Genomic DNA, 226528 nt, shown 5'->3' on the forward strand with positions numbered 1-226528 from the left:
AACGGTCAGAACCGCCCCCGCCCGGCGCTAGCCTTGACCCCCATGAGCGAAACCCAGTCCCACGACGGACCCCGCACCACCACCGGCCGCATCCCCCACGGCCCCTTCCGTCCCGGCGACCAGGTCCAGCTCACCGACCCCAAAGGCCGCATCAACACCATCACCCTCCAGCCCGGCAAGGAATACCACTCCCACAAGGGCGCCATCCCCCACGACACCATCATCGGCAGCCCCGAAGGATCCGTCTTCCGCTCCACCGGCGGCACCGAATACCTCGCCTTCCGCCCCCTCCTCACCGACCACACCCTCCGCATGCCCCGCGGCGCCGCCGTCGTCTACCCCAAGGACGCCGCCCAGATCGTCGCCCAAGCCGACATCTTCCCCGGCGCCCGCGTCATCGAAGCCGGCGCCGGCTCCGGCGCCCTCAGCTGCTTCCTCCTCCGCGCCGTCGGCGAACACGGCCTCCTCTCCTCCTACGAACGCCGCCAGGACTTCGCCGACATCGCCCGCGGCAACGTCGAACGCTTCTTCGGCGGCCCCCACCCCGCCTGGCGCCTCACCGTCGGCTCCCTCGAACACGACCTCGCCGAAACCGAGATCGACCGCGCCGTCCTCGACATGCTCGCCCCCTGGGAATGCATCGACGCCGTCGCCGAGGCCCTCATCCCCGGCGGCATGGTCTGCGCCTACATCGCCACCACCACCCAGATGTCCCGCATCGTCGAAGACCTCCGCTCCCACGGCGCCTTCGCCGAGCCCTACGCCTTCGAGACCATGCTCCGCAGCTGGCACGTCGACGGCCTCGCCGTCCGCCCCGACCACCGCATGGTCGGCCACACCGGCTTCCTCGTCACCGCCCGCCGCCCCCGACACCGCCCCCACCGGCACCGCCCGGACCTCCGACACCCCGGACAGCGACCCGCCCGCCGCCGCGCCCGGCCCCGCCACCGAGGCATAGATCACATCCCGGCGCCCCACCGGCGTGTCGCACCACAACCCGCCGAAACCGCCGAACCCCGCCGCCGCACCCACCCCCGACACCGAGAAACCCCAGGTCCGGCCCCCACAACCCCACCCGCCGGACCGCCCCCCGCACACCCCCGACACCCACCCGCACGACACGAGAACCGAATGGGCAGGTTACGGAAGCCCTCCAGATAGGTAGGGTCTCAGTAGGTCGTCGGCTCTCTTCGTGAGGAGGTGACGGGGCGTGGCCGCTCGTGACGAAGCTGGGGCGCGCAGAGCGCAGCACGACAAGGAGGTCAAGGACCTCCAAACACAGATCTCCTTCCTGGAGGAGGAGATCACCGTGCTGCGCCGCAAACTCGCGGAATCCCCGCGCCAAGCACGCGTGCTGGAAGAACGTCTCCATGAGGCACAGGCCAACCTGGCCGCAGTGACCGGTCAGAACGAGCGTCTCGTAGCGACCCTCAAAGAGGCTCGCGAACAGATCGTGGCGCTCAAGGAGGAGGTCGACAGGCTCGCACAACCACCCTCCGGATTCGGGGTCTTCCTCGGAACCCGCGACGACGGAACCGTCGACATCTTCACCGGGGGACGCAAACTCCGCGTCAACGTCAGCCCCGCCGTGGACGTCGAAGAACTCCAGCGCGGCCAAGAGGTCATGCTCAACGAGGCCCTCAACGTCGTCGAAGCCCTCGAGTTCGAAGAACAAGGCGAAGTCGTCATGCTCAAAGAGCTCTTCGACGACGGAGAACGCGCCCTCGTCATCGCGCACGCCGACGAGGAACGCGTCATCAAACTCGCCGAACCGCTCCGCGGCGTCCCGCTCCGCGCCGGCGACTCGCTCATGCTCGAGTCCCGCTCCGGATACGCCTACGAGAAGATCCACAAGGCCGAGGTCGAAGAACTCGTCCTCGAAGAGGTCCCCGACATCTCCTACAACGAGATCGGCGGCCTCGGCGGCCAGATCGAACTGATCCGCGACGCCGTCGAACTGCCCTACCTTCACGCCGACCTGTTCCGCGAACACCAGCTCCGGCCCCCCAAGGGCGTCCTCCTCTACGGACCGCCCGGATGCGGCAAGACCCTCATCGCCAAGGCCGTCGCCAACTCCCTCGCCAAACAGGTCGCCGAGAAGACCGGCAAGGAGGGCAAGAGCTTCTTCCTCAACATCAAGGGGCCCGAACTCCTCAACAAGTACGTCGGCGAAACCGAACGCCACATCCGGCTCGTCTTCCAGCGAGCACGCGAGAAGGCATCCGCCGGCACCCCCGTCATCGTGTTCTTCGACGAGATGGACTCCATCTTCCGCACCCGCGGCTCCGGAGTCTCCTCCGACGTCGAGAACACCATCGTCCCGCAGCTCCTCAGCGAGATCGACGGAGTCGAAGGGCTCGAGAACGTCATCGTCATCGGCGCCTCCAACCGCGAGGACATGATCGACCCCGCGATCCTGCGCCCCGGACGACTCGACGTCAAAATCAAGATCGAGCGCCCCGACGCAGAAGCCGCCAAGGACATCTTCTCCAAGTACATCCTCAGCGGCCTCCCGCTCCACCCCGACGACCTCAAGGAGCACGACGGCTCCGAAGAGGCCACCGTCGACGCCATGATCCAGCGCACCGTCGAACGCATGTACGCCGAAACCGAGGAGAACCGCTTCCTCGAAGTCACCTACGCCAACGGTGACAAGGAAGTCCTCTACTTCAAGGACTTCAACTCCGGCGCCATGATCCAGAACATCGTCGACCGCGCCAAGAAAATGGCCATCAAACAATTCCTCGACACCGGGCAAAAGGGCATGCGCGTCACCCACCTGCTCGCCGCCTGCGTCGACGAGTTCAGCGAGAACGAAGACCTGCCCAACACCACCAACCCCGACGACTGGGCCCGCATCTCCGGCAAGAAGGGCGAGCGGATCGTCTACATCCGCACCCTCGTCTCCGGAACCAAGGGCGCCGAAGCCGGACGCTCCATCGACACCGTCGCCAACACCGGCCAGTACCTCTGACCCGACGACCACGCACGCGGCGGCCCCACCCCGAGGGGGGCCGCCGCGCGCACGTCACCACCATGCGACCACACCGGCACCACGACGAACCCGCCACGACACACCGCCCCCGTGGCTCCACCCCCACCGCCCCGATAGGCTCGACGATATGACTGTTCGGCGGGTGATGGGCATCGAGACCGAGTACGGCATCTCCGTACCGGGCCAGCCAGGGGCCAACGCGATGGTGACCTCGTCCCAGGTCGTCAACGCCTACCTCGCGGCATCGGCGGCACGCGCCCGCCGGGCCCGCTGGGACTTCGAAGAAGAGAACCCCCTCCGCGACGCCCGCGGCTTCGACCTCGCCCGCGAGGTCGCCGACCCCACCCAGCTCACCGACGAAGACCTCGGCCTCGCCAACATCATCCTCACCAACGGCGCCCGGCTCTACGTCGACCACGCCCACCCCGAATACTCCGCCCCCGAATGCACCAACCCCCTCGACGCCGTCATCTGGGACAAGGCCGGAGAACGCGTCATGGCCGACGCCGCCCAACGCGCCGCCATGGTCCCCGGCACCAACCCCATCCAGCTCTACAAGAACAACACCGACAACAAGGGCGCCTCCTACGGCTGCCATGAGAACTACCTCATGCGCCGCGAGACCCCCTTCGCCGACATCGTCCGCCACCTCACCCCCTTCTTCGTCTCCCGCCAGGTCGTCTGCGGCGCCGGCCGCGTCGGCATCGGCGTCGACGGCCGCGGCGACGGCTTCCAGATCAGCCAGCGCGCCGACTTCTTCGAAGTCGAAGTCGGCCTCGAGACCACCCTCAAACGCCCCATCATCAACACCCGCGACGAACCCCACGCCGACCCCGAGAAGTACCGGCGCCTCCACGTCATCATCGGCGACGCCAACCTCGCCGAGCTGTCCACCTACCTCAAGCTCGGCACCACCTCCCTCGTCCTCGCCATGATCGAGGACGGCTTCCTCACCACCGACCTCTCGGTCGACATGCCCGTCGCCTCCCTCCGCGCCGTCTCTCACGACCCGTCCTGCAAGCACCTGCTCACCCTCCGCGACGGCCGCAAGATGACCGCCGTCCAGCTCCAGATGGAGTACCTCGAGCAGTCCCGCAAGTACGTCGAGGACCGCTTCGGCGCCGACGTCGACGACATGACCAAGGACGTCCTCGACCGCTGGGAGTCGGTCCTGCACCGCCTCGGCGACGACCCCATGCAGCTCTCCCGCGAGCTCGACTGGGTCGCCAAGCTCGCCCTCCTCGAGGGCTACCGCAGCCGCGACGACATCGACTGGTCCCACTCCCGCCTGCACCTCGTCGACCTGCAGTACGCCGACGTCCGTCCCGACAAGGGCCTCTACAACCGCCTCGTCGACCGCGGCCGCATCGAACGCCTCATCACCGAGGACCAGGTCGAGGCCGCCATCGACGACCCGCCCGAGGACACCCGCGCGTACTTCCGCGGCCGCTGCCTGCGCCAGTACGCCGACAACGTCGCCGCCGCCTCCTGGGACTCCGTCATCTTCGACGTCCCCGGCCGCGAGTCCCTCCAGCGCGTCCCCACCCTGGAGCCCCTGCGCGGCACCAAGGAGCACGTGGGCGCCCTCCTGGACCGCTGCCGCACCGCGGAGGCCCTCGTCGCCACCCTGACGGGCCAGGACTGACCTGAGCACCGCGCAAGGCCCTGACCAGCGCACATGCCCGTCCCCGGCAGCACAGGCCGCCTGGGGCGGGCACACGCTTTTCCGGCCCCTCCGCCCCGCGATGACCTGGGTAAACGGCCGACGTCTCCGTATCGAGACCGGTATGCCCGTTTCATTGCTCTGCGGACGGGCGATAACCCGAGCATGCTCGAAGCCCCCCGCCGAGGCGGACGAAACGGACCGCAAGATCCACTCGTCGCCGAAGATCGGGGATAAGGTCGAAGGCAACGGCAGGATCGGAGGTACGTGATGGCCACAAAGGACACCGGCGGTCAGAAGCAGACCACGCGGCGCACGGACGAGGTCGAGGAGACCGAGGCCACGACCAGCGAAGACGTCCAGGAACGCCACGAGGAACTGACCGACGACGTCGACAATATCCTCGACGAAATCGACGAAGTCCTCGAGGAAAATGCGGAGGAATTCGTCCGTGGATTTGTGCAAAAAGGCGGACAGTGATGGATAAATCGGACATGTCCGATTCCATCAACTAATAAAGGCTTTCGAGGTCGCTCGCCGAACTCGAAAGTGTTGTCGAATCATGGGTGGGGCTGATAAAGTCCCACCCATGATTTCTGAAAAGAAGTGCAAGGACTGTGGAAAGGTCAAGGCGGCCGCCGAGTTCTGGAAGCGCAAGGCATCACCGGACGGTCTGGCGCTCTACTGCAGGGACTGCTTCGCTCAGCGGAACTCCGCCTCGTACCGCAAGAAGCAGGCATCTCTGGGGAGGAAGACGAAAGACTTCAGGAGGCGTCGAGAAGATCCTCAGGGAATGAAGTACTGCCCGCGATGTGAAACGGTCAAGGCGCTAGAGGACTTCGGCAACAATCGGTCCAAAGGTTCTGGAAACTCCTCTTACTGCAAGCCCTGCTGGAACACGATCACTCGGGAGCACAGGGAACGCAGGCACGGCAGCAGCCGCAACTACCTTCTCAAGCTCCGGTACGGCCTCACCGAAGAGGAGGTGCGGCAGATGACCGTCCAGCAGGGCGGTGTCTGCGTCATCTGCCTCCGCGCCGCTGCGAAGCACGTCGACCACGACCACTTCAGCGGCGCCGTCCGGCGCATCCTGTGCTTCAAGTGCAACGGGGCGCTCGGCCAGTTCGAGGACGACCCTCAGCGGATGCTCCTCGCCGCCGACTACCTCGAACTCCGTGGTTCCCAGGCCCGAATGCTCGAGAACGAGGTCGGCGAGCCGGTCTTCCGCAGGCGTACTCGCGTGGAGTTGCGCGGACTGAACCGGGTGGCGTGGGGCACCTTGGGCGGTACTTCGCGCGCCGGTCACCTGCACCACCGATACGGGATCACGGAGTCCGACGCGGACCGGCTCTTCGAACTCCAGGTCGGCCTGTGCGGGGTCTGCAGCGATCGTCCCGGCGAGCACATCGACCACGATCACGGTACCGGGGCCGTGCGCGGGATCGCTTGCACCGGATGCAACACCGGTATGGGCCAGTTCGGTGACGACGCCACGTGCCTCCGCCGCGCCGCGGACTACGTGATGGGGGAGCTCGTCAGGACGGTGGCCCTGCCGGACGGGACGACGCGTCTGTCGTTCACGCGCCCGGACGTGGATCCGGCGACGGTCCCGCCGAACGGGTGGAAGCCGTATCGCGACGCGGACGGCGAGCGTCGGCGCGGTGACCCGTCCTTCGGGCGTCGTGCCGGGGACGGGCTCACGCCGCTCGAGGTCCTGGTGCGGGAGATCGTGGCGCGGAGCGGGGCGTCCGGTGGCTCGGCGGTGTCCGGCGCCTCGGCCCGCTCGTAGGGTTCCGCGGAGCCCCGCCGGGTCGGTCGGTTCGCCGTGGGCTGAGCCGGTGGGGCGGGCGCGGCATGCAGGGGCGGGCGTTGAACAGTAGGGTCGTACTCGTCCGTGCCGGTGATCTGTGTGATGCCGGTGCCATGGTGGAGGGAAGGGAGTCGCGTGGCGTCCCACGATTCGCACACCGGGCGTCTGTCGAGCTTGTTCGCGAGCCCGGACACGTCTTCGTTCACGGAGTTCCTGGGGGCGTACTCTCCGGACCTGCTGCCCGGCGGGCGGACGCCGCCGGCGACGCCGGTCGGGGACGAGATTCCGCACGGGACGACGATCGTCGCGGTGACCTTCCCCGGCGGGGTGGTCATGGCGGGGGACCGGCGGGCGACCGCGGGGAACGTGATCGCGCAGCGCGACATCGAGAAGGTGTTCCGGGCGGACGAGTTCTCGGCGATCGCGATCGCGGGGACGGCCGGGATCGGCATCGAGATGATGCGGTTGTTCCAGGTCGAGCTCGAGCACTACGAGAAGCGCGAGGGCCGGACGCTGTCGGTCGAGGGCAAGGCGAACCGGCTGGCGACGATGGTGCGGCAGAACCTGGGCATGGCGATGCAGGGCCTGGCGGTGGTGCCGCTGTTCGCGGGGTACGACGAGGAGCGGGACGCGGGGCGGATCTTCTCCTATGATCCGGCGGGCGGCCGGTACGAGGAGCGGGACTTCCACTCGATCGGGTCGGGTTCGGTGTTCGCGCGGGGCGCGCTGAAGAAGCTGTTCCGGCGGGATCTGTCGGCGGAGGACGCGGCGCTGGTGTGCGTGCAGGCTTTGTACGACGCGGCGGACGACGATTCGGCGACGGGCGGTCCGGATCTGCCGCGGCGGATCTTCCCGGTGGTGGCGTCGGTGACGTCGGACGGGTACCGCCGGCTCGGTGAGGACGAGGTGGGGGCGCTCGCGCGGTCCGTGGTCGAGGCACGTTACGACTCGCCGGGCGGGCCGACCGCCCCGCTGCGATAGAAGGGATCCAGACCGGTGTCGATGCCGTTCTATGTGTCGCCTGAACAGCAGATGAAGGACAAGGCGGACTATGCGCGGAAGGGTATTTCGCGTGGCCGCAGCGTGGTCGTGCTGCAGTACGACGACGGCATCCTGTTCGTGGCGGACAATCCGTCGCGGGCGCTGCACAAGATCAGTGAGATTTACGACCGGATCGCGTTCGCGGCGGTGGGGAAGTACAACGAGTTCGAGAACCTGCGGCTGGGCGGTGTGCGGTACGCGGACATCAACGGGTACCAGTACGACCGCCGGGACGTGACGGCGCGGGGGCTGGCGAACGTGTACGCGCAGTCGCTGGGGACGATCTTCACGGAGACGAACAAGCCGTACGAGGTGGAGTTGGTCGTCGCGGAGGTCGGTGAGGACGCGGAGACGGACCAGATCTACCGGTTGACGTTCGACGGGTCGGTGGCCGACGAGCACGGTTACGTGGCGATGGGCGGTCAGGCGGACGCGGTGGCGCAGGCGCTGAAGGACGGGTTCCGCGAGGGGGCTCCGTTGGAGGAGGCGCTGCGGACGGCGGTGCGTGCGCTGGAGGCGCAGGATTCGGATCGTCGTCTGGAGGCGTCGTCGCTGGAGGTGGCGGTGCTGGATCGGAATCGGGAGCATCGGCTGTTCAAGCGGTTGGCGGCTCGGCGGATCGAGGGGCTGCTGGCGGAGGGGTCGTCCGGTTCGTCGGGCGGGGGCGAGGACGGTTCGGAGTCGGGTTCGTCGGACGAGGACTGATTTCTGGTCGGGTGCCGGTGTCCGGGGTGTCCCGGTTGCTGTGAGCGTTCGCCGGTGAGGTCCGGTTTGTGGGCCCGTCGTGGTGGTGCGGTGTGTCGCCGTGGCGCCGCGGCGGGTCTTCGGTGTGTCGGGGGTGCTGTGGGGCGGGTCCCGGGAACCTTGTCCATCCGGGGACTACGAAGTTGGGGTCGGGGCGCATAGGGTCGTGGTGTGGACAGGCGCATCTTCGGGCTAGAGAACGAGTACGGCGTCACTTGCACGTTCCGTGGGCAGCGTCGGCTGTCTCCGGATGAGGTGGCGCGTTATCTGTTCCGGCGGGTGGTGTCGTGGGGGCGCAGCAGCAATGTGTTCCTGCGGAACGGGGCGCGGCTGTATCTGGATGTGGGGAGTCATCCGGAGTACGCGACGCCGGAGTGCGACAGTGTCGTCGATCTCGTGACGCACGACAAGGCGGGGGAGCGGATCCTGGAGGGTCTGCAGGTGGATGCGGAGCGGCGGTTGCGGGAGGAGGGCATCGCCGGCGACATCTACTTGTTCAAGAACAATACGGATTCGGCGGGGAACTCGTACGGCTGCCATGAGAACTATCTGGTGGGTCGGCACGGGGAGTTCGGCCGGCTGGCGGATGTGCTGATTCCGTATCTGGTGACGCGGCAGATCATCTGTGGTGCGGGGAAGGTGCTGCAGACGCCGCGGGGTGCGGTGTATTGCGTGTCGCAGCGGGCGGAGCACATCTGGGAGGGTGTGTCGTCGGCGACGACGCGGTCGCGTCCGATCATCAATACGCGGGACGAGCCGCATGCGGATGCGGAGCGGTTCCGTCGGCTGCATGTGATCGTCGGTGACTCGAACATGAGCGAGGCGACGATGCTGCTGAAGGTCGGTGCGACCGACCTGGTGCTGCGGATGGTCGAGGCCGGTGTGGTGATGCGTGATCTGACGCTGGAGAACCCGATCCGGGCGATCCGGGAGGTCAGTCATGACATGACGGGCCGGCGGAAGGTGCGGTTGGCGAACGGCCGGGAGGCGAGTTCGCTGGAGATCCAGAAGGAGTACTTCGTCAAGGCGCGGGATTTCGTGGACGCGCGGGGCGGTGACGCGACGGCGAAGCGGGTGCTGGATCTGTGGGAGCGGACGCTGCGGGCGGTGGAGACCGGTGATCTGGATCTGGTGTCGCGGGAGATCGACTGGGTGATGAAGTACCAGCTGATCGAGCGGTACCGGCGGAAGTACGATCTGCCGTTGTCGTCGCCGCGGGTGGCGCAGCTGGATCTGACGTATCACGATGTGCATCGTGATCGTGGTCTGTATTACCTGTTGGAGCGTCGCGGGGGTGCGGAGCGGGTCACGCGGGATCTGGACATCTTCGAGGCGAAGTCGGTTCCGCCGCAGACGACGCGGGCGCGGTTGCGGGGTGAGTTCATCCGCAAGGCGCAGGAGAAGCGTCGTGATTTCACGGTGGATTGGGTGCATTTGAAGTTGAACGATCAGGCGCAGCGGACGGTGTTGTGCAAGGACCCGTTCCGGTCGGTGGACGAGCGGGTCGACAAGCTGATCGCCGGTATGTAGCGGGTGCGTCCGGGGGTGTTCCCCGGACGGGCTCGTGGTGTGGCCGGGGGTGGTTCCGGCTGGCCGGGCGGGTCTGCGGGGGTGTGGAGGGGTGTGCTGCGGGTGTTGGGCGCGCCCGGGCCTACTGGCGGGTCACTTTGGCGGTAGGGTGAGCGGCCAGCAGCGCTCGTCCCCCCCGTGAAGGACCCGTATGCGCCGTCGTCGTCTCTCGGTCGTGTCCGCCGCCGTCGTGCTGTCCGTTCCGCTCGTGTTCGCGTCGTCGTGTTCGTTGTTCGGCGGCGGGGTGGACGTGTCGGTCAGCGGGGAGTTCGGGAAGGTTCCGGAGGTGGAGTTCCCGGACGGCGGTCCGGGGGATTCGCTGGCGGTGGAGACCCTCGAGGAGGGGGACGGGTCGGAGGCCCGGAAGGGCGATCTGGTGGTGGCCGATTATGTCGGTTACCGGTGGAACGATGATGAGCGCAAGCTCGTGGCGAGCAGTTACGCGGAGGGCGAGCCGGGGGTGTTCCCGACGGGGACGGTGGTCCCGGGGCTCGCGGAGGCGCTGGTGGGGGCGCGGCCGGGGGCGCGTGTGGTGGCGCGGATCCCGCCGGACAAGGGTTTCGGGGAGGACGGCGACGCCCGGCATCGGGTGGGGCCGGGTGACACGCTGGTGTACGTGCTGGACGTGCGGGGCGTGTACGGGAAGTCTGCGGCGGCGAAGGGGAAGGCGCTGGAGCAGCGGGATCCGCGGCTGCCGCGGGTCGGGGAGGCGGCGCCGGGGCAGGTGCCGGTGGTGACGATGCCGAAGGGTGCGGCGCCGGGGAAGCTGCAGGCGGTGACGCTGGTGCAGGGCGAGGGCCCGGAGGTGAAGGGCGGGCAGCTGGCCGCGCTGCAGTACGCGGGGTATTTCTGGCGCAATGGGCAGGTGTTCAATTCGTCGTGGGGTGAGGGGCATCCGGCGGCGGTGACGATCGGGACCGGCGAGGTGGTGAAGGGCTGGGACGAGGCGCTGGTGGGGCGCCGGGTCGGCAGCCGGATGCTGCTGGTGGTTCCGCCGTCGCTGGGTTACGGGAAGAAGGGGTTGTCGCAGTACGGGATCCGGGGCGACGACACGCTGGTGTTCGTGGTGGAGCTCCTCGGCGTCCACTGAGGGGTCGGGCGGCGTCCCGGGGCGGTGTCGGCCGTCCGGGGGCGCCGCCGGTTTCTAAAATGCATGCCCGCTGTTCCTAGACTGGCGGGGTGGAGGACATCGACGCGATCGCGCTGCTGCAGGATCCGGTGCGGCGGCGGCTGTACGAGTTCGTTGCGGCGCGGGGCCGCGAGGTGGGTCGGAACGAGGCCGCGGAGGCGCTCGGGCTGGGGCGGACGCTGGCGGCGTTCCATTTGGACAAGCTGGTGGACGGGGGTCTGCTGGAGGCGGGGAGCCGCCGGTTGACGGGCCGTTCGGGGCCGGGCGCGGGGCGTCCGGCGAAGGTGTACCGGCGGTCGGCGGTGGAGCGCGGGGTGTCGGTGCCGGCGCGGGATTACGGGACGGCGGCGTCGCTGCTGGCGGAGGCCGCGGAGGCGGCGGGGCTGGACGGGGAGCTGCAGGAGGCGGCGCGGCGGCGGGGGCGTGCGCTGGCCGCGGCGGAGGGGCCGTGCGGTGATCTGGCGGGGTTGGAGCGGGTGCTGGCGCGGCGCGGCTATGAGCCGGTGCGTGTGGCGCCGGGTGGTGAGGATTCCGGGCGGGGCGATGGAGGCGAGTCCGCGGAGCCCGCGGGCGGGTGCGGGGCCGCTGGGGGCGGTGCGGGGGTCGTCCGGATGCGGAACTGCCCGTTCGGTGCGGTGGCGGAGGCGTTCCCGCCGCTGGTGTGCGGCATGAATGTGGCGTTGCTGGAGGGCATGGCGGAGGGGTCGCGGGGCGTGCGGGTGCGGATGGACGCGCGTCCGGGCTGGTGCTGCGCGGTGGCGGAGGAGGTGCCGCCCGCCCCCTCTAAAAACAATGAAGATTGACATAGAAGTGGGGGCCGTGGTGAGGTGATCCCATGACGGACGATCACCGCGCTCAGCGCACGCCTGCCCGCACCGAGGACCCGCGCCACCACCTCGCCCAGTTCAACGTGGCGACCATGCGCTTCCCACTGGACGACCCGCGCATGGCGGAGTTCGTGGAGATGCTCGACCCCGTGAACGCCCTCGCCGACACCGCGCCCGGGTTCGTCTGGCGGCTGGTGGAGGACGGGCAGCCGGACGCGACCCGGATGCGGCCCGCCGGCGACGACGTGATCGTCACGTTCTCGGTGTGGGAGTCGGCGGAGGCGCTGTGGGACTTCGTCTACCGGTCCGGGCACCTGGAGTCGATGCGGCGCCGCCGCGAGTGGTTCCTGCGGCACGCGGAGGCGCACCTGGTGCTGTGGTGGGTTCCCGCCGGGCACGTCCCGACGGTGGAGGAGGGGATGGAGCGGCTGGCGCTGCTGCGCGCGGAGGGCCCGTCCCCGCGCGCGTTCACGTTCGCGTCGCCGTTCACCGCCGAGGAGGCCGGGCTCGCGCCGGTGTGAGCCCGCCCCCCCGGGCGGCGGCGAGGCGACGCGCGGGCCGCCCGGGGACGTCCGGGGGCGCGGCGGTCAGTCGCGGCGGTCAGTCGAGGAGGGCCGCGGTGTGGCGGCCCGCGGCGGCCGCGGTGAGGAAGTAGGCGAGGTCCTCGTCGAGGCGCCGGCCCATGGTGGACAGCCGGACGCCCCAGTCCCGCTCGGCGCCCGCGAGCGCGTCGCGCAGGCCGTCCACGGCGACGGGGACGAGCGCGTGCCGGTCGCCGAGCGGCGCGGCCTGCGCCGCGACGCGGGCGCCGAACTCGCCGCCCAGTTCGGGGACGGGGACGTCGGCGCGGGCGAGGGCGACCCGCCCGTAGGCGGTGAGGGAGTGGTGCGAGACGCCGATGTGGCGCTCCCGCCGGTCGCCCTCGCTGACCCGCAGCGACGCGACGGGCCGCCCGTCGAGGACGGACGCGGCGTTGACGGCCTCGCCCGCGGAGACGCCCGAGAACCCCCAGCGGGTGCCGGTGCCGAGGTTGCCCGGGCCCTGCGCGAGGACGATGGCCTCGGCGTCCAGCACGAGCCGCGCCGCGAGGAGCCCGGTGTGGACGGTGACGGCCTCGAGGTCGCCGCCGAACGCCTGCCCGACCGTGACGGTGGCCGCGAGGGCGCCCGCGTCCTTCAGCCGCGCGATCGACATGGAGAACCAGGACGGCAGCGCGCCCCCGTCCGGCATGACGTACACGACCCGCGTCCCCGGCCGGGCGGCGAGGAGCCCGGCGAGGATCGGCGGCAGCGCGGAGTGCAGGTCGGCGACGACGACGGGCGCGCCGCCGAGGGAGTCGGCGTCGCGCAGCACGTCGTGGTGGGGGGAGTCCTGCTCGTCGGCGCCGAGGACGGTGGCCTGCAGCGGGGTGTAGCGGGCCTTGACGAGGTGGCCGGGGCCGGACGGGTCGGGCGGGAGCCGGTCGGGGACCGCGACGACCATCGCGTAGCCGCCGGTGCCGAGGCCCATCGCCAAGGCCGTAGTGTTGAGCAGGACGGTGTCGCCGGGTTCGGGGCGCCCCACCAGCGCGGGATACGCCAGGGCGCGGTGCGCGCCGTCGCCCCCGATCTCGACGTCGAGTTCGACCGCCCCCGGCCATTCGCGTCGGATGCCCTCAACTGTGCCTTTACGCCATCGGATCACACTGGGAAACGGTAGCGTCCTCTGGTGACGGGCGTGGGGGCGTTCGGACCCGTGCACGGGGGTCCCGGGGCTTCACGGAGCGAAGAGGTGGTGGCGAAGTGTCGCGGCGCAAGACCGAGCGCCTGCTGAATCTGGTGGTCTGCCTGCTCGCCACCCGGCGCTATCTGACCGCGGAGCAGATCCGCCGGGCGGTGCCGGGGTATCCGGACTCCGACGAGGCGTTCAAGCGGATGTTCGAGCGCGACAAGGAGGAGTTGCGCGAGCTGGGCGTTCCGCTGGAGGTCGGCAGCGACCTGCAGGGCGGGGGCGGCGAGGAGATCGGGTACCGGATCCCGCCGCAGGACTACGAGCTGCCCGACGTGCACCTGACGCCGGACGAGGCGGCGGTGCTGGGCCTGGCGGCCCGGGTGTGGCAGCGGGCGAGCCTGGCGGAGGCGGCGTCGGGGGCGCTGCTGAAGCTGCGGGCGGCGGGCGTGGAGACCGACGCGTCGGCCGCCGTCGGGATCGAGCCGCGCGTGGACACCGGCGAACCGGCGTTCCCCGCCCTGTGGGAGGCGGTTCGGGACCGGCGGCCGGTCGCGTTCGACTACCGGGCGATCGGGCGGACGTCGGTGACGCGCCGCCACCTGGAGCCGTGGGGCGTCGTCAGCCGGCGGGGCCGCTGGTACGTGGTCGGGTTCGACCGGGACCGCGACGAGGAGCGGGTGTTCCGGCTGAGCCGCATCGACGGGGAGGTCGCCGCGGACGGCCCGGCCGGGTCGGTGACGGTCCCGGACGGCGTCGACGTGCGGCGCCTCGCGTTCGACCGCGGCGAGCCGGTCACCGAGCCGCGCCCGGCGACGGTGCGGCTGCGGGCGGGCGCCGCGCAGGGCCCGCGCCGGTGGGCGCGCGACGTCCGCCCCTCCGGCGACGGCGCGTGGGACGAGGCCGTCCTGACGTTCCGGGACGTGGAGCGGTTCGCGCCGTACCTGGCGCGGTTCGCCGACGACCTGGTCGTGCTGGACCCGCCCGACCTGCGCGACGCGGTGATCCAGCAGCTGAAGTCGGCGCTGGCCGCCGGGGAACCGGGCCCGGCCGGCGGCGCCGGGACCGAGGACGGGACGGTGCACGCGCGATGACCACGAACACCCCGAAGACCGCGAACGCCCCGAAGACCGCGAACGCCGCGAGACCGTCCAAGACCTCCCGGTCGGCGGCGAAGCAGGCGGCGGCGTCGACCGGGCGGCTCGCGCGGCTGCTCGCGCTCGTCCCGTACGTCGTCAACCGCGACACCGTCGCCCTGGAGGAGGCCGCGGCCGCGTTCGGGGTGACCGAGAAGCAGCTGATCGACGACCTGAACCTGCTGTGGTGCGTGGAGCTGCGCGCGCCCGACCCGTACTGCCCGATCGACCTGTCCTACGAGGGCGGGGAGATCACCGTCGCCGAGGCCGAGTCGATCGCGCGGCCGCTGCGGCTGAAGGTCGACGAGGCCAGCGCGCTGCTGGTGGCGCTGCGGATGCTCGCCGAGATCCCCGACCTGCACGACCGCGACGCCCTCAGCCGCGTCATCGCGAAGCTCGAGACCGCCGCGGGCGCGGCGGCCGTGCCGAGCGCGCAGGTCGCGGTCGAGGTCGACGCCCGGGACGTCGCCGCGGGCGGCGGCCCCGGCGCCCGCACCGTCCTCGGGACGCTGCGGGACGCCGTCGCGGCGCGGCGCCGCGTGCACCTGGCGTACTACGTGCCGGCGCGCGACGAGAACACCGAGCGGGACGTCGACCCGATGCGGCTGCTGGTGGTGGAGGGCAACACCTACCTGGAGGGCTGGTGCCGCCGCGCGGAGGCGGTCCGGCTGTTCAAGCTCGACCGCGTCACCGGCCTGGAGGTGCTGGACGAGCCCGCCGAGGTGCCCGACCACGCCGAGCCGATCGACGTCGACGCCGGGCTGTTCCGGCCGTCCCCGCAGGACGTGCGGGTGACGCTGGAGCTGACGCCCCGCGGCCGCTGGGTCGCCGACTACTACCCGTGCGAGAGCGTCGAGGAGCTGGGGGAGGGGCGGCTGCGGGTGGTGCTGCCGACGCCCGACACCCGCTGGGTGCGGGGCCTGGCGCTGCGGCTCGGCGACCAGGGGCGCGTCGTGGCGCCCGCGTCGGTCGCCGACGGCGTCCGCGACGACGCCGCCCGCGCCCTCGCCCTGTACGGCCTGGGCTGACCCGCCCGGAACGGCCCCGGGCCCGCGCGGCGGGGCGGGGCCGCCGTCCGGCCGGGCCGGTGCTGAAGGTCGCGCCGGTATCGGCTACCGTGGCGGGCGTGGCGTGGGTAGCGGTTTCGGTGACGGCGGGCTTCGTCGGCTTGGCCGTGCTCGCCTACTGCGCGTTCAAGGTGTACTTGGGCGTGCGGCGGTTCGGACGTGAACTCGAGCGCACAAGATCACGGCTGGCGCCGAAACAGTCGGCGCTCAGGGATGAACTCTCTCGACTCGAGGGATCTCGGGCGCCACAAGCGCGCGAAGACGGCGTACGATCGTCGTGAGGACCCCTGCTGAAGAGGATTTGTCATGGCTGGACTTGGCACGACCGAAATTCTGATCATCCTGGCGGTCGTACTGCTGCTGTTCGGGTCGGCGAAACTGCCGCAGCTCGCCCGCTCGCTGGGCAAGTCCGCCCGGATCCTGAAGGCCGAGACCAAGGGCCTGCACGACGACGATGACGGCGACGACACCCGCAAGGCGCAGGCGTCGCAGCAGCAGGACGCCCCCGCTGAGGCGCCCGGCGCGCAGCAGAACGCGCGCGGCCCGCAGGCGCTCGCGTCCGGTGAGCCGCTCCAGGGCGTTCCGGTTTCGGACCCGGGCCAGGCCCGCAAGCACTGATCCGGCGGCGCACCGCACCGCGGCACCGCCCGCGGCGCGCCGCCCCGCCCGCGGCGGTCCCCGCCCTCCCGCCGAGGGCCGCCGCCGCGTCGACCCCCGGACCGAAATCGAGCCCGAAAGCCGATGATGAAGCTGAGCAGGCGCGGCGCCGCATCCGACGGCCGCATGCCCCTCTTGGAGCACCTCCGTGAGCTGCGCAACCGGTTGGTCAAGGCGATCCTCGGCCTGCTGGTGGGCACGATCATCGGCTGGATCTTCTTCGACCCCATCTGGGACTGGCTGAAGCAGCCCTACACGCGGATCCCCCCGGAGCACTGCCTCGACGGCAAGTGCGACCTGGTCGTCCACGGCATCTTCGACGGCTTCTTCGTGCACCTGAAGGTCGCGCTGATCATCGGCGCGGTGCTGTCGTCCCCGGTGTGGCTGTACCAGCTGTGGGCGTTCGTCGCGCCGGGCCTGTACCAGCGGGAACGCCGCTGGACGTACACGTTCATGGCGGCGGCCGTGCCGCTGTTCGTCGCGGGCGGCTACCTGGCCTACCTGACGATGGACAAGGGCCTGGAGATCTTCATCGGGCTCGCGCCGGGCGACACCACCGTGCTCGTCGGCGTCCAGGACTACCTGAGCTACGCCCAGGCGATGCTGTTCATCTTCGGGCTGACGTTCGAGCTGCCGCTGTTCGTGGTCGTGCTGAACCTGGCGGGCGTGCTCACCCACGAGCGGATCCGCAAGTCCCGCCGGCTGCTGTGGTTCGGGGTGTTCGTGTTCGCCGCGATCGCCACCCCCAGCCAGGACCCGTTCACCATGCTCGCCCTGGCCCTCCCCACGATCGTGCTGTTCGAGATCGCCGAGTTGATCGCGTACCTGCACGACCGGCGGCTCGCCGCCCGCCCCGACCCGTACGCGGAGCTGTCCGACGACGAGGCGTCCCCGCTGGACCTCGAGGCCATCGACGCCGAACTGGAGAAGGGCGGCGGCCGCACCGGCTGACCCGCGCCCGCCCGGCACCGGGCGGGCCGCCCCGGCGACCCGCCGGAATCCGGTTCGTTATGGATTGGGAAACGGGCCGGTCGAAACCGTAGGCTCGAAGACATGACCTCCCCCGACACCACGTCGACCGGGCGGAAGGCCGAGGAGCGGACCGGGGACACCCCGGCCTCCCGGTACGCCGCCTACCGCAGGCGCACCGCCGGGAACGGCCCCGCCCTGCTGGACTTCCGCACCCTGTACGACTTCGAGCTGGACGCCTTCCAGCTGCGGGCGTGCCAGGCGCTGGAGGACGGCAGCGGCGTCCTCGTCGCGGCGCCGACCGGCTCCGGCAAGACCGTCGTCGGGGAGTTCGCCGTCCACCTCGCGCTGACCGGCGGCTCCAAATGCTTCTACACCACGCCGATCAAGGCGCTGTCGAACCAGAAGTACGCCGACCTCGTCCGCCGCTACGGGCCCGAGAAGGTCGGGCTGCTCACCGGCGACAACAGCGTCAACGGCGAGGCGCCCATCGTCGTCATGACGACCGAGGTGCTGCGCAACATGCTGTACGCGCAGTCCCCGACCCTCGCCGGGCTGGCGTTCGTGGTGATGGACGAGGTGCACTACCTCGCCGACCGGTTCCGCGGCGCCGTCTGGGAAGAAGTGATCATCCACGTCCCGGACTCGGTGCGGATCGTGGCGCTGTCGGCGACCGTCAGCAACGCCGAGGAGTTCGGCGAGTGGCTGCACGCCGTCCGCGGCGACACCGCCGTCGTCGTCGACGAGCACCGGCCCGTCCCGCTGTTCCAGCACATGCTCGTCGGGACCTACCTGCACGACCTGTTCGTCGACACCGGCAAGGGCGACAACCGGCAGGCGCGCCTCAACCCCAAGCTGACCCGCATGGCCGTCGAGGAGGTGCGCCGCGCCAAGGTCAACCAGGGCCGCCGCACCGGGCGGCGCCGCGCGCCCCGCCCGCAGCGGTACCGGCCCCCGGCCCGCCCGGACGTCATCGAGCGGCTCGACCGCGCCGGGCTGCTCCCCGCGATCACGTTCATCTTCTCCCGCGCCGGCTGCGACGCCGCCGTCCAGCAGTGCCTCGCCGCCGGGATCCGGCTCACCTCCAAGGAGGAGTCGGAGGAGATCCGCGCCCACGCCGAGCTGCGCACCGCCGACATCCCCCCGGCCGACCTGCGGGTCCTCGGCTACGACGACTTCCTCGCCGCGCTCGAGCGGGGCGTCGCCGCCCACCACGCCGGGATGCTGCCGACCTTCAAGGAGATCGTCGAGGAGCTCTTCACCCGCGGGATGATCAAAGCGGTGTTCGCCACCGAGACGCTCGCGCTCGGCATCAACATGCCCGCCCGCACCGTCGTGATCGAGAAGCTCGACAAGTGGAACGGGGAGGCGCACGTCGACCTCACCCCCGGCGAGTTCACCCAGCTCACCGGACGCGCCGGGCGGCGCGGCATCGACGTCGAGGGCCACGCCGTCGTGGTGTGGGCGCCCAACGTCGACCCGGCGTCCGTCGCGGGCCTCGCCGGCGCCCGCACCTACCCGCTGAACTCCAGCTTCCGCCCGTCCTACAACATGGCCGTCAACCTCGTCGGCGCCGTCGGCATCGAACGGGCCCGCACCCTCCTCGAGGAGTCGTTCGCGCAGTTCCAGGCCGACCGCGCCGTCGTCGGCCTCGCCCGGCAGGTCCACAAGAACGAGGAGGCGCTCGCCGGGTACGCCGAGGCGGCGCAGTGCCACCTCGGCGACTTCATGGAGTACGCCGCGCTGCGCAGGCGGCTGTCGGACCGGGAGGCGCAGCTGTCGCGGGAGCGGTCGGCGTCCCGCCGCGCCGAGGCCGCCAAGTCCCTCGAGCGGCTCCGGCCCGGCGACGTGATCCTGGTGCCGTCCGGGCGCCGCTCCGGCCTCGCCGTCGTCCTCGACCCCGGCCTCGGACGCCGCTCCGACGGGCCCGCCCCGCTCGTCCTCACGGTGAACCGGTCGGTGCAGCGGCTGTCCATCCAGGACTTCCCCCGCGCCGTGGAACCCGTCGAGCGGATCCGCATCCCCAAGTCGTTCAGCCCCCGCAACCCGCAGGACCGCCGCGACCTGGCCTCCACCCTCCGCAACAAGGTCCCCGACGACGCCCGCGAACGCAGACGCGCCCGCGTGGACTCCGCCGCCGCCGACGACGCCGAGATCGCCGCGCTGCGCACCGAGCTGCGCCGCCACCCCGTGCACGGCTGCGACGAACGCGAGCAGCACGCCCGCTGGGCCGAGCGGTACCACCGCCTCGACCGCGAGACCGAGCAGCTGCGGCGCCGCGTCGAGGGCCGCTCCCAGGTCATCGCCCGCACCTTCGACCGCGTCTGCGCCGTCCTGGAGCAGCTCGGCTACCTGCGGGACGGCGAGGTCACCGGGGAGGGCCGCCGCCTCGGGCGGATCTACAACGAGCTCGACCTGCTCACCGCCGAGAGCCTCCGCGCCGGGCTGTGGGACAAGCTCGACCACGCCGAACTGGCCGCGTGCGTGTCCGCGCTGGTGTACGAGTCGCGGCGCGACGACGACACCGGCCCGCACCGCGCCCCGTCCGGCCGCGCCGAGGACGCCCTCGCCGCGATGGTGCGGCTGTGGGGCGAACTGGACGCCGTCGAACGCGACAACCGCGTGTCGTTCCTGCGCGAACCCGATCTCGGGTTCGCGTGGACCGCGTACCGGTGGGCCAAGGGCGACGACCTCGACGAGGTGCTCCTCGCGAGCGACATGACCGCCGGCGACTTCGTCCGCGCCGTCAAGCAGCTCCTCGACCTGCTCGGCCAGGTCGCCGACGCGTCCCCCGCCAACGGGCACGTCCGCAAGACGGCCCGCCGCGCGATGGACACGATGCGCCGCGGCGTCGTCGCCTACTCGTCCGTGACCTGACCCCACCGCCGCACCGTGGCCTTCCGGCGGCCCGACCGTCCCGTTCGGGCGGCGGGGGCGCGGGGGCGGGGCGCGCCCCGGCGGCTGGAGTGCCCCGTTCGGGCGGTGCCGTTGCGACACCGGGGCCCGGCAGCCCGACTGCCCCGCTCGGGGTGGTGCCGTCGTGAGGGCGGCGTGCCCGACGGCTCGACCGTCCCGTAGCGAGGCCGGGGCCCCGGCGGCTCGACCGTCCCGGTCGGGCGGTGGGGGCGCGGGGGCCGGGTCAGGTGGGGCGGGCGGTGCGGCGGCGGGCGCGGCGCTCGCGGAGGGTCCGCTCGACGCGGTGCCGGGCCAGCCGGACCAGCAGCGGCTGCGGCGGGCGCCGCAGCGGTCCCGGCACCACCCGGTGCCCGAGGGCGGCCGCGCCCAGCACCAGCCCCGCGGCGCGGCGGTGCCGCGGCCCCCACGGCAGCCCGTACTGCTCGCGGAGCGGCTCCGGTAGCAGCGCGGCCGTGACGACGCGGAACACCGCCAGGCCCGGCGCGAGCGCCCGCAGCTTCCGGGGGTGCAGGACGGCCGCGGCGACCTTCCGGGCGTTGTCGTCGACCTCGAGGGACGCGACCATCTCGTCCATGTAGGCGCGGAACGACGCCAGGTCGGGCGGCTGCGCCTCCGCCGGGCAGCCCAGCACCTCGGCGACGACCCGCGCCTGCCGGTAGTACTCCTCGGCCTGCCCGGCGTCCGGGCGTCCGGGCCGGCCCAGCCGCTCGTGGAGGTACAGCGCCGAGTCGATCAGCGTCGCGTTCACCCACAGCTGCAGGCCGGGGTCGTTGCCGGAGTACCCCTCGCCGCGGACGGACGTGTGGATGCCGCGGACCTTCGCGGCGATCCGCGCGACCTCCTCGGGCGTCCCGAAGGAGACGACCAGCAGGAAGTCGAGGGTGCCGAACAGCCGCGCCAGCGGCCGGTCGGCGAAGTCGCTGTGCTCGGCGACGCCGCGCGCCACGCCGGGATGCGCGAGCTGCATGAGCAGCGCGCGGCCCGCGCCGAGCCCGACGATCGGCTCGGCGCCGAACGCGCGCAGCACGTCCCGGTCGGCGAGGCGGTCGGCGAGGTGGGCGGCGAGGTCGGCGGCGGCGCCGGTGCCCGCGGCGCCGGGCGGCGACGGGTCCGCGGGGGCCTGGGGGGACGGGATCGGCGGTGTGGGCACGGGGGGCCTCCCGGACGGTCGGCGGCCGGATCCTGGTGCCCCGCATCCTCACCCATTATTGACGTCCCGTCAATAATGGGTGCGGGCCGCGCCGCCGGCGCCCGGTGCCTACTGCGCAGGTCGGAGGCGGGGTCGACCTGAGAAGGAGGCCGCTGGACATTCCGTGCCGATAGGGTCTTTACGGTCACCGAATGTCACGACGACCCCCTGGACTCCTGCATGATCGAGGCCAAGAACCTCACCAAACGCTACGGCGCGAAAGTCGCCGTCCATGATCTCTCCTTCACGGTGGAGCCCGGCCGGGTGACCGGCTTCCTCGGGCCGAACGGCGCCGGCAAGTCGACGACGATGCGGATGCTGCTCGGCCTCGACCGGCCCACCGGCGGCGAGGCCCGCATCGCCGGACGGCACTACAGCAAGCTGCCCGCCCCGATGCGGACCGTCGGCGCGCTCCTGGAGGCGCGGGCCGTCCATACCGGCCGCAGCGCCCGCAACCACCTGCTGTGCCTCGCGCAGACCCAGGGCCTCCCGGCCAAGCGGGTCGACGAGGTGCTGGAACTGGTCGGCCTCACCGACGTCGCCGGGCGGCGGGCGCAGGGCTTCTCCCTCGGCATGGGGCAGCGGCTCGGCATCGCCGCGGCGGTCCTCGGCGACCCCGAGGTGCTCATCCTGGACGAGCCGGTCAACGGCCTCGACCCCGAGGGCGTCGTCTGGATCCGCCAGCTGATGCAGCGGTTCGCCGCCGGCGGCCGGACGGTGTTCGTGTCCAGCCACCTCATGAACGAGATGGCCGTCACCGCCGACCACCTCATCGTCATCGGCCGCGGCCGCCTCATCGCCGACTGCTCCACCGAGGAGTTCATCGAGCGCAGCACCGACAAGACGGTCGTCGTCCGCACCCCCGACGCCGACCGGCTCACCGGCGTCCTGTCCGGCGAGGGCGGCAAGGTCACCGCCGCGGACGACGGCGCGCTGACCGTCGCGAACCTCGAGGCCGCCCGGATCGGCGAGCTCGCCGCCGCCGAGGGCCTCGTCCTGCACGAGCTCACCCCCCGGCGCGGCTCCCTCGAGGACGCCTTCATGGAGCTCACCCGCGACACCGTCGAATACGGGACGTCCGCCGCCGCCGCGCCCGCCGGCGCGCCCGCCGTCCCCGCGAAGGAGGAGACCCGATGACCGCCGCCCCCGCCGACGCGGCGCCCCCCTCGGCCCCCGCCGCCGGCGCGCGCCGCCCCGGCTTCGCCGCGCTGCTGCTCGCCGAATGGACCAAGATCCGGACCGTGCAGTCGACCCTGTGGTCGCTGGTCCTGCTCGTCCTGCTGCACCTCGGCTTCACCGGGCTGCTCGCCGCGGTGTTCGCCGCGCAGTGGGACAGCATGAACGAGGGCGACCGCGCCATGATCGGCGAGGACCCGGCCGGGTTCTTCCTCGGCGCCGGGCTGTCCTACAGCCAGCTGACGGTGTGCGTGCTCGGCGTGCTGCTGATCGCCTCAGAGTACTCCACCGGCATGATCCGCTCCAGCCTGCTGGCCGTCCCGACCCGGCTGCCGATGCTGTGGGCGAAGGCCGTCGTGTTCGCCGCGCTCGTCCTCGTGCTGGGCGTCGCCGTGTCGTTCGGGTCGTTCTTCCTCGGCTCGGTGATCCTCGGCGACCGGCTCCCCGTCGAACTGGGCGACCCGGGCGTGCTGCGCGCCGTCTTCGGCGGCGGCCTGTACCTGGCGATGCTCGGGCTGTTCTCCCTGGCGATCGGCGCGATCGTCCGGCACACCGCGGGCGCCATCACCGGCGTGATCGCGTTCGTGCTGGTGCTGTCGCCGCTGGCGTCGCTGCTGCCGGGCTCCGTCGGCGACTACGTCCACGGCTACCTGCCGTCGGTCGCGGGCATGGCGATCACCGCGGCCGCGCCGTCCGACGACGCCGTCCTGTCGCCCTGGGCCGGGTACGGCGTGTTCGCGCTGTGGACGGCCGCGCTGCTGGCGGCCGCCGCGTACCTGCTCAAGCGCCGCGACGCCTGACGCGGTCCCGCCGGGACGTCCGCGCCCGGCGGGGGGAGGCGCGCGCTACGGTGTTCGGTCGGGCGCTTCGAGCGCGTGACCGAACGGGAGGTCGGGGATGCCGGGGTCGGGGGCGCCGACACGGATCCGCCTGCTGGAGGCGGCCGTGGCGGTCATGGGTGAGGACGGCTGGTCCGCCGTGACGTCCCGGGCCGTCGCCCGGCGCGCCGCGGTCAACAACGCGCTGGTGCACTACTACTTCGGGTCCGTGGACGCGCTGCGCCGCGCCGCCGTCCTGCACGCGCTGGAGCGGGAGCTGGAGGGACCGGTCTCGGCGGTCCTGGACGCCCCGGACGTCCTCGACGGCCTCGTCGCCGCGATCACCGACCTCACCGCCCCGCCGGCCGCCGGCGACGAGACCGGCGCCCCCAGGCTCCGGGTGATCACCGAGGCGCTCGTGCACGGGCTGCGCGACGACGAGCTGCGCCGCGCGACCGTCGAGCAGCTCGCGGCGTTCCGCGGCGCGCTCGCCGACCGGTTCGCCGCGCAGCGCGCCGCGGGCGGGCTGCGCCCCGACGCCGACCCGGCCGGCCTCGCCGTGGTGGTCGCCGCGCTGGTCGACGGCCTGCTGCTGCACGCCGTCGTCGACCCAGGCACCGACGCCGCCGCGGCCACCGCCGGGCTCGTCGGCCTGCTCCGCCGCAGCGGCCCCGAGGCCGGGCTTCCCGCGGGCGGGGGAGACGAGCGCGCCCGGTGACCCCGGCGGCGGTGCCGGGCCCCGCCCCGCCGCCCGGCCGAACTCCTCGCCGACCCGCCCCGCCGGGGGACGTCAGGGGGCCGGGGCCGGCTCGGGCAGCCCCTCGACCAGCGCGCCGAGCGTCGCGCCCAGCGGCGCGTCCAGCGTGACCAGCGCGTCGCCGTCGCCCCGCGTCGGGCCCCGGTTCACGATCCCGACCGGGATCCCGCGCCGCGCCGCGTGCCGGACGAACCGGTACCCCGACATCACCGTCAGCGACGACCCCAGCACCAGCAGCGCGCCCGCCCGCTCGGTCAGCGCGAAGCAGTCCGCGACCCGCGCCGGCGGCACGTTCTCCCCGAAGAACACCACGTCCGGCTTCAGCGGCCCGCCGCACCGGTCGCAGCCCACCACCCGGAACCCGTCGATCGCCCGGTCGTCCAGCTCCGCGTCGCCGTCCGGGTTGACCGAGCCGTCCTGCCCGTGCAGGCCGGGATGCTCGCCCGCGTGCCCGCCGGGCCGCTCCCCGAACCCGGGGTTGGCCGCGCGCAGCCGCGCGTCGAGATAACCGCGGGGCGTGCGGGCCCCGCACGCCAGGCACACCACCCGGTCCAGCGAGCCGTGCAGCTCGATCACCCCGGACGCCCCCGCCGCCTGGTGCAGCCCGTCCACGTTCTGCGTGATGACTCCCGACAGCAGACCGCGGCGCTGCAGCTCCGCGACCGCCCGGTGCCCCGCGTTGGGGCGCGCCGCCTTGATGTGGCGCCAGCCCAGATGGCTCCGCGCCCAGTACCGGCGGCGCGCCGCGGCGCCGCCGGTGAACGCCTGGTAGGTCATCGGGTCGCCCCGCCGCCTGCTGAGTCCCGTCTCACCCCGGTAGTCCGGGATGCCCGACTCGGTGGAGATCCCGGCGCCGCTCAGCACCACGACGTCCCCGTCCGAGACGAGGTCCGCCAGAGCGCGCAGCCCGGCCTCCCGATCCACAACCTGCGTCACCCCTCCATGGTGCCCGACGCGGACGCGTGCCCGGGCTCCGGCGCGGCACCGGAAACCCGGCGGGCCGAGGACCGGTCGGACCGGCCCGAAGAACCGGGACACGCCTGTACGGGACGCACGGCGCGTCGTCGCCCGCCGACCCGCCGACCCGCCGACCCGCCGACCCGCCGTCCCGCAGTTCCCGCGGACGCGGGCCCGAGCAGCCGGGGTACGCGGCTCCGCACCCGATCGCCCCGCTTCCGCGCGGACGCGCAGTCGATAGGCCCCCAGCACGGCCCGAACGGCGGCGTGACGCTCGGAACCGGTGCACCCGTGCGCCGCGTCCCGAAGAACACGCGCGGGCCTTCACCACGTCCTCAGGGGCCACGGACGGTCGCCGCCGCACCGGCCCGCGCCCCTCGGCCCGCGACCGGCCGGTCGCGATGCCCGGGGAGGCGCCGACACCGCGGGCGAGGACGTCCAGGCCGGCGGTGTCGAGCCGCTTGGCGCGCGCGTGCCGCAGGTCGTGCGGCGACACGCGCCGGACCGCCTCGGCCCGGTCGATCACGCCCGCGACGGCGGAGTCGACCGCGACCAGCACGGCCGCGCGCCCGAAGAGGCCCCCGTCCGGACCACCTGGGAAGTGGTCCGGGGGCGGGGCGACGCCCGGGCGTGCCCGACGAGGGGCTGGGGGCGGGTCAGGCGGGCGAGGCGGGAATGGTGTCCGGGAAGATCCGCAGCATCGAGTTGAGCGCGATCATGGTGGCGAGCTTGGTCTCCGGGGCGGCGGGCTCGCCGCCGAAGATGTCGTTGATCACCCGGATCCGGTAGCGCACCGTCTGCGGGTGGATGTGCAGCTGCCGCCCGGTGACCACCGCGTTGCAGCCGCTGTTGAAGTACGCCAGCAGCGTCTCCGCGAGCATCTCCCGGCGCGGCGGCGGCTGCTCCAGCAGCGGCCGCAGGTAGCGGGGCGCGGCCGCCTCCACCAGGTCCCGCGCCTCCGCGGTGACCAGCGTCGCGAGGTGGTCGCAGCAGCGGACCGTCCCGTCCGCCGGCAGGACGCCCTCCTCGGCGAGCGCGACCGCCCGGCGGGCCCACCGCAGCGACACCGCGCCGCGGTCCACCGGGACCGTCGGGCCGACCGCCGCCCCCGGGCACGCGTCGGCCAGCGCCGCCATCAGCCGATCCTGCCCCGGACCGTCCGGGTCGGGCACCACCAGGTACGGCGCGTCGCCCGACCAGTCCGCCAGCACCGTGGGCGGGACGAGCCGCGCCGTCCCGGCCAGCGGACCGCGCAGCGCCACCGCGCAGATCGTCTCGGGGGCCGTCCAGTCCGCGGCCTTCGCCAGCTCGCGGATCGCCTCCCGGCCGATCGGCGGATCGGCCACCAGGACGTCGCGGAGCCGGCCGCGGTCCCGCTCGCGCCGCGTCGCCAGTTCCTCGCGCGCCGACGCGTAGCCCTCCGCGGCCGCGTCGACGAGGACCGCGAGGAGCCCGAAGTGCGCCTCGGTGAGCATCGCCAGGGTCTCCCGGCTCCAGCCGAAGTCGTAGGCGTGGCCGATGAACCGGCGGCACGTGATCCGGCTGCTGAGCCGCAGCGCCGCCTCGAGGCCGTCGAGGCCGTGCCCGCCGGACGCCTCGCGGGCGCCGATGTGCGCGTACAGGTCCGTGAGGGGCGACCAGTCGGGCGCCGGGTCGTCCACGGAGTCCACGAAGCCGCGGACCGTCGTGGCGATCGTCCGGACCATCTGCCGGCCCTGGACGCTGTCGGCGGGGTGGGCGTACGCGGGGAGCCGGCGGCGGATCTCCTCGGCGATCTCCCGCACGACCGCGTCGAGATGCGGGCGGAGCAGGTCGCCGATGCGGACCCGCTGCGCATGGCACGGCAGCGGGGAGCGGGTTCTCCGGACTGACAGGGGCGGGGAGGCCACGGGTTCTCCTCGGGATCGGAAACGCACCTGGCTTTCGGGCTCGCCAGTCTCGCTTCTCCCGCCGCCAGATCAAGGCTCCGCGGAAATACGTGTGTGCCCGCACACCCGGATTGGGCGGCGGCAACGGAATTCGGCGGCTCCTCATCGCGAAATGAGCAATTGGACCGTTCCGACGCCCCCGCCGGTCGCCGGGCCCGTGTCGCTCGATGAACCCGCCGAAAAACGCCGAGGCGTTCGCGGGCGTGGAGGAGCCGACTGCCGCGTCCCCCCGGACGGCCACGCCGCCGCCTCCTGAGCCGTGGACGTCCGGGGGTCCGCGGGGCCGTCAGGCCGCCCGCCACAGCGGCCCCCGCATGAACCTTACTGCGTAAAGGGCGGGACCCGCCCGGCGTGCTCGCGGGCACGCGGGACGGCGCCGCCGCGGCCGTGCGCCGGGTGCCGGGGCGCGCCGCCGAGGGCCCGCCCGCCGCCGCTATGGCCGGCGGGACGTCCGGGGACGGGCGGTCAGCGGTCCTCGCCCCGGGAGGGGTTCTCCAGCCGGAAGAAGTTGCTCTGGACGCCGTCCTTCTTGTGCTCCTGGTAGATGAAGTTCAGTTCGCGCTCGTCGAACGTGCGGAACCAGTCGTCCCAGGAGATGTGCTCGAGGTTCTCGCCGCCGTAGCCGGGGAAGTCGAGGCGCAGCCGCCCCGGGCGGCCCCCGTACTCGCTGCCGGGCACGGTCGACGGCTCGGCCCCGCGCTCCTCGGCCCACCGCCGGATGACCTCGTGGTCGGTGGTGACGAGGCTCTTGCCGGGACGCTCCTCGTGCTCGTCCGCCGAGGTCACCTCCTGCTCGTAGCGATGCTCGCCCTGGATCGGGTGGTGCGACTCGCCCATCGGGCTCCCCCTTCGAGTCGTGCGGCTGTCGGGGGTGTGGTACCCGCCCGACCAGGGACTAACGGGGACGACCTGCGGGGACGGCGGACGTTACGGGCCCGTGTCGGCGAGATGCGGGCGGTGAGGGCCAGTTAACGCGCGAGTGACATCCGGGACCTGCACGGGTAATACGCCCGCCCGATGATCGGCGTCATGGGAGCCGACAACGACATCGTCCGGCGGCTGGTCGTGGTGGGCCACGGCCCGGCCGCGCACCGCCTGGTGGAGGTCCTGCGCGAGCGCGACGCCGCCGGGACCTGGCACGTGACCGTCATCGGCGAGGAGAGCCGGACCGCCTACGACCGGGTGGCGCTGACCACGCACCTGGAGGGCGCCGACCTCGCGTACCCGCCGCACGACGACGCGGTCGCCGTCGTCACCGGCGAGCGGGTCACCGGGATCGACCGCGCCGCGCGGACGGTCGCCACCGACGCGGGACGCGAGGTGCCGTACGACGCGCTCGTCCTCGCGACCGGGTCCGCGCCGTTCGTCCCGCCCGTGCCCGGCGCCGACCTGCCCGGCGTGTTCGTCTACCGGACGATCGACGACCTCGACGCCATCCGCGCGTACGCGGCCGGGCGGACGACCGGCGCGGTCGTCGGCGGCGGGCTGCTCGGGCTCGAGGCGGCCCGCGCCGTGCAGGGCCTCGGGCTGCGCAGCGCCGTGGTCGAGGTGGCGCCGTGGCTGATGCCGCGCCAGCTCGACGAGGGCGGCGGCGCGATGCTGCGCCGGCACATCGAGGCCCTCGGGATGGACGTGCGCGCCGGCACCCCGATGAGCGCGCTGGAGGCCGGGCCGGACGGCGCCGTCGCGAGCGTGCGGATGGCCGACGGCGCCGTGCTGGACGCCGGGCTCGTGGTGTTCTCCGCCGGGATCCGGCCCCGGGACGAGCTGGCGCGCGGCTGCGGCCTGCCGGTGGGGGAGCGCGGCGGGATCGTCGTCGACTCCGCCTGCCGCACCGAGGACCCCGCGATCTTCGCGATCGGCGAGTGCGCCCTCGTCGACGGGGTCGTGTACGGGCTGGTCGCGCCGTGCTTCGCCATGGCCGAGACCGTCGCCGGGCGGCTGCTGGAGCCGGCCGACCCCGCGGTGTTCGAGGGCGCGGACCCGTCGACGAAGCTCAAGCTGATGGGCGTGGACGTCGCCAGCTTCGGCGACCCGTTCGCCGACCGGGACGGCGGGGCGCTCGGCGTCACCTACACCGACCCCGTCGCGAAGGTCTACAAGAAGATCGTGGTCAGCGACGACGCCCGCACGCTGCTGGGCGGCGTGCTGGTCGGCGACGCCGACTCCTACGCGGTGCTGCGCGCCCAGGTCGGCGGCGCCCTGCCCGGCACCCCCGACCAGGTGCTGTTCGGCGGCACCGAGGCCGCGGGCGGCGACCTGCCCGGCGCCACGGTGGTGTGCTCCTGCAACAACGTGACGGCCGAGACGATCCGCGGCGCGGTCACGGAGCGGTCGCTGACCGATCTCGGCGAGGTCAAGGTGTGCACCCGCGCCGGGACGAGCTGCGGAAGCTGCGTCCCGCTGGTGAAGAAGCTCCTGGACGCCGAGCTGACCGCGGCGGGCGTCGAGGTCAGCAAGGCGATCTGCGAGCACTTCGACCACAGCCGCGCCGAGCTGTTCGACATCGTCCGCGCGAGCGGCATCACCAGCTTCACCCGCCTGGTGCAGGAGCACGGGCGGGGCCGCGGCTGCGACATCTGCAAGCCCGCCGTCGCGTCCATCCTCGCCAGCCTCGGCAACGGCCACATCCTCGAGGGCGAGCAGGCGGCCCTGCAGGACACCAACGACCACTTCCTCGCCAACCTGCAGAAGAACGGCACGTACTCGGTCGTCCCGCGCGTCCCCGGCGGCGAGATCACCCCCGAGAAGCTGATCGTGATCGGCGAGGTCGCCCGCGACTTCGGCCTCTACACCAAGATCACCGGCGGGCAGCGGATCGACCTGTTCGGCGCCCGCGTCGAGCAGCTCCCGCAGATCTGGCGGCGGCTCGTCGACGCCGGGTTCGAGTCCGGGCACGCCTACGGCAAGTCGCTGCGGACGGTCAAGTCGTGCGTCGGGTCGACCTGGTGCCGCTACGGCGTGCAGGACTCGGTCGCCATGGCGATCCGGCTCGAGCTGCGGTACCGGGGGCTGCGCGCCCCCCACAAGCTGAAGTCGGCCGTGTCCGGCTGCGCCCGCGAGTGCGCCGAGGCGCAGAGCAAGGACTTCGGGATCATCGCCACCGAGAACGGCTGGAACCTCTACGTCGCCGGCAACGGCGGCATGCGGCCCCGGCACGCCGACCTGCTCGCGAGCGACCTGTCCGACGACGAGCTGGTCACCGCGATCGACCGGTTCCTGATGTTCTACATCCGCACCGCCGACCGGCTGCAGCGCACCGCGAGCTGGCTGGAGGACCTGGACGGCGGTCTCGACTACCTGCGGGAGGTGGTCATGGACGACGCCCTCGGCATCTGCGCCGAACTCGACGCCGCCATGGAACGGCACGTCGCGTCCTACTCCGACGAGTGGAGCGACGTGCTGGACGACCCCGAGCGGCTCCGCCGGTTCGTCTCGTTCGTCAACGCGCCCGAGACGCCCGACCCCAGCATCGAGTTCGAGGTCGAGCGCGAGCAGATCAAGCCGCTGCTGCAGATCGACGCGCGGCGGCCCGAGGCGGTGGGCCGATGAGCGCCGCGCCCGGCGTCGTCGTCGTCGGCAACGGCATGGCCGGATCCCGGTTCGTCGGCGAGCTGCGCGACCGGGACCCGTCCGTCCCGATCACCGTGTTCGGCGCGGAGCCGCAGCGGCCCTACAACCGGGTGCTGCTGTCGAACGTCCTCGCCGGGGCCGCCGACCCCGAGCACATCGCGCTCGTCGACGCCGCCTGGTACGCGGCGCACGGCGTCGATGCGCGCCTCGGCGTCGAGGTGACCCGCATCGACCGCGCCGCCCGCACCGTGCACGCGTCCGACGGGACCGCCACCCCGTACGGCACGCTCGTCCTCGCCACCGGCAGCACCGCGTTCGTCCCGCCGCTGCCCGGCCTCGCCGAGGGCCTGCCGCGCGGCGCGCTCGCGTTCCGCACCCTCGACGACTGCCGCCGCATCAGCGAGCTCGCCGCCACCGCGCGCCGCGCCGTGGTGATCGGCGGCGGGCTGCTCGGCATCGAGGCCGCGCGCGGCCTCGCCGGACGCGGCCTGGACGTCACCGTCCTGCACCTGGCCGGCCACCTGATGGAACGGCAGCTCGACCCCGCCGCGGGCCGGGTCCTGGCGCGGACGCTCGCCGGGCTGGGCGTCGGGTCCCGCGTCGGTGTCGGCGTCACCGGCGTGCGGACGTCCGGGACGGGCGGCGACCGCCGCGTCACCGGCGTGGAGCTGGACGCCGGCGGCGCCGCCGAGACGATCGACGCGGACCTGGTCGTCGTCGCCTGCGGCGTCCGGCCCGAGACCGGGCTCGCCCGCGCCGCCGGCCTCGCCGTCGGCCGCGGCGTGATCGTCGACGACGAGCTGCGCTCGGTCGCCGACCCGTCCGTCCGCGCCATCGGGGAGTGCTCCGAGCACCGCGACGAGGTGTACGGGCTGGTCGCGCCCGCCTGGGAGCAGGCGGGGATCCTCGCCGGGCTGCTCGCCGGGACCGAGCCCGGCGCCCGCTTCACCGGCGCCCGGCAGATCACCCGGCTCAAGGCCGCCGGGATCGAGCTCGCGTCGATGGGGGAGACCCACTTCGGCGACGAGGACGACGGCGTCGAGGTCGTCCGGTTCACCGACGTCTCCCGCGGCACCTACAAGAAGGCCGTCATCCGGGACGGCCGGCTGATCGGCGCGATCCTGCTCGGCGAGACCGCCGCCGCCGGGACCCTCACCCAGCTCTACGACCGCGCCGCGCCGCTGCCCGCCGAACGCCTGTCGCTGCTGTTCCCCGGCGCGGGCCGGGACGGCGGCGGGGCGCGGGCCGACTCGCCGCTGCGGATGCCGGACGCCGCGACCGTCTGCCAGTGCAACGGCGTCACCAAGCGCCGCGTCCGGGAGGCGTGGGAGGACGGCGCCCGCACCGCCGACGACGTCGCCCGCGAGACCCGCGCGGGGACCGGCTGCGGCGGCTGCCGCGACGCCGTCGAGGGCATCCTCGGCTGGCTCGCCGACCAGGAGACCCCCGACCGGCGGGAGCCGGCGGCCGCCGCACCCCGCTGACGGCCGCCTTACTGATCTACAACGTAAAGGAGCCGGGCGGGACGTCCGCGGGGGCCGTCAGTCCAGTGCGCTCTCGGCGAAGATCCGGAGCGCCTCGGGGTCCCGGACGGTGATGCGGCGGCGGGCCGTCCGGACGTGGCCCGCGCCGCGGAGGACGGCGAGCGCCCGCGCGACCGTCTCGCGGGAGGCGTCGATGCAGCCGCCCAGCTCGCCCTGGGAGAGCGGCGGGGCGATCTCGATCCCGCCGCCCGCCGCGGGCGGCGCGTGCCGGGCGGACAGGTCGGCGAGGTCGGCCAGCAGCAGCGCCAGCCGCCGGGCGCCCTGTGCGGACACCGTCGCCTGCAGGCGCCGGTCGGCGTCGTCCAGGCGCCGCACGAACGTCCCGCTGACCAGCAGCCACATCCCGGGATGGGCGTCCAGGAACGCGGTGAAGCGGGCCGCCGGGACGATCAGCGCCCGCACCGCGCCGAGCGCCGTCACGGCGGCCGACCGCTGCCGGCCGCCCAGCACCGCGCTCTCGCACACCAGGTCGCCCGGCCCGCGCACGGCCAGGACGATCTCCCGGCCGTCCTCCGTCGCCGACGCGACCTTCGCCCAGCCCCGCTCGATCACGATGATGTGGTCGGAGTCCTCGCCCTGGTAGCACAGCGGGGTCCGGGGCGGGTAGGAGCGGGGGCGGCCCGCCCGGCGCAGCGCCGCCCGCTGCGCCCCGTCGAGGTCCGCCCAGAAGCCGTGCCCCGCGCTCCGCGCGGCACGGGCCGTCGCCGGGCTCACCGCGGGGCCCCCGCCGCGTCCCGGCCGCGCCCCGGAGGCGCGGCCGGGACGATGCGTGAACCGGCACCCGCGGCGATGGGGGGAGTGGGGCGATGAGGCCCAAAGCCCCGGGTGCCGGTCCGTCCATGCCGCCGTCGCGGCCGGCCGGGGGTCACGACCGGCCTCGCGGCGCTGTGCGTGCTGCATGCATGTGCCAAGGAAAGCCCCTTACCGTTCACGATGCTGCATCCGCGGGCACGGCCGGTCTGCGTCATCTGACACTTTCGGTGCAACTTGTAACCGGGATTGCGCCGGCGGTGCCGCGCGGCCGTGCGGGGAGGCGTGCGGAGGCGGTCCCGCCGGGGGGCGTGCGGGGGAGGCGGTCAGCGCGCCAGGGCGTTCAGCAGCCGGTTCACCGGGCTCGAGAGGTTCCACCGGTCCGCCAGCTCCACCAGCGCCTCCGGGTCCCGCGCGCCCGCGGGAAGGCGGTCGTCCAGCGCGGCCAGCTCCGGCGCCTCGATGTCGGTGACGACGCGGACCACGGTCTCGGCCGACGCGAGGTAGTCGCGGGCGGCGTCGATCCGCTTGCGCGCCCCCGCCGGGAAGCCCTCGTCGCCCCCGTCGAGCGCCGCGAGGATGCCCGCGACCGAGCCGAACCGGGTGACCAGCGCCGCCGCCGTCTTGTCGCCGACCCCCGGGACGCCCGGCAGCCCGTCGCTGGGGTCGCCGCGCAGCGTCGCGTAGTCGGCGTAGCCGCGGCCCGGGATGCCGTACTTCTCCGCGACCTCCTTCTCGCCCATCACCTGCAGGTTCCGGACGCCCCGCGCGGTGTACAGCACGGAGACCGGCCCGCGGTCGTCGACGAGCTGGAACAGGTCGCGGTCGCCGGTCACGATGTCGACGGGCCCGTCGGCGGCGCCGCGCACCGCGAGCGTGCCGATGACGTCGTCGGCCTCGAACCCGGGCACGCCCGTGCGGGCCAGCCCGAAGGCGTCCAGCACGGCGTCGATGATCGGCAGTTGCGCGGACAGCGGGTCGGGCGTCTGGTCGCCGCCGTCCTCGGCGACGCGGTGCGCCTTGTAGGACGGCAGCGCCGCCACCCGGAACGCGGGCCGCCAGTCGGCGTCCATGCAGCAGACGAGCCGGTCGGGGGAGCGGTCCTGGACGAGCCGCGCGATCATGTCGACGAGCCCGCGCACCGCGTTCACCGGCGTCCCGTCCGGGGCCGTGACCGACTCGGGCACCCCGAAGAAGGCGCGGAAGTACAGCGACGGCGTGTCCAGCAGCATCAGCCCGCTCATGCGCACATCCTTCCACGCGGGTGCGACGCTCCGCGTCCGCTCACGTCACCCGCGCGGCGAGCAGGCAGATGTCGTCGTCGGGGTTGGCGGCGCCCAGCGACCGCAGGACGTGGTCGACGACGGCGTCCGGCGGCGCGGCGTGCCGTTCCGCGGCGGCCGCGCACAGCATCGCCGGCCCGTCCGCGGGGTCCCGGCCGCGCCGCGCGACGAGGCCGTCGGTGTAGAGCAGCAGCAGATCGTCGCGGCGCAACCGGATCTCGGCGTCGGCGGGGCGGGGCGCGCCCGCGACACCGAGCAGCACGCCGCCGGGCGCGTCCAGCGGGCGGGCGCGGCGGCCGCGCAGCAGGACCGGCGGCGGGTGCCCGGCCCGCGCCCAGGTGAGCAGCCGCGCGCCGGGGCGGTACCGGGCGGCGACGGCGCTCGCCGTGCGCGGATCCGGGGCGCCGGAGGAGGTGCCGCCCGGGCCCGCCAGGGTCTCGTTGAGCAGGCCGAGCAGGGCGCCCGGGGACGCGCCGGTGCGGGCGAGGCCGCCGAGGGCGCCGCGCAGCCGGGCCATCTCGGCGGCGGCCGCCGGGCCGTGGCCCGCCACGTCCCCGACGGCGAGCAGCACCTCGTCCGGGGCCAGCGCCGCCGCCTCGTACCAGTCGCCGCCGACCCGGGTCTCGTCGCGCGCCGGCAGGTACCGGACGGCGACGCGCAGGCCGGGCAGGTCGCGGACGCCGCGGGGCAGCGGCAGCACCGCGCGCTGCAGTTCGACGGCGACGCGGCGCTCCCCGGCGGCCCGGCGGCGCCGCCGGTCGGCGGCGGCGGCCTCCCCGGCGGCGAGCGCGGCGGCCCTCGCGGCCCGGAGCCGTTCGGCGCGCTCCCCGGCCCGCGTCTCGGCCCGCGTCTCGGCCCGTGCGTCCGGTCTCGCGTCGGCCCGGCCCGCCGCCCGCCCGGCGGCGCGGCCGGTCTCCCTCGCGGGCACCCGGTCAGCCGCCGTGCCGGCGGGGAGGCCCGGGGCGGCGCCGCCCGCCGGTTCTTGCGATGCTGGGGGCGTATCCGAGGCGGATCATCCTGTGTCGGAGCACATGCAGAATGTAACAGGACCAGGTCACAGGGGAGGAGGAAGCGGCGATCGCGCATCGCCGGAGGCGCACCGCGAGGCGGGCGGCCCGGCGGCCGCGCACGCCGCTGCCCGCGAAGATGGAGACGGATGTGACGACGGAGTTGTATCCGCGCGAGCGGCTCGGCCGCGTCCGGGAGGCGACGGCGAAGGCGGGACTGGGGGCGGTGCTGCTGACCCCGGGGCCCGACCTGCGCTACGTCACCGGCTACGACGCGCTGCCGCTCGAACGGCTCACGTGCCTGGTGGTGCCCGCGTCCGGCGACGCGTTCATGATGGTCCCGCGGCTGGAGCTGCCCGCCGCGCGGGAGTCGCCCGCCGGCGGCCTCGGGATCGAGTTCGTGCCGTGGGACGAGACCGACGACCCGTTCGCGCTCGCCGCGGCCCGGCTGCCCCGGGACCTCGCGCGGGTCGGGGTCGCCGACCGGATGTGGGCGGTCATGGCGCTGCGGTTCCGGGCCGCGCTGCCGGGCGCCGAGCAGGTCGCGGCGGGGTCGGTGCTGCGGGAGCTGCGCATGCGCAAGAGCGCGGCCGAGGTGGCGGCGCTGCGCGAGGCGGGCGCCGCGATCGACCGGGTGCACCGCCGGGTGCCGGAGTTCCTGCGGCCGGGTCGCACCGAGCGGGAGGTGGGCCGCGACATCGCGGACGCCATCATCGCCGAGGGGCACGAGCGGGTCGACTTCGTGATCGTCGGGTCGGGCCCGAACGGCGCCAACCCGCACGCAGAGCTGTCGGACCGGGAGATCCGGCCGGGCGAGCCGGTCGTGGTCGACATCGGCGGGACGATGCCGTCCGGCTACTGCTCCGACTCCACCCGCAACTACTGCGTGGGGGAGCCGCCCGCCGAGTACCGCGCCTACTACGCGGTGCTGGAGGAGGCGCAGCGCGCGTCGTGCGCGGCCGTCCGGCCGGGGGCGACGCCGGAGGCGGTGGACGCGGCGGGCCGGGACGTCATCGCGGCGGCGGGCCACGGCGAGCACTTCTTCCACCGGACCGGGCACGGCATCGGCCTGGAGTCGCACGAGGAGCCGTACATCGTCGCGGGCAACACCGAGCCGCTCGAGCCCGGGATGGCGTTCTCCATCGAGCCCGGCATCTACCCGGGGCCGCACGGCGCCCGCATCGAGGACATCGTCGTGTGCACCGAGGACGGCCACGAGCCGATGAACGTGACCGGGCGCGGACTCGTGATCGTCGGCTGACCCTCTGATCAGGCGGTTCGGGTAAGACCCGGTTTCCGATCGGGAACCACGGAAGGGCGGGGCGTTTTCGTCCCGCCCTTTCCGCATTTCGGACGGCCCCGAATGCGGCGGCGGAGAGGCCCGTCAACGGCCGGGATCGCGACGATAACGATCTCTGCACCAAATGCGTTCCCCGGCACACCGCGTATTGCGGTGGGGGCGTTCCGCCATGTACCACCTTGTTGCAAGTTACGCCGGGGTAGAGACCGTTTCTCCCGCCGGCGCGGACAGGGCTTCCACCTGCCCGGACGCGCCCGGGGGAACCCGTGCCGGAAGAAGAGGAGACGCCGTGGCAGAGGTCGACCTGACCAGCGTCGGGAAGGTCTATCCCGACGGCACGCGGGCCGTGACCGACCTGAACCTCCACATCGCCGACGGGGAGTTCCTCGTCCTGGTCGGCCCCTCCGGCTGCGGCAAGACGACCGCGCTGCGGATGGTCGCCGGCCTCGAGGACATCTCCGAGGGCGAGGTGACCATCGGCGGCCGCGTCGTGAACCGGGTGCCCGCCCGCGACCGCGACGTCGCGATGGTGTTCCAGAGCTACGCCCTGTACCCGCACCTGTCGGTCCGCGACAACATCGGGTTCGGCCTGTCGCTGCGCAAGCTGCCGAAGGCCGAGATCCGCGAGAAGGTCGACCGGGCCGCCGAGATCCTCGGGCTCACCGAGCACCTGGGCCGCAAGCCCCGCAACCTGTCGGGCGGCCAGCGGCAGCGCGTCGCGATGGGCCGCGCGATCGTCCGCGAGCCGCAGGCGTTCCTGATGGACGAGCCGCTGTCGAACCTCGACGCGAAGCTGCGCGTGCAGATGCGCGCCGAGATCGCCCGCCTGCAGCGGGACCTCGGCGTCACCACGGTCTACGTCACGCACGACCAGACCGAGGCGATGACGCTCGGCGACCGGGTCGCGGTCATGAAGAAGGGCGAGCTGCAGCAGGTCGCGCCGCCCCAGGAGCTCTACGACCGGCCCGCGAACCTCTTCGTCGCCGGCTTCATCGGATCGCCGGCCATGAACCTGCTCAAGGGCGCCCTCACCGGGGACGCGGAGAACCCGCGCCTGGAGATCGGCGCCCGCACGCTGACGCTGCCGCCCGCGGTGCTGACCGAGCGCCCGGCCCTGGCGTCCTACCTGGGGCGCGACGTCGTCGTCGGCATCCGCCCCGAGGACATGGAGGACGCCGAACTCGCCGAGGCCCCCGAGGGGACCCGGCTGGAGGCCGCCGCCGATCTGGTGGAGGCGATGGGTTCGGACGTGCTCGTCCACTTCGCGGTCGAGGCGGCGCCGGTCGTCACCGAGGACACCAAGGAGCTCGCCCGCGACGCGGGGGCCGACATGCCGGGCGGCGCGCGCGAGGAGCGCACCGACGTCGTCGCCCGGTTCAGCCCCCGCACCCGCGTGAAGGCGGGCGACCCGGTGACGATCCGCGTCGACACCGGGCGCCTGCACTTCTTCGATATCGAGTCCGGCGCGTCGATCTGGGGAGCAGACGACACGGCCGGTCCGCTCAGGAAGGATGAGGGATGAGGGTCTCATGGTTCGGCCGCCGGGCGTTCGGCGCGGCGGTCGCGGCGGGGATGCTGGTGTCGTCCGCCGCGGCGTGCGGCGGGGACGACGGCGGCGGTGAGGGCGACGGCGGCGGAGACGGCCCGCTGAAGGGCGTCACGGTCGAGGTCGCGGCGAAGTGGACCGGCCCGGAGGAGGAGAACTTCCGCAAGGTCCTCGACGCGTTCGAGAAGCAGAGCGGCGCGACCGTCAACTACGCCTCCACCGGCGAGAACACCGACGCGTTCCTCGGCCCGCGGCTGTCGGCCGGCAACCCGCCGGACGTGGCGATCCTGCCGCAGCCGGGGCTGATGCAGCAGTACGCCGAGGACGGCAAGCTCAAGCCGCTCGGCGCCGACGTCGTCGGGGAGGTCGAGAAGAACTTCGAGCCGTACTGGAAGGAGCTCGGCTCCAGCGACGGCAAGACCTACGGCGTGATGATCAAGGCCGCCTACAAGTCGATCATCTGGTACTCGCCGGAGGCGTTCTCCACCGCGGGCGTCCAGCCCCCGAAGACGTTCGACGAGCTGGCCCAGGCGTCCACGACGCTGCTGAACTCCGGCACCACCCCGTTCACGCTGGCCGCCGGGCCGCAGGACTCCTGGACGCTCACCGACTGGTTCGAGAACGTCTACCTGTCGCAGGCCGGGCCGGAGAACTACGACAAGCTCGCCGAGCACGAGCTCAAGTGGACCGACAAGACCGTCGCCGACGCGCTGGAGACCCTCGCGAAGATCTGGGGCAAGCCCGACTTCCTCAACGGCGGCGTCGCCACCGCCACCAAGACCAAGTTCGACGAGTCGGTCACGCAGGTCTTCGGCGAGCAGAAGGGCGCCATGGTGTACGGCGGCGACTTCGCCGCCGCCAACATCGGCACCACCGAGGCCAAGGTCGGCACGGACGCCAAGGTGTTCCCGTTCCCGCAGGCCGGGGACACGGCGCCGGCCATCCTCGGCGGCGACGTCGCCGTCGCGCTGACCGACGACAAGGGCACCCAGGAGCTGATGAAGTTCCTCGCCTCGCCCGAGGCGGGCAAGACCTGGGCCGGGCTCGGCGGCTACCTCACCCCGAACAAGAACGTGCCGCCGGACGCCTACTCCGACCCGATCGCCAAGCAGCTCATCCAGCAGCTCCAGGCCGCCGGGGACGCCGCCCGCTACGACATGTCCGACCTGACGCCCGCCGCGTTCGGCGCGACCCCAGGCGACGGCATGTGGGAGGCGCTGCGCCAGTTCGTGCAGAACCCGACCGACGTCGAGGGGACGCAGAAGAGGCTGGAGTCCGCGGCCGCCGAGGCGTACGGCAAGTAAGGGACCCCCGATGAAGGCTCCGAAAGACGGGACGCCGCCGGCCGTGACGGCCGGCGGCGCCGCCGCCGTGGACGGCGGTGCCGGCGCGGCGGGCACGGGTGCGGGCACCGCACCGCCCCGCCGCGGGGGACGCGAGCGCCTGACGCCGCCGTCGTGGCTGGCGCTGCTGTTCCTGCTGCCGGCGCTGCTGCTGCTCGGCTTCCTCGTGGTGTACCCGATCGTCTACTCGGTGATCCGCAGTTTCTTCGACGCCGCGGGAGACTTCGCCGGCTTCGACAACTACGCCGGGGTCTTCCAGGGGCACGACAACCTCGTCGCGGTCCGCAACACCGCGATCTGGGTGGTGGTGGCGCCGACGATCGTCACCATCGTCGGCCTGGTGTTCGCCGTCCTCACCGAGCGGATCCGGTGGGCGACGGCGTTCAAGCTCGTGGTGTTCATGCCGATGGCGATCTCGTTCCTCGCCTCCGGCGTGATCTTCCGGCTGGTGTACCAGCAGGACCCCGACAAGGGCATCGCCAACGCCGCGATGGTCGCGGTGCACGACATGGTCAGCACCGACCGCACCTACCCGGGCGCCGGTCCCCGCACCGCCGGGGACCAGCCGGTGCGCGAGGACGGCGGCGCCGTCGTCGCCGCGCGGCCGGTGACGGCGGGGCAGACCGCGGTCCTGCCGCTGGTGAAGGTCAAGCCGGAGTACCTGCCGGACACGGCCGAGCCCGCGGCGGCGCCGCCGTCGGCGGGCTCCGGTGAGATCACCGGCACGGTGTGGTTCGACTTCACCCGGGGCGGCGGCGGCACGCTCAACCAGCCGAACCAGGGCGAGAGCGGGCTGCCGGGCGTCCGGGTCGAGGCGGTCCGCGGCGGCGAGGTGGTGGCGACCGCGACCACCCGCCCGGACGGGACGTTCACGCTGGAGGACGTCGGGTCCGGGCAGGTCACGGTCCGGTTGCCGCAGGACAACTTCACCGAGGCGTACCGCGGCGCCGAATGGCTCGGAAGCACCCTGATCACGCCCGCGATCATCGGGGCGTACCTGTGGGTGTGGGCCGGGTTCGCGATGGTGCTGATCGCGGCGGGGCTCGCGGCCATCCCGCGGGACGCGCTCGAGGCGGCCCGGGTGGACGGCGCGACCGAGTGGCAGGTGTTCCGGCGGGTGACGATCCCGCTGCTGGCGCCCGTCCTGATGGTCGTGATGGTGACGCTGGTCATCAACGTCCTGAAGGTCTTCGACCTCGTCTACATCATCGGCGGCGGAGATCCGAACGCCAGCGTGCTGGCGCTGGAGATGTGGACCGAGTCGTTCGGCGGCGGCAACGACCAGGGGGCCGGCAGCGCGATCGCGGTGCTGCTGTTCCTGCTGGTGCTGCCCGCCATGCTGTTCAACATCCGGCGAATGCGGCAGGAGCGGAAATGAGCACCGCGGACGGCACGGAACGGTCCGCTTCGGACGGGACTCCTCCGGAGGAGACGGCCGCGGAGCAGACGGCCGCGGACGAGACGGCCGCGGCCGCGGAGGCGGGCGGGCAGGAGACGGGCGAGCAGGTCGCGGTGCGGACGGCCGCCGCGAAGGCGGCGCCGGCGGGCGGCGGCGCGTCGGGCGCCCCGCGCCGGGGCGTCGCGTCCCGCATCGTCGGCAAGCTCGGCGGCGGGGCGGCGCAGGCGCTGCTCGTGCTCATCGCGATCTTCTGGCTGGTGCCGACGCTCGGGCTGCTCGTGGCGTCGCTGCGCTCGACCGAGGACAACAGCGCGGACGGCTGGTGGAACGTGTTCACCGAACCGTCCCAGTTGACGTTCGACGCCTACTCCTCGCTGCTCGGGCGGGACGACTTCGTCGACTCGTTCTGGAACACGATGCTGATCACCGTCCCGGCCACCGTGCTGGTCGTGGTGATCGCCGCGCTCGCCGGGTACGCGTTCGCGTGGATGGAGTTCCCGGGCCGCGACTGGCTGTTCCTGCTGGTGGTGGCGCTGCTGGTGGTGCCGGTGCAGGTCGCGCTGATCCCGGTGGCGAAGCTGTACGGCGCCATCGAGTTCGGCGGGTTCCAGATGTTCGGCTCGATCACCGGCGTGGTGCTGTTCCACGTGGCGTTCGGGCTGCCGTTCGCCATCTTCCTGCTGCGCAACTTCTTCGCGGCGATCCCGCGGGACCTGCTCGAGGCCGCGCGGATGGACGGCGGCTCGGAGTGGACGATCTTCCGGCGGGTGATCTTCCCGCTGGGCGGTCCGGCGATCGCCTCGCTCGGCATCTTCCAGTTCCTGTGGGTGTGGAACGACCTGCTGGTGGCGCTGGTGTTCGCCGACACGGAGGCGCAGCCGATGACGAAGTGGCTGCAGTCGCAGATGCGGCAGTTCACCGGCAACATCGACATCCTGGCGCCGGGCGCGTTCCTGTCGCTGATCGTCCCGCTGGCGGTGTTCTTCGCGTTCCAGCGGTACTTCGTGCAGGGAGTGCTGGCCGGCTCGGTGAAGTGAGCACGGACGGACGGACGGCGATGCCCGCGACCCCTCCGGGGGCCGCGGGCATCGTCCGTCCCGGCGGGATCCTCAGTCGTCGGCCTTGGTGACGGACGGGCCGCCCGGCTTGCGGTCGGGGTGGCCGATGGCCAGGCCGCTGGCGGGGTCGAAGAAGTGCAGGCGGCCGGTGTCGACGGCCAGGTCGACGTGCTGGCCGGGCCGGACCTGCGAGCGCGAGTTGACGCGGGCCGTCCACAGCGCCTTGTTCTCGGCGAGCGGGATCGCCATGTCCTCCTCGCCCTCGGTCTCGTCGCGGGCGAGGTCGGCGGTGTCCTTGTGCTCGACCGGCGGGGCGTCGATGGTGAAGATGACGTTGATCTCGCTGCCCAGCTCCTCGGTGACGCTGCTGCGCACCGACATCGGCGCCCACTCGGGCTTGGCGTGGGCGGCGTCCTCGAAGTCCGACGGGCGGATGCCGAGGATGACCTGCTTGCCGAGGTAGTCGCGCAGGCCGGGCTTGGCGTCCAGCGTCGCGTCCGGGACGGGCAGGGTGTAGCCGGCGAACGAGACGCTCGCGCCGCCGTCGCCGCGGGCGAGGTCGGCGGTGACGAAGTTCATGGCGGGCGACCCGATGAACCCGGCGACGAACAGGTTGACGGGGTTCTCGAACAGCCGCTGCGGGGTGTCGACCTGCTGCAGGACGCCCTCGCGCAGCACGCACACGCGGGTGCCGAGCGTCATCGCCTCGATCTGGTCGTGGGTGACGTAGACGGTGGTGACGCCGAGCCGCTCGTGGAGCTGGCTGAGCGACGCCCGCATCGACACGCGCAGCTTGGCGTCGAGGTTGGACAGCGGCTCGTCCATCAGGAACGCCTGCGGCTGCCGGACGATCGCGCGGCCCATCGCGACGCGCTGCCGCTGGCCGCCCGACAGCGCGGCCGGCTTGCGGGACAGGAACTGCTCGAGGCCGAGCATCTTGGCGGCCTCCTGCACCTTCTGCTTGATCTCCGCCTTGGGGGTGCCGCGCAGCTTCAGGCCGAACGCGAGGTTCTGCTCGACGGTCATGTGCGGGTAGAGGGCGTAGTTCTGGAAGACCATCGCGATGTCGCGGTCCTTGGGGGCGAGGTCGTTGACGACCTGGTCGCCGATGGAGATCTTCCCGCCGCTGATCTCCTCCAGCCCGGCGATCATCCGCAGCGCGGTGGACTTGCCGCAGCCGGACGGGCCGACCAGCACCATGAACTCGCCGTCGCCGATCTCCAGGTTCAGGCCGTCCACGGCCTTGACGCCGCCGGAGTACACCTTGTCGACCTGGTCCAGCGTGATCTTCGCCATCGGATTCCTCGCGCTCCTTGTGGAAACGTTTCCTCATCACCCTGTCGAACAGGGCTTTTGCTGCGTTGTGTGGAGTAAACATCATGGAACCGTTTCCAGGGGAGAGTCCGTTATGAGAAGATGATCGAAAACCTCCCGGGGGAAGGACGGCGATGGCGGACCGGCGATCGGCGACCATCAAGGACGTGGCGGCCGCGGCGGGCGTCGGCATCGCCACGGTGTCGCGCGTGTTCTCCGGGACCGGCGCGGTCGCCGACGCCACCCGCGAGCGGGTGCTGGCCGCCGCCCGCGAGCTGGACTACCGGCCGAGCGCCCTCGGCCGCGGCCTGAAACTGCGGCGCTCCGGGGGGATCGGGCTGATCGTCCCGGACGTGACCGACCCGTTCTGCGCCGAGCTGGTCGCGGGCGTGCTGGCGTGCGCGCGGACGCTCGGCGGGCACGTCGTCGTGGACGCCGCGCACGGCGACGCCGAGCGCGAGGCCGAGATCGTCGACCGGTTCGTCGAGCAGCGCGTCGACGGGATCATCGCGCGCCCGGCGGGGGAGACCGCCGACTGGCGCGCCGCCGCCCGGGTGTGCTCGAGCGTCGTGTTCGCCGACCGGGTGCTGCCGGGCCTCGCCGAGATCCCCACCGTGCTCGCCGACGACGCGGGCGGCGTCCGGTCCCTCGCGGAGTACCTCGTCGGGCTGGGGCACCGGCGGATCGCGTTCCTCGGCGCCGCGGCGCCCGGCGGCGAGCCGGGCGTGCGGGAGCGGGCGTTCCGCGACACCCTCGCCCGCCTCGGCGTCCCCGCCGAGGAGGACCTGGTCGTGGCGGCTCGCCCCGCCCGCGACGCCGCCTACGCGGCCGCCGCCGGGCTGCTGCAGCGCCGCGACGACGTCACCGCCGTCGTCGCGGCCGAGCACCTCCTCGGCGAGGCCGCCGTGCTGGTCGCGCGCGAACTGGACCTGCGGGTGCCCGCGGACGTGTCGATCGCGATGGTGGACGACGTCCCGTGGGCGGAGCTGTGCGACCCGCCGCTGACCGCCGTCGCCCGGCCCGGCCGCGACATCGGGTACCGGGCGTGCGAGCTGCTGCTGCGCGAGCCCGCGCGGCGCGGGCGCGGCGGGCCGGTCCTGCTGCCGACCGAGCTCGTCGTCCGCGGGTCCTGCGGGGCGCTGCGCTCGGGACGCCGGTGATCCGCCCGGAATGTCGGACGATTCCGCGGGATGGCGCCGATCTGTGATCTGCGGCGGCTCGCGGGGGCCCGCGGGCGCGCTAGATTCCCCTCGTGGAGGAGATCGATCGCCAGATCCTGGGGCTGCTGGCCGACGACGGGCGGATGAGCTTCACCGACCTGGCCAAGGAGACGGGCCTGTCGGTGTCGGCCGTGCACCAGCGCGTGCGGCGGCTGCAGAAACGCGGGATCGTCCAGGGGTTCACCGCGCGGCTCGACCACGCGCGGATCGGGCTGCCGCTGACCGCGTTCGTGTCGATCAAGCCGATCGATCCGGCGGCGCCCGACGACGCGCCCGACCGGCTGGCGCACCTCACCGCGATCGAGGCGTGCCACTCGGTGGCCGGGGACGAGAGCTACATCCTCAAGGTGCGCGTCGGGTCGCCGAACGAGCTGGAGGACCTGCTGCAGCGGATCCGCGCGGCGGCGAACGTCGCCACCCGGACCACCGTCGTGCTCAGCACCCCGTGGGAGGGCCGTCCGCCGCGGCCCGACGGGGCGGCGGACGGCCCCGAACTCTGAGCGGCGCTCCGAGGGGGGTCCGGGCGGGGGCGGCCCCGGTGCGGGTCAGCGCGGGGCGAGCGCCTCGAGCGCCTCGCGGGCGATGTACATCGAGTCCCACGGGTCGGCGTCGGGGCCGGTGAGCCGCGGGTCGAAGTTCAGGTCGAGGAACAGCTCGGTGACGCCCTGCTCGGCGAGCGCGTCGAAGTCGCCGACGATCTGGTCGTAGGTGCCGGTCAGCGGCCGCCGGTCGGCGCCGGTGCCGATGTCGGAGGCGTCGTCGCCCTCCTCGCGGATCCGCACCGCGCCGCGGCAGACGAACCGCAGCGCGGCGGCGTCCCGGCCGGCCTTCTCGGCCGCCTCGCGGACGATGTCGATCGAGCGTCCGATGTCGGCGAGCTCCGCGCGGCTCGAGCTGACCCAGCCGGCGGCGAGCCGCCCGGCGCGGCGCAGCGCCGGCTCGGACGCGCCGCCCAGCAGGACCGGCGGCTCGGGGCGCTGCAGCGGCCGCGGGTCCATGGTGACCGGCGGGATGTCGTAGAACTCGCCGCGGAACTCGCTGACCTCCCCGGCCTCGCCCGTCCAGAAGGCGCGCAGCGCCGCGAGGAACTCCTCGGCGCGGGCGCCGCGGCGCTCCATGGACGCGCCGACGGCGGCGAACTCCTCGGGCATCCAGCCGAGCCCCAGCCCGAGGTCCAGGCGGCCGCCCGTGACGTGGTCCAGCGTGATCGCCTGCTTGGCGAGCAGGGCGGGGGAGAAGAACGGCAGGTTCACCACGGCGACGCCGAGCCGCACCCGCGCGGTGTACCCGGCGAGGTAGGCCAGCGTGATGAGGGGGTCGGGGACGTTGCGGTAGGTCTGGTCCGCGGAGCCGGCCGGGTTGACCACGCGCTGCAGCGTCCACAGGGAGTCGTAGCCGAGTTCCTCGGCCCGCTGCGCGATCAGCACCTGGTTGGCCGGGGTCGACCACGCCCCCGCCACCGGTACGGCGAACCCGATCTGCACGGCTGTCCTCCTCCTCGTCGCGCCCGGCCCCGACCGACCGAACCTTACTTTGTCAAGGCGCCCGCCCCGCTCAGGACCGGCCAAAGCGCCGAATCTACCGGATCCGGATCGCGCCTCCGCTCACCCCCGCGCGTCACCCGCGCGGGGCCGGCGGCTCCCACGGCCCGCCGCGCAGGAACCGGTCGATCGCCGCCGCGTGCGGCGCCGGGTCCAGGCCCTTGCGGGCCGCCCACCCGTCGTCGTGGTAGGTGGCCAGGTGCCGGTCGCCGGCGTCGCCGATGAGCGCGACCACGCCGCCGCGCGCGCCCGCGTCCCGCATCCGCGACACCAGGTGCAGCGCGCCCCACAGGCACGCGCCCGTGGAGCCGCCCACCGGAAGGCCGGTCGCGGCCCGCACCGCCCGCGCCGCCGCGACGCTCCCCGCGTCCGGCACCGGGATCATCAGGTCGATCAGGGACGGCAGGAAGCCCGGCTCCATCCGGGGGCGGCCGATGCCCTCGATGCGGGACGGCATCCCGGTGGCGTAGTCCGCGGCGCCCGACGCCCACCCCGGGAAGTACGCCGAGTTCTCCGGATCGACCACCGCGAGCCGCGTCGGCAGCCCGTGCTCGCGGACGTGCCGCCCCAGCGACGCCGCCGTCGCGCCCGTCCCGGCCCCGGCGACCACCCAGTCCGGCCGTCCCGCCTGCGCGAACAGCTCGCCGGCCAGGTCGTCGCCGCGGTGGTCCAGCGCCCGCTCCGCCCAGCCGAACTGGTCGAGGAAGCAGCCGCCGGAGTCGGCCGCGAGCCGCCGCGCCGCGTCGTAGATCGCGAGCGGGGGAGCGGTGAACCGGACGTCGCCGCCCAGCTCCCGGACGGGCGCCGCGCGGCGCTCGTCCGGTTCGCCCGGCATCACCGCCGTGTACGGCAGCCCGAGCAGCCGCGCCGTGTACGCCTGCGCGACGGCCGCGCCGCCGCCGGTGGCCTCGAAGACCGGGGTGCCCTCGACGATCCGCCCGCAGGCGATCGCGTGCCGGAACAGCGCGCGCGCCGCCCGGTGCTTCAGGGTGCGGGTGGGGTGCGCGGACTCGTCCTTCAGCAGGAGGGACACGCCCCAGGAGCCGGGCAGCGGGAAGGGGATCAGCGGGGTGGGTTCGGCGCGCGCGGCGTCGTCGGTCAGGGCGCGGATCGAGCGGGCGGCCCAGGCGCGGGCGTCGTCGAGGTCGGCCATACCGGGCATCCAACCAGATCCGGTTCAGGGCCCCGCGGGGTCAGGTCGCGGAGACGATGAAGCTCGAATCGCCGAAGCCGACCTCGTCGCCGGGGCGCACCCGCGCCGGTCCGGTCAGCCGCCACCCGTTCACCCGGGTGCCGTTCATCGACCCCAGGTCCGTGATCATCCAGGCGTCGCCGGTGCGGTAGATCTCGGCGTGGAAGCGGGAGACGGTCAGGTCGCTCAGCACGAACTGGCAGGCGGGGGCGCGCCCCACCACGATGCGCGACGGCCCGCCGGACGGCAGCGCGAACCGCGGCAGCCGCGGCGCCCGCCACGCGGCCTCGATGCGCGCGGTCGCCTGCGAGAACGACGAGACCAGCCCGGTGAGCCGGCCGACCACCCGGCCGGGCGGCGGCAGGTCGTGGACGATCTCGTCGAGTTCGGCGCGGCTGCGGGCCTGCAGCGCCATGTCGACGCGCCGCTCGAACGTCTCGTGCGAGATGCGGCCCTCGGCCACCCGGTCGCTGAGGACGCGCAGCACCCGGTCGCGCTCCCCGTCGGACGCCCGCACCGGGTATGAGGGCCCACCGTCCATGTTCGTGAGTATCCAGTCCCCGTCGTCGGCTGTCCAGAAAAGATCTCCGGAGGGCGGGCGATCGCCCGCGCCCGCCCTCCACCTCTTCGATGGCGGAGATTCCCTGAAAGTTCGCCCGGAACCGGTCAGTTCCGCGGCAACCGGTCGAGCAGTTCGCGCGCCTTCCCGGCGAACGCCGGATCGCCCGTCGCGGCGGCCCGCTCGAGGTGCTCCGCGGCGCGGGCGGCGGCGCCGTCCTCGGCGGCCATCTCGCCGAGCCGGCAGCACGCCTCGGCGACCAGCTCGGGCAGGTCGGTGACCTCCAGCATCCGCTCGTACCAGTGGCGCGCGCCGTCCCGGTCGCCCACCCAGTAATGCAGCTCGCCGAGGTGGCCCGTCGCCAGCGGCGCGTGCCGGTCGTCGGCCGCGAGGGCCCGCTCGTACCAGCGGTGCGCCTCGGTGACGTCCCGCGCCTGCTTCGCCGGGGCGGCGAGCAGCATGGCCGCGTAGCCCTCGGTCTTCGGGTCGCCCGCGTCGACGGCGCGCAGCAGGTGCGGCCGCGCCGCGTCTTCGTCGCCGCGTCCGGCGGCGACCCAGCCGAGGCCGAGCAGCGTCCACGGGTCGTCGGGCCGGAGGTCCAGGCAGGCGCGGTAGGCGGCCTCGGCCTCGTCGAGGTCGCCGTCGGCGCCGCGCGTGCGGGTCATGTCCGCCAGCCGCACGGCCGCCGTGTACCGCAGACCTTCGGGCACGTCGTCGCCGAGTTCCGCGGCGCGGCGGTGGGCGTCGCGGGCCGCCTCCACCGCCCCGTGCATGTCGCCCTGCTCGTACAGCAGGTACGAGAGGGAGACGCCGTCGGCCACGGCGGCGGGGCCGCCGCCGTGCTCCAGGGCCCGGCGGTGCGCCTCGGTGAGGGCCGCGGCCGGCGGCTCGGCCCGGTCCGCCAGCCGCTTCGCCGTCGCCCGCCAGGTGCGCGCCCGGTGCTCCGGGTCGTCGGCGCGGTCGGCCAGCAGGCCGGTGAGGAAGATGATGTCCTCGGGGACGTGGGCCCGGTCGAGACGCTCGCGCAGCACGTCCTCGGACGGCTCGCCCGCCTCGGGCACGGTGAGCGGGTCGCCGGGCGCGAACAGGTGGACTTCGCCGCCGTACCCGTGGCGGCTCTGGACGAGCGCGGCGGCCAGCACGCGTCCGTCCGGCGACCAGGCCAGGGTCGACACGCCGTGGTGCCCCTTCGGGCGGCAGCGCATGAGCGGGCGGCCGTCCTCGGCGCTCCAGAGGCCGATGTGCTGGGGCCCGCCGTCCGCGCCGCCGGTCATGCCCGCGAGGCAGGACCCGTCCGGCCGGACGACGCCCGCCCCGACACCGGTGAGCGTGGCCAGGTGCCGCCCGTCGGACGGGTCGAGGACGAGCAGGCCCGCGCCGCCGTAGACGAACATGCGGGTCTCGTCGGCGGTGAAGGACGCGCCGCCGGCGGACCGGCCGGGGACCGGCATCAGCCGCTCGGGGGTGTCGCCGTCGGCGGCGAAGCGGACGGCCCCGCTCCTCCCGCCTTCGTAGTCGACGCGGTACCGGCCGGTCCGCGAGCGCGCCTCGCCGGGCTGCTCCGGGATGTCGACCAGCGCGCCGGCGTCGACGTCGTAGGCCCGGGTCGGCGGGGCGGACGACCGCTCGATCACGCGCATGGTCAGCAGGTGCGTCCCCGGCACCCACTGGACGTCCTGGCCCCACGGCAGGTGCCCGTCGTGGGGGAGGCGGGCGTGCTCGGTCCAGTCCGCGGTGCGGTACACGACCAGCTCGCAGTCCTGGCTGGTGACGGCGAGGTACGTACCGTCGTCGGAGAAGACGAGGTCGGAGGGCGTGGCGGCGTCCGTGTCCGCCCCGGGGAACGGGTCCAGGACGCGGGACGCCGCCCGCAGGTCGACGAGCGCGGGCGCCTCGGGATCGGGCACGTCGTCGGCGTGGGACACGTAGACGGTCGTGCCCCAGGAGTGCCCCGGCTCGAGCGGCTCCAGCCAGGCGGCGTCGGCGACGCGGACGTCGTAGTCGGCCTGGACGAGCCCGTCCTCGTTCGACCAGCCTCCGTCGCGCTCGTAGTAGAAGTCGTGCAGGCCGTCCCAGTAGTCGTCGGCGACCGGGTGGTTGCGGACGGCGACGCGGTCGACGCGGCGCACGTACCGGTGGGCGTTGGCGTCCACCCATTCCGGTTCGAGGAAGTCGTCGAGCGGGACGGCCTGCAGCGCGTCCCACCGGAGGATGGGGCGGTCGTGCGCCGCCTCCCACAGGAGGCGGAAGAAGAACCCGGCGTCGTCGCCGGGCAGGGGCGCGTGGTCCTTGCAGGCGACGTCGTAGTAGACGACGAACACGCGGAACCGGACGCGCGCCTCGCCGGGAACGACGTCCAGGATGCGGGCGCCGTACAGATCGGTGGACATGGGAGCCTTTCCACGGGGGGACCGTCGGGCGCCTCATGATCACAGAGACCCCCGACAGTCCGCCGCGGAACGGCCGGACCGGCCGGGTGCGTCAGCGCGACAGCAGGTCGCGGGCGATGTGCGTCACCTGGATTTCGTCGGTGCCTGCGTAGATCTGGAACGACTTGGCGTCGCGGGCGAGCTGCTCGACCCGGTACTCGCTCATGTAGCCGTTGCCGCCGAACAGCTGGACGGCCTCCTGCGCGACCTCGCTCGCGGCCTGCGCGGCGTACAGCTTCATCGCGGACGCCTCGGCGAGGGTGGGGGTGCGGCCCGCGCGCTGCATCTCGATGTGCCGGAAGACGAGGTTCTGCACGTTGAGGCGCGCGACCTCCATCTTGGCGAGCTTGAGCTGGATGAGCTGGAAGTCGCCGATCCGCTGCCCCCACAGCTCGCGGGTCTTGGCGTACCCGACCGACAGCTTCAGGCACTCCTCGATGACGCCGAGGGCCATCGCGGCGACGCCGGCGCGCTCGGTGACGAAGTTCTGCTTGGCCGACTCCTTGCCGCCGCCCTTGCCGGACGACAGCAGCCGGTCGGCGCCCGCGCGGACGTCGTCGAGGAACAGCTCGCCGGTGGGGGAGGAGTGCAGGCCCATCTTCCGCAGCGGCTTGCTCTGCTCGAGGCCCTCCATGCCCGTGTCGAGGACGAACGTGAGGATCTCGCGGTCGCGGGGTTCGACGCCGTCCTCGTCGAGCTTGCAGTAGAAGACGATCGTGTCGGCGTAGGGGCCGTTGGTGATGAACGTCTTGCTGCCGTTGAGGACGTACTCGTCGCCGACCTTGCGGGCGGTGGCCTGCATGCCGCCGAAGGCGTCCGAACCGGAGTTGGGTTCGGTGATCGCCCACGCTCCGACCTTCTCCATGGTGAGCAGGTCGAGGGCCCAGCGCTCCTTCTGCTCGACGGTCCCGCGCTTCATGATCGTCCCGGCGGCGAGGCCGAGGCCCACGCCCATCGCCGACACCAGGCCCGGTGCCACCTTGCAGAGCTCGATGATCGGGAGCATGCTCATCGCCGCGTTGCCGCCGCGGCCGGTCCCCGCGTCGGCGTCGTCGCCGTCGTCGGAGGAGCCGCCGCCGGACGCGCCCGCGCGCTCCTTCTCCATCCGGGCCTTGAACGACGAGCGCGCCAGCTCGTCCATCCCGAACGTCTTGTAGAGCCCGCGGATGATGTCGTACGGCGGCAGTTCGCCCGACTCCAGCGCGTCCAGGTTGGGACGGACCTCCGCGTCGATCCAGTCGCGGACCGCGTCCCGGATCATCAGGTCTTCGTCGGACCACTCGATCATGCTCGCCTCGTTCTTTCCGCCGGTATGGGTCTTGCGACCATGAAAGCAGACGCCAAAAGCTAGCGCTTACTTGGCGGCCCGGGTCAGGGCAGGCGGACGATGTCGGCGAGCACGCCGCCGGCCGCGGTGAGGCGCTCGGGGGACGGGCTGTCGTAGACGACGAGGAGCCGCAGCCCCGGCCCGGGCCCGTCCAGGACCGCGATGCCCTCGGCGTGGTCGTCGCCGTCGCCGTACGGCAGGTCGCCCAGCACCTCCAGGTCGTCCGCGTGGACGATCTCCGGCGCGTCGGCGGTCGCGGCGCCGCGCCACCGCAGCACCCGCACCGGGCCGTCCAGGTCCATGCTGGGGCCGGTGAGGATCAGCAGGTCGTCGCCGTGCGGGCACAGGTCGCGGATGCCGAGCCCGCCCAGGTCGAGGAAGTGGGTGCGGTACGGGGCGTCGCCGTCCACCGGCAGCGCCCGCAGCCGCGCCGGGTCGTCGGGGTCGGGGCCGGGCCGGATCTCCACCAGCACCGCCCAGCCGCGCAGCACCGGCCCGCGCAGCCCGACGTAGAGCCGGTCGCCGTGCACCGCGACGCCCTCGATGTCGACGCCGTTGTCCTTGCCGGGCAGGTGCAGGAAGGGCGCCAGGTGCGGGTCCTCCGCCAGCAGGTCGGTGATCGAGTCGCCGTTCAGGCCGAGCACCGCGGCGGTCCGGCCGCCGTCCTCGCGCACCGCGCGGGGCAGCCCGTCGTCGCCGGTGACCAGGGGGATCCGCGCCAGGATGAAGCGGTTGTCCTCCCGCACGACCGTCGCGAGCCGCTTGCGGGACTTCGCCGCCGAGTGGCCCGGCTTGATCTTCTTGCGCTTGAGGCTGTGCGACCCGATCGCCCACAGCCACCCGTCCGCCCGGCCCAGGCCCTCGATGTCGGCCTCCTCCTCCGGGCCGGCGGGCAGCGGGACCAGATCGGCGAGCGGGACGGTGACGTGCCCGTCGTAGCCGGTGACGCGGCCGTCCGGGCCGGTCACCGCGGTGAGGCGCTCGACCGTGGCGGTCTCGTCGCCCGCCGCCCACAGGCAGGGGCCGTCCTGGCGGATCGCGGACAGGTTCGTGTGGGTCTCGGCCTCCCGGCTCTCCTGCCCGAAGCGGAGCTCGACCCGGCGTTCTACGATCATCTGCCCGATGGTGCCATACCGGGCGGCCCGCCCGGTCCGCGCGGCGGCGTGGTCACCTGCGCGGACGCGTCCCAGCGGACGTCCAGGCGGTCCGGCTTGCGGAACACCGGCCCCCGCGGCCGCGCCGGCCGCCCGGGGGCGAGCCGGACGCCGGGGAACCGGTCGAGCACCGCGCCGAGGGCCGCCCGGGCCTCCATCCGGGCGAGGGTCGCGCCGAAGCAGAAGTGCGGGCCGTGCGCGAACGCCAGGTGCTCGGCGGCGTCGGCCCGGTACGGGTCGAAGCGGTCGGGGTGGGCGAACACGGCCGGGTCGCGGTTGGCCCCGGTGATCGACACCCGCACCAGGTCGCCCGCCCGCACCGGCGCCCCGCCGAGGTCGGCGTCGCGGACCGCGTAGCGGTCGACGACGGCGGCGGGCGGCTCCATGCGCAGCGACTCCTCGATCACGGCGGGCAGCAGGCCCCGGTCGTCCCGGACGGCCGCCGTCAGGGCGGGGTCGGAGAGCAGGTGCAGCGCGGCGTTGGAGATCAGCCCCTCGGTCGTGTCGATGCCGCCGAACATGAGCACGGCCGCGTTCGCCACCACCTCCGCGGCGTCCAGCCCGGCCCGCCCCGCGCCGCCGCGCGCGGCCTCGGCGGGCAGGGAACCGGGGCGGGCCATCGCCTCCGCGACCGCCTCCCGCAGCGCCGCGTACGCCGCGCCGGAACGTTCCAGCGCCGCCGCCGCCCCATCGGCCGCCCCGTCGTCGGGGGCGCCCGTCAGCGCCGACACCGCGTCCACGAACGTCGCGTACCAGGACCGGACGGTCGCGGCGTCGACCTCGGGCAGATCGAGGGCTTCGGCGACCACCGCGACGGCGAGCGGCCCCGCCAGGTCGCCGCGCAGCTCCGCCCGTCCCGCCGGGGCGAGCGCGCCCGCGAGCCGGCCGGCCTCCGCCTCGACGAACGCCGCGAAGCGCTCCCGGGTCCGGGCGGGCCGGAACGGGCGGGCGAACGCGTCGCGGTGGCGGGCGTGGGCGGGGCCGTCCAGCGACAGCATGCTGGGCCCGACGACCCGGGCGGTGGAGAAGCGCGGGTCGTCGACGGTGAAGGCGGCGGCGTCCCGCATGACCCGGACGGCCAGGGCGTGCGAGGTCACGAGCCAGCCGCCGAGCGCGGGGAGCCAGGACACCGGCTCGGCGGCGCGCAGCCGGGCGAGGTGCGGATGCGGGTCGCCCTCGAGGTCGGCGACCGTCACCGCCGCGCCGACGGGGAACCGGGCAGGAAGATCGCGGGCCATGCGCCCGAGCATAGGCCGCCCCACTAATGATCTACAACGTAAAGGTGCCGGGCGGCCTCGGCTATACGGGTCGCACCTCGACCCGTGTGCCTTCGTCGGTCCGTGCCACCGACCGAAGGTCGTCGAGCGTCGGGCCGCGGACACCGGTCATCACCGCGCCGCGCAGGTCCGCGGCGGTCAGGTCGGCGTCGGTCAGATCCACATCGTCCAGGCGGGCGCCGCGCAGGACGGCGCCGACCAGGTCCGCGTCGCTCAGGTTCGCCCCGCGCAGGGTCACGTCGGTGAGGACGGTGCCGTGCAGGTCCGCGTCGCGGAGGTCGGCGCCGCTCAAGTTCGCGCGGTTCAGGACCGTGCGGCCGAGAACGGCGCCTTCCAGCCTCGCGCCGCTCAGATCGGCGTACGCCAGGTAGGCGTTGCGCAGATTCGTACGGCGCAGATCCGCCTCGCACAGTTCCGTCGCGTACAGGTGGGCGTAGCTCAGGTTCAGGCCGCCCAGACGCGCCCGGCTGAGGTCGAGGCCGCCGAGGTCCAGCCAGACGTGCTCGGAGCGGCGCGGCACGCGGCCCAGCGCCGTGAGCGCTGCCTGCACATCGGCGTCGGGCCCGGCCGTCCGCCGGGGGCGGGGAACCGTCGGGAGCGCCAGCCGGTCGTCCAGGCGGGAGGCCGGGGCGCGGCGGCGGACGAGCGCCTCCAGCGCCCGCGCCGGCTCTTCGAGCGGGGACGGCGAGTCGTCGGCCAGGCGCACCAGCGCGCCGATGCCGTCCAGCCGGACGCCCGTCTCCGCCGAACCGAGCCGCTCCACCGCCCGCGCGAGTGTCTCCATCGGCCCATGATCGGGCATAGCGCCCGCGAGACGGGCCTCGGCTTCACCGCCTGCGGCCGATGTTCCGTACGGATCCGTCTCGCGGGCCGATCACCCCGTCACGCGCCCTCGCATCCGGTCACGCCGCGGCCTGCTCCCGCCACCAGCGGCGTCCCTCCTCCGGGAGGGTATAGATCGGGTCGTGGTACTCGTATCGCCTGGTCAGAGCATCGGGGTCGGACGCCTCGAGCCCGGTCCGGTAGTTCTTGGTCCAGTAGGAGACGCCGCGCTCGCGGTCGTAGTCGGCGAGCTGGTGCACCCACCGCTTGCCGACGTAGGGGACGTCGCAGACGATGCGCGGGGTCGCGAACCCGGGCAGGTAGCCCATGATCGAGTGCTGGAGCTCCTGCGCTTCCCAGACCGCGAGCCGCCAGTGCTCGCTGCCGGGGATCATGTCGCACATGTACAGGTAGTAGGGCAGGATCCCGGCCTCGTCGAGCAGCGCGAACGACAGGTCGAGCAGCGCGTCGGGGGTGTCGTTCACGCCGCGCAGCAGGACGCCCTGGTTGCGGACGTCGCGGATGCCGGTGTCGAGCATGGCGCGGGCGGCGCGCGCGACGAGCGGCGTCACCGACCGGGCGGCGTTGACGTGGGTGTGGATCGCGATCTGCGCGCCGCGCTCGCGGGCCTTGGTCGCCAGCCGCTCCATGCCGGCGCGGACCTCGTCCTGGAGCCAGTGCTGGGGGAGGCCCATGAGCGCCTTGCTGGCCAGCCGGATGTCGCGGATGTTGTCGATGTCGAGCAGGGCGTCGACGAACGATTCGAGCCGGGGCCAGGGCAGGTTGGCGACGTCGCCGCCGGAGACGACCACGTCGCGGACGCCGGGGGAGCGGCGCAGGTAGTCGAGCATCGCCTCGTGGCGGTCCGGGGGCCGGATCGTGAACTTGTGCTTGTCGATGTTGGGGGTGGAGTTGCCGACGAGGTCCATGCGGGTGCAGTGGCCGCAGTACTGGGGGCAGGTCGGCAGCAGTTCGGCGAGGACCTTCGTGGGGTAGCGGTGGGTGAGGCCCTCGACGGCCCACATCTCGGCCTCGTGGAGGGAGTCGCGGGCGGCGTGGGGGTGGGACGGCCAGTCGGTGCGGCGGTCGGAGAACACCGGGAGCATGTAGCGGCGGACGGGGTCGGCCAGGAACGCGGCGGTGGACGAGACGTCCATGGTGTTGAGCATCTGCGGGGGCAGCAGCATCGACATCGTGGCGCGTTCGGCCTGGTCGCGCTCGAGGTCGGCGTAGAAGGAGTCGTCGAGCAGGTCGCCCATGACCGCGCGGAGCTGGCGGAGGTTCTTGACGCAGTGGGCGCGTTGCCACTGGGCCGACTCCCATTCGGCGGCGGTGACGTCGCGCCAGCCGGGGACGCGCCGCCAGTCGGGCTCCTCGAGGGGGCGGCGCCGGTAGCGGTAGGGCTGGTCCGCCTGCCGTCCGGCCGCCTGCTCCGCGGTGCCGTCCGCGGTCTGCGCGTTCCGGGCGCCGGCACCGGTGTCCGGATGCAGGGCAGTGGTCATCGTCGACCCCTCCTCGCTTCACGTGATCGCATAAAAATCTTGTGTAGGGCCGACGTTACGGGAAGACTTTCGATCAAACCAGTGGTACTCGGTATATCTTCCATGGGCTGTCGGTGACCGAAGGGGAGGCGCAATGACTCAGGAGACGGCCGCGGGGCCCGCCGGCGGGACGGGCGGGGGCACGGGCGGCGGCACGGAGATCGGGTTGCACCGGGTGCTGGAACCGGCGGGGGTGCTGCCGCAGGCGGCGCACCGGCTGGACCCCGACCCGCGGATCCGTCCGGACGAGGTCCGGGTCGCGGTCGAGCGGCTGAACCTGGACGCGGCGTCCTTCCGGCAGCTCCGCACCGCGCACGGCGGGGACCCGGACGCCGTCCGCGCCGAGGTGCTGCGGATCATCGGCGAGCGCGGCAAGATGCACAACCCCGTCACCGGTTCGGGCGGCATGCTCGTCGGCGTCGTCGACGAGGCCGGGCCGGAGTCGCCGCTCGGGCTGGAACCGGGCGACCGCGTCGCGACGCTGGTGTCGCTCACGCTCACCCCGCTCGCCGTCACCGACGGGCTCGCCGGGTGGGACGGGCGTTCGGAGCAGGTGCCCGCGCGGGGCCACGCGATCCTGTTCGCGCGCTCGATCGCGGCCGTGCTGCCCGACGACGTCCCCGTCCCGCCGGCGCTGGCGGTGATGGACGTGTGCGGTGCGCCGGCGCTGACCCGGCGCGTCGTGGAGGCGCGGGCGGCGTCCGGGGCGGCGCCGGTGGTGACGGTGCTGGGCGCGGCGGGCAAGAGCGGGTGCCTGTCGCTGGCGGCGGCGCGGCGTGCGGGGGCGGCCCGGACGGTGGGGCTGGTGCCGTCGGCGGAGGAGGCCGAGCGGCTGGCGGCGTCGGGGCTGGCGGACGCCGTGGCGCGGGCGGACGCGCGGGACCCGGTGGCGGTGTCGCGGGCGGTGGCGGAGGCCGCCGGGGGGCCCGCGGACGTGACGGTGGTGTGCGTGGACGTGCCGGGCTGCGAGCACGGCGCGATCCTGGCGACCGCGCAGGGCGGGACGGTGGTGTTCTTCTCGATGGCGACGTCGTTCCCGGCGGCGGCGCTCGGCGCGGAGGGGCTGGCGGCGGACGTGACGATGCTGATCGGGAACGGATACGTGCCCGGGCACGCCCAATACGCGCTGGACCTCCTGCGCGCCGAGCCGGGGGTTCGCATGCTGTTCACCGCCCGGTCCGGGGCGGACCCGGCAGAATGACCGGGTACGTCCCGGCGGCGGCGGGGACCCACCCGATCATCTGAGGAGAGAGCCCGATGGCGAGCATCACCGAGGACCTGCGCGGACGCGATCCGAAGGAGCGCCAGGCGCAGATCGTGGACGTCCTGGTGGACGCGTTCTCGGACCTGATGGAGCGCAGTCCCGCCGAGTTCCGCCGCCGCTTCCGGAAGATGGCGTCCGACCCGTTCGCGTTCTACCGGGGCAGCGCGTGCCTGTTCTACGCCGACATCGCCGGCGACGACGACGCGTGGGCCGACGAGCGCACCGCGCGGGTGTGGATCCAGGGCGACCTGCACGCGCAGAACTTCGGCACCTACATGAACGACGACGGCGTGTTCGTGTTCGACGTCAACGACTTCGACGAGGCGTACGTCGGGCACTTCACCTGGGACGTGAAGCGGCTGGTGGCGAGCCTGGCGCTGCTGGCGTGGCAGAAGGCGATCTCCGACGCCGACATCCGGCGGCTGATCGAGGCGTACGTGCGGGCGTACGTCGACCAGGTGCGGCGGTTCGCGTCGGGCGGCGGGGAGGACTTCGCGCTGACGCTCGACACGACCGACGGGTACGTGCGGGGGGTGCTGATCGACGCGCTGTCGTCCACGCGGATCGGGCTGCTGGAGGACAAGACGGTCCTGGAGGGGCACGAGCGGCGGTTCCGGGACCGGGCGGGGGTGCGGCGGCTGGACGAGGCCGAGCGCGCGAAGGTGGAGGCGGCCTACCGGGAGTACCTGGGGACGATCCCGGCCGACAAGCGGTTCGCGAGCCTGACCTACGAGATCAAGGACATCGTGGGGGCGTCGGGGTTCGGGATCGGGTCGGCGGGGCTGTCGGCGTACAACATCCTGGTGGAGGGGCGTTCGCAGGCGCTGGAGAACGACGTGATCCTGTCGATGAAGCAGGGCAACGTGGCGGCGCCGAGCCGGGTGGTGGACGACCCGCGGATCCGGGAGTACTTCCGGCACCACGGGCACCGGACGGCGGTGTCGCGGCGGGCGCTGCAGGCCAACACCGACCCGTGGCTGGGGTACACCGAGGTCGACGGGGTCGGTTTCGTGGTGCAGGAGCTGTCGCCCTACGAGGAGGACCTGGACTGGGGCGGGCTGACCGAGCCCGAGGAGATGCTGTCGGTGCTGGACGACCTGGGCCGCGCCACCGCGAAGATCCACTGCGTGTCGGACAGCGACTCCGACCACACGCTGGTCGGGTTCCAGGTGGAGGACGCGATCAGTTCGGTGATCGGGGCGGACGAGTCGGCGTTCGTCGAGGACATGGTGCGGTTCGGGACGCGGTACGCGGAGGTGGTGCGGGACGACCACCGGCTGTTCGTCGACGCGTTCCGCAACCACCAGATCCCCGGCCTGTGAGCCGGTCCCGGCCGCGAAGCCGGTGACCGCCACCGGGGCCGCGGCCGGGGGCGCGGTCCGCGGTCCGGGTCAGGACGCCGGGCCGAGCCGGCCGGGTTCGGGGCCGACGAGGAGCAGCGCGATGTCGTCCTGGCCCTGCTGGTCGGCCAGCAGGGCCAGGACGCCGTCGGCGGTGTCCTCCAGGGAGCCGCCGGCGCCGGCGTGCGAGGCGACCAGCGCGGACGCGAGCCGCGCGATGCCCTCCTCGATGTTGCGGGTGCGGCTCTCCACGAGCCCGTCGGTGTAGAAGGCCAGGACGCCGTCGGGCGGCAGGACGGCCGTGACCTGCTCGTACTCGGCGGGATGGGCGGGGTCGGCGACGCCCAGGGGCAGGCCGTCGGCGACGGCGAAGTGCCGGGCGGTGCCGTCGGGCAGGGCGAGCAGCGGCGGCGGGTGCCCGGCGCACGCCAGCTCGCAGCGCAGCGTCGCCGGGTCGCACACGACGCACAGGCAGGTGGCGAACTGGGCGGCGTCCAGGTCCTGGGCGATGGCGTCGAGGCGGGCGAGGACCTCGGCGGGCGGCAGTTCGCAGCTGACGAGGGTGTGCGCGGCGACCCGCAGCTGGCCCATGGCCGCGGCGGCGGTGACGCCGTGCCCGACCGAGTCGCCGATGACGATCGCGACGCGTTCGTCCGGCAGGGGGACCACGTCGTACCAGTCGCCGCCGACCGCGGCGCGGGCGGGCCGGTAGCGGTGCGCGAGCCGCAGCCCGGGCGGGACGGTGACGCGGGTGGGCAGCAGCCCGGCCTGCAGGGCGGTCGAGGTGCGGTGCTCGCGCCGGTACAGGCGGGCGTTGTCGATGCCGGTGGCGGCGCGGGCGGCGAGTTCGGCGGCGAGGGCGGTGTCGGCGGGGCCGAAGGGCGCGCGGCCGCGTTTGCGGCTGAACACCGCGAAGCCGAGGGCGCGGCCGCGGGCGGCGAGCGGGACGGCCAGCAGCGACACGTGGTCGAGGACGGCTTCGACGCGGCGGCCGGTGCGGGCGGCGATGGTGTCGAGGGCGTCCTCGCCGCCGAACTCGACGGTGCGGCCGGTGGCGATGCAGCGGGCGTAGGGGGTGTCGGCGGGGCACACGAGGACCTCCCCGGCGGGGAACGCGGCGGCCCAGTCGCCGGGGTCGTCGTCGGCGAAGGCGACGGCGAGGCGGCGGACGACGACCGAGCCGTCGTCGCGGCCGTCGGGGACGGGCGCGTCGTCGTCGGCGAGGCGGCGTTCCAGGACGTAGATGGCGCCGGCGTCGGCGAAGCGGGGGACGGTGACGGCGACGGTCTCGCGGGCGGTGAGGGCGAGGTCGAGGGTCGCGCCGATGCGGCGTCCGGCCTCGTTGAGCAATTCGAGGCCGCCGGCCCACGGGGCCGCGACGGTGAGCGCGACGAGCGTCCGGCCGGATTCGGCCGTGAGGGCCTGGCAGGTGGCCCGGATCCCGTCGGGGGCGCCGGGGACCGGCGGGAGCGTCCCCGTCCAGGGGCGGCCGGACGCGGCGCGCGCGACGGCCTCGGCGAGCGGCGCGGCGGCGGCCGGGCCGCCGAGGAGTCCGGGCAGGTCGGTGCCCAGGGCGTCGGCGGCGGCCCGGCCGAACAGGCGGGCGGCGCCGTCGCTCCATCCGGTGACGGTGCCGCCGGTGTCGAGCAGGACGGTCGCCGGTTCGAGGGCCGCCGGGTCGAGCGGGGCGGCCGGTTCCGGTCGTGCCGGGGGGTGCGTGGCCATCGGTGCTCACAGTCCCGTGTACGGGGTTGTGCGGGCGGTGCCGCGTTACGCTGTGGGCGCCCGCGGCCGCTGCCCCTCCATGGACAAGGGAGACGTGCATGGACCCCGAGTGGATCCCACCCGAAGTCGACGGTCGGAGACCAAGCGTTGCACGGGTGTACGACTTCCTGCTCGGCGGAGACCACAATTTCGCGTCGGATCGTGACCTTGCGACGGGGTTGCTGCGGGTGGAGCCGCGGGCGCGCGAGCTCGCGCGCGCCAACCGGGCGTTCCTGCGCCGCGCGGTCCGCGCGGTCGCCGAGGCCGGGGTGGACCAGTTCGTCGACATCGGGTCGGGCATCCCGACGCAGGGCAACGTGCACGAGGTCGCGCAGGCGGTGAATCCGGACGCCCGGGTGGTGTACGTCGACAACGACGACGTCGCGGTGGCGCACAGCCGCGCGATCTTGAAGGGCAACGACCGGGCGGCGGTGGTCCGGGCCGATATGCGGCGGCCGGAGCGGATGCTGGGCGACCCGCTGCTGGCGGAGCTGGTGGATCTGTCGCGTCCGGTGGCGTTCCTGCTGGTGGCGGCGCTGCATCTGGTCAAGGAGGAGGAGCGGCCGGACGGCATCGCGGCGGCGCTGCGGGACGCGGCGGCGCCGGGCAGCCATCTGGTGCTGTCGCATCTCACGCATGACGCGCAGCCGGGCAAGGCCGCGGCGATCGGCAGGCTGTACGACCGTGCGACGTCCCCGGCCGTGGCGCGGTCGCACGAGGGCATCCTTCGGTTCTTCGACGGGTGGGACCTGCTGGATCCGGGCCTGGTGTACGTGCCGCTGTGGCGTCCCGACGACGGCGGCGTCGACTCCCCGGAGCGGTTCCTGGTGTTCGGCGGGGTGGGCCGCAAGCCGTGACGGACCGGGGCGGGACGGGCGTGCGCCCGTCCCGCCCCGGTGCCGGGCCCGGCGGGTGGGCGGGTGCGCGGGTCAGCGGGCGAAGGCGATGGCCGTCCCGGCGCTGACCACGACCGCGATGACCACCAGGACCAGGGAGGTGCTGAGCGGGTCGCGGCGTTGGGGCCGCTCGTCGGAGGCGCGCTGGACGGTGTGGTGGACGACCTCCTCGCGCGGCGACGGGGACGGCGAGGGCGAGGGCGCCGGCCGGGGCAGCGCCCGCGGCGCCGCGGGGCGGGCCTGCGGCGTGGCCGCGGCGGGCCGCGGCGCGGGCGGCCGGGGCGCGGGCTCGGCGGCCGGCGGCGGGGCCGGGGACGGCGCCGCGGGCGGCGCGGGGGTCGGTTCGGCGGGCGGTTGCGGTGCGGGTTCGGGCGGTTCGGGTGTCGGTTCCGGTTCGGCCGGCGGCTCGGGTTCGGGCGCCGGGGGCGGGGACGTCGGCGGCTCGGGCGTCGGCGGCTTCGGGCAGTGTCCCGGGCCGTTCCCGACGTGGACCTCGACCTCTCCGTCGATGCAGACGCTGACGCCGCCGGGCGGCGGGGGGTCGGCGTGGGCGGGCGGGGCGGCGGCCAGCGTGAGGGCGCCGGCGGCGCCGCCCTGCAGGATGAGGGCGGGCAGGATCAGGACGCGACGCAAGGGTCATCCACCTCCGTCGATGCGTTGGAGTTCGGCCTGCAGTTCGACGAAGGCTTCGGGCCCGACGGCCAGGGCCCCGTCGAACGGGCGGGCCATGTCGATGGTCAGGTAGGTTCCGGCGGCCAGCAGCGCGGCCATGAGGGCCAGCGGGACCAGGGGCGCGCCGCGCGGCGAGGCCCCGGCCAGGAACGGCAGCAGCACGACCACGACGCCGGTGATGATGGTGACGGCGGTGAGGCCGGCGGGCGGCGTGGTGCGGGCGTCCATGGCGCGCTGGTTGCGCGCGGCGGCGATCTGGCCGATGTTGTCGAGGACGGCGGCGCGGGCCTCGCGGAGCTCGTCGTCGTCGGCCTCGAGCGCGATGACGTCGCGGCGGACGCGGTCCAGCAGCGTCCACCCGGCGGGGGCGAGCCGCCCGTCGGCCATGAGCTCCCACTCGGTGCCGCGGACGGTGTCGACGTAGGCGCGCAGGCCGCTGCGGACGGCGGTGCGCTGGTCGTCGGGCAGGCGGGACGCGGCCCAGTAGGTCTCGGCGATGGCCTGCGTCTCGGCGTAGGTGCCGGCGCGGGCCGCGTCGGCGGTCGTCCAGGGCACGATGACGGCGATGGCGAACGCGAGCAGGAACAGCGCCGACAGCATGGCCCCGGCGTGCGAGACGGTCGCGCCGTCGGGGGACGCGTCGTCGGCGGCGCGGCGCGTGCGCCGGACCAGCGCGCTCGCGACGGCGACCGTACCGACGGCGCAGGCGGCCGCCGCGAAATAGACGATCATGCCCCTCCACGGGTTCGGGTCGGAGGCGGCCCCGGACGCGGAACCGCCGACACTGGGCGTGATTTTAAGGTCACGTTGAGTGTCTGTGGAGGGGGTTCCGAAAAGTCGTCGGAATGGTCACGCGGAAGTCAGGTGTCCGTCCGGCCGGGCAAGGGAGCGGTGTCGGCCGGGGAAGGCGGTCGCGGGCGGCGTGGGGTTCCGCCGCGCGGCGGGAAGGTGTAGGGGAGCGGCGCGGCGAGGCCGGGGCCACGAACCGGAATCTCTCGGACATCTTGCGGATTTCGGTTCCGATACCGGAAGATCTTCCGTAGACCGCGCGAAGTGAAGGATGATTGTTCGGCCGACCCGGGAGGGGCGGCGTGAGGGGAGACGGCGATGGCGCCGCACGGAAAGCTCGACCTCGATCCCGAGGCGGTCCGCACCGCCCGCCGGCTGGCCGCCCGCGCCGCCGAGCCGATCATCGCGATGGCCCGCGCCCACACGACCGTTTCGGTCGAGCGCGCCGTGCTGCGCCTCGCCGGCCTCGCCGGCGCCGACGACGGCGGCCGCCCCTGGGCCAACCACCTCGCCGACGCCGTCCGCGACCAGGTCGGCCTCGAGCACGGCGTCGCGCTCCCCGTCTGGGACGCCCTGCTGCGCGGCCCGCACGGCACCCTCGCCGACCTCGCGGGCGCCGCCGCCCGCGGCGGCGTCTCCTTCCGGCTGCCGGCCGGCGCCGACGCCGACCGCGCCCGCGCCGCCGCCACCGCCGCCGCCCGCGACGGCATCGCCCGCATCGACCGGCGCCGCGCCGAACGCGACCGGCTGCTCGCCGAACTGCCGCCGCCCGACCGCCCCGCCGACCCCGGCGCCCCCGCCCGCCCGCTGGTGTACCTGATCGTCGCGACCGGCGACATCCACGAGGACATCCCGCAGGCGCAGGCCGCCGCCCGCGAAGGAGCCGACGTCGTCGCCGTCATCCGCTCCACCGGCCAGTCGCTGCTGGACTTCGTCCCCGAGGGCGCCACCCGCGAGGGCTACGCCGGCACCTACGCCACCCAGGAGAACTTCCGGCTGATGCGCGCCGCGCTGGACGACGTGTCGCGCGAGCTCGGCCGCTACGTGCGGCTCACCAACTACGCGTCCGGGCTGTGCATGCCCGAGATCGCCACCCTCGCCGGGCTCGAGCGCCTGGACATGATGCTCAACGACTGCATGTACGGGATCATCTTCCGCGACATCAACCCGCGCCGCACGTTCATCGACCAGCGGTTCTCGCGGCAGATCCACGCCCGCGCCGGCATCGTCATCAACACCGGCGAGGACAACTACCTCACCACCGCCGACGCCGTCGACGCCGCCCACACCGTCGTCGTCAGCCAGCTGCTCAACGAGCGGTTCGGGCACGAGGCCGGCCTCACCGACGCCCAGCTCGGCCTCGGCCACGCCTTCGAGATCGACCCGAGGATCCCCGAGTCGTTCCGGCTCGAGCTCGCCCACGCCCAGCTCGTCCGGGAGCTGTTCCCCGACGCGCCGCTGAAGTACATGCCGCCCACCAAGCACATGACCGGCAACATCTTCGCCGGATACCTGCTGGACGCCTTCTTCAACCTCGCCGGCGTCATGACCGGGCAGTCGATCATCCTGATCGGGATGATGACCGAGGGCATCCACACCCCGTGGCTGTCGGACCGCGACCTGGCCCTGGAGAACGTCCGCTACGTCCGCGACGCCTGCGGCGGCCTCGCCGAGGACTTCGTCCCCCGCCCCGACGGGCTGGTCGCCCGCCGCGCCCGGCAGGTGCTCGCCGAGTCCCTCGAACTGCTCGAGCGCATCGGCGACGACGGGCTGCTCACCGCGATCGCCGAAGGCACCTTCGGCGTCACCCGCCGCCCGCCCGACGGCGGCAAGGGCCTGGACGGCGTCGTCGAGCGCGCCGACGGGTACGTCAACCCCGCCATCGAGATCCTCGACACCGAGAACCCGCAGCGAACCGACGCCGCGCGCGCCGCGGCCGGGCAGGAGGTGCCCGCATGACCGTCGAGAGCCCCGGGACCGGGACCGGGACGCGGGCGCCCGCCGAGCCCGCCGACACCCGCCAGGTCATCCGCCCCTACGGCGACACCACCGGCGACGGCATGGTGCAGATGTCGTTCACCCTGCCCGTCCCCGCCGGGCCCCGCGCCGACGCCGCCGCCCTCCAGCTCGCCGGGAAGATGGGCCTGGAGCCCGCCAGCGTCGTCCACGCCAAGCCGATGGGCCCCGACTTCACCTTCTTCATCGTCTACGGCAAGACCCGCCACCTCATCGACTACGCCGCCATCCCCGCGCCGCCCGAACGCGAGTACCCGCTGCTGACCGCCCAGGAGGTCAACCTCGCGATCCGCCGCGCCCTCAACCGCAGGCTCGTGGTCGTCGGCGCCTGCATCGGCACCGACGCCCACACCGTCGGCATCGACGCCATCCTCAACGTCAAGGGCTTCGCCGGGGAGAAGGGCCTGGAGTACTACCGCGAGATCCAGGTCGTGAACATGGGCGCCCAGGTCACCGTCGCCGAACTCGTCGAACGCGCCAAGGCCGTCGACGCCGACGCCGTCCTGGTCTCCCAGGTCGTCACCCAGCGCAACGCCCACCTGCACAACACCAAGCAGATGGCCGCCGCGTTCCACGCCGAGTACCCCACCGCGGTCGGCCCCGGCATGGGACGCCCGCTGCTCGTCGTCGGCGGGCCCCGCTTCGACACCGTCACCGCCGCCGACCTCGGCGTCGACCGCGTCTTCGGCCGCGGCACCACCCCCGCCGAGGTCGCCAGCTTCGTCGTCCACGCCCTCCTGCCCGAGGACGCCCACGGAGAGGACCCGTCATGACCGGGAACACCACCGGCGAAGCCGCCGCCGGGCCGCCCGCCGACCCCCGGCAGGGCCTGACCGTCGTGCACCGGCGCTACATCCCCTACTCCCACGCCCACTACGCCGGCGACCTCGTCGACGGCGCCTACCTGCTCGCCCTGTTCGGCGACGCCGCCACCGAGGCGTGCATCCGCACCGACGGCGACGAGGGGCTCTTCGCCTCCTACTCCGACGTGCAGTTCCGCGCCCCCGTCCGCGCCGGGGACGTCGTGGAGACCGTCGCCGTCGTCGCCCGCCTCGGCACCCGCAGCCGCACCCTGGAGTTCGAGGCCCGCGTGGTGTGCCGGGGGCGGCCCGACAAGGGGGAGTCGTCCGCCGAGGTCCTCCCCGAGCCGATCGTCGCCGCCACCGCCACCGGCACCGTCGTCGTCCCCGGACCGGGGGACTGACCCGCCCCGGGGGCGCCGGGCGCGCCCGGAACCGCCCGCCGCGACGCGCCCGGGAAAGGCCGCTCCGCCCGGAAAACCGGAACCGGCCGGACCGCACGGCCGCGCCCTGACCGGCGCAGATGTCACCCCGCCCGCCGATCATGGCCCTGACCTGGGTGAACGGGGAGTAGCCGCAGAACATGCGGCGGTTGACAAGGCCGTGAGAGCCGGTAAATTCGGCTCCAGTCCAGCACGGGACTCACCGATCGGCCGCCCGCGGCGCTGCCGGGCACCGTGCCGCGGCGGAACCGGGCAGCACGCCCGCCCGCCCGAGCCAGTGCGGTGATCCGACGCCGCGTCCGGGGCGGAGCCGCCCGATCGGCCAGGGGGTTGGACCCGGGAAGGGCCCGGACATCCAGTAGAAAACGGAGCCTCGCTCTCACCGCCTGTGGGACGACTCCGGCCCGACGGATGTCACGGGCCCTCTTCCGTGTCCCCGGCCCCGCCGACCCGCCCCCGCCCCGCGTGCCCGCGCCCCCGGCCGCGCGTCCGGGCCCGCTCGCGGTCGCCGTCGCCCGCTCGGCCCGGTAGCGTTCCGAGCAGGCAGAGTCGGGAGAACCCCGAGAGACCGAGCGAACGGGGCGTGGAGTTGGCCCAGGACATCATTCCGGACCGGCGGCCGGCCGCCTCGCGCGGCTGCTCTACGGCCGGCCGATGCCGGGCGTGAACACCGCCCGGCACATCTCCGCCGCCCCGGGCACGGCGGGGGACACCGCCGCGGGCACCGCGCCGGCCGCCCCGCCCCGCCGGCACCTGCGCCTCGCCGCCTGGTTCCGGCACGGCGGAGGCGCCGGATGGCCCCGCACCCTGCTCGCCGTCGCCGGCGGCCTGCTCATGTGGCTCGCGTTCCCGCCGAACGACCTGGTCGTCCTCGCGCCCGTCGGCGTCGCCGCCCTCACCCTCGCCCTGCACGGCCGCGTGCCCGGCCTGCGGCGCGCGCCCGACGGCGTCCGCGGCACCGCCCGCACCGGCGCCTGGCTCGGCTTCCTCGGCGGCGCCGCGTTCTTCATCCCCGTCCTCACCGGCATCGTCAAGATCGGCCCGGACGCGTGGATCCTGCTCAGCCTCGTCGAGGCCGCCTACCTCGCCCCCATGGGCGCCGGGATCGCGCTCGCCGCCCGGCTCCCCGGCTGGCCGGTGTGGGCCGCCGGCCTGTGGGTGGCGCAGGAGGCCGCCCGCGGCCGCGTCCCCTTCGGCGGATTCCCGTGGGCGCGGCTCGCGTTCAGCCAGACCTCCACCCCCCTCACCCCCTACGCCGCCGTCGCCGGCGCGCCGCTGGTGACCTTCCTGACCGCGCTGATCGGAGGGCTCCTCGCCTACGCCGTCCTGGCCGCCCTGCGCGCCCGCGCCCGGGCCGCCGCCGCGGCCGGCGAGGGAAACGGCGGCGGCGCCCGGCGCGCCCTGGCCCCGGCGGCGTCCGTCGCGGCGCCCCTCGCGGTCGCCGGCGCGATCGTCGGCGGCGGCGCCCTGATCCCCACGCCCACCGGCGGCGACCCCGTCACCGTCGCCGTCGTCCAGGGCAACGTCCCCCGCCTCGGCCTGGACTTCCAGGGCCAGCGCCGCGCCGTCCTGGACAACCACGTCGAGGCCACCCACGAGCTGGCCCGCCGCGTCCGCGCCGGGGAGGTCGCGCGGCCCGAACTGGTCGTCTGGCCGGAGAACTCCAGCGACCTCGACCCCTACCGCGAACCCGACGCCCGCGCCGCCATCGACGGCGCCGTCAAGGCCATCGGCGTCCCCGTCCTCGTCGGCGCGCTCACCGCCACCCCCGACGGGGAGAAAGTCGAGAACCGCGGCATCGTGTGGGACCCGCGGACCGGCCCCGGCGACCACTACGTCAAGCGGCACCCCGTCCCGTTCGGCGAGTACGTCCCGTTCCGCGACGTCCTGACGCGGTTCATCGACCGGCTCGACCAGATCCCCCGCGACTTCGTCCACGGCACCCGCTCGGGCGTCATGCGGCTCGGGCCCGTCACCGTCGGCGACGTCATCTGCTTCGAGGTCGCCTACGACCAGGAGGTCCGCGACGTCGCCGCCGGGCAGCTGCTGGTCGTGCAGACCAACAACGCCACCTACGGGCACACCAGCCTGCCGCCGCAGCAGATCGCGATGTCCCGGCTGCGCGCGGTCGAACATGGCCGTACGATCTTGGTGGCCGCGACGAGCGGGATCAGCGCGATCGTCGCCCCGGACGGCCGGATGATCGACCGGTCCGCCGAGTTCGTGCGGGACCTGCAGGTCGCCACCGTCCCGGCGCGCACGGCGACCACGCCGTCCGACCGGATGGGCGCCGCGCCCGAGTGGGCCATGGCGGCGCTCGGCGTCCTGGCCGCCTGCGCCGCCGCCCGGTCCATGACGCGCTCCGCGCGGAGCGCACGGACCGCCGGCGCCGCGCGCGGCACCGGGACCGGCGGGCGCGCGGCGGACGGGAACGCGGTGGACAGGAACGACGAGGAGAAATGACGCCGATGGAGATGCCGGCCGAACTCGGGCGCGTGCTCGTGATCATCCCGACCTACAACGAGCGGGACAACATCGAGCGCATCACCGGCCGGGTCCGCGAAGCCGTCCCGTCGGTGGACGTCCTGGTCGTCGACGACGCCAGCCCCGACGGCACCGGCGAGGTCGCCGACGCCATGGCGGCCGAGGACCCGCAGATCGCCGTGCTGCACCGGCAGGGCAAGGACGGGCTCGGCCCCGCCTACATCGCCGGGTTCCGGTGGGCCGCCGAGCACGGCTACGACGTCATGGTCGAGATGGACGCCGACGGCTCCCACCAGCCCGAGGAACTGCCGCGCCTGCTGGCCGCCCTCGAGGACGCCGACCTGGTGATCGGCGCCCGCTGGGTGCCCGGCGGACGCGTCGAGAACTGGCCCAAGCGGCGCGAGGCGCTGTCGCGCGGCGCCAACACCTACGCGCGGCTCATGCTCGGCATCCCCCTGCACGACGCCACCGGCGGGTACCGGGCGTTCCGCGCCGCCACCCTGGAGAAGATCGGGCTGGAGGACGTCGACTCGCGCGGCTACTGCTTCCAGATCGACCTGGCGCTGCGCGCCCTGCGCGAGGGCCTGCGGGTCGTGGAGGTCCCGATCACGTTCGTCGAGCGCGTCCACGGCACCAGCAAGATGAGCCGCGACGTGATGGCCGAGGCCGCGATGCGGATCACCCAGTGGGGGATGACCGACCGCGTCGACAAGCTCCGCGGCCCCCGCTGACCCCGGACGCTCCGAGTGATGGGGCCCGCCGGGGAAACGTTCGGGGGCGTCGCGGCGTTGACCCCTTAGAGGCTTTTCCTACCCCGAAGATGGAGCCATGCTGCCGCTCGCACTGGTCCTGGCGTTCCTGGTGTTGCCGGTCGTGGAGATCTACACGATCATCCAGGTCGGCGAGGTGATCGGCGCGTGGCCGACGGTCGCGCTGCTGGTGTTCGAGAGCCTGCTGGGCGGCTGGATCATGCGGCGCGAGGGCCGCCGCGCGTGGCGGGCCCTGCAGGAGACGTTCGAGCGCGGCGTCGTCCCCGACCGCGAGCTGGCCGACGCCGGGCTCGTCCTGGTCGGCGGCGCGCTGCTGCTGACCCCCGGGTTCGTCACCGACGTGTTCGGGTTCGCGTTCGTCCTGCCGTTCACCCGGCCCCTGGTCCGGGGGCTGGTGTCGCGGTGGGCGGCGCGCCGCATGCGGGTCGCGCAGGCCCGCTCGGCCACCCTGTTCCCGCCGCCCGGCGGCGGGTTCGGCGCCGGGCCGTTCGGCCAGGCCGGCCCGGGCGGCCTCGGCGGATTCGGGCCGTTCGGCGCGCCCGCCCGCGACGCCGGGACGCCCTCCGGCCCCGTCGTCCGGGGCGAGGTCATCGACCTCGACGAGGACACCGGCCGGGACGCCGGAGGAGACGGCGGTGCGGGCGCCGGTCGCGGCGCGGACCGCAAGCCCCTCGCCTGACCGCCCCGCCCACCGCCGGTGCGTCCCTTCGGAAGACGGGACAGGGGACAGGGGACAGGGGACGGGTCAGGCGTCGCGGCGGGCCAGCACCGCCCCGCCCAGCAGCAGCGCCAGCGCCGCCCCCGCCGCCAGCACCCCCAGCCCCGCCCACGGCCCGATCGGCAGCCGCTCCAGCGCCCGCGTCGCCTGCACCGACAGGCCCGCCGGCATCGGCGCGAACCGCTCCACCCGCTCCCGCCACCGCTCGTCCCCCAGCAGCGGGACGACCACCGGCGCGGCCCACAGCAGCCCCAGCGCGCCCGTCAGGCCCGCGGCGGTGCCCCGCACGGCCGCCGCCGCGCCCAGCCCCAGCAGCGCCACCAGCACCAGGTACAGCACCGACCCCGCGGCGGCCCGCGCCGTCGCGCCGTCCAGCAGCGACGGCGGCGGGTACCCGGCCTCCGCGGTGAACCCGTTGCGCGGCAGGACGAACCGGCCCGCCGCCAGCGATCCCGCCACGCCCGCCGCGCCCGCCGCCGCGACGAGCACGGCGACCACCGCCGCCTTCGCCGCCAGCACCAGCCCCCGCCGGGGCACCGCCGCCAGCGTCGGCACGATCGTGCGGGTCCCGTACTCCCCGCCGATCGCCAGCACCCCCAGCACCACGGCCGCGACCTGCCCCGCCCGGACGCCCGACAGGCTCAGCTTCGGGGTGTCCTCGAAGCACTCCGCCGGTGACGGGCACCGCGCGGCGTCCACCGGCCACATCGCCGCCGCCCCCGCCGCGACCGTCGCCGCCGCCAGCGCGACCAGCAGCCACGCCGTGCCGCGCAGCGTCGCCAGCTTCGTCCACTCGGCGTGCAGGGCCCGCACCGCCGCCGCGCTCCGCCCGCTCACGCGTCCCTCCGCCGCAGCAGCCACGCCGCCGCCGCGACCGCGACCGCCGTGTACGCGCACAGCACGCCCAGCCCCGCCCACGGCCCGATCGCGGTGTCGTAGCGCGGGACGGTCTGCTGCACGGCGAAACCGGCCGCCGGGGTGAGCCGCTCCAGCCACCGCGCCGCCGACACCGGAAGCCCGGTCGCCGCGATCTGCGGCACCAGCAGCGCCAGCAGGACGAGCGTGATCGCCGGGGCGCTGCGCCGCACGACCACCGCGACCGCCACGGACAGCACCGCGACGACCGCCAGCAGCAGCGCCGTCCCGAGCACCGCCCGCAGCACCGCCCCGTCCACGAGGGACGGCGCGTCCCGGCCGCCGAGCCCGGTGACCGCCAGCGCCCCCGCCGCGGCCGCCAGCCCGGCCGCGAACCCCGCCGCCGCCATCACCGCGGCCTTGGCCGCCAGCACCCGGCCCCGCCGCGGGGACGCCGCCAGCGTCACCGCGATCATGCCGCGCCGGTACTCGGCGGTGACGAACAGCACCGCCGCCGCCACGACCGCCGCCTGCCCGACCAGCACCCCCGTCAGCGCCGTGCGCGTCGTGTCGTCGGAGAACAGGTCCGGGCCGATGTCGCCCGACCCCGTCAGCGTGAACACGCCGCCCGCCCGGGTGGACCCCGTCCCCTCGGGCGCGGCGGGCCCGCCGGGTCCGGCGCGGTCCCGCCACGCGTCCGCCGCGCCGCCGGCCGTCCCGTCCCGCCAGGCGCCGCCCAGGGCGACGCCGTCGAACGTCGCCGTCGTGTCCGTCGGCCGCCCGGAGATTTCCTCGCCGCCGAACCGCCGCACCACCTCCACCGCGTCGGGGGACGCGACGAACAAGCCGGCCGCCACCGTCTCCGGGAGCCCGTCCAGGCGCACCCCGCCGACGCGCCGCCACGCGCGCCCGTCCTCCGACGCGTACCCGGTCACCGACGTCCCCGACCGCTCCAGCTTCAACCAGTGCGGCGCCGCGCCGTTCCCGCCGCCCTCGCCGCCCGCCTCGTAGCCGGTCTGCAGCCGCACCCCGTGCCCGGGCGTCACCATGACCGCCGCGTAGGGCGCGCCGCCGCCGGTGCCCGCCCGCACCATCAGCCCGGCCTTCGCCCACGCCCGCCCGGCCCGCTGGGACGCGACGCGCGCGGTGATGCTCCCGTCCCCGGTGAGCGTCCGGTAGGTGTAGTGGCCCTGGTCCGTGACGGCCGGGGGCAGGTCCGGCGCGGCGCCCCCGCCCCCGGTCGACTGCGTGCCCGCGGCCGACAGCAGCGCCACCAGGACGGTCAGGACGATCGAGGCGCCGAGCGCGAGCAGCCAGCGGGGGACGGACCGCAGCTTCGTCCACTCGGCCAGCAGCAGCCGCCCGAACCCGTCGCCGGCCGCCCGGACCGTGCTCCGATACGGGGCGGCGGTCACGACGCGGCCTCCCGTCCCGCCGCGTCCGCCGTGCCGCCCGCCCCGGCGGTGCCGTCCGCGTCAGGGTCGTCCGGCGCCGGGGCGTCCGAGGTGCGGGTGCGGAACTCCACGGCGTCCCTGGTCAGCTCCATGTACGCCTCCTCCAGCGACGCCCGGTGCTCGGCCACCCCCGAGAACGGCACCCCGGCGCCCGCCAGCAGCTCCACGACCCGCGCGGCGGGCACGCCCGCCGCCGTGACCGCGTCCCGCTTGTCCGCGGTCACCGTCGCGCCCGCGTTCGCCAGTACCGTCATCGCGTCCCGCCGCGCGGACGTGCGCACCTCGACCCGCCCGTCCGACGCCGCCGCCAGCAGCGCCGCGACGCTCGTGTCGGCGATCAGCCGGCCCCGCCCGATCACCACCAGGTGGTCGGCGCCGCCCTCCAGCTCGCTCATCAGATGGCTCGACACCAGCACCGCGCGGCCCTCGGCCGCCAGCGCCCGCAGCAGCTCCCGGATCCATGCGACGCCCTCGGGGTCCAGCCCGTTGACGGGTTCGTCGAACATCAGCGCGGGGGGGATCGCCCAGCAGCGCCGCCGCGATGCCCAGCCGCTGCCGCATGCCCAGCGAGAACTTCCCGGCCGGGCGCCGCGCGACCCCCGCCAGGCCCGCCAGCTCCAGCACCTCCCCGACCCGCCGCGCCGGGATCCCGTTCGCGCGCGCCAGCCACAGCAGGTGGTCGCGCGCCCGCCGCGCCGGATGCACCGCCCCGGCGTCCAGCATGCCGCCCAGCCGGCACAGCGGCGCCCGCAGCGACCGGTAGGGCCGCCCGCCGACCAGGGCCGCGCCCGCGTCGGGCCGGTCCAGGCCGAGGATCATCCGCATCGTGGTGGTCTTGCCCGCGCCGTTCGGACCCACGAACCCGGTGACCCGCCCGGGTTCGACGGTGAACGACAGGCCGTCGACGGCGACGGCCGTCCCGTACCGCTTGCGCAGCCCGCGCACTTCGATCGTCGCATCCATGCCCGGGACGCTACGGGCGCGCCGGACGCCGTGTCGTCCCGCCGCGGAGCCGTCGCCGCGTCCCCGGCGGCGGGGAGCGCGCGTCCCTCCCGGGAGGGACGCGCCGCGCCCGGGCACGCGCCACAATGGCGTGCGTGACGCGGATCCGGGAGCTGCGATGGCCCGCGGCCGGAGCCGGCCTGGCCGCCGCCGCCGTCGCCGAGGCGGTGCTGCGCGCCGACGGGCCCGGAGAGGCCCTGCCGCTCGCGCTCGTGCTCGACGTGTCGGCGACCCTCCCGCTCGTCCTGCTGCGCGGCACCGGCGACCGGCCGGACACGCCCGGCGCGTCCGGCGCGTCCGGTCACGGCCCGGCGGCGGCCGTGACGATCACCGTCGCGGCGTTCGCCGCGACCCTGCTGCACCGCGGCCCCGCCCTGGCCGGGTCGGCCGCGCTGCTCGCCGTCTGGGCGGCGTTGGCCCGCCGCCGGGTCCTGCGCCGCCGCGCCGAGGCCGCCGCGCGGGACGCGTCCCGCCGCGCCGCCGAGCACACGCTGCTGGCGCACACCGCGCGCGGCGAGCGGGCGCGCATCGCCCGCGAGCTGCACGACGTCGTCGCGCACCACGTCTCGATGATCTCGGTGCAGGCCGAGACGGCGCGGCTGGCCGTCCCCGGGATGCCCGCCGAGGGCGCCGAGCGGCTGCTGGCCATCGGCGACACCGCCCGCACGGCGCTGACGGAGATGCGGCGGCTGCTGGGGGTGCTCCGCGAGGACGCGGGCGAGCCCGGCGGCGCGCCCGACCGCCGCCCCCAGCCGGGCCTGCAGCAGCTCCTGGACCTCATCGACGAGACCCGCGACGGGGCGGGCGCCGCCGCCCGTCTGATCGTCGCCGGGCCCGTCGCCGCGCTGGACCCCGGCGTGGAGCTGACCGCCTACCGGATCGTGCAGGAGGCCCTCACCAACGCGCGGCGGCACGCCCCCGGCGCCGCCGTCGACGTCGAACTCGCCTACACCGGGGAAGGGCTGCGGCTCGCGGTGCGCGATAACGGCCCCGGCCCCGCGGTCGACGGCCCGCCCGTCCCCGGCGGGCACGGGCTGACGGGGATGCGCGAGCGGGTCGCGGCGGTCGGCGGGGAGCTGCGCACCGGCGCGGGCCCGCTCGGCGGGTTCGTCGTCGAGGCGGTCCTGCCCGCCGCGGACGCGGCCGCGACGCCCGCTCACGGCGCCCCCGCGAGGGCGGCGCGGTGAGGGCGGCGCGGTGACCGTCCGCATCATCGTGGCCGAGGACCAGGAGGTCGTCCGCGCGGGCTTCGGCGCGCTGCTGGGCACGCAGCCGGACTTCGCCGTCGTCGCGACCGCCGACGACGGCGCGGCGGCGGTCCGCGCCTGCGCCGAGCACCGCCCGGACGTGGTGCTGATGGACGTGCGGATGCCGGTGATGGACGGGATCGAGGCGACCCGCCGCATCGCGTCCGCCGCGGGCGCGCCCCGCATCCTGATGCTGACGACGTTCGACCTCGACGAGCACGTCTACGACGCGCTGGTGGCGGGCGCGGGCGGGTTCCTGCTCAAGGACGTGACGGCCGAGCGGCTGTTCGACGCCGTCCGCGTCGTGGCGGCGGGGGAGGCGCTGCTCGCCCCGGCCGTCACCCGGCGCCTCATCGACGAGTTCGCGCGGCTGCGGCCCCGCCCGCCGTCGGCCGCGCTGGACGTCCTGACGCCGCGGGAGACCGAGGTGCTGCGGCTGGTCGCCGAGGGGCTGAGCAACGCCGAGATCGCCGCGCGGCTCGTGGTGGGGGAGGAGACGGTCAAGACGCACGTGAGCCGCGTCCTGCGCAAGCTGGGCCTGCGCGACCGCGTCCAGGCCGTCGTCACCGCCTACGAGACGGGCCTGATCGTGCCCCGGACCCGCTGAGCGCGCCCGGGTGCGCGGCGTCCCGCGTCCCGCCGGCCGAAGACCTTCGGCCGCGGCGGTCGGGCGAGAACGGCTACGGGCCCGCACCGGTGCACGTGCGTGCACCGGTGCGGGCCCGTAGCGTCACCCGATCGTGTCGGTCAGGCGGTCTTCCTGCGCCCGGCCCGCAGGATCTCCAGCCGTTCCGCCAGCACCTCCTCGAGGTCCTCGACGGTACGGCGTTCCATGAGCATGTCCCAGTGCGTCCGCGGCGGCTTCCCCTTCTTCGCTTGGGGGAGCTCGCCGTCGACCCGCAGGGCCGTGGCGCCGCAGTTGCGGCATTCCCAGGTCATCGGCACCTCGGCCTCGGCTGCGAGCGTCACGGTGAACCGGTGGCCCTTGGTGCAGGTGTAGTCCACCTCTTGCCGAGGGGCCAGATCGGTGTTGCGATCGTTCTCGTAGCTCGTCGCTCCGAGTCGGGTGCCGCGAAGTGCGCGCTCGGCCATCGTCACGTGCCTCCCAGACGGCTTGCGGTCTTGCTCTGACCAACGCTGAATCCGGTGACAAGATTCCCGTCCGCGGGCGGGTCCAACCCTGCGGGTTTTCGCCGGGGCCCCGCGGCCCTGCGGGAATCCTTCGGCGCGGCCCCGGCCGCGGGGGCGCGCGTCCGTCCGGGCGGTTCAGCGCCGGGACGTCAGGACCTCGTCGATCAGCCCGTACTCCAGGGCCTCCTGCGCGGTGAAGTAGCGGTCGCGGTCGAGGTCGCGGCGGACCGTCTCAGGGTCCTTCCCGGTGGCCTCGGCGATGATCGCCTCGGTCTGGGCCCGCAGCCGCAGCACCTCCTCCGCCTGGATCTGCAGGTCGCTGGACTGGCCGCGGGACGTCCCGACCTCGGGCTCGTGCAGCAGGATCCGGGCGCTCGCCAGCGCCGCCCGCTTGCCGGGCGTCCCGGCCGCCAGCAGCACCGCCGCCGCCGAACCCGCCTGCCCCACGCAGGTGGTCTCGATCTCGGGACGGATGTAGCTCATCGTGTCGTGGATCGCCATCATCGCCGTCAGCGACCCGCCGGGCGAGTTGATGTAGAGGGCGATGCGGCGGTCGGGGTCCATGCCCTCGAGCGCCAGCATCTGGGCGGTGACGTCGTTGGCGCTGACGTCGTCGACCGGCGTCCCGAGGAAGACGATGCGGTCCTCGAAGAGCTTGTTGTAGGGGTCGGTCTCCTTGCGTCCGTAGGGCGTCTGCTCCTCGTAGGAGGGGACGAGGGAGCGCTTCTCGGCCCGCATCAGGTGCCCACCCGGTCGGTGCTGTCGATGACGTGGTCGATGAAGCCGTACTCGCGGGCCTGGTCGGCGGTGAACCACCGGTCCCGGTCGGCGTCGGCCTCGATCCGCTCGAGCGGCTGCCCGGTGTGGAACGCGGTCCGCTCGGCCAGGGTCCGCTTCAGGTAGAGCGACTGCTCGGCCTGGATCCTGATGTCGGACGCGGTGCCGCCGATGCCGCCGTGCGGCTGGTGCATCATGACGCGCGCGTGCCGCAGCGCGTAGCGCTTGCCGGCCGTTCCCGCGCACAGCAGTGTCTGTCCCATGGAGGCGGCCATGCCCATCGCGACGGTGGAGATGTCGTTCGGGACGAACTGCATCATGTCGTAGATCGCCATCCCGGCGTCCACGACGCCGCCGGGGGAGTTGATGTAGACGGTGATGTCGCGGTGGGCGTCCTGGGAGGCGAGCAGCAGGAGTTGCGCGTTCACCCGGTTGGCCACCTGGTCGTCGATCTCGGTTCCGAGGAACACGATGCGCTGCGCGAGCAGCCGCTCGAACAGGTGCGCCTCCGCGAGCCGCGGCGCCTCGGCGACCTTGGCCCGCACGCGGGGCGCGTGGGTGTCCGGCCGGGCCTGCGGTCGCATGTCCGGTCGCTCTCCGGGCCTCGGCTCCTCGTTCATGAACCCTCCCGCTCGTTCTGTACATTTCGTACACTATGTACGTCTGAGGCTAGTGGTGGCGCGGTGCCGCGGCCAGGGGGAGAGGCCATGTTTCGCTATACGATGAATCCCGTGGATGTTCCGGTAACCGAAGCACGCGCCCAGTTCGCGGACCTCGTCAACCGGGTCGCCTACACCGGCGAGCCCGTGAAGCTGACGCGGCGGGGCAAGGTGATGGCCGCACTGGTCTCTCCGGAAGATCTGGAGCTTCTGGAGATGGTGCGGTCGCAGCGGGTCGATCTGTCCCAGACGGGCCGACCCGCCCAGTCCGCCCAGTCCGCGCAGCCCGCCGACCGTCCCCAGGGGGCGCCGCTGCGCATCGCCGCCGAGTACCGGCCGCCCGGGTTCGGCCGCTGAACCGGCGGCCGTCCCGGCGCCGGCCCGTCAGGCGCCGGCGCGCGTCTCCGGCGCGGGGGAGGGGCGCTCCCACAGCCCGCGGGCGGCCAGGACGCGCCGCAGGGTGACCAGCTTGTCGGTCATGATGCCGTCGACGCCGAGGTCCAGCAGCCGCTCCATGGCGTCCTCGTCGTTCACCGTCCACGCGTGGACCTGCAGGCCGAGCCGGTGCGCCGTGGCGACGAACCTTTCGGTCACGAACGGCAGCGGCCCCAGCCCGTAGGGCACCTGCGCGCACGCCACGCCCGTCGCCGCGAGCCGCACCAGCTTGGCCGTCGGCCCCCCGTAGGACTTGGCGCGCAGCGCCATCACCCCGCGCGGGCCCAGCGCCGTGCACACGTCCCGGTCGGTGTACAGCGGCAGCCGCGCCCGCATCTGCGCGAGCCGGCGGGTGGAGAACGACGTCAGGCACACCCGGTGCCAGGCGTTCGTGCGGTGCAGCACCTCGGCGAGCGGCCCGATGACCGGGGCGTCCTTGAGGTCGATGTTGACGCGCGCGTCCGGCCAGGCCCCCAGGACGTCCTCCAGCCGGGGGATCGGCTCGGTGCCGCCGATCCGGGCCCGCGCGACCTCGGAGTAGGGGAGCCGGGCGACGGTGCCGGTCCGGTCGGTCACCCGGTCGAGGGTGCGGTCGTGGAACGCGACCACGACGCCGTCGGCGGTGGCGTGGGCGTCGGTCTCCAGGTAGCGGTAGCCCAGGTCGACCGCCCGCTGGAAGGCGGCCATGGAATTCTCGGGACGTCCGCCGGCCCCGCCGCGGTGGGCGAACGGGATGGGTCCGGGATGATCGAGGAATTCGTACGAGCGGCGCACTCCTCCGATTATGGCGGACTCCTCCGCACCACCCGTACCTTACTGCGTAAAGGTGCTGGGCCGGTGCTACCGTCGGCCCAGCACCGACGAAGGAGATCACCGCAATGAGCAGCATCGACGACTACAAGCCCACGTTCGACCTCGTCGACGTCGACGGTGACGGCTACCTCACCATCCCGGAGCTGCAGAACCTCATGCGCGCCCTGGGCCTCAACGCCGACCAGACGCGCGCGGTGGAGCTGGTCGTCGAGAGCGACGTCAACCGTGACGGCAAGATCTCCCTGGAGGAGTTCGCCGCTCTCATGGAACGCACCCGCGCCTGATACGGCGCCCGGAGCCCGTGCCGCCACGGTCGCACGGCCGGCCACGACGGCGATGCCGGCACGTCCGAGCCGTGGCATGCGGCGGCGGGGGAGAGCGCGGCCTCGGCTCGGCAGGTTCGGAGCGCCTATCGCACTTGGCCGGGCCGACCGCAGGACGGCGCCGGGTGACGACGCAACCGCCGATCGTGAGCTTCGCGATCGGCTAGAGGGGCACGGCGATTCGGCCGTGCCCCTCAGTGCTGTACGCAGCGTTCAGGGCCCCGCGTGTTCTCGATGCGTCCCTACAGCCGGCGGGCGAGTCGGCATGCTGACCCGGGGGACGTTTGGGCGTGGTGGGCTCCAGAAGTTTTTTTGAAGAAGTTCGTTGGCGGTGTTGATCCGTGCCGCCGCCGTTCGACCTAGGGGTGAGAGGGTCCCGGAAGAGAGGGCCCGAACGAGGCGAGGGAGACGGAACGATGAAGTACATGCTGATCTGGCGCGCGACCGACGAGGCTTTCGCGCAGATGGGCGACGTCGACTTCACGCAGATGCTGGAGACGGTGGGGCGGTACAACGAGGAGCTGATCAAGGCGGGTGTGCTGCTGGCCGCGGAGGGGCTCGACGACGCGGCCGAGGGCGTGGTGGTCGACTACTCCGGGGAGACGCCGGTGGTCACCGACGGCCCGTACGGGGAGACCAAGGAGCTGTTCGGCGGGTTCTACATCCTCAACGTCGCCTCCAAGGAGGAGGCCGTGGAGTGGGCCAAGCGGTCGCCGATCACGGGGCCGGGGTTCAAGACCGAGATCCGCCGGGTCACCACGATCGACGAGTTCCCGCAGGACAACGAGTGGGTCCAGAAGGAGCGCGCCTGGCGCGAGGCCACCGGGCAGCTCTGAGCGAAATCTCGGGCAATGGGTGACTCGAACGGTCGTGAGGCCGTCACCGCCGTGTGGCGGATCGAGTCGGCGCGGATCGTCGGTGCGCTCGCGCGGTACACCGGCGATTTCGCGCTGGCGGAGGATCTGGCGCAGGAGGCGCTGGCGGAGGCGCTGGTGAACTGGCCGCGGGAGGGCGTGCCGCGGAATCCGGCGGGGTGGTTGCTGACGGTGGGCCGGCGGCGCGCGATCGACGCGTTCCGCCGGCGTGCGGCGCGTGATGAGAGGTACGCCGCCCTGGCGCGCGGGCTGGGTGAGGGGGGTGTCGCGTCGGGGGGCGCGCCGGCGGGCGGGGGGCGGGAGGACGAGGACGTGCTGTGGGATCCGGATCGGATCGATGACGATGTGCTGGCGTTGATGTTCATGTCGTGCCATCCGGTGCTGTCGCGGGAGGCGCGGGTGGCGTTGACGCTGCGGGTGGTCGGGGGGTTGACGAGCGACGAGATCGCGCGCGGGTTCCTGGTGCCGACGGCGACGGTGCAGGCGCGGATCACGCGGGCGAAGAAGACGCTGGCGGCGGCGCGGGTGTGGTTCGCGGTGCCGTCGGCGGGGGAGCGGGTGGAGCGGCTGGGTTCGGTGCTCAGTGTGATCTATCTGATCTTCACGGAGGGGTCGTCGGCGAGTTCGGGGGGTGAGGTGATCCGGTTCGATCTGGCGGGTGAGGCGCAGCGGTTGGCGCGGGTGATGTCGCGGTTGGTGCCGGAGGAGCCGGAGGTGCACGGGTTGCTGGCGTTGCTGGAGTTGACGGCGGCGCGTTTTCCGGCGCGGGTGGGTCCGGACGGTGAGCCGGTGCTGTTGGAGCGGCAGGATCGGCGGCGGTGGGATCGTGCGGCGATCGGGCGTGGTCGGGCGGCGTTGGTGCGGGCGGAGCGTGCGGGGCGCGGGTTGGGGGCTTACGGGTTGCAGGCGGCGATCGCGGAGTGTCATGCGGTGGCGGGGTCGGTGGAGGAGACCGATTGGGAGCGGATCGTGGTGTTATACGAGGCGTTGGGGCGGTTGGCGCCGTCGCCGGTGGTGGAGCTGAACCGGGCGGTGGCGGTGTCGATGGCGCGGGGGCCGGGGGCGGCGTTGCCGGTGGTGGACGGTTTGGTGGGGGCGGGGGCGTTGTCGGGGTCGCATCTGTTGCCGAGTGTGCGGGGGGAGTTGTTGCGGCGGTTGGGGCGTGTGGAGGAGGCGCGTGCGGAGTTGGAGGCGGCGGTGGGGTTGTGCGGGAACGAGCGTGAGCGGGGGGTGCTGTTGGGGAAGTTGGAGGAGTTGGGGTGAGAGGTGGTCCGCCCGCTGGGTGGTGGTCGTGGGCGGGCGGACCTTTGTTTGGTGGCGGGTCAGCGGTGGCGGGTTCGTAGGAGCAGGGCGGTGGTGAGGGCGGCGGGGAGGGCGGTGACGAGGAAGCACAGGTGGAGGGGGAGGAGGTCGAGGAGGGCGCCGGTGGCGGCGATGCCGGTGGTGGCGCCGAGGTTGAGGGCGGTGTTGACCCAGGCGGCGGCGCGGACGCGGGCGTCGGGCGGGGCGTCGGTGTCGGCGATGAGGTAGGCGGTGGTGGTGGCGGGGGCGATGAAGAGGCCGGCGGCGGCGACGAGGGCGGTGAGGGCGGCGGTGGTGGGGGCGAGGGCCGCGGCGGCGAGGGCGGTGCCGAGGGCGGCGGTGCAGGCGGTGAGGCGGGTGCGGGGTGTGCTGCGCCAGGTGAGGGCGCCGTAGGTGAGGCCGCCGAGGGCGCTGCCGGCGGCGAGGGCGGCTTCGGTCCAGGCGGCGGTGGGGCGGGTGCGGGGGAGTGCGGGTGAGGTGGCGAGGCCGAGGGTGCCGATGATGAGGAGTGGGGCGCCGGCGGCGATGCCGAGGGAGGGGGTGGTGGTGGCGGCGATGAGGCCGGCGAGGAGGGGGCCGGTGACGAAGAGGAGTTCTTCGGCGACGCCGTCGAGGCTGAGGGCGCGGTGCAGGAGCGTGCGGTCGGGGAGGAGGTCGCTCCAGTGGGCGCGCATGACGACGCCGAGCGGGGGTGCGGTGGCTCCGGCGGTGACGGTGAGGGCGGCGAGTGCGGGGACGGGGGTCCCGGGGTGCCAGGTGGCGGCGGCGAGGGCGGTGAGGGTGAGGGCGTGTGCGGCGGTGAGCGGGGGGAGGGTGCGGCGGGGGCCGTGGTGGTCGATGAGGCGGGCGCGCAGGGGGCTGAGGGCGCTGACGGTGAGGCCGTAGAGGGCTATGACGGTGCCGGTGGTGGTGTAGGAGCCGGTGGCGGCGACGAGGGCGAGGGTGAGGGAGAAGGGGGCGGTGGCGTAGGAGAGGCGGCCGATGAGGGTGAGGGTGAAGGTGCGGCGGACGTGGGGGGCGCGCAGGACGGCGCTGTAGGACACGGGGGGTGTTCCTCGGGTGCGGGCCCGCGGGGGCGGGCGGTGTGAGGGGACGCTGAGGGGCCGCACCGGGTGGGAGCGGGTGCGGCGCGGGGCGTCCTACGCACACAGGAGGAACTGCACGGGGTGATTGTAGCGGGGGGCGGGTTCGGGGGCGGGTCAGTCGGTCGGCCAGTGGGTGAGGGCGGCGTCGAGGGCGTCGAGGACTTTGTGCCAGGTGGTGTCGGTGTTGCCGGTGTGGTCGAAGCCTCCGGTGGCCTCGAGGATGATGTAGCCGTGGAAGGCGCCGCCGAGGAGGCGGACGGCGGCGGTCTGGTCGTGTTCGGGGATGCCGTAGCCGCGGAGGATGGCGCGGGTGAGTTCGGTGTGGCGGCGGCCCGCGGTGATGACGTCGGGTGTGGCGGTTGCGGGGGCGAAGCGGGCGTTGGCGGCTTCGAAGCGGCCGGGGTGGTCGCGGGCGTAGTCGCGGTAGGCGTCGGCGAAGGCGAGGAGGGCGTCTTTGCCTGCGCGTCCGGCGAGGGCGGCGGCGGCGCGGTCGGCGAGTTCGTTGAGGGCGAGGGCGGTGAGGCGGGCGCGGAGGTCGTCGATGCCTTTGATGTGGGAGTAGAGGCTGGCGGTGGTGACGCCGAAGCGGCGGGCGAGGGCGGTGGCGGTGACGCCGTCGAGTCCGGTTTCGTCGGCGAGGTCGGCGGCGGCGCGGGTCAGGCGTTCGGGGGTCACTCCGGCGCGCGGCATCCGTTACCTCTTCCTAAGGGGATTAAGGTTTTGCATAGTACATGTAGGCGGGGTAGCGTCGCGTCCATGAAACCCCTGACCGAGCATGATGTCCGCAGGTCTTTCGTGAACTGTTCCAAGGGGGAGGCGAAGCGCCTCAACCTGCCGAAGGACTTCGCGGAGCTGCCCTGGGACGATCTGGACTTCCTGGGCTGGCGGGATCCGCGTGCGCCCGAGCGGGCGTGGCTGGTCGCCGAGCGCGGCGGTGTGCCGGTGGGTGTCGCGCTGCGCGCGGTGGAGAGCGGGTCGCGCGGGTTCACCGCGCGCAGCATGTGCTCGCTGTGCATGGCGACGCGCAGCGGCGGCGGGGTGGCGTTGATGACGGCCCGCCGGACGGGTGAGGCGGGCCGGCAGGGCGACTCGGTCGGGCAGTACGTGTGCGCGGACCTGGCCTGTTCGCTGTATGTGCGGGGGCTCAGGAAGACGATCGCCGCCGGGGGGATGGACGCGCTGCCGCAGCGGGAGCGGATCGCCCGTGCCCGCGGCCATCTGGACGCGTTCCTCGACAAGATCACCCGGTAGGCGGCAGGTGCGGGCCGGAGGCGGTCAGCCGACGGTCCACTCCCGGCGGCGGGCCTCGGCGAGGGCGAGGGCTGCGGCCACCGCGACGTTGAACGATCCGACGCGGCCCACCTGGGGGATGTAGGTGACGGCGTCGCAGGCGGCCAGCAGGGCGGGGGAGCAGCCGTGGTCCTCGCTGCCGACGGCCAGGCACACGTCGCCGTCCAGGGGCGCTTCGTGCAGCGGGACGGCGTCGCCGGTCAGTTCGACCGCGACCAGCCGCAGTCCTTGCGCGCGGACGGCCGCGGCGGCCTCGGCGGCGGTGCCGGCGTGCTCCCATTCCAGGAACCGCTCGGTGCCCAGCGCGGTCTTGGCGACGTTGCGGTGGGTGGGCGGGGTGGCGTTGCCGGCCAGCCAGAGGCGCTCGACGCCGAACGCGGCGGCGCTGCGGATGATCGAGCCCATGTTGAACGGCTGGGTGACCGATTCGGCGAGCAGGCCCAGGCGGGCGTCGGTGCGGCGCCGCCAGTCGCGGTTGAGGCGCTTGACGTCGGTGGGGCGCAGCTGGCGGCGTCCCTGCGGGGTGGTCATCGGGTCGGGCCTTCCACGGGCGGCGTATCGGTGTCGGGTTCGGTGGTGCGGGGGTCGGTTCGCGGGGCGGTGACGCGCAGGACGCGGTAGGAGGAGCGGGACGCGACGCGCTCGGTGGGCAGGCCCCGGCCGTCCAGCCAGCGGTGCAGCGAGTCCGACCCCAGGTGCTTCTGCACCACCAGGTGGGCGTGCGCGCCGGGCCGCAGGCGCGGCAGCCACGCCAGCAGCAGCTCGTGCAGGGCGGCCTTGCCGATGCGGATCGGCGGGTTGGACCAGATCGCGGCGAACCGCAGTGCGGGGTCCAGTTCGTCGGCGGGCGCGAACCGGGCGTTGGGCAGCGCGGCGGACGCGGCGTTGGCCTCGGCGAGCGCGAGGGCGCGCCGGTTGACGTCCACGCCCCACACGCGGGCGGCGGGCGCGCGGGCCGCCATCGTCAGCGCGATCGGGCCGTAGCCGCAGCCGAGGTCGAGCAGGTCGCCGTCGGGCGGGGGCGGCGGGACGGTCTCCAGCAGGACCCGGGTGCCGGGGTCGACGCGGTCGGGCGAGAACATCCCGCCGTCGGTCTCCAGCCGCAGGTGCAGGTCCGGCAGGACCAGGTCGACGGCGCGGCGCCGACTCGCGGCGCCGGGCCGCTCGGCGAAATAGTGCTCCCCCACGTCGGCCGACCGTACCAGTGCGCGGGGCGCTCCGTGCACCGCCCGCCGCACCGCCCGCCGCGGCGGGCGGGCGGTCAGGGGAGGCGGGAGAACCAGGCCAGGGACGCGCCGCCCGCCGCGAGCGCGAACAGCAGCGCGATGCCGACGTAGCGGGCGGACACGTCGCGGTGCTCGGTGGTGTAGCCCAGCGAGGTGCCGATGTCGGAGTACACCTCGTTCAGCTGGCCGGCGTCGGCGGCTTCGTAGGCGTGCCCCTCGGTGTTGTCGGCCAGGAACCGCAGCGTCTCCTTGTTCACCGACACGCTGGTCGTCTCGCCCTCGATGGTGACGGTGCCGTAGGGGGTGCCGAACGCGATGGTGGACACCGGGACGTCCCCGCCGCGGCTGGCGGTGACGGCTTCCTGCACGGACCGGCCGGTGGTGTTGTCGCCGTCCGACAGCAGCACGATGTGCGCGGGCGGCGGGTCCTGGCGGGCCTGCGCGTCGAACGACCGCACGGCCTGCAGGGAGGTGAACACCGCCTCGCCGATCGCGGTCCGCTTGGCCAGCACGAGCTGGTCGATGGACGCGATCGCCGCGGCGCGGTCGTCCGACGGCGCCGCGACGAGGTTGGCGTTCCCGGCGAACGCGACGACCCCGACGTTGAACCGGGCCGGCAGGTCCCGGATGAACTGCTTGGCGGCGGATTTGGCCGCGTCGAAGCGGCTCGGCGCCACGTCCCGCGCCATCATCGACAGCGACACGTCCACCGCCACCATGATCGTGGCGCGGTCGCGGGGGACGCGGACGTCGTCGGCGGGCCGCGCGAACCCCACCATCATCAGCAGGATCATCACCAGGAACAGGCCGGCTGCGACGTGCCGCCGCCAGCCGGGGCGGCGCGGCGCGACCTGCTGCAGCAGCGCCAGGTTGGTGAACCGGACCGCGTAGCGGCGGCGGCGCCACTGCAGCGCCACGTACAGGCCCGCCAGGATGGGGACGAGGGCCAGCAGCCAGAGGCGTTCGGGCGACAGGAACGTCATGGGCGCACTCCCGCGGTGGTGACGGGCCGGCCGGCGGCGCGGCGCTGGCGGAGGGCGAACCGGGCGACGTCGGCGATCCAGTCGCGGTCGGTGCGCAGGACCAGGTGGTGGGCGCCGCAGCGGCGCAGCGCGGCGCGGGTGCGGTCGCGCTGCTGGGCGGCCGCCTGCGCGTACCGTTCGCGGACCCGGCGGTTCAGGACGATCTCGTGGACGGCGCCGGTCTCGGGGTCGGTCATCTCGACGAGTCCCACGTCGGGCAGTTCGAGTTCGCGGGGGTCGATGATCTCGACGGCCAGGACCTGGTGGCGGGCGGCGAGGCGGCGCAGCGGCCGCTCCCACGGCGGCCGCGGCTCGGCGGCGGTCCCGTCCGGTGGGGGGCCGTCGTCGCCGGGGGAGGGCAGGAAGTCGGAGATGACGACGCGGAGGCCGCGGCGGGACTGCCCCCGGTCCAGTGATTCGATCGCGGACGCCAGGTCGCCGTGCGCGCCGCCCCGCAGCCCCGTCCCCCCGAACGCGTTTCCGGGCGTGCGCCGGGGGGAGTCGTCGCCGTCCGCCGCGGCGGTCTCGGGGTCGTGCGGGGGAGCGTCCAGCACCGCCTGCAGCAGCGCGTAGAAGGGGGCCTTGCCCGTCCGCGCGGGCCAGCGCCGCAGCCCGCCGCCGTGCAGCAGGTAGGCGCCGACCCGGTCGCCGAGCCGCACCGTCATGAACCCCACCGCCGCCAGCGCCGCCACCGCCAGTTCCCGCTTCACCAGGTCCGCGGTGCCGAAGTCCATGCTGGGCGTCATGTCGACCAGCGCCCACGCCTCCAGCTCGTGGTCGGCGACCAGGTCGCGCACGTGGGGGCTGGTGGTGCGGGCCGTCACCGCCCAGTCCATGTGCCGGATGTCGTCCTCGCCCGGCTGGTACAGCCGGGCCTCCGCCAGTTCGGTGCCCGGGCCCGGCAGCAGCCCCAGATGCTCCCCGTTCAGCAGCCCGTTCAGCCGGCGCGTCACCTGCAGCTCCAGCCGCCGCAGCGTCCGCTCCGGCGCGAGCCGCGCGGACCCGCCCCGCTCCCCGGACGGGCCGTCCCCCGGACCGGCCGTCGTCATGCCGTGGTCACCGCCGCGGCCCCGTGGTTCCACACCACCCGCGGCGGCGGCACCGCCGCGAGGATCTGCCCGATCACGTCGCCCGCCGCGACCCCGTCGGCCAGCGCGTCGAACGTCAGCACCAGCCGGTGCGACATCACGTCCCGCGCGACCGCCCGCACGTCGTCGGGCAGCACGTAGTCGCGGCCCGACAGCAGCGCCAGCGCCCGCGCGGCCGACACCAGCCCCAGCGTCGCCCGCGGGCTCGCCCCGATCTCGATCACCGGCCGCAGGTCAGGCAGCCGGTACTGCTCGGGTTCGCGCGTCGCCATCACCAGCCGCACGATGTAGTCGGCGACCAGCTCGTGCACCGACACCTCGGCGGCCGCGGCCTGCAGCGTCGCCAGCCGCCCGGTGTCCAGCACCTGCGCGGCCTCCGGCGGGTCCGTGCTCATCCGCCGCAGGATCTGCAGCTCCTCGTGCGCCCCGGGGTGCCGGACGTCCACCTTCATCAGGAACCGGTCGCGCTGCGCCTCCGGCAGCGGGTACACGCCTTCGGACTCGATCGGGTTCTGCGTCGCCAGCACGATGAACGGGCGCGGCAGCGGATACGTCGTGCCGCCCAGCGACACCTGCCGCTCCGCCATCACCTCCAGCAGCGCCGACTGCACCTTCGCCGGGGCCCGGTTGATCTCGTCGGCCAGCACGAAGTTCACGAACACCGGCCCGAGCTCCACGTCGAACTGCTCGGTCGAGGGATGGTAGATCCGGGTCCCGACGATGTCGGACGGCACCAGGTCCGGGGTGAACTGCAACCGCGCGAACGTCCCGCCGACCACCCGCGCCAGCGTCCCCACCGCGAGGGTCTTGGCGACCCCGGGCACGCCCTCGATCAGGCAGTGGCCGCGCGCCAGCAGCGCCACCACCATCCGCTCGACCATGTGCTCCTGGCCGACGATGACCTTCTTGACCTCCGCGACCGTGCTCTGCAGCAGTGCCGCGGCCTCGTCGACATCGTGGGCGGCGATGGTCATGTGGGAGTCCTCACTAGTCCGACCGGCACTGTCCTGCCAACGTCCTGCCCCGTGGGCGCCTTCCGACCCTACGCGATCACTTGTACCCGTTCGTGCGGGAACGCTGCGTGTCCCGGCCGACCTGTTCACACGCCGTCCGCCCGGGCCGCCGGCGGGGCCTCCGCGCCCCGCGGCGGGGCGCGGCGGGGCGCCTTCCGGAGCCGAGCGTAGGGCGCGGTTGTTAGTGTGGCCGCCATGTCGAGGCCGTTGCCCCCGGGCGACCCCGCGCAGCTGGGGCCCTTCCGCCTGTCGGCGCGCCTGGCGGAGACCCCCGCCGGAATCGTGTTCCTGGGCGTGGACGCCCACGGACGGCGCGCCAGCGTCGCGGTCCTCAACCGCGGCGCCGCCGGCGACGCCGCCGCCCGCGACCGGTTCCGCGCGGCGATCACCGCCGCCGCGCCCGCCCCCACCCCCGGACCGCCCGGCCCCGCCCACGCGCCCGCCGCCGGGGCGGCGCCCGTGGTCGCCGCCCGGCCCGACGGGCCCGCCCCCTGGGTCGCGACCGCCTACGACCCCGACCTGACCGGCGCCGAACGGTTCCTGGAACCGGTGCTGCTCGACGGCACCGCCCAGGGCGGACGCGGCCGCCGCGGCAGGCGCCGCGGCCCCCAGTTCCAGCCCCACTGGCTCGGCTCCGGCGAACCCGCGCTGGCGCCCCCCGCGCCCGCCCGCGCGCCCGCGCCCGTCCCGCCCGGCGAACACCCCCCGCAGCGCAGCCTGGTCACGGCCGTCCTCGCCCTCGCCGCCATGCTCCTGGTGCTGTTGCTGCTGCTGTTCCTGCTGAACATGTGCAGCCCCGAGCCCGACGAACCCCCGCCGCTGCCGCCCGAGCCCACCCCGTCGGCCGAGGTCCCGCCCCCCGCGCCCACGACCCCGGCGCAGCCGACCACGCCCGGCGGGCCGCCCACCACACCCGGGACGCCGCCCACCCCCGGCCCCGGCGAACCCACCCCGCCGCCCACCGGCGGCGACGGCGGAGAGGGCGACGGCGGCCCCCTGTGACCCCGCCCCCGCCCACCTGACCGGACCCCGGACGCCCCCCGGCGCGCGCTCGACCCGCGCCGGGGCCCGTTGCCGGGGGCGGGCGCGGCGGGCAGCATGAACGCATGCCGCAACCCCTCCCCGAAACCCTCCTCGCCTTCACCGGCGCCGCCGTGCTCATCGCGATGGCGCCCGGACCCAGCACCGTGGTGATCATGCGGACGTCGATGCTGTCCGGGCGCCGCGCCGGGCTCGCCGCCGTCCTCGGCAACGAGACCGGCGTGCTCGCCTGGGGACTGGCCGCCGCGGCGGGCCTCACCGCGCTGCTGGCCGCGTCCCGCCTCGCCTACGACGGCCTGCGCGTCGCGGGCGCCGCCGTCCTGGTGTGGTTCGGCGTCCGCGCCCTGTGGCAGGCCCGGCGCCGCGCGGGCCGACCGGCCGACCCCCTCGCCCCGAGAGCCCCCGGCGCGGACGGATCCGGCGCGGGACGCGGCGTCCTCGCGGGCGGGGGACGCACCTGGTGGGGCGACTACCGCAGCGGGCTGATCACCAACGCCGCCAACCCCAAGGCCGGGGTCTTCGCCGTGTCGTTCCTGCCGCAGTTCGTCCCTTCCGGCTGGTCCGTCCCCGCCGCGCTGGTGCTCCTGTCGGCACTATGGGCGCTCATCGACCTCGCCTGGTACACCGTGATCGTGTGGCTGGTCGCCGCCGCCCGCCGGACCCTGGACCGCCCGGCCGTCCGCCGACGCCTCGACCAGCTGTCCGGCGTCGTCCTGGTCGGCCTCGGCATCCGCTTGGCGGCCGACACCCGCTGACACCCCGCCGACCCGCACCAACGGAAAGGCGGACCACGGCAAAGGCAAATCACGGCGGAAGGCGGATCGCGGCGGAAGACGCAGAGCCGGACGACCGGCGGCGGGGCCGCGCCGTCAGCGGGGGCCGGGCGCCGCCTCCTCGCCCACGGGGAACCGCACCCCGGTCTCGCGCAGCCGCCGCCGCGAGGCCACCGCGACACCGGCCCGCGAAGGTTCCCGCCGCGCGACCGCGCTCTCCGCGGAGCCTTCCACCGGGCCGTCCCTCGGGCCGTCCGCGGCGCCCGGGTCGCGGTCGGCGACGTGGCACGCCCCCTCGTCGCCCCGGTCGACGACCTCCTTGCGGCAGTCGGGCGGCCACCGCAGCAGCATCCGCCGCCCGCACACCGGGCACGCCCACTCCTCGAAGCCGGATTCGGCGACCCGCACCATCCGCAGCCGATGCGTCCTCTGCACGAAACCTCCCCCCACCGTCCGGTCTTTTCAGTGAATGCCCACGTCAACCCACCTAAAACCGGTGCCCAAGCGCACGGACGCACCGCCCCCGCCCGGGGTGCCGCGTCAGGCCAGGGCGGTGCGGACGGCCGCGCCGATCTCGGCGATCACCTCCGCCGGGCGCCGCGCGAACGACCCCCACCCCAGGAACCCGTGGTCCAGGCCCCCGCCCGCCACCACCGCGACCGGCACCCCCGCCGCCCGCAACCGCTCCGCGTGCCGCTCCGCCTGCGGACGCAGCCGGTCGAACTCCGCCGTCGCGACCACCGCCGGCGGCAGCCCGCCCGGATCCGGATCCAGCAGCGGCGACACCTCCGGCCGCGTCCGGTCCGCGTCCCCCAGGTACATCCGCAGCGCCGCGCCCGCCGACGCGCCCGCCGCGTCCAGCCCGTCAGGATCGGGATCGGGCAGCGGCGGCGGCTCGGCCCGCAGGTCCAGCGCCGGATACAGCAGCACCTGCACCGCCGGCCGGAACGGTCCCGCCCCGCGCAGCACCCCCGCCGCGGCCGCCGCCAGCTGCCCGCCCGCGCTGTCCCCGGCCACCCCCACCCGCGCCGCGTCCAGCCCCAGCCCGGGCGCGCGGCGCACCGCCCACCGGACCGCCGCGACCGCGTCGTCCAGCGGCGCCGGGAACGGGTGCCGCGGCGGCCGCCGGTAGTCCACCGACAGCCACGCCGCGCCGCTCGCCGCCACCAGCGCCCGCACCACCGGGTCGTAGGACTCCACGTCGCCCAGCACCCACCCGCCGCCGTGGAAGTACACCAGCAGCGGCCCGTCCGGACGCTCGCCCGCCGGACGGTACAGGCGCCCCCGCAGCAGGCCCGCCGCGCCCGCCACCGGCACGTCCGCCACGGCGCCGACCGGCACCCGCGGCGACCGCGCCAGATCGGCCGCGTGCTCCCGGCGCGCCTCGGCCAGCGACCGCCGCCCGCCCCCGCCCGCGGCCACCGCCGCGGCGGCGGCGAGCCGGTCGCGCATGAACGCCAGATATTGCGGATCGCGACCCATGAACCCCTCCAGCGCCCCGCGCGGACGACGTCCCGCGCACCCTACCGACCACCCCTCCTCGCGGCCGGCCCCGCGCCGGACCCCCGGACGGCGCGCGGACGGGACGGACCGGGCGGCCGGGCCCCGATAATGGCCGCATGCACACGACCCGCGACGCGCGGCCGACGGACGTACTGGTCGTCACCGGGCCGCCGGGCACCGGCAAGAGCACCGTCGCGCGGATCCTCGCCGACGCCGTCACGCCCAGCGTCCACCTGCACACCGACGACTTCTACGCCTTCATCCGCCGCGGCGCCGTCGCCCCCTACCTGCCCGAGGCCCACGAGCAGAACCGGGTGGTCATGGACGTCATCGCCGGCGCCGCCGCCCGCTACGCCCAAGGCGGATTCCACGTCATCGTCGACGGCGTCGTCGGCCCCTGGTTCACCGGCCCCCTCGTCACCGCCGCCGGACGCGCCGGAGTGCGGCTGCACTACCTGGTGCTGCGCGCCGACGAGGACACCACCGTCGCGCGCGGCACCGCCCGCCGCGGCGCCGGCGCGCTCACCGACCCCGGCCCCCTGCGCGACATGCACCGCCGGTTCGGCGACCTCGGCGACCTCGAGCGGCACGTCATCGACAGCACCGCCCAAACCGCGGCCGAGACCGCCGACGCCGTCCGCGCCGCCGTCCGCGCCCGCACCCACCTGCTCACCTGACCCAGCCCGCCGCCGGACCGGACGGCCGCGCGGCAGGGCCCGCGACGCGGCGCGGCCCGCCGCCCCGGCGGGGGACGGCGGGCCGCGGCCACGCTTCGCGCTGACGCAGATCAGAACGGGTGCGGGGCGATGTCGCCGCGCATCGTCACCCACTGCGTCTCGGTGAACGCCTCGATGTTGGCGTCCGGGCCGCCGAACCGCGACCCGTTCCCCGACGCCGCCAGCCCGCCGAACGGCACCACCGGCTCGTCGTTGACCGTCTGGTCGTTGATGTGCACCAGCCCCGTCGGGACCGCGTCCGCGATCCGCATCGCCTCGCCCACGTCGCCCAGGATCCCCAGCGACAGCCCGTACTCGCTGTCGGCGGCCAGCGCCACCGCCTCCTCCACCGTCGAGAACGGCACCACCGGCGCCACCGGCCCGAACACCTCCTGCGCGTACGCGGGCATCGACGGGGCGACGTCCGCCAGCACCGTCGGCCGGTAGAACAGCCCCTCGTGGACGCCGCCCGCCGCCAGCCGCGCGCCCGCCGCGACCGTGCCGCGCACCAGCGCGTCCACGTGCTCCAGCTGGCCCCGGTCGATGATCGGGCCCAGGTGCACCGGGCCCGCCGCCGGGTCCCCGACCGCCAGCCCGTCGGCCTTGGCCGCCAGCGCCTCGACGTACTCCCCGTGCAGGCTCTCGTGCACCAGGTGCCGCCCGGTCGTCATGCAGATCTGCCCCTGATGCAGGTAGGAGCCCCACGCGCCCGCCGCGACCGCCGCGGACACGTCCGCGCCCGGCAGGACGATCAGCGCGTTGTTGCCGCCCAGCTCCAGGTGCGCGCGCTTGAGCAGCCGCCCGCACACCTCCCCGATCGCGCGGCCCGCCGCCGTCGACCCGGTGAACGACACCACCCGCACCTCCGGCGCCGCCACCACCGCCTCGCCGGCCTCCCGGCCGCCCGGCAGCAGATGCAGCACCCCCTCCGGCAGGCCCGCCTCCTGGAAGATCCGCGCGACGGCCACGCCGCCGCACACCGCCGTCCGCGGGTCCGGCTTCAGCAGCACCGCGTTGCCCAGCGCCAGCGCCGGAGCCACCGACCGCATCGACAGGATCAGCGGGAAGTTGAACGGCGCGATCACGCTCACCACCCCCGCCGGGCGGCGCCGCGCCAGGCTCCACCGCGGCTGCGCCGACGGCAGCACCAGCCCCTGCGGATGCGACGCCAGCGCCGCCGCCTCATGGCACAGGTTCGCCGCGAACGACGCCTCCAGCGCCGCCTTCGGCGGAATCGACCCCGCCTCCCGCACGATCCAGCCCTCGATCTCGGCGGCGTGCTCCTCGAACAGCCGCCCCGCGCGCCGCAGCACCGCCGCGCGCTCCTCGTAGGAGCGGGCCGCCCAGTCGCGCTGCGCCGCCGCGGCCGCCGACGCGGCCCGCGCCGCGTCCGCGCCGTCCGCCCGACCCAGCACCCCCAGCACGCCGCCGGTCGCCGGCTCGACGACGTCGAAGCCGCCGCCCCCGCCGGAGACCCACCCGCCATCGAAGATCTTCCCCGTCCACACCCCGGGATCGAGCAGCGCCATCGTTCCTCCCACGGACCCGTCGGCCGAATGCGTAGCCCCCACCCTCACCGCGCCCGCCACCCCGCGGAACAGCGGCTTTCCGCTCAGCGGAAACCCGGGGCGCGGGCGCGGCGAAAATGCGTTGCGCCGCCCGCCGCACCGGGAGATCCTGGCGGAGCCGACGGCGCCCCCGGGCACCGCGGCCCCGGCGAACGCGGCACCGACACCGCCGCTCCGGAACACCGCGACGGGAACATGACGGGCGAGGAGGGCCGGGACCACATGAGCCGCACCACCGACGCCCGGCGCTGTCGCCGCCGACCCCGAACCCGGTAGACGCGCCCACAGCGCACGCCGCAGGACCCGGATCGTCCCGGCGGCGCGCTTTCCCCGCGTCTGGCTGCCGATCGCCGGACACGTCCGTCCGTCGCGGCCGGGTCCACCCCGTTCCCTGCCCGCTTCCCCTGCCCGCGTCGGTGCGCGCCCGCGCGCCGTCCGGGCCCGATACCCGGCCTCGTAGCTCAGCGGTCAGAGCACCGGCCCGTCACGCCGGAAGCCGCGGGTTCGAATCCCGCCGAGGTCGCCGCCCGCCCGCACCGGGCGGGCCCCGACGCCGTGGCCGAGCGGTAAGGCGGCGGTCTGCAAAACCGTCTCACGTGGGTTCGAATCCCACCGGCGTCTCGGTCCCCGCCCCCCTGTCACCCGGGGGCGGGGACGCCTCCCCGTGGCTCAGCGGACAGAGCACCGGCCTCCGAAGCCGGAGAACGCAGGTTCGAATCCTGCCGGGGAGACCACCCCCCGAGAGCCGCCGCCCGTGCGGGCGAACCGGGCGCGGCGGGGGACGCCGCATGGTCAAATAGACAACCATGGCTGTAACACTGGAACCCGACGACCCGGAACGGCTCGGACGGTACGAGCTGACCGGCCGCCTCGGCGAGGGAGGCCAGGGCGTCGTGTACGCCGGGCGCGGGCCGGACGGCGGGGACGTGGCCGTCAAGCTGCTGCGCGCCTCGATCGGACGCGACCCGAAGGCGCGCGACCGGTTCGTGCGCGCAACGGGGGCCGCCGGGCGGGTCGCCGACTTCTGCACCGCCCGCGTGCTGGACGCCGGCGTCCACGGCGACCGGCCCTACATCGTCAGCGCGTCCGTGCCCGGCCCGTCCCTGCTCACCCTCGTCGACGAAGAGGGCCCGCGGACCGGCGCGGCCCTGCGGCGCCTCGCCATCGCCACCGCCACCGCGCTCGCGGCCGTCCACCACGCCGGGATCGCGCACCGCGACTTCAAACCACCGAACGTGCTGATGGCCGAGGACGGTCCCCGGGTCACCGACTTCGGCACCGCCGAAGCCCTCGGCGGCACCTCCGCCATGACGGGCCAGATCGTCGGAACGCCCGCGTACATGGCGCCCGAGCAGGTGAGCGGACAGGAGACCGGCGCCTGGACCGACATGTTCGCCTGGGGAGCCACCATCCTGTTCGCCGCCACCGGCCGACCCCCCTTCGGAGACGACACCGTGCCCGCGGTGATGCACCGCGTCCTGCACGACACCCCCGACACCGGCATGCTGCCCCCGCCCCTGGCCGACCTGGTCACCGCCTGCCTGGCCAAGGACCCGGCCCGCAGGCCGGCCGCACCGCACGTCCTGCTCGCCCTGCTCGGCCCCGTCACCGCACCGGGCGACATCGACGGCCTCCTCGCGGCCGGCGCCGCCGCGGTCGAAGGCACCCCCGCCGAAGGCACCGCGCCGACGCCGCCCTACCCGCCGGCCTACTTGCCGCCCGCACCGATCCCGCCGCCGCGGCCCGGCTTCCACCCTCACGCCCACGACCCCCGCGGGCCCGTCCCGTCCGGCGGCCACCCGTTCGGCGGTCACCCGTCCGGCCCGCCCCCGCACATGCCGTCCGCCGAGCCGAGAGCCAACACCGCGGCGGCGACGGCCGCCGGCGGCCTGGCGGTGCTCACCGCCGCCATGCTCGTCTGGTTCGCGCTCCACAACGTCGTCACCGCCGCCGGACCGACCGGCGCATGGTCCGGCGTCGCGGTGGTGAACGTCCTCGGCGGCCTCGTCGGCGCCGGGTTGCTGACGATCCCGGCGGGGTTCACCTTCGCCCGCAGAATCCCCGGCGCATGGACCCTGTGCGGGCTGTGCACGCTGTACGTCGTGGCGTCGGTCTTCTTGGCGCCGCTGCTGTGGGGGACCTCCCTGGATTCCCAGCTCCGGTTCGTCTTCGGTTTCGAGGGAGGCGACGGCGTCGCCGTGGCGCTGGCGGTCATCTTCGGCACCCTGACGGCGATCACGGCGGCGGTCGCCGGCAGCGTGAAGTCGCGTGCGGGCGGCCCCCGGGCGACCCCGGTCCTTCCCGGCACGCGATGACCGGGGGACCCCGGCCCCCCGGCGGCCCGCGACCAGGGTTCGCCAGGGGAGGGGAGAGGACGAACCGGTCGTGCGGCCCGGCACCGTACCGGGCCGCACGACCACGGGGCCGAGGCCCGGGGGCGGCGCCGCGTCAGCGCGCGGCACCGCCCCCGGGCCCGCCTCCTATGCGGCCGGGGACGGCGGCCCGGCGGACCGGCCCGCCGCCGCGGCCTCCGGCCGCGCACGGCACGGCACCGGCCCGGCCGTCAGCGGTCCCGCCCCCGCCCCCGCTCCTTGTACATCTGCCGCTGCCACCGCGAGATCGCCTTGCGGCGGCCCTCCCGCTCGGCGCGCAGCCGCGCGTCCGACCGCGCCGCCGCCCAGGCGCTCTCCCGCATCAGCTTGCGGTAGCCGTCGAGGCGGCGGTGCGGCAGCGAGTCGTCCTGCACCGCGGCCAGCACCGCGCAGCCCGGCTCGCTCTCGTGGGCGCAGTCGCCGAACCGGCACCGCTCGGCCAGCTCCTCGACGTCGGAGAACGTGCGCCGCAGACCCTCCTCGGCGTCCAGCAGGCCCACGCCCCGCAGACCCGGCGTGTCGATCAGCACGCCGCCGCCCGGCAGCGGCACCAGCTCCCGCCGCACCGTGGTGTGCCGGCCCTTGCCGTCGCCGTCGCGGACCGCGCCGGTCGCCAGCAGCGCGTCGCCCAGCAGCGCGTTGCCGAGCGTCGACTTGCCCGCACCGGACGGCCCCAGCAGCACCACCGTGCCCGTCAGGACCGCGCGGACCACGTCCACGCCGTCGCCCGCCAGCGCGCTGCACGACACGACGTCCACGCCCGGGGCCGCCGCGGCCGCATCGGCCTCGGCCGCCGCGACGTCCGCCGGATCGGCCCGGTCGGCCTTGGTGAGCACCACCACCGGCCGCGCGCCGCTCTCGAACGCCAGCGCCAGCAGCCGCTCGAGCCGCCCCGGCGACGGGCGCGCCGCCATCGACACCGCGACCGCCACGGTGTCGACGTTCGCCGCGAGCACCTGCCCGCGCGAGTCGCGCGACGCGCCGGCCCGCACGATCGCGGTCCGGCGCGGCAGCAGCGCCGCCAGCACCGGACACCCGCCCGCCCCGGCCGATTCCGCGCCGGACACGGCCTCGGGGGCGGGGGTGCGCGGCGCAGGGCCGGCGGCCGGGCGCAGCGCCGCCCAGTCGCCCGTGCACGGCGCCGCCACCGGATCCGGACGGCCCGCACGCGGCGTCACCGCGAGCACCGGGCCGTCGGCGGTGACCACCTCGCACAGCCCGCGATGCACCGCGACCACCCGCGCGGGCGCCAGCCCCGCGGCGAGATGAACGGAGAAATCGTCCTCGAGGGTCTCGTCCCAGCCGTACGCGGACAGGGGAGACCCACCGGAAAAGTGAGACAACGGTTCGGAACCCTTCACATGAAGGGGCGCTCGGGCGGGCGCGCCGACGGCGCACCGGAACGTGGGATCAGCCCGAGGCCCGGAAGATGAGGTCGGCCTGAGCGCTGCGCGCAGCAGCGACCGCGATGACGGCCATGCACCCCACCTCCCTTCGGTTCCGACCGCGTACTTTATCGGGCCCGCACGCCCCCGTGCCACCTTTTTGCGCCCCGGCGCCGCGGGCGGCGGGAACTTCGGGGACCGCGCGGCGGTTATGGTGATTTGAGGAGACGTGACCGTGACAAAGGGGCGTGGTCGTGGACGAGAACGTGCAGCGGGCCGGTGCGCCGGTACCGTCCCCCAGGCACGACCAGGCGCCCGAACCGTCCACCCGGCGGGCCCCTGACCGGGCGACCGGCGACACCCGGACGCCCGACACGCCGGCACCGGAGACCGCGGCACCGGACACCGCGGCCGACGCCGGGGACGGCGCTCTCGCCCGCCTCGACCGGGCCGCCGCGGCGCGCCTCGAGGAGCTGTGGGACGAACTGGCCCCCGCGGCCGCCGGCGCCGCGCGGTTCGCCGTCACCGCCGGCGACCCCGTCCGCCGCGCCGCCCGCGACGCCGCCGGGCTCGCCGCGTCCCGCATCGTCGACCAGCTCGCCGGGACGCCCGCCATGGCCGCAGCCGAGCGCGCCGCCCGCGACGCCGCCGTGAAGATCGCGACGTCGGCCGCCGAGCGCGCCGTCACCGAGGCCCGCACCGCCGCCGCCGCGCACCCGGCCACCGCGACCGCGTTCGAGGCCGCGACCGGCGCGATGACCCTCGCCGAGCAGGCCGCCGCCGAAGTCGCCAAGCACCCCATGGCGCTGGCCGCGCGCCGCTTCGCCGCCCGCAACCCCCTCGCCCGCGCCGCCACCGCCACCGCCCTGGACATGGCCGGACGCGGCGTGTCCGCGACCGTCGCGACCGTGTCGGCGTCCGCGTCCGCGCCCGCCGTGCAGGCCGCCACCCGCGCCGTCGCCGACGCCGCCGTGGACGCGGTCGCCGAGGCCGCCGCCGACGCCGTCCTGGACGCCGGACGCGACGTCGCCGCCCGCGTCGTGCGCGACACCGCGGCCGACGCCGCCCGCGACCTGGCCGCCGCCGTCCGCGACCGCGCGGGCGCCGCCGAACTGCGCCCCCTGGCCGACGCGCTCGCCCGCGCCGCCGGCAGCGGCACCGCCCGCTCGGCCGGCGACCTGCTCGCCGCGGCCGCCGGCAGCGCCGTCGCCCGCACCGCCCGCGACCTGGCCGTGCGCGCCGCGTCCCGCACCGCCGCCGCGGCCATCGAGGCGGTCATGGCCGAACTGCTGCGCGAGGCCGTCAAGCTGGCCATGAAGGAACGGCTGCGCGGCATGGTCTGGGACGTCGCCCGCGACGTCGTCGTCGACACCATGAAGACCACCTGGGTCACCGCCACCCGCCCCGCGCCCGGCGCCGGGCCGGCCCCGTCCCGCCCCGTCGTCGTCGAGAGCACCGTCGAACCCGACGCCCCGACCGGAGCCGGAGCCGGGCCCGCAGGCGGGCGCCGCGGGCAGGGCGGCGAGGAGCCCGGCGGCGACCCGTGGGCCGCCGCGACCGACCGGTGAACCCGCCGCGCCGCGGCGCCGTCTGAGAACTCCATGAAAAACGCCCGTCCGCGGACGGGCCCCTTACCGGCGCCGATTACCGTGTGCACATGAAGCCCGCCCCGCCGACGCCCGCCCCCGCGGGCACGGGCGGGCCCGCGCCGCGGGCGGCGCGCCCGTGACCCGCCGCGTCGGACGGCTGACGCTGCGCGCCCGCCTCGCCCTGCTCACCGCGATCGCCGTCGCCCTCGCCGTCGCCGCCTGCGCCGCCGCGTCCTGGGCCCTCACCCGCGCCCAGCTCTACCGCGAACTCGACCACCGCCTCGAGGCCATGGCCGGCGACCCGCCCGGCCCCGCCGGCGACCCGCCGCACCGCCCCCCGCCGCTGCAGCGCGGACTGCACGACGTCCTGCGCGACTGCACCCGCGGCGCCACCCCCGGCACCGGGATCCGCCCGCCCGGCCCCTCCGCGATGATGCAGGTCGTCGACGCCCGCGGCGGACGCTGCACCGTCCCCGGCGCCGGCGCCCTGCACGTCACCGACGCCGACGCCGCCGTCGCGCGCGGCGACAGCCCCCGCGCCCTGCACGACGGCACCGGCACCACCGCCGACGGCGCCGCCGTCGACGTCCGCGTCCTCACCCGCCCCGTCCGCACCCTCGACGGCTCCACCGCCGCGCTGTCGTTCGCGCTTCCCCTCGACGACGTCCAGGACCCCCTCGACGGCCTCGCGCTGCTGCTGGCCGCCGTCACCGCCCTGGGCGTCCTGGCCTCCGCCGGCGCCGGGCTGATGATCGCCCGCGCCGGGCTGCGCCCCGTCGACCGGCTCACCGGCGCCGTCGAGCACATCGCCCGCACCGAGGACCTGGACGTGCGCATCCCCGAGGACGGCACCGACGAGATCGCCCGCCTCGGCCGCTCCTTCAACACCATGACCGGCGCGCTCGCCGCGTCCCGCGAACGGCAGCGCCGCCTCATCGCCGACGCCGGACACGAACTGCGCACCCCCCTCACCAGCCTGCGCACCAACATCGACCTGCTGCTGCGCGCCGACGCCGCCGGCCGCGCCCTGCCCGACACCACCCGCCGCGCCCTGCTGACCAGCGTCAAGGCGCAGATGCTGGAACTGTCCGACCTCGTCGGCGACCTGCTGGAACTCGCCCGCCCCGACGAGACCGGCCCCGTCCGCGGAACCGTCGCGCTGCACGACGTCGTCGCCCGCGCCGTCGAACGCGCCCGGCCGCGCGGCCCCGGCCTCACCGTCCGCGGCGACACCCGCCCCTGGTACGTCCCGGGCGACCCCGCCTCGCTGGAACGCGCCGTCGTCAACCTCCTCGACAACGCCGTCAAGTTCAGCCCGCCGGGCGGCGCCGTCGACGTCCGCCTCGCCGGCGGCGAACTCACCGTCCGCGACCACGGCCCCGGCATCCCGCCCGCCGACCTCCCGCACGTCTTCGAACGGTTCTGGCGGTCCCCGTCCGCGCGGAGCCTGCCCGGCTCCGGGCTGGGCCTGTCGATCGTCGCCCGCGCCGTCGCCGACAGCGGCGGGACGGTCGCGCTGGAACCCGCCGACGGCGGCGGCACCCTCGCCCGCGTCCGCCTCCCCGGAACCCCCGACCCGCCCCCCTGACCCGCCCCGGCCGGACGCGCGGACGTAGTCGGCCCGGATCCGGGGAACGACCGAAACCGGACCCGACGACGCACCAGGAGGACCACCATGGCCGACACCCTCGACGACGCCGCCGTCGCCGAACACCTCGACGCGCTGCCCGAGTGGACCCGCGACGGCGACGCCATCCGCCGCCGGATCCGCGCCGCGACCTTCCTGGACGGCATCGACCTGGTCGCCCGCGTCGCCCGCGCCGCCGAGGCCGCCGACCACCACCCCGACATCGACATCCGCTGGCGGACCCTCACCTTCACCCTCACCACCCACAGCGCCGGGGGACTCACCGCCAAGGACTTCGACCTCGCCGCCCGCATCGACGACCTCGCCGCCCGCGCCGCCGCCCCAGACACCGACGCGTGACCGGCGCCCCGCCCGTCCACGTCGCGGTGTGCGGGCCCGCCGACTGCACCCGCCGCGAACACGACGACGCCCGCGAACTCGGGCGGCTGCTGGCCGCCCGCGGCGCCGTCGTCGTGTGCGGCGGCCACGGAGGAGTCATGGCCGCCGTCGCCGCCGGCGCCCGCGACGCGGGCGGCACCGTCGTCGGCGTCCTGCCCGGCGACGACCGCACCGGCGCGGACCCGCACCTGACCGTGGCGCTGCCCACCGGCCTCGGCCAGGCCCGCAACGCCCTGATCGTCAACGCCGCCGACGCCGTCATCGCCGTCGGCGGATCCTGGGGCACCCTGTCGGAGATCGCCCTGGCCGTGCGGCGCGGCCGCGCACCCGTCGTCCAGCTCGGCGGCTGGCGCGTCCACGACGAGCACGGCGACCCGGTCGGCGGCGTCCGGCACGCCCGCGACCCCGCCGACGCGATCGCCCGCACCGGCCTGTGGCCGGCGCGCACACCGGACCCGCCGGGGGCGGGCCCGCCGGACTGACCGCGCCGGACTGGCCGCGCCGGACTGGCCGCGCCGGACCGGCCGCGCCGGACCGGCCCGGGACGCGTCAGTGCGCGGAGAACCCGCCGTCGACGAACAGTGACTGCCCCGTCACCTGCGCCGCCGACGGGCTCGCCAGGAACACCGCCGCGCCCGCGAAATCCTCGGCGAGCCCGTTGCGGCCCGTCATCGTGCGGTCCGCCAGCGCCCGCACCCGCTCCGGATCCGACGACAGCCGCGCGTTCAGCGGCGTCATCACGAACCCCGGCACCAGCGTGTTCGCCGTGACGCCCCGCCCCGACCACGCCTCGGCCTGCGACCGCGCCAGCGCCACCAGCCCCGCCTTCGACACCCCGTACGCGCCGCTGCTCACGAACGCGCGGAACGCCTGCTGCGACGCGATGTGGATGAGCCGCCCGAACCCGCGCTCCGCCATCACCGGACCGAACCGCTGCCCCAGCAGGAACGGCGCGTCGAGGTTCACCGCCATCGTCGCGTCCCACACCTCCCGGCCCAGCTCGTCCATCGGCGGCCGCAGGTTGATCCCGGCCGCGCTCACCACGATGTCCGGCTCGCCGAACACCGCCGCCGCCTCCTCGGCCGCCCGCGCCACCTCCGCCCGCGACCCCAGATCGGCGCTGACACGCGCCGCCCGGCACCCCTGCTCCCGCAGCTCCTTGACGGTGTCGTCCAGCTCGCCCTCGCGCCGCGCCACGACCACCACCGCCGCGCCCGCCCGGCCCAGCGCCCCCGCGATCGCCCGCCCGATCCCCGAACTCCCGCCGGTCACCACCGCCACCCGCCCGGCCAGGGAGAACAGCGTCGTCAGGTAGGCGGAGGGGGAGGAGTGCGCGCTCATGCCCGCAGCCTAGGGCCACCTCCGCCCCGCCGCCGCCCCCACCGGCCGATCCGCGCGCCCCGTCCGCACGCCCGAGCGTCCACCGAACCGCACTACCCGCCCTCGCCCCGACCCCCCGCCCCCCGGCCGGCCGCTCCGTCTGGGCGCGCCCCTTCCCAGGCAGCGCTCTCTCGGGGAGCGTCCTCTCGGCGGGCCACCTCCCGGACCGCGCCATCTTGGCCTGCGCCCTCCCGCACCGCGCTGGCCCGGTCGGCGGTGCTCCGGTCGGCGGCGGGGCCGCCGCCGTCGTCGTCCGGACGGTCGTCCCGCGCGTCCGCCGGACCTTCACCAGCCGGGCGCACGTCCGCGCCGTCCCGGCCGGCTTCCTCCTCGGCGCGCTGCCGCCTGCGGCGGGACACCTCCCTCGCCGCGACGCCCACCGCGACCAGCAGCGGTCCCCAGAACTTGGCCGTCGTCAGGACGGCCTGTACCCACCAGGGCGCCGAGATGTCCGGCAGATCGAAGTCGGGCCACGGCACGTCGGGAAGAGGCAGATCCGGCGGATCCACATCGGGCAACGACACATCGGGCAGGCTCACGTCCGGCCACGGCACCAGCTCCACCAGCATCCGAACCAGCACGCCCAGCCCCAGCAGCGGGAGCAGCACTTGCCCGGCCGCCACCACCACGTGCCGCGACGCGTACAGCACCGGATGCGCCCGCGCGAGCGCCTCCCTGCGAGCAGCCCGCGACCCCTCCGGCGGCGCGAACCGCACCCCCCTGCCGTCCGGCTCGTCCGACCCGCCCGACGCATCCGGCTCATCCCCGGACTCTTCGTCGCCGTCCTCGCCCTCCTCCTGGTCGCGCGGGACGAACTCGCACCGCGCGGCCTGCCCGTCGACCAGCCCCGCCACGTCGAACACCGCGCGCACCGCAGCGTCCTCGAACGGCACCGCCACGGGGTTGAAGCCCGAAGCCTCACCGGCGGACTCACCGTCCACGTACAGGCGCACCCGGCGCCGCCACCCGGCGCGGCTCGTCTCCGCCTCCAGCAGTCGACCGTCGAGCTCCAGCGCCCAGCGGCCCACCGGAGCGCCCTTCAGCGACATTCCCCCAGCCATGCCTTCAGTCTCGGCACCGCCCGCACCCCCGCCATCCCTCCAAGGGAGACCCCGCATAGACCAAAGTCGACGGACGAAGCCGGAGAACCGCGCCCACCACCGGGGGAGCGGACGAGCCAGATGCCGTGGCGCCGCCCCGGCCGACGCGGACCGACCCGGCGCGCCGAACGGCGGCGCACCACCGTGTCGGTGCGCCGCGAGTGCAACGTGAAGCCGGGCGGAGAGTCCCGGACCTTGCGAGACGGGCACCGCCGGGATGTCCGCACTGGCCTTGGTGTAACCCGCCGCCATTAGGTATTGCGCGTCCAACCCTGTGCGCGGTGAGACGCCCCGACGAGAGCGCCTGGACGAGTCCTGCGGCGAGGGCATCGACAGTCCGGGCGGCGCCCGCGACGCCTTGTCAGCGGCGTTCGTCGGGCGGCACGGGTGGCCCGCCGGAACGGCGCGGTCGTCCGCCCGGCGGCTGAAGGACCGGCCGACGCGCGGAGCGGCCTGCCGGACGACCCGCCGGACGACGCCGGCGGCCACGCCACCGACCCGAGCCCCACCGACCCGAGCCCCACCGACCCGAGCCCCACCGACCCGAGCCCCACCGACCCGAGCCCCACCGACCCGAGCCAGCGCGGTGCGGGAGGGCGCGGGGGAAAGGGCGCGGCACGGGAAGCGGGCGGCAGGGGGTCAGTCGGCGAAACGCCAGCGGGACGCGCCGAACGGCTCGGCGGTCGCCACGCCGAACGCCGTGCGCAGGCGCAGCCGGTACACGTGCCACGGCGGGGGTCCCGCGCTCTGCGCGCTGAACGGGGCGGTCAGCGCGTCGCCGTCCACCTGTGCGGGCCAGCCGCCGTCCCGGTATCCGGCCGCGACCGGCTCGAGCACCGCCGCGTCGGTGACCCGCACCGCCTCGCCCTCGAGGACCAGGTCGGCGCCCGGCACCCGCACCGAGACCGTGCACGCCGGGTTCGCCGCCAGGTTGCGGGACTTGCGGGTGCCCGGGCCGCTGGTGAAGTACACCTCCCCGTCGAGCCACAGCGCGCCGATGCCCGCCGCGTGGGGGCGCCCGTCGGGACGGACGGTGCCCAGGAACACCGGCGTCTCCATCTTCGGCAGCGCGGCCACCAAGGCGTCGCGCACGGTGCGCCACTCCAGGGGCCCACCGCCGTAGATGTCGAGGTCCGTGGTCTGGACGGGTTCGCGTTCGGTCATCGTGTCCTCCTTCGGCCGCACGGGCGTCACAAGGACGGACACGGCCGCCGCCCGGAACTCACCGCCCCCGGGCCGCCCGGAAAGAGGACAGGGAACGGCCTCGTTCGGCGCCATACTGGCGGGCGTGACCGACACGACCTCCGGGCGGCTTCTGCGGCTGCTGTCGCTGCTGCAGACCCGCCGCACCTGGACCGGCCCCGAACTGCGCGAACGGCTCGGGGTCAGCGCCCGCACCGTCCGCCGGGACGTCGAGCGGCTGCGCGACCTCGGGTACCCGGTGCACGCCGACCTCGGCGCCGCCGGCGGCTACCGGCTGGAGGCCGGCGCCGCGATGCCGCCGCTGCTGCTGGACGACGAGGAGGCCGTCGCGATCGCCGTCGGGCTGCGCGGCGCGGCCGGCGGAGCCGTCGAGGGCATCGGCGAGGCGTCGGTGCGGGCCTTGGCCAAGCTCGAGCAGGTCCTGCCGGACCGGCTGCGGCGCCGCGTGACCGCCCTGCACACCGCGACCACCCCGCTGACCGGCCCGCCCGCCGGACCCACCGTCGACCCCGCCGCGCTGACCGTGCTCGCCGCCGCCTGCCGCGACCACGAACGCGTCCGCTTCACCTACCGCACCCCGGGCGGCGACGACGGCGGAGGGCCCGCGCGGCTGGTGGAGCCGCACGGGCTGGTGTCGGCGGGCCGCCGCTGGTACCTGGTCGCCTACGACACCGGACGCGCCGACTGGCGCACCTTCCGCGTCGACCGCATGGGCGCCCCCCACCCGACCGGCGCGCGGACGCCGCCGCGGCCGCTGCCGGCCGCCGACGCCGCCGCGTTCGTCACCCGCTCCCTGGCGCGGCGGGCGCCGGTCCGCCGGGCGGTGCTCACCGTGCACGCCTCCGCCGCCGAACTGGCCGACCGGTTCCGCGTCACCGGCGAGGAGATCGAACCCGTCGACGACCGCACCTGCACCGTCCGGACCGCCCCGGACTCCCTGGAGTGGACGGCGCTGCGCATCGCGTTCCTCGACCTGGACTTCGAGGTCCGCGAGCCGCCCGAACTCGCCGAGCGCCTCGCCGCCCTCGCCGTCCGCCTGTCGCGCGCCGCCGCGGCCACCGACCCCGCGGGACGGGGCCGCGGGGACGGCGGCGCGCGCCGGTGAGCGACGATGACGGCATGAGCATCTCCGTCCGCGAGGCGCAGCAAGAGTTCGCCGCCGACGTCGCCTACCTCAACACCGCCACCTACGGGCTGCCGCCCCGCGCCGCCCACGAGGCCGCCCTGGCCGCCGAACGCGGCCGCGCCGCGGGCCTGATGACCGCGCACGCCGCCGACGCGGCCGTCACCCGCTCCCGCGAGGCGTTCGCCCGCCTCATCGGGCTCCCCGCCTCCCGGGTCGCCTGCGGCCCGCAGGTGTCGTACTTCGTCGGGCTGGTCGCCGCGTCCCTCCCGGACGGCGCCCGCGTGCTCGTCGCCGAGGGCGACTTCACCTCGCTGCTGTTCCCGTTCCTCGCCCGCCCCGGGCTGGACGTGCGCGCCGTCCCGCTCGAGGAGATCGTCGACCGGATCGACGCCCGCACCGACGTCGTCGCGGTGTCGGTGGTGCAGTCCGCCGACGGCCGCATCGTCCCCATGGACGACCTCGCCCGCGCGGCCCGCGCGCACGGCGCCCGCGTCCTGCTGGACGCCACCCAGGCGATCGGGTGGCTGCCGGTGCCCGGCGACCGCGCCGACTGGCTGGTGTGCGGGGGCTACAAGTGGCTGCTGGGGCCGCGCGGCACCGCGTTCCTCGCCGGCAGCGAGGAGGCGCTCGCCGACCTCCCGCCGATCGGGGCGGGCTGGTACGGCGGCGCCGACATCTGGGACTCCATCTACGGGACGCCGCTGCGGCTGTCCGCCGACGCCCGCCGCTTCGACCTGTCCCCGGCGTGGGCCAGCTGGATCGGGCAGGCCCCCGCGCTGGAACTGCTGGAGAGCGTCGGGGTGCCCGCGATCCACGCGCACGACGTCGCGCTCGCCCGCCGGTTCCAGGCCGCGCTGGGCCTGCCGCCCGGCGACTCGGCGATCGTGTCGCTGCCCGTCCCGGACGGCACCGCCGAGCGGCTGCGCGACGCGGGCGTGATCGCCTCCGTGCGGGCCGGGCGGCTGCGCTGCGCGTTCCACCTGACCACCACCGAGGACGACGTCGACCGCGCCGCCGCGCTCCTCGCCCCCGTCCTCGCCGGGACGGACGGCGGCACGGTGCCCACGGCCTGACCCGCCCCCGACTCCTCGCGCGCCCGGCACCCGGCGTCGCTCCCCGCACAGGCGCGAGCAGGCGCCGGGCCCGTAACCGCTCCCGCCGCCAGTCCTCGCCCGGACCTGGGCGCGCCGAGGCCCGGACGGCGCCCGACAGGACGGACCCTCCCGCCTACGCCATCGGGGCGCGCCGTCGCCGTCGTCCCTCAGGGGCCGCTCGCCGGGGGGCTCGCCGGGCGGTGGAGCCGTCGATGGGGCGGGCCGGGGCGGAAGATCTTACGAGTCGCTGACAAGGTGGCCGCGCGGGGCCTTTCCGGCCCGTCCGGGCGGGTCCCTCGTCCTACGTTCGTCCGCATGAACGTACTGCTCACCGGGTCGGCCGGATTCATCGGCTCGCACATCGCCGAGGCGCTGCGGGACGCGGGCCACCGCGTCCGCGGCCTCGATCTGCGCCCCGGCGCGGACGGCGCGCCCGCCGACGTGCGCGACGGCGCCGACGTCGCCCGGCTGCTGCGCGGAGCGGACGCCGTGTGCCACCAGGCCGCCAAGGTCGGCCTGGGCGTCGACGTCGCCGACCTGCCCGCCTACACGTCGGTCAACGTGCAGGGCACCGCCGTCCTGCTCGCGGAGATGGCCCGTGCCGGCGTCGCCGCGCTCGTCCTGGCGTCGTCGATGGTGGTCTACGGCGAGGGCGCCTACACCTGCGACCGGCACGGCGCCGTGCGGCCCGGGCCGCGGCCCGCGCGGGATCTGGACGCCGGGCGGTTCGAGCCCGGCTGCCCCCGCTGCGGGCGGCCGCTCGTCCCCGGCGCCGTCGGCGAGGACGTCCCGCCCGCCCCCCGCAACGTGTACGCCGACACCAAGCTCGCCCAGGAGCACCTGGCCGCGTCGTGGGCGCGCGCCACCGGCGGGTCGGCGGCGGCGCTGCGCTACCACAACGTGTACGGGCCGCGGATGCCGCGCGACACCCCCTACGCGGGCGTCGCGGCGCTCTTCCGGTCCCGGCTGCTGGACGGGCGCGCGCCGCTGGTGTTCGAGGACGGCGCGCAGCGCCGCGACTTCGTGCACGTCCGCGACGTCGCCCGCGCGAACGTCCTGGCGCTGGAGCGGCTCGCGGTGAGCCCGCCCGAACCGGGCGGGCTGCGCGCCTACAACATCGCCAGCGGCGAGCCGCGGACCGTCGGGGACATGGCCGCGGCGCTGGCGGGGGCGCTGGACGGTCCGGCGCCGGAGGTCACCGGCGGGTACCGGCTGGGGGACGTGCGGCACATCGTCGCGCGGCCGGACCGCGCCCGCCGCGAGCTCGGCTTCTCCCCGGCGGTGCCGTTCGCCGAGGGGATGGCCGAGTTCGCCCGCCAGCCCGCCGCGCCCGCCGCGACGCCTACCGGAACGCCCGCGGGTGCCGCCGTCGAGAGGGTGGGCTCGTGATCGACGTCGTCCTGCCCTGCCTGAACGAGGCGGAGGCGCTGCCGTGGGTGCTGGCGCGGATGCCCGCGGGCTTCCGGCCGCTGGTCGTCGACAACGCCTCCACCGACGGGTCGGCGCGCGTCGCCGCCGACCACGGCGCGCGGGTCGTGCCCGCCCCCGCCCGCGGGTTCGGGGCCGCCTGCCACGCGGGACTGCGCGCCGCCACCGCCGGCACCGTGTGCGTCATGGACGCCGACGCGTCCCTGGACCCCGCCGACCTGCCCCGCCTGGTCGCCGCCCTCGACGACCTGGAGGCGGCGGGCGGACCGCCCGGCCTGGTGCTGGGGCGGCGCCGCCCCACCGGGCGCGGCGCGTGGCCGCCGCACGCCCGGCTCGGCAACGCCGTCCTGGCGCGGTCGCTGAACCGGCGCGCCGGGACCCGGCTGCGCGACCTCGGCCCGATGCGCGCCGCCCGCCGCGCCGCCCTCACCGGACTGGACGTCCGCGACCGCAGGTTCGGGTACCCGCTGGAGACGGTGCTGCGCGCCGCCGCCGGCGGGTGGCGGATCACCGAGATCGACGTCGCCTACCGGCCCCGCACCGGCGAGTCGAAGGTGACCGGGACGCTCGGCGGCACGGTCCGCGCCGTCCGCGACATGCGCCGCGTCCTGGCGGAGGCCGCGCCGTGACCGGGCCCGCCGCCGACCTGCTGGTGATCGCCAAGGAGCCGGTGCCCGGACGGGTCAAGACGCGCCTGACGCCCGCCTACACGCCCGCCGAGGCCGCCGAGCTGGCCGCGGCGGCGCTGGCCGACACCCTCGACGCGGTCGCCGCCGCCCCCGCCGGGCGCCGCACCCTCGTGCTGGACGGCGCCCCCCGCCCCTGCCCGCCGCCCGGCGTCGGGGTGATCCCGCAGCGCGGGGACGGCCTGGACGAGCGGCTCGCCAACGCGTTCGCCGACGCCGACGCCGGCCGCCCGCTCGTCCTCATCGGGATGGACACCCCGCAGGTCACCCCCGCCCTGCTCGCCGCGGCGGCGCGGGCCCTGGCCGGACGCGACGCGGTGTTCGGGCCCGCCGCCGACGGCGGGTTCTGGCTGCTGGGGCTGCGCCGCCCCGACGCGCGGCTGCTGCGCGGCGTCCCCATGTCGCGGCCCGACACCGGCGCCGCCCAGCTCGCCCGGCTGCGCGGCGCCGGGCTGCGCGCCGCGGCGCTGCCCGAGCTGACCGACGTCGACACCCCGGCCGACGCGGCCGCCGTCGCCGCCGCCGCGGAGCGTGCCGGGGGCGGCGCGCGGCGGTTCGCGGCGGCCGTGCGGCGCCTCGGCGACCGGACGGTCCCGGCGTGATCGGCGAACTGTACGAGGAGGCGCTGCGCGGCAGCGGCCCGGTGGAGATCGAGCACGCCGACGGGTCCCGCCGCCCCCTGCCGCTGCGGGACTGGCTGCGGCTGCGTCCCGGCGACGGCGGGCTGCTGGACCGCTGCGCCGGCGCGACCCTGGACGTCGGGTCCGGTCCCGGGCGCCTCACCGCGGCGCTCGCCCGCCGCGGCGTGCCCGTCCTCGGCATCGACCCGGCGCCCGCCGCCGTCGCGCTCACCGCCGCCGCGGGCGGCCCCGCCCTGTGCCGGGACGTGTTCGGGCACGTCCCCGGCGCGGGCCGCTGGCGGACCGTGCTGCTCGCCGACGGCAACATCGGCATCGGCGGCGACCCCGCGGTCCTGCTGCGCCGCGCCCTCGCGCTCGCCGCGCCCGGCGGGCGGGTGCTGGCCGAGGTGGAGCCGCCCGGCGCCGCGTCCGGCACCGAGCCGCTGCGGCTGCGGTCCGGCGGCGCGATCGGCGAATGGTTCCCGTGGGCGCGGGTGGCGGCCGGCGACGCCGCCGGCCTCGCCGCGGCCTGCGCGGCCGCCGTCACCGAGACCTGGGAGGAGGCCGGCCGATGGTTCGTCGCCGTGCGGCGCGCGCCCGCGCCGTCCTGACCCCACCGACCGGCCCGGACGGTCCGGAGGGCCGGTTCACCAGCCCGCTGCGCGGCGAGCGGGCCGCCGCGCGGCTCGGCCTCGCCCTGGCCGCCTCCTTCGGCGCCGCGTTCGCCACCGGCCTGATCAGCCACTTCATGCAGCACCCGCCCGGCTGGGCGCAGTGGCCGTCCCGCCCGGTGAACCTGTACCGGGTGACGCAGGGCGTGCACGTCATCGGCGGGCTGGCGACGCTGCCGCTGCTGGCGGCCAAGCTGTGGACGGTGTACCCGCGGCTGCTGCGCCGCCCGCCGGTCCGCTCCGCCGCCGACGCCGGCTACCGCGCGGTGGTGTTCCTGCTGGTCGGCGGCGCGCTGTTCCAGGCCGTGACGGGCGTGCTGAACATCTCCTACTGGTACGCGTTCCCGTTCCCGTTCACCACCGCGCACTACTGGACGTCCTATGTGCTGATCGGCGCGCTGCTCGTGCACGCGGCGCGGGAGTGGCCCGCCGCCCGCCGCGCCGTGATGGCCGGGCCGGGCGACGCCGTGGACCGCCGCGGGTTCCTGCTGACCGTGGCGGGCGCGAGCGGCGCCGTCGCGCTGGCCACGGCCGGTGAGGCGTTCCCGCCGCTGGCGCGGCTGGCGGTGCTGGCGCCGCGCCGCCCCGGCACCGGGCCGCAGGGCGTCCCCGTCAACACCTCCGCGGCCGGGGCAGGGGTGCTGGCCGCCGCCCGCGACCCCGCGTGGCGCCTCACCGTCACCGGCCGCGTCCGCCGCGAGGTCGTCCTGTCCCTGGACGACCTGCGCGCCCTGCCCGCGCGGACCGCGCGGCTGCCGATCGCGTGCGTCGAGGGCTGGAGCGCGGACGCCGACTGGGAAGGCGTGCGGCTGCGCGACGTGCTGCGCCTCGCCGGCGTCGACGACGACGCCCGCGTGCGCGTGGAGTCGCTGCAGACCTGGGGGGACTACCGCGCCTCCCGGGTGGCGCCCGCCCACTGGCGCGACCCGCTGACCCTGCTGGCGCTGCGTCTGAACGGCGAGCCCCTGCACCCCGACCACGGCTTCCCGTGCCGGCTGATCGCCCCGAACCGTCCCGGCGTCCTGCAGACCAAATGGGTGCACCGGCTGGTGGTCGAATGAGGACCCGTATCGCGCCCGGGCGGGCCCTGGCGGGCGCGGCGGGCCTGGCGCTGATCGCCGTCGGGCTGCACGGCGTCGCGGCGGACGTGGGAGTCACCGGGTGGGCGGTGTGGTTCGCCGTGCCGGTGCTCGTGCACGACGCGGTCCTCGTCCCCGCCGTTCTGGTGGCCGGGCGGCTGACCGCGCGGCTGCCCGCCCCGGCCCGCACCCCCGTGCGGGCCGGGCTCGCGGCGGCCGGATCCCTGACGCTGGTCGCGCTGCCGCTCGTCCTCGGGCACGGCCGCCGCGCCGACGTCCCGTCCCGGCTGCCGCTGCCCTACGGCCGCAACCTCGCCGTCGTCCTCACCGCGATCGCCGTCGCCGCCGCGGTCGCGGCCGCCGCCCGGGTCCACCGCACCCGCCGCGCCACGCCCCGCGCTCACCTCCGCGACGCCGAACCCGGCCCCGCCCCCGCGAACGCCGCACCCCCGGAAGACCGACCTCCGGACGGCCGCCCAGTGGACGACGGCCCCTCGGACGGCCAACCGCCGGGCCGGTGCCCCACGGACGGCCGACCACCGGACGGGCGGCCCTGGAACGCGGGGCCTGCGGACGGGCGCACCGCACCCCGGCGCCCACCGGACGGCCGCCCACCGGACGGCCGTCCCGCGGACGGCGGGGCGGCCGGGACACCCGACGACCGGGGAGGAGCGCGATGACGGTCACCGGCGGCACGCGCGGAAGCGGCCTTCGGGAGAAGGCCCGGCCCGCCGCGGGGGCGTGGGCCGTGGCGGCGTGGGCGGCGGCGATCGTCGCGGCGTTCGCCGCCGGATGGTGGCTGCGCCGCGCCGGGATCGCCACCGAGGACGACCTGCCGCCGCTGCACGCGCGGGCGCGGGAGCATCCGCTGACCTGGCGGATGCTGCCCGCGGCGGCGGTCGCCGCCGCCGGCGTCGCCGTCCTGCCGGTGCTGGCCGCGCGGCTGCCGTGGCGGTGGCTGCCGCCCGCCGCGTGGGCGGGCGCCGCGCTGTGGGCGGTGGCGCTGGCCGTGGCGGACGGGCCGGGCGCGCTCGCCGCGCCGCTGGACGCCCCCACCGAGTACCCCGCCGGGATGGCGCAGCTGCGCCCGGACGTCCTGGAGTGGCTGCGCACGTTCACCGAGCGGCTGCACGGCTACACCACGCACGTCCGCGGGCACCCGCCCGGGCCGATGCTGGTGCTGTGGGCGCTGGAGGCGGCCGGGCTGGGCGGCACCGGATGGCTCGCCGCGGCGATCATCGCGGCGGGGTCGTCGGCGGCGGCCGCGATCGCGGTCACCGTGCGGTGCACGGCGGGGGAGGAGGCCGCGCGGGCCGCCGTCCCGTTCCTGGTGCTGGCGCCGCTGGCGCTGTGGGTCGCGACCGCCATGGACGCGTTCTTCCTCGGCGTCGGGGCGTGGGGGACCGCGCTCGTCGCCGTCGCGGCGCGCCGTGCCGGGCGCGCCGCGGTCCCGGCCGCGGCCGGCGGCGGGCTGCTGCTGGGATCCCTGCCGTACCTCAGCTACGGGCTGCTGCCGCTGTTCGCCGTGCCCCTCGCCGTGCTGGCGGGGACGCGTCCCCGCCGCGCCGCGGTCGCGGCCGGGGCGGCGGGCCTGGCGGTGGTGCCCGTCGCCCTGACCGTCCTGGGCTTCCGGTGGCCCGACGGGGTCCGCGCCACCCTGGGCACCTACCTGATCAGCGGCGGGTCGGCGCAGCGGCCCTACTGGTACTTCCTGTTCGCCGACCTCGCGGTGCTGGGCCTGCTGACCGGCCCCGCCGTCGCGCACGCCCTGCCCCGGACGCTGGGCGTCCTGCGGCGGGCCGCGCGGCTGCGGGCGGCGGTGCCGGGCCTCGGGACGGCGCTCCCGGCGGGCGCGGCGCTGCTGGGCACCCTGGCGCTGGACGTGTCGGGCGTCACCAAGGGGGAGGTGGAGCGGATCTGGGTGCCGTTCGCGGCGTGGCTGGTGGTGGCCGCGGCCGTCCACCGGCCTCCGGCGCGGGCCTGGCTGGCCGCGCAGGCGTGCACCGCCCTGGCCGTCCAGGCGCTGGTCCTGTCTCCCTGGTGACCGCCGCCGACGAAGACGCCCCCGACTGAAGCGGGCTCCGGCCTGCGGAAACGGGCGCCTCGAAAGATGGTTGAGGAAAGGTCCGGCGGGTTGTCGATACGGCGGGGTCCCGTTCGACGTGTCAGTGAGAGGCCGCCGCGACACCGCACGGAAGGACCACCGCCATGACCGCCACCCACATCCCCGCTACCGCCGCCGCGACCGGGGACCGCCGCACGGGGCGGCGCGTCCTGTGGGGCGCGCAGATCCTGATCGCGGCGTTCCTGCTGGTCGCGTCCGGGCTGCCCAAGTTCGTCGGGCAGGCCGACGCCGTCGAGACGTTCGCCGCGCTCGGCTGGAACGACTTCATGCGGTACTTCGTCGGCGCCGTCGAGGTCGCGGGCGCGGTCGGCCTGGTGATCCCCCGGCTGGCGGGCCTGGCCGCGATCGGCCTGATCGGGCTGATGATCGGCGCCGCCCTCACCCAGCTGCTGGTGCTCGAGCCGGCGTGGGCGCTGTTCCCCGTCGCGCTCGGCGCCGTGTTCGCCGCCGTCGCCTGGGACCGCCGCGCCGACACCCGCGCGCTGCTGGCCGACCCGCGGTCGATGCTGCGCCGCTGACCCCCGCGCCGCCGCGGCGGGCGGCCGGGACACCGCGTCCCGGCCGCCGTATGCGCGTCCCTGGCCGGTGGCGCGCCGGGCCCGCCGCACGGTCAGGACGGCGGCCACGTGACGATCGTGTGGCCCCAGGTCAGGCCCGCGCCGAACCCCGCCAGCAGCACCAGGTCCCCGGGTGCGGGCGGACGGGCCCGCAGCGCGGTGTCGAGCGCGTAGGGGAGGCTGGCGGCGCCGATGTTGCCGACGTCGTGGCCGGCGATCGCGAGCTGCCCGGGCTCCAGCCCGGCGTCGGGCGCCAGCGAGGCGACCAGCGCCGGGTTCGGCTGGTGCGGCACCACCAGCGCCAGGTCCGCGGGCTTGATCCCGGCGCCGTCCACCGCCTCGGCCACCAGCCGCGGGAACGTCGCGGCGATGAAGTCGCGGACCGCGCGGCCGTCCATGCGGATGGTGTGCTCCCGCTCCGCCAGCGTCTCGGCCGACGCGGGGCGGCGGCCCCCGCCCGCGGGGATCAGCACGTCGCCGGCGCGGGTGCCGTCCGAGCCGAGCGTGACCGGCCCGATCCCGTAGGGGGAGGGGACGGGCCCGACGACGGCTGCGGCGGCGCCGTCGCCGAACAGCGCGGCCGTCCCCCGGTCGGCGGGGTCGAGGAACTTGGAGTACACCTCCACGCCGATGACCAGCGCGCACGGCGGCGCGCCCCGCTGGGTCGCCAGCCACCCCACGGCGGTCTGCAGCCCGTAGACGAACCCGGTGCAGGCGGCGGCGACGTCGAACGCGGCGGCGTGCCGGGCGCCCAGCAGCGCCTGCACGCGGCACGCCGTGGACGGGCCGAGCTCGTCGGGCGTGGAGGTGCCCAGCACGATCAGGCCGACGTCGTCGGGGCGGATGCCGGCGTCGGCCATGGCGCGGCGGGCGGCGTGCGCGGCCAGGTCCGAGGACGCCTCGGAGCCGGCGGCGACCCGGCGCTCGCGGATGCCGGTGCGGCGCTCGATCCAGCCGGGGTCCAGGCCCAGCGAGCGCGACACCTCCTCGCTGCGGACCCGCCGCCGCGGCAGGTGGGAGCCGGTGCCGCGGATCGCCCAGCCGGGCGCGCCGCCCGGTGCGCGCCCGTCCGGTCCGCAATACGGGGCTTCCCGCGGCCCGCTCGCCGCGGGCCCGGTCGTCGGTCGCTGGTTCGGCCAGGTCATGCGTCGCTCCCTCGCGCCCGGCTCGCCGCCGGTGATCGTGGTCGGCTGCATTCTCGGCTGACGGTCCCGCCCGGCTTTTCTCGGCCGGCCCTTCTCGATCCCCCTATCCGGACGGCCGTTCCGCCGGCGCCCCGAGCGCGCGGAACCCGCGGGGAACGGGTTCCGGACGCGCCGCCGACGGTTGCCAGACCGATCCCATAAAGGAATAATCTCATTTCGGGATTTCCGTTCTATATCGAGATGTTCAGCGGCCTTTATCGAAAAAGAAACGAGAGTCTTCCTTCCAGGTAAGGAGACACCGCGTGGCCTCGCCCTCTTTCCGCCCGGCCGACGAGCTCAAGCCCGACGACGTGTGCGCGTTCCTGTTCGCCGGAACCGGATCGGCCGCCGTCCCCGACCTGCCCGCACTGGCCCGCTCCGGACCCGCCGCCGCCCGCGCCGTCGCCGACGTCCTGGACGCCGTCCAGGAGGGCCTGCCCCGCACCGGCTGGCCGTCGCTGCGGACGATCCTGCTGGACGACCCCGCCGCCTACCGCGCCGCCGCCCGCGCCCCCGGCGTCGCCCAGCTGTGCGGGTACGCCGCGTCCGTCGCCGTCGACCGCGCGCTGCGCACCGCCGGGGTGACGCCGCGCATCGCCGTCGGGCAGAGCTTCGGCGAGATCGCCGCGACCGTGTCCGCGGGCGCGTTCACGATCGCCGACGGCGCCCGCATGGCCGTCGCGCTCGTGGACGTCCTCGCCCGCCGCGGCGCCGGCGGCGGCATGGCCCTGCTGGAGACCGGCGAGGACGGCGCCCGCGACCGCATCGCCGCCGCCGGCGCCCCCGGCGTCGTCGTGGCCTGCCTCAACGCACCCGGCGTCACGGTCGTGTCCGGCCCCGACGCGGACCTGGACAAGGTCCTGGACGCCGCCCGCGACGGCGGCGTCCGCGCCGTGCGGCTCGCCGTGCCCTACCTGTCGCACCATCCCGCCATGGCCGGCGCCGACGACGAGTGGTACGCGACGATCCGCGCGTTCCCGCAGCGCCCCCTGGAGATCGCCGTGCACTCCCCGGTGCGCGGCCGCGCCTACTGCGACGACGACGACCTGCACCGCGCCCTGGCCGACTGCATCGTCAAACCCGTCCGGCTCCCCGACACCCTGCGGCAGGTCGACGCCGCGGGCGCCACCGTGTTCACCGAGGCCGGACCCGGCGACGCCCTGTGCCAGTGCGCCCGCCTCACCCTGCCCGGCGCCCGCGTCCTCGTCCCGCTGCGCGACCGGCCCCGCCGCTCCGCCGGCGGCGCCACCGGCAAGGCCGCCTCCAGCGCGACCACCGACCCCTCCGCCCGACGGGAGCAGCCGCGATGACCCACACCATGCCCGACAGCGGGCCCGACGGCGGGCCCGACGGCGCGGAACCGGCGCCGGTGGCCGCGCACGGCGTCCCCGACCCCGACCTGCTGGCGTTCGCGCGCGGCGGCGCCCGCGACGACAAGATCCGGGCGCGGCTCGCCGAGGCCGTCCCCGCCGACTGCTTCGCCTACCCCGACGGGCTCACCGCCCGCGAGCACCAGGCCCTCACCTACCGGCGGCTGCGCCGCGCCGGGCTCGCCGCGCCGCCCGCCGCCGAACTGCTGGACGACCCGCCGCTGCTGTGCGCGCTGCTGGAACGCGCCGCGATCGCCGACCCCGCCCTGTTCCACGTCACGATGCTGCACTACACCCTCGCGTACGGGCCCGTCCTGCGGTTCGGCGCCGGGCAGGACGGCCCGGGCGGCGCGGCGGGCGCGGCACTGGAGTCGATGGACTCCTTCGGCACCCTGCTGATGACCGAGGTCGGCCGCAGCAACAGCCACCTGTCGCCCCGGACGATCGCGCGCCACGACCCCCGCACCGGCGGGTTCGTCCTCACCACCCCCGACGCCGCGGCCGCCAAATTCCCCACCAACACCGCCCACCCCGCACTGCCCAAGACCGCCGCCGTCTACGCCACCCTCGAGCACGGCGGCGAGGAACGCGGCGTGTTCGTGTTCATGGTGCCGCTGCGCGGCCCCGGCGGGCGCATCGCCGACGGCGCCCGCATCGTCCCCGCGCCCGAGACGACCGGCCTGCAGATCGACTACGGCGCCGTCCGCCTCGACGGGCTCCGCGTCCCCTACGAGGCGTGGCTGCGCGACGGCGCGGGCATCGCCCCCGACGGCGCCTTCCACGACCCCGCCGGCACCCCCGCCGCCCGCCTCACCCGCTCCATGGCGATCGCGCCCGCGGTGTGGCGGGCCGTCATCTCCGCGTCGGCCGCCGTCACCCGCGCGTCCGCCGGGATGCTCCTCGCGCACTCCGCCGGCCGCGCCACCCTCGGCCGCCTCGCGCCCCGCCGCGCCCTCACCGACTACCGCAACCAGCGCGAGGCGGTGCTGTCGGCGCTGGCGTCCGGATACGCGCTCACCGCCGTCGCCGCGCACGTCCAGGCCCGCCGCACCTCCGCCGACGCGCCCGGCGCGACCGCGGCGAGCCCCGGCGACGCCGGGCCCGACACCGCGTGGGCGCCCTGGTCGGCCGTCGACCGCGACCTGGCGCTGCTGAAGGCCGCCGCGACCGTCCAGGCGCAGGAGACCGTCTCGGCGTGCCGCGTGCACAGCGGCGCCCCCGGCTTCGCCGCCGTCGAACGGCTCAACGCCTACCGCGGCCTCACCCACGCCTACATGAACGCCGGCGGCGACAACGAGCTGATCCTCTACGACACCGCCCGCGCGATGGCCGACCTCGACCGCTACACGCCCCCGCCCGCCGAACCCGGCCCGCCCGACGGCGGCGACCTCGCCTCCCCGGCGGTGTGGCGGTTCCTGGCGGGCGAGACCGAGCGGCGGATGCGCGACCGGCTCGCCGCCCGCGTCGCCGCGGCCCGCGACGCCGGCGCCGACCCGTTCACCGCGTGGAACGACAACCTCGTCCTGGCCGCCCGCACCGCCACCGCCTGCGCCGACCGCATCACCCTGGAGATCCTCGTCCGCGCCCTGGACACCGGCCCCGCCGCGCTGCGGCCCGTGCTGACCCTGCACGCCCTCAACTGGATCGACCGCCGCGCGGGCGACCTGCTCAACGAGGGGGTGCTGCCGCCGGGCGCGCTGGACGAGGCGTGGGCGGCGCGGCGCCGCGTCTGCGACGACCTCGCCCCCCGCGCCGGGGACCTGGCGGCCGCGTTCGACCTGCCCGCCGAGATCACCGCGCCGACGGCCTTCCTCACCGGCTGACCCCGTCCCGCCGCCCGGGGACAACGGGACGGTGAAAGGGGAGAAAAGCGCGCGCCACGCCGCGACTTGCCCGAGGATGCGGGGGAACCCGCGCGAGGTGACTACCGTTCTCGTAGGAGACTCGTAGAGACCCGCGCGGGTGACCGGCACCCGCAATCGATACGGAGGTAGCAACAGTGGGAGTCAGTCTGAGCAAGGGCGGCAACGTCTCGCTGACGAAGGAGGCTCCCGGACTGACCGCCGTGGTGGTGGGTCTGGGCTGGGACGTGCGCACCACGACCGGGACCGACTTCGACCTGGACGCCAGCGCCCTGCTGCTCAACGCGGAGAACAAGGTCCTGTCGGACCAGCACTTCGTGTTCTTCAACAACCTCAAGAGCCCCGACGGCTCGGTCGAGCACACCGGCGACAACCTCACCGGCGAGGGCGAGGGCGACGACGAGCAGATCCAGGTGGGCCTGTCCACCGTCCCGGCCGAGGTCACCAAGATCGTGTTCCCGGTGTCCATCTACGACGCCGACAGCCGCCAGCAGAACTTCGGCCAGGTCCGCAACGCGTTCATCCGCGTGGTGAACAAGGCCGACAACAGCGAGATCGCCCGCTACGACCTGTCGGAGGACGCCTCGACCGAGACCGCCATGGTGTTCGGCGAGCTGTACCGCAACGGCGAGGAGTGGAAGTTCCGCGCCGTCGGCCAGGGCTACGCCTCGGGCCTGTCGGGCATCGCGTCCGACTTCGGCGTCAACGTCTGACACGCGCGCCGCGGAAGGCGGGCCCGGGATCCGGTCCCGGGCCCGCCTTCCCCGTGCCGGGCCCCTCATCGAGCGTTCGGCAGCGGGTGTCCGGCCGTGCGCCGGGGCGGCGCTCAGCCGGACGGGACGACGGCCATCGCCTCGATCTCGACCAGCAGGTCGTCGCGGACCAGGCGCCGCACCTCGACCAGCGACGCCGCGGGCGCCAGGCCGTCCGGCAGCATCTCCTCCCGGACGGCCCGCACCACGCCGACGCCGCGCGCGTCCAGCAGGAAGTACCCCAGCCGCACGACGTGCTCCCACCGCGCCCCGGCCGCCTCCAGCGCGGCCCCGAGGTTGGCGAACACCTGCCGGGTCTGGGCCTCCAGGTCGCCGGGCCCCACCAGGTTCCCGTCCCCGTCCAGCGCGATCTGGCCGCTGAGGACGACCAGCCGCCCCGGCACGTCGGCCGACACCGCGTGGCTGTAGCCGGGGCCGGGCGGCAGCCCCGGCGCGTCGATCTCCCGGATTCCGGTCCCCTCGCGGGGACCGCGTTCGTTCATCGGATCATGCTCGTCCACCCGGGCACGCTACCGGCCGCCCCGGGCCCGCAGGCACCGGCCGTCCGCGCGGGCGCCCGCCCTCGGTCACGGGCGCAGGTCGACCGAGACGTGCGGGGACAGCGCCTTCAGGAAGTCGGGCGCGTCGAACACCTCCCCGGCGGACACGACTCCCGCGGCGCGGACCCGCCCCGACAGCACGCGGCCGACCGCCTCCACGACGAGCGGCGCGGTGACGGCGTAGATGTCGCGGCCCCGCGCCACGGCGCGCCGCTCGGCGCCGCCGGAGCGCACGACGACGTCGACGAGGAAGGTCTGCGCGGAGCGCCCGGTCCCGTCGGCCGCGGCCGGCGCGGGCGTGTCCGGCGACGCCACGTCCCCGGCCGCCTCGACCGTCATGTAGGTGCGCACCTCGGGGATCGGCAGGTGGTGGGGGACGGTGACGACGTCGGCCATCGAGAACTCCCCGATGACGGACCGGGTCCCCAGCGGCGCGGGGAAGGGCCACTCCAGGACCGGCGGGTCGTCGTGGCGGTACTCCAGCCGCCCGTTGGCGTGGCGGACGCGGCCGCCGCCGCGCCGCTCCCGCGACACCCGGCCCGAGGCGCGCGTCCCCTCCGTGGGGTGCCAGCCGCTCAGCCCGTAGGCGATGTGCGCCTCGTCGGCGGACGCCCAGCCGCCCATCGCCGCGGTGACCAGCAGGTCGCCGAGGCCGCCGAAGAAGGCCATCGCGGGGACGACCACCGCCCCCGCGGCGCGGGCCCGGTCGCCGAAGTGCGCGAACGTGTCGGCGTTGGCCTCGATCTCGGCGGCCACGTCCAGGTAGGGGACGCCCGCCCGCAGGGCCGCGTCGATCACGGGCGCGGCCGTCGCGGCGAAGGGCCCGGCGGCGTTGACCACCGCCGCCGCGCCGGCCAGCGCCCGGTCGAGGGAGGCCGGGTCGCCGACCGTCGCGGGCCGCGCCGCCAGCTCCGGGCGGGACGCCGCGAGCTCCCGCAGCCGGCCTTCGTCGCGGCCGGACGCCACCGGGACGAACCCGCGCTCCAGCAGCTCGTCCACCACGAAGCGCCCGGTGTGCCCGTACGCGCCGAACACCGCCACCGTCTGTCCCGATCCCACGGTCTCTCCCATGTGCTTGAACGATCAACCACGGAGATTCTGGCGCGGGCACCCGCCCGGCCGCGAGCGTCTGGAACGCCATGATCCGTACACTTTCGGACATGAATACCGTCGCGCTGGCCGTCACCGACGGGATGCTCCACTTCGAGCTGTCCCTGGCCCACGAGGTCTTCGGCGCCGCACCGGCCGGCGTGCCGGGCCCCTGGTACGACCTCGCCGTGTGCGGGCCGGCCCCCGTGCGGATCGGCCGGTTCGCCCTGGAACCCGACGCCGGACTCGACCGGCTCGCCCGCGCCCGGACCGTGATCGTGCCGGGCTGGGCCGACACCGGCGCCGACCCGCCCGCCGAACTGGTCGACGCGGTGCGCGCGGCCCACGCCGCCGGAGCGCGCGTGGCGTCCCTGTGCACCGGCGCGTTCGTGCTCGCCGCCGCCGGCCTGCTGGACGGCCGGCGCGCGACCACGCACTGGGCGCACACCGCCGCGCTCGCCGACCGCCACCCCCGCGTCCGGGTCGACCCGGACGTCCTCTACGTGGACGAGGGCAGCGTCCTGACCTCCGCGGGCAAGGCCGCCGCCATGGACCTGTGCCTGCACCTGGTCCGCCGCGACCGCGGCTCCGCGGTCGCCAACGCGGTCGCGCGCCGCCTGGTCGTGCCGCCGCACCGCGACGGCGGCCAGGCCCAGTTCGTCACCGCCCCGGTGCCCGCCCCGGACGGCCACCCCCTCGCCGAGCTGTTCGCGTGGGCGATCGAGCGGCTCGACCGGCCGCTGACCGTGACCGACCTGGCCCGCCGCGCCCGGATGAGCCCGCGGAACCTGGGCCGCCACTTCCGGGCGGCGACCGGCACCACCCCGCTGCAGTGGCTGCTGACCCAGCGGATCCGCCTCGCCCAGGAACTGCTGGAGACCACCGACGACGGCGTCGACGCCGTCGCGGCGGCCACCGGCATGGGCAGCGCCGCGACGCTGCGCCGGCACTTCCACCGCACCGTCGGCGTCCCGCCCGACGCCTACCGCCGCACCTTCCGCCGCACCCGCGAAACCGCGCCCGCCCGGTCCGCGCCTAGCGGGGCGCGGCCAGCAGCTCCTCCCGCAGCCGCGTCTTGAGGATCTTCCCGCCGGGGTTGCGGGGCAGGCCCTCCGCGCGGAACCACCAGTGGGCCGGGACCTTGAACGCCGCGATCCGCCCCGCCAGGAACTCCCGCGCGTCCCCGGCGGTGAGCTCCGCCCCCGGCCGCGGCACGACCACGGCGCCGACCTCCTCGCCCAGCACGTCGTGCGGGACGCCGATCACCGCGCAGTCGGCCACCGCCGGATGCTCGTACAGGGCCGCCTCCACCTCGGCGCAGTACACGTTCTCCCCGCCGCGGATCAGCATGTCCTTGGCCCGGTCGACGATGTAGACGAACCCGTCGGCGTCCACGCGGGCCAGGTCGCCGCTGCGGAACCAGCCGTCCGCGAACGCGCGGGCGGTCTCCTCGGGCCGGTTCCAGTAGCCCTTGATGACGTTGGGCCCCTTGATCAGCAGCTCGCCGACCTCGCCCGCCGGCAGGTCGGCGCCGTCCGGCCCGACGACCTTCACGTCGCACACCGCCACCGGCGGGCCGACGCTGTCGGGCCGCTCCAGGTAGTTGACGCCGCCGTTGTAGGTGGTGACCGACGACGTCTCGGTCAGCCCGTACCCGTTGCCCGGCACCCGGTCGGGCAGCCGCTCGCGGATCGTGTCGACCAGCGCGGGCGCGGCCGGCGCGCCGCCGTAGCTGACGCCGGTGAGGCTGGAGGTGTCGTAGGCGTCGAAGTCGGGCGAGGTCAGCACCTGCCAGGCCATGGTGGGCACGCCGCCGAACCCGGTGACCCGCTCCCGCTCGATGAGCCGCAGCGCCTCGGCGGCGTCCCACTTGTACATCAGCACGACGGTGCCGCCCTGCAGGGCGCTGGACACCAGCACCGAATGGCAGCCGGTGGCGTGGAACAGCGGCACGCTCAGCAGCGTCACCCGGCGCTGCGGCGCCATCAGCTCCGCCACCGGGCGGCCCGCGCGGACCCCCGCCGACGCCAGCCCGTAGGCGAGGCCGATCGGGTTGCCGGTGATGTTGCGGTGGGTGCCCAGCGCGCCCTTGGGGCGGCCGGTCGTGCCGGACGTGTAGAAGATCGTCGCGTCGTCCTCGGGCTCGAGCGCGACGTCCGGCGGGACGGCCGCCGCCGCGCCCCCCGCGGCGTGCAGGGCCGCGTCGACCACGGCGTCGAAGTCCTCGGCGCCCGCCGGCGGGCCCGTCTCGGCGGGACGGGCGACCAGGACGGCGGCGTCCAGGCCGGGCAGCACGCCGGCGAGGCGCTCGGCGCGCTGCGCGTCGGCGACCAGCACCCGCGCGCCGCTGTCGCGCAGCCCGAACTCCAGTTCCGCGGCGCTCCACCACGCGTTCAGCGGGACCGCGACGGCGCCCGCGGCGGCGGCGCCGAAGAACGCCACCGACCACTGCGGGTAGTTGCGCATCGCGATCGCGACCCGGTCGCCCTTGCGCACCCCGTACCGCTCGACGAGGGCGCGGGCGAACGCCGCGGCGCGCGCGTAGTGGCCGGCGAACGTCAGCCGGTCGCCCTCGTAGACGATGAAGTCGGCGTCGCCGTGCGCGCGGGACGCCTCCAGCACGTCCCGCAGGGTGGGCGGCGCGTGCTTCCACACGCGGGTCCGCACCCCGCGGATGTCGATCTCGTCCATCTCGAACGGCTGCCCGGGGGCCGTCATGGCCGCCCGGACCTCGGCGATGCTCCGCACCTTCGCGCCTCCAGCGGGTCGCGGCGCCCTCCCGCCCGGCACCGGACGCCGAACACGGTTCGGTGCGCCGTCCCGGAAATGTATGACCCGCGTCACGTCCAGGTCAACGCCCCGACGCGCCCCCGGCATGCTCCCGGGCGGCTCCCGGCGCGCCCCCGGCCGCGTGCCCGCCGTGCGGCGGGCGGCGGGCGGCGGGCGGCGCGCCGGCCCCGAGGGCCGCGCCGGCGGGCGCCCGCTCGTCCGGAGCGGTGATCTCCACCTGCGACAATGGGGACATGACCGAGCGCGGGCCGATCGAGTACTGGTTGTCGGACATGGACGGTGTCCTGGTGCACGAGGGGCGGCCCGTCCCCGGCGCCGAGGAGTTCGTGGACCGCCTCGCCGCCTCCGGCAAACCCTTCCTGATCCTCACCAACAACTCCATCTACACCCGGCGCGACCTGTCGGCGCGGCTGGCGGCGCTGGGGCTGCGGGTGCCCGCCGAGTCGATCTGGACGTCGGCGCTGGCGACCGCGCGGTTCCTGGCCGACCAGCGCCCGCAGGGGTCGGCGTACGTGATCGGGGAGGCGGGGCTGACGACGGCGCTGCACGAGAACGACTTCGTGCTGACCGACATCGACCCCGACTACGTGGTGCTGGGGGAGACCCGCACCTACAGCTTCTCCCAGATCACCAAGGCCGTCCGGCTCATCGAGGGCGGCGCCCGGTTCGTGGCGACCAACCCCGACCCGATCGGCCCGTCGCCCGAGGGCGCGCTGCCCGCCACCGGCGCGGTCGCCGCGATGATCACCCGGGCGACGAACGTGGAACCGTACTTCGTCGGCAAGCCCAACCCGCTGATGATGCGGACGGCGCTGAACGTCGTCGGCGGCCACAGCGAGTCCACCGCGATGATCGGCGACCGGATGGACACCGACATCGTCGCGGGCGTCGAAGCGGGCCTGGAGACGATCCTGGTGCTGACCGGGGTGACCCGCGAGGACGAGATCGGCCGGTTCCCGTTCCGCCCGTCCCGCGTGGCGGCGTCCATCGCCGACCTGGTCGAGCTGATCTAGCCCGCCGCCGGCGCGGCGCCCCGGCGGCGCCCGCGCCGGCCGCCCCCCGTTACGATCGGTGACGATCATCTTCTCGCACCGGCGGGCCACGGGGGACGTCCGCGGGCGCGGCGCTCGGCCGTGCGGCGACGTCCCGGCCGCGCGCCCCGGTGCCCGACCGCCGAGCGGAGCACCGTGCACGATCTCCAGGACCCGGCCGCCGCGCCCCGCCCGTCCCACCGCCGCAGGCGGGGGCGCCGGCGGGCGCGGTGGGCGGCCGGGACGGCCGCGGCGCTGGCCGTCGCCGCGGCCGCGGCGACCGTCGCGGTGGTGTCGTCGTCCGGCGGCCCGCCCCGCACCCCCGCGAGCGGCCAGGCGAGCGCGCAGGCGGGCGGCCGGGCGGGCGCGCAGGCCGGAGAGTCCGGCCCCCTCGTCAACGGGCGGCGGCAGCCCGCACCGGTGCAGATCCCGCGGTCGGCGGGCGGCGGGTACGCCGTCGTCCCCGGCACGACTGCGCCGCCCGCCGGGACGCGCGGGCCCGTCGTGGACTACCTGGTCGAGGTGGAGCGCGGGCTGCCGTTCACCGGCCCCCGGTTCGCCGACCAGGTGCACCGCATCCTCAACGACCCGCGCGGCTGGGGCCACGGCGGCGCGATGCGGTTCCGGCGGGTGAGCGGGGGCCCGGTCCGGTTCCGGGTGTCGCTGTCGTCCCCGGCGCTGACCGACCGGGTGTGCGCGCCGCTGATCACCGGCGGGCAGCTGTCGTGCCGGGAGGGCGAACGGTCGGTGATCAACGCGCTGCGGTGGGCGTCCGGCGACGACTCCTACGGCCGCGACGTCCTGTCCTACCGGGAGTACCTCGTCAACCACGAGGTGGGGCACGCCCTCGGGCACGGGCACCGGTCGTGCCCCGGCCCGGGCGAGCGGGCGCCGGTGATGGTGCAGCAGACCAAGTCGCTGTACGGGTGCCGCCCCAACCCCTGGCCCCACCCGGGCGGCGCCCCGGCCGGAGGCCGGTAGGGTACGGGCGATGATCTGCTGTTCCCGGCGCGGCCGGCGGTGCCCGTGCGCATGATCGGCGGCGGTGTGACCCGCGAGCTGGAGGTCCGCCGGTCCCGGTTCGTCTGCACGCTGGCGCGGGTCGCCGACGAGGACGAGGCGGTCGCGTTCATCGCCGCGCACCGCCGCGCGCACCGCGACGCCACCCACAACTGCACCGCCTACGTGGTGGGCGAGCACGGGGAGATCACCAAGAGCAGCGACGACGGCGAACCGGCGGGCACCGCCGGGATCCCGATGCTGGAGGTGCTGGTGCGGCGCGGCCTGACCGGGACCGCGGCGGTCGTCACCCGCTACTTCGGCGGGGTGAAGCTCGGCGCGGGCGGGCTGGTGCGCGCCTACGGGCAGGCGGTGTCGGCGGCGGTCGACGCGGCCGGGGTGGTGGAGCTGCGGCCGGTGGTGACGGTGACCGTCGCGGTCGGCCACGACCTGGCCGGACGGTTCCTCGGCGACCTGCACGCGCGGTGGGGGCAGCCGGCCGACGTCCGCTACGGGGCGGGCGTGGAGGCGGACGCGACGGTGCCGGCGGAGCGCGTCGAAGAGTTCACGGCGTGGGCGGCGGAGGCGACCGCGGGACGCGCGGCGGTGCGGACCGGCGCCGCCGGGCACGTCGAGGTGCCGGTCGTCCCGTGAGGACGCCGGTACCCTTGGGGCGATGACCAGGAGCACGGTGCGGCCCGACCGCGTCCGGGCGGGGATCCTCGACGCGGCGGCGACGGTGCTGGCCGAGGACGGCGAGCAGGCGAGCATGGCCGACATCGCGCGCGCCGCGGGCGTCGCGCGCGCGACGCTGGACCGCTACTTCCCCGACCGGGACGCGCTGCTGCGCTCCCTGTACGAGGCGGCGTTCGCCGACCTGGGCGAGCGGCTCGCCGCCGCCCGCCTCGACGCCGTCTCCACCGAGGAGGCGATCGCCCGGACGACCCGCGCGACGATCGCCGTGATCAGCAAGTACCGGGCGCTCGGGCTGCTCGACAAGGGCCCCGCGGAGGTCCGCCGCGTCGACGCCCGGCTCGTCGGGCCGCTGCGCACGGTGTTCGAGCGCGGCGCCGCGGGCGGGTCGCTGCGCCGCGACATCCCCGTCCACACCCTCGCCGAGCTGTACTTCAGCCTGCTGGAGGGCGTGGTGTCGCGGGTCGTGCGGCGGCGGATGGGCGTGGAGGAGGCGTGCGCGGCCGTCACCGCGCTGTTCCTGACCGGGGCGCTGGCCCGCCCCGACCGCTGACGCGCTTGCTTGCCGCGGGCACCGGTCGGTGGGGACGGCAGGCGGGGGGCGGTCAGGCGCGGGCGCGCAGGCGGCGCAGCATGCGGGCGTCGGCGAAGCCGACGGCGCGGGCGGCGGACTCGGCGGTGGCGCCCTGCCCGATCAGGTGCTCGGCCCGCTCCAGGCGCAGCTCCTGCTGGTAGCGCAGCGGGGTGAGGCCGGTCGCGGCGGCGAACCGGCGGGTGAGGGTGCGCTCGCTGACCCCGGCCGCGGCGGCCAGCGCCGCCAGCGGCAGCGGCCGCGCGTACCCGGCGTCGATCGCGTCCTGCACCCGGTGGACGGCGTCGCTGAGGTGCGCGCGGTGCCGCAGCATGACGCCGTCCTGCGGCTCCTCGCCGTTGCGGCGCGCGTACACCACCATCGTCCGGGCGACCCGCGCGGCGACGCCGGGACCGTGCCGCGCGGCGACCAGGTGCAGCGCCAGGTCGATCCCGCTGGCGATCCCCGCGGAGGTGACGACCCGGTCGTCGGTGACGTACAGGACGTCGCGGACGACGGAGGCGCGCGGGTGGCGGCGGGCCAGGACGTCCTGCAGTTCGTGGTGGGTGGTGCAGCGGCGGCCGTCCAGCAGCCCGGCCTGGCCGAGGGCGAACGCGCCCGCGCAGACGCTGGCGACCAGGCCCCCGGCGGCGTGGTGGGCGGCGATGCGGCGGGCCGTGTCGGCGCCGACCGGGGCGGTGTGCGGCGCCCCGGTCGACCATCGCCAACCGGGGACCAGCAGGACGTCGCCGGGATCCGGGTCGGGCCAGCGGGTGCCGGCGTCCAGGCGCAGCCCCTGGGCGCTGGTGACGCCCTCCCGCTCGGCCACGTACAGCAGCCGGTACCCGCCCCCGCCGGTGCCCGCGGCGCGCTCCGGGCCGGGGGCGGCGGGGTCGGAAGCGGCGGGGGCGGAGTCGGCGGGGTCGCCGAGGACGTCGGAGGCGGCGAAGAACACCTGTGCGGGCCCGGCGAGGTCGAGCAGGTGCACGCCGGGCACGAGCAGGAAGACGATCCTGGTCACGATCCGGTCAGCCTACCGGGCGGACGCGGGGGCGAGGTCGTCCAGGGCGGCGATGGCGGCGAACCGGCCGGCGAGGGCGTACTCGGTGCGGGCGATGATCTGGTCGGTCGGCAGGGTCGCGGGGTCGGCGAGGATCCGGTCCAGGTCGCGGCCGGGCGGCGCGTCGCGGTGCTCGATGGGGAACGTGGCGGTGGCGTCGGTGACGAACACGACGCCGTAGCCCAGGTCGGCGGCCAGGCGCGCGGTGGTCTCGCAGCACTGCTCGGTCTGGATGCCGCAGATCACCACTTCGCGGACGCCGCGGGCGGTGAGCAGCCGCTGCAGCCCGGTGGTGGTGAACGCGTTGCGGGAGGTCTTGGTCACGACGGGTTCGCCGGGCGCGGGCTCGAGGCCGTCCATGAGCCGCACGTGGCCGAGGGCGGGGTCGAAGGGGGTGCCGCTGCCGGGTTCGGTGTGCAGCACCCACACGACGGTGTCGCCGGCGGCGCGGGCGGCGTCGACGAGCCGTGCGGCGCGGTCGGCGATGTCGGGCGCCGACACGGCCCGCCAGTTGGGCCGCCGCCGGAAGGACTCCTGGACGTCGATGACGAGAAGCGCTCGGTTCATGCCCGCGATCCTGCCGGGCGGGGCGCCCTTGCGGCAGGCCCGATCCCGGCGCGCACCGGAACGATCCGGTCAGCGGCGCGGCGCCCCGGCCCGGGCCGTGGCCGTGGCCGGGTCCGCGGCCTCGGGCGTCTCGCCGGTGTCCAGCGGGTGTGACCGGGCGCATGGCCGGGGCGGCGTATGGGCGCCCGGTGAGCGGGTACCGGGGGGCGACGGGATCCGACCACGGGAGGGGACATGGCAGTCGAGCAGAGCGCGCCGCCGCTGCGACCGGGCGGGAGGGACGCGGCGCCCGTCCTGCCGGAGCCGCGCGGCCCCCTGTCGCGCGCCGTGATCGAGACTCTCGCGGGGCGCTCCCCGGGCGGCCCGGGGCGGCCGGGCGCGGCCGCGCCGCTGCCGCGGGACGCGGGGTCCGCCGACCCTTACGGCGACGACCTGCAGCTGGCCCTGCACGTCTGCTACGAGCTGCACTACCGCGGGTTCGCCGGCGTCTCCCCGGACTGGGAGTGGGACCCCGAGCTGCTGCGGCTGCGCGGCGCGCTCGAAGCGGTCTTCCTGGACGCCCTGCGCGCCGGCACCGCGGCGCCCGCGACCGCGCGGGCGGGCCGCGACGCGCGGGCGGAGCTGGAGGACGCCCTGGACGAGCTGCTGGTGGAGCCCGCGGACGGCGGCGGGGGCGTCACCGGGCACCTGCGGGACGCGGGGGAGCGGTGGCAGCTGCTGGAGCACGCCGCGCACCGCTCGGTGTACCACCTGAAGGAGGCCGACCCGCACGCCTGGGTGATCCCGCGGCTGCGGGGCCGCGCCAAGACGGCGCTGGTCGCGGTCGAGCACGACGAGTTCGGCGGCGGCCGCCCCGACCGCATCCACGCCGGGCTGTACGCCGACCTGCTGGAGGACCTGGGCCTGGACTCCGCCTACGGCGCCTACGTGGACGCGGCCCCGGCGCCGATGCTGGCGACGGTGAACATGATGTCGTGCTTCGGGCTGCGCCGGTCGCTGCGCGGCGCGCTGGTGGGGCACTTCGCCGCCGCGGAGATCACCACGGCGCCCGCCGCGCGGCGGATGGCGCGGGCGCTGGAGCGGCTGGGCGCGGGGCCGCGGGCCCTGCTGTTCTACACCGAGCACATCGAGGCCGACGCCGTCCACGAGCAGGTGCTGCGGCACGACGTGATCGGCGGGCTGCTGGCGGACGAGCCGGAGCTGGCGGCGGACGTGACGTTCGGGGTGCGGGCGACGGGCCTGCTGGAGGACCGGCTCGCGGCGCACCTGCTGGGCGCGTGGGGATCGGACCCGCCGCGGTCGTCGCTGCGGCGTCCCCTCGCGGGGGCGGCGCCCGGTGACCGGATCGCATGCGGCTGATGGGGGGTTTGTCATGGTTTTCTCGCGGTACAGGGGCGATGTGCCGATGCTGAGGCCGCCGGGCGTGTACCGGCCGCAGGCCGACACCGCCCTGCTGGCGGGCGCGCTGCGCCGCGCGGGCGTCGCGGCGGGCGCCCGGGTGCTGGACGTGGGGACCGGGACGGGCGCGATGGCGGTGGCGGCCGCGCGCTGCGGGGCCCGCGAGGTCGTCGCGGTGGACGTGGCGGCGGGCGCGGTGCTGGCGGCGCGGGTCAACGCGCGGCTGCGGAACCTGCCGGTGCGGGTGCTGCGCGGCGACCTGTTCGAGCCGGTGGCGGGGGAGCGGTTCGACGTGATCGTCGCCAACCCCCCGTACGTGATCGGCGACGCCTTCCCGGAGGAGGTGCGGGGCCGCGCCCGGGCGTGGGAGGCGGGCCCGTGCGGGCGGGCGCTGCTGGACCGGATCTGCGCGCAGGCCCCGGCCCATCTGGCGCCGGGCGGGACGCTGCTGGTGGTGCAGTCGGCGCTGAGCGGGGTGGCGGCGACGCTGGTGGCGCTGCGGGACGCGGGCACGCGCCCGGTGGTGGCGGCGCGGCGCGACGAGCCGTTCGGGCCGGTGATGCGGCGCCGGGCGGCGAGCCTGGAGGCGCGGGGCGCGGTGCGGTGCGGGCAGCGCCACGAGGAGCTGGTGGTGGTGCGGGCCGACCTGACCGGGACGCGCGACCACGGACACAACGGGCGCGGTGGATACGGCGGGCGGGGCGGGCCCGCGGGGGGCGGTGAGCGAGGTGGACGGCGTGACGGCGCCCGGCGGGCGGCCTGACGCCGACCGGCGGCGGGTGCGGCTGGTCAAGGGCGGCCCGGTGCTGGTGGAGGGCCCGGTCGAGGTGGAGCTGGAGGACGGCCGGGTGGTGGCCTCGGACCGCTTCACGGTGGCGCTGTGCGCCTGCCGCCGCAGCCGCGCCTACCCGTTCTGCGACACCAGCCACCGCCGCCGCGCACGTCCCGCACGCCCGTCCCAGGAAACGGGCGACGGCGCGGACGACGGCTCGAGCGGGAGCGGCGCGGACTGACCGACCCGCCGGGGAACCCCGTCCGTCCGGGCCCTCGCGCAGCAGCGAGCCGCGCCCGGACGGACGGGGACTCGGGCGCGGACGGAGCGGCGGCCGGCCGGTCGGTAACATGGATCGCGCGTCGGCCCGGCCGGGGGAGTCAGCCGCCGAGGCTGTCCAGGGCGACGTCGAGGCGCTGGGCGAGCTGCTCGATCTGCTCCTCGTTCGCGCCCGTGTCGAGCTCGGCGATCACGGCGTCGCGGGTGGTGATGACCAGGGCGTCGCCCGGTTCCCCGGTCCGGGTGGGCGACGAGGGCACCACGGCGGCCCGGCCCTCGACGACGACGAGCGCGGCGTCGCGGTCGGTGGAGGCGAGCAGGTCGTGCAGGTGCGCGGAAGTGATCGTGGCCATGAGGGCCCTCCTCGGATGACCCGGCCCCGGGGCGCGCCCGGGGCCGGGACGTCGGTGTGGTCGATGCGATGCCGTCGCGGCCCGCCGGGGCCGCGCGCGTGCGGTCAGGGGCGACGGCCGACGCCGGTGGCGAACTCGCGGACGCGCCCCGGGCCGCCGGTGCCCGGCGCCAGCGGCGGGGTGTCGCGGCCCGCGCCGGTGCGCAGCCCCTCCAGGAACTGCAGCAGCGCCTCGCGGGACGAGTGCCGCGGCGTCCAGCCCAGTTCCGTGCGGGCCCGCGCGGTGTCCATGATCGGCAGCTCCATCGCCAGGTCGAACAGCCCCGGCGAGGCCGGCACCAGGTGCAGGCCCCACGCCGCGGCGAGCGCGGCCCGCACGCCCCGCTGCGGCACCCGCACCGTGCGGGCGCCCAGCATGTCGGCGAGCTCGGCGGCGTCGATGACCGGGTCGGCGGCGATGTTGAACGGGCCGCGCACGTCCCGGACCGCGGCGAGCCGGAACGCCTCGCCCGCGTCGGCCGAGTGCAGCACCTGGAACCGCAGGCCCGGCATGTCCGGCACGACCCCGATGCGGTCGGCGCGGGCGAGGCGGCCGGGCAGCAGCGGACCGGCGAACAGCCGCCGCTGCTGCGCCGCGGTCTGCCGCTCGAACACGAACCCGGGCCGCATCCGCACGACGCGCCGGTCGGGATGGGCCGCCTCGAACGCGTCCAGCAGCCGCTCGACATACGCCTTCTCGCGGCTGTAGGCGGCGCCGGGCCAGCCGTGCGTCGGCCACCCCTCGTCCACGGCGCGGTCCTTGGGCCCCGGCGAGTAGGCCCCCACCGACGAGGAGTACACCAGCGCGGGCACGCCCGCCTCGGCGGCGGCGTCGAACACGCGGGCGCTGCCGACGGCGTTGGCGTCCCACGTCACCGCCGGGCGGTGCGTGGGCTGGAACAGCCAGGCCAGGTGGATCACCGCGTCGGCGCCGCGCATCGGCGCGACCAGGTCGCTGTCGGTGACGTCCGCCTCGACCCACTCGGTCTTCTCGGTGTCTCCGGCGCCGGTGCCGGGCAGCCGGCGGGCCAGCGCGGTGATCCGGGTGACGTCCGGGTCGGCGGCCAGCGCCCGGACGGTGCTGGTGCCGATGTTGCCGGTGGCGCCGATCACGACGACGCGCATGCTCGTTCCCCTCCTTGGGTCGTCCCCGCAGGTGGACGCCCCATTCCCGCCACGTGCGGAACTATGCGGGGGAACGGGTCAGGCGGGGCGGCAGCGGGCGCACGGCCGGTACCCGGCGGCCCGCGCGGCGGCCAGGTTCGCGAAGCCGCGGCGGTGGGCGGGGGTGATGCGGCGCGCGTCGCCGCACGTCGGGTAGCACACGATGCCGGTGGTGCCGCTGCCGATCAGCCGGGTGCCGCGCCGGGCGAGGTCGGCGACGGCGTCCACGTCGACGTCCTCGCCGCGCAGCAGCCGCAGCTTGGCGTCGTCGCCGAACACGTACTGCCCGGCGGACCCGTCGGAGCGGGTGACGCGGTGGCAGGGGATCAGCAGCGGGACGGGGTTGCGGCCCAGCGCCGTCCCGACGGCCCGCACCGCCCGCGGATGGCCCGCCTCCCGCGCGACCCACGCGTAGGGGCGGATCTGCCCGCGCGGGATGGCGGCGGCGGCGCGCAGCACCGCCGCCTCGAACTCGGTGAGGCCGCGCAGGTCGAGCGGGACCCCGGCGGGGCGGCCGGCGCGCAGCGCGGGCAGCAGCCCGGCGGGCGGACGGTCGGCGGGCAGCAGCGGCCGCGCGAACCGTTCGCGGAACGCGGCGGTGAACGCCTCGGCGTCCAGCCCGGCGCGCAGGAACGCCACGCCCCGGTCGGTGAAGGCGACGTGCAGGTCCGGCAGGGGGCCCGGGACGCAGACGCGGCGCGCGGCGATGCGGTCCAGCAGCCCGGGCGGCGCGTCGGCGGCCAGCCCGGACAGACCGGCGGCCAGATCGGCGGCCAGGCCGCCCGCCGGATCGAGCGCCGCGTCGGGCGCCGGACCGGAACCGGGCCGATCGGCCCGGCGGTCCGCACGGCCGAACACGGGGCCGTTCGCGGGACTGTTCGCGGGATCGGTGCGGGTCATCGGTTCCCCCCTCGCTGTGCGGGACGCCGCGTCCCCTGGTCGTCCTCGCGGGCGGCGCGCAGGCGGGCCAATCCGCGGGAGATGTGCGACTTGACGGTGCCCTGCGGCAGGCCGAGCACGTCGGCGATCTCGGCGACGGGCAGGTCGGCGACGTGCCGCAGCACCACGGCGGCGCGCTGCCGCTCGGGCAGCCCGGCCAGCAGCGCGGCCAGTTCCCGGCCGGTCTCGCGCCGCGCCGCGGCGTCCTCCACGCCCTCGGCCGGGTCGGGCGGATCGCCGGCGTCCTCCAGCGGGCCCGGCCGCGGCCGCCGCGCCGCCGACCGCAGCCCGTTGCGCCACAGGTTCATCAGGATCGTCAGCAGCCAGGCGCGGGGCCGCAGCGCGGCGATCCGGTCCGGCCCGTACCCGCACAGCGCCCGGTAGGCGCGCAGGAACGCCTCGGCGGACAGGTCCTCCGCCTCGGCCCACCGGCCGCACAGCCGCAGCGCGGTGGAGAACACCACACCCCGGTACGCCTCGTACAGCACCGCGAACCCCGCGTCCAGGTCGCCGGCGAGCGCCGCGGCGACCTCGGCGCCGCGTTCGTCCGGCGGGGCCGGGACGTCGCGGGCCTGCGGTGCGTCGCCGATCGCCGGTGCCTCCGTCGTAACCGTCACTTCCGTTCAACACCGCACCGCCCGGACCGGTTGCACCCCGCCCCGGGCGGGGCCGTCAGCCGAGCCAGCCGGGGCGGATCATGCCGGTCTCGTAGGCCAGGACGACCAGCTGCGCCCGGTCGCGCGCCCCGACCTTGGCCAGGATACGGCTGACATGGGTCTTGGCGGTGGCGGGAGACAGCACCAGCCGCCCGGCGATCTCCTCGTTGGACAGCCCCGCCGCCACCAGGGCCAGCACCTCGCGTTCCCGGTCGGTGAGGGCGTCGAGCCGCGCGGCGGGCGGCGGCGTGCTGATGCGGGACGCGAACTCGGCGATGAGCCGCCGCGTCACGGTCGGCGCCAGCAGCGCGTCGCCGCGCGCGACGACCCGCACGCCGTGGATCAGCTCGGGCGGCTCGGTGTCCTTGACCAGGAACCCGCTGGCGCCCGCCTTGATCGCCCCGTAGACGTAGTCGTCGAGGTCGAAGGTCGTCAGGATCACCACGCGGACGTCGTCGAGGCGCGGGTCGCCGGTGATGCGGCGGGTGGCCTCGAGCCCGTCGAGGACGGGCATGCGGATGTCCATCAGGACCACGTCGGGCCGCAGCTCGGCGGCCAGCCGCACGGCCCGTTCGCCGTCCCCGCACTCGGCGACGATCTCAATGTCGTCCTCGCCTTCCAGGATCGACCGGAAACCCGCCCGCACCAGCGTCTGGTCGTCGGCCAGCACTACCCGGATCACGCCATCTCCTCCTTCAGCGGCGCCCGTCGCGCCGCGCTCACCCGTTTCCGCGCCCGCCCGGCGCGCCGTGCGTCCCGCCGCCGGGTCAGGCCCGGCCGCCCGGTCCGGACGCGCCGTCCGGCGGCCGGCCCAGCGGGAGCCGCGCCCACACCCGGAAGCCGCCGCCGGGGGCGGGCCCGGCCATCAGCTCGCCGCCGACGGCGGCGGCGCGCTCGCGCATCCCGCGCAGCCCGTCCCCGCCCGCGGCGGCGTCCGCGGGGGCGCCGGCGCCGTCGTCGACGACCTGGACGATCACCGCGGCGGGGGTGCGGCGGATCTCGACGGTGACCTTCTCGGCCCCGGAATGCCGGACGGCGTTGGTCAGCGCCTCCTGCACGATGCGGTATCCGGCGAGGCCGACCGGCGCGGGCAGTGTCGCCAGCGTCTCCAGACCCGTGCGGTCCGCCCGATCCGCGCGGTCCGCCGCGGTACCGTCCGCCGCGTTCCCCTCGGCCCCCGTCGCGTCGGGCGGCGTCGCGTCGGCCCCCGTCGCGTCGGGTGCGGGGGTGTCGGGTGCGGGCGCCAGGTCGCCGGCGCGCCGCACGACGAGTCCCGCCGCGGCCGTCTGCTCCAGCAGTTCCCCGACGCGCGCCAGCGACGGCACCGGCGCCACCGGGCCGCCGCCCGGCACCGGGCCCTCGCCGCCGATGCGGCCGGGAGCGTCGCCGTCCTGGTCGACCTGCCGCAGCACGCCCAGCACCCCGCGCAGCTCCCGCAGCGTCTCCTTGCTCGCCGCCTTGATCGCCTCCAGGGCCGCGTAGGCGCGCTCGGGGTCGTCGCGGCGGTGCAGCGCCGCACCCGCCTGCACGTTGATCAGAGATATCTGGTGGGCCAGCACGTCGTGCAGCTCCCGCGCGATCCGCAGCCGCTCCTGCGTCTCGCGGCGCCGCGCCTCCTGCTCGCGGTCGCGTTCGGCGGCGGCCGCGCGCCGCTCGGCGGCCTCGGCCTGCGCGCGGCGACCGCGGATGTACTGGCCGGCGCCGACCGTGGCCAGCAGACCCAGCGTGAACGCCGCCAAGCCTTGGGCGTCCAGCGGCGCGTCCGGGTCGGAGTTGCTGTCGCCCCACAGCACCGACGCCACGATGAACCCGGCGTTCGACGCGAACACCGCGCTCAGCGGCACGATCAGCCGGCATTCGACCGCCGCGCTGAACAGCGCGATGTAGGAGACGAGCATGATCGGCCCGTCGGGGTACCCGAGCGGGTAGTACACCTGCGGCACCGTGATCGCGACGGCCAGCACGATCGCGGGGTGGCGCCGCCGCACGGCCAGCGCCAGCGTCGCCGCGACGATCATCGCGGCGCCGGCCGGCCACAGGTTCCGGTCGCCGGGCCGGACGGCCGCCATGCTGAGTCCGAGCGTGGCCAGCAGCGCGACGGCGGCGAGCACGGCGTCCCCGCGCGGGACCGGCGGCCGCCGCGCGGTACGGGCCCCGCTTTCCGGGGCCCCGGATTCCGGGTCGGCGGCGAGGGCCGCCGCGCGGGTCCGCAGCCGCCGGACGAGCGGACGCGCGCGCCGGCCCGCGCGTCCCCCCGCCGGGCGTCCCGCGGGGTCGCCGGGGGAGGCGTCTGCGGAAGCGTCCGGGGGGAGGGCCGGTGGGGTGGTCACGGCCCAACCGTAATTGAGGCCGCCCCACCGCGTGACCGTCAGTGTGACGGGCCGGGAGGAAGGGCGGGGCGACTCGGTCCGTGACCGCGTGCGCGGGAGGGAACGCGCGTCGCCGGGCGGGCCGGTTACGGCCGGGGGAGAGGCCGGGGCGAAGGCCCGGCGAGCGCCGCGGACCTTGACTTTCGTCAGTATCAGCGCAGATCGTCCCACTTGTAGCGTGGGCGGGTGAACGACTACGCCTCCCGTGTCCACGACCCTTCCGGACGGGACGCGCCGCGGGAACCGGCGCCCGCGCCCGCTCCGGCGCGCGTCCCGGTCGCGGCCCGGGTCGGAGCGGCGGTGCGCGCGGCGCGGGAAGCGGTGCGGCGGCCGACGCGCGCGATGAGGGCGCGCGACACGCTGCTGTGGGCCGTCCTGGTGCTGCCCCCGGCGATCAACGCGGTCGCCCCGCTCGAGACGGACTCGGCGTCCTGGTGGCTGCAGCCCGCCGGGATCGCGGTGATGGCGGTGGTGGTCGCGATGTCGCGGGCGCTGCCGATCGCGGCGCTGATCCTGGGCATCTCGACGACCGCCCTGCACGGCAACTTCGTGTTCGCCATGCCCGTCCTGGCCTACCTCACGGGCCTGCGGTCGCAGCGGTCGCGGCCGGTGCTGTGGGGGTTCGCGTTCGTGCTGGCGGGCGGCGTCGCGCTCAGCATCCTCCGCGACCTCGACGTGACCGTCTGGTTCCCCAGCACGGTGTGGCTGGTGCTGCTGGGCGTCCTGCCGTGGCTGATGGGCCGCTACTGGCGGCAGTACCAGGAGCTGGTCCGGGCGGGCTGGGACCGCGCCGAGCGCCTGGAGCGCGAGCAGCGCATCATCGCCGAGCAGGAGCGGCTGCGCGAGCGGGCCCGCATCGCCCAGGACATGCACGACTCCCTCGGGCACGAGCTGGCGCTGATAGCGGTGCGGGCGGGCGCGCTGCAGGTCGCGCCGGGGCTGGACGAGCGGCACCGGGCCGCGGCGGCGGAGCTGCGCGCGGGCGCCGCCGAGGCGACCGAGCACCTGCGGGAGATCATCGGGGTGCTGCGCGAGGACGCCGCGGCTCCCGCGGGCACCGCGCCGCAGGCGCCCACGCGGCCGGGCCGCGAAAGCATCCCCGAGCTGGTCGAGCGGGCCCGCGCGTCGGGCGTCCCGGTCCGCCTGGCCGACGACGAGGACGGGACGGACGGCGGCGGGGACGGGACGGACGGCGGCGGGGCGGCGGCCATGCTCGCGGCCGAGCCGATGCTGGCGCTGGCCGCGCACCGGGTGGTCCAGGAAGCGATCACCAACGCCGCCAAGCACGCCCCGGGCGCCGCCGTCACCGTAAGCCTGTCCCGCACCGCCGACGGCCTCCCCGACGGCGCCGCCGGAGAGGTGCTCGTGGTGTCGGTCACCAACGACCCGCCGCCCGACGCGGCGCCGCTGCTGCCCTCCGGGGGCGGACGGGGCCTGACCGGCCTGTCCGAACGCGTCCGGCTCGCCGGGGGCGTCCTGCAGGCCGGGCCGCTGCCCGGCGGCGGCTTCCGGGTCACCGCACGCCTGCCCGCGGACCCGCAAGGCCCCGGCGGCCGCCCCCCGCACGCCGCCCCCGCCCCGTCCGCGGACGCCGCATCGCCCGCTACGACGGCCCTGCGCACCACGTTCGGGCTGCCCCCCGGCGACACCGGCGACCCGGGCGCGGCGCCGGGGCCGGTGAGCGAGTCCGCGCGGTACCTGGAGTGGGCGCGCCGCCGGGTCCGCCGCGGACTGATCACCGCGATCGTCGTCCCGGCGGCGCTGCTGGCGCTGCTGGGCGCCGTGATGGCCGGCCACCACGTCTACGTCACGCTGAACTCGGTGCTGGAACCCGCCGACTACCGCGCCCTGCGGATCGGCGCCGACCAGGCGGACGCCGAGCGGACGCTGCCGGCCATGCAGACGGCCGGGACCGGCGTCGTCCGCGCGACGGTGCCCGAACCGCCGGGCGCCGCCTGCCGCTACTACAGCCCGGAGGCCAACCTGCTGGGCACCGAATGGGTCTACCGGCTGTGCTTCGCCGACGGACGCCTCATCACCAAGGACGCCTACAGCACCTCGGTGCTGTCGCGGCGGCTCGACGAACGAAGGGGAACCCCGTGATCCGCGTACTGCTCGCCGACGACGAGGCCATGATCCGCGCCGGGGTGCGGGCGATCCTGGCCGCCGATCCCGGGATCGAGGTCGTCGCCGAGGCCGCCGACGGGCGGGAGGCCGTCGAGGGCGTGCTGGCGCACCGTCCCGACGTCGCGCTGCTGGACATCCGCATGCCGCGGCTGGACGGGCTGGCCGCCGCGGAGGAGCTGCGCCGCGCCGCGCCCGGCACGGGGATCGTCATGCTGACCACCTTCGGGGAGGACGAGTACATCGTCCGGGCGCTGTCGGGCGGCGCGGGCGGGTTCCTGCTGAAGTCGGGCGACCCGCACGAGCTGATCGCGGGGGTGCGGGCGGTCGCGGACGGCGCGGCGTACCTGTCGCCGAAGGTGGCGCACCGCGTCATCGGGGAGCTGCGCGGCGGCCGCATGTCGCAGGAGGCCCGCGCCCGGCGCCGCATCGCCGACCTGACGCCGCGGGAGCGGCAGGTGCTGGCGCTGGTGGGCGCCGGGCTGTCCAACGCCGAGATCGCCCAGCGGCTGCACGTGGTGGAGGGCACGGTGAAGGCGTACGTGTCGGCCATCCTGACGCGGCTGGAGGTCAGGAACCGGGTGCAGGCGGCGATCGTGGCCTATGAGGCCGGTCTGGTCGACGGGGCGCCCGCCGACGCCGGCGGCGGTGGCGCCGGGGAGGTTTCGGGCCTGGGCGGCGGGCGGTAGAGCCGCGGGCCCGTCCGAGCGCGCCCGCCCCCGCCTCCGCACCCGTCCCCGGACGCCCCGCCCCGTACGCCCGGGCCGCCGCACGCGTCGACCGCGGTGCGGCGTCCCGGGCGTCCGAACCGTTTTCCAGCCCGTGGTCCGGGCGGGTCAGGCGTCCCGGCGGCGCAGCATCACCGTGCCGAACCACAGGGCCGCCGCCGACCACACCGCCACGATGAGCAGACCCGCGGCGGCCGGATAGGGCCCGCCGTCCCCGGCCAGGAAGTAGCGGCCCGCCGTCGCCGGCAGCGCGTCCCCCACACTCTTCAGCAGGTCGGAGCGGGCGTTGGCCAGGGACATCGGCACCACCATCAGGAACAGGAACGCCGTGGTGAGGGTGGCCGCGGCACTGCGCAGCACCGCCGCGACACCCGTCATCAGCAGGCTCGTCAGCGCCAGGTACGCCCCCGCGGCCAGGGCGTCCCGCACGAGACCGCCCGCCTCCAGACGGCCCCACTCGCCCAGGACCGGCGCACTGATCGCGGCACCGGCGAGGACCAGGACGACCCCGGCGGGCAGCGTCACGGCCGCGACGACGGACGCCTTGGCCGCCAGCATTCGGCCGCGCAGCGGCACGCACTGCAGCGTCGTGCGGACGCTTCCGGTGGCGTACTCGCCGGTGACGGCCAGGATCGCCAGGGCCAGCACCACGAACTGCACCAGGTCGATCGCGCCGACCGGGATGTCGGACACCGCGACCGCCCCGGGCGGCTCGACGCCGGGCTGCCCGGAGGTGTTGTCCGTCGCGGTGTCGGTCGCCAGGATCACGCAGAACACGCCCATCATGGCGACCGCGCCGGCCAGGTTCCACCAGGTGGACCGCACCGACCACAGCTTGATCCACTCGGCGGCGAACGCCCCGCGGAACCCGCCGCCCGCACCCGGCCGGGCCCGCCCGTCCGCGGACCGGACCGCACCCGCCCCGGCCGTCGCCCGGCCGATCGTCGTGCCGGCCGTCGCGCCGGCCGTCGTGTCCCGGGCGGTCATCGCGCCGTCACCTCCGCGCCGGGCGCGGCGTCGTACTCGACGCTCGAGCCGGTCAGTTCCATGTACGCCTCCTCGAGCGACGCCCGGACGGTCGTCAGCTCGAACAGCGGCAGCCCGGCGGCGTGCGCGACCGTCCCGACCTGCTCCGCCGACGCGCCCGACACCAGCAGCTCGCCGTCGTCGCCCGGCCGCACCCGCGCCCCCTCCGGGCCCAGCCCGGCCGTGATCCGCGCGGCGAGGTCGCCCGCGCGCGGGCCGCGCACCCGCACCGTGTTCCGCGAACTCGCGGCGATCACCTCCGAAACCGGCGCGTCCGCGAGGAGGCGGCCCTTCCCGATGACCACCAGCCGGTCCGCGGTCAGCTGCATCTCGCTCATGAGGTGGGACGAGACGAACACGGTGCGGCCCTCGGCCGCCAGCGACCGCATCAGCCGCCGCACCCACAGCACCCCGTCGGGGTCGAGGCCGTTCACCGGCTCGTCGAACAGCAGCACCCCCGGATCGCCCAGCAGCGCCCCGGCGATGCCCAGCCGCTGGCTCATCCCCAGCGAGAACGTCCCGGCGCGCCGCCCGGCGACCGCCTCCAGCCCCACGGCCGCCAGCACCTCCTCGACACGCCGCACCGGGATGCCGTTGGAGGCCGCCATCGCCAGCAGGTGCCGCCGCGCCGACCGCCCGGGATGCACGGCCTTGGCGTCCAGCAGCGCCCCCACCTCGCGCAGCGGACGCGGCAGGTCCCGGTAGGCGCGGCCGCCGATGAGCGCCTCACCGGAGGTGGGGCGGTCCAGGCCCAGGACCATCCGCATCGTCGTGGACTTCCCCGCCCCGTTCGGGCCGAGGAACCCCGTCACCCGCCCCGCGGCGACGTCCATCGTCAGGCCGTCGACGGCGGTGCGGCCGCCGTACCGTTTCGTCAATCCCCGCACAGTGATCATCGCGTCTCCCGATCCGTGTTCACCTGCACGAACCTAGGAGCCGGGGGAGGGGCCGAGCAGTGCGCGAACGGCACCGGCGTCCCCCCACTTTCGTCAATCTCCGGACCCGCGGCCGCAATCGCCGCCGAACCCCGGACATGCCGACGGGCCGCCCCCGCGACGCTTCCACGCCGCGGGAACGGCCCGTCAAGAACACAGGGACCACCGCGACCACCCCCGAGGGGCCGCCAGCGGTCACCCGCGCGCGAGGATCAGGGGCGCGGCTCCCGCCGCGGCACCACGCCGCCCATGACGTCCGGCATCGTGACCGCCGAATCCACCCGCGGCCCCGCGCCCGGATCCACCGCCGCCCCCGCCGGAGACGCGGCGGCCCCGGCGACGGCACCGCCCGGCACCGGCCCACCGGCGACACCCGCCGCAGCAGCGGCGGCCGCCGGACGCGGACCCAGCAGCGCCGCACCGACCGGCACACCGCGCAACGCCTCCACCAGCGGCGCCGCCACCCGCATCAGCACCAACGCCACGACCGGCGCCGCCACACACCCCAGCACGAACCCCGCCGCGACATCGTGCGGATAGTGCACGCCCACGAACACCCGCGAGAACGCCATCAGCAGCGCCAGCGGCAGCACGACCGGGGCCATCGCCCGCCACGCCACCACGATCGCCGCAGCCGACGCCGCCGCGATCGTCGCGTGGTTGCTGGGGAACGACCAGTCGCCCGGAGCCGGGCACTCCACGATGTTCATCGCGCCCGCCACCGCACGGCACGGACGCTCCTCCTCGATGAAGGTCTTGGACACCTCGCTCACCAGGTACGCCGCGACCACCGCGAACGGCGCCGCCAGCGCCAGCCCCATCGCCCGCGCGTCCGCGCCGCGCGCCCGCCACCAGCCCGCCACGAACAGCGCGGCGAACAGCAGCAACCCCGCGTCCGTACCGATCTCGGCCACCGTGTGCACCCATGACGGCGTGCCGTGCGCGAACTCGCTGATCTCCCGGTAGAGATCCGCGCTGAACTCTGGCGCCTGCATCCTCTCCCTCTCCACATCGACGCGATCCGCTCCACGGGTCAGACCCCTCGCGGACCGCGAAAGTTCACCCTACGGTCACCCGAAAGGAAAGCGTGTCACGTCGGACGATCACGCACCGGGAAAAGTCCCCACACGAGGCGTATCCGCGGAACTCCGCCCGCCCTCCGCACCGTCCGCGCCGCCCGGCACGGGGGAGACGGCGGACGCGCGGCGCCGACGCACCACGAAACGGACGGCCTCCACCACCGCCGTCACCGTCAGCGCCAGCCCCAGACCCACCGCGACGCCCTTGATCGGATCATTCTCGAACGCGACCCCGCCCACATACCCCAGCAGCGCCCCGTACAGCGCCCACGACACCGCCGCGATCGAAGCGAACATCGAGAACGAGCGCAGCGGATACCCGACCGCGCCCATCGTCATCGTCACGGCCGTCCGCCCGCCCGGCACGTACCGCGCCACCACCAGGATCAGCCCGCCGCGCTCGGCCAGCGTCCGGCCCGCCCACGCGAACGCGCCGTGCCGCCGCGTCCCCGGCCGCAACCGCCGCTCCAGCCGCCCTCCCGACAACCGCCCCACGGTGAAGGAGACGTGGTCGCCGATGAACGCGCCCGCCGCCGCCAGCGCAACGACCGGCACCAGGTCCGGCTGCCCCGCCGACGCCGCGTACACGCCCGCCGTGATGACCGTGCTCTCGCTCGGCACGACCGGGAAGAACCCGTCGATCACCGCCACCGCGAAGAGCACGAGGTAAAACCACGGCGAGGTCACCGCCGTATGCACCAGTTCCGTTACACCGTCCATGCCACGACGCTAGAAACCGGGCACCGCCCCGGGCATCGGCCGAACGACCAACACCACCCCCCACTTTCGGCAGTACCCGCCCCGCCTCACGGACGAGCCGACCGACCGGCACCGCCCCACCCGCGCCATGATGGACACCCGCCGAACCAGGGGAGGGGCATGACCACGCCACCGGCCGCACCCGCCGAACCGCACACCCACCCGACCGCCGAACACGACGCACGCCCCCTGCGCTGGCTCACCGCCTGCGCCCTCCTCTACGGCCTCACCCACCACATCGGCTTCGGCCTCGCCGGGCTCGGCACCATCGGCCACACCCGCTGGGCCGACTGGGCCGACATCCTCACCCCCTACGCCGTCCTGCTCACCGCCGCCGCCGCGCTCCACACCGCCCGCGCCGACCGCACCGCCTGGATCCTCTACCTCACCGGCGCCATCACCTACGTCGAAGGACACGGCATCCACCTCGCCGCCAACTCCGTCGGCAACGACACCCCCGGCCTCCCCGTCGTCCACCTGTGGGACGAAGTCGCCGGCCACTACATCTGGTACGCCGGAACCGCCCTGGTCGCCGCCGCCCTCACCCGCGCGCTCGCCCACCGCCCCGCCCCGCCCGCCCGGCTCACCCTCGCCCCCGCCCTCATCGTCGGCGTCACCTGGACCACCAACTCACTCGAAGGCGGCACCGCCCTCATGGGCATCGCCGTCGCCGCCGCCTTCACCGCGTGGGGCTGGCACACCCGGCACCGCCTCGGACGCGCCGTCATCATCGCGTTCGCGCCCGCCGCCCTCGCCCTCACCGCCTACGGCGCCTGGCACACCGGCTTCCCCCAGCCCACCGAACTCGGCTGGATCTGACGCCCCCGACCCCGGCCCGTCCCGCACCGCCGAACCCAGCAGCGGATGCACCCGCATCGCCGCCTCCAACTCACCGGGCAACTCGTCCCGGTACCGACCCAGCGTCGCCAGATCCGCATGCCCCAGCACCCGCCGCACCGCGTCCATGTCCGTCGCCGCCGCCAGCAGATGCGTCGCCGTCGTATGCCGCAGCCCATGCGGCGTCACACTCCGCCGCCGCCCCGGCTCCACCTCCGCCAGCACCCGATCGATCACCCCCTGCACATCGCCCCGCGCCAACCGCCGCCCCCGCCACGACAACAACAGCGCCTTCGGCTCCCGCCCCCGGTCCAGCAACCGCCGCCCGTCCGCCACATACGCGTCCAGCACCTCCACCACCGGCCCCGGCAACGGCACGTCCCGCGTCCGCCCGCCTTTACCGAACACCCGCCAATACCGCGTCCCCCCGTTGACGAAGAAATCCTCGACATTCGCCCGCGTCAACTCCGACACCCGCGGCCCCACCGCCGCCAGCAGCAGCACGATCAACCCGTCCCGCAACTCCGTCCGCTGATCCGGCCGCCGCCCCCGCCCCTCACCCGCCTCCGCCATGTCCCGCGCCGCACCCAGCAGCCCCTCCGCCTGCTCCACCGTCAACGCCCGCCGCTCCGCCCGCAACCCGCCCCGATGCCGCGGCCGCACCGTCACCGCCCCCATCGGATTCAACTGCACCCACCCCGCCACCACCGCATACCGGAACAACGCCGACACCGAACGCCGAAACCGCGCCTGCGACGCCGCACTCTGCAACGCACCCCCCGCACCCCCCGCACCCCCCGCACCACCGGACCCCGACGACCCGGCACCCACCCGCCGCCGCCCGTCCGGCTTCCGCGCGAACCTCAACAGCACCGCATCGACGTCCTCACCCGTCAGATCGTCCAGAACCCGATCCGCACCGGCCAACTCCGCGAACGTCGCCGCGTCCCGCGCATACACCTCGGCCGTCCCGGGAGACAACGCCCCCGTCACCGTCTTCGCCCGAACCATCTCCACATACCGGTCCACGCACTCGCCCACGGACACACGCTCAACATCGATCGGACGCACCCCGCGGACGCTACCGCCCACCACCGACACACGGCACCGTCACACCCGCCCCATAAGATCACCACCATGACCGCGCGGGAACTGTTCGACCAAGTCGCCGAAATCGTCCACGCGGCCACCCCACCCGACCTCGGCCACCCCCACCTGCACGTCCGCCACAACGGACTCAAAGCCTGGTTCGGCACCCCCCGACCCGAACGCGAACACTACGAAGCCCAACTCATCCCCGCCGAACTCGCACCCGGCACCCGCACCACCGCCCTCGAAATCGGCTACCACGCCGAACACCCCGCCGAACCCGACAACCAAGCCGCCCTCGACCGCCTCCTCACCGCACAACCCGCCTGGCGCCCCCTCCTCGGCGACGACCCCGTCCCCGGCCCCTTCCTCGGCCGCACCACCTGGCGACGCATCTCCGAAACCTGGCCCGACCCCGACCTCGACACCCCCGACCTCGCCTTCGACATCGGCGTCCGCCTCGTCGACTACATCCGCGCCCTCGAACCCCACCGCCGCACGACCGGGTAGAACCCCCCGCGACGGACGTCCCGACACCGGGGGACAGGACCATGCGCATCGGCACCTCGGGCTGGCAGTACACCGACTGGCGCGGCCCCCTCTACCCGCCCCGCCTCGCCCAACGCCACTGGCTGCACCACTACGCCCGCACCTTCACCACCGTCGAGAACAACAACGCCTTCTACCGCCTGCCCGCCCGCACCACCTTCGAACGATGGCGCGACGCCACCCCCGACGACTTCGTCATGGCCGTCAAAGCCAGCCGCTACCTCACCCACATGAAACGCCTCAACGACCCCGCCGAACCCGTCGCCCGCCTCCTCGACGCCGCCGCCGGCCTCGGCACCGAACTCGGCCCGATCCTCCTCCAGCTCCCACCCACCCTCAAAGCCGACCCCGAACGCCTCGACGCCTGCCTGCGACGCTTCCCCCGCCACATCCGCGTCGCCGTCGAACCCCGCCACCCCACCTGGTGGACCGACGACGTCCGCGCCGTCCTCGAACACCACTCCGCCGCCCTCTGCTGGGCCGACCGCCTCGGCCGCCCCCTCACACCCCTCTGGCGCACCACCGACTGGACCTACCTCCGCCTCCACGAAGGCCCCGGCCGCCCCAGGCCCGACTACACCGACCCCGCCCTCACCGCCTGGATCCCCGAACTCACCGACGACGCCTACGTCTACTTCAACAACGACCCCAACGGCGCCGCCGTCCGCGACGCCCGCCGCCTCATCGAACTCACCCGACCGACCCCATGACCACCCCGCCGCGCCACGCGGCACCCGACCCGCACACCCCGGACGCCGGCCGACCCGGCACCCACGGCCGCCGGGGGAGCGGGGAGCAGTACGCGGCCCCCCACGACGGCACCCGCCCTCACCAGCCGAGGGCACACTCAAAAAGATCCCGCCGGAAACGCGACACCCGTCAGCTCCTCCGACACCCGCCACAGCCGACGCGCCGCCTCCGCGTCCCGCGCCCGCGCCGACCGGCCCACCAGCTTCGGCGCGCCACGCCCCTCGAGAAAACCGCCCGGCCCCGCATAACCGTCACCCGGAACATCCGCCACGGCCGCGTACAGCGTGGGCAGCGCACCGTCCTCCTCGCTCTGCGCCAGCCGCCCCGCCACCGACTTGCGCACCCGGTCGAACCCGCCCAGCCGGCCACTGGACTCCAGCAGGTTCGTCGCCGCCAGCCCGGGATGAGCGGCCGTCGCGATCACCGCCGAACCCGCCCCGGCGAGCCGCCGCTGCAACTCGGACGTGAACAGCAGGTTCGCCAGCTTCGACTGCCCGTAAGCGGCCATCGCCCGATACGGCCTGCGCTCCCAGTTCAGGTCGCCGAACTCGATCCGGCCCGACCGGTGCCCACTGGACGACACGGTCACGACCCGGCTCCGGATCCGCGGCAGCAGCAGGTTCGTCAACGCGAAATGCCCCAGATGGTTCGTGCCGAACTGCAACTCGAACCCGTCGGCCGTCCGCCCGAAAGGCGGGATCATCACGCCCGCGTTGTTCACCAGCACGTCGACGGGCCCGGCGAACTCCGCGACGAAACCGCGCACCGAAGCGAGATCGGCCAGATCGAGCCGCCGCACCTCGACCTCGCCGGGCATCCCGGCGGCCGCCGCGCGCCCCTTGTCCACATTGCGGACGGCGAGGACGACACGGGCGCCCCGAGCCGCGAGCGCCCGGGCGGCCGCGCGCCCGATGCCGCTGTTCGCGCCGGTGATGACGAAGGTGCGGCCCGACTGGGAAGGGATCTGCGAACTCGTGAACGTCGCCATGCCGCCAAAGTAGTCACCGGCAACAATGTTGTCAAAGAAAACATGATTAGGGTGGCATCCGTGCCAGCCGCAACCGACCGCCGGTCCTACCACCACGGCCGACTCCGCGACGCGCTGCTCGACGCGGCCGAACGCGGCCTGCGCGAACACGGCTCCGACCAGCTCTCCCTGCGCGAACTCGCCCGGGAGATCGGCGTCAGCCACGCCGCGCCCCGCCGGCATTTCCCCGACCGCCAGGCACTGCTGGACGCCCTCGCCGAAGCCGGCTTCCACCGCCTGGACGCCGCACTCCGCGCGGCGCTCGAGGGCGCGGCCGAAGACTTCCCGTCGCGCGTCCGGGCCGCCGCGAACGCCTACACCCGCTTCGCCACCGAGAACGCCGCGCTGCTCGAGCTGATGTACTCCAGCAAGCACCGCCCGGGCGCGACGCACATCGTGGAGGCGGCCGAGGCGCCGTTCGGGCTGATGCACGACCTGGTGCGCGAGGGGCAGGAGCAGGGCGCGCTCCAGGCGGGCGACACCCAGCGGATCGGGATCGTCCTGTTCGCCACCCTGCAGGGGATCACCGCGATCATCAACGGCAACTTCGTCCCTCCCGAACTGGCGGAAGGGCTCGTCGACACCGCCGTCGACCAGTTCCTGCGCGGTGCCCGCCCGCTGCCGTAGCACGCGCACTCGGGGCCGAGGATCCCCACCGGTTCGCACCACGCGCCGCACGCTCCGAGGGCCCGTCCGGCGACATCGTCTAAACCAGACAGAATTCAGCTTCTGTATGGTTTGCCGTCTTTCGGGGCATTCCGCCCGCCGCGGGGAAGCGGCGGTGGCGGCACCCGCGAACGGTGCGCCGCCACCGGCCGGCCGCCGTCACTTCTTGTACGGCGCGACCTTCTCCCGCAGTTCCTGCACGGTGCCCTGGAGCAGCTGCCGGAGCCGGTCCCGGTCGGCGCCGTCGGCGCCCGCGTAGTCGTCGATGTCGATGATCTGCTTCTTCGTCGCGGTGATCGAGTTGAGCTGGTGATCGAGCTTGATGTCGCCGAACCACGGGCTGCGCAGCATGTTCGCCATGTCGGTGCGGAACATCGCCACCAGGTCGTCGGGATCGGCGATGTGGTTCTTCACCTCGGCGACGAACGTCAGCGTGGCCTTGCTGCCGAGCACCGCCTGCTGCAGCGCGCCGTCGCCGGTCTTGCGGTCCAGCACGATCGTGAAGCTGTACAGAACCTCGTCGCCCACCGGCTTGAACCGCACGTACTGCATGTCGGCGCCCGACTTGATGCCGATGACCGGGCAGCCCAGGTGCGCCATCGTGAACACCATCTCGCCGATGAGGGCCTCGTCCTTGCTCTCTCGGGCCTCGGCGTTGTTCTTGAACTTGTTGATCAACGAAAGCATGGTGTTCCTCCTGGTCAGGCGGCGATACGGCCGCGCAGGTACTTCGCGCAGGCTTGCGACACGGCGGCGATGTGCTCCTGCAGCACGGGGTACTTCACCGTGTAGTGGTCGGCGAAGTACTGGTCCAGGTCGAGCAGGAGGGGCACCTGGACGTACACGTAGCCGGTGCCGAGGTCGGCGTCGACGGTGAACACCCCGGGCTCGCCGACGTCGAGGAAGCCGCTCTTGACCTCGCTCTTGAGTGCCTGCCAGACCGTCCGGGCGTCCTCGACGTACTCGCCGTAGGCGATCGTGACGGACGCGTGGTGCTGCAGCACCTTGGCGGCGGCGACGGTGCCGGTCAGGTGGGTCAGCTCGAACATCAGGCGGTGCTTGCTCTGGAGGTGCTGGAAGCGCAGGTAGTGGTGCCCGCCGTCGGAGGTGAGGTCGATGAGGGCGTGGCCCTGGGCGACGGCCGCCGTGATGACGGCTCCGACGAGCAGATCGTCGATCTCGCGGGCTTTGAGGTTCTCGGAGAACCGGGCCCAGCTGCGGTTCACCAGTTGCCCGAAGACCTGGTCGAGTTGTTCGCTCATGTCACCTTCCGTCCAGTGGCGATGGGTCCAGACCAGAGTGAGACTCGTGCGTCCGCCTGTCGGTTTCATCGCTCGTCATGACGGGCCGCGTCGGCCGGCCGCCAGCCGCTTCGCCCCTTTCCGCCTCCTCTCGAGCCATGGTCGATAATGAGCATTATGTTAAGTAAGCCGCTTCTGGGCGGGTGTAACGCGCCGCCGCCCTACCGACAAGGCCGTACCTGGCTCCCCCACCGCGACGGCGGGGTCGACGGGTACGGCGCGCAGCGCTCGACGCGAGGTGTCGGTAACGACGCCGTCCAGGAACGGATCAGCGGTTGCTGGGGATGCGGGTCGCCTCGGTCATCAGGAGTTGGGATCCATAGCGATCGACCGATGCGGAGTTGGCGGACAGGACGACGGCGCCGGTCGCGGTCTCGCGGTCGACTCCGACCCAGGAGCGAAAGCCGCCGGTGCCGCCGTTGTGCCAGGTGATCCGGCGGCCCTTGACCGTGACGGTGATCCATCCGGCGCCGATGTGTGCGCCCTTGCCGAACGGGGCGATCGGGTCCAGGGCGGTGGTTCCGGGTGCGGAGCCGTCGAGCAGGGCGGCAATGAGGCGGGCCATGTCACCGATGGTGGCGCGGATGCCCCCGGCCGGTCCTACCGCTTCCCCGGTCCACGGTTGCCGCGGCCTGCCGCGCCGGCTGGTGCCGGTGAGCGCGTCCGGGCCGAGCTGGTCGGCTGTTGCGGGCACGTAGAGGCGGTTCAGTTTCAGCGGGTCGGCGATGCGCTGCTGCACCAGTTCGGCGTACGAGGTGCCGGCCGCGGCGGCGATCGCGTGGCCGAGCAGTTCGAACCCGAAGTTGGAATAGCGGGCCTGCGGCCGGCCCACCCGCACAGTGCGGGCCTGGTCGAGCAACTGCTCCAGGTTCTCGCCGTAGGGGTTGGTGCCGTGCCGCCACAGGGCCAAGGTCCGCCGCAGCGGCTGGGCCGACTTGGGCAGTCCGGGCAGTCCCGACTGGTGCCGGCTGAGCGAGGCCAGCGTCACCTGCGCGGCCGGGACATCGCCGAGCGGCAGCAGTTCGCCCAAGGTCGTCTCGGGCCCGATTTCGCCGCGGTCCAGCGCATCGGCGTACAGCAGCCCCGTGACCGCTTTGGAGACCGACCCGATCTCGAAGTCGGCGTCCAGATCGGCGCCCCGGCCGGCCACCGTCGTCCCGGCAGGGGTGATCAGGGCGGCGGCCGCCACGGGATGCCGGGCGCCCAGCAGTTCCTCGAGCCTGGTGGCGAGCCCCGTGTCGCCGTGCAGCGCCGTCACGACCGGTCCCCGAACACCCGGCGGCCGCGGTACTTGCGGTGCACCGCCTGCTTGGACACTCCCAGGGCGGCGGCGATCTCTACCCAGGTCGCACCGTTGTTGCGTGCGCGGCGGACCAGCACCGCCTCGGTCCGCTCCATCTCCGCGCGGATCTGGGCCACGGCGCCCAGGCCCACCAGCGGGTCCTTGTCCGCCGTCGCGACCACCAGGCCGGTCAGCTCTTCAACGTCCATGCGGTCAACATATGTTGACCGCATGGACGTGTCAACATATGTTGACCCGGCGCGCCGAGTAGACAGCCGGGTGCTCCGAAATACTCCCCCGACAGTTCAAGCCACACAGGATCCAGCCGGCGGCGAAGCCCGAGCCCAGGACTAGGGGCCCGATCATGAGCGGCGGGTCGCCCGTGCGGCGTGCGCGTACCAGTTCACCGGCGCTGTGGCTGAAACGGTGGCTCGGATTCTCGCTGGACGGCGTCGGCGGCGGCGCGGTCGTCCTGGGCGTCTGGCCTGGCGGGTTCGGGAGGCGCTGTCGGGGGTGCCTCTCCCCCGGCCGGTTCGGGCGGTACGGGTGGTTTCGGTATTGCGCTGGCGGTTCGGGGAGGGGCGGCGTTACAGTGCGGGTATGAAGCGCCGACGACATTGATCTTCACCTGAGGCGGGGCTCGCGCGCAGGCTGTACGCCTACGCGTTCCTCGAGGATTTCATCGTTCTGTACCCGGTGTACGCGGTGCTGTTCGCCGATGCCGGGCTCTCCCCCGCCGAGATCTCGTCGCTGTTCGTGATCTGGTCGGTCACGACGTTCCTTCTCGAGTTGCCGTCCGGTTTGTGGGCGGATGTTTTCTCGCGCCGGTGGCTGCTGGTGGCCGCTCCCCTGCTGGCCGGTGCGGGTTTCGGTCTGTGGGCTTTCGTTCCGTCGTATCCGGCGTTCGCCGCGGGTTTCGTGTTGTGGGGCGTGGGCTCGGCGCTGCGTTCGGGGACGTTGCAGGCGCTGGTGTACGAGGAGTTGGGGCGGGTCGGGGCGCCGGGGGCGTATGAGCGTCTGGTCGGGCGGTCGGAGTCGGTGGCGCTGCTGGCGGTGGTGGCGGCGTCGGGGTTGGCGGCGCCGTTGCTGGCGGTGGGCGGCTATCGGGCGTTGGGCGCGGTCAGTGTGCTGGTGTGCGTGCTGGGCGCGGTGGCGGGGTGGTCGTTGCCGGAGTCGCGCGGCGGTGGCGGGGAGGACGAGGGCGGGTCGTTCGCGGGTGTGGTGCGGGAGGGGTGGCGGCAGGTCCGGGATGTGCCGGGGGTGCGGGGTGCGCTGGTGTTGTCGCTGGTGCTGATGGGTGTGACGTCGTTGGACGAGTACGTGCCGCTGGTGGTGCGGTCGACGGGTGTGGCGGCGGTGTGGGTGCCGTTGCTGGTGCTGGTGGTGACGGTGGGCGATGCGGTCGGCGGGTGGTCGGCGGGGCGTGGTGTGGGGCGGTTGCCGGTGGTGCTGGGGGTGGGGGCGGTGTGCTTGGCGGCGGGGTCGCTGGGCGGTAGTCCGGCGGGGTTGGTGCTGGTGGCGGTGGCGTTCGGGGTGTTCCGGTGGGCGATGGCGGCGGCGGATGCGCGGTTGCAGGAGCGGATCTCGGACGGGGCGCGGGCGACGGTGACGTCGTTGGCGGGGTTCGGGTCGGAGGTGGTGGCGGTGCTGGCGTTCGCGGGGTGGGCGCTGGGGTCGCGGTGGGCGGATGCGGGGGTGCTGCTGGGGGCGGCGGCGGTGCCGTATTCGGTGGTGGCCGTCGTGCTGGGGGTGTGCGGGTGGCGGCGCGGTGTACATCGGGAGTTGTAGGCGGGGCGGGGCCGGTACGCGAAAGGCGCAGGGCGGGTGAACGCTCGGGTCCGATTCGCGGGTGGGGGTCGGGGCCGGAGGATCGGTGCGTTGTCGTCGTTCGGTTCACGGGGAGGCGGGGTCATGGACGACCCGTTGATGTTGGCGCGGGTGCAGTTCGCGTTGACGGCCGGCTCGCATTTCCTGTTCGTCGCGTTGACGTTGGGGTTGGCGACGCTGGTGGCGTTGATGCAGACGGTCGCGACGCTGCGGGGCGGTGGGGGCGGCGGTGCCGCGGTGCAGTCGCGGATGGTGCGGTTCTGGGGGCAGCTGTATGTGATCAATTACGCGGTGGGGATCGTCACCGGGTTGGTGATGGAGCTGCAGCTGGGGTTGAACTGGGCGGGGATGTCGCGGGTGACCGGCGGGGTGTTCGGTGCTCCGCTGGCGTTGGAGACGATCGGGGCGTTCTTCATCGAGTCGACGTTCCTGGGGTTGTGGATCTTCGGGTGGGACCGGTTGAACCGGTGGGTGCACCTGGGGGCGATCTGGGTGGTGACGCTGACGGCGTACGCGTCGGCGTATTTCGTGTTGGTGGCGAACGGGTGGATGCAGCGGCCGGTGGGGTTCGAGCTGGTCGGTGGTGAGGCGCGGTTGACGGATGCGGGGGCGTTGCTGACGAATCCCGCGGCGCTGCTGGCGTTCGGGCATGTGCTGTTCGGGGGGTTGCTGACGGCGGGGTTCTTCATGGCGGGGGTGAGCGGCTGGCATCTGCTGCGGCGGACGGCGGAGGTGGAGTTCTTCCGGCGGTCGATGCGGGTGGGGCTGGTGACGGTGCTGCTGGCGCTGTATCCGGTGGTGATGTTCGGTGGGGTGCAGTTCGCGTATCTGCAGCCGACGAAGCTGGGCGGTGGGGACGCGGACGCGGCGGTGGCGGATTTCACGGCGCGGTTCGGGCCGGGCGACTACATGGCGCCGGGGCTGGCGGCGGCCGGTGAGGCGCTGATGGTGCTGATGTGGTCGCTGATGCATCTGGTGGCGATCGTGGCGCTGGTGAAGGTGTGGTTCGGCCGGTGGCTGGTGCGGGGCCGGATCTTCCATGTGCTGATGATCGTGTCGGTGCCGTTGCCGTATGTGGCGATGCTGTCGGGCTGGGTGTTCCGTGAGGTGGGGCGGCAGCCGTGGGCGGTGTACGGGGTGCTGAAGACCGAGGACGCGTTGTCGGAGGTGGGGTCGGGGACGCTGGCGGTGTCGTTCGGGGTGTTCTCGGTGCTGTTCGCGGTGCTGGTGGCGGTGAACGTGTGGTTGCTGGCGCGGTTCGCGCGGCGGGGCCCGGAGGGGGCGTCGTTGGGGGCCGCTCCCCCGGCGGAGCCGGCGGCTCCGGCGTTGAGCCCGACGTTCTGACTTGGCGTTTCTTCATGTCTCGATGCGTGCCGGTGTGCGGTGCGGTCCCGGTTCGGAGGTGCGGTGATGGAGTTTCTCGCGGTGGTGCTGCTGGCGGTGTTCGCCGGCGGGTATCTGGTGCTGGCGGGTGCGGACGTCGGGGTGGGGATGCTGCTGCCGTGGTTGGGGCGGGGGCAGGACGAGCGGCGGCTGGTGATCGCGTCGTTCGCGCCGTTCTTCCTGGCGAACGAGGTGTGGCTGGTGGCGTCGGTGGGTCTGGTCGCCGGGGCGTTTCCGGGGTTGGAGCACGATCTGGTGGAGGCGCTGTATCCGGTGGTGGCGGTGCTGCTGGTCGGCTGGGTGGTGCGGGACATGGGGTTGTGGTTGCGGGGCCGGGTGGACGCGGCGGTGTGGCGTGGCGGGTGCGATGCGGCGGTGACGGCGGGGAGTTGGGCGCTGGCGCTGGCGTGGGGGTCGCTGCTGGGGTCGTTGCTGTGGTCGGGGTCGGGCGGCGGGTTGAACGCGGGGAGCGTGCTGGGGTTGCCGTTGGCGTTGCTGTTCGCGTGGCATGGTGCGGGGTTCGCGCGGTGGCGGTTGCCGGTGGGGTTGGCGGGCCGGGTGGCGGGGGTGCCGGCCCGGTACGCGGTGTCGGGTGCGGTGATGGCGCTGGTTCCGGTGGCGGCGGGTGTGCGGGTGCCGTGGTCGGAGGTGGCGGCGGACGAGGCGTCGCTGGCGTTGACGGCGCTGGGGACGGTGGTGCTGCTGCCGGTGCTGGCGGCGGGTCAGGCGCTGGTGTGGTGGACGTTCCGGGGGCGGGTGGAGTCCCCGTCCTATCTGTGAGGCGCGTCGTGGCGGGGAGCGGGCGGGTGCGGGTCGGCTGGACGGTGCGGGGCGGGGGGCGGTGGCGGTGAAGGCGGTGGAGCGGCGGTTGCTGCGGTGCCTGCCGCGTCGGGTGCCGGTGGTGCTGGGCGTCCTGGCGGTGGGTCAGGGTGTGCTGCTGGTGGTGCAGGCGGAGTTGCTGGCGCGGGCGGTGGCGGGTCTGGACGCGGGGCCGCTGCCGTGGCTGGCGGCAGCGGTGGCGGGCCGGGCGGTGGTGGCGTGGGTGTCGGCGGTGGTGGCGGGGCGGGCCGCGGCGCGGGTGAAGGCGGGGTTGCGGGGGTCGTTGCTGGAGGCGGGGGCCGGTGGGCGTTCGGGGGGCGCGGCCGGGGCGCGGGTGACGTTGCTGACGCGGGGTCTGGACGCGGTGGATCCGTTCTTCACCGGGTATGTGCCGCAGTTGCTGGCGGCGTGCGTGGTCCCGGTGCTGGTGCTGGGGCGGCTGGCGGCGGCGGATTGGGCGTCGGCGCTGGTGGTGGCGGTGACGGTGCCGCTGGTGCCGGTGTTCGGGGCGCTGGTGGGGTTGCGGACGGCGGCTTTGACGGAGCGGCAGTGGGGGTCGTTGCGGCGGCTGGGGGGTCATTTCCGGGACGTGCTGGCGGGGTTGGGGACGCTGCGGTCGTTCGGGCGTGCGGGGCACCAGTCGGGGGTGGTGCGGGAGCTGGCGGGCGAGCATCGTCGTGCGACGGTGCGGGCGTTGCGGGTGGCTTTCTTGTCGTCGCTGGTGCTGGAGCTGGTGTGCGCGTTGTCGGTGGCGTTGGTGGCGGTGCCGGTGGGGTTGCGGTTGCTGGACGGGTCGATGGTGCTGTCGACGGGGTTGCTGGTGCTGCTGCTGACGCCGGAGGTGTATCTGCCGTTGCGGGCGATGGGGACGCGGTTCCATGCCAGTGCGGAGGGTGTGGCGGCGGCGGGTGAGGCGTTCGCGGTGCTGGACGGTGCGGCGGAGCGGGTGCCGGGCGGGGGCGGGGCGGCCGTCCTGGACGTGCCGGAGGTGCGGGACGTGCCGGAGATCGTGCTCGAGGAGGTGACGGTGCGGTATCCGGGGTCGGAGGTCCTAGCGCTGGACGGGGTGTCGCTGCGGGTGGCGCCGGGTGAGCGGGTGGCGGTGACGGGGCCGTCGGGGGCGGGCAAGTCGACGCTGCTGCTGGTGCTGGCGGGGCTGGTGGCGCCGGAGTCGGGGCGGGTGCTGGTGGACGGGACGGATCTGCGGGAGCTGGACCCGGCGGCGTGGCGGGCGCGGCTGGGGTGGGTGCCGCAGCGCCCGCACCTGTTCGCGGCGTCGGTGGCCGACAACATCCGGCTCGGGGATCCGGGTGCGGGTGACGCGCGGGTGGCCGAGGCGGCGCGGGCGGCGGCGGCCGAGGAGTTCGTGGCGGCGCTCCCCCGCGGGTACGCGACGGTGCTGGGCGAGGGGGGTGCGGGGTTGTCGGCGGGGCAGCGGCAGCGGCTGGCGGTGGCGCGGGCGTATCTGTCGGGCGGTCCGGTGATGCTGCTGGACGAGCCGACGGCGCGGCTGGATCTGCGCAGCGAGCGGCTGCTGGTGGAGGCGGCGGAGCGGCTGCTGGCGGGGCGGACGGCGGTGATCGTGGCGCACCGGCCGGCGTTCGTGCGGGCGGCGGACCGGGTGGTGCGGTTGCGGGACGGCCGGGTGTGCGGTGCCGCGCGTCCGGGCGGGGACCGGGAGGCGGCGGCATGACGGGCGCGGGACGGGCCGGGGCGGCGAAGGCGGGGATGTGGGGGGCGGTGCGGCCGCACGCGGGGCGGCTGGTGGCGGCGGCGCTGGCGGGCGCCGCGGCGGAGCTGTGCGGGGTGGGGCTGATCGCGGCCGCCGCGTGGCTGATCGCGCGGGCGGCGCAGCGGCCGGAGCTGGCGGCGCTGACGGTGGCGATCGTGGCGGTGCGGGGTTTCGCGGTGGCGAAGGGGTCGCTGCGGTATGCGGAGCGGTTGTCGGGGCATGACGCGGCGCTGCGGGCGCTGGCGGAGCTGCGGGGCCGGGTGTTCGACGCGCTGGCCGGCCGTCCCGCCGGGGTGGAGCGCGGGGCGGGTGCGGTGCGGGACGGTGAGGCGCTGACGCGGCTGGTGTCGGACGTCGACGCGGTGCAGGATCTGCTGCTGCGGTGCGTGCTGCCGGCGGTGGCGGCGGTGGCGTGCGGGGTCGCGGGGCTGGTGGTGTGCGGGGTCGCGGCGCCGGGCGGTGCGGTGGTCGCGGTCGTGGGGGTGCTGGCCGCCGGGCTGCTGGCCGCGGGTGCGGTGCTGCCGGTGGCGGCGGCGGTCGCGGGGGGACGGGCGGCGGCGCGGGCGGCCGCGGCGCGGGAGGCGCTGGCGGTGCGGGCGCTGGACGTGCTGGAGGGCGCGGCGGATCTGGTGGTGTGCGGGGCGGAGGGGCGGTTCGCGGCGCGGGCGCGGGACGCGGCGGCGGGGCTGGAGCGGGCGGAGCGGTCGGCGGCGCTGGTGTCGGGGCTGGTCGCGGCGGCGGGTTTCGTGGTGCAGGGGGTGACGGCGGCGGTCGTGGTGTGGGCGGGGTTGCGCGGTGGGGCGGACGAGGTGTCGGCGGCGGTGCTGGGGCTGACGGCGCTGGTGGCGGTGGAGGCGGTGCTGCCGCTGGCGGGTGCGGCGCAGCGGTGGCGTGAGGTGGCGCCGGCGGTGCGGCGGGTCGGGGCGGTGCTGGGCGCGGCGCCCGTCCCGGGGTCCTCCCCCGCGGTGGGGTCCGGGGCGGTGCGGGGGCCGTTGGGTGTGGAGCTGCTGGGGGTGCGGGTGGTGCGTCCGGGCGGGACGGTGGCGTTGGACGGTGTGGATCTGCGGGTGGAGCCGGGCCGCCGTGTCGCGGTGGTCGGGGCGAGCGGGGCGGGCAAGAGCACGCTGCTGGAGGTGGTCGCGGGTGCGGTGGAGGCGTCGGCGGGGGCGGTCCTGCTGCACGGTCCCGCGCTCGGCGGCGGCGCCGGGGCGGCGCTCGATCCCGCGGCCGGGGCGGGCCGGGGCGCGGCGCCGCCGGACGCCCTGCCGGGCGCGGTGCGGGGGCTGATGCAGGACGCGCACGTGTTCGCCGGGTCGGTCCGCGCGAACCTGCTGCTGGCGCGTCCGGACGCGGTTGGGGCGGAGCTGGACGCGGCGGCGCGGCGGGCCGGGTTCGCCGAGGTGGTGCGGGCGCTGCCGGACGGCTGGGACACCGTCGTGGGGGCGGGCGGGCGGGAGCTGTCGGGCGGGCAGCGGCAGCGGCTGCTGCTGGCGCGGGCGCTGCTGGCCGACCCGTCGGTGCTGCTGCTGGACGAGCCGGCCGAGGCGCTGGACCCGGTGGCGGCGGACGCGCTGACGCGCGGTCTGCTGTCCGCGCCGGGCGGCGGGACGCTGCTGCTGGTCACCCACCGGCTGGCGGCGCTGGAGGCGGCCGACGAGGTGCTGGTGCTGGACGGCGGCCGGATCGTGCAGCGCGGCGGGCACGCCCGCCTGCTGGCCGAGCCGGGCCCTTACCGGGACCTGTGGGAGTCAGAGGCGCTGGCCGCCTGACCGCCCGCGCGGCCCTCGCGTGTCCTCGGGCGGGTCAGGGGCGGGCGGTGGGCAGGCCGAGGGCGCGCACGGCGCGTCCGATGGCGGCGACGCCGTCGGCGATCCGCGCCGGGGTCCCGGCGGCGTAGCCGAGGACGAGGCCGGGCGGGTGCGGGCGCTGGCAGTGCCACGACAGCGGGTGGGCCTTGACGCCCCGGTCCAGCGCGGCGGCCGCCACGGCCCGGTCGATCGCCCCGCCCTCGTCGTCCCCGGCGGCGAGGGTGACGGTCAGGTGCAGCCCGGCGGCGGCGCCGTGGACGGTCGCGGCGGGCAGGTGCTCGGCGATCGCGCGGATCATCGCGTCGCGGCGCGCCCGGTGCCGGCGGCGCAGGAACCGCAGCTGCCGCTCCAGCTCCCCGGAGTCCATCAGGCGCGCCAGCACCAGCTGCGGCAGCACCGCGCCGCCCAGGTCGGCGCAGCGTTTGGCGTCCACGACGGCGTCGCGGTGGGCGGGCGGCGCCAGCAGCCAACCGGTGCGCAGCGCGGGCGCCAGCAGCTTGGAGACGCTGCCGGCGTAGAAGACGCGGTCGGCGAGCATGGAGCGCAGCGCCGGGACGGGCGGCCGGTCGTAGCGGTGCTCGGCGTCGTAGTCGTCCTCGATGATCAGCCCGCCGTCGCGGGCCCAGTCCATCAGCGCGCGGCGGCGGGGGCCCGACAGGACGGCGCCGGTGGGGAACTGGTGGGCGGGGGTGAGCAGGACGGCGGGGGCGCCGGACGCGCGCAGCAGGTCCACGCGGATCCCGTCGGCGTCGACGGGGACGGGCGGGTGCGCGGTGCCCCAGTAGTCCAGGTGCTGGCGGGTGCCGAGCGATCCGGGGTCCTCGAAGGCGACGGTGCCCGCGCCGGCGTCGTGCAGGACGCGGGCCAGCAGCCCGATGACCTGCGCGGTGCCGGCGGTGACGACGATGTCGGCGGGGTCGGCGCGCACGCCCCGGTTGCGGGCCAGCCAGGACGCGACGGCCGTGCGCAGTTCGGGTGCGCCGCGGGGGTCGCCGTAGCCGAGGCCGGACGCGGGCAGCGTCGCCAGGACGGCGCGTTCGGCGCGCAGCCACGCGGCGCGGGGGAAGGCGGTGAGGTCGGGCAGGCCGGGTGACAGGTCGACGCGGGCGGGCGCGGCGCGCAGGGCGTCGAAGACGTCCCGGCCGGGCGCGCCGCCGAACAGGGCGGCGGCCGATGGGGCGGGCCGCTCCCCCGGAACCGGCGTAGCGGGCGGGACGGGCGGCGGCGGGGCGGACGGGGAGGGGCGCGGCGACGACGGGCGCGGGGACGACGACGGTGCCCGCGCGGCCGCGCCCGGCGACGTGGCCGTCGTCGACCAGCCGCCGGTACGCCTCGGTGACCACGCCGCGCGAGACCCGCAGGTCGGCGGCCAGCGTGCGGGTCGCGGGGAGGCGCGCGCCGACGGGCAGGCGGCCGTCGGCGATGGCGTCGCGGAGCCGTCCGGCCAGCCAGTCCGCCCGTCCCCCGCGGGGCGCGTCACGGACGTCGAGCTGCAGGAAGTCCGCGCCCGCCGCGCCCGCCGCGCCGGGCCCCGGCGCCGCCGCGACCACCGTTATGGACCTGTCGTCCGCATCCCCATTGGACCTGTTCACCGGGCCATTGTGGCGCCAGGGTGGACCCCATGGAAACCACCGCGACCGGCGGGGCCGGCGAGACCGGCTACGTCCACGGATACACCGACCGCGAGGCGCGGCGGCTCGGCGAGCAGGCCGACGCCCTCGCCGAGCTGCTGCACGGCGGCACCCGCTACCCGGCCGGCTCCCGGGTCCTGGAGGTCGGCTGCGGCGTCGGCGCCCAGACCCTCCACCTGATCGACGGCAGCCCCGGCGCGGAGCTGACCTGCGTCGACGTGTCCGCCGAGTCGCTGGCGCGGGCCCGCGCCAGCGTCACCGCCGCCCGACCCGGGGCGCGGGCGACCTGGGTGCGCGCCGACCTGCACGACCTGCCGTTCGCCGACGGCGAGTTCGACCACCTGTTCGTCTGCTTCGTCCTGGAGCACCTGCCCGACCCGGTCGCGGCGCTGGCCGGGCTGCGGCGCGTGCTGCGCCCCGGCGGCACCCTCACCGTGATCGAGGGCGACCACGGGTCGGCGTTCTTCCACCCCGACAGCGCCCCCGCCCGCGCCCTGATCGGCCACCTGGTCGCGCTGCAGGCCGCCAAGGGCGGCGACGCGCTGATCGGGCGGCGCCTGCACCCGCTCGTGCGCGCCGCCGGATACGGGCGGGTGCACGTCGGGCCCCGCACCGTGTACGTGGACGCGTCGCGGCCCGCGCTCGTCCAGGGGTTCATCCACGACACCTTCACCGCCATGGTCGGCTCCGTCCGCGACGAGGCCGTGGCGGCCGGGCTGGCCACGCCGGGCCAGTGGCGGGACGGCATCGACGGGCTGCGGCGCACCGCCGGCCCCGACGGCGCCTTCCACTACACCTTCTTCAAGGCCACCGCCGTCAACCCCGCCCGCCCGGACGCCGCCCACGGCGGCGCCCACGGCGGCACCGCCGGTCAGGACGCGCGCACCAGCGGCAGCACCTCACGGGCGTAGAAGTCGAAGAACCCGTCCTGCTCCGGCCCGATCTGCTGGACGAACACGTCGTCGTACCCCGCGTCGACGTACTCGCGCAGCGCCCGCGCGTGCACCCGCGGATCCGGGCCGCACGGCACCCGCTCGGCCACCATCTCCTCGGTCACCAGCCCCGTCAGCTGCTCGAACTGGCGCGGCAGCGGCAGCAGCTGGCCGGCCTCCCCCGGGATGTAGTCGCTCGCCCACAGCCGGTGCGCCGTCCGCAGCGCCGCACCGGCGTCGGCGCCCCAGCACGCCTTCAGCCCGCCCTGCACCGGCTTGCCCAGGCCGCCCGCGTCGCGGAACGCCGACGCCAGGTCCGGGTCCGGCATCATGGACATGAACCCGTCCCCGACCCGGCCCGCCAGCGTCGCCGCCTTGGTCCCGAACCCCGACACGTAGATCGGCGGAGGCTCGTCCGGCAGCGTGTAGAGCCGGGCGGTGTCCACGCTGTAGTGCTCCCCGCGGTGGGTGACCAGGCGGCCGGTGAACAGCCGCCGCATCACCTCGACCGCCTCCTCCAGCATCTCCCGCCGCGTGGCCGCGGGCGGCCACCGCGAGTCGACGATGTGCTCGTTGAGCAGCTCCCCGGTGCCGACGCCGAGGAAGAACCGCCCCCCGGTCAGCACCGCGGACGTCGCCGCGGCCTGCGCGACCACCGCCGGGTGCGTGCGCACCAGCGGGCAGGTGACCGCGGTGCCGATCGGCAGCGACGTCGCCTCCGCGATCGCGCCGATCACCGTCCACACGAACGGCGCCTGCCCCTGCTCCTGCACCCAGGGATGGAAGTGGTCGGAGATCCACAGCGCGTCGAACCCGGCCCGCTCGGCCAGCCGCGCCTGCCGCACCAGCTCCCCCGGCCCGTGCTCCTCGCACGACAGGAAGTACCCGAACCTCGCCATCGACGCCTCCCCGGGACGCGTGCCTGCGGGCGCCTCCCCTCGCCGCCCCGGCGGGCCCGCCGGCGGGCGGCGGGCACCCGTAGCGCGCCCTACCCCGGACGTCCCGGACGAACCGGGCGGCGGCCGAGGTCGATCATGGTTGGAACCGTCCGGCGGGGTATGCGGAGGCCATGACCAGAGCCCTCACCACGACCGCCGCCGAGGCGCTCGCCTGGTGGACCGCGCTGCTGGCCGGATACCTGGCGCTGGTGTCGACGGTCTCCGCCACCGAGATCGCGGTGGGCGCCGCCGCCGCGGCGGCCGGAGCCGCCGCCGGGATCGCCGCGCGGCGCGTGCTGTCCAGCGGCGACGCCCGTCCCGCCGGGCCGCGGCCGCGCTGGGCCGCCCGGCTGCCCGCCGCGCTGGCGTGGCTGCCGCCGCAGATCGCCGCCGACACCCTGCTCGTCCTGGCGCGCGGCGGGACCGGCGGCCGCTGGTACCGGGTGCGCACCGCGCCCGGCCCGGCCGGGCGCGGCACCGCGGCGCTGCTGCTGTCGCTCTCCCCCGGCGGGCTCGTCGGCGCCGTCGATCCCGGCCGCGGCCTGCTGGACGTCCACCGGCTCCAGCCCGGCCCGTCACCGTTCGAGCGCCGCCTGGCCCGCACCGGCCTCATCGCCGAGACCCCGCCCGCCCCCGACGGCCGCGACGGCCGCGACGGCGGGACGCCGGGCGGCGGGGAGGCGCCGTGAGCCCCGCGAGCATCACCGCCGCCGCACTGCCCGCCGCCGTCCTGCTGCTCGGCGGGCTGCTGCCGGTCCTGGCCGGCCTCCTGCGGGGACGGCCCGCCGACCGCCTCGCCGCCCTGCTGGCCGCCGGGCCCCTCACCGTCCTGGTCCTGGCGCTGCTCGCCGCCGCCTACGGGCGCCCCGTCTACCTGGACGTCGCGCTGGTCCTGGCGCTGCTGTCCGCGGCCGGCTCCCTGGTGTTCGCCCGGTTCCTCGCCCGGACGCTGTGAAGGGAGACGGCCCGCGATGACCCTCGACGCCCTCGCCGCCGCGCTGACCTGGACCGGAGTCGCCGTCGCGGTGCTGTCGGCGCTCCGCCTCGCCGCCACCGGCGACGCGGCCGCGCGGCTGCACGTGTCCGCGCCCGTCACCGTGGCGGCCGTCCCGGCGACGATCGCCGGGCTGGCGCTGCTGCCCTGGTCGTCCTGGCACGACGTCGCCAAGCTCGCGGTCATCGGGCTGCTGCTGGCCGGCACCGGACCCGCCGCGATGCTCATCGCCGGGCAGGCCGTCCACCGCCTCGACGCACCGCCGCCCGGCCCCGCTGAAACCGGCACGGGCGGGACCGATACGGGCGGGACCGGCGCGGGCGGGACCGGGAGCGCGCGGTGACGCCCGAACCGGCCCTGACCGGCGCCCTCGCCGACGTCCTGCTGGCCGCCGGGTTCGGGCTGGCGGCGGCCGCTGCCACCGCCGTCGTGCTCACCCGCGACCCCGTCCGGCAGGCGATCGTGTTCTCCGGGCACGGCCTCGTCCTCGGCCTGCTGTTCGTGATCCTCCAGGCCCCGGACGTCGCCATGTCCCAGATCGGCGTCGGCGCGGTCGTCGTCCCCCTCATCGTCGTGCTGGCCCTGCACGCCACCCGCCGCCACCGCCCCGCCACCGACGGCGACCCCGACACCGAAAGCACCGAAAGCACCGGCGGCACCGGCGGCGGTGCCGGGGAGCCCGGCGGGCGCCGCGCGGACGGCGGGCCCCGGTGAGCCCCCGCGCCCGCCTCCTGCTGTTCGCCGCCGGCGCCGCCGGATGCGCCGCCCTCTACACCCTCGCCGTCCTCGGCCTGCCCGGCTTCGGCGGCCCCTTCCACCCCTACGCCGACCGCGCCGTCCGGCAGGCCCTCGAGCAGGGCACCGCCAACGCCGTCGCGTCGGTCACCTTCGACCAGCGCGCCTTCGACACCGTCGGCGAGGAACTGATCCTGCTCGCCGCCGCCGTCTCCGCCCTCGTGCTGCTGCGCGCCTCCGGCCGCGAGGAGACCGCCGCCGGCGACACCGCCGCGCACGGGCCCGCCGACGTCCCCGACGCGCTGCGCGCCACCGGCCGCCTGCTGCTGCCGCCCACCCTCGTCGTCGGCGTCTACGTCGTCGCGCACGGGCACCTGTCCCCCGGCGGCGGCTTCCAGGGCGGCGTCATCCTCGGCACCGCCGTCCACCTGCTGTACCTGGCCGGGGACTACCCCGCGCTGCTGCGGCTGCGGCCCCTGCCGCTGTTCGAGGCCGTCGAGGCGCTGGCCGCCGCCGCGTTCGTCGGCGTCGCCCTCGCCGCCGCCGGCCTGATCCCCCTGCTCAACACCCTCGTCGCCGCCGAGGTCGGCTGCGCCCTGGTCCTGCTCATCGCCCAGTTCTTCACCCAGGCCCTCCTCGTCCACGAACCCGCCGAACCCGGCGGGACGGGAGGGACCGGCGGGACAGGAGGGCGCACGTGAGCCATCTGCCGCACCTCACCGCCGGGTACATCATGCTGATCGGCCTGTACGGCATCGTCACCAGCCGCGACCTCGTCCACGCCGTGGTGTGCCTGTCGGTCTCCCAGTCCGGCACCTACGTCCTGCTGCTGGCCATCGGCTACCGGCACGGCGCCACCGCGCCGGTGTTCTCCGACCGGCCGCCGCCGACCGCCGGACGGCCCGTCACCGACCCCGTCGTGCAGGCCATGACGCTCACCGACATCGTCGTCGGCGCCGTCGTCACCGCGCTGCTGCTCGCCCTGGCCGTCCAGATCGCCCACCGCCGCGGCACCCTGGACCCCGGCGAACTGCGCTCCCTGGAACCCTGACCGGCCCGCCCATGATCCTGCAGCTGATCCTCGCGGTGCCCGTCATGACCGCCGCCCTCACCGCCGCCGCCGGACGCCGCCTGCCGCGGCCCGCCGTGGACGCCGCGGCCCTCGCCGCCGCGGTCACCGTCGCCGCCCTGGCCGCCCTCACCCTCGCCCGCGCCGCCGACCGCACCCGCGTCGCGTGGCTCGGCGGCTGGGGACCCGCCACCGGCGTCGGCATCCCCCTGGTCGCCGACCCGCTCGCCGCCGCCCTCGCCCTCACCGCCGCGCTGCTGACCGCCGCGGCCCTGGTGTACTCGTGGCGGTACTTCGCCGAGGTCCACGCGATCTTCCACACGCTGATGCTGCTGCTGCTCGCCGCGATGTGCGGGTTCGTCCTCGCCGGGGACCTGTTCACCCAGTTCATGTTCTTCGAGCTGACGGGCGTCGTCGCGCTCGGCCTCACCGGCTACCGCTCCGAGGAGCCCGACACCGTCCACGGCGCCGTGAACTTCGGGCTGATCGTGTCGCTGGGCGCCTACCTCACCCTCACCGGCGTCGCCCTGGTGTACGGACGCACCGGGCAGCTCGGCCTGGCCGCCGCCGGACGCGCCCTCGCCGGCGCGCCGCCCGGCGACGCCCTGGTCACCGCGGCGTTCGTGCTGATCTGCACCGGCTACCTGGTCAAGGCCGCCGCGTTCCCGTTCCACTTCTGGCTCGCCGACGCCCACGCCGTCGCCCCCACCCCCGTCTGCGTGCTGTTCTCCGGCGTCATGGTCGAACTGGGCGTCTACGGGGTCGCGCGCGTCCACACCGTCGTGTTCGGGGGGCCGGTGCCGCTGGGCGGCGTCGCCGTGCTCGGCGCCGCCGCCGCGCTGCTGGGCGCCGTCATGTGCGTCCTGCAGACCCAGGTGAAACGGCTGCTGGCGTACTCGACGATCAGCCAGTCCGGGCTGCTGCTGGTCGGCGTCGCCGCCGCCTCCCCCGGCGCGGTCGCCGGGACCGCCTACGCGCTGGCCGGGCACGCCGCCGCCAAAGGCGCCCTGTTCCTGGCCGCCGGGGCCCTGCTGAACCGGCACGGCACCCTCGACGAGCACGACCTGCGCGGCCGCGGCCGCGCCATGCCCGTCGTCGGCGCCACGTTCCTGCTCGGCGGCCTCGCCCTGGCCGGGCTCCCGCCCGGCGGCCAGGCCGCCGGGCACACCGTCACCGAGCACGCCGTCCGCGGACTCGGCTGGTGGTGGTACCTGCCGCTGTCGGTCGCGGTGTCGGCCCTCACCGCCGGCGCCGTCCTGCGCGTCTGGGCCGGGGTGTTCCGCGGCACCCCCGCCGGCGGCCCGCCCGGCGACCCCCACGAACCCGAGACCGGCACCGGGCTGCGGCACGCCCCCTGGACGATGGTCGCCCCCGGCATCGTCCTGGCCGCCGCCGCGCTGCTGACCGGCCTGCTGCCCGCCGCTCCCCTCGACCGCGCCGCCGCCCGGTTCACCGACCCCCGCGCCTACACCGCGCCCGTCCTGGACGGCCGCGCCGCCGACGCCGCCGCCCACCCGTCCCACCCGTGGGCGGCGTCCGGGCTGGTCGTGTCCGCCGTCACCGTCGCGCTGGCCGTCCTCGTCGCCGCCGCGGCGCGCAGGCGGGTGCGGCGGCGCGCCGCGCAGGCCGCCCCGCGCACCGCGGGCCGGATCACCCGGCCGCTGCACGCCGCGCACTCCGGCCACATCGGCGACTACGCCGCCTGGCTCACCGCCGGCGCCGCGCTCCTGGCACTGCTCACCTGGACGGCCTGACCCCACCGCCCCGCCCGCCCCGCCGCCCACCTGCCGCCCGCCGCGCCGCCCGTGCGCGGACCGCTCACCGGCCCGAGCGGGCCGCGGCGGCCTCGATGCCGTCCAGCACCAGCGCCAGCCCGCCCGCGAACGCCTCCCGCGCCACCCGCTCCTGATACAGCACGGCGTCCCCCGCGGCATCCCCGTCCCCCTGGGCGTTCCCCGCAGAGCCGTTCCCCGCGGAGTCCGCTCGCGGCGCGGTCGCGTCGAACGCCGCGTCGTCGAAGGCGCCTTCGGCGCTCAGCCGCGCCACCCGCGGGAACCGCGCCGCGAAGTCCGGCGCGACCTCCTCCAGTGCCCCGCTGCGCGCGTACCACCACTCGTCCTCGGACGTGCCCGTCGCGGCCGCCGCCTGCCGCGCCTCGGCCGCGATCCGCGCCGCGCCCCGCACCACGCTCGACAGCGTCGCCACCGCGCGCCGCGCGTCCCCCGCCGCCAGACCCGCGCCCGACAGCGCGCCCAGCAGCGCCTCCAGCGCCCGGTACTCGTTCGGCCCCAGCACCGGACGCGCCTGCGACACCGCCAGCATCCACGGATGCCGCAGGTAGAGCGCCCAGGTGTCGTCCGCCCACGCCGCCACCGCCGCCCGCCAGCCCCCCGCCGCGCCGTACCCGGCCGGCAGCTCGGCCTGCGCGCGGTCGTACATCAGGTCGACCAGCTCCGCCTTGCCCGGGACATAGGTGTACAGCGCCATCGCGGTGCGGCCCAGCCGCTCCCCGACCGCCCGCATCGACAGCGCCGCCATCCCCTCGGCGTCGGCGACGGCGATCGCCGTGTCCACGATCAGCTCCACGGTCAGCCCCGGCCGCGGCCCGGGACGCGGCGGCCCCCCGGCCGCGCCGTCCCGGACGCGCCACAGCAGATGCATCGAGCGGCGGGCGTCACCCTGCCCGGCGAAGACGACCAACCCGCATCTCCTTATGCCATAAACTGATCCGATCCGACATCTCTTTACGCCCTAAAATATCAAGCCGGGAGTGACGACGCCCATGACCGCCCCACCCAGCCCCGCCACGCCCGCCGCGCCCGCCGGGGCGGGCTCCGGCGCGGCCGCCGACCGCCACGACGTCATCGAGGTCCGCGGCGCCCGGGAGAACAACCTCGCCGGCGTCGACGTCGACATCCCCAAGCGCCGCCTCACCGTGTTCACCGGCGTGTCCGGCTCCGGCAAGTCCTCCCTGGTGTTCGGCACGGTCGCCGCCGAGTCCCAGCGGCTCATCAACGAGACCTACACCGCGTTCATCCAGTCGTTCATGCCCAGCCTCGGCCGCCCCGACGTCGACGCGCTGCGCAACCTGTCCGCCGCCATCGTCGTCGACCAGGAGCGGATGGGCGCCAACTCCCGCTCCACCGTCGGCACCGCCACCGACGCCCACGCCATGCTGCGCATCGTGTTCAGCCGCCTCGGCCAACCCCACGTCGGCACCTCCAGCATGTTCAGCTTCAACAACGCCGAGGGCATGTGCCCCGAATGCGAGGGCCTGGGACGCGTCAGCAGCATCGACGTCGGCGAGCTCGTCGACCGCGACCTGTCCCTCAACGAGGGCGCCATCACCGTCCCCAACTTCGGCGTCGGCACCTGGTACTGGAAGGTGTTCGTCGACTCCGGCCTGTTCGACCCCGACACCCCCCTGCGCGACTACACCGAGCGGCAGTGGGACGACTTCCTCAACAAGCCCGCCACCAAGATCAAGAGCAACGGGATGAACACCAGCTACGAGGGCCTGCTGGTGAAGGTGCGGCGCCTGTACCTCAACAAGGACCGCGAGTCCATGCAGAAGCACATCGGCGCGTTCGTCGACCGCGCCGTGGTGTTCGCCGCCTGCCCCGCCTGCGGCGGCGCCCGCCTCAACGCCGCCGCGCTCGGCAGCCGCATCGCCGGGCGCAACATCGCCGACTGCGCCGCCATGCAGATCAGCGACCTGGCCGACTTCGTCCGCGGCATCGACGCCGAGGAGGTCGCGCCGCTCGTGGCGACCCTGCAGGGCACCCTGGACTCCCTGGTCGAGATCGGCCTGGGCTACCTCAGCCTCGACCGCGAGTCCGCCAGCCTGTCCGGCGGCGAGGCCCAGCGCGTCAAGATGGTCCGGCACCTGGGCTCCAGCCTCACCGACGTCACCTACGTCTTCGACGAGCCCACCGTCGGCCTGCACCCCCACGACATCGCCCGCATGAACGACCTGCTGCTGCGGCTGCGCGACAAGGGCAACACCGTCCTGGTCGTCGAGCACAAGCCGGAGACCATTGCGATCGCCGACCACGTCGTCGACCTCGGCCCCGGCGCCGGCAGCGACGGCGGCCGCATCTGCTACACCGGCGACGTCCCGGGCCTGCGCGCGTCCGGCACCCTCACCGGCCGCCACCTCGACGACCGCGCCCGCCTGCGCGGCACCGTCCGCGAAGCCACCGGCCACCTGGCGATCAAGGGCGCGAACCGGCACAACCTCCGCGACGTCGACGTGGAGATCCCGCTGGGCGTCCTCACCGTCGTCACCGGCGTCGCCGGATCCGGCAAGAGCTCCCTGATCCACGGGTCGCTGCCCGGACGCGACGGCGTCGTCGTGGTCGACCAGTCGCCCGTCCGTGGATCCCGCCGCAGCAACCCCGCCACCTACACCGGCCTGCTGGACGCCGTCCGCACCGCGTTCGCCAAGGCCAACGGAGTCAAGGCCGCCCTGTTCAGCGCCAACTCCGAAGGCGCCTGCCCCCGCTGCAAGGGCATCGGCCTGGTCTACACCGACCTGGCCATGATGGCCGGGGTCGCGACCGTCTGCGAGGAATGCGACGGGCGCCGCTACACCGCCGAGGTCCTCACCTACACGCTGCGCGGCAAGGACATCAGCCAGGTGCTGGCCATGTCCGTCGCCGAGGCCCGCGAGTTCTTCCCCTCCGGGCAGGCCCGCACCGTCCTGGACCGCCTCGACGACGTCGGCCTGGGCTACCTGCGCCTCGGCCAGCCCCTCACCACCCTGTCCGGCGGCGAGCGGCAGCGCCTCAAACTCGCCGTCCACATGGCCGAGAAGGCCGCCGTCTACGTGCTGGACGAACCCACCACCGGCCTGCACCTCGCCGACGTCGGGAAGTTGCTGTCCCTGCTGGACCGCCTCGTCGACGCCGGCAACACCGTCATCGTCATCGAGCACCACCAGGCCGTCATGGCGCACGCCGACTGGATCATCGACCTCGGCCCCGGCGCCGGCCACGATGGCGGCCGCGTCGTCTACACCGGCACCCCCGCCGACCTCGTCGCCGGCGCCGACACCCTCACCGCCCGCCACCTGCGCGACTACGTCACCGCCTGACCCGCCGACCCCGCCGGGCCGACCGTCCGGGCCCCGGCCCTCCGCGCCGCCGGACCCGGACGGCCGAGCCCGTCCGGCCGGCCGGACGGCCGCACCTGGACGGCCGCACCCGGGCGGTCAGGCCGGCGGGGCGCCGGACGCGGCCAGCATCTCCAGGTAGTGCGGATTGCTCATGATCCCCAGCACGTTTCCGAACGGATCCACCACCGACGCGGTGACGAACCCCTCCCCGCGCACCGTGATCCCCTCGTGCACGGTCGCGCCCAGCTCCAGCAGCCGCCGCAGCGACCCCTCCAGGTCGTCCACGTGCCAGCTCAGCAGCACCCCGCCCGGCCCCGGCGCGTGCCCCGGCGGCGCGAACCGCGCGTCGATCAGCCCCAGCTCGTCCAGCCGGTCGCCGATCCGGAACTCGTAGTACCCGACCGCCCCGTCCGGGCCCGCCTTGCTGAAGTACGGCTCGGTCCCCAGCAGCTCGGCGTACCAGCGGCGCGCCGCCTCCAGGTCGTCCGCCCACAGGCTCACGTTCGCCATCCCTCGCAGCATGTCCCCGCTCCTTCCGCTCGTCCCCGCCGGACGCGACGCCCGCACCCGGCCCGACGTCTCCGACGCTATGCCCGCATCAGGTCGGCGAACGTCCTAATGGGACGGCAGGATGGAATCCATGCGCGACCCTTCCGGCAGGCTGCTGCGGCTGCTGTCCCTCCTGCAGACCCCACGCGAATGGCCGGGCGGCGAGCTCGCCGAGCGCCTGGGCGTCACGCCCCGCACCGTCCGCCGCGACATCGAGCGGCTCCGCGACCTCGGCTACCCCGTGCACGCGGCGCGCGGCAGCACCGGCGGCTACCGGCTCACCGCCGGAACCGCGATGCCCCCGCTGCTGCTGGACGACGACGAGGCCGTCGCGATCGCGATCGGGCTGCGCACCGCCGCCGCGGCCGCCGTCACCGGCGTCGCCGACAGCGGCCCCCGCGCCCTGGCCAAGCTCGAGCAGGTCCTGCCGCCCCGGCTGCGGCACCGCGTCGCCGCCCTCGCCGAAGCCGCCGTCGCCCTGCCCGCGCAGGACGCGCCCGCCGCCGACCCCGGCGTCCTGTCGGTCCTCGCCGCCGCCTGCGTCACCGGCGAGGACGTCCGCTTCGCCTACACCGCCGCGGACGGAGGCACCGGCCGCAGGCTGGCGCAGCCGCACCGCCTCGTCGCCGCCGGCCGCCGCTGGTACCTGGTCGCCCACGACGCCGACCGGGACGCCTGGCGCACCTTCCGCGCCGACCGCATCACCGAGGTGCACCGCACCGGCATCCGCCGCCCCGCCCGCCGCCCGCCCGGCGGCGCCGACGCGGTGACCTGGGCGATGGACGCCCTGGCGGGCGGCTCGGGCACCATCCGGGCCCGCCTGCTGCTGCACGCCCCGATCGAGGAGGCCGCCCCGCGCGTCACCGCCTGGCAGGGCGTCCTGGAACCGGCCGACGACGGCGCCTGCCTGCTGCACACCCACGGCGACACGCTGTGGTTCCTCGCGCACCGCATCACCGCGCTGCCCCTGGACTACACGCTGCTCGACCCGCCCGAACTCGCCGGGACGCTCACCGAGATCGCCGAACGGGCCGCCCGCGCCGTCCGCCCCCGCCCGGACCCGCCGCCGGCGGCCGGACGAACCGAGCACTGAACCGGCCCCGCGCCCGGCCCGCGTTCGCCCGGGGCGGGCCGCGGTCAGTCCGCGGTGTCGCCCAGCGACTCCAGCAGCGTGCGCAGCGTGTCCGCCAGCCGTTCCCGCTCCGCGGGCTCCAGCCCCGCCAGCAGCCGCGCCTCGTTCCGCACGTGCAGCCCGACGACCTCGTCCACCAGCGCCAGCCCGTCCCCGGTCAGCCGGATCCGCACCGACCGGCGGTCGCCGGCGTCGCGGACCCGCCGCACCAGCCCCCGCGCCTCCAGCCGGTCGATCCGGTTGGTGATCGCCCCCGAGGTGACCATGGACGTGCGCAGCAGCGCCCCCGCCGTCAGCTCGTACGGGGCGCCGGAGCGGCGCAGCGTCGCCAGCACGTCGAACTCCCAGTTCTCCAGCCCGTGCCCGGCGAAGAACTCCCGCAACTCCCGGTTCAGCAGCAGCTGCAGCCGGGAGATCCGCCCGATCACCCCCATCGGCGCCACGTCCACGTCGGGCCGCTCGCGCCGCCACTGCGCCAGGATGTCGTCCACCGCGTCCGCCATCGCCCCTCCTATCTCAACGTTGAGATTATCAACGGGCGCCGATCGGCGGGCGCGAACGGCGCGGCCGATCCCTCGGTACGGCCGGCCCTACCCGGCGGGCGGGACCGGATGGTTCGCCCGCAGCAGGCCGTGCGGATCGAGCCGGGCCCGCAGCGCGGCCAGCCGCCCGCGGTCGGCCGCGGCGAACGCCGAGCGGACCTCGTCCGCGTCCAGCGGGCCGAAGGAGAAGTTCAGCGAGCACCCCAGCGCGTTGCCGGCGAACGGCGCGAGCGCGTCCCGGTGCGCCGCGCCCGCCAGGTCCTCCTCGCCCGGCCCCACCGGCGACAGGACCGTCACCGCGAACACCGCGTCCCGGTGCCCCACGGCGTTCGGGACCCGCGGCCCGCGCGCCAGGGCGCCGCCCAGATGCCGCACGCCCGCCACGGTCATCACCGGCGCCGACGGCCCCGCCGCCTTCGCCAGCCCCGCCAGCGCACCGGAGTCCAGGTCGCCGACCAGGACGTTGCGCCCCCGGTAGGCGTGCGGCTCGGCGGGCTCGTCGAACACCGTTCCGGACTCGGCGAACGGCAGCTCGCGCAGCGTGTCCGACAGCACCGGCCCGAGGGCGCGCAGCGGCTCGGCCAACCGGCTCCCCTCCGCCGCCGGCCCGGCGTAGGAGACCGCGACCTGCGCGACCTGCCGGCCGCGCAGCGGCGGGGGCATCGCCGGCAGGTCGGGATAGGTCAGCGTCGACACCGCCGAGGTCATCTCCTCGGGCGCCCCGGCCGCCCAGGCGCGCCACGCCTCCAGCACGTCCGGAACCCGCTCGGCGTCGAACACCAGGCCGCCGCCGAAGATCCGGGCGACCGGGAACAGGGCGACCTCCATCCCGGTGACCACCCCGAACCCGCCCCCGCCGCCGCGCAGCCCCCAGAACAGCTCCGGATCGGAGTCCGCCGTGACCCGGTGCAACCGCCCGTCCGGGGCCACCAGGTCGACGCGGCGCACATGGTCGGCGGCGAAACCGTGCCGCCGGGCCAGCAGGCCCACGCCGCCGCCCAGCGTGTAGGAGACCGCGCCCACGCCGGGGAAGCTGCCCGACAGCGGCGCCAGCCCGTGCGGCGCGGCCGCCTCGAGCACCCGCGCCCAGGTCGCGCCCGCCTCGACCCACGCGGTGCGGGTCCCCGGATCGACGCGGACACCGGACATGCGGCGCGTGCTGACCAGGACGCCTCCGGCCGAGGCGGCGCGGCCGTGGCCGGTGGCCTGCACCGCCAGCGGCGCGCCCGTCCCGGCCGCGAACTCCACCGCCGCGCGGACGTCCCCGGGCCCGGCGGCCTCCACCACCACCGAGGGGCGATGGGGGTCCAGGAGCTGGTACCCGGTCCGCCGGTCGTCGTACTCCTCGTCGCCGGGCGCGTACACCGGGCCGTCCACGCGTGCGGCGAGCTTCGTCGTCGTGTCCATGCGGCACACGCTAGGAGCCCTTGTGGACATATCTTGTCCGCAACGACGGCCATCATGGTGCGCGTGAACAAGCAACCGGAGGACGGGGCACCGGGGGACGGGGAAGCGGCGCGCGGGACGTCCGTCCGCAAGGACATGCCGGGACGGCTGCTGCGGCTGCTGGCGCTGCTGCAGAGCCGCCGCGAATGGTCGGGGGCCGACCTCGCCGAACGGCTCGGCGTCAGCGGCCGCACCGTGCGCCGCGACATCGACCGGCTCCGCGCGCTGGACTACCCGGTGGAGAGCACCACCGGCACCGCGGGCGGCTACCGGCTGGCGTCCGGCCGCGACCTGCCGCCGCTGCTGCTGGACGACGAGGAGGCCATCGCGGTCGCGGCCGGGCTGGTCACGGCCGCGGGCAGCGGCGTCGCCGGGATCGAGGACAGCTCCATGCGGGCGCTGGCGAAACTGGAACGGGTCCTGCCCGCCCGGCTGCGGCCCCGCCTGTCGGCGCTCGGCGGCGCCGCCGCGGCGCCGTCCGCGAGCGGCCCCCGCGTCGACCCCGTGACGCTGGGGGTGCTGGCCTCCTGCTGCCGCGACCGCCGCGTCCTGGCCTTCGACTACCCCGGCCGCGCCGACGCGGCCGGGGCGGCCGGGGCGCGGCGCGTCGAACCGCACCACCTGGTCGCCGCCGCGGGCCGCTGGTACCTGATCGCCTACGACCCCGCCCGGGCGGACTGGCGCACCTTCCGCGCCGACCGCGTCGCCGACCCCCGCCCCGCGCACGACCGGTTCGTCCCGCGTCCGCTCCCCGCGCCCGACCCGGCCGCGCACCTCCTGCGCTCGTTCGCCTCCGCCGAATACCGCCACACCGCCCGCCTCGAGGTCGCGCTCGCCGCCGAGGACGTCCGGTTTCGCCTGTTCGGGCGCGTGCCGGGCCGGATCGACCCGCGCGGGCCCGACGCCTGCGCCGTCCGGCTGAGCGCCGATTCCGCCGACCTGGTCGCCCAGTGCGCCGCCGCGATCGCGGCGCTCGACGCCCCCTGCACCCTGGTGGACGCCTCACCGCAGGTCCGCGACCGGCTCCGCGCGCTGCGGGACCGGCTCCCGCGCTGAACGCCCACCGGCCCGCAGAGGACGGTCGCAGGGGACGGCCGCGGGGGGCCGCCGCATAGAGTGGCCGCGTGATCACCGGTGCGGACGCCCAGGCCATCGTGGACGAGATCATGCGGCGCCTCGGCCGGAACGTGAACCTCATGGACGGCCGCGGCGTCATCATCGCCAGCGGCGACCGCGACCGCGTCGGCGGCGTGCACGACGGCGCCGTCCGGGTGCTGCGCAGCGGCGCGCCCGTCGCGGTGACCGGCGCGCAGGCGCGGCGGATGCGCGGCACCCGCGCCGGCGTGAACCTGCCGGTGAAGATCGGCGCCGAGATCGCCGGAGTCGTCGGGGTGACCGGGGAGCCCCGCGAGGTCGGCGACCTCGCCGAGGCCGTCGCCCTGATGACCGAGCTGATGATCACCCAGCAGGCGATGCGGGCCGAGGCCGAGTGGCGCCGCCGCACCCGCGACCAGATCGTCGCCGACCTGCTGGCCGGACGGCTCACCGCCGCGGCGTGGCGGCAGCGGCTGCGGCTCGTCGACGCCCGCCCCGAACCCCCGTTCGCGCTGCTGGCCGTGCGGCCCGCCGCCGACGCCGCCGCCGACGCGATGGGCGCCGCCGGCAGCCTCTACCGGCGGCTCGGCGGCGGCGAGCGGCAGGTCCTGGCGTCGGTCGACGTCACCGGCACCCTGTGGGTGGTGGCCGGGGCCGCCGCCCCCGCCGCGCTGCGCGCCCGGCTGCTGGACCTGCGCCGCGACCTGCCCCGCGCGTGCCTGCTGGACGGCGGGACGTCCGCCGACTTCGACGCCCTCGCCGAGACCGTCCGCCGCGCCCGCCTCGCGCTGCGCCGCCGCACCCTGCCCGACGTCACGACCCTGCGCGAGCAGGAGGTGGGCGTCCTGCTCGCCGACCTGCCGGACGCCGCCGCCCGCGCGGCCGCCGACCGCGTCCTCGGCCCCCTCCCCGACGAGCTCCGCCGCACCCTGCGCACCTACTTCGACCGCGGACGGCACGTCGCCGAGGCCGCCCGGGAACTGAACGTCCACCGCAACACCCTGGTGTACCGGCTGGGGCGGGTCGCCGAGCTGACCGGCCGCGACCCGCGCGCGTTCGACGACGCCGTCGCGCTCCGCCTCGCCCTCCACATCACCGACCTCGACTGACCCTCCCCGCCCCTCGCCTGCCGCCCCTCCCCCGCCGTCCCTCGCGCGATGTCTCGTCGCCGTGCACAAACGGCGGGCCGGTCCCGGGCGCGGACTTTGGTCGCCGCGCCGGTGCCCCGCCCCGTCCGCCGCTTCTAAGGTCTGTCCAACCCGCCGACCAGGACCAGGCGACCAGGACCAGGCGGGCCAAGCCCAGGCCGACCAGGAGAAGGAGGACCCCGTGCGCATCGTCGTCGCGCCCGACTCGTTCAAGGGCGGCCTCGGCGCGTCCGCCGTGTGCGCCGCCGTGGAGACCGGCGTCCGCCGCGCGGCGCCCGGCGCGACCGTCGTGCAGGTTCCGATGGCCGACGGCGGAGAGGGCACCGTGGACTGCTTCCTGCGCGCCCGCGGCGGCGAGCAGGTCACCCGCACCGTTGCCGGCCCCCTCGGCCGCCCCGTCGACGCCGCCTACGCGATCTCCCGGGACGGGCGCGCGGCGGTCGTCGAACTCGCCGCGGCGTCCGGGCTGCCGCTGCTGGCCCCCGGCGAACGCGACCCGATGCGCGCCGACACCACCGGCACCGGCGAGCTCATCGCCGACGCGATCGCCCGCGGCGCCCGCGACGTCCTGGTCTGCGTCGGCGGCAGCGCCACCACCGACGGCGGCACCGGCCTGCTGCGCGCCCTCGGCGTCCGGTTCACCGGCGCGGACGGCGCCGACCTGCCGCCCGGCGGCGCCGCGCTCACCGGGCTCGCCGCGATCGACGACTCCGGGGTGCCCGCCGCCGTCCGCGAGACCCGGTTCCGCGTCGCCTGCGACGTCACCAACCCGTTCGTCGGGCCGTCCGGCGCCGCCGCGGTGTTCGGCCCGCAGAAGGGCGCCGACCCCGCCCAGGTACGGGAGCTGGACGCCGCGCTGGCCCGCTTCGCCGACGTCCTGCGGGACCGCTACGGCGTCGCCGTCCACGACCTGCCCGGCGCGGGCGCGGCCGGCGGCACCTGCGGCGGGCTGGCCGCGGTGCTGGGCGCCGAACCCGCCCGCGGCGCCGAACTGGTCGCCGACATGGTCGGGCTGCCCGCCGCGCTGGACGGCGCCGACCTGGCGATCACCGGGGAGGGGCGGCTGGACGGGCAGAGCGCCGGCGGCAAGGTCGCCTCGGTGGTCGCCGGGCTCGCCCGCGGGCGGGGCGTCCCCGCCGTGGCGCTCGCCGGGTCGGTCGCCGGTCCGCTGGACGACCTGCACGCCCTCGGGCTGACCGCCGCGTTCAGCCTCGCCGACGGCCCCCGGACCCTCGACGAGCTCATCGGCTCCGCCGCGCCGCTGCTGGCCGGCCTGGCCGAACAGGTCGTGCGGCTGCGCACGTCCTGACCCCCGGGCCGCCGGTCCCGCGCCGCGGCACCCGGCCCCCTCGACCGTCCGCGCCGCCCCTCACCACCCGGCGGCGCGGCCCACCCCCACGCAAGGCACGCCAAGGAGTCCCATGACCACCACCGGTCCCTTCCTGCTGCTCGCGCTCGCCGCGAGCATCGGCCTGATCATCCTGCTGAGCGGGCGGTTCAAACTGCACCCGTTCCTGGCGATCGTCGTGGCGACGTTCGCGTTCGGGCTCGCCGCGATGGGGATCGGCGCCGCCTCCGGATCCGACGAGCCGTACGTGGCCGACCTCGGCGGGACGATCGCCGAGGGCTTCGGGACGATCCTCGCCAGCATCGGCCTCGTGATCATCTTCGGGACGATCATCGGGAAGGTGCTGGAGCGCACCGGCGCCGCCGTCACCCTCGCCGACGCCGTCCTGAAGGTCGTCGGCAAGCGGCACCCCGCCATCGCCATGTCGCTGATGGGCTGGGTCGTGTCCATCCCGGTGTTCTGCGACTCCGGCTACGTCGTGCTGTCGCCGCTGCAGCGGTCGATCGCCCGCAAGACCGGCCGCAACCCCGTCGTCCTCGGCACCGCCCTCGCCACCGGCCTGTACGCCTCGCACACGTTCGTCCCGCCGACGCCCGGCCCGATCGCCGCCGCCGGCAACGTCGGCATCGGCTCCGACGGGCTGATCTGGGTCATCCTGTTCAGCATCCCGGTGTCCCTGGTCGCCACCATCGCCGGACTGGCGTGGGCGCTGCGCCGCACCGCGCACCTGGAGAGCGCCCTGCCGCAGGCCGAGCAGACGTTCGAGGAGTACAAGGCCCAGTTCGACCGCATCCCCGGCCTCGGCCGCGCCGTCACGCCGATCCTCGTCCCGATCCTGCTGATGGCGACCGGGTCGGTCGCCGCGTTCCCCTCCGGCGACGGCACCCTGGTCGACGGCATGCTCGGCGACGTCCTCACCGACCTGGGCACCCCCGTCAACGCCCTGCTCATCGGCGTCCTGCTCGCCCTGGCGCTGCTGCCCGCCCGCCGCGACGCCGAGGTGCTGACCACCTGGGTCGGCGAGGGCCTGTCCGACGCCGCGATCATCCTGGTGATCACCGGGGCGGGCGGCGCGTTCGGCGCCGTGATCAAGGCCACGCCCATCGCCGACTACATCAAGTCGCTCATCGGCGACGGCTCCGCGGTCGCGGGCCCGGTCGCCCTGCTGGTGCTGTTCGCGCTCGCCGCGCTGCTGAAGACCGCCCAGGGCAGCTCCACCGCCGCCCTGATCATCACCTCGACGCTCGCGCAGCCGCTGCTGCCCGCGCTCGGCCTGGACGTCATGATGGGCAACGTCCCCGTCGGCCAGGTCCTGGCGGTCATGGCCATCGGCGCGGGCGCCATGGTCGTCAGCCACGTCAACGACTCCTACTTCTGGGTCGTCACGCAGTTCTCCGGCATGAGCGTCTCCACCGCCTACCGCGCGCAGACCGCGGCGACCCTCGTGCAGGGCGTCACGGCCATCGCGTTCGTCCTGGTCCTCGGGGTCGCGCTGCTGTGAGCCGCCGGACGGCCGGGGCCCTGCGACGCCGCGGGGCCCCGGCCGTCCCGTATCCGCTCCCGAGGCCGGACACCCCGGCGAGGCGCATTGTGCCCGCGCAGTGACTGTTGGTAGTCAAGGGGCGTGCCGAACCACCACCTGCGACCGCCCGCCCCGCGCGTCCCCCCGGACTACGACGAACCCTGGCGCGTCGGGCCGTCCCCCGGCACCCGCCGCCGCCGGCGGCGCCGCCTGCTCGTCCCCGCCCTGTCGGTCGCGGCCGTCGCCGCGGGCGCCGGCGTCCTGTACATCGCGGCCCCGCCGGACGCCCCCGCCACGCAGCACCCGACCCGCGCCCCCGGCTCCTGGCTGGACAAGGACCGCCCGCCGCCCGGCCCCGCGCTCTCCCGGCCCGGCTCCCCCGCGGCCCCGGGCGGACGGCCCGGCCGCGACCCGCGCACCCCGTCCGGCGGGGCGCCCGCGCAGGCCGACCGCTCTCCCGACCCCACCACCGGGCGGCCCGCCCGCCCCGGCGGCACCGGCGGCGCGGACGGACGCGCGCCCGAGCAGCGCCCCGAACACCCCCGCGGCGCACCGCCCCGCGGCGCACGTCCGCACGGCGCACGTCCGCACGACCCGCATCCGCACCGCGGACGGGCCCACGGGGGACGGCCGCACGGCGACCGTCCCCGCACCCGCAAACCGCCCCGGGCCGCACCGACGCCCGCCTGGATCGAGCGCGAATGCCGCCGCCGCTACCCGGACGACGCCACCCGCCGCGACGCCTGCGCCGAGCTCCTGCGGCAAAAACTCGGCCGCTGACCCGGAAGCGACGCCCCCGGGCGGACGGACCGGCCGGCGGGCGCGCGCGGCATCAGGACGGGACGACCCCGACGCCGCTGAAGTGCGGCACCTCCGGGTCCCGCCGCTCCGGCGGCTCGGGCCGCCACCGCGAGCACGACACCACCCCCGGCTCCAGCAGCCGCGTGCCGGCGAAGAACCGCTCGATCTCCTCGGGCGACCGCGCCCGGATCGGCGTCCCGCCGCGCTCCATCACCTCCGCCACCGCCCGCCGCATCGCCGCGCCGTCCAGCTCGTCGGTCGTCGCGTCGCAGGTGTGCGACAGCACCAGGTGGCTGCCCGGCGCCAGCCGCGCCAGCAGCCCCGCCACCAGCGCCTCCGCCTCCCCGTCGTCCAGGATGTGGTTCAGCACCCCCAGCAGCATCAGCCCGACCGGACGGTCGAGGTCCAGCGTCCGCGACGCCCCCTCCAGCACCGTCCCGGTGTCGCGGATGTCGGCCTCGATGTAGTCGCACGCCCCCTCCGGGGTGCCCTGCAGCAGCGTCCGCGCATGGGTGAGCACCAGCGGATCGTTGTCGACGTAGACGATGCGGGCCGCCGGCGCCACCCGCTGCGCGACCTCGTGGGTGTTGTCGACGGTGGGCAGCCCGGCGCCCAGGTCCAGGAACTGCGTGATCCCCTCCCGGACCAGGAACCGCACCGCCCGCCCGAGGAACGCGCGGTCCTGCCGGGCCGACGCGGCGATCCCCGGCAGCACCCGCAGGACCGCGTCGCCCGCCTCCCGGTCCACCGGGTAGTTCTCCTTGCCGCCCAGCCAGTAGTCCCAGATCCGCGCCGAATGCGGCGTGCTCGTGTCGATGCCCGGCGGTGGACGGTGCGGCATGAGGCTGCTCCCCCTCGGTTCCCCTCGGTTCCGTGCCCGGCGGCGCACCGCGCTTCACCGGCACGTCCCGCCCCCACGTTCTTCCCCGTCCGGCGGCGCCTCTCACGGCGATCCGCGACCCCGGCGCGGCGCGGGCGCGTCAGCCGCGGCGCGGGGTGACGAGACCGGACTCGTAGGCGAACACCACCAGCTGGGCGCGGTCCCTGGCCCCCAGCTTGGTCATCGCCCTGCTGACATGCGTCTTCGCGGTCGTCGGGCTGATCACCATGTGGGCGGCGATCTCGTCGTTGGACAGGCCGCGCGCCACCAGCGCGGTCACCTCGCGCTCCCGGTTGGTCAGCACGCCGAGCGACTCCGGCGCCGGCTCGGGCCGCCGGGCGACGTACTCGCCGATCAGCCGGCGGGTGATCGCCGGGGACAGCAGCGCGTCGCCGCGGGCCGCGACCCGCACGCCCTGCAGCAGGTCTGCGGGCTCGGTGTCCTTCACCATGAACCCGCAGGCCCCGGCGCGCAGCGCGTTGAAGACGTACTCGTCCAGCCCGTAGTTGGTGAGGATCACGACGTGGACGCCGTCCAGCCGCTCGTCCGCCGCGATCAGCCGGGTCGCCTCGATGCCGTCCATCACCGGCATCTGGACGTCGACGAGGGCGACGTCGGGACGGTGCTCGCGGGCGAGCGCGACGCCCCGCTCGCCGTCCGCGGCCTCGGCCACCACCTCGATGTCGTCCTCGATCTCCAGCAGGGCGCGGAACCCGCCGCGGATGAGCGCCTGGTCGTCCACGAGCAGCACGCGGATCACGAGGCCGCCCCGAGGGGGAGCTCGGCGCGCACGCGGAAACCGCCCTCCGGTCGGGGCTCGGCCCGCAGCCGGCCGCCGAGCGCCGCCACCCGCTCCCGCATGCCGAGCAGACCCGTGCCCGGCACGGGCGGCGCGTCCGGGTCGGCCTTGCCGTCGTCGTCGACCTGCACGACCAGCTCCCCGTCCCCGTAGTCGATGCGGACCGCCGCGGCCGCCCCGCCGGCGTGCCTGGAGACGTTGGTGAGCGCCTCCTGCACGATCCGGTACGCGGCCCGGTCCACCTCGTCCGGCAGCTCCCGCCGCGCCCCGCGCACCGTCACCGTGGCCGGCAGCCCCGCCGAGCGGGCCCGCTCGACCAGGTCGTCGAGCCGGTCGAGGCCGCTGGCCGCAGCCGCCTCGCCGGCCCCGGCCTCGTCTTGCTCGGCCGCGGAGCCGCCGGAGTCGCGCAGCACCTCCAGCGTGGCGCGCAGCTCCCGCATCGCGTCGCCGCTGGCCTCCTGGATGGCCAGCAGCGCCGGGGCCGCCTCCTCGCCGCGCCGGTGCGCCAGGTGCACCGCCACCCCCGCCTGCACCTTGATGACCGAGATGCTGTGGGTGAGGGAGTCGTGCAGCTCCCGGGCGATGCGCAGCCGCTCCTCGCCCGCGCGGCGCCGCGCCGCCTCCTCCCGGGTCCGCTCGGCCTCGGCGGCGCGCCGCTCGGCCTCCTCCAGGTACGCCTGCCGGTGCCGGGTCACCGTCGCCGCCACGCCGGACGCCACGAACCAGCCGACCAGCAGCGTCGTGTCCTGGAAGTTCTCCGCGGCGCCGCCGGCACCGGACATGTTCACCGCCAGGCCCGCGCCCAGGAAACCCACCGCCGTCAGCGCCGCGATCACCGGACGTCCGGCCCTGACCGTCGCGAACACCGCCACCATCACCGGATACGCGGCCGCCGGACCCGGCTGGAGGTGCGCCGCGAGCACCAGCATGCAGGCCGTCCCGGCGAACAGCGCCACCAGGGGCGCCCGCCGCCACGCGACGAGCGCGAGGGACCCGCCGAGGAGGGCCGCGAGATCCAGCGCGCCCGCCCGCGGCTCGGCGAACACGAAGACCGACAGCAGCACGGCCATCGCCGCGGCGAGCAGCCCGTCCTGGGCGAGCGGCCCCACCCGGTCCAGAAACCTCATTTTGCGTACATTAGAAGCTTTTCCGGTGCAGGGCCTCCGCAGGACGGCGGAACGGCGACTACTCCCGGCGAAGTAGTCCCGCCGCTCCTGCTCCCCGGGTGCCACCCGCAGGACACTCCCCCCACAGGACGACCGCGGACCTGCCCCGACATCACGATGTCCGGCATGAAAGCGATCAGAGCCGAGGACGGCTCCCCACCGGACGCTCCACCGGGCGCCCCGCCGCACCCGCCGACAGCCGCCCGGCCCGGCCTCACGCTCGCCGCCGTGGCCGTCGTGCAGTTCATGGTGTCGCTGGACCTGTCGGTCGTGAACGTCGGGCTGCCGGAGATCGCCGCCGGCCTCGGCTTCGACACCATGGGCCTGACCTGGGTGATCCACGCCTACGCCCTCACCTTCGGCGGGCTGCTCCTGCTGGGCGGCAAGGCCGCCGACCGGTACGGGCGCAGGCGCGTCCTGCTGCTCGGGCTCGCCGTGTTCGGCATCGCCTCCCTCGCGGGCGGCTTCGCCCGCTACCCCGGCGAGCTCATCGCCGCGCGCGCCGCGCAGGGCGTCGGCGCCGCGGCGCTGGCGCCCGCCGCGCTGGCGCTGCTGGCCTCGACGTTCCCCGCCGGACGGGCCCGCGTGCGGGCCTTCGGGGTGTGGAGCGCGACGAACGCCGCGGGCGCCGCCCTCGGGGTCCTGATCGGCGGGCTGCTCACCGAGTACGCGGGCTGGCGCTGGGTGATGCTCGTCAACGTGCCGATAGCCGCGGGCGCCCTGGCCCTGGCCTGGCGGGGCGTCGCCGCGGACCCGCCGCCCGCGCGCACCGGGCGCCCCGACGTCCTCGGCGCCGTGCTGGCCACGGCCGGGACGACCCTGCTGGTGTTCGGCGTCGTCCGCACCGACCGGTACCCGTGGACCTCGGCGGCCACCCTCGCGACCCTGGCCGCGGCCGCCGCGCTGCTGGCCGCGTTCGTCCTGGTCGAGCGGACGACCACCCGCGAACCGCTGATCCGGATCGGCCTGCTCGCCAACCGCTCGGTCGCCGGCGCCAACGCCTACATCCTCCTGACCGGCGCCACCATGGCCTCGGCCTTCTACTTCCTGTCGCTCTACCTGCAGCGGGTCCTGGGGCACGGGGCGGCGGAGACCGGGCTGATGTTCCTGCCGATGGCCCTCGGCGTGATCGCCGGGTCCGCGCTCGCCGTCAAACTCGGCTACCGCTTCGCCCCCTGGACGCTCCTGGCCGCGGGCGGGCTGCTGACCGCCGCGGCGTTCGGCTGGTTCGGCACCATCGGCCCCGACGGCGCCTTCGCCGCCGACGTCCTCGGCCCCTCGGTCACCGCCGGCGTCGGCTTCGGACTGGGCCTGGCGTCCATCGTGTCCACCGGCACCGCGGGCGTCGCGCCCGGCGAGACCGGCACCGCGTCGGGCCTGCTCAACAGCTCCCGCCAGATCGGCGCGGCCCTCGGGCTCGCCGCCCTCGGCACCGTCGCGCACGACCGCACCGGCCCGGTCGCCACGCCCGAGACCCTCAGCGACGGCTACGCGCTCGGCCTGTCGCTCGGCGCCGTGCTCCTGCTCGCCGCCGCCCTCATCGCCCTGACCGTCCTGCGCCCGGCCGGCTCGCCGCCGCCCGCCGGACGCGCCGGGGACGGCCGCCGCCCCGCCCCGCAACGGCAGGCACCGGACGTTCCCGCAGCCCAACGCACGAAGGATGCCTCACCGTGACCGTCACCCCGATCGACCTGTTCGCGTCCCCGCTCCACCTGCGCGGCGGGGGCCGGATCGACGCCGCGGGAGCAGCGGCGGACGCCGGCCGGGACGGCTGGCGGCTCACCGCCCGGCACGCCCGGACCGACGCCGACGTCCGCGCCGACCACTGGGAGGTCCACCCCGAGGCCGAGGAGATCGTGTCCTGCCTCATCGGGAAGATCCGCCTCTGCCTGCGCCCCGAACGGCCGGGCCGGCCGGAGGAAGTGATCCGGCTGCCGGCCGGGACCGCCGCGATCGTCCCCCGCGGCCGGTGGCACCGCATCGAACTCGACACCCCCAGCACCATCTTGACCGTCACCCTGCCGCGCGGCACACGCCTGGAGAAACGGACCGCCCCTACCGGCCCGGCCGCGGCGCACCCTGCAGAGGCGGAGGAGCGATGACCGCCACCGAAACCACTCCCGCCGCGCGCCGCACCGCACCCGCGGACAGGGAACCCGGGCTGCTGCGACCGCACCTGGCGGGCTTCGCCGCCGTCGTCGCCCTGCAGGTGATCGGCGCCGTCGCCGGGCTGGCGCCGCTGCTGGCCGTCGCCGAACTCGGCCGCTCCCTGCTCGCGCCCGGCCCGATCGACGGCGGGCACGTCCGGACGGTCGTGATCGTGGGGGCGGCCGGGCTGTTCGCCCGGCTGCTGTTCACCGCCGCGTCGTCCGCGCTCGGGCACCTCGTCGACGACCGCGTGCAGCTGTCGTTCCGCCGCCGGCTCGCCGCACGGCTGGGGCAGGTGCCGATCGGGCGGCTCACCCGGCGCCGCACCGGCGAACTCGCGAAGGTCGTCGGCGACGACGTCGGCGCCGTCCACCCCTTCATCGCCCACACCCCCGGCGAGCTGACCTCCGCGTTCGTCGTCCCGCTGGTGTCGCTGGCCTACCTGTTCACCGTCGACTGGCGCCTCACCCTCATCACGCTGATCCCGGTGGCGCTCGCGGTCGCGCTGGTCCCGCTGATGATGACCCCCGGCCGGCTGCGCGACCAGAAGGACTTCGACGCCGCCATGGGGCGCATCGCGAGCTCCGTCGTCGAGTTCGTCCAGGGCATCGCGGTCGTCAAGGCGTTCGGCGGCGCCGACCGCGCCCACCGCAGGTTCCGCGCCGCCACCGACGACTTCGCCGACGTCTTCCTGCGCATGGTGCGGGGCCTGGCCGGGCTCGGCGCCGCAATGCAGGTGGCCGTCTCCCCGCCGTTCGTGCTCCTGGTCGTGCTGACCGGCGGCGCGGCCCTCATCACCGGCGGGTCCATGGCCGCCGCCGACCTGCTGCCCTTCCTGCTGCTGGGGCTCGGCCTGACCGCGCCCGTCGCGGCCCTCGGGCACGGCTTCGACGACATGCAGGCCGCGCACCGCGCCGTCGGCCGGATCCGCGACGTGCTCGCGGAGGAGCCGCTGCCCCGGCCCGCGCACCCCGCCGCGCCGGACGGGCACCGCGTCGAACTGCGCGGCGTCCGGTTCGGCTACGACCCCGGGCACGAGGTGCTGCGCGGCATCGACCTGACCCTCGAACCCGGGACGGTCACCGCGCTCGTCGGCCCGTCGGGAAGCGGCAAGTCCACCCTCGTGCAGCTCCTGCCGCGGTTCTTCGACCCGACGCACGGCTCGGTCGTCCTCGGCGGCGCCGACCTGCGCGACCTCGACGCCCGAGAGCTGTACCGGACGGTCTCCTTCGTCTTCCAGGACGTCCGGCTGCTGCGCGCGTCCGTCGCCGACAACATCGCGCTGGCCGTCCCGCACGCCGACCGCGACGCCGTCGTCCGCGCCGCCCGGCTGGCCAACGTGCACGACCGCGTCCTCGAACTGCCCCGCGGCTACGACACGGTCCTCGGCGACGAGGCCGGCCTGTCCGGCGGCGAGGCCCAGCGGATCGCGCTCGCCCGCGCGCTGCTCGCCGACGCGCCCGTCCTGGTGCTCGACGAGGCGACCGCCTTCGCCGACCCGCACACCGAACGGGCGGTGCGCCGCGCCCTGGCGACGCTGAAGGGCGACCGGACCGTCCTGGTCATCGCCCACCGCCCGGAGACCGTCGCCGCCGCCGACACCGTCGTGATGCTGGACCGGGGGACGGTCGTCGAGCGCGGCGCCCCCGCCGATCTGCTGGCCCGCGACGGCCGGTTCGCGGCGTTCTGGCGGTCCCACCGCACCGGCGGCACCGCCCCCGGCGACGCACTGGAAGACGACGCACTGGAAGACGACGCCCCGCAAGACGACGTCCTGGAAGGAGACCGGCGATGATCCGGACGCTGCTGCGCGTGCTGGGACACCGATACGCCCGGCCCGTGCGCCGCACCATCGCCCTGATGACGATCACCGCGGTCGTCGAGGGCCTGTCCTACGCGCTGCTGGTCCCCCTGCTGCGGGAACTGCTGGGCGGCACGCCCGCGGACGCCCGGCCCTGGCTCGCCGCGTTCGGCGCCGCCGTCGCGGTCTACGCGGTGCTGCGCTACGTCAGCGACCTGTCCGGCTTCCGCGTCGGCACCACCCTGCTGCGCGGCGTGTACCACCGGCTCGGCGACCACCTCGCCCGGCTGCCCATCGGCTGGTACAGCGCGGGCCGCGTCGGCGAGGTGTCGGTGATGGCCAGCCACGGCGTCCTGCAGGCGATGAGCGCCATCGCGCACCTGCTCGCGCCGTTCGTCAACGCCTGCGTCACCCCCCTGACGATCGTCGCGGTGATGCTCGTGTTCGACTGGCGCATGGGCCTGGCCGCCCTGGCCGCCGTCCCGCTGGTGGCGGCGATCCAGATCTGGACGGGACGCTCGATGGCCGCCGCCGACGCCGACCGCCGGGCCCGCGGCCGCGAGTCCAGCGCCCGGGTCATCGAGTACATCCAGGCCCAGCCGGTGCTGCGCGCCGGCGGCCGGACCGCCGAACGCTTCCGGCTGCTCGACGACTCGCTGCGCGAGGTGCGGCGCGCGTCCCGCCGCACCGTGCTGTCGGCGCTGCCCGGCACGGTCGGCCTGACCCTGGTCGTGCAGGCGGTGTTCACGGTGCTGCTGGCCCTGGGCGCCTACCTCGCGCTCGGCGGGCGCATCGGCGCGGCCGAGCTGCTGACCGTCCTCGTGCTCGCCGCCCGCTGCGCCGACCCGCTGCTGGCGCTCACCGACATCGGCAGCCAGGTCCGCGGCGCGCGCTCCGAACTCGCCGGGCTCGACGCCGTCCTGCGCACCGAGCCCCTGCCGGAGGCGCCCCGCCCCGCCCGGCCGGCGCACCACGGCCTGGAGTTCGAGTCCGTCGTCTTCCGGCACGGCGACCGCACGGTGCTCGACGGCCTCGACCTGTCGGTGCCCGAGGGGCGGCGGGTCGCGATCGTCGGCCCGTCCGGCGCCGGAAAGAGCACGCTGCTGCAGCTGATCGCGCGGTTCTACGACGTCCACGGCGGCGCGGTGCGCGTGGGCGGCGCGGACGTGCGCGCCATCGGCGCCGAGGACCTGATGGCCCGGATCGCGATCGTCTTCCAGGACGTCTACCTGTTCGACGACACGATCGAGGAGAACGTGCGGCTCGGCCGTCCCGACGCCGACCCGGCCGAGATCCGCGCGGCCGCGACCGCCGCGGGACTGGACGAGGTCATCGCGCGGCTCCCCGACGGCTGGGACACCGGCGTCGGCGAGGGCGGCGCGCTGCTGTCGGGCGGCGAACGCCAGCGCGTCTCGATCGCGCGGGCCCTGCTGAAGGACGCGCCGATCGTCCTGCTGGACGAGGTGACCTCCGCGCTCGACCCGGTGAACGAGGCGGCCGTCCACGACGGCATCGAGCGGCTGATGGCGGGCCGGACGGTCGTGATGGTCGCGCACCGGCTGCGGACGGTGCGCCGCGCCGACCGCATCGCCTTCCTCGACGGCGGCCGCATCGTTGAGGAGGGCGCCCACGACGAACTGCTCCGCCGCAACGGCCGCTACGCCGACTACTGGAACCTCTCCATGGCCCCGGTCGACTGACCCGCCCGGCCCGCGAACCGTCCGTCCCCGCGAGCATCCCGACCCGGTATGCCCCGATATCGGGGTGTTCGGGGGCGGAGGGTTCTAGGCTGTCGGCCGTGACGTCCGAGCAGGTGGTCGACGGGCGCTTCGAGCTGCGCGAGCGGCTCGGCAGCGGCGGGATGGGCACGGTCTGGCGCGCGTTCGATCTCGCGCTGGAGCGCGACGTCGCGCTGAAAGAGGTGCGGCTCGCCGGAACCGACCCGGCCGTCGCGCGCAAGACCCGCGAACGGGTCATGCGCGAGGCCCGCGCCCTCGCCCGCATCGACCACCCGAACGTCGTGACCGTCCACCACATCGTCGACCCGCCCGGCGCGCCCCACCCCTGGCTGGTGATGGAACTCGTGCGCGGCCGGACCCTGCAGGACCGGCTCGCGTCCGGACCGCTGCCGCCCGCCGAGGCGGCCGCGGTCGGCCGCGGCGTCCTGGCCGCGCTGCGGGCCGCCCACGACGCCGGGATCCGGCACCGCGACGTCAAGCCCGCGAACGTCCTGCTGCGCCCCGACGGGACGCCCGTCCTCACCGACTTCGGCATCGCGGCGCTGGAGGACGCGTCCCGCGTCACCGCCACCGGCGGCCTCGTCGGCTCCCCCGAGTACATCGCCCCCGAACGGCTCCACGGCCGGGAAGGCGACCCCGCCTCCGACCTGTGGTCGCTGGGCGTCCTGCTGTACGCGGCCGTGGAGGGCGCCAACCCGCTGCGCCGCCCCACCGCCGCCGCGACCCTCGCCGCCGTCATGGCGGCCCCGATCCCGCCGCCCCGCCGCGCGGGTCCCCTGGCGCCCGTGCTCGGGGCGCTTCTGGTGCGCGACCCGGCCGCCCGTCCCACCGCCGCGCACCTCGACCGCATGCTCGCGCAGGCCGCCGGCGACCAGGCCCCGCCGCCCGCCCACGCCGCGCCCGCCCACGCCGAGCCCGCCACCGGCACTCGCCCGGCGCCGCCGCGGGCCACCGGCGGCACCCGGCTGGTCGCGGGCGTCGCCGCGGTCGCGGTGACCACGGCCGTGGCGGTCATCGCGATGCTCGCCATCGCCCTCCCGGCGATCCTGGACGGCTCCGGGGCACCGGCCGCGGGGACCGGCGAACGCACCGCGCCCACGCGCGCGAACGAGGCCGGAGCCGGAGGCGACGAACCCGCCGAGACCCCCGGGCCCGAGACGCTGCTGACCCCCGCGGCGATCGGCGAGGCGATCGCGAAGTTCGAGGCGGCGTCCGGCGGCACGAAGTTCGCCCAGCTCACCGTCTACCCGGACCGCGCGTCCGCCGACGCCCCCGCCGCCGGACGCCGCGCCGCCTTCGACAACTACACCTACGAGAAGGGCGCGGACGCCGCCGTCCGCAGCCGCCCCAGCGTCGCCATCACGACCGGCGACGCCGTGGTCGACCTCAAGACCTTCGCCTGGGAAGCCCTCCCCGCGCTGATGAGCCGAGCCGAGCGGACGCTGAAGGTGCCGGAGCCGACGAACAGGTACGTGATCGTGAGAGCGGCCTGGGCGTTCAACGGCGACGCCCCGACCATGTTCGTCTACCTCGCCGACGAGTACGGCGGCGGCTACCTGGCCGTGAACACCGAAGGCAAGGTCGTCCGCACCGCCCCCGCCGACTCCTGAACACCGCGCGACGATGAGTCCGGGACGCGCGGACGGTCGAACCGATGACCGCGACCCGAAGGAGCCCGCGTGACGACGTCCGCCCACCTGCGCAAAACCGCCCTGTCCCTGCCGGAGACCGGCGAGGAGCGCACCGGCTCCGGCACGACCGCGTTCGTCGTGCACGGCAAGCGCTTCGCATCGACCGGCGACCACGGCGAAGCGCGCCTGCACCTCCCCCCGGCCGAGGCCGACGCGTTCCTCGCCGCGTTCCCGGGAGCCGGGCGGCTGTCGGACCGGGGAAGGGCGGCCGGCGTCCGCGTCCCGCTCGCCGACATCGACGGGCAGCGACTCAACCACTGGGTCCGCCGTGCCTGGCTGTCCCGGGCGCCCAAGCGCCTCGTGGCGCAGGCCGTCGCCGCGGACACCGCGACGGCCGGCGACGTCGGCGACCTGCCCAAGGCCATCGGACGGCCCGCCACCCGCGCCCTCACCGCCGCCGGCATCACCACGCTCGCCCAGGTCGCCGACCTCACCGAAGCCGAACTGCGAGCGATGCACGGCATCGGCCCGAAGGCCGTGGACGTCCTCCGCGAGACGCTCGCCGCCGACGGGCGCACGTTCGGCGAACCGCGCTAGCGACGGCCGCCCCCACCGGGCGGTCGCCGCGGACGGCGCCGCCCGCGCCGATAGCATCGCGGCATGCGCATGCTCGTCGTGGACGCCTTCACCGACCGCCCCTTCGTCGGGAACCCCGCGGCCGTCTGCCTGCTCGACGGGCCCGCCGAGCCCGGCTGGATGCAGCGGGTGGCGGCCGAGATGAAGCACTCCGAGACCGCGTTCGTCCGTCCGATCGAGGCGCCCGACGCCGACTTCGAACTCCGCTGGTTCACCCCGGCCGCGGAAGTCGACCTGTGCGGGCACGCCACCCTGGCGACCGCGCACGCGCTGTTCGAGACCGGGACGGCCGCCGCGCGGCCGATCCGGTTCCGGACCCTGCACTCGGGCGTCCTGACGGTGACGCGCGGCCACGACGGCGGCCTGCGCATGGACTTCCCGGCATGCCCCACCACCGAGACCGGACCGCCGGACGGCCTGGCCGGCATGCTGGGCGCCCGGCCGCTCCGGGTGGGCCGCACGTCCCTGGGCGACCTGCTGGTGGAGGTCGCCGACGAGGCCGCCGTCCGCGGCCTCGCCCCCGACACCGGAGCCCTCGCCCGCCTGGACGTCCGCGGCGTCATCGTCACGGCCGCCGCCGACGAGGGCCGGGAGTACGCGTTCGTCTCCCGCTTCTTCGCCGCCGACCTGCTGCCCGGCGACCACGAGGATCCGGTGACCGGCTCCGCCCACTGCGCCCTCGGCCCCTACTGGGGCGAGCGCCTCGGCCGCACCGAGCTGGTCGGCTACCAGGCGTCCGCCCGCGGCGGGCTCGTCGGCGTCACGCTCCGGGACGACCGCGTCGAGCTCGCCGGCCGAGCGTTCACCGTCCTCGACGGCGAACTCCGCACCTGAACCCCGACGCGCTCGCGTCCGTCCGGCGGTCACACCGGGTCCGGCAGGTCCATGAGCGCGAGCTTCGCCGGGTCGACCACGGCGACGATCTCGGTGATCCGGCCGCCGGAGACGGTGAAGACCAGCAGGGAGAGCGGGGTGCCGTCCTCGCTCCAGGAGATGACGCCGGGACGGCCGTCGACCGTCGCCGCACGTCCCCGCGCCGCGCCCCCGGCCACTCGCGCGCGGGAGGCGACGTCGGTGGCGCCGAGCGTGACGAACCGTCCGTCCGGGGTGTGGACGGTGAACCTCACCTCGGGGTCGAGGACCTGCAGCAACCGCTCGCACCGACCGTCGCGGGCCGCGGCCAGGAAGGCTTGCACCACCTCGCGTCGTCCCCCGCCGTCCCCCGACGCCTGGGCGGCCTGCGCCTTCCTGCGGGCGCGGCCCCTTCTACACCGACGCGGAACGCGCGGCCCTGGCGCTGGCCGAGGCCGCCACCCGGCTGCAGGACGGCGCCGAGGGCGTCACCGACGCGATCTGGGACGAGGCCGGCGCCCATTTCACCGAGGAGCAGATCGGCGCGATCAACCTGGAGATCGCGCTGACGAACTTCTTCAACCGGATCAACCGCACCATCAAGGAACCGGCCGGACAGACCTGGGGCTGAGCCCGGCTGCCCGTCCCGAGGGTCACCCGGTGGACGGGACGCCGGCCGGGACGGGCCGGTAGCACAGGCGGACGACGCCCGAAGGGAACGTCGTGGTGCTCACCAGGTCCAGCCGCACGGGGCCGATCCCGTCGAAGATCCGCGGGCCCGTCGCCCACAGGTAAGGGCTGACGTTGAACCACAGCTCGTCGACGAGATCGCGGGCGAGGAGCTCGCGCGCCAGTTCCCCGGCACAGGGAACGATCAGGTTGCCGTGGTGCTCGTCCTTGAGCCGGCTCACGCTCTCGGCGAGGTCGCCGTCCAGCAGGGTGGCGTTCCAGCCCAGCGGTCCGGTCGCCGACCGGGACGCGACGTACTTGGGCATGCCGTTCATCCGGGCCGCGTACGCCTCGAAGCCGGGGACGTTGGCGAGCCCGGGCCAGACGGCGGCCAGCCCTTCGTAGGCCGTGCGGCCGACGACCATGGCGTCGGCCGCCAGCCACATCTCCAGCCCGGCCTGCATGCTGCCGGGATCGGTGACCAGCCACCCCTGCGGCTCGGCCGCCGGTGCCTCGAAAGCGCCGTTGACGGTCACGGCGACGTTGATGATCAGTCGTCCCATGGGGGCTCCTCATGTCGGGTGTTGCACCGGGATGTCGTGCCGGGCGGTCGCTACGCACCGGCGGCCAGCACCGCAGCGAGCTTGTCGAGGCTCTGGCCGAAACCGATCTCGATGCCGGCGATGGAATCGGCGGACTCGACGGTGCTGTCGGCGAGCCGCCACCGGGCCTCCAAACGCGTGCCCGTGCCGACGGGCCGCAGCTCGTAGGCGATGTGCGCGGTGAAGGCGAAGCCGCCGCCGGGAAGCAGCGGGGACAAGCGGTAGGCGAGGCGCTCCCCGGGCCGCACGTCCTCGACGACCCCTTCGGCCCGTCCGACGGCCGCGTCCGAGCCGTCGGCGTCCTCGAGGTCGCGGTACTCGAGGACGATCCGCCCGCCCGGCCGCGCCTCGAAGACGAGCTCGGAAACGCGCAGTCCGTCGGGCGCCCACCAGCGGGCCAGCAGGGATTCCTCGGTCAGGTGCCGCCAGACCGGCTCGCCGGGGGCCTCCAGCGACCGGACGAACCGGAACGACCGGCCGTCGGCCCACCGGTCCGCCTCCGCGGCGCGCCGCTCCGCGTCGAGGCCGGCGCCGTAGCGGTCGAAGGTCTCGTTGGGGCCGCCGGCCCGGTCCGCGGTGTCCGCGAGCCGGGTCAGCGCGACCGCCAGGTCCCGCAGCGGGCCGGGCCGCAGCGCGTAGACGCGGCGCTGCCCGGAGCGCTGGGAGGTGACGACGCCGGCGCGTTCGAGCGTCTGCAGGTGCTTGGTCGTCTGCGGCTGCCGCGCCTCGGCGAGCCGGGCCAGGACGCCGACGGACCGGGGCCGCTCGGCCAGCAGGCTCACGAGCCGCCAGCGAGCCGGATCCGCCAGCGCGGCGAGAAGCGGTGCGTCCATGGGGCGAAGTATTCTCCATAGAGAATATTCTTGTCAACGAATACTTCGGGATGCCATCGGCCACGGCCGTCTACTCGAAAACCTGTTGGCGGCCTGCGGCGACCACTGCTATCTTTCCGGAGGCCGTGCCAGAGAACGAGGAGGTGGTACCCGTGAACGCTGTATCGACATGGGTGCTCCCCTCCGGGGTCACGGTCGGGCGATAGGTCGTCCGGGAGCGCCGTTCATGAGCACTCCCCGAAAGGCACGACCATGCGCTTCACTTCCGAACGGCGCCTCGACGACGGCGTCCTCGAGCGCGAGTTCACCCTCGACGAGATCCCCGGCATCCTGTGGACCCCCGCGTCCGCGGCTGCCCCGGCCCCGCTGGTCCTGGTCGGCCACCCCGGCGGGCTGCGCGCGATGTACCCCCGGCTGGCCGCCCGTGCCCGGCGGTCCGCGGCCGACGGCTTCGCCGCGGCCGCCATCGAACTCCCCGGAGCCGGCGACCGGCCGCGCTTCGCCGCCGCGGAGCAGGCCCGCGCCGACCTGCGCGCAGCGCTCGAGGCCGGCGAACCGGTCGAGGACGAGCTCGTCGACCGGCTCGTCCTCCCGCTGGTCGACAAGGCGGTCCCGGAATGGCGGGCCGCCCTGGACGCACTCCTCGAACTGCCCGAGATCGGCGGCCCCGTCGGGTTCTCGGGAGGAGTGATCAGCATCGGCGTCCGGCTCGCGGTCGTGGAGCCGCGCATAGCGGCCGCCGTCCTGTACGCGGGAAGCTTCGTGCCACGCGCCATCTTCGAGGAGGCGCGCCAGGTCACCATCCCCCTGCACGTCCTCCTGCAGTGGGACGACGAAGGCAACGACCGGCAGGTGGCCCTTGACCTGTTCGACGCCCTCGGCTCCAAGGAGAAGACGCTGCACGCCAACATGGGCGGCCACACCGGCGTCCCGCAGTTCGCAGGGGAAGCCGCCGCCCAGTTCTTCACCCGGCACCTGGGTTAGAGCCTGCGCCGACGCGAGATGAGCGGCGGCGTGCCCATGCCCCGGACGCGGCGAGGTCTCCGGTAAAGCGGTCATCGACCGACAAGACCGACACCGGAGCCCTCGTCCCCTCTCCCTGCTCAACCCGTGGGGGCTGTCTCGCAGGACTGCCTTGTGCGGCTACCCGCCGGGTAGCCGCACAAGGCAGAACGGTTCAGTTGCCAGGGGTCGTGGTCGCTAGTGCCGGGGCCTGGGGTGAGGCGCCCTCACCGGACCGGTCGGGCTACCGCCTCCACTGCTGCGCGGGGGCCACGCCGGGGAGGGGCTTGCCGATGAGGGCGAGGGGGATGAAGAAGCCGACCTGGCCGATCGCCATAGTGAGCGTGGCGAGGGCCTTGTCGTCGTAGTGCGCGGACGCCTGCGCGTACAACTCGTCGGAGACGCGCTCGCCGTGCGGGTCGGGGGTGAGGACGGCCTCGACCAGCGCCAGCGCGGCCCGCTCGGCGCCGGTGAAGTACGGCGCGTCCCGCCAGGACGCCACGGCGGTGATCCGCTCCTCGGCCTGCCCGGCCTTGCGGAGGTTGCCGGTGTGCAGGACGGTCAGGTAGGTGTTCCCGACGATCTGCCCGGCGCGCAGCTGCACCAGGCTGATGGTCGCCTGCGGGACCGAGTCGTTGCCGACGGCCCTGAACAGAGCCTGGCCGATCTCGCCCAGCTCGGGGACGAGCACGGCGGGGTTGGGCAGTCGGGACTCGGTCGCGGCATTGGCGGTGGTCATGGTGCGGTCCCTTTCGATCTTCGGTGATGCGGTGCCGGTATGACGGACGGCAGGGTTCGGATGTGACCGGTGGGCGGCACCGGTTCGCGGTCGGGTCACCGCTCGGGGACGGCCGCCTGCGCGGCCGCCGGCTCGGGCGCGGCCGTCGGCCGGTCGCGACGGCCGGGGCGTGGTCGCATGAGCAGGACGGCGGTCAGGACGGCGGCCAGGTAGAACGCGGCCGCGCCGAGCAGCCCGGCGGTGTAGCCGTGGGTGAGCGCCTCGGGGAGCGGCGTCCCGGCGGGCCGGCCCGCGGTGGCGTTGACGGCGACGCTGGCCAGGGCCGCCAGGCCGAGGGCGCCGCCCACCTGCTGGCTGGTGTTGATGAGCCCGGATGCGATCCCCGCGTCCTCGGGGGCGACGTCCCGCACGCCGCCGATCGTGGCCGCCACGAACCCGATGCCCAGGCCGATGCCCGCGACCAGCTGGGCGGGCAGCAGCACGGCCAGGGCGTTCTGGTCCGGGGTGAGCATGCTGAACCAGACCATCGCGGCGGCGGCCACCCCCATCCCGCCGGCCAGGACGACGCGGGGCGAGGTGCGGGCCTGCAGCTGCGGGCCGATGGCGCCGGAGCCGATGCCGATGCCGATCGCGAACGGCAGGTAGGCCAGCCCGGTGACCATGGGCGAGTAGTCCTTGATCGACTGCATGTAGAGGGTGAGGAAGTAGAAGGTGGCCAGCTGGCCCGCGCCCATCAGCAGCATGACCAGGTTGGCGCCGAGCCGGCCGCGGTCGGCCAGCACGCCGGCCGGGAGCATCGGTGCGCGCACCCTGCGCTGGATCGCGGCGAACGCGATCCCCAGCACCAGCGCGATCGCGCCGAACGCCAGGGTCAGCCCGTCGGTCGGGCCGTCGGACCCCGCCCGGTTGATCGCGTACACCAGGGAGCCCAGCGCGAGGGTGACGGTGACCGCCCCGGGCAGGTCGATGCCGCCGCGCTCGCGGGTGCCGGGGACCAGGGCGAGCGTTCCCACCAGCACCGCCAGCGCGATGGGGACGTTGATGAACATGATCCAGCGCCAGCCCAGGTACTCGGTCAGCGCGCCGCCCAGCAGCAGGCCGACCACCGAGCCCAGGCCGCCCATCGCCCCGTACACGCCCAGCGCCTTGTTGCGGCGGGGGCCCGCGGGGAAGGTGTCGGCGAGCAGCGACAGCGCGGCCGGCGCGATGACGGCGCCGCCCACGCCCTGCAGCACGCGCGCGGCGATCAGTGTGGCGCCGTCCTGGGCGACCCCGCCCAGCAGGGAGGCCAGCAGGAACACCACCAGCCCGGCCCGGAACAGTCGGCGCCGTCCGAACAGGTCACCGGCGCGGCCGCCGGCGAGCAGCATCCCGCCGAACGCCAGCGCGTACGACGTCAGGACCCAGTCCAGATCGGCCGGTGCGATGCCCAGGCCGGAGCCGATGACGGGCAGGCCGACGGTGACGATGGTGCCGTCCATCACGATCAGCAGCTGCGCCGCCGCGATCACCAGCAGCGCCAGGCCGGTCTTCTCCCGCGCGGGACGGGTTCGAATTCGCGAGGTCATCGGGATCTCCTCAGTGAGCGGCGGCGCGGTGGACGGCGGCGGCCAGCCGGTCGTGTTCGGGGTAGGACCAGTTGAAGGAGAAGCGGCGGCGGGTGTAGCCGAAGGCGATGCCGCTACGGGGGTCGGCGAATGCCTCCGAGCCCGCCGAGCCGCCGTGCCCGAACGCCTCGGCGCTCAAGAACGGGTAGCGCAGGCCCTTGGCCTGGAAGCCCAACGCGTACTGGCCCTGCGGGCCGACGACCAGGTCACCGCCGACCGAGTGGAGCATGGCGAACCCGCCGAGGGTGTCGGGCTTGAGCAGCGGGGCGTGGCCGTCCAGCCCGCACACCGCCGCCGCGTACATGGCGGCCAGCCCCCGCGCGCTGCCCACACCGCCCGCCGACGCCTGGCCGAGCGCCCGCACCCGCCGGGTGTTGATGAACGCGACCTGGTCCAGCGGCGGGGTGGAGTTCAGGCCGTACCCGATCCCGGTGATGCTGTGCGGGCCCGGGACGTTCGCCCAGAACGCGGCGAGCTCCTCCGGGGTCGCCAGGCCCGGCAGCACCTCCCGGTACCGGTCCTCCAGCGTCTTCGGCAGCCCGAGGTGGACGTCCAGCCCGTGGGGCGCGCGGACCCGCTCCTCGAACACCTCCTGCAGGGAGCGGCCGGTGACCCGGCGGACCACCTCGCCCACGATCGCGAACGAGACGAACCCGCCGTAGCCGTAGGCGGTGCCCGGCCGCCAGTACGGACGCTGCCCGGCCAGCCTCTCGGCGATCACCCGGTCGTCGGCGAGCTCGTCCGCCGTCAGCCCGCCGTCGACACCGATCACCCCGGACCGGTGCGACAGCACCTCCCGCAACGTGATTCCGCCCTTCCCGGCGGCGGCGAACTCCGGCCAGCACCCGGCCACGGGCTCGTCCAGGTCGAGGACGCCGTCCTGCACCAGCAGCGCCACCACCAGCGTCGCCGCGCCCTTGGTCGAGGAGTACACCCCGGTCAGGGTGTCGCCGGTGACCCCGTCCCCGGCCCACAGATCCACCACCCGGCGGCCGTGCACGTACGCCGCCAGCTGTGCCCCGGACTCGCCGTCCTCGGCGGCCACCGCGGCGGCGAACTCCTCGCGCACCGCCTCGTAACCGTCGGCCACCGTCCCGCAGATCTCGAACTCGCTCATCGTTTGCTCCGTTCGTCGTTGATCGCAGCCATGACGAACGGGTCGCGGCGAATGTGACCGGCCGCGTGCGTCACATCGGCCGCGTGCGGTTCGTCAACGTCGTGAGTACCGGCGCCGGCAGGCGATGATGAGAGGCGATCATGGACGAGCGCGACTTCCTTGCCGAACGATTCGAAGAGCACCGAACGCACCTCAAGTCGGTGGCCTACCGGATGCTCGGCTCCCTGACCGAGGCCGACGACGCCGTCCAGGAGGCGTGGCTGCGGCTCGCCCGCTCCGAGACCGGCCAGATCGGCAACCTCGGCGGATGGCTGACCACCGTCGTCGGCCGGATCTGCCTGGACATGCTGCGCTCCCGCACGCACCGCGGCGAGACCCCGCTGGAGGCCCGCCTGCCGGACCCGATCGTGAGCGAACCGGCCGCCGACCCCGAGCAGCAGGCGCTGATCGCCGACTCGGTCGGGCTGGCGCTGCTGGTGGTGCTGGAATCGCTGACCCCGCCCGAACGGCTGGCCTTCGTCCTGCACGACATGTTCGGCCTCCCGTTCGAGGAGATCGCCCCGATCATCGACCGCACCCCGGCCGCGGCCCGCAAACTCGCCAGCCGCGCCCGCCGCCGCGTCCAGGGCACCGCACCCGAGCCCGAACCCGACCCGGCCGCCCAGCGCCGCGTCGTCGACGCCTTCCTCGCCGCCGCACGCGGCGGCGACTTCGACGCGCTGGTGGCCGTCCTGGACCCCGATGTCGTGCTGCGCGCCGACGGCGGCGCGGCCCTGCCCGGCGGCATGCGGGTCCTGCGCGGCCGCGAGGCGGTGGCCGGCCAGGCCGCCACCTTCCACCGCATGGCGACCCTGACCACCAGCCTCCCTGTGCTGGTCAACGGAACGGCCGGGCTGGTCAACACCCTCGACGGCGAACGGTTCTCGGTCATGAGCTTCACGGTCACCGACGACAAGATCACCGCGATCGAGATCCTGTCCGACCGCGACCGGCTGGCCGCCCTCGACCTCACCGGACTCGAACTCTGACCACGCCCCGCCGGCCGGAACCGAGGCCGGAGGAAACGAGGCATCCGCGCAACGCGGCGGATTTGAGTGCTGGACGAGGCCCTGACGACGGCGTCCGACCGGATCGATCACGACGGCCTGCTGGAAGCGCTCGGAGGGTTCCCCGCCAGGGAACTTGTTCGAGCGTGGCTGAAGGCCGGGGTCTTGAAACCGGACCAGGGGATTCCCGCCCACCTAGAAGGCCACGCCACAAGGCGGCGTGATCAGTGGATCTTGCGTTGGGCCGCGACACCCTTCCCGACCCCGAGCAGGCGGCGTCGGGTGTGAAGCTGTCGGCCCCGGGCGGCTTCCAGCGCGAAGGACCTGCACGGTGGCTGATGCCGCAGCTCGCGGCGTCCCAGCATCACCTCGCCGCCCCCCCGAAGAGGCATCAGGTTGTGGCTGGGTCTTCGGGGGAAGCGGCGGGGGTTTTGCCGTCTCGGTCATCTCCGTCGGCGAGAGCGGCGCGGTCCTGGTCCTCCTTCTTCAGGGACGCTTCGGCTCGGACGGCGCGTTCGCGTTGTGCCGAGGCGTCGGCGCGGGCGGCCGCCAAGTCGGTCTCGAGTCGGTCGCAGAGGGCCTGGCGGGCGGCGAGCGCGCTCTGCGCGGCGGCCGCCTCATCGGCCGCCTTCGCGGCCGCGGCTTGAAGGGATTGCTGGCGGAGTTCCAGGGCGTCGACTCGAGCACCGGCCTCACGCCCGTGGCGTAGGGCGTCCTCGCGGGCCTGCTCGGCGGCGTCGGCCCTTGCCTGCTGGGCACGGGTTTCGCTCTGCGCGGCGACCAGAGCCTCTCGGACGTTCGCCAGTGCCGCGGCGCTGTGCGTCAACTCGGTCTGGAGAGTTTGCGAGCGCTCGGTCTGGGCTTGTGCGGCGGCCTCGAACCGGGCGCGCTCCTGCTGGTGGGCGTCGCGGGCGTCCCGCAGTTCGGCGGCCTTGGCGTCGCGGGCGGTCTCGGCGGCGGCTTGCGCGTCCCGTGCGGCGTCGAGCGCGACGCGGTGCGCCGCGATCGCCTCGGCGGTGTCGACGCGGACCTGCTCCAGGGCCGCGCGGTCGCGGGCGGCGGCCTGCTCGGCGGCCCGCTGCGCGGCGCGGGCCGTCTCGGCGGCGGCGACCGCTTCCTCCCGCGCTTTGTCGGCCGCCAGGGCGCGGGCTTCGGCGTCGGCCTCCGCCTGCCGGGCCGCCGTCGCCTCCGCTTCCGCGCGCCGAACCCGCGCCAGAGCCCCGTCCTGTGCCTTGGCGAGAAACTCCTGGAGGCGGCTCAACTGGTCTTGCAGGACGCCGATGGCCGTGGGCACCTGCTGCGCGAGCGCCTCGGCCTGGCGGAGCGGTTCGTCCACCGCGGCCGCGTCGGCCGCACGGCGGTCCCGGCTGGCCTGATCGGCATGTGCCTTGCTGCAGTACTTCGGGGGCCGGCCGCGGCCGTGCGCGGGGAGCGGCTCGGTGCAGCCCGCCAGTGCGCACTCCCCCGCCGACGCCCGCACCGGCGTCTCGGCGGCTCCTCCGCCGGGCTCAGGGACGAACCCCACACCCGGGCCGTCGTTCATGACCGAAGCCCCGGACGGCGACTCGAGGCCGTCGCTCTCCACCGCCGCTCTGGGCACCGGTGGGGCACTGCTCACAGAGGCTTCCGGTTCGGCGCCCACGAACTCGTCGACGGCCTTGTCACCGCTGCTATCGCTGCTCACCCGCGACACCTTAGCCCATTTTCGCTTCGCAACACGCTTAACGATTAACGCGACACGCTAAACGCGTAATAGTGAAACGATGGAGGCTCCGGGATAATGACGGTTATCCTGGTGTGCATGATCACGAGCGGCGAGCCACCCACGACCGACCTCCCGAGCGGCACCGGCGAGGCGGGGCCCGAACCGTTGGCGGGGGCGCCGCTCGAAGGCACGATGCTCGTTCCCGCCGCGGCGCCGCCCCCCGCCGCGGAATCGGCCGCGGGGCTCACGCCCGAGCCCATCGGTCAGGCCGTCGCGCTCCTGCCCGCGTTGCCGCCCGACGAGCCCGGCGACCGCTACGGTCTGCGCGCGTTGACCGCCGCGTGGCTGCGGAGCCAGAGCAGCGACGCGACCCGCCGCGCCTACTACCGGGACCTCGCCGTCTGGCTGGACTACTGCGCCCGCACCGGGCTCGACCCGTGCGCCGCGCGCCGCGCCGACATCGACGACTGGTCGGCGTCCATGACCGTCGAGGTCCGCGGCCGGACGCGCCCGCCGAGCGCCGCGACCCGGGCACGCCGACTCGCGGCCGTCTCGTCCTGGTACACGTATCTGCAGTCCAACGACGTCACCGAGCGGAACCCCACGGTGCTGGTCAAGCGGCCGACCAGCGCGCAGATCGCCGCGTCGGCGCGCAAAGCCCCGACCCTCAGCGTCACCGAGACCGCGCTGCTCCTCGACACCGCCGAGCGCCGCGCCGTCGACCAGGGGACCGAGGCCGCATGGCGCGACGCGGCCGTCACCGCCCTGCTGTTCTACACGGCGCTACGGGTATCGGCGTTCACCAGCGCGGATCTGACGGACCTCAGCACCGAAGCCGGGTACCGCGTGCTGTGGCACAGCGCCAAGGGCAAGGGGCCCGAGGGCCGCGACTATGTCCGGTTGGACGGTGAACTCTGCCGGGTGCTGGACGCGTACCTTTCCGTCCGCGCGGGCAGGCACGGCGGCTCGTGCCCGCCCGGGCCGCTGCTGGTCACCACCCCGCACCCCTTCGACCGGTCGAAGACCGGTGACAAGCGGCTGACCCAGCGCGACGTCACCAACATCCTGCGCAGGCAGGCCCGGCTCGCCGAGTTGCCGGCCGCGTCCAGGCTCAGCCCGCACAGCGGACGCCGAACCGTCATCACGACCCTGCTCGGCAACGACGTCCCGCTCGCCAAGGTGCAGGACCTCGCCGGCCACGCCGACCCGCGCACCACCCGCGGGTACGACGACACCAACCACAAGCTCGCCTCCTCCCCCGTCACCGACCTCACCCGCATCCTCGCCCGCCACCGCGACTCCTCCCCCACCACCGACGGCCGTTGATGGATGCGTCACCGACGCATACGAGGCGCCTTCGGCGTGATCGGGCCTGCGTGGCCTGGGGGCGATGAAATGGCCCCATGGGTCGGCAACCGGTCGGGATGGACGAGCTTGTCGAGCACTGGACGGCGCTGGAGGACGAGCTGGAGCTGCTGGTGACGGGCAAGCATGGGGGACGGCCGGAATAAGGTGGCGTCGAGCCGGGCGGCCGGGGAAGTCGACGACGGGCACGGCGGTGACTTCCGCAAAGCGGATGTGACACATAACGTTGCCGAGTCAATTGGGCGTCAAGCCCCGGCGCTCATGGCGCGGGGTTTGTCCTGAACCGGCGGCTGGTGTGCGCCGTCCTACCGTAGGTGGGTGCATTCTTTCGGGTTACGAGTAAACGCCGATCGGGTCGTCTCTGGGGAATCGCAAGTGGGATCTTTCTGGTCACCGCGGCAGCGGCGTTCGTCCTGGCGGCGAAGAACACGAAGGTGTTCGGTGGCGGCACCGATGGCCTGAGTGCGTTCATCGCGCTGATCTCACTCGGGGTCTCGACCTCGTCGGGAGTGCTGGCCTACCGGGCGCTGCGTCTGGGTGAGATCGACACCAAGGCCCGGGCCGACGACCTGTCCGGTCTGGTGCGGGAAAGGGAGGCCCAGCAGCTCGGGCAGCTGCTGGGCGATGACGCCCGCACGATCGATGTAGGGTTCGCCCTGACCGTCCAGCACGAGGTGGACGGCGCCGCCGACACCGGCACGCTCAACGATGTGGTCGGCTACTTTCTGGACCTTCGTCCGCAGCGGCTGGTCATCACTGGGGAGCCCGGGGCAGGCAAGACCGTCCTGGCGATCGAGCTGATCCTGGGACTGCTGGACGCGCGCAAACCCGACGAGCCGGTGCCGGTGCGGATCTCGGCCACCGCCTGGGACCCGGGGACAGGGCGGAAAGACCCCCGGACCGGCAAGCGGGACCTAGGGCCAGAACCGCAGGACCTGCTGGTCGACCACCTGATCCGGACGTTCGGATTGCGCTCGGCCACGGCCCGGGCACTGGTGCGCGACGCCATGGTGCTGCCGGTCATCGACGGGCTCGATGAGATGGACCGCACCGACCGGCCCGGCTACAACTCCGCCGCCGGCCGCACCCTGGACAAGCTCAACCGCTACCGGCACGGCCGCGACAAGGCTCCAGTGATCCTGACCTGCCGCACCGGCCAGTATCAGTCCCTGACCGGCGGCCAGGCCCAGGCCCGCGACGCCGTCCGCGTCGACCTGTCCCCCGTCACCGCCGACCAGGCCGCACGGTTCATCGCCTCCCACGCCGGTCCCGACCACGTCCCGCGCTGGAACCCCGTCCTGCACGCCCTCCAGCAGCCCGCCCACCCCCTGGCCCGAGCCCTGAACACCCCCTGGCGACTGACCCTGGCCGTCACCGTCTACCAGCAGCGATCGGCCGACACCGGCGACTACATTCGCGACCCCGCCGACCTCACCGGATACGACGATCCCGACGCCATCCACCACCACCTGCTGCAACAGTTCATCCCCGCTTCCGTCGCCAACACCACCCTCAACAACCGCAACCCCCACCGCTATCGGCCCGACCAGGTCCACACATGGCTGACCGTCCTGGCCCGCCACCTCGACACCAACACCGACATCGTCCTGCACGAACTCTGGCCCATCGCCGGAAACCGCCCCCGCATCCTCACCTCCCTCCTCGCCGTCCTCCTCACCGCTCTACCGATCACCACGATGCTGGCCATAGTCACCACAGACGGCTACTATCCAGCACCGACCGCCGCCTGGTGCGCCGTGATCTTCGCCTTGATCCCCGGGATCTTCGCCTGGGCACACCCGCGGCCCGCCCCCACACGCCTGGATCTGTCCCGGTTCAAAACTCGCTCCGGCCGCCGAAAAATCACCAAGTGGCTCGCGATCGGGTTTGTGGCAGGACCCGCGCTGGGGCTCGCGACCGTGCTCGCGGACGCGCTCACGGGCGGGCTCGTGCCCCTACTCATGGAGGCCTTCGAGGACTGGCGCACTGACGGGTTCGCGGACATGTTCCCGGAGTTCGCGAGCAGGCTCGCGCCCGTGCTCGCGGACTTCGCGAATGGACTCACGTACGGGCTCGCGGTCGCACTCACGGGTGGGCTCGCGGTCGCGCTCACGGTCGGGCTCACGTACGGGCTCGACCCCTCCGACACAAGCGCCAGGGCAGATTCCCGCGACCTTATCCGTCAAGACCTCACCAGATGGCTCACGGGTGGGCTGACGTTCGGGCTCATGTTCGGGCTCACGTACTGGCTCACAGGCGGGCTCGCCGACGACGGGCTCGTGTTCGGGCTCGCGATCGGCCTCATGTTCGGGCTCGCGGGCGGGCTCACAAGCGGGCTCACAGGTGGGCTCGCGGTCGCGCTCACGGGCGGGCTCACGTTCGGGCTGACGTTCGTCCTCGCCGACGACGAGCTCACAGAGGGGCTCACCGGCGGGCTCACGTACGGGCTCGCGTACGGGGCTATTATCTGGGCTTTCAGTGGGTTCACGGTAAGGCCCGCCGGACTTGCGTCAGCGCGTTATCTCATGCTTCTGATCTGCATGAAACGGCGTCTCCCCCTACGCCTCGGCCGCTTCCTGAACTGGTGCTACACCGATGCCGGACTGATCCGCACCGCGGGCATCGCCTACCAGTTCCGCCACCGCGAACTCCAAAATCACCTGCTATCAACACCGCCCGTACCGCCGCAACGGGTGACCCAACCCAGCCAATGACACCCCTGCCGGGGGGCCGGAACACGCCAAAAAGGGATCACGGCCTGACGGTTGATCGTTAGGGTGATCGGCGTCGAAATGGGGGCGGTAACGGCTGGGGTGTCCTACGAGGCAGCCCGGGCCCGGCAGATGGCCGGGACCGCGATGCGCAAGGCGGTGCGGTCCAAGGATAACCCGGCCGACCTGATCAACGTGGCGTTGGAGGAGTTGGTCCGTGCGCGGTGCGAGCCGCCGGCTACACCGCCTTGGACGCGATGAGTACCGCAGGCGCCACGCTGTCGAGTGCGGCACCAACGGCTCAAACGCGGCCCGCGTCAACGAATGGCTCTACATCGACGCCGCCCTCGACCAGCTGAAAGACCAGGGCTACCCGGTGCTGGAAGAGGACGTCGCGCGGCTGTCGCCGTTCGCCCGCCGCCACATCAACGTGAACGGCACCAACTCCCTCAGCCGGCCCGACCTCGGCCCCACCGGCGTCCGCGCGCTCCGCGACACCGACCAGCCCGACTGGGATGAAGACCAGTCGTAGTGCCTGCTCATGGATCCGCCGCCGGGTCGCCGGGAGGCAAGGGCTCTGGTCTTGTCGCCGGGATCCGGCGGTGGAGTGGACGGCGTCCTCCTCGTCCCCGCCGTCCGATGCCGCCAGGCCGCCGCTCGCCTCGACCTTCTCGTCCTCGGGTGTCTGAGAAGTCCCCGATGAGCTCCGGGGTGTGGTCGGGCTTGGCGGCGGGCCAGGCCGGCGGCCGGTGCACGCAGGTGAGGGGGTTCAGTTGTTCTTGAAGGGGTTGAGGGTGCGTCCTGCGAGGTAGCTCAGGCGGATGGGCAGGGGTTTCATGGCGGCGGCAGAGATCTTGTTGACGAGGCCGGGGATGCACACGGGTTTGCCGTTCTGGACGGCTTTCCAGCCTTCGGCCACGACGGCTTCGGGTTGCTGCCACAGGATGCGGGGGAGGTGGTTGGCTCTGTCGCGGGTGCCCATGACGTCGTGGAATTCGGTGTGGGTGAAGCCGGGGCACAGGGCGGTGACGTGGATGCCGTGCGGTTTGAGCTCCATGTCCAGGGCCTGGGAGGTGTTGAGGACGTAGGACTTGATGCCGGTGTAGAGCAGGCTGGCTGCGGGTGGTGCGAACGCGGCGACGGAGGACAGGTTGACGATGCGGCCCCAGCGGCGTTTCTTCATGCCGGGGATGACCAGGTGGGCGAGTTCGGTCTGGGCGGTCACCATCAGCTGGATCTCCCCGGCCAGGGTGTCCCAGGGGGTGTCGGCGAACGCGGTCTTGCCCGACAGGCCGGCGTTGTTGATGAGGACGTCGATGTCCAGGCCTTGGGCGTCCGCGTAGTCCATGATCGCCTTGGGGGCGGCGGGGTCGGTGAGGTCGGCGCCGAACACCTCATAGCGCCGCCCACCGTGCTGCCGGGTCAGTTCCGCGGCCAGCTCCTGGAGGCGGTCGGTGCGGCGGGCGACCAGCAGGAGCTGGCAGCCGCGGGCGGCGAGGTGGCGGGCGAACGTGGCGCCGATGCCGGCGGAGGCGCCGGTGATGAGCGCGGTGCGGGGGGTGGTCACTGTGGGGTTCCTTCGATCGCGTGGGGGGCGGTGATGGTGAGGGGGCCGCTGCCGGGGAGCCGGGTGATGAGGTCGGCGCCGAACAGGGTCGCGGGCGTGTGCGCGCCGGGGCGGGGCGCGGGCGCGGCGAGGAGGTCGGTGACGGCGGTGAGGGCGCCGTCGACGGTGAGCCGGTAGGGGTTGGCCGTGGTGATGCGGGCGGTGGCCCGCCGGCCGGCAGCGTCGGTGGTCTCGCCCCACACGTAGGCGGCGCTGGTGGCCCGTTCGTTCGCGTCGGGGCCCTTCACCGTCTTGTCGATCAGCTTGTGCGCGGCGGCGCGGACACCGGGACGGGCCAGCAGCCTGGTGAACCGCCTGCTGATCCGGGTGCCGCGGATCAGCAGGGAGGGCATCGGGAGGTAGACCTCGATGTTGGGGATCGCGGTGCTGTGGTGGGCGCTGTGAAGGTCGGCGGCGGGGAAGGCGAGCGCGGGTTTGGCGCCGTTGCCGAAGTCGATGCGGGCGGTGCGTCCGCCCAGCGGGGTCGGGGTGATCTGGCCGTCGATGCGGGCGCGGCCTCCGGCGGCCATCCCGTCCAGGATCGTTTTGACCGTCCCCGGGGACAGCGCCAGCGGCAGGTCGAATCCGAGCCGCAGACCGGTGGCATCGGGCATGGCTTGGTGGAGGGCGGCCGCGAGGCAGTCGGTGGGGATGACGTCGAAACCGACTCCGGGACAGACCACGACACCAGCGGCCCGAGCCTGGCCGTCGATCTCGCGGGCGTAGGCGAAGACGTCCATCTCGCCGGTGATGTCGAGGTAGTGGGTGCGGGTGCGCACACACGCGTCGATCATCGGGGCCGCCGTCACCGAGAACGGCCCGGCGCAGTGCAGCACCACGTCGATGCCGGACAGTTGCGCGTCGGCGTCACGCAGGTCGAAGATCTGGTACTCCAGGCCGAGGTCCTCGGCCAGCGGCTTGACCGCCGTGAGGTTCCGGCCGGCAAGGACTGGTTCCAGGCCTCTCTTGCGGGCCTCCCGGGCGATCAGCTCACCGGTATAGCCGTTGGCGCCGTACAGCAGCCACCTGGTCACTGGGCGACTTCCTTTCGGCCGGGCAGTTCACGCGGGCCCGGGGTGAAGCCGCGGCGGGCGGCGCCGACGTCACCGCGGTAGGCGCCGACGGGGCCGGTGAGCAGGAAGGGCAGCGGGACGCGGCGCTGACGTGCGGTGAATCCCCACGTCCCGATGCCCAGGTAGACGCCGGGTGCCGCGCGGCGGACCTCGTCGACCATGTTGATCGCCCCGCACATCGAGGCGTAGGCGCGATAGACCAGCGTGTAGGCGGGACGGCCGTCATAGCGCGACGGTGCGATGAGCGTGTGCATCGCATAGCGCTGCCGGATGCGGCCGAACTGGCGGAAGGTGTTGTAACCCCGCCCGGTCTGGCCGTCGACGGGCCGGAACGCCTTGCACAGCCACCGTGCCAGCGGATTCGACACCGTGCCGCGCCCGGTCACCGAGGCGAACACGCTGGGCTGGGCCAGCAGCCGGGCGGTGTACTCCCCGTCCATCTCCTCGATGGACGGGGCGGGCAACGTGGCGAAGAACGCCAGCAGCCCGGTCGTGTCCAGCCCGAGCAGCTCGGCAGCCGCGTGGTCGGTCTCCATGGAGGTCCCATCTCATGTCTTGAATGGTCCTCAAGAAACCTAGCGTCTTCTTGAGGGTCGTTCAAGATAGGGTGTGGGGGTGCCCCGGAACCGACGCCCCCAGGACCGCGAAGAGAAACGCGAGGAGATCCTCGTCGCCGCCCAGCGGCTGTTCATCCACGACGGCTACGAGTCGGCGTCCATGGGTCAGATCGCCAAGAACGCCGGCGTCACCGTCAACACGATTTACTGGTACTTCCGCGACAAGGACGACCTGCTCATCGCTGTCCTGGACCGCCTGCTCACCGAAGCCCTCGCCCAGTACACGACCATCGCCGACCGGCCGCTGGGCGACCGGCTCCTATGGGCCGTCGACCAGCTCGAACGGCTGCACGGCCTCGTCAACACCGTCCACACCCGCGCCCCGGCCTCACCCGCCGTCCACGCCTGGCACACCGGCTTCCACGAACTCGCCGACACCCTGATCGCCGACGACCTCCGCAACGCCGGCGCCGCCGAAGCCGACCTCCCCGCCATGACCGCGATCGGCACCTTCGTCATCGAAGGCCTCCTCACCCACCGGCACAACGACGCCGGCAAACGAGCCGTGATCGACCTTCTCGTCCACCAGCTCACGACCATGCCGACCCGAACCTGACCGGAACCACGCGGGCTCGCATCGCAACGGCGAACGGCGGCAACGCCTCCGCTCCCGGCGGGGGTGTTGGAAATCGATTTACAACACCCCGCTCGAACTCCTCTTCACGAACCGCCACCGGGCGCGCATGTGTCGAGAAACGTGTTGAGAACTCGGGATGTTCAACAACTCCAACGGCACCGTTTTCCCTGCACTTCTGCGGTGTGACGCCCCTGCCCGACGGCTCCGAACCCTCCGCGGCGATCCGCCAGACCGACGACCTCTTCGGCGCCGAACCCGCGATCCTCACCGGCGCGCTCGTCGGCTACGCCCGGGTCTCCACCAAGGACCAGCGGCTCGACCGGCAGACCCTCGCGCTGAAAGCCGCCGGCTGCATGCGAATCTTCGCCGACAAGAAGTCCGGCAAGGACGCCGAACGCGAAGGGCACCAACGAGGGCCTGGCCGCCGCCAAGGCCCGCGGCGTCCGGCTCGGCCGGCCGCCCGCGATGACGCCTGAGCAGGTCCGGCACGCCCGCGCACTGCTCACCCAGCCCGACGCGACCATCTCCTCGATCGCCCGGCTCCTGGGCGTCAGCCGCTCCACCATCTACAAATACGTGCCCGAGCTCAAACCGACCGGCATCCAGCAGATCGAGCCCGACGTTCCCGAACCACGGCCCGCGATCACCGAGACCACACTCACATCCTGACCTGCTCCAATCCCCGCGCGAGAGACATCCGAACGAAAAGTCACGCTAGCGAGCTCGACCGCACGCTCTTGATGGGACTTTTCGTTCCGATGTTCGTCACCCCCGGGTCTGGTCGGCGGGCGCGGCTCAGGTGACCTCGAAGTCGGCCATCATGGCCATGTCCTCGTGTTCGAGGTTGTGGCAGTGCATCATGTAGCGGCCGCGGAACCCGGAGAAGCGCACCAGGACGTCCACGACCTCGTACGGGCGCACGTCCACGGTGTCCTTCCAGCCGCCGTCGGTGGGGCGGGGCGCTCGGCCGTTGCGGGACAGGACGTGGAAATGGGCGAGGTGGAGGTGCACCGGATGGTGGAAGTCGCTGACGAAGCGCCAGACCTCGGTGCCGTCCAGGCGCGGGCGGGCGAGCGGGGTGCCGGGGGTGAAGGGCTCGCCGTTGATCGTCCAGGCGGCGGCGGGGCCCTGGCCGGTGCGGCGGAAGTCGAACGTCCGCATGGGGGCGTTCGCGGGACGCACCGGCGCCTGCGAGGCTGACAGCCGGGCCGGGATCGCGCTGTCGTCGCGCGCTCGGCGGGTGACGCGGAAGCGCATCACCTGGCGGGCGGACCCGCGGCCCAGGGTGTTGAGCAGGGTCACCGAAGTGCCGACGGGGTAGGCGGAGAAGTCCACGACCACGTCCTGGCGTTCGGCCGGGGCGAGGACGATCGAGTCGTGCGCCACCGGCGCCGGGAGCAGCCCGGCGTCGCTGCCGACCTGGACGAAGGGGCCGCCGGGGGCCAGCCGCAGCCGGTAGCGGCGGGCGTTCGAGGCGTTCAGGACGCGCAGCCGGTACCGCGCCGCGGACACTTCGAGCTCGGGCCACGGGGCGCCGTTGACCAGGATGACGTCGCCTTCGACGCCCTCCATGTACGGCCCGGTGACGCCGGGCGTCCGCCGCAGGCTCGGGTCCAGGGACGGGTAGCGGAACGAACCGTCCTCCTCGAACGCGCGGTCGCAGATCATCAGGGGAACGTCCCGGTCGCCCCTGGGGAGCGGCAGCGTGTCCTCCTCGTCGTCGTGGACGAGCAGGAACCCGGCCAGGCCGCGCCACACCTGCGGGCCGGTGAAGTCCATGCGGTGGTCGTGGTACCACAGCGTCGCGGCGCGCTGGTCGAGCGGGTAGCGGTAGTCCCTGGCGGCGCTGTGCAGTTTCCATGCCGACGGCGGGACGTTCATCGCGTGATGCCCGTGATGCCCGTGGCCGGCATGGCCGCCGGACGGCCGGAAGTCCAGGCCGGCGGGGACGACCAGGTCGGTGGGGTAGCCGTCGGACTCGGGCGGGGTGACGCCGCCGTGCAGGTGGGTCGAGGTGGGCACGGGCAGTTCGTTGCGCACCCGCAGGGTGACGGCCTCCGCCCTCCGGGTGCGGAACGTGGGCCCCGGGAAACGCCCGTCGTAGCCCCAGACCTCGGTCGTCGTCCCGGGAACGATCTCCGCTTTCGCCGCCCGCTGCACCACCTCGTACAGGCCGGGACGCGTGGGGCGCGCGACCGGCGGCACGGGGAGCGGCAGCGTGAACGGCTCGGGCAGGGGAAGTGCGCTGGTGAGGAGTTCGGCCGTGGTCTCGGAGGCCGTCAGGACGCGGCCGGCCAGGACGCCCGCACCGGCCACGGCCGCGGCACCGCCCAGGAAACGCCGCCGGGAGATCATGACGCCACCGTCCGCGGCGACCGCAGCCACGTCCACGCCACCAGCAGCGCGGACGCTCCGAAGATCGCCATACCGAGCGGCATGTGCCAAGAGAGGATCCGGGACTGGCCCACGGCGACCTGCACCGTCTCCGCGGCGACGAGCGCGGCGCTCGCCCAGGCGGGCCAGGCCGGGCCGCGCCCCGGCCGCCACAGCAGGACCGCGGCGACCAGCTGCGCGTAGAGAAGGGCGTGCGTCACCCCGGCGTTGTTGCGGTGCCACGTCAGCATGTCGACATCGCCGGTGACGAAGAGCCCGGCCAGCGCCGCCTGCCCGAGGACCCCGGCCAGGTGCGCGGTCGCCGTCAGCCGCAGCGACCAGAAGATCATGTTCATGCCCGGAATCGTGCTCGAGCCGCACGTCGCGGGCGTCGGGACGGGGATGGCATCTGCCTTACCGCGGCGGATGTACGCGGGCCCCGGGGCACGGGCGCGTACGCCACGGGATGTACGCCGGGTCTCCGCCGCGCGCATGACGACGCGGGCCCGCCCTCGATCTACGGTGAGAGCGTGCGGATCAGTAAGGGCGATGCCCTGGTGGCGGGCGGCGCGCTGGCGGGGATCGTCTCGGGGACGTACGGCGGCCTCTCCTCCTCCGGGCCTTGGGAGCGGGACCTGGACGTCCTGGGTCTGTGCCTGATCGCGGTGGCGTCGCTGGCCCTGGCGTTCCGCCGGGCCGCTCCGGTGAGCGTCGGCGCGGTCACGATCGCCGCGGCCGTCGCCTACCACGCGCGCCACTATCCGGGCGTCTTCGCCGCAGCGCCCGCGCTGGCGGCCGTCTACACCGCGGCGGCGCAGGGGCGGCGGCGCCCGGCGATCGCGCTGGCCGCCGGGTTCGGCGCCATCGCCTGCACGCTGGTCGCGCTGTCGGACGTCGATCCGCAGCCGGGCGACGGGTTCAACCTGCTCAGCGGCTGGCTGGTCGCGATGGTCGTGGCCGGAGAAGTGGTGCGCAGCCGTCGCGCCTACCTGCGCGAGGTGGAGAGCCGCGCGGTCGAGGCGGAGCGCACCAAGGAGGAGGCGGCGCTGCGGCGGGTCGGCGAGGAACGGCTGTGGATCGCCCAGGAACTGCACGACGCGCTGACCCACACCATCTCGGTCATGAACGTTCAGGCGGCCGTTGCCCGGCAGTACCTCGACCGGGATCCCGTGCGGGCGCGGCGGGCGCTGGCGGCGGTGCGGGAGTCGGGGGCGGAGGCGATGAGCGAACTCCGGTCCACGCTCCAGGTGCTGCGCACCGACACGACCGGGCCCGATGCCGGGTTGGCCTGCCTGCCCCGCCTTCTCGGCAGGGCCGAGGCCGCCGGCCTGCACGTGGCCGCGAGCGTCGTCGGTGAGCGCTACGAACTGCCGGCCGAGGTCGACCGCGCCGCGTACCGCATCGTGCAGGAGGCGTTCACCAACACGCTGCGCCACGCCGGGGCCGCGTCGGTCACGCTGACCACCGAGTACCGTCCGCACTCGGTGGTGGTCCGGGTGGAGGACGACGGCGCAGCCGGCGCCGATCCGCCCGCGGGCCCCGGGATGGGCCTGATCGGGATGCGCGAGCGGGCCGTCGCCGTCGGCGGCACGCTGGCCGCCGGACCCCGCGTCGGCGGCGGCTTCGCCGTCCGCGCCGAACTCCCGGTCCCGGTTCCGGCGTGATCCGGGTCCTGCTGGCCGACGACCAGCCGCTGATCCGCGCGGGCTTCCGCGCGCTGCTGGAGATGGCCGAGGACATCGAGGTCGTCGGCGAGGCGGCCAGCGGTGTCGAGGCCGTGGAACTGTGCCGGTCCCTGCTGCCCGACGTGACCCTGCTGGACGTGCGGATGCCTCTGTTGGACGGCATCCAGGCGACCCGCCGGATCGGCGCCGCGCCCGACCTCGCGGGCGTCCGGGTCGTGATCCTGACCAACTACGCCATCGACGAGTACGTCTTCGCGGCGCTGCGCGCGGGGGCCTGCGGTTTCCTGCTCAAGGACATCGAGCCCGCCGACCTGCTGCAGTCGGTGCGGGTCGCCGCCGGCGGCGACGCGCTGCTGTCGCCGTCGATCACGCGGAGGCTGATCGAGGAGTACGTCGCCACCGTCCCGCGGCCGGCCGGCGGTGCGGAACTGGAGCGGCTGACCGCGCGCGAGCGCGAGATCGTGGCGCTCGTCGCGACCGGGATGTCCAACGAGGAGATCGCCGCGCACCTGGTCATCAGCCACGCCACCGTGAAGACGCACGTCAGCCGTTCGATCACCAAGCTCGGCGCCCGCGACCGCGCCCAGCTGGTCGTCTTCGCCTACGAATCCGGCCTGGCCGCCCCGGGAGGTGCCGCCCGGGGCGGCTGCTGAGCGGTTACGGGTCCGTCCGCCGCCGCACCGGGGGACGGACGCGTCGTGCGGACGGCGGCGAGAACCGCGGGAGTCCGTGCGGGAGACAAGGGGTGTTCATCCCGCTTCGATCTGGAGGACCGCAACGTGCACCGACGACTGGGCGTCTCGTGACGGCCGAGGCCGTGCCCGCGGAACCGCCGGCGGCAGGCGCGCTCACCGACTCCGACGTGATCCGGCTGTCCCTGGACGACCCCGAATGGTTCGCGGAGTTGTTCGACCGGCACCATCGCCGGATCCATCACTACGCGGCGCGGCGCCTGGGTGTGCACGCGGCCGACGACATCGTGGGCGAGACGTTCCTCGCGGCGTTCCGCCGCCGCGCCGCCTACGACCTGGCGCAGCCGCTGGCCCGGCCCTGGCTGTACGGGATCGCGACCACGCTGGTGGCCAGGCACCGGCGCGCGGAGGAACGGTACTACCGGGCGCTGCAGCGCACCGGCGCCGACCCGTTGCCCGAACCGCTGGCGGACGCCGTGGCGACCCGGGTCGCGGCCGAGAGCCAGCAGCGCAGGCTGGCCGGCGCGCTGGCCGGGCTGTCCCGGGGCGACCGCGACGTGCTGCTGCTGGTGGCGTGGGGCGACCTCACCTACGAGGAGGTCGCCCGCGCCTTGGAGGTGCCCGTCGGCACCGTGCGTTCCCGTCTCCACCGGGCCCGGCGCGTCGTCCGCCGCGCCCTCGGCGATTCCGCGACGGCCGAGGAGGCCACCGATGAATGACCTCGACCCGCTCAAGAGCTTCCGCCGCGCCACCCCGCCGATCACGCCCGCGGCCGCCGACGCGGCGCGCGACCGGCTGCGCGCCGCCTGGACGGCCCCGCCGCGCGAGCCGCGCCGCGCCGCCCGGCCCGTCCGGTCGCCGCGGTGGCTGGTGTCCCGCGCGGCCGCCGCGGCAGCACTCGGCATCGCGCTCACGGCCGGAATCGGCATCGCGCAGAACACCGGCGATCCGCGGGCCGGCACGCAGATCGCGAACGCCGCCGTGCTCGGCGAACGGGCCGCCCGCGCCGCGGAGGACGTACCGTTCGCGATGCCGCGAGCCGACCAGTGGATCTACGTCAAGATCCGGGCGGCCCAGTTCAAGGGCGACATGAACACCTGGTGGCTCGGCATGGACGCCGGGAAGACCCACACCGTGGAGCGTTGGGAACGCGTCGACGGCCGGGCGAGGGCGGAGTTCATCGACGGCGACCTGGAAGTGCGCTCCCCGCAGCGTCGCGAAGACCTCCAGGGCGACGTCGTCGGCTACTCGTTCCCCGGTCCCGACATGCACCGCGTGGTCAAGGAGCTGCCGACGGAGCCCGATGCCCTGCTGCGGGCGCTCTACGATCCGGACACCATGCGGATCCCCGACGACCCGGACGCGCCGGGCGGGCAACAACCGCGGCCGGACGACCGCGCGGTGTTCCGCACCGTCGCCGACCTGCTCCGGCGCCCCCTCCCGCCCGAACTGCGCGCCGCCCTGTACCGGGCTCTGCCGCGCATCCCCGGTGTCTCGGTCCGGACGGACGCGGCGGACGCGGCGGGACGGCACGGCGTCGCCTTCTTCGGCACCTTCGGCGGCTGGGCCGGCGACATGATCATCCTGGATCCGGAGACGTACCGGTACCTCGGCACCCGCTCCTTCGCCACCCGCGCCCACGCCCAGCAGGGCGAGGGCACGGTAGAGAAGGGCACCCTCCTGGAACTGACCGCCCAACTCGAGATGCGCGTCGTCGACGAACCCGGCGCGCGGCGCTGAGCCGCCCCGCCCCAGCACCTCACCGACCAAGGTGAAACCACGCTCGGTTCGGCCTGGCGCGGCAGGCCGGACCGAGCCCGGTGTTCGAGCATCGCGGTCCCATCGATCAAAGTCGTCCGCGCTCCCCAGGCGTCTCGCTCGGAAAGCGGTTGAGTCGTCCTGGAGCGTTCCCGTAGCTTGCCTGAAAGCCATCGCAGTGAGGACAGAGGACAGAACCGCGTGACCCCGCCTGCTCTTTAGACCTGACACCTTCTTCGCTCACCCGTAGCCGACGCTTCCGTCGGTTCCGCCGGGCCGCTCTGGCGTGCCCGGTCGTACGGCGTTCGAGGTCGCGCTCAATCGACCTCGTGTCAGGTCAAGAGAGATCATGTCTTCACAACCTCATACCGTGCTGCCCTGGGTCGTTCGCCGGACCCGGCTGCCTCTCCTGTCGCTGCGGTGCGCGGACTGCCGGTCGCGGTCGGCCACGACCGGCGCCGGCAGGTTCCGCGTCAACGCCAACGGCAAACTGCTGGACGTGTGGCTGCTGGTCCGCTGCGTGTCCTGCGATCGGACGAGCAAGCTCACCGTGCACGAGCGGACTCCGGTCGGGCGCATCGACCCGGCCGCACTCCACGGCTACCGCGTCAACGATCCGGAGCTCGTGGCGTCCCGGCTGCTGGACCCGCTGCTCGCCCGGCGCAACCGCTTCGCCCTGGACTGGACGGACGCCTGGCGGCTGGACACCCCGCCGGGTCCGCTCGACGGGGCGTGGCCGATCCAGGTGGAGGTCCACTTCGAGGATCCGGTGCCCGTGCGCCCCGAACGGCTTGTCGCGCAGGGGCTCGGCCTCAGCAGGAACGAAGTCCTGCGCCGGGTCAAGTGCGACATTCCGCTGCGTCGCAGGACGAGCGCGGGGTTCGCCTTCATCGTGATGCCCGAGGGCTAGCAGGGTGAAGCCGCGGCGGGCCGGGCGGCCCGCCGCGGCTTCGCCGCCCGAACCCAACGAGATATCGATCCGGTGGTGGATCGTCGTCGAACCGGTCTGCTGTCGATGTGCGCCGCCGCGGCGTCGGTAAAAGGTCGGCGGACGGCGCGGGGCCCGGCGGACGGCGCGGGGCCCCGGCGGTCGCCGGGCCCCGCGCGCTCGTTCAGTCCTCGCCGTTGTAGGCGCGCAGTTCGCGGCGCGCCCGGTGACGGCTGCGGCGGCGCTCTTCGCGCCGGAAGAGGTACCACTCACGGCCGCCGCCGAGGGTGCCGCAGTCGAACAGGTAGTGGTCGGTGGCGCCCCAGTAGCAGCCGCTTCGTCCGCAGCGGTTCATGGACGCGCTGTCGGCGGTGATCTTCTCCGGCAGGGTGCACGGCCCGAACCGGTGGTCGTGCACGGGACGGCAGTTTACCATCGGCGCCTCGGCCATCCCCACCCACCAGGGCCGGGTCTTGTCGGTCTTGCTCATACGGTCACCTTTCGGCTCCGCGACGCCCCGGGTTGGGGCCGTCACAAGACCGGATGCACCGTGATCACCTCCGACTTCGCGCAACTGCGGCTCGGGACCGCGAGACGGCCTTGCCGCTCGGCGAACCCGCTTCCGACGTTACCGCGATCTTCAGTTGTTCGTGTGAAGGGCCGCCTCTCCGTCCGCGAAGGGTCAGCGTTTCGTGATCCGGTAGATCTGGCGGGCCTCGCGGTCGGTGACGGGACGGTCGAAGAACATCAGGTCGTCCATCCTGCAGTCGCACGGGTTGGCCTCGGCGTCGTCCTGCGGGAAGCTGCCGCCGATCTTGATACCGCGGGGGTCGGTGGCGGACGTGACGTCGGGTTCGGGCGGCCCGTCGAGTTCCCAGGGGTCGCCGGAGCGGGTGGAGAAGCCCGGCAGCGGCGCGCCGTTCTTGTAGAGCTTCATCTCCCCGGTGTCGTAGTCGAACGTCGCGGTCAGGTGCACCCAGGTGCCGGGCGGCAGGATCGAGCGCCAGTCCTCCCGCGCGGCGAACGTCTGCGAGGAGCCGCCGTCGAGGCGGCGGCCGAGGGCGACGACGCGCAGCTCGCCGGAGACGTCGATGATCTCCAGCAGGGCGCGGACGGCGTGGCCGTCGGAGTCGCCGGTGAGCACGCCCGACAGCCCGATCGCGTTGTACCGGTCGTCGGGGTCGGCGGTGTTGGTGTCGGGGCTCGGGTTGACGCCGGTCATCTTGAACCAGCCGGCGAGGGTCGCGCCGGAAGCGGCGTTGAACGCGCGCAGGGTCGGCACGCCGGCGGCGGAGTAGACGCCGGCCTTCCAGTCGTCGTTCGGAGCGCCGTTCATCTGCCGGAGCCGGACGACGTGCCCGCGCGAACCGTCGCGGACGCGCATGGCGGCGCCGCCGTTCACCAGGTCGATGGGGGTGCGCGAGCGGCCGAGGTCGCGTTCGCGGGACGGGTCGCCGGGCATCGGGTGCTCGAAGTCGTAGTGGGCGACCAGGTCCTTGCGCGGGTTCGGCCCGGACGCCTCGGCGGGGACGGCGGCGAGGGCGGCGCCCAGCAGGACGGTCGTGACGAGGGCGGTGCGGCGGATGCGCATGTCGGTCTCCTCGGGGAGCCGGACGGGCGGGGCGGCCCCGCCCGTCCGGTGGGGTCATCGGGCGGGGGTCCCGCGGACGGTCAGGTCGCGGAGCCGGCCGATGTTGTCGAACGAGCCGAAGCCCACCCGGCCGGAGCCGAGCGCGGTGTCGAGGGCCGTGAAGACGGGACGGTCGGCGCCGTCGGTGTACACGGCGATCTCGCCGGTGCCCGCGCAGTGCCGCACGCGGACGTCGTGCCAGTTCGCGTCGGTGACGGCGGGCGGCGCGCCCTTCGACCGGTTGGCGTTCCACTGCCGGTCGATGCGGACGCGGTCGGCGCCGTTCACCAGGAAGATCCCGTTGTGCGGGTAGACGGTGTTGTCGCTGGACAGGTGCGCGTAGTAGAAGTGCGTGTCGTCGCGGTAGCCGAACACGACGATCACGTCGCGGTCGGACTCGGCGACGGGCGTGTCGAGCCGCACCTGCGCGTCGATCTGGGCGGAGGCGAACTCGGGGCCCTTGTCCAGCACCGCGTACTCGAAGGGGCGGCGGGGGCCGGGGCGCGCCTCGCCGGCCTCGGCGAGGACGACCTGCCCGTGCTCGAACCGCCACTTCGCCGGGGTGACGGGCGACCAGTCGCCGGCGTCGGCGGCGTGCCCGACGCGGGCGGGGCCGGTGCGGCACTCGGCGAACCGCCGGGTGTCGACGATCTTCCAGATCGTCCCGTTGGCCTTGGAGAGCAGGTACAGCTCGCCCTTGGCGTCGGAGCCGATGCGCAGGTCGACGCGCTCGTCCCCGGCGAGGTCCCGCATGGTGACGGGCTCACCGGCCGTGGTGTAGGCGGACAGCTCGTAGATCTGCGCGCGGTCCTCGCCGGCGGGGTCGCGCTTCATGTCCGACTCCTCGGTGTAGAAGAGCCGGCCGTTGACGATGTCGCCGAACAGGTACTTGCCGCGCAGGGCGTCGAGCTTGCCGCGGTAGACGTAGCCGCCGGAGATGGCCTTGCCGACGTCGCTGCGGCAGTCCCAGTCGGCGGGCGGGTCGTGGTCGTAGGCGGCGAGCGGGTAGTTGTAGCCGTACTCGAGGTCGTCCTCCGGCAGCGGGTACAGGTGGCAGCGGTCGTCCTCGCGGAAGGTGAAGGCGCCTTCGCGTTCGCTCCAGCCCAGGTTGTCGCCGGGTTCGATCTCGTGGATCGACTCGATCTCGTGCTCGCCGATGTGGGCGAGGAACAGCCGCTTGGAGCCGCGGGTGTCCCAGCTGAACCGGTGCGGGTCGCGCATGCCGTAGGCGTAGATCTCGGCGAGCTTGCCGTCCTGGCCGACGAACGGGTTGTCGGCGGGCACGCCGTACTCGCCGTTCACGCCGTCGGTGCCGGACGGGTCGATCCGCAGGATCTTGCCCTGCGGCATGGCGAGGTTCTGCGGGTCGCCGCCGTTGGCGCCGACGTTGCCGTTGCCGCCGTCGCCGACCGCGAGGTACAGCATCCCGTAGTCGGGGTCGCCGGGCCGGGCGTTGGGGTTGAAGTCGATCTGCTGGAGGTTGTGGATCCGCCCGGAGAACCCGAACCGCAGGACCTCGCGGTGCGTGCCGCTGAAGGTGCCCGCGGACGGGTCGTCGGCGATCCACTCGGTGAGGACGCCGTGGTAGCCGGTGTTCGGCTGCTCGGGGAGGTCGGGCTCCTCGGTCTCGAGCGCGTCGCCGCGCTCGACGTGCGTGGTGTAGAACGTTCCGTTCTTCGCGAACGCCGGGTGGAACGCGACGAACCCGAAGCCCTGGCCGAGCCCGGCGGCGGAGTAGAAGTCGGGCGCGAACGTCGCGCCGACGTCCAGGTAGGCGCGGGGCGTGCGGGTCTTCTTGTCGAGGAAGTACAGCTTGCCGTTCAGGTCGGGGACGAACAGGCGGCCCGAGCGGTCGGGGAGCTCGCCGACGTGGTTGATGCGGTTCCAGCGCTTCAGCCGGTCGTCGGTCGGCGGGGCCGACGGCTCCGATTCGGGCAGCTGGGCGACCTTCTCCAGGACGAGCCCGAGCCCGGCGGGCGCGGGGTCCTCGGGGATGGGGTCGAGGATGGGCGCGGGGGCGGGGGCCGTCTCCGCCGCCGACGCCGGCGGTGCGGCGACCAGCGACGCCAGCAGCGCCGTGATCGCGAGCGGACTCACGATGAGTTTTCGCATTCCGACCGTCCTTCTCGTGGGGGTGGGTGGAAAGCGCTTACTGGAAGCGCTTTCCGGACTTCGGTGCGGGCGGGGTCACTCGACGTGCTCGCGGTAGCGGGCGAGGGTCAGGGCCAGCGCCTCGGGGCCGGGCATGGCCCAGAGCGCCTCGTTGAAGATCTCCACTTCGATCGGGCCGGTGTAGCCGGCGGCGTCGACGGCGGCGCGGAACCGCCGCAGGTCGACGCACCCGTCGCCGAGCATGCCGCGCCCGGTCAGCACGCCCTCGGGCAGCGGGGTGATCCAGTCCGCGACCTGGAACAGCGCGATCCGGTCCTGCGCGCCCGCGCGGGCGATGCCGTCCCAGACCGCCGGGTCCCACCACAGGTGGTAGGTGTCGATCATGACGCCGACCTGGTCGGACGGGTGCGGGGCGGCCAGGTCGAGAGCCTGCGCGAGGGTCGTCACGACGCAGCGGTCCGAGCAGAACATCGGGTGCAGCGGCTCGATCGCGAGCCGCACCCCGTGCTCCCCCGCGTACGGGGCCAGCTCGGCCAGGACGTCCGCGACCCGGGCGAGGGCGCCGTCCAGATCGCGGGAGCCCTCCGGCAGCCCGCCGCTGACCAGGCACAGGGCGGGCGCCCCCAGCTCGGCGGCCTCCTCGATGGCGCGCCGGTTGACCTCCACGGCGTCCGGCTCCCGGAAGAAACCGCCCCGGCACAGGGACGTGACGGTCAGCCCGTGGTCGCGCACGAGCTTGGCCGTCCGCGCCGCGCCGTACTCGGCGACGGGCTCGCGCCACAGCCCGACCCCGGCGACCCCGGCGGCCGCGCATCCGGCGGCGAGGTCGGGCAGCGGCCAGTGCCGCGTCGTCCACTGGTTCAGGCTGAATCTCACGCGGCCGCTCCCTGGTCGATCCCCTGCACGGTCAGCCAGGCGCGCATCCGCTCCGCCGCCAGGTCCGGGTCGGGGAACAGCCCGGCGGCGTCGGCCAGCTCGAACAGCCGCACCAGGTGCGGGACGGAACGCGCCGACTCCAGGCCCCCGACCATGCGGAAGTGCCGCTGGTGGCCCGCCAGCCACGCCAGGAACACCACCCCGGTCTTGTAGTAGAAGGTCGGGGCCTCGAACAGGTGCCGGGCGAGCGGGAGCGTCGGCGTGAACGCCGCCTCGTAGGCGCCCGCGTCCGCGGCGTCCAGCGCGCGCAGCGCCGCCGCGGCGGCGGGCGCGATCGGGTCGAAGATCCCGAGGAGCGCGTCGCTGTGCCCGGACGCGTCGCCGCGGATCAGCTCCGGATAGTTGAAGTCGTCGCCGGTGTACAGCCGCACGCCGTCCGGCAGCCGCCGCCGGAAGTCGACCTCGCGGCCGGCGTCCAGCAGCGAGATCTTCACGCCGTCGACCCGGGACGCGTGCGCGCCGATCAGCTCGAGCAGCGCGGACGCCGCGGCGTCCAGGTCCGCCGAACCCCAGTAGCCGTCCAGCGCCGGGTCGAACATCGGGCCCAGCCAGTGCAGTACGGCCGGGCGCCGCAGCTGCGGCAGCAGCCGCCCGTACACCGCCGCGTAGTCGCCGGGGGTGCGGGCCGATGCGGCGAGCTGGCGGCTGGCCATCAGGACGGGGACCGCGCCGGCGTCCTCGACGACCGCGAGCTGCTCCTCGTAGGCGGCGGTGATCGCGTCGAGCGGGGCCGGGCCGGGCGGGAGCTGGTCGGTGCCCGCGCCGCAGACGATGCGGCCCCCGGCGGCGCGGGCCTCCCGGCCGCTGCGGGCGATCAGCTCGCGGGTGACCGCCCAGTCCAGGCCCATCCCGCGCTGCGCGGTGTCCATCGCCTCGGCCACGCCGAGGCCGTGCGCCCACAGGTGGCGGCGGAACGCCAGGGTGGCGTCCCAGTCGAGGGTCCCGCCGGGCGCGCCGCCGCCGAACGGGTCGGCGACCACGTGCGCGGCGGCGTAGGCGACGCGCGACGCGAACGGCTCGGTGGACGCCGCGAACGCCCGCGGCTCCCCCATCGTGTACGGGACGAGCGTCCCGTCCGGGCGCGGAAGGTCGAGTTTCACCGGGACAGCTCCGGGACGTCGAGGCGGCGGCCCTCCCGCCAGGCCCGCAGCCCCAGCTCGGCGAGCTGGACGCCGCGCGCCCCGGCGTAGAAGTCCCACGGGAACGGGGCGTCCTCGGCGACGTGCCGCAGGAACATCTCCCACTGCGTCTTGAACCCGTTGTCGAATTCGATGTTGTCGGGGACCTCCTGCCACTGCGACCGGAAGTCCTCGGTGGGGGGCAGGTCGGGGTTCCACACCGGCTTCGGGGTCATGGAGCGGTGCTGGACGCGGCAGCGGCGCAGGCCCGCGACCGCCGAGCCCTCCGTGCCGTCCACCTGGAACTCCACGAGCTCGTCGCGGAACACCCGTGTCGTCCACGAGGAGTTGATCTGCGCGATGACGCCGCCGTCCAGCTCGAAGATGCCGTAGGCGGCGTCGTCGGCGGTCGCCTGGTAGGGCTTGCCGTCCTCGTCGAACCGCTCGGGGATGTGGGTGGCGCCGAGCACCTGCACCGACCGCAGCGGCGCGATGATCCCCTCCAGGACGTACCGCCAGTGGCAGAACATGTCGAGGATGATGCCGCCGCCGTCCTCGTCGCGGTAGTTCCAGCTGGGGCGCTGCGCCTCCTGCCAGTCGCCCTCGAACACCCAGTAGCCGAACTCGCCGCGCACCGACAGGATCCGCCCGAAGAACCCGCCGTCGACCAGCCGCTTCAGCTTCATCAGGCCCGGCAGGAACAGCTTGTCCTGGACGACGCCGTGCTTGATGCCCGCCTCCTCGGCGAGGCGCGCCAGCGCCAGCGCGTCCTCGAGGCCCTCGGCGGTCGGCTTCTCGGTGTAGACGTGCTTGCCGGCGGCGACGGCCGCGCGGATCGCGTCGACGCGCGCGCTGGTGACCTGCGCGTCGAAGTAAATCTCGGTGCCGGGCCGGGCGAGCGCCTCGGCCAGGTCGGTCGTCCACTCGGTGAGGCCGTGCCGCTCGGCGAGCTCGCGCAGCTTGACCTCGCTGCGTCCCACCAGCACCGGCTCCGGCCACAGCACGGTGCCGTCGGCCAGCCGCAGCCCGCCCCGCTCCCGGATCCCGAGGATCGAGCGGAGGAGATGCTGGCGGTACCCCATCCGGCCGGTCACGCCGTTCATGACGATGCCGATGGACCTGCGTTCCATTCCTGTGCCTTTCGGTTGTCGTGTCGGTCGCGGCGGGCGGGATCCCGCGCCGAGTCCCGGCGCCGGCGCCGGTGCCGGGCGCGGGTTCCCGTCGCCGCCGACCGGGTGGACGTCCGGGTGGACGCCCCGGGGGATCGTCCGGGTCGGTCAGTCGGCGGCCGCGTCGGTCAGTCGGCGGCCGCGCCGGCGCCCAGCAGGCCGCGGACCCGGTTGGTCACGCGGGCGAACTCGGGGCGCTCCATCGTCGGGGCGTACGCGCGCTCGGCGGGCAGGTCGACGTCGATGATCTCGGCGATCGTCCCGGGCCGGTCGGTCATCACCACGACGCGGTTCGCCAGGTAGGCGGCCTCGGCGATGGAGTGCGTGACCAGCAGGACGGTGGTGCCGGTCTCCCGCCAGATCCGGTTCATCTCGATGTTCAGCTGCTCGCGGGTGAGCGCGTCGAGCGCGCCGAACGGCTCGTCCATCAGCAGGACGGGCGGTTCGTGCAGCAGCGCGCGGCACAGCGCGACGCGCTGCTGCATGCCGCCCGACAGCTCGTGCGGGAGCGCGTCCTCGAACCCCTTCAGGCCGGTCATCTCGATGAGCTCGTCGGCGCGGCGGCGGGCCTGGTCCGAGGGCATGCGCCGCATCTCGGCCTGGAGGAGGATGTTGCGGCGGGCGCTGCGCCACTCCAGCAGCGCGGCCCGCTGGAACACGTAGCCGATGTCGTGGCGGGGGCCGCCGACGCGGTCGCCGCGCAGCCGGACGGTGCCCGACGACGGCTGCAGCAGCCCCGCCACCAGCTTCAGCAGGGTGGACTTGCCGCAGCCGGACGGCCCGACGATGGCGACGAACTCCCCCATCGGGACGTCCAGCGCGATGTCGCGCAGCGCGGTGACGTCGCGCTTGCGGCTGCGGAACCGCACGGCCACGTCGTCCAGCCGGACGGCGGGCTCGGTCCCGGCCGTGCCGGATTCGGTCGCTTTCTGGCTCATGGTCCTCATCGCTCGTCCCGTCGACTCGTACTGGTTCGCAGCGCCCTGGTCTGCGAGGTCTTGGGCTGCAGGGGTCGTGGGCTGCAAAAACTCGGGCGGGGTGGTCGCGTCCTTCCGGGGCGGACGCGCCCGGTCCGGGTCAGCCCTGGCCGGACGGCGCCTGCCAGTACTCGGCCGGGTCCTTGGCCTCCTCGATGACGCCGGCCTGCTGGAAGGTGGCGATCGTCTGCCGCCAGTCGGCCTCGGCGTTGACGCCGGGCGCCTTGCCCTGGGTCGCCGGGGTGTGCAGCAGCTCGAGCGTGGCGGCGAACTGCTCGGTCAGGACCTTGTCGGACGGCAGCTGCTGCGACGCGCCGGCCATGCTGGCGACGGCGCCGGCGGGGTCGGACGACGCGGCCGTCCAGGACTCGCTCGTGGCCGCGACCATCTTCTCCACCAGCTCCTTCTCGCTCTGGAGCTTGCGCTCGCCGACCATGAGGCCGTTGGAGAAGAAGTTCAGCCCGAAGTCGGCGTACCGCAGGTAGGACATCGGCTTGCCGGACTTCTCCTGGATCGTCGGGCCCTGGTCGTTGGCGAAGCCCATCAGCCCGTCGACCGTCTCCGACATCACCGCGGCCATCTTCCCGGCCGGGTCGGTGTTCTGGACGTTGACTTCGGCGGGGTCGATGCCGTTCTTCTCCAGGAAGACCGGGAAGGTGCGCGACAGCGCGTCCCCGGCGGTGCCGGCGACCGTCTTGCCCTTGAGGTCGGCGGGCTTCTCGATCCCGGCGGACGCGAAGGACTGCACGGATGCGGGCGTGGTCTGCAGGTAGACGCCGAGGCTCTTGACCGGGACGCCCTTGTCGACGGCGGCGAGCAGCGCGGGGGTGTCGGCCCAGCCGAAGTCGGTCTGCCCGGCGCCGGTGGCCTGCACGGTCTTCTGCGAGCCCTGCCCGGCGGTGATCTCCAGGGCGATGCCGTGCTTTTCGAAGATGCCCTTCTTCTCGCCGTAGTAGAACGGCGCGTGCTCGCCGTAGGGGTACCAGTTGAGCGTCAGGGTGACCTTGGTCAGCTTCTTGCCGGAGTCGCTGGTGACCTGGTCGGAGTCCCCGCCGCAGGCGGCGCCGCTGAGCGCGACGAGCGGGGCGAGCAGGGCTGCTGCGATGGTGCGGAGTCTCATGGGACGGCCCTCCGTGGTCGGGGTGGGGTGGTGTCGGCCAGTGCCGAGGGGCGGCGCCGAGGGCGGCGCCGGAACGGTCCAGGGACCGTGCCGTGCGGGCGGGGGGCGGTCAGTAGGTGGTGACGGCGCCGTCGCGGCGGCTGGCGTGCCAGGGCAGCAGCAGCCGCTCGGCGACCTCGACGACGACGAACAGCAGGACGCCGATGGCGGACATGACCAGGAGCCCGGCGAACAGCATGGGGGTGTCGAGGTTGCCGTTGGCCTGCAGGATCACGTAGCCGAGCCCTTCGTTGGCGCCGACGAACTCGCCGACGACGGCGCCGGTGACGGCGAGGGTGACCGCGACCTTGAGGCCGGAGAACAGGTGCGGGAGGGACGCGGGCAGCCGGATCTTCAGGAAGGTCGCCATCGGGCCGGCGCCCATCGTGGCCGACAGCTGCAGCATCTCGGGGTCCACCGACTTCAGCCCGGCGACCATGGAGATCACGACCGGGAAGAACGCGATCAGGACCGCGACGACGATCTTCGGGCCGATGCCGAAGCCCATCCACACCACGAACAGCGGCGCGATGGCGATCTTGGGGATGACCTGGGCGAACAGCAGGATCGGGTAGAGCGTGCGCTCGACCGTCGCGGAGTACACCATGATCACCGCGGCGAGGACGCCGACGGCGACGGCGATCGCGAAGCCCAGCAGCGTCTCGTAGGTGGTGACCCAGGTGTGCTGCCAGATGTAGCCCCATTTGTCGGTCAGCACCTCGAACGTGGCGCCGGGCGAGGGCACCAGGTACTCGGCGACCAGCTTGAACGAGCTGACCGCCCACCAGGCGGCGAAGCACGCCACCAGCAGCGCGAGCGGCCGCCAGGTCTGCTCGGCGACGGCGGCGACGCGCTCCCCCGCGCCGGGCCGGTCGCGTTCGACGACGCCCGGCGCGTCCGGCGCGTCCGTCGCCGGGGTCGCGCTCGTCGTGCCCTGACTCACCATGGGTTCCTCCGGGGCGGTTGTTCAGAAAGCGCATTCAGAAAGCGCTTTCTGGTGTACGGTAAGAACCATCGACGACGCGGTCAAGAGGGTCGGCCGAAGATCCGCCGCGAAGTCGGCTCGAGCGAGGGGGCGGTGATGACGGAGGCGGCGGAGGAGTCCCGCACCGGCGAGCGTGCACCGGATCGCGCGTACGTGACCCTGCAGGACGTCGCGCGGGAGGCCGGGGTCTCGCTCGCCACCGCGTCCCGGGTGCTGAACGGGACCTCGCAGGTGCGGACGGATCTGCGGGAGCGGGTGCTGGCCGCGGCGGCGTCGCTGCGGTACACGCCGAACGCCCACGCGCAGGCGCTGGCCAGCGCGTCCAGCACGTCCGTCGGGGTGATCTGCCACGACGTCAGCGACCCCTACTTCGCCGCGGTGGCCCGCGGCGTGATGACCACGGCCGCCGAGCACGGGATGCTGGTGATGCTGGCCAGCACGTTCCGCGATCCGGCCCGCGAGGTCGAGTACGTGGCGATGCTGCGCGCCCAGCGGGCCCGCGCGATCCTGCTGATCGGCTCGGGGTTCGAGGACCGCGAGTGGGAGCGCTCGCTGGGCGCGGAGCTGGAGCCCTACCAGCGGACGGGCGGGCGGGTCGCGGTGCTGAGCCGGCATCGCAGCCTGAAGGTCGACGCGGTGCTGCCGCAGAACCGGGAAGGCGCCTACGAGCTCGGCCGCGCGCTGCTCGACCTGGGGCACCGGGAGTTCGCGGTGCTGACCGGGCCGCGCGCGCTGACGACGGTGTCGGACCGGCTCGCGGGATTCGCGGAGGCGCTGGCCGACGCGGGGGTGCCGCTGCCGGACGAGCGGATCGTCGAGGCCGCGTTCACCCGGGACGGCGGGTACGCGGCGGCGGCGGAGCTGCTGGCCCGCGGCGAGCGTCCGACGTGCGTGTTCGCGGTGACGGACGTGATGGCGGTCGGGGCGCTGACGGCGTTCCGCGACCGCGGGGTGCGGGTGCCGGAGGACGTGTCGCTGGCCGGGTTCGACGACATCCCGATCGTCGGTGACCTGACGCCGCCGCTGACGACGGTGGCGCTG

Annotated in this window: 213 protein-coding genes, 3 tRNA genes and 2 pseudogenes (1 of these 218 cut by a window edge); 122 read left to right on the plus strand and 96 right to left on the minus strand. The window is 75.0% G+C overall.

Translation table 11 applies throughout. The annotated features are described in order from the left end of the window. Window positions 1–42: 42 nt before the first annotated feature. The 11 genes from H505_RS40615 (at window position 43) to H505_RS40635 (ending at window position 12299) form a co-directional block, all read left to right on the plus strand. A complete protein-coding gene (locus tag H505_RS40615; protein ID WP_169528809.1) occupies window positions 43–1161 on the plus strand; it encodes a tRNA (adenine-N1)-methyltransferase in 1119 nt (372 codons plus the stop codon). Between the two features lie 49 nt (window positions 1162–1210). Further along, on the plus strand, window positions 1211–2974 hold the full coding sequence (gene arc, locus H505_RS0108640) for a proteasome ATPase (RefSeq protein ID WP_026401670.1): 1764 nt from the start codon (window positions 1211–1213) through the stop codon (window positions 2972–2974). 148 nt (window positions 2975–3122) lie between these two features. After that, the gene (dop, locus tag H505_RS0108645) at window positions 3123–4640 is read left to right on the plus strand and encodes a depupylase/deamidase Dop (protein WP_199748175.1); all 1518 of its coding nucleotides are present in this window, start codon (window positions 3123–3125) and stop codon (window positions 4638–4640) included. Between the two features lie 288 nt (window positions 4641–4928). Continuing rightward, the gene (locus tag H505_RS0108650; protein WP_026401672.1) at window positions 4929–5138 is read left to right on the plus strand and encodes a ubiquitin-like protein Pup; all 210 of its coding nucleotides are present in this window, start codon (window positions 4929–4931) and stop codon (window positions 5136–5138) included. A 109-nt stretch (window positions 5139–5247) separates the two neighbouring features. After that, window positions 5248–6447: an endonuclease VII domain-containing protein gene (locus H505_RS47420; RefSeq protein WP_245592466.1), complete on the plus strand. Its 1200-nt coding sequence runs from the start codon at window positions 5248–5250 to the stop codon at window positions 6445–6447. A 123-nt stretch (window positions 6448–6570) separates the two neighbouring features. Then, window positions 6571–7449 (plus strand): proteasome subunit beta, encoded by an 879-nt coding sequence (gene prcB, locus H505_RS0108665; RefSeq protein WP_125620718.1) that lies wholly within the window; start codon window positions 6571–6573, stop codon window positions 7447–7449. 21 nt (window positions 7450–7470) lie between these two features. Then, a complete protein-coding gene (gene prcA / locus H505_RS0108670) occupies window positions 7471–8214 on the plus strand; it encodes a proteasome subunit alpha (protein ID WP_026401674.1) in 744 nt (247 codons plus the stop codon). Window positions 8215–8424: 210 nt separating this feature from the next. Then, window positions 8425–9783 (plus strand): Pup--protein ligase, encoded by a 1359-nt coding sequence (pafA, locus tag H505_RS0108675; RefSeq protein WP_026401675.1) that lies wholly within the window; start codon window positions 8425–8427, stop codon window positions 9781–9783. Window positions 9784–9973: 190 nt separating this feature from the next. Then, a complete protein-coding gene (locus H505_RS40630; RefSeq protein WP_064743556.1) occupies window positions 9974–10912 on the plus strand; it encodes an FKBP-type peptidyl-prolyl cis-trans isomerase in 939 nt (312 codons plus the stop codon). 89 nt (window positions 10913–11001) lie between these two features. Beyond that, entirely contained in the window at window positions 11002–11754 is a 753-nt protein-coding gene (locus tag H505_RS0108685) for a helix-turn-helix transcriptional regulator (protein ID WP_026401676.1), read from the plus strand. Window positions 11755–11786: 32 nt separating this feature from the next. After that, entirely contained in the window at window positions 11787–12299 is a 513-nt protein-coding gene (locus H505_RS40635) for a DUF3291 domain-containing protein (protein ID WP_051300449.1), read from the plus strand. A gap of 79 nt (window positions 12300–12378) precedes the next feature. Here H505_RS40635 and H505_RS0108695 read toward each other — a convergent pair whose 3' ends face one another. Next, entirely contained in the window at window positions 12379–13461 is a 1083-nt protein-coding gene (locus H505_RS0108695) for a DUF3866 family protein (protein ID WP_026401677.1), read from the minus strand. A 98-nt stretch (window positions 13462–13559) separates the two neighbouring features. On the opposite strand from H505_RS0108695, the gene H505_RS40640 reads away from it, so the two are divergent. The 5 genes from H505_RS40640 (at window position 13560) to H505_RS0108720 (ending at window position 20191) form a co-directional block, all read left to right on the plus strand. Next, on the plus strand, window positions 13560–14579 hold the full coding sequence (locus H505_RS40640) for a helix-turn-helix transcriptional regulator (RefSeq protein WP_034517246.1): 1020 nt from the start codon (window positions 13560–13562) through the stop codon (window positions 14577–14579). Then, on the plus strand, window positions 14576–15649 hold the full coding sequence (locus tag H505_RS40645) for a helix-turn-helix transcriptional regulator (protein ID WP_084550012.1): 1074 nt from the start codon (window positions 14576–14578) through the stop codon (window positions 15647–15649). Before H505_RS40640 ends, H505_RS40645 begins: the two co-directional genes overlap by 4 nt. A gap of 345 nt (window positions 15650–15994) precedes the next feature. Further along, window positions 15995–16306 carry a Sec-independent protein translocase subunit TatA gene (tatA, locus tag H505_RS0108710; RefSeq protein ID WP_026401678.1) on the plus strand — a complete coding sequence of 104 codons (312 nt, stop codon included), beginning with the start codon at window positions 15995–15997 and terminating at the stop codon, window positions 16304–16306. Between the two features lie 165 nt (window positions 16307–16471). Beyond that, a complete protein-coding gene (gene tatC, locus H505_RS0108715) occupies window positions 16472–17296 on the plus strand; it encodes a twin-arginine translocase subunit TatC (protein WP_233618024.1) in 825 nt (274 codons plus the stop codon). Window positions 17297–17398: 102 nt separating this feature from the next. Further along, window positions 17399–20191, plus strand: a complete 2793-nt coding sequence (locus H505_RS0108720; protein WP_026401680.1) for a DEAD/DEAH box helicase — start codon at window positions 17399–17401, stop codon at window positions 20189–20191. 262 nt (window positions 20192–20453) lie between these two features. Here H505_RS0108720 and H505_RS0108725 read toward each other — a convergent pair whose 3' ends face one another. Further along, on the minus strand, window positions 20454–21380 hold the full coding sequence (locus H505_RS0108725) for an oxygenase MpaB family protein (protein WP_026401681.1): 927 nt from the start codon (window positions 21378–21380) through the stop codon (window positions 20454–20456). A gap of 219 nt (window positions 21381–21599) precedes the next feature. Here H505_RS0108725 and H505_RS0108730 point away from each other — a divergent pair, with 219 nt between their 5' ends. The 3 genes from H505_RS0108730 (at window position 21600) to H505_RS40650 (ending at window position 24131) form a co-directional block, all read left to right on the plus strand. After that, window positions 21600–22556 (plus strand): ABC transporter ATP-binding protein, encoded by a 957-nt coding sequence (locus H505_RS0108730; RefSeq protein WP_026401682.1) that lies wholly within the window; start codon window positions 21600–21602, stop codon window positions 22554–22556. Then, window positions 22553–23395, plus strand: coding sequence for an ABC transporter permease (locus tag H505_RS0108735; RefSeq protein WP_026401683.1), 843 nt, complete (start codon window positions 22553–22555; stop codon window positions 23393–23395). The genes H505_RS0108730 and H505_RS0108735 overlap by 4 nt, the downstream gene beginning before the upstream one ends. A gap of 97 nt (window positions 23396–23492) precedes the next feature. Further along, the gene (locus H505_RS40650; RefSeq protein WP_051300450.1) at window positions 23493–24131 is read left to right on the plus strand and encodes a TetR/AcrR family transcriptional regulator; all 639 of its coding nucleotides are present in this window, start codon (window positions 23493–23495) and stop codon (window positions 24129–24131) included. Between the two features lie 72 nt (window positions 24132–24203). Here the strand turns inward: H505_RS40650 and H505_RS0108745 are convergent, their stop codons facing one another. From H505_RS0108745 to H505_RS40655, 3 genes are all read right to left on the minus strand, one after another. Next, the gene (locus tag H505_RS0108745; protein WP_211238427.1) at window positions 24204–25106 is read right to left on the minus strand and encodes an NAD-dependent protein deacetylase; all 903 of its coding nucleotides are present in this window, start codon (window positions 25104–25106) and stop codon (window positions 24204–24206) included. A 677-nt stretch (window positions 25107–25783) separates the two neighbouring features. Next, window positions 25784–27016 (minus strand): PucR-like N-terminal domain-containing protein, encoded by a 1233-nt coding sequence (locus tag H505_RS0108750; RefSeq protein ID WP_084550016.1) that lies wholly within the window; start codon window positions 27014–27016, stop codon window positions 25784–25786. A gap of 504 nt (window positions 27017–27520) precedes the next feature. After that, on the minus strand, window positions 27521–27892 hold the full coding sequence (locus H505_RS40655) for a hypothetical protein (RefSeq protein ID WP_051300451.1): 372 nt from the start codon (window positions 27890–27892) through the stop codon (window positions 27521–27523). A 192-nt stretch (window positions 27893–28084) separates the two neighbouring features. On the opposite strand from H505_RS40655, the gene nirB reads away from it, so the two are divergent. Both nirB and H505_RS0108765 read left to right on the plus strand, forming a co-directional pair. Then, window positions 28085–30607, plus strand: a complete 2523-nt coding sequence (gene nirB, locus H505_RS0108760) for a nitrite reductase large subunit NirB (RefSeq protein WP_026401686.1) — start codon at window positions 28085–28087, stop codon at window positions 30605–30607. After that, window positions 30604–32112, plus strand: a complete 1509-nt coding sequence (locus H505_RS0108765; RefSeq protein ID WP_034517248.1) for an FAD-dependent oxidoreductase — start codon at window positions 30604–30606, stop codon at window positions 32110–32112. The genes nirB and H505_RS0108765 overlap by 4 nt, the downstream gene beginning before the upstream one ends. Before the next feature lie 57 nt (window positions 32113–32169). On the opposite strand, the gene H505_RS0108770 is transcribed toward H505_RS0108765, so the two are convergent. The 3 genes from H505_RS0108770 to H505_RS47425 form a co-directional block, all read right to left on the minus strand. Further along, window positions 32170–32886 carry a Crp/Fnr family transcriptional regulator gene (locus H505_RS0108770; protein ID WP_026401688.1) on the minus strand — a complete coding sequence of 239 codons (717 nt, stop codon included), beginning with the start codon at window positions 32884–32886 and terminating at the stop codon, window positions 32170–32172. A 362-nt stretch (window positions 32887–33248) separates the two neighbouring features. Continuing rightward, window positions 33249–34166: a 5'-3' exonuclease gene (locus tag H505_RS0108775; RefSeq protein ID WP_026401689.1), complete on the minus strand. Its 918-nt coding sequence runs from the start codon at window positions 34164–34166 to the stop codon at window positions 33249–33251. A gap of 40 nt (window positions 34167–34206) precedes the next feature. Continuing rightward, window positions 34207–35133, minus strand: coding sequence for a PP2C family protein-serine/threonine phosphatase (locus H505_RS47425; protein ID WP_051300452.1), 927 nt, complete (start codon window positions 35131–35133; stop codon window positions 34207–34209). Window positions 35134–35363: 230 nt separating this feature from the next. Here H505_RS47425 and H505_RS0108785 point away from each other — a divergent pair, with 230 nt between their 5' ends. The 5 genes from H505_RS0108785 (at window position 35364) to H505_RS0108805 (ending at window position 41837) form a co-directional block, all read left to right on the plus strand. After that, window positions 35364–36473: a M24 family metallopeptidase gene (locus tag H505_RS0108785; protein WP_245592467.1), complete on the plus strand. Its 1110-nt coding sequence runs from the start codon at window positions 35364–35366 to the stop codon at window positions 36471–36473. Between the two features lie 328 nt (window positions 36474–36801). Next, window positions 36802–38034, plus strand: a complete 1233-nt coding sequence (locus tag H505_RS0108790; protein WP_026401691.1) for an ABC transporter ATP-binding protein — start codon at window positions 36802–36804, stop codon at window positions 38032–38034. Next, a complete protein-coding gene (locus H505_RS0108795) occupies window positions 38031–39362 on the plus strand; it encodes an ABC transporter substrate-binding protein (protein ID WP_026401692.1) in 1332 nt (443 codons plus the stop codon). The genes H505_RS0108790 and H505_RS0108795 overlap by 4 nt, the downstream gene beginning before the upstream one ends. Window positions 39363–39372: 10 nt before the next feature. Next, the gene (locus H505_RS0108800; RefSeq protein ID WP_084550020.1) at window positions 39373–40779 is read left to right on the plus strand and encodes a carbohydrate ABC transporter permease; all 1407 of its coding nucleotides are present in this window, start codon (window positions 39373–39375) and stop codon (window positions 40777–40779) included. Then, complete coding sequence (locus H505_RS0108805; RefSeq protein ID WP_245592468.1) at window positions 40776–41837, plus strand: carbohydrate ABC transporter permease; 1062 nt, start codon at window positions 40776–40778, stop codon at window positions 41835–41837. Before H505_RS0108800 ends, H505_RS0108805 begins: the two co-directional genes overlap by 4 nt. A 72-nt stretch (window positions 41838–41909) precedes the next feature. Here the strand turns inward: H505_RS0108805 and H505_RS40665 are convergent, their stop codons facing one another. Further along, window positions 41910–43154, minus strand: coding sequence for an ABC transporter ATP-binding protein (locus H505_RS40665; protein WP_051300453.1), 1245 nt, complete (start codon window positions 43152–43154; stop codon window positions 41910–41912). 152 nt (window positions 43155–43306) lie between these two features. Between H505_RS40665 and H505_RS0108815 the strand changes: the two genes are divergently transcribed. Beyond that, window positions 43307–44332 carry a LacI family DNA-binding transcriptional regulator gene (locus H505_RS0108815; RefSeq protein WP_026401695.1) on the plus strand — a complete coding sequence of 342 codons (1026 nt, stop codon included), beginning with the start codon at window positions 43307–43309 and terminating at the stop codon, window positions 44330–44332. Between the two features lie 92 nt (window positions 44333–44424). After that, the gene (locus tag H505_RS40670; RefSeq protein ID WP_084550022.1) at window positions 44425–44892 is read left to right on the plus strand and encodes an Lrp/AsnC family transcriptional regulator; all 468 of its coding nucleotides are present in this window, start codon (window positions 44425–44427) and stop codon (window positions 44890–44892) included. Between the two features lie 45 nt (window positions 44893–44937). Here the strand turns inward: H505_RS40670 and H505_RS0108825 are convergent, their stop codons facing one another. The 9 genes from H505_RS0108825 to H505_RS40690 form a co-directional block, all read right to left on the minus strand. Next, window positions 44938–45876: a TIGR03619 family F420-dependent LLM class oxidoreductase gene (locus H505_RS0108825; RefSeq protein WP_026401696.1), complete on the minus strand. Its 939-nt coding sequence runs from the start codon at window positions 45874–45876 to the stop codon at window positions 44938–44940. Window positions 45877–46009: 133 nt separating this feature from the next. Next, the gene (locus tag H505_RS0108830) at window positions 46010–47086 is read right to left on the minus strand and encodes a PLP-dependent cysteine synthase family protein (RefSeq protein ID WP_026401697.1); all 1077 of its coding nucleotides are present in this window, start codon (window positions 47084–47086) and stop codon (window positions 46010–46012) included. A gap of 40 nt (window positions 47087–47126) precedes the next feature. Beyond that, window positions 47127–47666, minus strand: a complete 540-nt coding sequence (locus H505_RS0108835) for a DUF1707 and FHA domain-containing protein (RefSeq protein ID WP_026401698.1) — start codon at window positions 47664–47666, stop codon at window positions 47127–47129. Between the two features lie 125 nt (window positions 47667–47791). Further along, window positions 47792–50074 (minus strand): hypothetical protein, encoded by a 2283-nt coding sequence (locus tag H505_RS47430; protein WP_051300455.1) that lies wholly within the window; start codon window positions 50072–50074, stop codon window positions 47792–47794. Window positions 50075–50165: 91 nt separating this feature from the next. Then, complete coding sequence (locus H505_RS0108845) at window positions 50166–51401, minus strand: acyl-CoA dehydrogenase family protein (RefSeq protein ID WP_026401699.1); 1236 nt, start codon at window positions 51399–51401, stop codon at window positions 50166–50168. 83 nt (window positions 51402–51484) lie between these two features. Then, the gene (locus H505_RS0108850) at window positions 51485–52555 is read right to left on the minus strand and encodes a DUF3616 domain-containing protein (protein ID WP_026401700.1); all 1071 of its coding nucleotides are present in this window, start codon (window positions 52553–52555) and stop codon (window positions 51485–51487) included. Continuing rightward, window positions 52552–53832 carry a cytochrome P450 gene (locus H505_RS40680; RefSeq protein ID WP_051300503.1) on the minus strand — a complete coding sequence of 427 codons (1281 nt, stop codon included), beginning with the start codon at window positions 53830–53832 and terminating at the stop codon, window positions 52552–52554. The genes H505_RS0108850 and H505_RS40680 overlap by 4 nt, the downstream gene beginning before the upstream one ends. 61 nt (window positions 53833–53893) lie before the next feature. After that, window positions 53894–54655, minus strand: coding sequence for a pentapeptide repeat-containing protein (locus tag H505_RS47435; RefSeq protein ID WP_051300456.1), 762 nt, complete (start codon window positions 54653–54655; stop codon window positions 53894–53896). 118 nt (window positions 54656–54773) lie between these two features. Beyond that, window positions 54774–56195, minus strand: a complete 1422-nt coding sequence (locus tag H505_RS40690) for a KamA family radical SAM protein (protein ID WP_169528811.1) — start codon at window positions 56193–56195, stop codon at window positions 54774–54776. Between the two features lie 133 nt (window positions 56196–56328). On the opposite strand from H505_RS40690, the gene kdd reads away from it, so the two are divergent. Together kdd and H505_RS0108875 are read left to right on the plus strand one after the other, a co-directional pair. Continuing rightward, window positions 56329–57435: an L-erythro-3,5-diaminohexanoate dehydrogenase gene (gene kdd, locus H505_RS0108870; RefSeq protein WP_245592469.1), complete on the plus strand. Its 1107-nt coding sequence runs from the start codon at window positions 56329–56331 to the stop codon at window positions 57433–57435. A gap of 56 nt (window positions 57436–57491) precedes the next feature. Next, a complete protein-coding gene (locus H505_RS0108875; protein WP_026401702.1) occupies window positions 57492–58820 on the plus strand; it encodes a DUF2252 domain-containing protein in 1329 nt (442 codons plus the stop codon). A gap of 69 nt (window positions 58821–58889) precedes the next feature. On the opposite strand, the gene H505_RS40695 is transcribed toward H505_RS0108875, so the two are convergent. After that, window positions 58890–60563, minus strand: a complete 1674-nt coding sequence (locus H505_RS40695; protein ID WP_051300457.1) for a PP2C family protein-serine/threonine phosphatase — start codon at window positions 60561–60563, stop codon at window positions 58890–58892. A 98-nt stretch (window positions 60564–60661) separates the two neighbouring features. Between H505_RS40695 and H505_RS0108885 the strand changes: the two genes are divergently transcribed. Continuing rightward, complete coding sequence (locus tag H505_RS0108885; protein WP_026401703.1) at window positions 60662–61459, plus strand: SAM-dependent methyltransferase; 798 nt, start codon at window positions 60662–60664, stop codon at window positions 61457–61459. 72 nt (window positions 61460–61531) lie between these two features. Here the strand turns inward: H505_RS0108885 and H505_RS50945 are convergent, their stop codons facing one another. Beyond that, window positions 61532–62131, minus strand: a complete 600-nt coding sequence (locus H505_RS50945; RefSeq protein WP_051300458.1) for a hypothetical protein — start codon at window positions 62129–62131, stop codon at window positions 61532–61534. A gap of 3 nt (window positions 62132–62134) precedes the next feature. After that, entirely contained in the window at window positions 62135–62902 is a 768-nt protein-coding gene (locus H505_RS0108895; protein ID WP_026401704.1) for a bestrophin-like domain, read from the minus strand. A gap of 375 nt (window positions 62903–63277) precedes the next feature. Here H505_RS0108895 and kamD point away from each other — a divergent pair, with 375 nt between their 5' ends. From kamD to H505_RS47440, 6 genes are all read left to right on the plus strand, one after another. Further along, a complete protein-coding gene (kamD, locus tag H505_RS0108900) occupies window positions 63278–64918 on the plus strand; it encodes a lysine 5,6-aminomutase subunit alpha (protein ID WP_026401705.1) in 1641 nt (546 codons plus the stop codon). Continuing rightward, complete coding sequence (kamE, locus tag H505_RS0108905; protein ID WP_084550023.1) at window positions 64915–65748, plus strand: lysine 5,6-aminomutase subunit beta; 834 nt, start codon at window positions 64915–64917, stop codon at window positions 65746–65748. The genes kamD and kamE overlap by 4 nt, the downstream gene beginning before the upstream one ends. After that, on the plus strand, window positions 65745–66179 hold the full coding sequence (kal, locus tag H505_RS0108910) for a 3-aminobutyryl-CoA ammonia lyase (RefSeq protein ID WP_051300459.1): 435 nt from the start codon (window positions 65745–65747) through the stop codon (window positions 66177–66179). The genes kamE and kal overlap by 4 nt, the downstream gene beginning before the upstream one ends. Before the next feature lie 693 nt (window positions 66180–66872). After that, entirely contained in the window at window positions 66873–68681 is a 1809-nt protein-coding gene (gene lnt, locus H505_RS40705) for an apolipoprotein N-acyltransferase (RefSeq protein ID WP_084550024.1), read from the plus strand. Next, complete coding sequence (locus H505_RS0108920; RefSeq protein ID WP_034517253.1) at window positions 68678–69433, plus strand: polyprenol monophosphomannose synthase; 756 nt, start codon at window positions 68678–68680, stop codon at window positions 69431–69433. The genes lnt and H505_RS0108920 overlap by 4 nt, the downstream gene beginning before the upstream one ends. Window positions 69434–69530: 97 nt before the next feature. Beyond that, the gene (locus tag H505_RS47440) at window positions 69531–70151 is read left to right on the plus strand and encodes an FxsA family protein (RefSeq protein ID WP_051300460.1); all 621 of its coding nucleotides are present in this window, start codon (window positions 69531–69533) and stop codon (window positions 70149–70151) included. 66 nt (window positions 70152–70217) lie between these two features. On the opposite strand, the gene H505_RS0108930 is transcribed toward H505_RS47440, so the two are convergent. The 3 genes and pseudogenes from H505_RS0108930 to H505_RS40715 form a co-directional block, all read right to left on the minus strand. Further along, entirely contained in the window at window positions 70218–71027 is an 810-nt protein-coding gene (locus tag H505_RS0108930) for an ABC transporter permease (protein WP_245592470.1), read from the minus strand. Next, a complete protein-coding gene (locus H505_RS0108935; protein WP_026401710.1) occupies window positions 71024–72460 on the minus strand; it encodes an ABC transporter permease subunit in 1437 nt (478 codons plus the stop codon). The genes H505_RS0108930 and H505_RS0108935 overlap by 4 nt, the downstream gene beginning before the upstream one ends. After that, window positions 72457–73462: pseudogene (locus H505_RS40715) on the minus strand (ABC transporter ATP-binding protein). Before H505_RS40715 ends, H505_RS0108935 begins: the two are co-directional and overlap by 4 nt. A gap of 134 nt (window positions 73463–73596) precedes the next feature. Here H505_RS40715 and H505_RS40720 point away from each other — a divergent pair. Together H505_RS40720 and H505_RS0108950 are read left to right on the plus strand one after the other, a co-directional pair. Continuing rightward, a complete protein-coding gene (locus H505_RS40720) occupies window positions 73597–74688 on the plus strand; it encodes a sensor histidine kinase (protein ID WP_211238428.1) in 1092 nt (363 codons plus the stop codon). A gap of 10 nt (window positions 74689–74698) precedes the next feature. Further along, entirely contained in the window at window positions 74699–75355 is a 657-nt protein-coding gene (locus H505_RS0108950) for a response regulator (RefSeq protein ID WP_026401711.1), read from the plus strand. A gap of 140 nt (window positions 75356–75495) precedes the next feature. Here H505_RS0108950 and H505_RS0108955 read toward each other — a convergent pair whose 3' ends face one another. The 3 genes from H505_RS0108955 to H505_RS40725 all read right to left on the minus strand — a co-directional run bounded on the left by H505_RS0108955 (window position 75496) and on the right by H505_RS40725 (window position 77240). Next, window positions 75496–75840 carry an RNA polymerase-binding protein RbpA gene (locus H505_RS0108955; RefSeq protein ID WP_026401712.1) on the minus strand — a complete coding sequence of 115 codons (345 nt, stop codon included), beginning with the start codon at window positions 75838–75840 and terminating at the stop codon, window positions 75496–75498. A gap of 174 nt (window positions 75841–76014) precedes the next feature. Continuing rightward, window positions 76015–76617 (minus strand): ATP-dependent Clp protease proteolytic subunit, encoded by a 603-nt coding sequence (locus H505_RS0108960; RefSeq protein ID WP_034517255.1) that lies wholly within the window; start codon window positions 76615–76617, stop codon window positions 76015–76017. After that, a complete protein-coding gene (locus tag H505_RS40725) occupies window positions 76617–77240 on the minus strand; it encodes a ClpP family protease (RefSeq protein WP_034517257.1) in 624 nt (207 codons plus the stop codon). The genes H505_RS0108960 and H505_RS40725 overlap by 1 nt, the downstream gene beginning before the upstream one ends. A gap of 138 nt (window positions 77241–77378) precedes the next feature. On the opposite strand from H505_RS40725, the gene H505_RS0108970 reads away from it, so the two are divergent. Further along, window positions 77379–77672: a type II toxin-antitoxin system Phd/YefM family antitoxin gene (locus H505_RS0108970; protein ID WP_034517387.1), complete on the plus strand. Its 294-nt coding sequence runs from the start codon at window positions 77379–77381 to the stop codon at window positions 77670–77672. Between the two features lie 27 nt (window positions 77673–77699). Here H505_RS0108970 and H505_RS0108975 read toward each other — a convergent pair whose 3' ends face one another. Beyond that, window positions 77700–78437, minus strand: a complete 738-nt coding sequence (locus tag H505_RS0108975; protein WP_425248246.1) for a glycerophosphodiester phosphodiesterase family protein — start codon at window positions 78435–78437, stop codon at window positions 77700–77702. A gap of 191 nt (window positions 78438–78628) precedes the next feature. On the opposite strand from H505_RS0108975, the gene H505_RS0108980 reads away from it, so the two are divergent. The 3 genes from H505_RS0108980 (at window position 78629) to H505_RS0108990 (ending at window position 81024) form a co-directional block, all read left to right on the plus strand. Further along, complete coding sequence (locus H505_RS0108980) at window positions 78629–78847, plus strand: EF-hand domain-containing protein (protein WP_026401716.1); 219 nt, start codon at window positions 78629–78631, stop codon at window positions 78845–78847. A gap of 455 nt (window positions 78848–79302) precedes the next feature. Further along, window positions 79303–79722, plus strand: a complete 420-nt coding sequence (locus tag H505_RS0108985) for a YciI family protein (protein ID WP_026401717.1) — start codon at window positions 79303–79305, stop codon at window positions 79720–79722. A gap of 15 nt (window positions 79723–79737) precedes the next feature. Further along, entirely contained in the window at window positions 79738–81024 is a 1287-nt protein-coding gene (locus H505_RS0108990; RefSeq protein WP_026401718.1) for an RNA polymerase sigma factor, read from the plus strand. Between the two features lie 59 nt (window positions 81025–81083). Here the strand turns inward: H505_RS0108990 and H505_RS40730 are convergent, their stop codons facing one another. Both H505_RS40730 and H505_RS0109000 read right to left on the minus strand, forming a co-directional pair. Beyond that, complete coding sequence (locus H505_RS40730) at window positions 81084–82106, minus strand: MFS transporter (RefSeq protein WP_034517260.1); 1023 nt, start codon at window positions 82104–82106, stop codon at window positions 81084–81086. A 156-nt stretch (window positions 82107–82262) separates the two neighbouring features. Next, on the minus strand, window positions 82263–82838 hold the full coding sequence (locus tag H505_RS0109000; protein WP_026401719.1) for a TetR/AcrR family transcriptional regulator: 576 nt from the start codon (window positions 82836–82838) through the stop codon (window positions 82263–82265). Between the two features lie 66 nt (window positions 82839–82904). Here H505_RS0109000 and H505_RS0109005 point away from each other — a divergent pair, with 66 nt between their 5' ends. Then, entirely contained in the window at window positions 82905–83399 is a 495-nt protein-coding gene (locus H505_RS0109005) for an FBP domain-containing protein (protein WP_026401720.1), read from the plus strand. 24 nt (window positions 83400–83423) lie between these two features. On the opposite strand, the gene H505_RS0109010 is transcribed toward H505_RS0109005, so the two are convergent. From H505_RS0109010 to H505_RS0109030, 5 genes are all read right to left on the minus strand, one after another. Continuing rightward, window positions 83424–83969: a TrmH family RNA methyltransferase gene (locus H505_RS0109010; protein ID WP_026401721.1), complete on the minus strand. Its 546-nt coding sequence runs from the start codon at window positions 83967–83969 to the stop codon at window positions 83424–83426. Next, a complete protein-coding gene (locus tag H505_RS40735; RefSeq protein ID WP_051300462.1) occupies window positions 83966–84625 on the minus strand; it encodes a class I SAM-dependent methyltransferase in 660 nt (219 codons plus the stop codon). The genes H505_RS0109010 and H505_RS40735 overlap by 4 nt, the downstream gene beginning before the upstream one ends. Before the next feature lie 74 nt (window positions 84626–84699). Then, the gene (locus tag H505_RS0109020) at window positions 84700–85647 is read right to left on the minus strand and encodes a VWA domain-containing protein (RefSeq protein WP_026401722.1); all 948 of its coding nucleotides are present in this window, start codon (window positions 85645–85647) and stop codon (window positions 84700–84702) included. Beyond that, window positions 85644–86735, minus strand: coding sequence for a DUF58 domain-containing protein (locus H505_RS0109025; protein WP_026401723.1), 1092 nt, complete (start codon window positions 86733–86735; stop codon window positions 85644–85646). The genes H505_RS0109020 and H505_RS0109025 overlap by 4 nt, the downstream gene beginning before the upstream one ends. After that, window positions 86732–87748, minus strand: coding sequence for an AAA family ATPase (locus tag H505_RS0109030; RefSeq protein ID WP_026401724.1), 1017 nt, complete (start codon window positions 87746–87748; stop codon window positions 86732–86734). The genes H505_RS0109025 and H505_RS0109030 overlap by 4 nt, the downstream gene beginning before the upstream one ends. Window positions 87749–87982: 234 nt before the next feature. Between H505_RS0109030 and H505_RS50950 the strand changes: the two genes are divergently transcribed. Continuing rightward, entirely contained in the window at window positions 87983–88789 is an 807-nt protein-coding gene (locus H505_RS50950; protein ID WP_034517273.1) for a hypothetical protein, read from the plus strand. Window positions 88790–88893: 104 nt separating this feature from the next. Continuing rightward, a complete protein-coding gene (locus tag H505_RS0109040) occupies window positions 88894–89583 on the plus strand; it encodes a LysE family translocator (protein WP_026401725.1) in 690 nt (229 codons plus the stop codon). A 114-nt stretch (window positions 89584–89697) separates the two neighbouring features. Here H505_RS0109040 and H505_RS40745 read toward each other — a convergent pair whose 3' ends face one another. Both H505_RS40745 and H505_RS0109050 read right to left on the minus strand, forming a co-directional pair. Continuing rightward, the gene (locus H505_RS40745) at window positions 89698–90036 is read right to left on the minus strand and encodes a hypothetical protein (protein ID WP_157432946.1); all 339 of its coding nucleotides are present in this window, start codon (window positions 90034–90036) and stop codon (window positions 89698–89700) included. 105 nt (window positions 90037–90141) lie between these two features. Further along, on the minus strand, window positions 90142–91083 hold the full coding sequence (locus H505_RS0109050; protein WP_034517278.1) for an alpha/beta hydrolase: 942 nt from the start codon (window positions 91081–91083) through the stop codon (window positions 90142–90144). A gap of 137 nt (window positions 91084–91220) precedes the next feature. On the opposite strand from H505_RS0109050, the gene H505_RS0109055 reads away from it, so the two are divergent. After that, window positions 91221–91781 (plus strand): AAA family ATPase, encoded by a 561-nt coding sequence (locus H505_RS0109055; RefSeq protein ID WP_026401727.1) that lies wholly within the window; start codon window positions 91221–91223, stop codon window positions 91779–91781. A gap of 110 nt (window positions 91782–91891) precedes the next feature. On the opposite strand, the gene H505_RS0109060 is transcribed toward H505_RS0109055, so the two are convergent. Beyond that, window positions 91892–93349 carry a benzaldehyde dehydrogenase gene (locus H505_RS0109060; RefSeq protein ID WP_026401728.1) on the minus strand — a complete coding sequence of 486 codons (1458 nt, stop codon included), beginning with the start codon at window positions 93347–93349 and terminating at the stop codon, window positions 91892–91894. A 489-nt stretch (window positions 93350–93838) separates the two neighbouring features. Here H505_RS0109060 and H505_RS0109065 point away from each other — a divergent pair. The 4 genes from H505_RS0109065 (at window position 93839) to H505_RS50955 (ending at window position 95703) form a co-directional block, all read left to right on the plus strand. Beyond that, window positions 93839–93911: transfer RNA gene (locus H505_RS0109065), tRNA-Asp, on the plus strand. A 26-nt stretch (window positions 93912–93937) separates the two neighbouring features. After that, window positions 93938–94009 (plus strand) — tRNA-Cys (locus H505_RS0109070). A 37-nt stretch (window positions 94010–94046) separates the two neighbouring features. Continuing rightward, window positions 94047–94122 (plus strand) — tRNA-Arg (locus H505_RS0109075). A gap of 72 nt (window positions 94123–94194) precedes the next feature. Then, window positions 94195–95703, plus strand: a complete 1509-nt coding sequence (locus H505_RS50955) for a serine/threonine-protein kinase (RefSeq protein WP_051300463.1) — start codon at window positions 94195–94197, stop codon at window positions 95701–95703. A gap of 248 nt (window positions 95704–95951) precedes the next feature. Here H505_RS50955 and rsgA read toward each other — a convergent pair whose 3' ends face one another. Continuing rightward, entirely contained in the window at window positions 95952–97103 is a 1152-nt protein-coding gene (rsgA, locus tag H505_RS0109085) for a ribosome small subunit-dependent GTPase A (RefSeq protein ID WP_026401729.1), read from the minus strand. Between the two features lie 296 nt (window positions 97104–97399). Here rsgA and H505_RS0109090 point away from each other — a divergent pair, with 296 nt between their 5' ends. From H505_RS0109090 to H505_RS40755, 4 genes are all read left to right on the plus strand, one after another. Next, window positions 97400–98713 carry a hypothetical protein gene (locus H505_RS0109090; RefSeq protein ID WP_157432947.1) on the plus strand — a complete coding sequence of 438 codons (1314 nt, stop codon included), beginning with the start codon at window positions 97400–97402 and terminating at the stop codon, window positions 98711–98713. 157 nt (window positions 98714–98870) lie between these two features. Beyond that, window positions 98871–100322 (plus strand): HAMP domain-containing sensor histidine kinase, encoded by a 1452-nt coding sequence (locus H505_RS0109095; RefSeq protein ID WP_026401731.1) that lies wholly within the window; start codon window positions 98871–98873, stop codon window positions 100320–100322. Between the two features lie 87 nt (window positions 100323–100409). Then, complete coding sequence (locus H505_RS0109100; protein ID WP_026401732.1) at window positions 100410–100721, plus strand: 4a-hydroxytetrahydrobiopterin dehydratase; 312 nt, start codon at window positions 100410–100412, stop codon at window positions 100719–100721. Further along, window positions 100718–101242, plus strand: a complete 525-nt coding sequence (locus tag H505_RS40755) for a TIGR00725 family protein (protein ID WP_034517281.1) — start codon at window positions 100718–100720, stop codon at window positions 101240–101242. Before H505_RS0109100 ends, H505_RS40755 begins: the two co-directional genes overlap by 4 nt. A 67-nt stretch (window positions 101243–101309) precedes the next feature. On the opposite strand, the gene H505_RS0109110 is transcribed toward H505_RS40755, so the two are convergent. From H505_RS0109110 to H505_RS0109120, 3 genes are all read right to left on the minus strand, one after another. Continuing rightward, window positions 101310–102101, minus strand: coding sequence for an SDR family NAD(P)-dependent oxidoreductase (locus tag H505_RS0109110; protein ID WP_026401733.1), 792 nt, complete (start codon window positions 102099–102101; stop codon window positions 101310–101312). Between the two features lie 92 nt (window positions 102102–102193). Beyond that, on the minus strand, window positions 102194–103189 hold the full coding sequence (locus H505_RS0109115) for a hypothetical protein (protein ID WP_026401734.1): 996 nt from the start codon (window positions 103187–103189) through the stop codon (window positions 102194–102196). 690 nt (window positions 103190–103879) lie between these two features. Beyond that, window positions 103880–104404 (minus strand): pyridoxamine 5'-phosphate oxidase family protein, encoded by a 525-nt coding sequence (locus H505_RS0109120; RefSeq protein ID WP_026401735.1) that lies wholly within the window; start codon window positions 104402–104404, stop codon window positions 103880–103882. Window positions 104405–104528: 124 nt separating this feature from the next. On the opposite strand from H505_RS0109120, the gene H505_RS40760 reads away from it, so the two are divergent. The 10 genes from H505_RS40760 to H505_RS40775 all read left to right on the plus strand — a co-directional run bounded on the left by H505_RS40760 (window position 104529) and on the right by H505_RS40775 (window position 113790). Then, complete coding sequence (locus tag H505_RS40760; RefSeq protein ID WP_034517283.1) at window positions 104529–105548, plus strand: helix-turn-helix transcriptional regulator; 1020 nt, start codon at window positions 104529–104531, stop codon at window positions 105546–105548. Window positions 105549–105562: 14 nt separating this feature from the next. Next, entirely contained in the window at window positions 105563–106642 is a 1080-nt protein-coding gene (locus tag H505_RS0109130) for an aminotransferase class V-fold PLP-dependent enzyme (protein ID WP_034517285.1), read from the plus strand. A gap of 336 nt (window positions 106643–106978) precedes the next feature. Next, complete coding sequence (locus H505_RS40765) at window positions 106979–108052, plus strand: NAD-dependent epimerase/dehydratase family protein (RefSeq protein WP_051300465.1); 1074 nt, start codon at window positions 106979–106981, stop codon at window positions 108050–108052. Then, window positions 108049–108720, plus strand: a complete 672-nt coding sequence (locus tag H505_RS0109140; protein WP_211238429.1) for a glycosyltransferase family 2 protein — start codon at window positions 108049–108051, stop codon at window positions 108718–108720. The genes H505_RS40765 and H505_RS0109140 overlap by 4 nt, the downstream gene beginning before the upstream one ends. After that, window positions 108717–109379 (plus strand): TIGR04282 family arsenosugar biosynthesis glycosyltransferase, encoded by a 663-nt coding sequence (locus H505_RS0109145; RefSeq protein WP_026401738.1) that lies wholly within the window; start codon window positions 108717–108719, stop codon window positions 109377–109379. Before H505_RS0109140 ends, H505_RS0109145 begins: the two co-directional genes overlap by 4 nt. Continuing rightward, a complete protein-coding gene (locus H505_RS0109150) occupies window positions 109376–110008 on the plus strand; it encodes a methyltransferase domain-containing protein (RefSeq protein ID WP_026401739.1) in 633 nt (210 codons plus the stop codon). The genes H505_RS0109145 and H505_RS0109150 overlap by 4 nt, the downstream gene beginning before the upstream one ends. Beyond that, the gene (locus H505_RS0109155) at window positions 109969–111129 is read left to right on the plus strand and encodes a molybdopterin-dependent oxidoreductase (protein WP_084550030.1); all 1161 of its coding nucleotides are present in this window, start codon (window positions 109969–109971) and stop codon (window positions 111127–111129) included. Before H505_RS0109150 ends, H505_RS0109155 begins: the two co-directional genes overlap by 40 nt. Next, window positions 111126–111827 (plus strand): hypothetical protein, encoded by a 702-nt coding sequence (locus H505_RS47450; protein ID WP_051300466.1) that lies wholly within the window; start codon window positions 111126–111128, stop codon window positions 111825–111827. Before H505_RS0109155 ends, H505_RS47450 begins: the two co-directional genes overlap by 4 nt. Beyond that, a complete protein-coding gene (locus H505_RS0109165) occupies window positions 111824–113191 on the plus strand; it encodes a hypothetical protein (protein ID WP_026401741.1) in 1368 nt (455 codons plus the stop codon). The genes H505_RS47450 and H505_RS0109165 overlap by 4 nt, the downstream gene beginning before the upstream one ends. Window positions 113192–113355: 164 nt before the next feature. Then, the gene (locus H505_RS40775) at window positions 113356–113790 is read left to right on the plus strand and encodes a DoxX family protein (protein WP_064743560.1); all 435 of its coding nucleotides are present in this window, start codon (window positions 113356–113358) and stop codon (window positions 113788–113790) included. Between the two features lie 92 nt (window positions 113791–113882). Here the strand turns inward: H505_RS40775 and H505_RS40780 are convergent, their stop codons facing one another. After that, window positions 113883–114974: a 3-oxoacyl-ACP synthase III family protein gene (locus tag H505_RS40780; RefSeq protein WP_084550063.1), complete on the minus strand. Its 1092-nt coding sequence runs from the start codon at window positions 114972–114974 to the stop codon at window positions 113883–113885. Window positions 114975–115276: 302 nt separating this feature from the next. Between H505_RS40780 and H505_RS40785 the strand changes: the two genes are divergently transcribed. From H505_RS40785 to H505_RS0109190, 3 genes are all read left to right on the plus strand, one after another. After that, on the plus strand, window positions 115277–116323 hold the full coding sequence (locus tag H505_RS40785) for an ACP S-malonyltransferase (protein ID WP_064743562.1): 1047 nt from the start codon (window positions 115277–115279) through the stop codon (window positions 116321–116323). After that, window positions 116320–118206 (plus strand): acyl-CoA dehydrogenase, encoded by a 1887-nt coding sequence (locus H505_RS52310; protein WP_281173418.1) that lies wholly within the window; start codon window positions 116320–116322, stop codon window positions 118204–118206. Before H505_RS40785 ends, H505_RS52310 begins: the two co-directional genes overlap by 4 nt. A 176-nt stretch (window positions 118207–118382) precedes the next feature. Beyond that, entirely contained in the window at window positions 118383–118958 is a 576-nt protein-coding gene (locus H505_RS0109190) for a TerD family protein (protein ID WP_026401743.1), read from the plus strand. Between the two features lie 113 nt (window positions 118959–119071). On the opposite strand, the gene H505_RS0109195 is transcribed toward H505_RS0109190, so the two are convergent. Next, complete coding sequence (locus H505_RS0109195; protein ID WP_034517287.1) at window positions 119072–119500, minus strand: RidA family protein; 429 nt, start codon at window positions 119498–119500, stop codon at window positions 119072–119074. An 84-nt stretch (window positions 119501–119584) separates the two neighbouring features. Further along, a complete protein-coding gene (locus tag H505_RS0109200; RefSeq protein WP_211238430.1) occupies window positions 119585–120628 on the minus strand; it encodes a saccharopine dehydrogenase NADP-binding domain-containing protein in 1044 nt (347 codons plus the stop codon). 89 nt (window positions 120629–120717) lie between these two features. On the opposite strand from H505_RS0109200, the gene H505_RS40790 reads away from it, so the two are divergent. Then, window positions 120718–121725 (plus strand): helix-turn-helix domain-containing protein, encoded by a 1008-nt coding sequence (locus H505_RS40790; protein WP_051300467.1) that lies wholly within the window; start codon window positions 120718–120720, stop codon window positions 121723–121725. On the opposite strand, the gene H505_RS0109210 is transcribed toward H505_RS40790, so the two are convergent. Then, window positions 121682–123394, minus strand: a complete 1713-nt coding sequence (locus H505_RS0109210) for an AMP-binding protein (protein ID WP_026401746.1) — start codon at window positions 123392–123394, stop codon at window positions 121682–121684. The genes H505_RS40790 and H505_RS0109210 overlap by 44 nt on opposite strands. Window positions 123395–123669: 275 nt before the next feature. On the opposite strand from H505_RS0109210, the gene H505_RS0109220 reads away from it, so the two are divergent. The 4 genes from H505_RS0109220 to H505_RS47455 all read left to right on the plus strand — a co-directional run bounded on the left by H505_RS0109220 (window position 123670) and on the right by H505_RS47455 (window position 126712). Further along, window positions 123670–124449, plus strand: coding sequence for an HAD-IIA family hydrolase (locus tag H505_RS0109220; RefSeq protein WP_026401747.1), 780 nt, complete (start codon window positions 123670–123672; stop codon window positions 124447–124449). Between the two features lie 174 nt (window positions 124450–124623). Continuing rightward, window positions 124624–125448 (plus strand): DUF3152 domain-containing protein, encoded by an 825-nt coding sequence (locus H505_RS40795; protein ID WP_245592471.1) that lies wholly within the window; start codon window positions 124624–124626, stop codon window positions 125446–125448. Between the two features lie 45 nt (window positions 125449–125493). Continuing rightward, the gene (locus H505_RS40800; protein WP_051300509.1) at window positions 125494–126120 is read left to right on the plus strand and encodes an IMPACT family protein; all 627 of its coding nucleotides are present in this window, start codon (window positions 125494–125496) and stop codon (window positions 126118–126120) included. Between the two features lie 22 nt (window positions 126121–126142). Further along, window positions 126143–126712 (plus strand): TetR/AcrR family transcriptional regulator, encoded by a 570-nt coding sequence (locus tag H505_RS47455; protein ID WP_051300468.1) that lies wholly within the window; start codon window positions 126143–126145, stop codon window positions 126710–126712. A gap of 52 nt (window positions 126713–126764) precedes the next feature. On the opposite strand, the gene H505_RS0109240 is transcribed toward H505_RS47455, so the two are convergent. After that, window positions 126765–127751 (minus strand): GlxA family transcriptional regulator, encoded by a 987-nt coding sequence (locus H505_RS0109240; protein WP_026401748.1) that lies wholly within the window; start codon window positions 127749–127751, stop codon window positions 126765–126767. A 12-nt stretch (window positions 127752–127763) separates the two neighbouring features. After that, window positions 127764–128357 (minus strand): cysteine hydrolase family protein, encoded by a 594-nt coding sequence (locus H505_RS0109245; protein WP_026401749.1) that lies wholly within the window; start codon window positions 128355–128357, stop codon window positions 127764–127766. 234 nt (window positions 128358–128591) lie between these two features. Between H505_RS0109245 and H505_RS0109250 the strand changes: the two genes are divergently transcribed. From H505_RS0109250 to H505_RS40815, 3 genes are read left to right on the plus strand one after another with little or no spacing between them, the layout of a single operon-like run. Next, complete coding sequence (locus tag H505_RS0109250) at window positions 128592–129716, plus strand: iron-containing redox enzyme family protein (protein ID WP_051300469.1); 1125 nt, start codon at window positions 128592–128594, stop codon at window positions 129714–129716. A gap of 46 nt (window positions 129717–129762) precedes the next feature. After that, entirely contained in the window at window positions 129763–130518 is a 756-nt protein-coding gene (locus H505_RS40810) for a HemK2/MTQ2 family protein methyltransferase (protein WP_064743564.1), read from the plus strand. After that, window positions 130493–130768: a CDGSH iron-sulfur domain-containing protein gene (locus H505_RS40815; RefSeq protein ID WP_051300510.1), complete on the plus strand. Its 276-nt coding sequence runs from the start codon at window positions 130493–130495 to the stop codon at window positions 130766–130768. Before H505_RS40810 ends, H505_RS40815 begins: the two co-directional genes overlap by 26 nt. Window positions 130769–130907: 139 nt before the next feature. Here H505_RS40815 and H505_RS0109265 read toward each other — a convergent pair whose 3' ends face one another. The 6 genes from H505_RS0109265 to H505_RS40825 form a co-directional block, all read right to left on the minus strand. Beyond that, a complete protein-coding gene (locus tag H505_RS0109265) occupies window positions 130908–131159 on the minus strand; it encodes a hypothetical protein (RefSeq protein WP_026401751.1) in 252 nt (83 codons plus the stop codon). A 104-nt stretch (window positions 131160–131263) separates the two neighbouring features. Then, entirely contained in the window at window positions 131264–132322 is a 1059-nt protein-coding gene (locus H505_RS0109270; RefSeq protein WP_026401752.1) for an NAD-dependent epimerase/dehydratase family protein, read from the minus strand. A 78-nt stretch (window positions 132323–132400) separates the two neighbouring features. Beyond that, complete coding sequence (locus tag H505_RS0109275; RefSeq protein ID WP_084550036.1) at window positions 132401–133261, minus strand: methylated-DNA--[protein]-cysteine S-methyltransferase; 861 nt, start codon at window positions 133259–133261, stop codon at window positions 132401–132403. Beyond that, on the minus strand, window positions 133258–133917 hold the full coding sequence (locus H505_RS40820) for an RNA polymerase sigma factor (protein ID WP_233617856.1): 660 nt from the start codon (window positions 133915–133917) through the stop codon (window positions 133258–133260). Before H505_RS40820 ends, H505_RS0109275 begins: the two co-directional genes overlap by 4 nt. 55 nt (window positions 133918–133972) lie before the next feature. Further along, complete coding sequence (locus H505_RS0109285) at window positions 133973–134638, minus strand: response regulator (RefSeq protein ID WP_026401754.1); 666 nt, start codon at window positions 134636–134638, stop codon at window positions 133973–133975. Window positions 134639–134723: 85 nt separating this feature from the next. Continuing rightward, window positions 134724–136286 (minus strand): sensor histidine kinase, encoded by a 1563-nt coding sequence (locus H505_RS40825; RefSeq protein WP_051300470.1) that lies wholly within the window; start codon window positions 136284–136286, stop codon window positions 134724–134726. Between the two features lie 225 nt (window positions 136287–136511). On the opposite strand from H505_RS40825, the gene H505_RS40830 reads away from it, so the two are divergent. Together H505_RS40830 and H505_RS40835 are read left to right on the plus strand one after the other, a co-directional pair. Continuing rightward, complete coding sequence (locus H505_RS40830) at window positions 136512–138428, plus strand: sensor histidine kinase (RefSeq protein WP_051300471.1); 1917 nt, start codon at window positions 136512–136514, stop codon at window positions 138426–138428. Next, window positions 138425–139138 carry a response regulator gene (locus H505_RS40835; RefSeq protein WP_051300472.1) on the plus strand — a complete coding sequence of 238 codons (714 nt, stop codon included), beginning with the start codon at window positions 138425–138427 and terminating at the stop codon, window positions 139136–139138. Before H505_RS40830 ends, H505_RS40835 begins: the two co-directional genes overlap by 4 nt. Before the next feature lie 147 nt (window positions 139139–139285). On the opposite strand, the gene H505_RS0109305 is transcribed toward H505_RS40835, so the two are convergent. The 5 genes from H505_RS0109305 to H505_RS52315 form a co-directional block, all read right to left on the minus strand. Continuing rightward, window positions 139286–140164: an ABC transporter permease subunit gene (locus tag H505_RS0109305; RefSeq protein ID WP_157432948.1), complete on the minus strand. Its 879-nt coding sequence runs from the start codon at window positions 140162–140164 to the stop codon at window positions 139286–139288. Continuing rightward, window positions 140161–141099 carry an ABC transporter ATP-binding protein gene (locus tag H505_RS0109310; RefSeq protein ID WP_026401756.1) on the minus strand — a complete coding sequence of 313 codons (939 nt, stop codon included), beginning with the start codon at window positions 141097–141099 and terminating at the stop codon, window positions 140161–140163. Before H505_RS0109310 ends, H505_RS0109305 begins: the two co-directional genes overlap by 4 nt. Before the next feature lie 251 nt (window positions 141100–141350). Beyond that, window positions 141351–142133, minus strand: coding sequence for a phosphatase PAP2 family protein (locus tag H505_RS0109315; RefSeq protein ID WP_026401757.1), 783 nt, complete (start codon window positions 142131–142133; stop codon window positions 141351–141353). A 108-nt stretch (window positions 142134–142241) separates the two neighbouring features. Beyond that, window positions 142242–142937, minus strand: coding sequence for a DedA family protein (locus H505_RS40840; protein ID WP_051300473.1), 696 nt, complete (start codon window positions 142935–142937; stop codon window positions 142242–142244). A 669-nt stretch (window positions 142938–143606) separates the two neighbouring features. Continuing rightward, entirely contained in the window at window positions 143607–144884 is a 1278-nt protein-coding gene (locus tag H505_RS52315; protein ID WP_084550067.1) for a tyrosine-type recombinase/integrase, read from the minus strand. 66 nt (window positions 144885–144950) lie between these two features. Between H505_RS52315 and H505_RS0109330 the strand changes: the two genes are divergently transcribed. Then, the gene (locus H505_RS0109330) at window positions 144951–145412 is read left to right on the plus strand and encodes a hypothetical protein (protein ID WP_026401759.1); all 462 of its coding nucleotides are present in this window, start codon (window positions 144951–144953) and stop codon (window positions 145410–145412) included. A gap of 41 nt (window positions 145413–145453) precedes the next feature. After that, window positions 145454–146161 carry a DUF72 domain-containing protein gene (locus tag H505_RS40845; protein ID WP_034517291.1) on the plus strand — a complete coding sequence of 236 codons (708 nt, stop codon included), beginning with the start codon at window positions 145454–145456 and terminating at the stop codon, window positions 146159–146161. Between the two features lie 137 nt (window positions 146162–146298). Here the strand turns inward: H505_RS40845 and H505_RS0109340 are convergent, their stop codons facing one another. Further along, entirely contained in the window at window positions 146299–147189 is an 891-nt protein-coding gene (locus H505_RS0109340; protein WP_026401760.1) for an oxidoreductase, read from the minus strand. 60 nt (window positions 147190–147249) lie between these two features. Between H505_RS0109340 and H505_RS0109345 the strand changes: the two genes are divergently transcribed. Beyond that, window positions 147250–147855 carry a TetR/AcrR family transcriptional regulator gene (locus H505_RS0109345; protein ID WP_026401761.1) on the plus strand — a complete coding sequence of 202 codons (606 nt, stop codon included), beginning with the start codon at window positions 147250–147252 and terminating at the stop codon, window positions 147853–147855. Window positions 147856–148053: 198 nt separating this feature from the next. Here H505_RS0109345 and H505_RS0109350 read toward each other — a convergent pair whose 3' ends face one another. The 4 genes from H505_RS0109350 to H505_RS0109365 all read right to left on the minus strand — a co-directional run bounded on the left by H505_RS0109350 (window position 148054) and on the right by H505_RS0109365 (window position 150686). Further along, window positions 148054–148581 carry a hypothetical protein gene (locus tag H505_RS0109350; protein ID WP_125621128.1) on the minus strand — a complete coding sequence of 176 codons (528 nt, stop codon included), beginning with the start codon at window positions 148579–148581 and terminating at the stop codon, window positions 148054–148056. Window positions 148582–148595: 14 nt separating this feature from the next. Next, window positions 148596–149156: a hypothetical protein gene (locus H505_RS0109355; RefSeq protein WP_026401763.1), complete on the minus strand. Its 561-nt coding sequence runs from the start codon at window positions 149154–149156 to the stop codon at window positions 148596–148598. A 307-nt stretch (window positions 149157–149463) separates the two neighbouring features. Continuing rightward, window positions 149464–150453, minus strand: a complete 990-nt coding sequence (locus H505_RS40850) for a serine hydrolase domain-containing protein (protein ID WP_051300474.1) — start codon at window positions 150451–150453, stop codon at window positions 149464–149466. Beyond that, window positions 150450–150686 carry a hypothetical protein gene (locus H505_RS0109365; protein ID WP_026401764.1) on the minus strand — a complete coding sequence of 79 codons (237 nt, stop codon included), beginning with the start codon at window positions 150684–150686 and terminating at the stop codon, window positions 150450–150452. Before H505_RS0109365 ends, H505_RS40850 begins: the two co-directional genes overlap by 4 nt. A 478-nt stretch (window positions 150687–151164) precedes the next feature. On the opposite strand from H505_RS0109365, the gene H505_RS40855 reads away from it, so the two are divergent. From H505_RS40855 to cydC, 5 genes are all read left to right on the plus strand, one after another. After that, window positions 151165–152265: an MFS transporter gene (locus H505_RS40855; RefSeq protein WP_341849561.1), complete on the plus strand. Its 1101-nt coding sequence runs from the start codon at window positions 151165–151167 to the stop codon at window positions 152263–152265. A 123-nt stretch (window positions 152266–152388) separates the two neighbouring features. Next, entirely contained in the window at window positions 152389–153648 is a 1260-nt protein-coding gene (locus H505_RS40860) for a cytochrome ubiquinol oxidase subunit I (RefSeq protein WP_034517295.1), read from the plus strand. Window positions 153649–153714: 66 nt separating this feature from the next. Beyond that, window positions 153715–154467: a cytochrome d ubiquinol oxidase subunit II gene (locus H505_RS0109380; RefSeq protein ID WP_026401765.1), complete on the plus strand. Its 753-nt coding sequence runs from the start codon at window positions 153715–153717 to the stop codon at window positions 154465–154467. 61 nt (window positions 154468–154528) lie between these two features. Continuing rightward, window positions 154529–156199, plus strand: coding sequence for a thiol reductant ABC exporter subunit CydD (gene cydD, locus H505_RS40865; RefSeq protein ID WP_051300475.1), 1671 nt, complete (start codon window positions 154529–154531; stop codon window positions 156197–156199). Then, a complete protein-coding gene (gene cydC, locus H505_RS40870) occupies window positions 156196–158007 on the plus strand; it encodes a thiol reductant ABC exporter subunit CydC (RefSeq protein WP_157432949.1) in 1812 nt (603 codons plus the stop codon). Before cydD ends, cydC begins: the two co-directional genes overlap by 4 nt. Window positions 158008–158041: 34 nt before the next feature. Here cydC and H505_RS40875 read toward each other — a convergent pair whose 3' ends face one another. Together H505_RS40875 and H505_RS51520 are read right to left on the minus strand one after the other, a co-directional pair. Further along, window positions 158042–159208, minus strand: a complete 1167-nt coding sequence (locus H505_RS40875) for an aminotransferase-like domain-containing protein (protein ID WP_245592479.1) — start codon at window positions 159206–159208, stop codon at window positions 158042–158044. A gap of 166 nt (window positions 159209–159374) precedes the next feature. Continuing rightward, window positions 159375–159638: pseudogene (locus H505_RS51520) on the minus strand (GntR family transcriptional regulator); the annotation flags it as partial. Window positions 159639–159667: 29 nt separating this feature from the next. Here H505_RS51520 and H505_RS40880 point away from each other — a divergent pair. Beyond that, the gene (locus tag H505_RS40880) at window positions 159668–160588 is read left to right on the plus strand and encodes a class I SAM-dependent methyltransferase (RefSeq protein WP_051300477.1); all 921 of its coding nucleotides are present in this window, start codon (window positions 159668–159670) and stop codon (window positions 160586–160588) included. Here the strand turns inward: H505_RS40880 and H505_RS0109405 are convergent. Next, the gene (locus H505_RS0109405) at window positions 160549–161508 is read right to left on the minus strand and encodes an LLM class F420-dependent oxidoreductase (protein ID WP_026401766.1); all 960 of its coding nucleotides are present in this window, start codon (window positions 161506–161508) and stop codon (window positions 160549–160551) included. The genes H505_RS40880 and H505_RS0109405 overlap by 40 nt on opposite strands. Before the next feature lie 170 nt (window positions 161509–161678). Here H505_RS0109405 and H505_RS49755 point away from each other — a divergent pair, with 170 nt between their 5' ends. The 7 genes from H505_RS49755 to H505_RS0109440 are packed head-to-tail and all read left to right on the plus strand — an operon-like array spanning window position 161679 to window position 166099. Continuing rightward, a complete protein-coding gene (locus H505_RS49755) occupies window positions 161679–162236 on the plus strand; it encodes a hypothetical protein (protein ID WP_034517297.1) in 558 nt (185 codons plus the stop codon). Further along, a complete protein-coding gene (locus H505_RS49760) occupies window positions 162233–162502 on the plus strand; it encodes a monovalent cation/H+ antiporter complex subunit F (RefSeq protein ID WP_051300478.1) in 270 nt (89 codons plus the stop codon). Before H505_RS49755 ends, H505_RS49760 begins: the two co-directional genes overlap by 4 nt. Before the next feature lie 16 nt (window positions 162503–162518). After that, complete coding sequence (locus tag H505_RS0109420; protein WP_026401767.1) at window positions 162519–162884, plus strand: monovalent cation/H(+) antiporter subunit G; 366 nt, start codon at window positions 162519–162521, stop codon at window positions 162882–162884. Then, window positions 162881–163255 carry a Na(+)/H(+) antiporter subunit B gene (locus H505_RS0109425; protein WP_245592472.1) on the plus strand — a complete coding sequence of 125 codons (375 nt, stop codon included), beginning with the start codon at window positions 162881–162883 and terminating at the stop codon, window positions 163253–163255. The genes H505_RS0109420 and H505_RS0109425 overlap by 4 nt, the downstream gene beginning before the upstream one ends. Next, a complete protein-coding gene (locus tag H505_RS0109430; RefSeq protein ID WP_026401769.1) occupies window positions 163252–163977 on the plus strand; it encodes an MnhB domain-containing protein in 726 nt (241 codons plus the stop codon). Before H505_RS0109425 ends, H505_RS0109430 begins: the two co-directional genes overlap by 4 nt. Then, window positions 163974–164327 (plus strand): sodium:proton antiporter, encoded by a 354-nt coding sequence (locus H505_RS0109435; RefSeq protein WP_026401770.1) that lies wholly within the window; start codon window positions 163974–163976, stop codon window positions 164325–164327. The genes H505_RS0109430 and H505_RS0109435 overlap by 4 nt, the downstream gene beginning before the upstream one ends. An 11-nt stretch (window positions 164328–164338) precedes the next feature. Continuing rightward, entirely contained in the window at window positions 164339–166099 is a 1761-nt protein-coding gene (locus tag H505_RS0109440) for a complex I subunit 5 family protein (RefSeq protein WP_026401771.1), read from the plus strand. Window positions 166100–166163: 64 nt separating this feature from the next. Here H505_RS0109440 and H505_RS0109445 read toward each other — a convergent pair whose 3' ends face one another. After that, window positions 166164–167045: a TetR/AcrR family transcriptional regulator C-terminal domain-containing protein gene (locus H505_RS0109445; protein WP_026401772.1), complete on the minus strand. Its 882-nt coding sequence runs from the start codon at window positions 167043–167045 to the stop codon at window positions 166164–166166. An 82-nt stretch (window positions 167046–167127) separates the two neighbouring features. Between H505_RS0109445 and H505_RS0109450 the strand changes: the two genes are divergently transcribed. Continuing rightward, complete coding sequence (locus H505_RS0109450; RefSeq protein WP_051300479.1) at window positions 167128–169440, plus strand: ATP-binding cassette domain-containing protein; 2313 nt, start codon at window positions 167128–167130, stop codon at window positions 169438–169440. A gap of 117 nt (window positions 169441–169557) precedes the next feature. Here the strand turns inward: H505_RS0109450 and H505_RS0109455 are convergent, their stop codons facing one another. Beyond that, the gene (locus H505_RS0109455; protein ID WP_026401774.1) at window positions 169558–169983 is read right to left on the minus strand and encodes a VOC family protein; all 426 of its coding nucleotides are present in this window, start codon (window positions 169981–169983) and stop codon (window positions 169558–169560) included. Between the two features lie 118 nt (window positions 169984–170101). On the opposite strand from H505_RS0109455, the gene H505_RS40895 reads away from it, so the two are divergent. Further along, the gene (locus H505_RS40895; RefSeq protein WP_034517299.1) at window positions 170102–171103 is read left to right on the plus strand and encodes a helix-turn-helix transcriptional regulator; all 1002 of its coding nucleotides are present in this window, start codon (window positions 170102–170104) and stop codon (window positions 171101–171103) included. Window positions 171104–171147: 44 nt separating this feature from the next. Here H505_RS40895 and H505_RS0109465 read toward each other — a convergent pair whose 3' ends face one another. Next, a complete protein-coding gene (locus H505_RS0109465) occupies window positions 171148–171645 on the minus strand; it encodes a MarR family winged helix-turn-helix transcriptional regulator (RefSeq protein ID WP_026401775.1) in 498 nt (165 codons plus the stop codon). 87 nt (window positions 171646–171732) lie between these two features. Then, window positions 171733–173091 carry an FAD-binding oxidoreductase gene (locus H505_RS0109470; RefSeq protein WP_034517301.1) on the minus strand — a complete coding sequence of 453 codons (1359 nt, stop codon included), beginning with the start codon at window positions 173089–173091 and terminating at the stop codon, window positions 171733–171735. 63 nt (window positions 173092–173154) lie between these two features. On the opposite strand from H505_RS0109470, the gene H505_RS0109475 reads away from it, so the two are divergent. From H505_RS0109475 to H505_RS0109495, 5 genes are all read left to right on the plus strand, one after another. Continuing rightward, window positions 173155–174186, plus strand: a complete 1032-nt coding sequence (locus H505_RS0109475; protein WP_341849557.1) for a helix-turn-helix transcriptional regulator — start codon at window positions 173155–173157, stop codon at window positions 174184–174186. Window positions 174187–174254: 68 nt separating this feature from the next. Continuing rightward, window positions 174255–175334 carry a CdaR family transcriptional regulator gene (locus H505_RS0109480; protein WP_026401778.1) on the plus strand — a complete coding sequence of 360 codons (1080 nt, stop codon included), beginning with the start codon at window positions 174255–174257 and terminating at the stop codon, window positions 175332–175334. Window positions 175335–175554: 220 nt separating this feature from the next. Further along, on the plus strand, window positions 175555–176682 hold the full coding sequence (locus H505_RS40900) for a glycerate kinase (RefSeq protein WP_034517303.1): 1128 nt from the start codon (window positions 175555–175557) through the stop codon (window positions 176680–176682). A 112-nt stretch (window positions 176683–176794) separates the two neighbouring features. Continuing rightward, on the plus strand, window positions 176795–178222 hold the full coding sequence (locus H505_RS0109490; RefSeq protein ID WP_026401779.1) for a GntP family permease: 1428 nt from the start codon (window positions 176795–176797) through the stop codon (window positions 178220–178222). 123 nt (window positions 178223–178345) lie between these two features. Beyond that, complete coding sequence (locus H505_RS0109495) at window positions 178346–179023, plus strand: hypothetical protein (protein ID WP_026401780.1); 678 nt, start codon at window positions 178346–178348, stop codon at window positions 179021–179023. Between the two features lie 52 nt (window positions 179024–179075). Here H505_RS0109495 and H505_RS0109500 read toward each other — a convergent pair whose 3' ends face one another. The 3 genes from H505_RS0109500 to H505_RS0109510 form a co-directional block, all read right to left on the minus strand. After that, window positions 179076–179885: an SAM-dependent methyltransferase gene (locus H505_RS0109500; protein ID WP_026401781.1), complete on the minus strand. Its 810-nt coding sequence runs from the start codon at window positions 179883–179885 to the stop codon at window positions 179076–179078. Between the two features lie 139 nt (window positions 179886–180024). After that, complete coding sequence (locus H505_RS0109505; RefSeq protein WP_026401782.1) at window positions 180025–180684, minus strand: response regulator; 660 nt, start codon at window positions 180682–180684, stop codon at window positions 180025–180027. Next, window positions 180681–181850, minus strand: a complete 1170-nt coding sequence (locus H505_RS0109510) for a sensor histidine kinase (protein ID WP_026401783.1) — start codon at window positions 181848–181850, stop codon at window positions 180681–180683. Before H505_RS0109510 ends, H505_RS0109505 begins: the two co-directional genes overlap by 4 nt. 165 nt (window positions 181851–182015) lie before the next feature. Between H505_RS0109510 and H505_RS40905 the strand changes: the two genes are divergently transcribed. The 7 genes from H505_RS40905 to H505_RS0109545 all read left to right on the plus strand — a co-directional run bounded on the left by H505_RS40905 (window position 182016) and on the right by H505_RS0109545 (window position 190678). Next, a complete protein-coding gene (locus H505_RS40905; RefSeq protein ID WP_084550040.1) occupies window positions 182016–183563 on the plus strand; it encodes an MFS transporter in 1548 nt (515 codons plus the stop codon). Continuing rightward, window positions 183560–183991 (plus strand): cupin, encoded by a 432-nt coding sequence (locus tag H505_RS40910; protein ID WP_051300480.1) that lies wholly within the window; start codon window positions 183560–183562, stop codon window positions 183989–183991. The genes H505_RS40905 and H505_RS40910 overlap by 4 nt, the downstream gene beginning before the upstream one ends. Beyond that, window positions 183988–185832, plus strand: coding sequence for an ABC transporter ATP-binding protein (locus H505_RS40915; RefSeq protein ID WP_051300481.1), 1845 nt, complete (start codon window positions 183988–183990; stop codon window positions 185830–185832). Before H505_RS40910 ends, H505_RS40915 begins: the two co-directional genes overlap by 4 nt. Continuing rightward, a complete protein-coding gene (locus H505_RS0109530) occupies window positions 185829–187538 on the plus strand; it encodes an ABC transporter ATP-binding protein (RefSeq protein WP_026401784.1) in 1710 nt (569 codons plus the stop codon). The genes H505_RS40915 and H505_RS0109530 overlap by 4 nt, the downstream gene beginning before the upstream one ends. 98 nt (window positions 187539–187636) lie before the next feature. Next, entirely contained in the window at window positions 187637–189187 is a 1551-nt protein-coding gene (locus tag H505_RS0109535; RefSeq protein ID WP_245592473.1) for a serine/threonine-protein kinase, read from the plus strand. Window positions 189188–189256: 69 nt separating this feature from the next. Next, a complete protein-coding gene (locus H505_RS0109540; RefSeq protein WP_026401786.1) occupies window positions 189257–189805 on the plus strand; it encodes a hypothetical protein in 549 nt (182 codons plus the stop codon). A gap of 63 nt (window positions 189806–189868) precedes the next feature. Then, entirely contained in the window at window positions 189869–190678 is an 810-nt protein-coding gene (locus H505_RS0109545; protein WP_026401787.1) for a PhzF family phenazine biosynthesis protein, read from the plus strand. Between the two features lie 29 nt (window positions 190679–190707). Here the strand turns inward: H505_RS0109545 and H505_RS40920 are convergent, their stop codons facing one another. The 3 genes from H505_RS40920 to H505_RS0109565 form a co-directional block, all read right to left on the minus strand. Continuing rightward, window positions 190708–191043, minus strand: a complete 336-nt coding sequence (locus H505_RS40920; protein WP_211238432.1) for a nuclear transport factor 2-like protein — start codon at window positions 191041–191043, stop codon at window positions 190708–190710. Between the two features lie 306 nt (window positions 191044–191349). Further along, window positions 191350–191928 (minus strand): dihydrofolate reductase family protein, encoded by a 579-nt coding sequence (locus tag H505_RS0109560; protein ID WP_026401789.1) that lies wholly within the window; start codon window positions 191926–191928, stop codon window positions 191350–191352. 50 nt (window positions 191929–191978) lie between these two features. Continuing rightward, window positions 191979–192800, minus strand: coding sequence for a metalloregulator ArsR/SmtB family transcription factor (locus H505_RS0109565; protein ID WP_026401790.1), 822 nt, complete (start codon window positions 192798–192800; stop codon window positions 191979–191981). 252 nt (window positions 192801–193052) lie between these two features. Here H505_RS0109565 and H505_RS0109570 point away from each other — a divergent pair, with 252 nt between their 5' ends. Next, complete coding sequence (locus H505_RS0109570) at window positions 193053–193784, plus strand: hypothetical protein (protein ID WP_026401791.1); 732 nt, start codon at window positions 193053–193055, stop codon at window positions 193782–193784. A gap of 262 nt (window positions 193785–194046) precedes the next feature. On the opposite strand, the gene H505_RS0109575 is transcribed toward H505_RS0109570, so the two are convergent. The 4 genes from H505_RS0109575 to H505_RS50555 form a co-directional block, all read right to left on the minus strand. After that, window positions 194047–194541, minus strand: coding sequence for a carboxymuconolactone decarboxylase family protein (locus H505_RS0109575; RefSeq protein WP_026401792.1), 495 nt, complete (start codon window positions 194539–194541; stop codon window positions 194047–194049). 95 nt (window positions 194542–194636) lie between these two features. Next, the gene (locus H505_RS0109580; protein ID WP_026401793.1) at window positions 194637–196109 is read right to left on the minus strand and encodes an MFS transporter; all 1473 of its coding nucleotides are present in this window, start codon (window positions 196107–196109) and stop codon (window positions 194637–194639) included. A 10-nt stretch (window positions 196110–196119) separates the two neighbouring features. Further along, complete coding sequence (locus H505_RS0109585) at window positions 196120–197265, minus strand: EstA family serine hydrolase (protein WP_026401794.1); 1146 nt, start codon at window positions 197263–197265, stop codon at window positions 196120–196122. Next, the gene (locus H505_RS50555) at window positions 197262–197447 is read right to left on the minus strand and encodes a hypothetical protein (RefSeq protein ID WP_169528808.1); all 186 of its coding nucleotides are present in this window, start codon (window positions 197445–197447) and stop codon (window positions 197262–197264) included. The genes H505_RS0109585 and H505_RS50555 overlap by 4 nt, the downstream gene beginning before the upstream one ends. Here H505_RS50555 and sigJ point away from each other — a divergent pair. Continuing rightward, window positions 197406–198293: an RNA polymerase sigma factor SigJ gene (gene sigJ / locus H505_RS0109590; protein WP_026401795.1), complete on the plus strand. Its 888-nt coding sequence runs from the start codon at window positions 197406–197408 to the stop codon at window positions 198291–198293. The two genes, H505_RS50555 and sigJ, sit on opposite strands and share 42 nt — an antisense overlap. Window positions 198294–198702: 409 nt before the next feature. On the opposite strand, the gene H505_RS40925 is transcribed toward sigJ, so the two are convergent. Next, complete coding sequence (locus tag H505_RS40925) at window positions 198703–199995, minus strand: hypothetical protein (RefSeq protein WP_051300482.1); 1293 nt, start codon at window positions 199993–199995, stop codon at window positions 198703–198705. 117 nt (window positions 199996–200112) lie between these two features. Here H505_RS40925 and H505_RS0109605 point away from each other — a divergent pair, with 117 nt between their 5' ends. From H505_RS0109605 to H505_RS49765, 3 genes are all read left to right on the plus strand, one after another. After that, window positions 200113–201342, plus strand: a complete 1230-nt coding sequence (locus H505_RS0109605; RefSeq protein ID WP_169528812.1) for a tyrosine-type recombinase/integrase — start codon at window positions 200113–200115, stop codon at window positions 201340–201342. A gap of 473 nt (window positions 201343–201815) precedes the next feature. Next, complete coding sequence (locus H505_RS0109615; protein ID WP_026401798.1) at window positions 201816–204095, plus strand: NACHT domain-containing protein; 2280 nt, start codon at window positions 201816–201818, stop codon at window positions 204093–204095. Between the two features lie 214 nt (window positions 204096–204309). Beyond that, window positions 204310–204624, plus strand: coding sequence for a Tn3 family transposase (locus tag H505_RS49765; RefSeq protein WP_157432951.1), 315 nt, complete (start codon window positions 204310–204312; stop codon window positions 204622–204624). A 237-nt stretch (window positions 204625–204861) separates the two neighbouring features. On the opposite strand, the gene H505_RS0109625 is transcribed toward H505_RS49765, so the two are convergent. Genes H505_RS0109625 through H505_RS0109635 form a run of 3 tightly spaced genes read right to left on the minus strand, consistent with a single transcriptional unit; the run spans window position 204862 to window position 207307 of the window. Further along, window positions 204862–205659: an SDR family NAD(P)-dependent oxidoreductase gene (locus H505_RS0109625; protein WP_026401800.1), complete on the minus strand. Its 798-nt coding sequence runs from the start codon at window positions 205657–205659 to the stop codon at window positions 204862–204864. Next, window positions 205656–206732, minus strand: a complete 1077-nt coding sequence (locus H505_RS0109630) for a saccharopine dehydrogenase family protein (protein WP_026401801.1) — start codon at window positions 206730–206732, stop codon at window positions 205656–205658. Before H505_RS0109630 ends, H505_RS0109625 begins: the two co-directional genes overlap by 4 nt. Continuing rightward, the gene (locus H505_RS0109635; RefSeq protein WP_026401802.1) at window positions 206729–207307 is read right to left on the minus strand and encodes a hypothetical protein; all 579 of its coding nucleotides are present in this window, start codon (window positions 207305–207307) and stop codon (window positions 206729–206731) included. Before H505_RS0109635 ends, H505_RS0109630 begins: the two co-directional genes overlap by 4 nt. A gap of 79 nt (window positions 207308–207386) precedes the next feature. Between H505_RS0109635 and H505_RS0109640 the strand changes: the two genes are divergently transcribed. The 3 genes from H505_RS0109640 (at window position 207387) to H505_RS51530 (ending at window position 208634) form a co-directional block, all read left to right on the plus strand. Further along, entirely contained in the window at window positions 207387–207944 is a 558-nt protein-coding gene (locus tag H505_RS0109640; RefSeq protein WP_026401803.1) for a TetR/AcrR family transcriptional regulator, read from the plus strand. Window positions 207945–208147: 203 nt separating this feature from the next. Then, complete coding sequence (locus H505_RS51525; protein ID WP_026401804.1) at window positions 208148–208441, plus strand: recombinase family protein; 294 nt, start codon at window positions 208148–208150, stop codon at window positions 208439–208441. Beyond that, window positions 208431–208634: a helix-turn-helix domain-containing protein gene (locus H505_RS51530; protein ID WP_034517309.1), complete on the plus strand. Its 204-nt coding sequence runs from the start codon at window positions 208431–208433 to the stop codon at window positions 208632–208634. Before H505_RS51525 ends, H505_RS51530 begins: the two co-directional genes overlap by 11 nt. A 126-nt stretch (window positions 208635–208760) precedes the next feature. Here the strand turns inward: H505_RS51530 and H505_RS0109655 are convergent, their stop codons facing one another. Together H505_RS0109655 and H505_RS0109660 are read right to left on the minus strand one after the other, a co-directional pair. Then, on the minus strand, window positions 208761–210320 hold the full coding sequence (locus H505_RS0109655; protein ID WP_026401805.1) for a multicopper oxidase family protein: 1560 nt from the start codon (window positions 210318–210320) through the stop codon (window positions 208761–208763). Beyond that, window positions 210317–210694, minus strand: coding sequence for a hypothetical protein (locus H505_RS0109660; protein ID WP_034517310.1), 378 nt, complete (start codon window positions 210692–210694; stop codon window positions 210317–210319). The genes H505_RS0109655 and H505_RS0109660 overlap by 4 nt, the downstream gene beginning before the upstream one ends. 174 nt (window positions 210695–210868) lie before the next feature. Here H505_RS0109660 and H505_RS0109665 point away from each other — a divergent pair, with 174 nt between their 5' ends. The 5 genes from H505_RS0109665 (at window position 210869) to H505_RS0109685 (ending at window position 215383) form a co-directional block, all read left to right on the plus strand. Next, window positions 210869–212002 (plus strand): sensor histidine kinase, encoded by a 1134-nt coding sequence (locus tag H505_RS0109665; protein ID WP_064743570.1) that lies wholly within the window; start codon window positions 210869–210871, stop codon window positions 212000–212002. Beyond that, entirely contained in the window at window positions 211999–212676 is a 678-nt protein-coding gene (locus H505_RS0109670; RefSeq protein WP_026401808.1) for a response regulator, read from the plus strand. The genes H505_RS0109665 and H505_RS0109670 overlap by 4 nt, the downstream gene beginning before the upstream one ends. Window positions 212677–212825: 149 nt before the next feature. Next, a complete protein-coding gene (locus tag H505_RS0109675; RefSeq protein ID WP_233617988.1) occupies window positions 212826–213434 on the plus strand; it encodes an RNA polymerase sigma factor in 609 nt (202 codons plus the stop codon). Beyond that, window positions 213427–214455, plus strand: a complete 1029-nt coding sequence (locus tag H505_RS47465; protein WP_026401810.1) for a CU044_5270 family protein — start codon at window positions 213427–213429, stop codon at window positions 214453–214455. Before H505_RS0109675 ends, H505_RS47465 begins: the two co-directional genes overlap by 8 nt. A 388-nt stretch (window positions 214456–214843) precedes the next feature. Continuing rightward, on the plus strand, window positions 214844–215383 hold the full coding sequence (locus H505_RS0109685; RefSeq protein ID WP_245592474.1) for a DUF1062 domain-containing protein: 540 nt from the start codon (window positions 214844–214846) through the stop codon (window positions 215381–215383). A 202-nt stretch (window positions 215384–215585) separates the two neighbouring features. On the opposite strand, the gene H505_RS0109690 is transcribed toward H505_RS0109685, so the two are convergent. The 9 genes from H505_RS0109690 to H505_RS0109730 all read right to left on the minus strand — a co-directional run bounded on the left by H505_RS0109690 (window position 215586) and on the right by H505_RS0109730 (window position 225448). Then, the gene (locus H505_RS0109690; RefSeq protein ID WP_026401812.1) at window positions 215586–215891 is read right to left on the minus strand and encodes a hypothetical protein; all 306 of its coding nucleotides are present in this window, start codon (window positions 215889–215891) and stop codon (window positions 215586–215588) included. Between the two features lie 192 nt (window positions 215892–216083). Next, window positions 216084–216992 (minus strand): LamG-like jellyroll fold domain-containing protein, encoded by a 909-nt coding sequence (locus H505_RS0109695; RefSeq protein ID WP_026401813.1) that lies wholly within the window; start codon window positions 216990–216992, stop codon window positions 216084–216086. A 54-nt stretch (window positions 216993–217046) separates the two neighbouring features. Further along, complete coding sequence (locus H505_RS0109700) at window positions 217047–219143, minus strand: PQQ-dependent sugar dehydrogenase (RefSeq protein ID WP_026401814.1); 2097 nt, start codon at window positions 219141–219143, stop codon at window positions 217047–217049. A 75-nt stretch (window positions 219144–219218) separates the two neighbouring features. Continuing rightward, window positions 219219–220019 carry a sugar phosphate isomerase/epimerase family protein gene (locus H505_RS0109705; protein ID WP_026401815.1) on the minus strand — a complete coding sequence of 267 codons (801 nt, stop codon included), beginning with the start codon at window positions 220017–220019 and terminating at the stop codon, window positions 219219–219221. Further along, entirely contained in the window at window positions 220016–221131 is a 1116-nt protein-coding gene (locus tag H505_RS40945) for a dihydrodipicolinate synthase family protein (protein ID WP_051300514.1), read from the minus strand. Before H505_RS40945 ends, H505_RS0109705 begins: the two co-directional genes overlap by 4 nt. Window positions 221132–221175: 44 nt before the next feature. Then, a complete protein-coding gene (locus H505_RS0109715) occupies window positions 221176–222327 on the minus strand; it encodes a Gfo/Idh/MocA family protein (protein ID WP_026401816.1) in 1152 nt (383 codons plus the stop codon). Window positions 222328–222494: 167 nt separating this feature from the next. Continuing rightward, window positions 222495–223304: an ABC transporter ATP-binding protein gene (locus H505_RS0109720; protein ID WP_034517314.1), complete on the minus strand. Its 810-nt coding sequence runs from the start codon at window positions 223302–223304 to the stop codon at window positions 222495–222497. A 139-nt stretch (window positions 223305–223443) separates the two neighbouring features. Then, window positions 223444–224463, minus strand: a complete 1020-nt coding sequence (locus H505_RS0109725) for an ABC transporter substrate-binding protein (protein ID WP_026401818.1) — start codon at window positions 224461–224463, stop codon at window positions 223444–223446. 109 nt (window positions 224464–224572) lie between these two features. Continuing rightward, on the minus strand, window positions 224573–225448 hold the full coding sequence (locus H505_RS0109730) for an ABC transporter permease (protein ID WP_051300484.1): 876 nt from the start codon (window positions 225446–225448) through the stop codon (window positions 224573–224575). A 135-nt stretch (window positions 225449–225583) separates the two neighbouring features. Here H505_RS0109730 and H505_RS0109735 point away from each other — a divergent pair, with 135 nt between their 5' ends. Next, window positions 225584–226528 carry the 5' portion of a LacI family DNA-binding transcriptional regulator gene (locus H505_RS0109735; protein WP_051300485.1) on the plus strand. 138 nt of this gene lie beyond the right edge of the window, so 945 of the gene's 1083 nt are visible here — the first part of the coding sequence; the start codon lies at window positions 225584–225586; its stop codon lies beyond the right edge, outside the window.

It is taken from the genome of Actinomadura rifamycini DSM 43936 (genome assembly GCF_000425065.1).
GTDB classification, from domain to species: Bacteria; Actinomycetota; Actinomycetes; order Streptosporangiales; family Streptosporangiaceae; genus Spirillospora; species Spirillospora rifamycini.

Bases quoted from the DNA above. Each gene is read 5' to 3' on its own strand.
- H505_RS40615 (WP_169528809.1), top strand. From the start codon at position 43: ATGAGCGAAACCCAGTCCCACGACGGACCCCGCACCACCACCGGCCGC.
- dop (WP_199748175.1), top strand. From the start codon at position 3,123: ATGACTGTTCGGCGGGTGATGGGCATCGAGACCGAGTACGGCATCTCC.
- H505_RS0108650 (WP_026401672.1), top strand. From the start codon at position 4,929: ATGGCCACAAAGGACACCGGCGGTCAGAAGCAGACCACGCGGCGCACG.
- H505_RS47420 (WP_245592466.1), top strand. From the start codon at position 5,248: ATGATTTCTGAAAAGAAGTGCAAGGACTGTGGAAAGGTCAAGGCGGCC.
- prcB (WP_125620718.1), top strand. From the start codon at position 6,571: ATGCCGGTGCCATGGTGGAGGGAAGGGAGTCGCGTGGCGTCCCACGAT.
- prcA (WP_026401674.1), top strand. From the start codon at position 7,471: ATGCCGTTCTATGTGTCGCCTGAACAGCAGATGAAGGACAAGGCGGAC.
- H505_RS40630 (WP_064743556.1), top strand. From the start codon at position 9,974: ATGCGCCGTCGTCGTCTCTCGGTCGTGTCCGCCGCCGTCGTGCTGTCC.
- H505_RS40635 (WP_051300449.1), top strand. From the start codon at position 11,787: ATGACGGACGATCACCGCGCTCAGCGCACGCCTGCCCGCACCGAGGAC.
- H505_RS40645 (WP_084550012.1), top strand. From the start codon at position 14,576: ATGACCACGAACACCCCGAAGACCGCGAACGCCCCGAAGACCGCGAAC.
- tatA (WP_026401678.1), top strand. From the start codon at position 15,995: ATGGCTGGACTTGGCACGACCGAAATTCTGATCATCCTGGCGGTCGTA.
- tatC (WP_233618024.1), top strand. From the start codon at position 16,472: ATGCCCCTCTTGGAGCACCTCCGTGAGCTGCGCAACCGGTTGGTCAAG.
- H505_RS0108720 (WP_026401680.1), top strand. From the start codon at position 17,399: ATGACCTCCCCCGACACCACGTCGACCGGGCGGAAGGCCGAGGAGCGG.
- H505_RS0108730 (WP_026401682.1), top strand. From the start codon at position 21,600: ATGATCGAGGCCAAGAACCTCACCAAACGCTACGGCGCGAAAGTCGCC.
- H505_RS0108735 (WP_026401683.1), top strand. From the start codon at position 22,553: ATGACCGCCGCCCCCGCCGACGCGGCGCCCCCCTCGGCCCCCGCCGCC.
- H505_RS40650 (WP_051300450.1), top strand. From the start codon at position 23,493: ATGCCGGGGTCGGGGGCGCCGACACGGATCCGCCTGCTGGAGGCGGCC.
- H505_RS40655 (WP_051300451.1), bottom strand. From the start codon at position 27,892: ATGGGCGAGTCGCACCACCCGATCCAGGGCGAGCATCGCTACGAGCAG.
- nirB (WP_026401686.1), top strand. From the start codon at position 28,085: ATGGGAGCCGACAACGACATCGTCCGGCGGCTGGTCGTGGTGGGCCAC.
- H505_RS0108765 (WP_034517248.1), top strand. From the start codon at position 30,604: ATGAGCGCCGCGCCCGGCGTCGTCGTCGTCGGCAACGGCATGGCCGGA.
- H505_RS0108775 (WP_026401689.1), bottom strand. From the start codon at position 34,166: ATGAGCGGGCTGATGCTGCTGGACACGCCGTCGCTGTACTTCCGCGCC.
- H505_RS0108795 (WP_026401692.1), top strand. From the start codon at position 38,031: ATGAGGGTCTCATGGTTCGGCCGCCGGGCGTTCGGCGCGGCGGTCGCG.
- H505_RS0108800 (WP_084550020.1), top strand. From the start codon at position 39,373: ATGAAGGCTCCGAAAGACGGGACGCCGCCGGCCGTGACGGCCGGCGGC.
- H505_RS0108805 (WP_245592468.1), top strand. From the start codon at position 40,776: ATGAGCACCGCGGACGGCACGGAACGGTCCGCTTCGGACGGGACTCCT.
- H505_RS40665 (WP_051300453.1), bottom strand. From the start codon at position 43,154: ATGGCGAAGATCACGCTGGACCAGGTCGACAAGGTGTACTCCGGCGGC.
- H505_RS0108815 (WP_026401695.1), top strand. From the start codon at position 43,307: ATGGCGGACCGGCGATCGGCGACCATCAAGGACGTGGCGGCCGCGGCG.
- H505_RS0108830 (WP_026401697.1), bottom strand. From the start codon at position 47,086: ATGGCCGACCTCGACGACGCCCGCGCCTGGGCCGCCCGCTCGATCCGC.
- H505_RS0108835 (WP_026401698.1), bottom strand. From the start codon at position 47,666: ATGGACGGTGGGCCCTCATACCCGGTGCGGGCGTCCGACGGGGAGCGC.
- H505_RS47430 (WP_051300455.1), bottom strand. From the start codon at position 50,074: ATGTCCACCGATCTGTACGGCGCCCGCATCCTGGACGTCGTTCCCGGC.
- H505_RS0108845 (WP_026401699.1), bottom strand. From the start codon at position 51,401: ATGATCGAGTGGTCCGACGAAGACCTGATGATCCGGGACGCGGTCCGC.
- H505_RS0108850 (WP_026401700.1), bottom strand. From the start codon at position 52,555: ATGATCGTAGAACGCCGGGTCGAGCTCCGCTTCGGGCAGGAGAGCCGG.
- H505_RS40680 (WP_051300503.1), bottom strand. From the start codon at position 53,832: ATGGCCCGCGATCTTCCTGCCCGGTTCCCCGTCGGCGCGGCGGTGACG.
- H505_RS47435 (WP_051300456.1), bottom strand. From the start codon at position 54,655: ATGGAGACACTCGCGCGGGCGGTGGAGCGGCTCGGTTCGGCGGAGACG.
- H505_RS40690 (WP_169528811.1), bottom strand. From the start codon at position 56,195: ATGACCACTGCCCTGCATCCGGACACCGGTGCCGGCGCCCGGAACGCG.
- kdd (WP_245592469.1), top strand. From the start codon at position 56,329: ATGACTCAGGAGACGGCCGCGGGGCCCGCCGGCGGGACGGGCGGGGGC.
- H505_RS0108875 (WP_026401702.1), top strand. From the start codon at position 57,492: ATGGCGAGCATCACCGAGGACCTGCGCGGACGCGATCCGAAGGAGCGC.
- H505_RS40695 (WP_051300457.1), bottom strand. From the start codon at position 60,563: ATGGCCACGCACCCCCCGGCACGACCGGAACCGGCCGCCCCGCTCGAC.
- H505_RS0108885 (WP_026401703.1), top strand. From the start codon at position 60,662: ATGGACCCCGAGTGGATCCCACCCGAAGTCGACGGTCGGAGACCAAGC.
- H505_RS0108895 (WP_026401704.1), bottom strand. From the start codon at position 62,902: ATGATCGTCTATTTCGCGGCGGCCGCCTGCGCCGTCGGTACGGTCGCC.
- kamD (WP_026401705.1), top strand. From the start codon at position 63,278: ATGGCGCCGCACGGAAAGCTCGACCTCGATCCCGAGGCGGTCCGCACC.
- kamE (WP_084550023.1), top strand. From the start codon at position 64,915: ATGACCGTCGAGAGCCCCGGGACCGGGACCGGGACGCGGGCGCCCGCC.
- kal (WP_051300459.1), top strand. From the start codon at position 65,745: ATGACCGGGAACACCACCGGCGAAGCCGCCGCCGGGCCGCCCGCCGAC.
- lnt (WP_084550024.1), top strand. From the start codon at position 66,873: ATGCCGGGCGTGAACACCGCCCGGCACATCTCCGCCGCCCCGGGCACG.
- H505_RS0108920 (WP_034517253.1), top strand. From the start codon at position 68,678: ATGACGCCGATGGAGATGCCGGCCGAACTCGGGCGCGTGCTCGTGATC.
- H505_RS47440 (WP_051300460.1), top strand. From the start codon at position 69,531: ATGCTGCCGCTCGCACTGGTCCTGGCGTTCCTGGTGTTGCCGGTCGTG.
- H505_RS0108955 (WP_026401712.1), bottom strand. From the start codon at position 75,840: ATGGCCGAGCGCGCACTTCGCGGCACCCGACTCGGAGCGACGAGCTAC.
- H505_RS0108960 (WP_034517255.1), bottom strand. From the start codon at position 76,617: ATGCGGGCCGAGAAGCGCTCCCTCGTCCCCTCCTACGAGGAGCAGACG.
- H505_RS40725 (WP_034517257.1), bottom strand. From the start codon at position 77,240: ATGCGACCGCAGGCCCGGCCGGACACCCACGCGCCCCGCGTGCGGGCC.
- H505_RS0108970 (WP_034517387.1), top strand. From the start codon at position 77,379: ATGAATCCCGTGGATGTTCCGGTAACCGAAGCACGCGCCCAGTTCGCG.
- H505_RS0108975 (WP_425248246.1), bottom strand. From the start codon at position 78,437: ATGGCCGCCTTCCAGCGGGCGGTCGACCTGGGCTACCGCTACCTGGAG.
- H505_RS0108980 (WP_026401716.1), top strand. From the start codon at position 78,629: ATGAGCAGCATCGACGACTACAAGCCCACGTTCGACCTCGTCGACGTC.
- H505_RS0108985 (WP_026401717.1), top strand. From the start codon at position 79,303: ATGAAGTACATGCTGATCTGGCGCGCGACCGACGAGGCTTTCGCGCAG.
- H505_RS0108990 (WP_026401718.1), top strand. From the start codon at position 79,738: ATGGGTGACTCGAACGGTCGTGAGGCCGTCACCGCCGTGTGGCGGATC.
- H505_RS0109000 (WP_026401719.1), bottom strand. From the start codon at position 82,838: ATGCCGCGCGCCGGAGTGACCCCCGAACGCCTGACCCGCGCCGCCGCC.
- H505_RS0109005 (WP_026401720.1), top strand. From the start codon at position 82,905: ATGAAACCCCTGACCGAGCATGATGTCCGCAGGTCTTTCGTGAACTGT.
- H505_RS0109010 (WP_026401721.1), bottom strand. From the start codon at position 83,969: ATGACCACCCCGCAGGGACGCCGCCAGCTGCGCCCCACCGACGTCAAG.
- H505_RS0109020 (WP_026401722.1), bottom strand. From the start codon at position 85,647: ATGACGTTCCTGTCGCCCGAACGCCTCTGGCTGCTGGCCCTCGTCCCC.
- H505_RS0109025 (WP_026401723.1), bottom strand. From the start codon at position 86,735: ATGACGACGGCCGGTCCGGGGGACGGCCCGTCCGGGGAGCGGGGCGGG.
- H505_RS0109030 (WP_026401724.1), bottom strand. From the start codon at position 87,748: ATGACCATCGCCGCCCACGATGTCGACGAGGCCGCGGCACTGCTGCAG.
- H505_RS50950 (WP_034517273.1), top strand. From the start codon at position 87,983: ATGTCGAGGCCGTTGCCCCCGGGCGACCCCGCGCAGCTGGGGCCCTTC.
- H505_RS0109040 (WP_026401725.1), top strand. From the start codon at position 88,894: ATGCCGCAACCCCTCCCCGAAACCCTCCTCGCCTTCACCGGCGCCGCC.
- H505_RS0109050 (WP_034517278.1), bottom strand. From the start codon at position 91,083: ATGGGTCGCGATCCGCAATATCTGGCGTTCATGCGCGACCGGCTCGCC.
- H505_RS0109055 (WP_026401727.1), top strand. From the start codon at position 91,221: ATGCACACGACCCGCGACGCGCGGCCGACGGACGTACTGGTCGTCACC.
- H505_RS0109060 (WP_026401728.1), bottom strand. From the start codon at position 93,349: ATGGCGCTGCTCGATCCCGGGGTGTGGACGGGGAAGATCTTCGATGGC.
- H505_RS50955 (WP_051300463.1), top strand. From the start codon at position 94,195: ATGGCTGTAACACTGGAACCCGACGACCCGGAACGGCTCGGACGGTAC.
- H505_RS0109100 (WP_026401732.1), top strand. From the start codon at position 100,410: ATGGCCGACACCCTCGACGACGCCGCCGTCGCCGAACACCTCGACGCG.
- H505_RS0109110 (WP_026401733.1), bottom strand. From the start codon at position 102,101: ATGAGCGCGCACTCCTCCCCCTCCGCCTACCTGACGACGCTGTTCTCC.
- H505_RS0109115 (WP_026401734.1), bottom strand. From the start codon at position 103,189: ATGTCGCTGAAGGGCGCTCCGGTGGGCCGCTGGGCGCTGGAGCTCGAC.
- H505_RS0109120 (WP_026401735.1), bottom strand. From the start codon at position 104,404: ATGACCGAACGCGAACCCGTCCAGACCACGGACCTCGACATCTACGGC.
- H505_RS0109130 (WP_034517285.1), top strand. From the start codon at position 105,563: ATGAGCATCTCCGTCCGCGAGGCGCAGCAAGAGTTCGCCGCCGACGTC.
- H505_RS40765 (WP_051300465.1), top strand. From the start codon at position 106,979: ATGAACGTACTGCTCACCGGGTCGGCCGGATTCATCGGCTCGCACATC.
- H505_RS0109155 (WP_084550030.1), top strand. From the start codon at position 109,969: ATGGTTCGTCGCCGTGCGGCGCGCGCCCGCGCCGTCCTGACCCCACCG.
- H505_RS47450 (WP_051300466.1), top strand. From the start codon at position 111,126: ATGAGGACCCGTATCGCGCCCGGGCGGGCCCTGGCGGGCGCGGCGGGC.
- H505_RS0109165 (WP_026401741.1), top strand. From the start codon at position 111,824: ATGACGGTCACCGGCGGCACGCGCGGAAGCGGCCTTCGGGAGAAGGCC.
- H505_RS40775 (WP_064743560.1), top strand. From the start codon at position 113,356: ATGACCGCCACCCACATCCCCGCTACCGCCGCCGCGACCGGGGACCGC.
- H505_RS40780 (WP_084550063.1), bottom strand. From the start codon at position 114,974: ATGACCTGGCCGAACCAGCGACCGACGACCGGGCCCGCGGCGAGCGGG.
- H505_RS52310 (WP_281173418.1), top strand. From the start codon at position 116,320: ATGACCCACACCATGCCCGACAGCGGGCCCGACGGCGGGCCCGACGGC.
- H505_RS0109195 (WP_034517287.1), bottom strand. From the start codon at position 119,500: ATGAACGAACGCGGTCCCCGCGAGGGGACCGGAATCCGGGAGATCGAC.
- H505_RS0109200 (WP_211238430.1), bottom strand. From the start codon at position 120,628: ATGGGAGAGACCGTGGGATCGGGACAGACGGTGGCGGTGTTCGGCGCG.
- H505_RS40790 (WP_051300467.1), top strand. From the start codon at position 120,718: ATGAATACCGTCGCGCTGGCCGTCACCGACGGGATGCTCCACTTCGAG.
- H505_RS0109220 (WP_026401747.1), top strand. From the start codon at position 123,670: ATGACCGAGCGCGGGCCGATCGAGTACTGGTTGTCGGACATGGACGGT.
- H505_RS47455 (WP_051300468.1), top strand. From the start codon at position 126,143: ATGACCAGGAGCACGGTGCGGCCCGACCGCGTCCGGGCGGGGATCCTC.
- H505_RS0109245 (WP_026401749.1), bottom strand. From the start codon at position 128,357: ATGAACCGAGCGCTTCTCGTCATCGACGTCCAGGAGTCCTTCCGGCGG.
- H505_RS0109250 (WP_051300469.1), top strand. From the start codon at position 128,592: ATGGCAGTCGAGCAGAGCGCGCCGCCGCTGCGACCGGGCGGGAGGGAC.
- H505_RS40810 (WP_064743564.1), top strand. From the start codon at position 129,763: ATGCTGAGGCCGCCGGGCGTGTACCGGCCGCAGGCCGACACCGCCCTG.
- H505_RS0109265 (WP_026401751.1), bottom strand. From the start codon at position 131,159: ATGGCCACGATCACTTCCGCGCACCTGCACGACCTGCTCGCCTCCACC.
- H505_RS0109270 (WP_026401752.1), bottom strand. From the start codon at position 132,322: ATGCGCGTCGTCGTGATCGGCGCCACCGGCAACATCGGCACCAGCACC.
- H505_RS0109275 (WP_084550036.1), bottom strand. From the start codon at position 133,261: ATGACCCGCACCGATCCCGCGAACAGTCCCGCGAACGGCCCCGTGTTC.
- H505_RS0109305 (WP_157432948.1), bottom strand. From the start codon at position 140,164: ATGACCGCCCGGGACACGACGGCCGGCGCGACGGCCGGCACGACGATC.
- H505_RS0109310 (WP_026401756.1), bottom strand. From the start codon at position 141,099: ATGATCACTGTGCGGGGATTGACGAAACGGTACGGCGGCCGCACCGCC.
- H505_RS0109315 (WP_026401757.1), bottom strand. From the start codon at position 142,133: ATGCAGGCGCCAGAGTTCAGCGCGGATCTCTACCGGGAGATCAGCGAG.
- H505_RS40840 (WP_051300473.1), bottom strand. From the start codon at position 142,937: ATGGACGGTGTAACGGAACTGGTGCATACGGCGGTGACCTCGCCGTGG.
- H505_RS0109330 (WP_026401759.1), top strand. From the start codon at position 144,951: ATGACCGCGCGGGAACTGTTCGACCAAGTCGCCGAAATCGTCCACGCG.
- H505_RS40845 (WP_034517291.1), top strand. From the start codon at position 145,454: ATGCGCATCGGCACCTCGGGCTGGCAGTACACCGACTGGCGCGGCCCC.
- H505_RS0109340 (WP_026401760.1), bottom strand. From the start codon at position 147,189: ATGGCGACGTTCACGAGTTCGCAGATCCCTTCCCAGTCGGGCCGCACC.
- H505_RS0109350 (WP_125621128.1), bottom strand. From the start codon at position 148,581: ATGCTTTCGTTGATCAACAAGTTCAAGAACAACGCCGAGGCCCGAGAG.
- H505_RS0109355 (WP_026401763.1), bottom strand. From the start codon at position 149,156: ATGAGCGAACAACTCGACCAGGTCTTCGGGCAACTGGTGAACCGCAGC.
- H505_RS0109365 (WP_026401764.1), bottom strand. From the start codon at position 150,686: ATGGACGTTGAAGAGCTGACCGGCCTGGTGGTCGCGACGGCGGACAAG.
- H505_RS40860 (WP_034517295.1), top strand. From the start codon at position 152,389: ATGGACGACCCGTTGATGTTGGCGCGGGTGCAGTTCGCGTTGACGGCC.
- H505_RS0109380 (WP_026401765.1), top strand. From the start codon at position 153,715: ATGGAGTTTCTCGCGGTGGTGCTGCTGGCGGTGTTCGCCGGCGGGTAT.
- cydC (WP_157432949.1), top strand. From the start codon at position 156,196: ATGACGGGCGCGGGACGGGCCGGGGCGGCGAAGGCGGGGATGTGGGGG.
- H505_RS40880 (WP_051300477.1), top strand. From the start codon at position 159,668: ATGGAAACCACCGCGACCGGCGGGGCCGGCGAGACCGGCTACGTCCAC.
- H505_RS0109405 (WP_026401766.1), bottom strand. From the start codon at position 161,508: ATGGCGAGGTTCGGGTACTTCCTGTCGTGCGAGGAGCACGGGCCGGGG.
- H505_RS49755 (WP_034517297.1), top strand. From the start codon at position 161,679: ATGACCAGAGCCCTCACCACGACCGCCGCCGAGGCGCTCGCCTGGTGG.
- H505_RS0109420 (WP_026401767.1), top strand. From the start codon at position 162,519: ATGACCCTCGACGCCCTCGCCGCCGCGCTGACCTGGACCGGAGTCGCC.
- H505_RS0109440 (WP_026401771.1), top strand. From the start codon at position 164,339: ATGATCCTGCAGCTGATCCTCGCGGTGCCCGTCATGACCGCCGCCCTC.
- H505_RS0109450 (WP_051300479.1), top strand. From the start codon at position 167,128: ATGACCGCCCCACCCAGCCCCGCCACGCCCGCCGCGCCCGCCGGGGCG.
- H505_RS0109455 (WP_026401774.1), bottom strand. From the start codon at position 169,983: ATGCTGCGAGGGATGGCGAACGTGAGCCTGTGGGCGGACGACCTGGAG.
- H505_RS40895 (WP_034517299.1), top strand. From the start codon at position 170,102: ATGCGCGACCCTTCCGGCAGGCTGCTGCGGCTGCTGTCCCTCCTGCAG.
- H505_RS0109465 (WP_026401775.1), bottom strand. From the start codon at position 171,645: ATGGCGGACGCGGTGGACGACATCCTGGCGCAGTGGCGGCGCGAGCGG.
- H505_RS0109470 (WP_034517301.1), bottom strand. From the start codon at position 173,091: ATGGACACGACGACGAAGCTCGCCGCACGCGTGGACGGCCCGGTGTAC.
- H505_RS0109490 (WP_026401779.1), top strand. From the start codon at position 176,795: ATGACCACCACCGGTCCCTTCCTGCTGCTCGCGCTCGCCGCGAGCATC.
- H505_RS0109500 (WP_026401781.1), bottom strand. From the start codon at position 179,885: ATGCCGCACCGTCCACCGCCGGGCATCGACACGAGCACGCCGCATTCG.
- H505_RS0109510 (WP_026401783.1), bottom strand. From the start codon at position 181,850: ATGAGGTTTCTGGACCGGGTGGGGCCGCTCGCCCAGGACGGGCTGCTC.
- H505_RS40905 (WP_084550040.1), top strand. From the start codon at position 182,016: ATGAAAGCGATCAGAGCCGAGGACGGCTCCCCACCGGACGCTCCACCG.
- H505_RS40915 (WP_051300481.1), top strand. From the start codon at position 183,988: ATGACCGCCACCGAAACCACTCCCGCCGCGCGCCGCACCGCACCCGCG.
- H505_RS0109530 (WP_026401784.1), top strand. From the start codon at position 185,829: ATGATCCGGACGCTGCTGCGCGTGCTGGGACACCGATACGCCCGGCCC.
- H505_RS0109545 (WP_026401787.1), top strand. From the start codon at position 189,869: ATGCGCATGCTCGTCGTGGACGCCTTCACCGACCGCCCCTTCGTCGGG.
- H505_RS0109560 (WP_026401789.1), bottom strand. From the start codon at position 191,928: ATGGGACGACTGATCATCAACGTCGCCGTGACCGTCAACGGCGCTTTC.
- H505_RS0109565 (WP_026401790.1), bottom strand. From the start codon at position 192,800: ATGGACGCACCGCTTCTCGCCGCGCTGGCGGATCCGGCTCGCTGGCGG.
- H505_RS0109570 (WP_026401791.1), top strand. From the start codon at position 193,053: ATGCGCTTCACTTCCGAACGGCGCCTCGACGACGGCGTCCTCGAGCGC.
- H505_RS0109575 (WP_026401792.1), bottom strand. From the start codon at position 194,541: ATGACCACCGCCAATGCCGCGACCGAGTCCCGACTGCCCAACCCCGCC.
- H505_RS0109580 (WP_026401793.1), bottom strand. From the start codon at position 196,109: ATGACCTCGCGAATTCGAACCCGTCCCGCGCGGGAGAAGACCGGCCTG.
- H505_RS0109585 (WP_026401794.1), bottom strand. From the start codon at position 197,265: ATGAGCGAGTTCGAGATCTGCGGGACGGTGGCCGACGGTTACGAGGCG.
- sigJ (WP_026401795.1), top strand. From the start codon at position 197,406: ATGGACGAGCGCGACTTCCTTGCCGAACGATTCGAAGAGCACCGAACG.
- H505_RS0109605 (WP_169528812.1), top strand. From the start codon at position 200,113: ATGATCACGAGCGGCGAGCCACCCACGACCGACCTCCCGAGCGGCACC.
- H505_RS0109635 (WP_026401802.1), bottom strand. From the start codon at position 207,307: ATGGAGACCGACCACGCGGCTGCCGAGCTGCTCGGGCTGGACACGACC.
- H505_RS51530 (WP_034517309.1), top strand. From the start codon at position 208,431: ATGACGCCTGAGCAGGTCCGGCACGCCCGCGCACTGCTCACCCAGCCC.
- H505_RS0109655 (WP_026401805.1), bottom strand. From the start codon at position 210,320: ATGATCTCCCGGCGGCGTTTCCTGGGCGGTGCCGCGGCCGTGGCCGGT.
- H505_RS0109660 (WP_034517310.1), bottom strand. From the start codon at position 210,694: ATGAACATGATCTTCTGGTCGCTGCGGCTGACGGCGACCGCGCACCTG.
- H505_RS47465 (WP_026401810.1), top strand. From the start codon at position 213,427: ATGAATGACCTCGACCCGCTCAAGAGCTTCCGCCGCGCCACCCCGCCG.
- H505_RS0109690 (WP_026401812.1), bottom strand. From the start codon at position 215,891: ATGAGCAAGACCGACAAGACCCGGCCCTGGTGGGTGGGGATGGCCGAG.
- H505_RS0109695 (WP_026401813.1), bottom strand. From the start codon at position 216,992: ATGCGCATCCGCCGCACCGCCCTCGTCACGACCGTCCTGCTGGGCGCC.
- H505_RS0109700 (WP_026401814.1), bottom strand. From the start codon at position 219,143: ATGCGAAAACTCATCGTGAGTCCGCTCGCGATCACGGCGCTGCTGGCG.
- H505_RS40945 (WP_051300514.1), bottom strand. From the start codon at position 221,131: ATGGGGGAGCCGCGGGCGTTCGCGGCGTCCACCGAGCCGTTCGCGTCG.
- H505_RS0109715 (WP_026401816.1), bottom strand. From the start codon at position 222,327: ATGGAACGCAGGTCCATCGGCATCGTCATGAACGGCGTGACCGGCCGG.
- H505_RS0109720 (WP_034517314.1), bottom strand. From the start codon at position 223,304: ATGAGCCAGAAAGCGACCGAATCCGGCACGGCCGGGACCGAGCCCGCC.
- H505_RS0109725 (WP_026401818.1), bottom strand. From the start codon at position 224,463: ATGAGACTCCGCACCATCGCAGCAGCCCTGCTCGCCCCGCTCGTCGCG.
- H505_RS0109730 (WP_051300484.1), bottom strand. From the start codon at position 225,448: ATGGTGAGTCAGGGCACGACGAGCGCGACCCCGGCGACGGACGCGCCG.